General features: G+C 43.3%; 205 protein-coding genes, 1 tRNA gene and 3 pseudogenes (1 of these 209 cut by a window edge). 73 read left to right on the plus strand and 136 right to left on the minus strand.

Annotation, left to right across the window (positions count from 1 at the left end):
* Window positions 1–251 precede the first annotated feature (251 nt).
* Both msrA and ppsA read right to left on the minus strand, forming a co-directional pair.
* Window positions 252–737, minus strand: a pseudogene (gene msrA, locus DQN48_RS04295) (peptide-methionine (S)-S-oxide reductase MsrA); the annotation flags it as partial.
* 29 nt (window positions 738–766) lie between these two features.
* On the minus strand, window positions 767–3,190 hold the full coding sequence (gene ppsA / locus DQN48_RS04300; protein WP_041913136.1) for a pyruvate, water dikinase: 2,424 nt from the start codon (window positions 3,188–3,190) through the stop codon (window positions 767–769).
* 203 nt (window positions 3,191–3,393) lie between these two features.
* On the opposite strand from ppsA, the gene purL reads away from it, so the two are divergent.
* From purL to DQN48_RS04315, 3 genes are read left to right on the plus strand one after another with little or no spacing between them, the layout of a single operon-like run.
* Window positions 3,394–5,592: a phosphoribosylformylglycinamidine synthase subunit PurL gene (gene purL, locus DQN48_RS04305; RefSeq protein WP_041913332.1), complete on the plus strand. Its 2,199-nt coding sequence runs from the start codon at window positions 3,394–3,396 to the stop codon at window positions 5,590–5,592.
* A 21-nt stretch (window positions 5,593–5,613) separates the two neighbouring features.
* Window positions 5,614–6,645, plus strand: coding sequence for a lipid A deacylase LpxR family protein (locus DQN48_RS04310; RefSeq protein WP_013023130.1), 1,032 nt, complete (start codon window positions 5,614–5,616; stop codon window positions 6,643–6,645).
* A complete protein-coding gene (locus DQN48_RS04315) occupies window positions 6,645–7,118 on the plus strand; it encodes a hypothetical protein (protein ID WP_013023131.1) in 474 nt (157 codons plus the stop codon). Before DQN48_RS04310 ends, DQN48_RS04315 begins: the two co-directional genes overlap by 1 nt.
* A gap of 231 nt (window positions 7,119–7,349) precedes the next feature.
* Here DQN48_RS04315 and DQN48_RS04320 read toward each other — a convergent pair whose 3' ends face one another.
* Window positions 7,350–7,802 carry a peroxiredoxin gene (locus DQN48_RS04320; RefSeq protein WP_013023132.1) on the minus strand — a complete coding sequence of 151 codons (453 nt, stop codon included), beginning with the start codon at window positions 7,800–7,802 and terminating at the stop codon, window positions 7,350–7,352.
* A 184-nt stretch (window positions 7,803–7,986) separates the two neighbouring features.
* Between DQN48_RS04320 and ggt the strand changes: the two genes are divergently transcribed.
* Window positions 7,987–9,663 carry a gamma-glutamyltransferase gene (ggt, locus tag DQN48_RS04325; RefSeq protein WP_013023133.1) on the plus strand — a complete coding sequence of 559 codons (1,677 nt, stop codon included), beginning with the start codon at window positions 7,987–7,989 and terminating at the stop codon, window positions 9,661–9,663.
* A 363-nt stretch (window positions 9,664–10,026) separates the two neighbouring features.
* On the opposite strand, the gene DQN48_RS04330 is transcribed toward ggt, so the two are convergent.
* The 9 genes from DQN48_RS04330 to carB all read right to left on the minus strand — a co-directional run bounded on the left by DQN48_RS04330 (window position 10,027) and on the right by carB (window position 19,164).
* Complete coding sequence (locus DQN48_RS04330) at window positions 10,027–10,656, minus strand: LutC/YkgG family protein (RefSeq protein WP_013023134.1); 630 nt, start codon at window positions 10,654–10,656, stop codon at window positions 10,027–10,029.
* Window positions 10,649–12,100 (minus strand): LutB/LldF family L-lactate oxidation iron-sulfur protein, encoded by a 1,452-nt coding sequence (locus tag DQN48_RS04335; protein WP_013023135.1) that lies wholly within the window; start codon window positions 12,098–12,100, stop codon window positions 10,649–10,651. The genes DQN48_RS04330 and DQN48_RS04335 overlap by 8 nt, the downstream gene beginning before the upstream one ends.
* A gap of 9 nt (window positions 12,101–12,109) precedes the next feature.
* A complete protein-coding gene (locus DQN48_RS04340) occupies window positions 12,110–12,835 on the minus strand; it encodes a (Fe-S)-binding protein (protein ID WP_013023136.1) in 726 nt (241 codons plus the stop codon).
* A gap of 55 nt (window positions 12,836–12,890) precedes the next feature.
* Complete coding sequence (locus DQN48_RS04345) at window positions 12,891–13,955, minus strand: LptF/LptG family permease (protein ID WP_013023137.1); 1,065 nt, start codon at window positions 13,953–13,955, stop codon at window positions 12,891–12,893.
* Window positions 13,956–13,957: 2 nt separating this feature from the next.
* Window positions 13,958–14,512, minus strand: a complete 555-nt coding sequence (pth, locus tag DQN48_RS04350) for an aminoacyl-tRNA hydrolase (RefSeq protein WP_013023138.1) — start codon at window positions 14,510–14,512, stop codon at window positions 13,958–13,960.
* Complete coding sequence (locus DQN48_RS04355) at window positions 14,512–15,048, minus strand: 50S ribosomal protein L25/general stress protein Ctc (RefSeq protein WP_013023139.1); 537 nt, start codon at window positions 15,046–15,048, stop codon at window positions 14,512–14,514. The genes pth and DQN48_RS04355 overlap by 1 nt, the downstream gene beginning before the upstream one ends.
* 109 nt (window positions 15,049–15,157) lie before the next feature.
* On the minus strand, window positions 15,158–15,409 hold the full coding sequence (locus tag DQN48_RS04360; RefSeq protein WP_013023140.1) for an RNA-binding S4 domain-containing protein: 252 nt from the start codon (window positions 15,407–15,409) through the stop codon (window positions 15,158–15,160).
* A gap of 62 nt (window positions 15,410–15,471) precedes the next feature.
* A complete protein-coding gene (locus DQN48_RS04365; RefSeq protein WP_197711700.1) occupies window positions 15,472–15,843 on the minus strand; it encodes a Sua5 YciO YrdC YwlC family protein in 372 nt (123 codons plus the stop codon).
* Window positions 15,844–15,903: 60 nt separating this feature from the next.
* Window positions 15,904–19,164, minus strand: a complete 3,261-nt coding sequence (carB, locus tag DQN48_RS04370) for a carbamoyl-phosphate synthase large subunit (protein WP_013023142.1) — start codon at window positions 19,162–19,164, stop codon at window positions 15,904–15,906.
* A gap of 200 nt (window positions 19,165–19,364) precedes the next feature.
* Between carB and DQN48_RS04375 the strand changes: the two genes are divergently transcribed.
* From DQN48_RS04375 to gltS, 6 genes are all read left to right on the plus strand, one after another.
* The gene (locus DQN48_RS04375) at window positions 19,365–21,911 is read left to right on the plus strand and encodes a hypothetical protein (protein ID WP_145980437.1); all 2,547 of its coding nucleotides are present in this window, start codon (window positions 19,365–19,367) and stop codon (window positions 21,909–21,911) included.
* Between the two features lie 1,217 nt (window positions 21,912–23,128).
* Complete coding sequence (locus DQN48_RS04390) at window positions 23,129–24,757, plus strand: type I restriction-modification system subunit M (protein ID WP_013023146.1); 1,629 nt, start codon at window positions 23,129–23,131, stop codon at window positions 24,755–24,757.
* Between the two features lie 19 nt (window positions 24,758–24,776).
* The gene (locus tag DQN48_RS04395) at window positions 24,777–26,063 is read left to right on the plus strand and encodes a restriction endonuclease subunit S (protein ID WP_013023147.1); all 1,287 of its coding nucleotides are present in this window, start codon (window positions 24,777–24,779) and stop codon (window positions 26,061–26,063) included.
* Window positions 26,060–26,236, plus strand: a complete 177-nt coding sequence (locus DQN48_RS07670) for a hypothetical protein (protein ID WP_158303470.1) — start codon at window positions 26,060–26,062, stop codon at window positions 26,234–26,236. The genes DQN48_RS04395 and DQN48_RS07670 overlap by 4 nt, the downstream gene beginning before the upstream one ends.
* Window positions 26,237–26,396: 160 nt before the next feature.
* Window positions 26,397–29,426, plus strand: a complete 3,030-nt coding sequence (locus DQN48_RS04400; protein ID WP_013023148.1) for a type I restriction endonuclease subunit R — start codon at window positions 26,397–26,399, stop codon at window positions 29,424–29,426.
* 943 nt (window positions 29,427–30,369) lie between these two features.
* Complete coding sequence (gene gltS / locus DQN48_RS04415) at window positions 30,370–31,569, plus strand: sodium/glutamate symporter (RefSeq protein WP_013023150.1); 1,200 nt, start codon at window positions 30,370–30,372, stop codon at window positions 31,567–31,569.
* Window positions 31,570–32,145: 576 nt separating this feature from the next.
* On the opposite strand, the gene DQN48_RS04420 is transcribed toward gltS, so the two are convergent.
* The 12 genes from DQN48_RS04420 to DQN48_RS04480 form a co-directional block, all read right to left on the minus strand.
* Window positions 32,146–33,006: a 7-carboxy-7-deazaguanine synthase QueE gene (locus DQN48_RS04420; RefSeq protein WP_013023151.1), complete on the minus strand. Its 861-nt coding sequence runs from the start codon at window positions 33,004–33,006 to the stop codon at window positions 32,146–32,148.
* Between the two features lie 4 nt (window positions 33,007–33,010).
* Complete coding sequence (locus DQN48_RS04425; protein ID WP_013023152.1) at window positions 33,011–33,628, minus strand: 6-pyruvoyl trahydropterin synthase family protein; 618 nt, start codon at window positions 33,626–33,628, stop codon at window positions 33,011–33,013.
* A complete protein-coding gene (locus DQN48_RS04430; RefSeq protein WP_041913336.1) occupies window positions 33,628–34,263 on the minus strand; it encodes a hypothetical protein in 636 nt (211 codons plus the stop codon). Before DQN48_RS04430 ends, DQN48_RS04425 begins: the two co-directional genes overlap by 1 nt.
* A 12-nt stretch (window positions 34,264–34,275) precedes the next feature.
* Window positions 34,276–35,220, minus strand: coding sequence for a selenide, water dikinase SelD (gene selD, locus DQN48_RS04435; RefSeq protein WP_081441291.1), 945 nt, complete (start codon window positions 35,218–35,220; stop codon window positions 34,276–34,278).
* A gap of 77 nt (window positions 35,221–35,297) precedes the next feature.
* Window positions 35,298–35,642: a hypothetical protein gene (locus DQN48_RS04440; protein WP_013023155.1), complete on the minus strand. Its 345-nt coding sequence runs from the start codon at window positions 35,640–35,642 to the stop codon at window positions 35,298–35,300.
* A 2-nt stretch (window positions 35,643–35,644) separates the two neighbouring features.
* Window positions 35,645–36,982 carry a succinyl-diaminopimelate desuccinylase gene (gene dapE, locus DQN48_RS04445; RefSeq protein ID WP_013023156.1) on the minus strand — a complete coding sequence of 446 codons (1,338 nt, stop codon included), beginning with the start codon at window positions 36,980–36,982 and terminating at the stop codon, window positions 35,645–35,647.
* Entirely contained in the window at window positions 36,969–38,867 is a 1,899-nt protein-coding gene (gene mnmG / locus DQN48_RS04450; protein WP_013023157.1) for a tRNA uridine-5-carboxymethylaminomethyl(34) synthesis enzyme MnmG, read from the minus strand. The genes dapE and mnmG overlap by 14 nt, the downstream gene beginning before the upstream one ends.
* Entirely contained in the window at window positions 38,864–51,148 is a 12,285-nt protein-coding gene (locus DQN48_RS04455) for a glycine-rich autotransporter protein (protein ID WP_013023158.1), read from the minus strand. The genes mnmG and DQN48_RS04455 overlap by 4 nt, the downstream gene beginning before the upstream one ends.
* Before the next feature lie 63 nt (window positions 51,149–51,211).
* Complete coding sequence (locus DQN48_RS04460; RefSeq protein ID WP_013023159.1) at window positions 51,212–53,236, minus strand: ATP-dependent helicase; 2,025 nt, start codon at window positions 53,234–53,236, stop codon at window positions 51,212–51,214.
* A 773-nt stretch (window positions 53,237–54,009) separates the two neighbouring features.
* Window positions 54,010–55,215, minus strand: coding sequence for a restriction endonuclease subunit S (locus tag DQN48_RS04465; protein ID WP_013023160.1), 1,206 nt, complete (start codon window positions 55,213–55,215; stop codon window positions 54,010–54,012).
* Window positions 55,216–56,005: 790 nt separating this feature from the next.
* Window positions 56,006–57,028, minus strand: coding sequence for a uroporphyrinogen decarboxylase (gene hemE / locus DQN48_RS04475; protein ID WP_013023161.1), 1,023 nt, complete (start codon window positions 57,026–57,028; stop codon window positions 56,006–56,008).
* A gap of 110 nt (window positions 57,029–57,138) precedes the next feature.
* Window positions 57,139–58,002, minus strand: a complete 864-nt coding sequence (locus DQN48_RS04480; protein ID WP_013023162.1) for a menaquinone biosynthesis family protein — start codon at window positions 58,000–58,002, stop codon at window positions 57,139–57,141.
* Window positions 58,003–58,131: 129 nt separating this feature from the next.
* Here DQN48_RS04480 and DQN48_RS04485 point away from each other — a divergent pair, with 129 nt between their 5' ends.
* The 3 genes from DQN48_RS04485 to selA all read left to right on the plus strand — a co-directional run bounded on the left by DQN48_RS04485 (window position 58,132) and on the right by selA (window position 63,380).
* Complete coding sequence (locus tag DQN48_RS04485) at window positions 58,132–58,878, plus strand: SDR family NAD(P)-dependent oxidoreductase (protein ID WP_013023163.1); 747 nt, start codon at window positions 58,132–58,134, stop codon at window positions 58,876–58,878.
* Window positions 58,875–61,772, plus strand: coding sequence for an FAD-binding and (Fe-S)-binding domain-containing protein (locus DQN48_RS04490; RefSeq protein ID WP_013023164.1), 2,898 nt, complete (start codon window positions 58,875–58,877; stop codon window positions 61,770–61,772). Before DQN48_RS04485 ends, DQN48_RS04490 begins: the two co-directional genes overlap by 4 nt.
* Before the next feature lie 252 nt (window positions 61,773–62,024).
* Window positions 62,025–63,380 (plus strand): L-seryl-tRNA(Sec) selenium transferase, encoded by a 1,356-nt coding sequence (selA, locus tag DQN48_RS04495; RefSeq protein ID WP_231843979.1) that lies wholly within the window; start codon window positions 62,025–62,027, stop codon window positions 63,378–63,380.
* A gap of 1,268 nt (window positions 63,381–64,648) precedes the next feature.
* Here selA and rpoD read toward each other — a convergent pair.
* The 15 genes and pseudogenes from rpoD to DQN48_RS04565 form a co-directional block, all read right to left on the minus strand.
* Window positions 64,649–66,493, minus strand: a complete 1,845-nt coding sequence (gene rpoD, locus DQN48_RS04505) for an RNA polymerase sigma factor RpoD (protein ID WP_013023167.1) — start codon at window positions 66,491–66,493, stop codon at window positions 64,649–64,651.
* 12 nt (window positions 66,494–66,505) lie between these two features.
* Window positions 66,506–67,294: a carbon-nitrogen hydrolase family protein gene (locus tag DQN48_RS07760; RefSeq protein ID WP_013023168.1), complete on the minus strand. Its 789-nt coding sequence runs from the start codon at window positions 67,292–67,294 to the stop codon at window positions 66,506–66,508.
* The gene (gene xseB, locus DQN48_RS04510; RefSeq protein ID WP_013023169.1) at window positions 67,291–67,506 is read right to left on the minus strand and encodes an exodeoxyribonuclease VII small subunit; all 216 of its coding nucleotides are present in this window, start codon (window positions 67,504–67,506) and stop codon (window positions 67,291–67,293) included. Before xseB ends, DQN48_RS07760 begins: the two co-directional genes overlap by 4 nt.
* The gene (locus DQN48_RS04515) at window positions 67,499–68,878 is read right to left on the minus strand and encodes a cation:dicarboxylate symporter family transporter (protein ID WP_013023170.1); all 1,380 of its coding nucleotides are present in this window, start codon (window positions 68,876–68,878) and stop codon (window positions 67,499–67,501) included. Before DQN48_RS04515 ends, xseB begins: the two co-directional genes overlap by 8 nt.
* 19 nt (window positions 68,879–68,897) lie before the next feature.
* Complete coding sequence (ubiE, locus tag DQN48_RS04520) at window positions 68,898–69,635, minus strand: bifunctional demethylmenaquinone methyltransferase/2-methoxy-6-polyprenyl-1,4-benzoquinol methylase UbiE (protein WP_041913142.1); 738 nt, start codon at window positions 69,633–69,635, stop codon at window positions 68,898–68,900.
* The gene (gene argH / locus DQN48_RS04525) at window positions 69,625–71,019 is read right to left on the minus strand and encodes an argininosuccinate lyase (RefSeq protein ID WP_013023172.1); all 1,395 of its coding nucleotides are present in this window, start codon (window positions 71,017–71,019) and stop codon (window positions 69,625–69,627) included. Before argH ends, ubiE begins: the two co-directional genes overlap by 11 nt.
* A 9-nt stretch (window positions 71,020–71,028) precedes the next feature.
* Window positions 71,029–71,469, minus strand: coding sequence for a protoporphyrinogen oxidase HemJ (gene hemJ / locus DQN48_RS04530; RefSeq protein WP_013023173.1), 441 nt, complete (start codon window positions 71,467–71,469; stop codon window positions 71,029–71,031).
* A gap of 327 nt (window positions 71,470–71,796) precedes the next feature.
* Window positions 71,797–72,396: a YigZ family protein gene (locus DQN48_RS04535; RefSeq protein WP_013023174.1), complete on the minus strand. Its 600-nt coding sequence runs from the start codon at window positions 72,394–72,396 to the stop codon at window positions 71,797–71,799.
* Complete coding sequence (locus DQN48_RS04540) at window positions 72,393–72,953, minus strand: META domain-containing protein (protein ID WP_013023175.1); 561 nt, start codon at window positions 72,951–72,953, stop codon at window positions 72,393–72,395. The genes DQN48_RS04535 and DQN48_RS04540 overlap by 4 nt, the downstream gene beginning before the upstream one ends.
* A gap of 393 nt (window positions 72,954–73,346) precedes the next feature.
* Window positions 73,347–74,114: a TerB family tellurite resistance protein gene (locus DQN48_RS04545; RefSeq protein ID WP_013023176.1), complete on the minus strand. Its 768-nt coding sequence runs from the start codon at window positions 74,112–74,114 to the stop codon at window positions 73,347–73,349.
* 25 nt (window positions 74,115–74,139) lie between these two features.
* Window positions 74,140–74,433, minus strand: coding sequence for a hypothetical protein (locus tag DQN48_RS04550; RefSeq protein ID WP_013023177.1), 294 nt, complete (start codon window positions 74,431–74,433; stop codon window positions 74,140–74,142).
* Window positions 74,434–74,989: 556 nt separating this feature from the next.
* Window positions 74,990–75,424 (minus strand): hypothetical protein, encoded by a 435-nt coding sequence (locus DQN48_RS04555; protein WP_013023178.1) that lies wholly within the window; start codon window positions 75,422–75,424, stop codon window positions 74,990–74,992.
* On the minus strand, window positions 75,421–77,130 hold the full coding sequence (locus tag DQN48_RS04560; protein WP_013023179.1) for a M3 family oligoendopeptidase: 1,710 nt from the start codon (window positions 77,128–77,130) through the stop codon (window positions 75,421–75,423). Before DQN48_RS04560 ends, DQN48_RS04555 begins: the two co-directional genes overlap by 4 nt.
* Window positions 77,127–77,552, minus strand: a complete 426-nt coding sequence (locus DQN48_RS07820; protein ID WP_231844003.1) for an NAD-binding protein — start codon at window positions 77,550–77,552, stop codon at window positions 77,127–77,129. Before DQN48_RS07820 ends, DQN48_RS04560 begins: the two co-directional genes overlap by 4 nt.
* Before the next feature lie 45 nt (window positions 77,553–77,597).
* Window positions 77,598–78,767, minus strand: a pseudogene (locus DQN48_RS04565) (cation:proton antiporter domain-containing protein); the annotation flags it as partial.
* A gap of 195 nt (window positions 78,768–78,962) precedes the next feature.
* Between DQN48_RS04565 and DQN48_RS04570 the strand changes: the two are divergent.
* The 7 genes from DQN48_RS04570 to DQN48_RS04600 all read left to right on the plus strand — a co-directional run bounded on the left by DQN48_RS04570 (window position 78,963) and on the right by DQN48_RS04600 (window position 84,281).
* On the plus strand, window positions 78,963–80,339 hold the full coding sequence (locus DQN48_RS04570) for a coiled-coil domain-containing protein (RefSeq protein ID WP_041913143.1): 1,377 nt from the start codon (window positions 78,963–78,965) through the stop codon (window positions 80,337–80,339).
* Window positions 80,340–80,690: 351 nt separating this feature from the next.
* Window positions 80,691–81,986: a transcription termination factor Rho gene (gene rho, locus DQN48_RS04575; RefSeq protein WP_013023182.1), complete on the plus strand. Its 1,296-nt coding sequence runs from the start codon at window positions 80,691–80,693 to the stop codon at window positions 81,984–81,986.
* Entirely contained in the window at window positions 81,973–82,917 is a 945-nt protein-coding gene (murI, locus tag DQN48_RS04580; RefSeq protein ID WP_049762195.1) for a glutamate racemase, read from the plus strand. Before rho ends, murI begins: the two co-directional genes overlap by 14 nt.
* Before the next feature lie 180 nt (window positions 82,918–83,097).
* Window positions 83,098–83,322 (plus strand): hypothetical protein, encoded by a 225-nt coding sequence (locus tag DQN48_RS04585; protein ID WP_041913144.1) that lies wholly within the window; start codon window positions 83,098–83,100, stop codon window positions 83,320–83,322.
* Window positions 83,303–83,575, plus strand: coding sequence for a hypothetical protein (locus tag DQN48_RS07825; protein WP_231902612.1), 273 nt, complete (start codon window positions 83,303–83,305; stop codon window positions 83,573–83,575). The genes DQN48_RS04585 and DQN48_RS07825 overlap by 20 nt, the downstream gene beginning before the upstream one ends.
* Before the next feature lie 118 nt (window positions 83,576–83,693).
* Entirely contained in the window at window positions 83,694–83,933 is a 240-nt protein-coding gene (locus DQN48_RS04595; protein WP_111713507.1) for an Hsr recombination cassette protein, read from the plus strand.
* 15 nt (window positions 83,934–83,948) lie between these two features.
* Entirely contained in the window at window positions 83,949–84,281 is a 333-nt protein-coding gene (locus DQN48_RS04600; protein ID WP_013023187.1) for a hypothetical protein, read from the plus strand.
* Window positions 84,282–84,640: 359 nt separating this feature from the next.
* On the opposite strand, the gene DQN48_RS07870 is transcribed toward DQN48_RS04600, so the two are convergent.
* On the minus strand, window positions 84,641–84,766 hold the full coding sequence (locus tag DQN48_RS07870) for a hypothetical protein (RefSeq protein ID WP_013023190.1): 126 nt from the start codon (window positions 84,764–84,766) through the stop codon (window positions 84,641–84,643).
* Between the two features lie 925 nt (window positions 84,767–85,691).
* Complete coding sequence (locus DQN48_RS04610; RefSeq protein WP_013023194.1) at window positions 85,692–90,212, minus strand: autotransporter outer membrane beta-barrel domain-containing protein; 4,521 nt, start codon at window positions 90,210–90,212, stop codon at window positions 85,692–85,694.
* Window positions 90,213–90,913: 701 nt separating this feature from the next.
* On the opposite strand from DQN48_RS04610, the gene lolA reads away from it, so the two are divergent.
* The 11 genes from lolA (at window position 90,914) to DQN48_RS04665 (ending at window position 96,454) form a co-directional block, all read left to right on the plus strand.
* Window positions 90,914–91,837: a LolA-like outer membrane lipoprotein chaperone gene (gene lolA / locus DQN48_RS04620; protein WP_049762197.1), complete on the plus strand. Its 924-nt coding sequence runs from the start codon at window positions 90,914–90,916 to the stop codon at window positions 91,835–91,837.
* A 191-nt stretch (window positions 91,838–92,028) separates the two neighbouring features.
* Window positions 92,029–92,451, plus strand: a complete 423-nt coding sequence (locus tag DQN48_RS07830) for a hypothetical protein (protein WP_013023198.1) — start codon at window positions 92,029–92,031, stop codon at window positions 92,449–92,451.
* A 33-nt stretch (window positions 92,452–92,484) separates the two neighbouring features.
* Window positions 92,485–92,712 carry a hypothetical protein gene (locus tag DQN48_RS04630; RefSeq protein WP_013023199.1) on the plus strand — a complete coding sequence of 76 codons (228 nt, stop codon included), beginning with the start codon at window positions 92,485–92,487 and terminating at the stop codon, window positions 92,710–92,712.
* A 515-nt stretch (window positions 92,713–93,227) separates the two neighbouring features.
* On the plus strand, window positions 93,228–93,464 hold the full coding sequence (locus DQN48_RS07765) for a hypothetical protein (protein WP_013023201.1): 237 nt from the start codon (window positions 93,228–93,230) through the stop codon (window positions 93,462–93,464).
* A 173-nt stretch (window positions 93,465–93,637) separates the two neighbouring features.
* Window positions 93,638–94,126: a hypothetical protein gene (locus tag DQN48_RS07770; protein ID WP_013023202.1), complete on the plus strand. Its 489-nt coding sequence runs from the start codon at window positions 93,638–93,640 to the stop codon at window positions 94,124–94,126.
* Window positions 94,086–94,478 (plus strand): hypothetical protein, encoded by a 393-nt coding sequence (locus DQN48_RS07775; protein ID WP_013023203.1) that lies wholly within the window; start codon window positions 94,086–94,088, stop codon window positions 94,476–94,478. The genes DQN48_RS07770 and DQN48_RS07775 overlap by 41 nt, the downstream gene beginning before the upstream one ends.
* A gap of 203 nt (window positions 94,479–94,681) precedes the next feature.
* Window positions 94,682–94,846 carry a hypothetical protein gene (locus DQN48_RS07780; protein WP_013023205.1) on the plus strand — a complete coding sequence of 55 codons (165 nt, stop codon included), beginning with the start codon at window positions 94,682–94,684 and terminating at the stop codon, window positions 94,844–94,846.
* A gap of 17 nt (window positions 94,847–94,863) precedes the next feature.
* Complete coding sequence (locus DQN48_RS04655; protein WP_013023206.1) at window positions 94,864–95,100, plus strand: hypothetical protein; 237 nt, start codon at window positions 94,864–94,866, stop codon at window positions 95,098–95,100.
* Between the two features lie 83 nt (window positions 95,101–95,183).
* Window positions 95,184–95,534: a hypothetical protein gene (locus DQN48_RS04660; RefSeq protein WP_013023207.1), complete on the plus strand. Its 351-nt coding sequence runs from the start codon at window positions 95,184–95,186 to the stop codon at window positions 95,532–95,534.
* Window positions 95,535–95,549: 15 nt separating this feature from the next.
* Window positions 95,550–95,675: a hypothetical protein gene (locus tag DQN48_RS07875; RefSeq protein WP_013023208.1), complete on the plus strand. Its 126-nt coding sequence runs from the start codon at window positions 95,550–95,552 to the stop codon at window positions 95,673–95,675.
* Between the two features lie 272 nt (window positions 95,676–95,947).
* Window positions 95,948–96,454: a hypothetical protein gene (locus DQN48_RS04665; RefSeq protein WP_158303471.1), complete on the plus strand. Its 507-nt coding sequence runs from the start codon at window positions 95,948–95,950 to the stop codon at window positions 96,452–96,454.
* A gap of 153 nt (window positions 96,455–96,607) precedes the next feature.
* Here DQN48_RS04665 and DQN48_RS04670 read toward each other — a convergent pair whose 3' ends face one another.
* The 7 genes and pseudogenes from DQN48_RS04670 to nrfH all read right to left on the minus strand — a co-directional run bounded on the left by DQN48_RS04670 (window position 96,608) and on the right by nrfH (window position 105,228).
* Window positions 96,608–97,918, minus strand: a complete 1,311-nt coding sequence (locus tag DQN48_RS04670) for a sigma-54-dependent transcriptional regulator (protein ID WP_013023210.1) — start codon at window positions 97,916–97,918, stop codon at window positions 96,608–96,610.
* Window positions 97,919–98,150: 232 nt separating this feature from the next.
* A complete protein-coding gene (locus tag DQN48_RS04675; protein WP_145980439.1) occupies window positions 98,151–98,627 on the minus strand; it encodes a hypothetical protein in 477 nt (158 codons plus the stop codon).
* 223 nt (window positions 98,628–98,850) lie between these two features.
* On the minus strand, window positions 98,851–101,310 hold the full coding sequence (gene gyrA / locus DQN48_RS04680) for a DNA gyrase subunit A (protein WP_041913148.1): 2,460 nt from the start codon (window positions 101,308–101,310) through the stop codon (window positions 98,851–98,853).
* A gap of 36 nt (window positions 101,311–101,346) precedes the next feature.
* The gene (locus DQN48_RS04685) at window positions 101,347–101,670 is read right to left on the minus strand and encodes a diacylglycerol kinase (RefSeq protein WP_081441313.1); all 324 of its coding nucleotides are present in this window, start codon (window positions 101,668–101,670) and stop codon (window positions 101,347–101,349) included.
* 290 nt (window positions 101,671–101,960) lie between these two features.
* Window positions 101,961–102,926: a hypothetical protein gene (locus tag DQN48_RS04690; RefSeq protein ID WP_013023214.1), complete on the minus strand. Its 966-nt coding sequence runs from the start codon at window positions 102,924–102,926 to the stop codon at window positions 101,961–101,963.
* 90 nt (window positions 102,927–103,016) lie between these two features.
* Complete coding sequence (locus DQN48_RS04695; RefSeq protein ID WP_013023215.1) at window positions 103,017–104,717, minus strand: ammonia-forming cytochrome c nitrite reductase subunit c552; 1,701 nt, start codon at window positions 104,715–104,717, stop codon at window positions 103,017–103,019.
* Between the two features lie 36 nt (window positions 104,718–104,753).
* Window positions 104,754–105,228 (minus strand): annotated as a pseudogene (gene nrfH / locus DQN48_RS04700) (cytochrome c nitrite reductase small subunit).
* 283 nt (window positions 105,229–105,511) lie between these two features.
* On the opposite strand from nrfH, the gene hypB reads away from it, so the two are divergent.
* The 6 genes from hypB to DQN48_RS04730 all read left to right on the plus strand — a co-directional run bounded on the left by hypB (window position 105,512) and on the right by DQN48_RS04730 (window position 111,200).
* Window positions 105,512–106,228: a hydrogenase nickel incorporation protein HypB gene (hypB, locus tag DQN48_RS04705; RefSeq protein ID WP_013023216.1), complete on the plus strand. Its 717-nt coding sequence runs from the start codon at window positions 105,512–105,514 to the stop codon at window positions 106,226–106,228.
* A gap of 9 nt (window positions 106,229–106,237) precedes the next feature.
* Entirely contained in the window at window positions 106,238–106,504 is a 267-nt protein-coding gene (locus DQN48_RS04710) for a HypC/HybG/HupF family hydrogenase formation chaperone (RefSeq protein WP_013023217.1), read from the plus strand.
* Window positions 106,482–107,612, plus strand: a complete 1,131-nt coding sequence (gene hypD, locus DQN48_RS04715; protein WP_013023218.1) for a hydrogenase formation protein HypD — start codon at window positions 106,482–106,484, stop codon at window positions 107,610–107,612. The genes DQN48_RS04710 and hypD overlap by 23 nt, the downstream gene beginning before the upstream one ends.
* Window positions 107,613–107,642: 30 nt before the next feature.
* Complete coding sequence (gene dnaG, locus DQN48_RS04720; protein ID WP_013023219.1) at window positions 107,643–109,361, plus strand: DNA primase; 1,719 nt, start codon at window positions 107,643–107,645, stop codon at window positions 109,359–109,361.
* Window positions 109,339–110,388 carry an argininosuccinate synthase domain-containing protein gene (locus DQN48_RS04725; RefSeq protein WP_041913149.1) on the plus strand — a complete coding sequence of 350 codons (1,050 nt, stop codon included), beginning with the start codon at window positions 109,339–109,341 and terminating at the stop codon, window positions 110,386–110,388. The genes dnaG and DQN48_RS04725 overlap by 23 nt, the downstream gene beginning before the upstream one ends.
* A gap of 68 nt (window positions 110,389–110,456) precedes the next feature.
* Entirely contained in the window at window positions 110,457–111,200 is a 744-nt protein-coding gene (locus tag DQN48_RS04730; RefSeq protein WP_013023221.1) for a tetratricopeptide repeat protein, read from the plus strand.
* Between the two features lie 447 nt (window positions 111,201–111,647).
* Here DQN48_RS04730 and gmhA read toward each other — a convergent pair whose 3' ends face one another.
* The 16 genes from gmhA to DQN48_RS04810 all read right to left on the minus strand — a co-directional run bounded on the left by gmhA (window position 111,648) and on the right by DQN48_RS04810 (window position 124,528).
* A complete protein-coding gene (gene gmhA / locus DQN48_RS04735; RefSeq protein WP_013023223.1) occupies window positions 111,648–112,208 on the minus strand; it encodes a D-sedoheptulose 7-phosphate isomerase in 561 nt (186 codons plus the stop codon).
* Window position 112,209: 1 nt separating this feature from the next.
* Window positions 112,210–113,625: a D-glycero-beta-D-manno-heptose-7-phosphate kinase gene (gene rfaE1, locus DQN48_RS04740; protein ID WP_013023224.1), complete on the minus strand. Its 1,416-nt coding sequence runs from the start codon at window positions 113,623–113,625 to the stop codon at window positions 112,210–112,212.
* A complete protein-coding gene (rfaD, locus tag DQN48_RS04745; protein ID WP_013023225.1) occupies window positions 113,625–114,608 on the minus strand; it encodes an ADP-glyceromanno-heptose 6-epimerase in 984 nt (327 codons plus the stop codon). Before rfaD ends, rfaE1 begins: the two co-directional genes overlap by 1 nt.
* Window positions 114,608–115,150, minus strand: coding sequence for a D-glycero-alpha-D-manno-heptose-1,7-bisphosphate 7-phosphatase (locus DQN48_RS04750; protein WP_013023226.1), 543 nt, complete (start codon window positions 115,148–115,150; stop codon window positions 114,608–114,610). Before DQN48_RS04750 ends, rfaD begins: the two co-directional genes overlap by 1 nt.
* A gap of 10 nt (window positions 115,151–115,160) precedes the next feature.
* Entirely contained in the window at window positions 115,161–115,871 is a 711-nt protein-coding gene (locus tag DQN48_RS04755) for a sulfite exporter TauE/SafE family protein (protein WP_013023227.1), read from the minus strand.
* Window positions 115,872–116,588 carry a hypothetical protein gene (locus tag DQN48_RS04760; RefSeq protein WP_013023228.1) on the minus strand — a complete coding sequence of 239 codons (717 nt, stop codon included), beginning with the start codon at window positions 116,586–116,588 and terminating at the stop codon, window positions 115,872–115,874.
* Window positions 116,585–117,199: an ATP phosphoribosyltransferase gene (gene hisG / locus DQN48_RS04765; RefSeq protein ID WP_013023229.1), complete on the minus strand. Its 615-nt coding sequence runs from the start codon at window positions 117,197–117,199 to the stop codon at window positions 116,585–116,587. The genes DQN48_RS04760 and hisG overlap by 4 nt, the downstream gene beginning before the upstream one ends.
* A complete protein-coding gene (locus tag DQN48_RS04770; RefSeq protein ID WP_231843982.1) occupies window positions 117,199–117,849 on the minus strand; it encodes a type III pantothenate kinase in 651 nt (216 codons plus the stop codon). Before DQN48_RS04770 ends, hisG begins: the two co-directional genes overlap by 1 nt.
* Window positions 117,831–118,862, minus strand: a complete 1,032-nt coding sequence (locus tag DQN48_RS04775) for a hypothetical protein (protein WP_013023231.1) — start codon at window positions 118,860–118,862, stop codon at window positions 117,831–117,833. Before DQN48_RS04775 ends, DQN48_RS04770 begins: the two co-directional genes overlap by 19 nt.
* A gap of 10 nt (window positions 118,863–118,872) precedes the next feature.
* Window positions 118,873–119,457 carry a hypothetical protein gene (locus tag DQN48_RS04780; protein WP_013023232.1) on the minus strand — a complete coding sequence of 195 codons (585 nt, stop codon included), beginning with the start codon at window positions 119,455–119,457 and terminating at the stop codon, window positions 118,873–118,875.
* 9 nt (window positions 119,458–119,466) lie between these two features.
* Window positions 119,467–119,895, minus strand: a complete 429-nt coding sequence (gene dut, locus DQN48_RS04785; RefSeq protein ID WP_013023233.1) for a dUTP diphosphatase — start codon at window positions 119,893–119,895, stop codon at window positions 119,467–119,469.
* Window positions 119,896–120,387 (minus strand): transcription elongation factor GreA, encoded by a 492-nt coding sequence (gene greA, locus DQN48_RS04790; RefSeq protein ID WP_041913150.1) that lies wholly within the window; start codon window positions 120,385–120,387, stop codon window positions 119,896–119,898.
* 67 nt (window positions 120,388–120,454) lie between these two features.
* A complete protein-coding gene (lpxB, locus tag DQN48_RS04795; RefSeq protein ID WP_013023235.1) occupies window positions 120,455–121,513 on the minus strand; it encodes a lipid-A-disaccharide synthase in 1,059 nt (352 codons plus the stop codon).
* Window positions 121,510–122,061 carry a nickel-binding protein Mua gene (gene mua, locus DQN48_RS04800; RefSeq protein WP_147277557.1) on the minus strand — a complete coding sequence of 184 codons (552 nt, stop codon included), beginning with the start codon at window positions 122,059–122,061 and terminating at the stop codon, window positions 121,510–121,512. Before mua ends, lpxB begins: the two co-directional genes overlap by 4 nt.
* A gap of 36 nt (window positions 122,062–122,097) precedes the next feature.
* Window positions 122,098–122,445, minus strand: a complete 348-nt coding sequence (gene hypA, locus DQN48_RS04805; RefSeq protein WP_013023237.1) for a hydrogenase/urease nickel incorporation protein HypA — start codon at window positions 122,443–122,445, stop codon at window positions 122,098–122,100.
* On the minus strand, window positions 122,438–124,528 hold the full coding sequence (locus tag DQN48_RS04810) for a WD40 repeat domain-containing protein (RefSeq protein WP_145980440.1): 2,091 nt from the start codon (window positions 124,526–124,528) through the stop codon (window positions 122,438–122,440). Before DQN48_RS04810 ends, hypA begins: the two co-directional genes overlap by 8 nt.
* Before the next feature lie 114 nt (window positions 124,529–124,642).
* Here DQN48_RS04810 and ispG point away from each other — a divergent pair, with 114 nt between their 5' ends.
* Window positions 124,643–125,713: a flavodoxin-dependent (E)-4-hydroxy-3-methylbut-2-enyl-diphosphate synthase gene (ispG, locus tag DQN48_RS04815; RefSeq protein WP_013023239.1), complete on the plus strand. Its 1,071-nt coding sequence runs from the start codon at window positions 124,643–124,645 to the stop codon at window positions 125,711–125,713.
* Between the two features lie 372 nt (window positions 125,714–126,085).
* Here ispG and DQN48_RS04820 read toward each other — a convergent pair whose 3' ends face one another.
* The 4 genes from DQN48_RS04820 to DQN48_RS04835 form a co-directional block, all read right to left on the minus strand.
* Window positions 126,086–127,060 (minus strand): hypothetical protein, encoded by a 975-nt coding sequence (locus DQN48_RS04820; protein ID WP_148213328.1) that lies wholly within the window; start codon window positions 127,058–127,060, stop codon window positions 126,086–126,088.
* A gap of 70 nt (window positions 127,061–127,130) precedes the next feature.
* Complete coding sequence (locus tag DQN48_RS04825) at window positions 127,131–128,315, minus strand: replication-associated recombination protein A (RefSeq protein ID WP_013023241.1); 1,185 nt, start codon at window positions 128,313–128,315, stop codon at window positions 127,131–127,133.
* Window positions 128,315–128,674: a heat shock protein transcriptional repressor HspR gene (locus DQN48_RS04830; RefSeq protein WP_013023242.1), complete on the minus strand. Its 360-nt coding sequence runs from the start codon at window positions 128,672–128,674 to the stop codon at window positions 128,315–128,317. The genes DQN48_RS04825 and DQN48_RS04830 overlap by 1 nt, the downstream gene beginning before the upstream one ends.
* 10 nt (window positions 128,675–128,684) lie before the next feature.
* Window positions 128,685–129,557, minus strand: coding sequence for a DnaJ family protein (locus tag DQN48_RS04835; RefSeq protein ID WP_013023243.1), 873 nt, complete (start codon window positions 129,555–129,557; stop codon window positions 128,685–128,687).
* A 208-nt stretch (window positions 129,558–129,765) separates the two neighbouring features.
* Here DQN48_RS04835 and DQN48_RS04840 point away from each other — a divergent pair, with 208 nt between their 5' ends.
* From DQN48_RS04840 to DQN48_RS04895, 12 genes are all read left to right on the plus strand, one after another.
* On the plus strand, window positions 129,766–130,923 hold the full coding sequence (locus tag DQN48_RS04840; protein WP_013023244.1) for an outer membrane family protein: 1,158 nt from the start codon (window positions 129,766–129,768) through the stop codon (window positions 130,921–130,923).
* Window positions 130,924–130,996: 73 nt separating this feature from the next.
* On the plus strand, window positions 130,997–132,283 hold the full coding sequence (locus DQN48_RS04845) for a hypothetical protein (RefSeq protein ID WP_013023245.1): 1,287 nt from the start codon (window positions 130,997–130,999) through the stop codon (window positions 132,281–132,283).
* A gap of 75 nt (window positions 132,284–132,358) precedes the next feature.
* Complete coding sequence (locus DQN48_RS04850) at window positions 132,359–133,546, plus strand: hypothetical protein (protein ID WP_013023246.1); 1,188 nt, start codon at window positions 132,359–132,361, stop codon at window positions 133,544–133,546.
* Window positions 133,547–133,839: 293 nt separating this feature from the next.
* On the plus strand, window positions 133,840–134,823 hold the full coding sequence (locus DQN48_RS04855; protein WP_111713535.1) for a DMT family transporter: 984 nt from the start codon (window positions 133,840–133,842) through the stop codon (window positions 134,821–134,823).
* A gap of 186 nt (window positions 134,824–135,009) precedes the next feature.
* Window positions 135,010–135,258, plus strand: a complete 249-nt coding sequence (locus DQN48_RS04860) for a tetratricopeptide repeat protein (protein WP_013023248.1) — start codon at window positions 135,010–135,012, stop codon at window positions 135,256–135,258.
* A complete protein-coding gene (locus tag DQN48_RS04865; RefSeq protein WP_013023249.1) occupies window positions 135,249–135,587 on the plus strand; it encodes a CiaD-like domain-containing protein in 339 nt (112 codons plus the stop codon). Before DQN48_RS04860 ends, DQN48_RS04865 begins: the two co-directional genes overlap by 10 nt.
* A 202-nt stretch (window positions 135,588–135,789) precedes the next feature.
* The gene (gene arsR, locus DQN48_RS04870; RefSeq protein ID WP_013023250.1) at window positions 135,790–136,470 is read left to right on the plus strand and encodes an acid response regulator transcription factor ArsR; all 681 of its coding nucleotides are present in this window, start codon (window positions 135,790–135,792) and stop codon (window positions 136,468–136,470) included.
* Window positions 136,471–136,478: 8 nt separating this feature from the next.
* Entirely contained in the window at window positions 136,479–137,768 is a 1,290-nt protein-coding gene (locus tag DQN48_RS04875; protein ID WP_013023251.1) for an ArsS family sensor histidine kinase, read from the plus strand.
* Entirely contained in the window at window positions 137,752–139,152 is a 1,401-nt protein-coding gene (gene purF / locus DQN48_RS04880) for an amidophosphoribosyltransferase (RefSeq protein WP_013023252.1), read from the plus strand. The genes DQN48_RS04875 and purF overlap by 17 nt, the downstream gene beginning before the upstream one ends.
* Window positions 139,153–139,154: 2 nt before the next feature.
* Window positions 139,155–140,117, plus strand: a complete 963-nt coding sequence (locus DQN48_RS04885) for a TIGR01212 family radical SAM protein (RefSeq protein WP_013023253.1) — start codon at window positions 139,155–139,157, stop codon at window positions 140,115–140,117.
* Window positions 140,118–140,126: 9 nt separating this feature from the next.
* A complete protein-coding gene (gene hemB, locus DQN48_RS04890; RefSeq protein ID WP_013023254.1) occupies window positions 140,127–141,122 on the plus strand; it encodes a porphobilinogen synthase in 996 nt (331 codons plus the stop codon).
* The gene (locus DQN48_RS04895) at window positions 141,106–141,825 is read left to right on the plus strand and encodes a YebC/PmpR family DNA-binding transcriptional regulator (protein ID WP_013023255.1); all 720 of its coding nucleotides are present in this window, start codon (window positions 141,106–141,108) and stop codon (window positions 141,823–141,825) included. The genes hemB and DQN48_RS04895 overlap by 17 nt, the downstream gene beginning before the upstream one ends.
* 378 nt (window positions 141,826–142,203) lie before the next feature.
* On the opposite strand, the gene DQN48_RS04900 is transcribed toward DQN48_RS04895, so the two are convergent.
* The gene (locus DQN48_RS04900; protein ID WP_013023256.1) at window positions 142,204–143,406 is read right to left on the minus strand and encodes an NAD(P)/FAD-dependent oxidoreductase; all 1,203 of its coding nucleotides are present in this window, start codon (window positions 143,404–143,406) and stop codon (window positions 142,204–142,206) included.
* Between the two features lie 460 nt (window positions 143,407–143,866).
* Window positions 143,867–144,481, minus strand: a complete 615-nt coding sequence (gene hisH, locus DQN48_RS04905; protein ID WP_013023257.1) for an imidazole glycerol phosphate synthase subunit HisH — start codon at window positions 144,479–144,481, stop codon at window positions 143,867–143,869.
* A 42-nt stretch (window positions 144,482–144,523) separates the two neighbouring features.
* Here hisH and DQN48_RS04910 point away from each other — a divergent pair, with 42 nt between their 5' ends.
* The 5 genes from DQN48_RS04910 to DQN48_RS07680 all read left to right on the plus strand — a co-directional run bounded on the left by DQN48_RS04910 (window position 144,524) and on the right by DQN48_RS07680 (window position 148,950).
* Complete coding sequence (locus DQN48_RS04910; protein ID WP_049762199.1) at window positions 144,524–145,477, plus strand: DMT family transporter; 954 nt, start codon at window positions 144,524–144,526, stop codon at window positions 145,475–145,477.
* Window positions 145,478–145,612: 135 nt separating this feature from the next.
* On the plus strand, window positions 145,613–146,863 hold the full coding sequence (locus DQN48_RS04915; protein WP_041913151.1) for a hypothetical protein: 1,251 nt from the start codon (window positions 145,613–145,615) through the stop codon (window positions 146,861–146,863).
* A complete protein-coding gene (locus DQN48_RS04920; RefSeq protein WP_013023260.1) occupies window positions 146,863–147,561 on the plus strand; it encodes a pilus assembly FimT family protein in 699 nt (232 codons plus the stop codon). The genes DQN48_RS04915 and DQN48_RS04920 overlap by 1 nt, the downstream gene beginning before the upstream one ends.
* Window positions 147,549–148,691, plus strand: a complete 1,143-nt coding sequence (locus DQN48_RS04925; RefSeq protein WP_013023261.1) for a glycosyltransferase family protein — start codon at window positions 147,549–147,551, stop codon at window positions 148,689–148,691. Before DQN48_RS04920 ends, DQN48_RS04925 begins: the two co-directional genes overlap by 13 nt.
* Window positions 148,692–148,776: 85 nt before the next feature.
* Window positions 148,777–148,950, plus strand: coding sequence for a hypothetical protein (locus tag DQN48_RS07680; RefSeq protein ID WP_158303472.1), 174 nt, complete (start codon window positions 148,777–148,779; stop codon window positions 148,948–148,950).
* 58 nt (window positions 148,951–149,008) lie between these two features.
* Here DQN48_RS07680 and DQN48_RS04930 read toward each other — a convergent pair whose 3' ends face one another.
* The 3 genes from DQN48_RS04930 to DQN48_RS04950 form a co-directional block, all read right to left on the minus strand.
* On the minus strand, window positions 149,009–149,890 hold the full coding sequence (locus DQN48_RS04930) for a hypothetical protein (RefSeq protein WP_013023263.1): 882 nt from the start codon (window positions 149,888–149,890) through the stop codon (window positions 149,009–149,011).
* 340 nt (window positions 149,891–150,230) lie between these two features.
* Window positions 150,231–151,109: a hypothetical protein gene (locus DQN48_RS04940; RefSeq protein ID WP_013023264.1), complete on the minus strand. Its 879-nt coding sequence runs from the start codon at window positions 151,107–151,109 to the stop codon at window positions 150,231–150,233.
* A 430-nt stretch (window positions 151,110–151,539) separates the two neighbouring features.
* Entirely contained in the window at window positions 151,540–154,107 is a 2,568-nt protein-coding gene (locus DQN48_RS04950; protein WP_013023266.1) for an ATP-dependent Clp protease ATP-binding subunit, read from the minus strand.
* Window positions 154,108–154,354: 247 nt separating this feature from the next.
* Between DQN48_RS04950 and DQN48_RS04955 the strand changes: the two genes are divergently transcribed.
* The 7 genes from DQN48_RS04955 (at window position 154,355) to DQN48_RS04990 (ending at window position 159,709) form a co-directional block, all read left to right on the plus strand.
* Window positions 154,355–155,848 carry a S41 family peptidase gene (locus DQN48_RS04955; RefSeq protein ID WP_013023267.1) on the plus strand — a complete coding sequence of 498 codons (1,494 nt, stop codon included), beginning with the start codon at window positions 154,355–154,357 and terminating at the stop codon, window positions 155,846–155,848.
* Window positions 155,849–155,906: 58 nt separating this feature from the next.
* Window positions 155,907–156,629, plus strand: coding sequence for a phosphoribosylaminoimidazolesuccinocarboxamide synthase (gene purC / locus DQN48_RS04960; RefSeq protein ID WP_013023268.1), 723 nt, complete (start codon window positions 155,907–155,909; stop codon window positions 156,627–156,629).
* Window positions 156,619–156,861 (plus strand): phosphoribosylformylglycinamidine synthase subunit PurS, encoded by a 243-nt coding sequence (purS, locus tag DQN48_RS04965; protein WP_013023269.1) that lies wholly within the window; start codon window positions 156,619–156,621, stop codon window positions 156,859–156,861. The genes purC and purS overlap by 11 nt, the downstream gene beginning before the upstream one ends.
* A gap of 3 nt (window positions 156,862–156,864) precedes the next feature.
* A complete protein-coding gene (gene purQ, locus DQN48_RS04970; RefSeq protein WP_013023270.1) occupies window positions 156,865–157,521 on the plus strand; it encodes a phosphoribosylformylglycinamidine synthase subunit PurQ in 657 nt (218 codons plus the stop codon).
* Window positions 157,515–158,687, plus strand: a complete 1,173-nt coding sequence (locus DQN48_RS04975; RefSeq protein ID WP_013023271.1) for a hypothetical protein — start codon at window positions 157,515–157,517, stop codon at window positions 158,685–158,687. The genes purQ and DQN48_RS04975 overlap by 7 nt, the downstream gene beginning before the upstream one ends.
* Entirely contained in the window at window positions 158,684–159,400 is a 717-nt protein-coding gene (locus DQN48_RS04980; RefSeq protein ID WP_013023272.1) for a 1-acylglycerol-3-phosphate O-acyltransferase, read from the plus strand. The genes DQN48_RS04975 and DQN48_RS04980 overlap by 4 nt, the downstream gene beginning before the upstream one ends.
* Window positions 159,401–159,633: 233 nt before the next feature.
* Window positions 159,634–159,709: transfer RNA gene (locus DQN48_RS04990), tRNA-Ala, on the plus strand.
* 236 nt (window positions 159,710–159,945) lie between these two features.
* Here DQN48_RS04990 and mnmE read toward each other — a convergent pair.
* From mnmE to DQN48_RS05055, 13 genes are read right to left on the minus strand one after another with little or no spacing between them, the layout of a single operon-like run.
* Entirely contained in the window at window positions 159,946–161,310 is a 1,365-nt protein-coding gene (gene mnmE, locus DQN48_RS04995) for a tRNA uridine-5-carboxymethylaminomethyl(34) synthesis GTPase MnmE (RefSeq protein WP_041913154.1), read from the minus strand.
* Window positions 161,307–161,972 carry a Jag N-terminal domain-containing protein gene (locus tag DQN48_RS05000; RefSeq protein WP_013023275.1) on the minus strand — a complete coding sequence of 222 codons (666 nt, stop codon included), beginning with the start codon at window positions 161,970–161,972 and terminating at the stop codon, window positions 161,307–161,309. The genes mnmE and DQN48_RS05000 overlap by 4 nt, the downstream gene beginning before the upstream one ends.
* Window positions 161,969–163,609, minus strand: coding sequence for a membrane protein insertase YidC (gene yidC / locus DQN48_RS05005; RefSeq protein ID WP_013023276.1), 1,641 nt, complete (start codon window positions 163,607–163,609; stop codon window positions 161,969–161,971). The genes DQN48_RS05000 and yidC overlap by 4 nt, the downstream gene beginning before the upstream one ends.
* Window positions 163,610–163,618: 9 nt before the next feature.
* Window positions 163,619–163,972 (minus strand): membrane protein insertion efficiency factor YidD, encoded by a 354-nt coding sequence (gene yidD, locus DQN48_RS05010; protein ID WP_013023277.1) that lies wholly within the window; start codon window positions 163,970–163,972, stop codon window positions 163,619–163,621.
* Window positions 163,936–164,265, minus strand: coding sequence for a ribonuclease P protein component (rnpA, locus tag DQN48_RS05015; RefSeq protein WP_013023278.1), 330 nt, complete (start codon window positions 164,263–164,265; stop codon window positions 163,936–163,938). The genes yidD and rnpA overlap by 37 nt, the downstream gene beginning before the upstream one ends.
* 3 nt (window positions 164,266–164,268) lie before the next feature.
* Window positions 164,269–164,403: a 50S ribosomal protein L34 gene (gene rpmH, locus DQN48_RS05020; RefSeq protein ID WP_041913155.1), complete on the minus strand. Its 135-nt coding sequence runs from the start codon at window positions 164,401–164,403 to the stop codon at window positions 164,269–164,271.
* Between the two features lie 52 nt (window positions 164,404–164,455).
* Window positions 164,456–164,851 (minus strand): ExbD/TolR family protein, encoded by a 396-nt coding sequence (locus tag DQN48_RS05025; RefSeq protein WP_013023279.1) that lies wholly within the window; start codon window positions 164,849–164,851, stop codon window positions 164,456–164,458.
* A gap of 6 nt (window positions 164,852–164,857) precedes the next feature.
* A complete protein-coding gene (exbB, locus tag DQN48_RS05030; RefSeq protein WP_013023280.1) occupies window positions 164,858–165,322 on the minus strand; it encodes a TonB-system energizer ExbB in 465 nt (154 codons plus the stop codon).
* Window positions 165,322–165,783 (minus strand): SsrA-binding protein SmpB, encoded by a 462-nt coding sequence (gene smpB / locus DQN48_RS05035; protein WP_013023281.1) that lies wholly within the window; start codon window positions 165,781–165,783, stop codon window positions 165,322–165,324. The genes exbB and smpB overlap by 1 nt, the downstream gene beginning before the upstream one ends.
* Window positions 165,761–166,594 (minus strand): 4-(cytidine 5'-diphospho)-2-C-methyl-D-erythritol kinase, encoded by an 834-nt coding sequence (locus DQN48_RS05040; RefSeq protein WP_013023282.1) that lies wholly within the window; start codon window positions 166,592–166,594, stop codon window positions 165,761–165,763. The genes smpB and DQN48_RS05040 overlap by 23 nt, the downstream gene beginning before the upstream one ends.
* A 9-nt stretch (window positions 166,595–166,603) precedes the next feature.
* Window positions 166,604–166,834 (minus strand): carbon storage regulator, encoded by a 231-nt coding sequence (locus DQN48_RS05045; protein WP_013023283.1) that lies wholly within the window; start codon window positions 166,832–166,834, stop codon window positions 166,604–166,606.
* Window positions 166,828–167,658 carry a pseudouridine synthase family protein gene (truB, locus tag DQN48_RS05050; RefSeq protein ID WP_041913156.1) on the minus strand — a complete coding sequence of 277 codons (831 nt, stop codon included), beginning with the start codon at window positions 167,656–167,658 and terminating at the stop codon, window positions 166,828–166,830. The genes DQN48_RS05045 and truB overlap by 7 nt, the downstream gene beginning before the upstream one ends.
* 9 nt (window positions 167,659–167,667) lie before the next feature.
* Window positions 167,668–168,312, minus strand: coding sequence for a non-canonical purine NTP pyrophosphatase (locus DQN48_RS05055; protein WP_013023285.1), 645 nt, complete (start codon window positions 168,310–168,312; stop codon window positions 167,668–167,670).
* 59 nt (window positions 168,313–168,371) lie between these two features.
* Between DQN48_RS05055 and DQN48_RS05060 the strand changes: the two genes are divergently transcribed.
* Both DQN48_RS05060 and DQN48_RS05065 read left to right on the plus strand, forming a co-directional pair.
* A complete protein-coding gene (locus tag DQN48_RS05060) occupies window positions 168,372–169,718 on the plus strand; it encodes an MFS transporter (protein WP_013023286.1) in 1,347 nt (448 codons plus the stop codon).
* Window positions 169,699–170,463 (plus strand): tRNA 2-thiocytidine(32) synthetase TtcA, encoded by a 765-nt coding sequence (locus DQN48_RS05065; protein ID WP_013023287.1) that lies wholly within the window; start codon window positions 169,699–169,701, stop codon window positions 170,461–170,463. Before DQN48_RS05060 ends, DQN48_RS05065 begins: the two co-directional genes overlap by 20 nt.
* Window positions 170,464–170,772: 309 nt before the next feature.
* Here the strand turns inward: DQN48_RS05065 and trpS are convergent, their stop codons facing one another.
* Window positions 170,773–171,759, minus strand: a complete 987-nt coding sequence (gene trpS, locus DQN48_RS05075) for a tryptophan--tRNA ligase (RefSeq protein ID WP_041913354.1) — start codon at window positions 171,757–171,759, stop codon at window positions 170,773–170,775.
* Window positions 171,760–171,889: 130 nt separating this feature from the next.
* Between trpS and secG the strand changes: the two genes are divergently transcribed.
* The 6 genes from secG to DQN48_RS05110 all read left to right on the plus strand — a co-directional run bounded on the left by secG (window position 171,890) and on the right by DQN48_RS05110 (window position 175,418).
* Window positions 171,890–172,240 carry a preprotein translocase subunit SecG gene (gene secG / locus DQN48_RS05080; RefSeq protein WP_013023290.1) on the plus strand — a complete coding sequence of 117 codons (351 nt, stop codon included), beginning with the start codon at window positions 171,890–171,892 and terminating at the stop codon, window positions 172,238–172,240.
* On the plus strand, window positions 172,237–172,794 hold the full coding sequence (gene frr, locus DQN48_RS05085) for a ribosome recycling factor (RefSeq protein ID WP_013023291.1): 558 nt from the start codon (window positions 172,237–172,239) through the stop codon (window positions 172,792–172,794). The genes secG and frr overlap by 4 nt, the downstream gene beginning before the upstream one ends.
* A gap of 11 nt (window positions 172,795–172,805) precedes the next feature.
* Window positions 172,806–173,429 carry an orotate phosphoribosyltransferase gene (pyrE, locus tag DQN48_RS05090; RefSeq protein ID WP_041913157.1) on the plus strand — a complete coding sequence of 208 codons (624 nt, stop codon included), beginning with the start codon at window positions 172,806–172,808 and terminating at the stop codon, window positions 173,427–173,429.
* The gene (locus tag DQN48_RS05095) at window positions 173,422–174,000 is read left to right on the plus strand and encodes an RDD family protein (RefSeq protein WP_013023293.1); all 579 of its coding nucleotides are present in this window, start codon (window positions 173,422–173,424) and stop codon (window positions 173,998–174,000) included. Before pyrE ends, DQN48_RS05095 begins: the two co-directional genes overlap by 8 nt.
* Window positions 174,001–174,077: 77 nt before the next feature.
* Window positions 174,078–174,764 (plus strand): F0F1 ATP synthase subunit A, encoded by a 687-nt coding sequence (locus DQN48_RS05100; RefSeq protein WP_013023294.1) that lies wholly within the window; start codon window positions 174,078–174,080, stop codon window positions 174,762–174,764.
* Between the two features lie 252 nt (window positions 174,765–175,016).
* Window positions 175,017–175,418 (plus strand): hypothetical protein, encoded by a 402-nt coding sequence (locus DQN48_RS05110; protein ID WP_013023296.1) that lies wholly within the window; start codon window positions 175,017–175,019, stop codon window positions 175,416–175,418.
* On the opposite strand, the gene DQN48_RS05115 is transcribed toward DQN48_RS05110, so the two are convergent.
* Both DQN48_RS05115 and waaF read right to left on the minus strand, forming a co-directional pair.
* A complete protein-coding gene (locus tag DQN48_RS05115) occupies window positions 175,393–175,980 on the minus strand; it encodes a flavin reductase family protein (RefSeq protein WP_013023297.1) in 588 nt (195 codons plus the stop codon). The two genes, DQN48_RS05110 and DQN48_RS05115, sit on opposite strands and share 26 nt — an antisense overlap.
* Window positions 175,981–176,997 (minus strand): lipopolysaccharide heptosyltransferase II, encoded by a 1,017-nt coding sequence (gene waaF, locus DQN48_RS05120; protein ID WP_013023298.1) that lies wholly within the window; start codon window positions 176,995–176,997, stop codon window positions 175,981–175,983. It lies immediately after the preceding gene.
* A gap of 92 nt (window positions 176,998–177,089) precedes the next feature.
* On the opposite strand from waaF, the gene hisS reads away from it, so the two are divergent.
* From hisS to DQN48_RS05135, 3 genes are all read left to right on the plus strand, one after another.
* Complete coding sequence (hisS, locus tag DQN48_RS05125; RefSeq protein WP_013023299.1) at window positions 177,090–178,412, plus strand: histidine--tRNA ligase; 1,323 nt, start codon at window positions 177,090–177,092, stop codon at window positions 178,410–178,412.
* A gap of 591 nt (window positions 178,413–179,003) precedes the next feature.
* Window positions 179,004–180,047 (plus strand): ThiF family adenylyltransferase, encoded by a 1,044-nt coding sequence (locus tag DQN48_RS05130; RefSeq protein WP_013023300.1) that lies wholly within the window; start codon window positions 179,004–179,006, stop codon window positions 180,045–180,047.
* Window positions 180,037–181,209, plus strand: a complete 1,173-nt coding sequence (locus DQN48_RS05135; protein WP_111713536.1) for an MFS transporter — start codon at window positions 180,037–180,039, stop codon at window positions 181,207–181,209. Before DQN48_RS05130 ends, DQN48_RS05135 begins: the two co-directional genes overlap by 11 nt.
* 251 nt (window positions 181,210–181,460) lie before the next feature.
* Here the strand turns inward: DQN48_RS05135 and DQN48_RS05140 are convergent, their stop codons facing one another.
* From DQN48_RS05140 to DQN48_RS05365, 47 genes are all read right to left on the minus strand, one after another.
* Window positions 181,461–182,789, minus strand: a complete 1,329-nt coding sequence (locus tag DQN48_RS05140; RefSeq protein ID WP_013023302.1) for a glycosyltransferase family 4 protein — start codon at window positions 182,787–182,789, stop codon at window positions 181,461–181,463.
* Window positions 182,790–182,865: 76 nt separating this feature from the next.
* Window positions 182,866–183,321, minus strand: a complete 456-nt coding sequence (ybeY, locus tag DQN48_RS05145) for an rRNA maturation RNase YbeY (protein ID WP_013023303.1) — start codon at window positions 183,319–183,321, stop codon at window positions 182,866–182,868.
* The gene (gene dapB, locus DQN48_RS05150) at window positions 183,306–184,076 is read right to left on the minus strand and encodes a 4-hydroxy-tetrahydrodipicolinate reductase (protein ID WP_041913159.1); all 771 of its coding nucleotides are present in this window, start codon (window positions 184,074–184,076) and stop codon (window positions 183,306–183,308) included. The genes ybeY and dapB overlap by 16 nt, the downstream gene beginning before the upstream one ends.
* Before the next feature lie 12 nt (window positions 184,077–184,088).
* Complete coding sequence (trxB, locus tag DQN48_RS05155; RefSeq protein ID WP_013023305.1) at window positions 184,089–185,027, minus strand: thioredoxin-disulfide reductase; 939 nt, start codon at window positions 185,025–185,027, stop codon at window positions 184,089–184,091.
* An 85-nt stretch (window positions 185,028–185,112) separates the two neighbouring features.
* Window positions 185,113–185,430: a thioredoxin gene (trxA, locus tag DQN48_RS05160; protein WP_013023306.1), complete on the minus strand. Its 318-nt coding sequence runs from the start codon at window positions 185,428–185,430 to the stop codon at window positions 185,113–185,115.
* Between the two features lie 47 nt (window positions 185,431–185,477).
* The gene (locus DQN48_RS05165) at window positions 185,478–185,804 is read right to left on the minus strand and encodes a YraN family protein (protein WP_013023307.1); all 327 of its coding nucleotides are present in this window, start codon (window positions 185,802–185,804) and stop codon (window positions 185,478–185,480) included.
* 111 nt (window positions 185,805–185,915) lie between these two features.
* Entirely contained in the window at window positions 185,916–187,184 is a 1,269-nt protein-coding gene (locus DQN48_RS05170; RefSeq protein WP_013023308.1) for a homoserine dehydrogenase, read from the minus strand.
* Window positions 187,185–187,191: 7 nt separating this feature from the next.
* Entirely contained in the window at window positions 187,192–188,247 is a 1,056-nt protein-coding gene (locus DQN48_RS05175) for a microcin C ABC transporter permease YejB (protein ID WP_013023309.1), read from the minus strand.
* Window positions 188,247–190,076 carry an extracellular solute-binding protein gene (locus DQN48_RS05180; RefSeq protein WP_013023310.1) on the minus strand — a complete coding sequence of 610 codons (1,830 nt, stop codon included), beginning with the start codon at window positions 190,074–190,076 and terminating at the stop codon, window positions 188,247–188,249. The genes DQN48_RS05175 and DQN48_RS05180 overlap by 1 nt, the downstream gene beginning before the upstream one ends.
* A gap of 11 nt (window positions 190,077–190,087) precedes the next feature.
* The gene (gene surE / locus DQN48_RS05185; protein ID WP_013023311.1) at window positions 190,088–190,870 is read right to left on the minus strand and encodes a 5'/3'-nucleotidase SurE; all 783 of its coding nucleotides are present in this window, start codon (window positions 190,868–190,870) and stop codon (window positions 190,088–190,090) included.
* Entirely contained in the window at window positions 190,870–191,733 is an 864-nt protein-coding gene (locus DQN48_RS05190; RefSeq protein ID WP_013023312.1) for a polyprenyl synthetase family protein, read from the minus strand. The genes surE and DQN48_RS05190 overlap by 1 nt, the downstream gene beginning before the upstream one ends.
* Entirely contained in the window at window positions 191,733–192,779 is a 1,047-nt protein-coding gene (locus DQN48_RS05195; protein ID WP_013023313.1) for a DUF7488 domain-containing protein, read from the minus strand. The genes DQN48_RS05190 and DQN48_RS05195 overlap by 1 nt, the downstream gene beginning before the upstream one ends.
* Window positions 192,776–193,072, minus strand: a complete 297-nt coding sequence (locus DQN48_RS05200) for a YbaB/EbfC family nucleoid-associated protein (protein ID WP_013023314.1) — start codon at window positions 193,070–193,072, stop codon at window positions 192,776–192,778. The genes DQN48_RS05195 and DQN48_RS05200 overlap by 4 nt, the downstream gene beginning before the upstream one ends.
* Window positions 193,073–193,074: 2 nt before the next feature.
* Window positions 193,075–193,443 (minus strand): aspartate 1-decarboxylase, encoded by a 369-nt coding sequence (gene panD / locus DQN48_RS05205; protein ID WP_041913161.1) that lies wholly within the window; start codon window positions 193,441–193,443, stop codon window positions 193,075–193,077.
* Complete coding sequence (locus DQN48_RS05210; protein WP_013023316.1) at window positions 193,421–195,178, minus strand: hypothetical protein; 1,758 nt, start codon at window positions 195,176–195,178, stop codon at window positions 193,421–193,423. Before DQN48_RS05210 ends, panD begins: the two co-directional genes overlap by 23 nt.
* Window positions 195,162–195,713 carry a HyaD/HybD family hydrogenase maturation endopeptidase gene (locus tag DQN48_RS05215; RefSeq protein ID WP_013023317.1) on the minus strand — a complete coding sequence of 184 codons (552 nt, stop codon included), beginning with the start codon at window positions 195,711–195,713 and terminating at the stop codon, window positions 195,162–195,164. Before DQN48_RS05215 ends, DQN48_RS05210 begins: the two co-directional genes overlap by 17 nt.
* Window positions 195,710–196,384 (minus strand): Ni/Fe-hydrogenase, b-type cytochrome subunit, encoded by a 675-nt coding sequence (gene cybH, locus DQN48_RS05220; protein WP_013023318.1) that lies wholly within the window; start codon window positions 196,382–196,384, stop codon window positions 195,710–195,712. The genes DQN48_RS05215 and cybH overlap by 4 nt, the downstream gene beginning before the upstream one ends.
* Before the next feature lie 10 nt (window positions 196,385–196,394).
* The gene (locus DQN48_RS05225; protein ID WP_013023319.1) at window positions 196,395–198,131 is read right to left on the minus strand and encodes a nickel-dependent hydrogenase large subunit; all 1,737 of its coding nucleotides are present in this window, start codon (window positions 198,129–198,131) and stop codon (window positions 196,395–196,397) included.
* A 12-nt stretch (window positions 198,132–198,143) separates the two neighbouring features.
* Complete coding sequence (locus tag DQN48_RS05230) at window positions 198,144–199,289, minus strand: hydrogenase small subunit (protein WP_013023320.1); 1,146 nt, start codon at window positions 199,287–199,289, stop codon at window positions 198,144–198,146.
* 353 nt (window positions 199,290–199,642) lie between these two features.
* Window positions 199,643–200,635, minus strand: coding sequence for a UDP-N-acetylglucosamine 4,6-dehydratase (inverting) (gene pseB, locus DQN48_RS05235; RefSeq protein ID WP_013023321.1), 993 nt, complete (start codon window positions 200,633–200,635; stop codon window positions 199,643–199,645).
* Window positions 200,636–200,644: 9 nt separating this feature from the next.
* The gene (locus tag DQN48_RS05240) at window positions 200,645–202,312 is read right to left on the minus strand and encodes an OmpP1/FadL family transporter (RefSeq protein WP_081441314.1); all 1,668 of its coding nucleotides are present in this window, start codon (window positions 202,310–202,312) and stop codon (window positions 200,645–200,647) included.
* A 128-nt stretch (window positions 202,313–202,440) separates the two neighbouring features.
* Complete coding sequence (locus tag DQN48_RS05245) at window positions 202,441–203,823, minus strand: (Fe-S)-binding protein (RefSeq protein WP_013023323.1); 1,383 nt, start codon at window positions 203,821–203,823, stop codon at window positions 202,441–202,443.
* On the minus strand, window positions 203,823–205,196 hold the full coding sequence (gene hemN / locus DQN48_RS05250; protein WP_013023324.1) for an oxygen-independent coproporphyrinogen III oxidase: 1,374 nt from the start codon (window positions 205,194–205,196) through the stop codon (window positions 203,823–203,825). The genes DQN48_RS05245 and hemN overlap by 1 nt, the downstream gene beginning before the upstream one ends.
* On the minus strand, window positions 205,193–205,630 hold the full coding sequence (locus DQN48_RS05255; protein ID WP_013023325.1) for a DUF2603 domain-containing protein: 438 nt from the start codon (window positions 205,628–205,630) through the stop codon (window positions 205,193–205,195). The genes hemN and DQN48_RS05255 overlap by 4 nt, the downstream gene beginning before the upstream one ends.
* On the minus strand, window positions 205,600–206,553 hold the full coding sequence (gene argF / locus DQN48_RS05260; protein WP_013023326.1) for an ornithine carbamoyltransferase: 954 nt from the start codon (window positions 206,551–206,553) through the stop codon (window positions 205,600–205,602). The genes DQN48_RS05255 and argF overlap by 31 nt, the downstream gene beginning before the upstream one ends.
* Before the next feature lie 82 nt (window positions 206,554–206,635).
* The gene (gene mfd, locus DQN48_RS05265) at window positions 206,636–209,614 is read right to left on the minus strand and encodes a transcription-repair coupling factor (RefSeq protein ID WP_041913163.1); all 2,979 of its coding nucleotides are present in this window, start codon (window positions 209,612–209,614) and stop codon (window positions 206,636–206,638) included.
* The gene (locus DQN48_RS05270) at window positions 209,611–209,997 is read right to left on the minus strand and encodes a bactofilin family protein (RefSeq protein WP_041913164.1); all 387 of its coding nucleotides are present in this window, start codon (window positions 209,995–209,997) and stop codon (window positions 209,611–209,613) included. The genes mfd and DQN48_RS05270 overlap by 4 nt, the downstream gene beginning before the upstream one ends.
* Window positions 209,910–210,851, minus strand: a complete 942-nt coding sequence (locus DQN48_RS05275; protein WP_013023329.1) for a M23 family metallopeptidase — start codon at window positions 210,849–210,851, stop codon at window positions 209,910–209,912. The genes DQN48_RS05270 and DQN48_RS05275 overlap by 88 nt, the downstream gene beginning before the upstream one ends.
* Window positions 210,848–211,771 carry a M23 family metallopeptidase gene (locus DQN48_RS05280; protein ID WP_013023330.1) on the minus strand — a complete coding sequence of 308 codons (924 nt, stop codon included), beginning with the start codon at window positions 211,769–211,771 and terminating at the stop codon, window positions 210,848–210,850. Before DQN48_RS05280 ends, DQN48_RS05275 begins: the two co-directional genes overlap by 4 nt.
* On the minus strand, window positions 211,761–212,954 hold the full coding sequence (locus DQN48_RS05285) for a Mur ligase family protein (protein ID WP_041913360.1): 1,194 nt from the start codon (window positions 212,952–212,954) through the stop codon (window positions 211,761–211,763). The genes DQN48_RS05280 and DQN48_RS05285 overlap by 11 nt, the downstream gene beginning before the upstream one ends.
* A complete protein-coding gene (locus DQN48_RS05290) occupies window positions 212,951–214,024 on the minus strand; it encodes a GGDEF domain-containing protein (RefSeq protein WP_013023332.1) in 1,074 nt (357 codons plus the stop codon). The genes DQN48_RS05285 and DQN48_RS05290 overlap by 4 nt, the downstream gene beginning before the upstream one ends.
* Window positions 214,024–214,527: an LPS assembly lipoprotein LptE gene (lptE, locus tag DQN48_RS05295; RefSeq protein WP_013023333.1), complete on the minus strand. Its 504-nt coding sequence runs from the start codon at window positions 214,525–214,527 to the stop codon at window positions 214,024–214,026. The genes DQN48_RS05290 and lptE overlap by 1 nt, the downstream gene beginning before the upstream one ends.
* On the minus strand, window positions 214,524–216,944 hold the full coding sequence (leuS, locus tag DQN48_RS05300; protein ID WP_013023334.1) for a leucine--tRNA ligase: 2,421 nt from the start codon (window positions 216,942–216,944) through the stop codon (window positions 214,524–214,526). Before leuS ends, lptE begins: the two co-directional genes overlap by 4 nt.
* An 11-nt stretch (window positions 216,945–216,955) precedes the next feature.
* Complete coding sequence (secF, locus tag DQN48_RS05305; protein ID WP_013023335.1) at window positions 216,956–217,927, minus strand: protein translocase subunit SecF; 972 nt, start codon at window positions 217,925–217,927, stop codon at window positions 216,956–216,958.
* Between the two features lies 1 nt (window position 217,928).
* Window positions 217,929–219,509, minus strand: coding sequence for a protein translocase subunit SecD (gene secD, locus DQN48_RS05310; protein ID WP_013023336.1), 1,581 nt, complete (start codon window positions 219,507–219,509; stop codon window positions 217,929–217,931).
* The gene (yajC, locus tag DQN48_RS05315; protein WP_013023337.1) at window positions 219,509–219,793 is read right to left on the minus strand and encodes a preprotein translocase subunit YajC; all 285 of its coding nucleotides are present in this window, start codon (window positions 219,791–219,793) and stop codon (window positions 219,509–219,511) included. Before yajC ends, secD begins: the two co-directional genes overlap by 1 nt.
* Before the next feature lie 55 nt (window positions 219,794–219,848).
* Complete coding sequence (nhaA, locus tag DQN48_RS05320; RefSeq protein ID WP_013023338.1) at window positions 219,849–221,153, minus strand: sodium/proton antiporter NhaA; 1,305 nt, start codon at window positions 221,151–221,153, stop codon at window positions 219,849–219,851.
* A gap of 250 nt (window positions 221,154–221,403) precedes the next feature.
* Complete coding sequence (locus DQN48_RS07685; protein WP_170118059.1) at window positions 221,404–221,550, minus strand: hypothetical protein; 147 nt, start codon at window positions 221,548–221,550, stop codon at window positions 221,404–221,406.
* 585 nt (window positions 221,551–222,135) lie between these two features.
* Window positions 222,136–222,699, minus strand: coding sequence for an elongation factor P (efp, locus tag DQN48_RS05325; RefSeq protein WP_013023339.1), 564 nt, complete (start codon window positions 222,697–222,699; stop codon window positions 222,136–222,138).
* A gap of 9 nt (window positions 222,700–222,708) precedes the next feature.
* Window positions 222,709–223,632 (minus strand): class II fructose-bisphosphate aldolase, encoded by a 924-nt coding sequence (locus DQN48_RS05330; protein WP_013023340.1) that lies wholly within the window; start codon window positions 223,630–223,632, stop codon window positions 222,709–222,711.
* Window positions 223,633–223,640: 8 nt separating this feature from the next.
* On the minus strand, window positions 223,641–224,477 hold the full coding sequence (locus tag DQN48_RS05335; RefSeq protein WP_013023341.1) for a peptidylprolyl isomerase: 837 nt from the start codon (window positions 224,475–224,477) through the stop codon (window positions 223,641–223,643).
* Between the two features lie 107 nt (window positions 224,478–224,584).
* Window positions 224,585–224,956: a fluoride efflux transporter CrcB gene (gene crcB, locus DQN48_RS05340; protein ID WP_013023342.1), complete on the minus strand. Its 372-nt coding sequence runs from the start codon at window positions 224,954–224,956 to the stop codon at window positions 224,585–224,587.
* A gap of 437 nt (window positions 224,957–225,393) precedes the next feature.
* Entirely contained in the window at window positions 225,394–226,071 is a 678-nt protein-coding gene (locus tag DQN48_RS05345; RefSeq protein ID WP_013023343.1) for a uroporphyrinogen-III synthase, read from the minus strand.
* Window positions 226,072–226,284: 213 nt separating this feature from the next.
* Entirely contained in the window at window positions 226,285–226,866 is a 582-nt protein-coding gene (leuD, locus tag DQN48_RS05350; protein WP_013023344.1) for a 3-isopropylmalate dehydratase small subunit, read from the minus strand.
* Window positions 226,853–228,244 (minus strand): 3-isopropylmalate dehydratase large subunit, encoded by a 1,392-nt coding sequence (leuC, locus tag DQN48_RS05355; protein WP_013023345.1) that lies wholly within the window; start codon window positions 228,242–228,244, stop codon window positions 226,853–226,855. Before leuC ends, leuD begins: the two co-directional genes overlap by 14 nt.
* A 208-nt stretch (window positions 228,245–228,452) precedes the next feature.
* The gene (gene leuB / locus DQN48_RS05360; protein WP_013023346.1) at window positions 228,453–229,508 is read right to left on the minus strand and encodes a 3-isopropylmalate dehydrogenase; all 1,056 of its coding nucleotides are present in this window, start codon (window positions 229,506–229,508) and stop codon (window positions 228,453–228,455) included.
* Window positions 229,509–230,686, minus strand: the 3' portion of a protein-coding gene (locus DQN48_RS05365) for a 2-isopropylmalate synthase (protein WP_013023347.1). The gene runs 355 nt beyond the window's last position; only the last 1,178 of its 1,533 coding nucleotides appear in the window; its start codon lies beyond the right edge, outside the window; the stop codon is at window positions 229,509–229,511.

Consider the following 230,686-nt stretch of genomic DNA (forward strand, 5'->3'; position numbering starts at 1 on the left):
TTGGGATGGGTGCTGCATTATTAGGGGTTTGGCACATAATAATTGAAAAATTGAAAAACAAATCCCTGAATAAAATTTTGTTGACTAAAGCAAATGTAGCGTATGGATAGGGTATGCGATAAGCGCACAAGGTTGCAGAGGATCTCTGTTGGAAAAATTTATTTTAGTGAAAATTACAGTTTTCATAACTTAATTTTACTAAAAAATTAAATCTACAATTTACTCATGAACATGGAATAAGAGATTTAGTCTAAGAGTTCGCTGGCCTTTGTGATATCGATGTGACAGTAACCACCAGGATTTTTTCCTAGATAATCTTGATGATATTCCTCAGCCACGACAAAATTTCTCAAAGGTTCTAGCTCAATTTGGATCTTTTTTTGATGCTGTTTTTGAAGCTGCTCTAGGGCGCTAAAGATCCTTGGATAGTGATTGCTGTCTATGTAGTAAATCCCAGTGCGATATTGGCGCCCATGATCCCCGCCCTGCTTGTTGATGCTGGTGGGGTCAATCACTCTGAAATAATAACCCAAGAGCCTCTCTAAACTTAGCTCTTCTGATTCAAAGACAATCCTTATTGTTTCGGCGTGATCGCTTTCATGCAGTTCTTCATAGCTGGTATGCTCACGATTTCCATTTGCATATCCAACAAGCACCTCCTTGATGCCAGAGATGCGCTTCATATACGCCTCCAATCCCCAAAAGCAACCCCCAGCCAAATAAATTACCTCTCTCATTTCTCGCTCCTAATTTTCTATTAATTCCATCAAGAAAGGCCAAGGGTTTTTTCTAGCTCTGCGACCTTAGTCCAAGTCTCTACGATGGAATCAGGATTCAAGGAGATAGAATTAATCCCCTCTCTTACCAAAAATTCCGCGATTTCTGGATAGTCACTTGGTGCTTGTCCACAAATCCCGCAATATTTTTTATGCTTTTGACAGGCTTTTATCGCGCGCTTAAACATCTCAAGCATTGCAGGATTGCGCTCATCAAAAATATGACTCACAAGCTGCCCATCTCTATCTACTCCCAAAGTAAGCTGTGTGAGATCATTGGAACCGATAGAAAAACCATCAAAAAGATTGAGAAACTCATCTGCCAAAATTACATTGACAGGAAGTTCGCACATGATGTAGATTTTCAATCCATTTTTTCCAGATTCTAGCCCATTGCGACGCAGGATCTCTAGCACCTTTCTGCCCTCTTCTAATGTACGCAAAAAGGGAATCATCACCTGCATATTGGTCAGCCCCATTTCCTCGCGAACCATGGCAAGGGCTTGGACCTCCCACTCAAATGCAGCGCGATAAAGTTCTGAATAATATCTGCTCGCACCCCTATAGCCAAGCATAGGATTTTCTTCCTGGGGTTCATAGTTTGTCCCTGCGATCATCCCTCGATACTCATTGGATTTAAAATCACTGGTGCGAACAATCACAGGCTTAGGATAGAATGCTGCAGCAATCATGCCCATCCCCTCAGCGATTTTCTTGATGAAAAAATCCTTGGGATTATCATAGCCTGAAATGAGTTTTTTGATTTCTTTAAAATCTGGCACATCTGTTTTTCCGTTTTGGATATCCACGAGTGCAAGAGGATGGGCCTTGATTTGATTGAGGATAACAAGCTCCATTCTTGCAAGACCTACTCCATCACTGGGCAGTTGCGAAAAACTAAAGGCCTTTGCAGGATTTCCAATATTCATATAAATTTTTGTCTTGGTATTGCCTAGATTGCTTAGTTCGATTTTTTTTACCTCATATTCATGGATCCCTGCATACACATAGCCCTCCTCTCCCTCAGCACAAGACACCGTTACCTCCATGCCTGTATAAAGTCTATCTGTTGCCCCTACTGCTCCTACAATCGCAGGCACGCCAATTTCTCTAGCCACAATTGCTGCATGGCAGGTCCGACCACCACGATTGGTGATAACAGCCGCAGCCTTTTTCATCACAGGTTCCCAATCAGGATCTGTGTTATCTGTTACAAGAATCTCGCCCTCTTTGAAGGTGTTCATATGCTCAATATCATTGATAATTCTTACCTTTCCCACTCCAATTTTTCCGCCTGTTGCCCTGCCCTTTATGACCACCTCTCTTTCATCATTGTATTTAAATTTATATTTTTCAATGACTTGAGTGTTGTTTTTGCTCTTTTGACTTTGCACGGTTTCAGGACGCGCCTGCACGATGAAGATCTCTCCACTATCCCCATCCTTTGCCCATTCCATATCCATAGGACGGTATTCCCCAGCTTCTTGAGAATAATGCTTTTCAATCCTCATGGCATATCTTGCAAGCGTCAAGATATCTTCATCTGTGATGGAGAAGGTTTGCATTTCTTTTTGGGTGGTGGCAATGTTTTTGGTAGGATGATCACTGCCACTGGGTGCATAGACCATTTTTACATGTTTGTGTCCCAGCTGTCTTTTGATGATGGGGCGTTTTCCTTCTTGAAGCGTGGGTTTAAATACATAAAATTCATCAGGATTCACCGTCCCTCCCACGACATTCTCCCCCAATCCCCAACTCGATGTGATAAAAACCGCATCCCTAAATCCCGTCTCTGTGTCAATGGAGAACATTACTCCAGAGCTGCCCTTATCAGCACGAATCATTTTCTGCACGCCCACAGAAAGAGCAACCTTAAAATGATCAAACCCCCTAGAAGCACGGTAGCTTACCGCCCTATCTGTAAAAAGAGAAGCAAAACAAGCCTTAATATAATGGATAAGCCCCGTCTGTCCTCTAACACTCAAATAAGTGTCTTGTTGTCCGGCAAAACTCGCATCTGGCAAATCTTCTGCAGTAGCAGAACTACGCACTGCCACATCTGCATGCTTCATGCCATATTCCTCGCTCAAAATCTCATATGCCTCAAAAATCTCATCCCTAAGATCAGCGGGCAATGGGGTACCAAAAATCAATTCTCTGATTTTTTTGGAGCGCGTTTTTAATACATCAATTTCTGTTACATCAACATCTTTTAATAATTCTATGATTTTTTCTTTGATGCCTCCACTATCTAGCAGATACCAATAAGCTTCACTAGTGATTGCAAAGCCATTGGGCACCTTGATACCCACGGGTACTAATTCTTGAAACATCTCGCCTATGCTAGCATTCTTGCCACCCACCAGTGGAACGTCCTTGTTATTCAATTCCCTAAAAAACTTGATGTATTTCATGATCTCTTTTTCTCTCCAGCATTGATGTGATTTTTGTCGCAAACCCATTCAAAAATAGGTCTAGGCATTATTGTAATAGATAAATCTTTATAAAAACTTATGCAGGTGCGCAAAACTTAGTTTTCAGAAATCTTTTTATTACAAAAACACGGGTCTTTTTGTTAAAATCCCAAAATCAAAATTTCGGAATTCTTGAGGTAAAAATGCCCGCCAATTTACAGGAGCAATTAGACAAGCATAAATTAAGTTTTGAGGACTATGAGAAGATCCAAGCAATTCTAGGCAGGGAACCCAACCTAGTCGAGCTTGGGATATTTTCTGCGATGTGGAGTGAGCACTGCAGCTACAAATCTAGCAAAAAATACTTGCGAGGCTTTCCCACCAAGGCCCCATGGGTCGTGCAGGGACCAGGAGAGAATGCAGGCGTGATTGATATCACCAAGGGTTATTGCGCGGTGTTCAAAGTAGAATCCCACAACCATCCCAGCTTCATAGAGCCTTATGCGGGAGCTGCCACGGGGGTGGGCGGGATCTTGCGCGATATTTTCACCATGGGTGCGCGTCCTGTAGCGAGTTTGAATTCCATTCGTTTTGGACGCATAGATGGGGGAAATCCCACAAACAAACTGCATCAATTCTTGCTAAAAGGCGTGGTAGGTGGCATTGCTGGCTATGGCAATTGCATGGGGGTACCCACCATCGGCGGAGAAACTAGCTTTGATCCCTGCTATGATGGCAATATTTTGGTCAATGCCTTTAGCCTAGGGATCGTGAAAAAAGAAGAGATTTTTTATGCAAAGGCAAAGGGTGTGGGAAATCCTGTGATCTATGTGGGGAGCAAAACAGGGAGGGATGGCCTAGGGGGTGCTGTAATGAGTAGTGATAAATTTGATGAAGGCTCCAAATCCCTACGCCCCACAGTACAAATTGGCGATCCATTTGCAGAAAAACTCCTATTAGAGGCCTGCTTAGAGCTTTTTGCAAAAGATCTCATCATCGGGATCCAAGACATGGGCGCAGCGGGGCTTACGAGCTCTAGCTTTGAGATGGCTGGACGCAGTGGCAGCGGGATGATCCTGCATCTTGATAGAGTGCCCATGCGCGAGGAAGGCATGACGCCCTATGAATTGATGCTTAGCGAATCCCAAGAGAGGATGCTTATCTGCGCCAAAAAAGGCAAAGAGAGAGAGGTGATAGAGATTTTTGAGAAATGGGAGGTAGATGTAGCAATCATTGGGGAGGTGAGTGATAGTGGGAAAATGGAGCTTTATTGGCATGGGGAACTTTGCGCATCCCTGCCCATTTCTCCCATCACAGAATCTGCCCCCCTGCTAAATCGCCCCACACAAGAGCCTAGCTATCTCAAATCCTTGCGGGCAAAAGCACAAATCCCACAGATCACAGATCCCAATGTTTTGCTATTGCAAATGCTCTCTAGCATCGAAGTTTCTGATAAATCCTATATCTATGAGCAATTTGATAGCATGGTGCAGACAAATACCCTGCAAGGCCCTGGCAAGCTTGATGCAAGTACGATTCGCGTCAAAGAAAATCACACCGCATTATCCCTGGCAATTTTTTGCTCCCCACATTATTGCTATCTCAATCCTCAAGTTGGCAGCAAGATAGCCGTAGCACAGGCGGGGAGAAAATGCATAGCGCGCGGGGCTATTCCTCTTGCAATCAGTGATTGTTTGAATTTTGGCAATCCAGAAAATCCTGAAGTGATGTGGCAACTCAAAGAAGCTACTAGTGGCATCAAGGAGGCTTGCGAGATCCTCAAAACTCCCGTGGTAAGCGGAAATGTCTCGCTCTATAATCAAACAGATGATAGAGATATCTACCCCACTCCCACTATTGTCAGCGTAGGGCTGCATCATGATGTGCATAGAGTATGGAATTCTGCCATCAAAAAAGAGGGTAATGCCTTGATTTTGCTTGGTGAGGTGAGGGAGGAATTTGGAGGGAGCCTAGCACAGCGATTATTATTTAATGGCGCAATTAGTGGGGATTGTCCACAGATAGATCTTTACAGAGAGCGTGCTTTGTGGGATCTCATGATTGCCTGCACGCAAAAAGATCTCATTATAAGCGCCAAAAGCGTGGGCAAAGGTGGCATCGCCCTAGCCCTTAGCAAAATGGCGATACTGGGCCAGAGAGGAGTGGAAGTTTCCACCTCCCTCCCCCAAGCCCTGCTCTTTGCAGAATCTCAAAGTCTCATGATCCTAGAGTGTGCACAAGAAAATATAGAGGCAATTGCCACTCTTGCAAAAAGACATCAGATTGCCTGCCAGAGAATTGGCAGCATAGGCGGAGCACAAATCCAAATTGATACCATTTCCCTCCCTCTAGAAAAAGCAAAACAAGCCTATTACACAAGCTTTTCCAAATATCTCTCATAACAAAACAAAGGTGAAAACACAATGAAAAAAATTGCTCTTTTATTTTTTATTTCTCATTTTAGCTTTGCAGAAAATCTCACAGAACTTCAAACAAAAGAACCCTCCACAGAGTCTCCAAACAAAGAGACACCCAAAAAAGAATCAAGTCTAACTCCCTATCACAAGAGTTTTTTTACTATCATCACAGAAAATGATGCGTATCTCAATGCACATGTTGATCGCTTCTATACTGCAGGAACCAACTTCAACTACACTTCCAAGGAATATCTCAATAGTTGGCTTGGCTATTTGAGCTATGATTTTCGATCGCCCAAGGCCTCACGCTGGCAAATTGCAATCAACCAAGATCTCTACACCCCCATATCCAGGAAGGCAAATCCTGGTCCCAAAACCCATCCCTATGCGGGATATTTGAGCCTAAATTTTCTCATCTCACAGCGCAGGGAAAATAGCATAGAAGATCTCCAACTCCAAATCGGAGTCGTGGGGCCTGATGCACTGGGTAAGCAGACACAGGCACTCATCCATCATCTCACGCATAATCCTATTTTTTATGGTTGGAATCGCCAGCTAAAAAATGAATTTATCCTAAATCTGACATATGAATACATCCATAGATTTACGCTTCTTGATAGCAGGTACTTCTCCATTGATGTATTGCCAGGCCTAAAAGTAGCCCTTGGCAATGCCAAGACTTTTGCAGGATTTGGCGGGAGATTGCGCATGGGCTATAATCTCAAAAGCGATTTTGGGGTGGAGAAGGTTAATACCGGCTTTTTGGGAAGCAAGCCCTATAATGATGCTTTTTCCTTCTATGTATTTGGAGGTGTTTCTGGCTCCTATGTGATCCGCAACATCTTCATCCAAGGCAATAGCTTTGGCCCTCCTACAGATTTATCGCTTGAGCATTTTATCTATGATTTGGAATTTGGGGCTAGCATCATGTACAAGGGCTTTCGATTCTCCTATGTAATCACACGCTTAAGCAAGCAGTTTCAAGCCCAAAGGGGGGCGCATAGCTTTGGTAGCATTGTGCTAAGCTTTGCTTTTTGATGAAAAAAGCCCTCTTTTTTCTCTGTGTCATTGGGCTTTCTTTGGCCCAGGATTCTGATATCAATTCCCATCTCTCCAAAAATTCTGCCATGCTAAAAAATTATTATCTCGCAGTCAAGAAGCAGAGTGCAAATGCGCAATACGTGCGCTTTAGAGATTTTTTTCTCATTGATACCAAAAGCTATTACGCCCTATCTCCCCAAGAAAAAAAATCCCTTGCAAGCTCTCTGCTTGTCATGATTGCCATTTACAAGAGATCTAAGCCGCTGTATAGTGATTTTGGAGGTGTGAGCATGGATGGGATTTTGGCAGAGGACATCGATGATAGGAGGGCCAAAACTTTTCATTATCGCTTTGATGGGCGCTATTACACTGATTTGCAAAATCTCAAAAAAAGCCACATCCTCTATGCTTATTGCTCTCTGCCTGGCTTTAATCGCTGTGTTTTATTGGGGATTGGAGAGGAGTGGTAGGCAAAATTCAGTTGTATTTGATTGAGCTGAATCTGATTGAGCTGAATTAAATTTGACTGGATTTTGGCGCGGGTGCCATTTAAGCACTTTGAGCTAGGCAATCCCAAAACCTCAATCACCCACCCTCTTAAGCATCAATGGAAACCTCTCTCCAAGCCTCCCCGTGAAAAATCTCTAGCATAGCCCTAAATCTTCTAGCATTAAAACCCCAGCATGCCTATAATTGCTTAGTCATTGAATCCTTTCTAACACAGCCTTTGCATGTCCCTTGGCACGGATATTATAAAACGCCTCTTGAATTATCTCATCTTTTATGATAAAGGTGCTGCGAATGATGCCCATGACTTCTTTACCATACATCATTTTTTTGCCATAGGCACCATAGCGGGTTGCGACGCTTTTATCACCATCACTAAGCAACATATGCCCAAATTGCTGCTTGGTAATAAAATTTTTGTGTGTTTTGGTGCTATCAGGGCTAATGCCAATAACTAGAGCATTCTTGCTTTCAAATTCTGGTAGAAGCGCGCTAAATTCCTGCCCCTCCAATGTGCAGCCTGGTGTATTGTCTTTGGGATAAAAATAAAGAACAACAATCTTTCCTCCAAGATCCCTTAAGCTAATCTCAATGTCATCTTGATTTTTCAGGCAAAATTCTGGCGCTTTGTCTCCTATTTTTAACATGTCTCATCCTTTCGTGATTTTGTAATCCCCTTTTGCCACACCATTTCCATTTTCTGCCACTTGATGGGTGTGTGAGTTGTTTGGTAACAGTTGTTTTTTGGGAAATTTGCTTTTTTGGTATGGCATTCAATCAAAGAGGGTTTTATTATAGTATTCAAACGTAAATTATTAAAAAGGGGTCTTCATGCTTGCAAAAGGCTTTGTTTTCAAAACATTGGTGATTGGTATTAGTGCGATGGTTTTGTCATGGGGAGCGGCACCAGCGCCCTATCGCTCCAAAAATGGCATGGTAGTAACAAGCCATCCTTTGGCCAGCAAAATCGGGCAAGATGTATTGAATGCTGGTGGCAACGCAATTGATGCAGCTGTGGCTGTGGGCTATGCTTTGGCAGTGGTGCATCCTGCTGCAGGAAATATTGGAGGGGGTGGCTTTGCGATTATCCATCTTAAAAATGGCAAGAATCTAGCGCTAGATTTTCGAGAAACTGCACCATTGGCTGCCACAAGAGATATGTATCTGGATGCCAAGGGCAATGTAATCAAGGATGCGAGTGTTTTTGGATACTTGGCTGCTGGTGTGCCAGGCACAGTAGCTGGCATGAGTGCCATGCTAGAGAAATATGGCACCAAGAAGCTCGCAGATCTCCTAGCCCCCAGCATAAAACTCGCCCAGAATGGCTATAGGGTCTCCTATAGACAGGAACAGACTTTTGCTAAGATGAAAGAGCAACTACAAAAATTTGCATCCACGCGAAAATATTTTTTCAAACCCGATGGGAGCACCTACAAGGCAGGAGATCTGCTTGTCCAAAAAGATCTAGCAAATACCCTAAGACTGATTGCAAAAGATGGGCCGGATGCTTTTTATAAGGGGCCAATTGCAGATAAGATCGCAGAGGACATGAAGAAAAACAAAGGAATCATGACAAAAAAAGATCTAGCAAGCTATAAGGTCACATGGAGAGAGCCAGTAAGGGGCACTTATCGGGGTTATGAAATCATCTCCATGTCGCCGCCTAGCTCTGGTGGGGTACATCTCATCCAGATGCTCAATGTCTTAGAAAATGCCAATATCAAGCAAATGGGATTTGGTAGCTCAGATACCATCCACCTCATGGCAGAGGCAATGAGACAGGCCTATGCGGATAGGTCAGAATACCTAGGCGATCCAGATTTTATCAAAGTGCCTGTGAAAAAACTCATCGACAAGGCCTATGCAAAAAGCATTTATTCCAAAATCACCCCCAACGCCACTCCCAGCACAAAGCTTAAACCCGGTCTAGGTAGTTATGAAAGCAATCAAACCACCCATTATTCGGTGGTGGACAAAATGGGCAATGCTGTGAGCGTGACTTATACCATCAATGGCAGCTATGGATCGGGTGCGGCAGTCAATCATGCGGGATTTTTGCTCAATAATGAAATGGATGATTTTTCCATCAAGCCAGGTGTGGCCAATCTCTATGGTCTAGTGGGTGGGGATGCCAATGCCATCGCACCCAAGAAAAGGCCGCTTAGCTCGATGACTCCCACCATCGTATTGAAGGATAACAAACCCTTCATGGTCGTGGGCAGTCCTGGCGGGGCGAGAATCATCACGACGGTTTTGCAAGTGATTGTAAATGTGATTGATCATGATATGAATATCAGTGAAGCAATTTTGGCCCCACGATTCCACAACCAATGGCTACCCGATGAGATCAGGTTGGAGAAATACGCTGTACCAAAAGATGTGGCTGATGCGCTAGAAAAAAAGGGGCACAAGCTCTCAATAAAAGCTCCTATGGGCGATGTAAATGGCATCGTTGTCCTACCTAATGGTGAGGCTAGGGGCATGAGCGATCCAAGAAGAGAATTCTAAACCCCTGCCCTGCGCAAGAAAAATCCCAAGCACTTGCATCTAGCACTGCTTTCTCTGTGTCATTGCGCCCTACCTCACATCAAACGCCCCGGGGGATTGTGAGGCACGCCGCGCGCTCATCCCTTTTTTTGGTGCTTTGTGCACCCTGAAATTTTGTGCATCTTGAAATTTTATATGCCTTGAAATTTAAAAAGATCCTGCCACCACAAAAATCAAGCACAAGATCCGCTAAAAAACAGGATTTTTCTATCTAAAGCAAAAAGCCCACAGTCTTTTATGCCAAAACTATTTTTGTGAGAAACATCCAAGTGACATAAAAACTTTGCAAACTCCCTCCCCCCTTTTTTTTGAATCTTAAAAATTTCAATAAAGAATCACGGTGGTTTTTTGTGGTCCATGAACCCCAAAAACCGTCTGCAGCTCAATATCTGCTGTGCGCGATGGCCCCGCGATAAATAGGATGTTTGTAGGCAGGACATCCTGCATTTTTTTGAGATATTCAAGCCCTTCATAGAGATTGGCTAGGATCTTTTTAGAATCTAGCAGCATGATACAATGAGGAGCGATGAGGGATGTGAGCCTAGGAGAGGCAGTCGAACTCACGATGCCTACAATTCCCAAATTTGCAATACCCACGCGCGCCTCTATGATGCTAGCCTCAATCCCAAAAAGCTCCTCCCTATTCTCTTCGATACTCTTATCATAGGGCAAGGTCTGCACGCCTTCAATCTGAGTGATGTAAAGACTCAAATCTGTGGCACAGAGCAGCTTTTTGATGCCAGCATTCTTGATGACCTCCTTTAGATCCTGCTTGAGATTCTCTGGGTTTGAATGGATGAGCTCTGCTTTGTTTTTGCTCTGAAATTGGATGAATTCCTCAAGCAGACTCTCTTCTTCGTGTTTGATGCCATCAACAAAATGCGTTTGGAAATTGAATTTTTCGCGATATTGCAGTGCATGCCTGATATTTTTTAAAATCATTTCTTTACTCATAAATGACCCCCTTTAGCTTTTGGATTTGCTGATGAAGACTCGCATCAATGGGGGGAAACACACGATATTTCGTCCATTTGTTTAGCACAGGAATCATCGGATGCAAAAGCTTTCCAAGCCCACCAAAATTCCTTACAACCCAAAGCATATTCCTCCACTTGCTCCCAGAAGTCGCAAAGGAAGCAAAGCCATTCATCATTTTTTGCTCCATCGCATGGCCAGGGCTATTTTTTTGATAGCCCAGCACCTTACCATACCCCTGCCCTACCTTTTCGCTACGCAAATCGCGAATCAATTCTGCTAGAGGGATCTTCACGGGGCAAACTTCTGAGCAGCGCCCACAAAGGCTGCAGAGATTAACAATGGGCGCACAGTTATTTATCCCAAAAAGCTGGGGTGAGATCACTTCGCCAATGGGCCCGGGATAAGTACTAAGATAGGCATGTCCGCCAATCTTGTCATAGACAGGGCAGTGATTGAGGCAGGTACCACAACGAATGCAGCTTAGGGATTTAAAAAAATTCTTATCATTGAGCATGTTGGAGCGATGATTGTCTACTAAGATGACATGCACCTCTTTGGGGCCATCTTTCTCGCCTTCTTTTCTAGGAGAGGTGATGATGTTATTGTAGCAGGTGATGGGTGCGCCTATGGCAGAGGGAGCTAGCAGTGTCCCTAGCACGGATGCATCCTCAAAGCTCTCAATCACCTTTTCGATTCCACAAATTGCTACATGGATGTCGCATGCCGTGGTTGTCATGCGGCCATTGCCCTCATTTTCTACCAACCAAATGGCCCCTTCATTGGCGATAGCAAAATTCACGCCAGTAAGGCCAATTTTGAAGGTTTCAAATTCCTTGCGCAGATGCTTTCTTGCAATGGCATTGAGTTTTTCAGGCTGGGTTTCTAGCGGGGCTCCGAGCTTTTCTTTGAAGATCTCACCAATTTCGTAGCGATTTTTGTGGACGGCGGGCACGACAATGTGCACTGGTGTTTCATCGATGAGCTGGATGATGAGCTCTCCTAAATCTGTTTCAACAGCTTGAATCCCTCTTTGCTTCAAATAGGTATTAAGATGGATTTCCTCGCTGATCATGGATTTGCCCTTCAAAATCGAGGTGGCATTGTTTTTTTTGATCAAATCAAAAATAATCTTATTGGCATCTTCCCCCGTGCTTGCCCAGTGCACCTGAATGCCATTGCGGGTAGCATTTTTTTCAAAGCGCTCCAAGAGTTCATCTAAATGCGTGAGTGCCTTGATTTTTACCTGTCTGCCCTGCTCTCTTAGGTCTTTCCATTTGGTGTAGCGAGAATTGATGAGATTTCTGCGATTGTTTTTGAGCGTGTCCATCGCAGATTTGAGATTGGTGCGGAGTTGTTTGTCTATGAGTTTATGCTGGATGATTTCTTGATAGTCTTCTGAAGAATGATAGAAAGTTTTCATGATAAGTCCTTAAATTCCTGCTCTTTGGGCCAAAAAATCATAAAGGTGCATGGTTTTGATATTAAGCCCCATTTTTTGCATTTTGCCAGAGATATTCATCAAACAACCCCCATCTCCAGCCACCAAGCAATCCACTTGGCGAGCCTGTATGTCTGCGACTTTTTCCTGCACCATCGCATTGGAGATCTCTGGCTCTTTGACACTAAAAGTCCCACCAAATCCGCAGCACTCCTCTTCTCTTTCTAACTCGATGAGGGTGACATTTTCTAGTTGGTGGAGGAATTTTTTTGCTGAGGGGATGCATTGAGCGACGCGCAATGCGTGACAATTAGAATGCCAGGTGATTTTGATGGGCTCGCCCTTGTCTTTGAGCTCTAGCTCTGTTTTTTGATCCAAAAATTCAGAAACCTCATACACACGGGAACAAAATTGCTTCACACGCTCATATTCATGATGCCCCTCAAAAAGCTCAAGATAATCATGCTTCATCATGCCCGCACAAGATCCACTTGGCAAAACGATGGGATGATCTCCAGAAAAAAGCTCCACATTATAAAGCGCGACCCTCCTGCTCTCCTCAAAATATCCCGAGTTATAACTAGGCTGCCCACAACAAGTCTGATCCTTTTTGAAAATCACCTCCATCCCCGCATGCTGCAATAACTTGATGGCATTCACACATGCGCTGCTATATGCGATGTTTCCCAAGCAGGTCGCAAAAAAATAAACCTTCACTTTCACTCCTTATGTCAGTCAAAATTGGAATATTCTAGCAATAAAAAAATAAAATTCAGATTTTTTGATTGATTTTTTTGAAATAGAACAGGGATAAAACACAGAGCAAACCAAATGGGATGAGCATCATAATCTCTGGGGGGAGCAGCCCGCTGATACTGAGTTTGCCAAAAGCAAAAAACAAGCCCCAGATAACCAAGGCAAGAACAATGAACATAAAACCCAACAGCGCGAGATTGCTGTAGCGAGAGAGCGTGGGTGCATAAAAACCAATGATGATAGAAGTCAGTGGGACAAAAAACGGAATCAAGATAAAGGCATACAAAATAGCACGAATCTTTTCACTATTGCTATCTTGATTTTGCAGGATAATGAGGGATTGGATCGCATCGATGATAGAAACTGAGGGTTTATTTTGGTAGATGGTGTCTAAAATTTTTGGGCGGAACCCCTTTAGGATTTTTAATTTATCCACCTCACTGACCTCTAAGCCAGCCTTGCCTAGAGTCGTCTCTTCGGGGACTTTGGAGATGCTAGCATGACTTAGCACCCAATAATTATGCAAAAAGATCGCATCTTTAGCCTGAGCAAAAGATTGCAGGCGTCCTTGTTTGTCTAACTCAAAGACCTTGATATTTTCTGCTCTTTTGATGAGGGGGTAGAGCTTTTGGAAATACACATAATTATTCTCATATTTTACGAGCAAATCCTCTGTGATATTAGTGAAATTCTCCTGAGACATGATAGCCTCTGCCCTCTCTTGTGCATACACAAATGGAGTGGCATTGAGCCCTACATAGAGAAAGGTGAAGGTGAGCGAGATAAAAAACACGGGGGCAAGGATTTGCTTGCGCGTGTAGCCAAGTGCTAAAAATGCGGTGTATTGGTTGGATTTGACTAAATTGAGATAAAAAATAATCGTGGCCAGCAAGATAGAAATGGGTAAAGTGTAATTGAGCGCATACAAAAAATCATAAGCGAAAAACAACACAATGAGGTTGGCAGAACTTGGGAACTGATCGAGATATTTGAGGCTATCAATACTGATAAAAAAAATCTCCAAAGCGCTAAAAACAATCAAGATAAAGCGAAAAAACTGCCTTCCCAAATAAAAAAACATCCCTAGCCCTTTATTGTAAAGAGATTTTGCATGCGCACAAAATCTGGGTTTTGCAAGAATTCCAAAAGAGCCCTCACACAATGCGTGATCATCTGCTTTTTCTCTTTCTCTTCAAATTTGCCTAGCACATAATCCACCACAGGAATGAGTGCACTCCTGCCGATGCCACAGCGCATCCTCTGATATGTATTGCCACAATTTTGATCGATGGATTTGAGTCCATTATGTCCGCCATTGCCTCCACCAGATTTGAATCGCACCGCCCCTACTGGAATGTCTAATTCATCATGAATGACTAAAAGATTTTCTATCTTGTAATAATCTTGCACCTTTTTCACACTTTGTCCAGAGAGATTCATGAAGGTCTGGGGTTTGATGAGAAAAAAATTCTGCTCCTTAGTCTTGTATTGGGCGAGCTCACACAAAAGCTTTGAATCATATCTAAAAGAAATTTTTATGCTATCAGCCAAAGCCTCTATGACTTCAAAACCAATATTATGTCGTGTATTTTGATATTGAGGACCTGGATTCCCAAGTCCCACAATGAGATGTGTCATTATTTTGCTTTGATGACACCAACAATGGCAACAGATGGCTTTTCCATCACTTTGATATTGGGATGCTCTGGGAGATCGCGCACCAAAATCGAATCTCCCACATCCAGCTTTGAGACATCTAGCTCATACACATTGATGAGATGCTCTGGGGCTGCTTGCACACTCACGCGCTTTTTGGGATAGATTAAAACACCTTTGTTTTTGAGCCCCACGGGCACGCCCACGGCTTTGACTGGGATCTTGTATTTTGCTACCACACCCTTTTGTGCGAGCATCAAATCCACATGTAAAATATTAGAAGTTACGGGGTCTTTTTGATATTCTTGCACCACCACATCCAGCATCTTCCCACCCACACTCACGGGGAAAACCAAATGCGTTTTGCTTTTGATGGTGCGGATGAAATCATTGAGCTTGAATGCGCAATGAATATTCTCCACCCCTTTTCCATAGATATTTGCAATTAGATAACCATCGTTTCTTAGCGCCTTTACTTCAGCTTTAGAAATACTCTCTCTAACTTTTCCTTCCAACATTTCTGCATCCTTTTAAAAATAAATTTCGTCCCTTCTTTGCAAAAAGCCTTTTGTTTAGAGTCTAATAGGAGACGACGCCCAAACGACTAAAAGACGCAATTATAGCACATTAGCTTGGAATTTCCTGCACATATCCTGCGCTCTCTTTTTTGGGCAGGGTTTTGCACGTAGGGATGGCCAACACAAGAAAATGCCGCTGACGCTCTAGCAGAGTCAGGGTGATTTTATCTCCCACGCGCACTTCTTTGCTAGATTTTGCCATCTTGCCATTGATGCTCACTAGCCCATTATCACACATGTCTTGTGCGATCGCGCGCCTTTTTAGGATATTTGTGATATTGAGAAATTTATCAATCCGCATGGTGACTCCTTAGATTTTCGCTCTTGTCTTGCCTGCAAATTTTTGGGGCAGCTTCCAGAATTTTAACGCAGTTTTTTGATTTTTGTTTTTGAGAATTTATAGATCCTAGAGGCCCTATCCTGATACAATCCCCGCGCATCCATCACCCATACATCGCTATGCTCCTTTGCCCATTGCAGAGAGAATTCCTGCGTGCTTTTGTTGGCCGAAGAAGAATAGATTTTAGAAAATTTTTGCAAAAATAATAAATGCTTACTATCTTTTACCACGCGGAAGGCTTGGGTATTTTTATAGACAAAAGTCGTCTTTTTGGCTCGGCGCAGACGCTTTTGATGCGCCCTTGGCACACGCACATACTGCTTTAGCACACAAAGACTTGCAACTTCTTGCAAGACTTTTTTGCTTGCTTGGCGCTCTTTTGTTTGATTGAGCAAGAGGGGATCGCATGCCAATAGGCCTATGGTGGTGTCAGTCTGAGCGAGGTAGATGATGGGTCATCCTTGCAAAAAATCTTGCAATGCCCTAGGGATATGCACATCCTTTATGCGCATTTCCCTGATAGCATCACTTGCCACTCTAGCCCCCTCTAATGTCGTGAAATAGGGGATAGAGCTTTTTAGCACCTGTGCGCGGATGATTTTGGCATCTTCTTTGGCGCTTTGATTGCCTGGGGTATTGATGGCTAGATCAATCTCTCCATTGGTGATCAAATCTCTGATATTTGGTCTTCCTTCATGGATTTTCAAGACCTTTAGCGCCTCTATGCCATGATTTTCTATGATGCTATGCGTGCCACTTGTTGCAACAATTTCAAATCCCAATTCTTTGAAACGCCTAGCAATATCCACTGCGTATTTCTTGTCTTTTTCACAAAGAGAGATAAACACCTTTCCAGAAATAGGCAAAGTGTTTTTGCTAGCCATTTGGCTTTTGGCAAAGCTCAATCCAAAGCTATCACTAATGCCCATTACTTCCCCTGTGCTCTTCATCTCTGGTCCCAATAAAACATCCGCTCCCTGCAATTTATTGAAGGGAAACACAGATTCTTTCACAGCAATATGCCTACTTTTTTTGGGCTGGTAGATGCCATTTTCAACCTCCACATTCCCAAAGGATCCATAAAACTCTAATGCCTCCTTGAGATTGCCCTGCCACATCACGCGTGTAGCGATTTTGGCAAGCGGCATCCCTGTGGCCTTGCTTACAAAAGGCACGGTTCGTGAAGCTCTAGGATTTACCTCAATGAGATAAAGCGCATCATTATAGATTGCATATTGCACATTCATCAACCCTACTACACCAAGCTTTTTTGCAATTAATGCAGTGGTTTGCTTAATCTCTAAAAGCATTGCATCCCCAATCGTGATGGTGGGCAGGGAAGAAGCAGAATCCCCGCTATGAATCCCTGCTTCTTCGATATGCTGCAATATCCCACCAATATACACCTGCTCTCCATCACAGATGCAATCCACATCCAGTTCAATGGCTCCATCCAAAAATTTATCAATCAACACAGGAGAATCCTCGCTCACACGCACTGCCTCTTCCATATACGCACGCAAATCCTGCGCATTCTCTACGATGCGCATAGCCCGCCCTCCTAGGACATAACTTGGACGCACTAGGACTGGGAATCCTAGTTTGCTTGCTATGAGATGGGCTTCTTCTTTGTTGAAAGCAATGCCATTATCAGGTTGACGCAAGCCATGCTCTTTGACAAAAGCAGAGAATTTCTCTCGATCCTCTGCTATGTCAATGACTTTGGCAGATGTGCCAATGATCTTAATCCCAAATTTCGCAATTTCTTTAGCAAGCTTTAGGGGAGTCTGCCCGCCAAAATGCACGATTACGCCATCAGGTTTTTCTTTTTGCAATACTGCGCGCACAAATTCAAAGCCAATGGGCTCAAAATACAACACATCACTAATGTCATAATCCGTGCTAACTGTTTCTGGATTGCAGTTATACATGATGCTAGAGACGCCCATATCCTCCAATGCAAAACTCGCATGCACACAACAATAATCAAATTCAATCCCTTGGCCGATGCGATTGGGACCCCCACCAAGAATCAATACCTTTTTTTTCTCAGGATAAAAATCCTTTGGCAGATGGAAGCAAAAATCATAAAAACTCGAATAAAGATAGGGCGTGCGACTCTCAAATTCTGCCCCACAAGTATCCACCTCTTCAAAGACTGGCTCTACTCCCAGCGCCATGCGCGCCTGAGCAACCTCATTTTCTGTAATCTCTAGCCCTTCATTTTTCTGCAGTAAAAATGCCAGCATCCTATCGCTAAAGCCATATTTTTTTGCGGCTAACATTTCTTTTTTGTCCTGCAAGATTCCTATTTGAATACTCTTTTCAAACGCGATGATTTTTTGAATTTTTTGCAAAAACCACAGATCTATTTGACTAAGCTCTTGCACTTCTTCCAAACTCACACCCAAGCGATAAGCATCCGCAATATAGAGCAGGCGGTTGGCATTAGGGCGGCGAATTTCTTTTTTGATGGTTTCAAGATCTGTACTCATGGTATTGAAGCCAAAAAGCCCTGTTTCTAAGCTGCAGAGGGCTTTTTGCAAGCTTTGGTAGAAATTTGCACCAATTGCCATCACCTCACCAATACTCTTCATGGAAGTGCTTAATGTGCTATTTGCTTGAGGGAATTTTTCAAAGGTAAAGCGAGGGATTTTGGTCACAATATAATCAATGCTGGGCTCAAAGCTTGCAGGAGTGCCTGTAATGTCATTTTCAATTTCATCCAAACTAAAACCTACTGCAAGAAGTGTAGCAACCTTAGCGATAGGATATCCTGTAGCTTTAGATGCAAGTGCAGAGCTGCGAGATACGCGAGGATTCATCTCAATGACAATCATCCTGCCTGTTTGAGGATGAATGGCAAATTGCACATTGCTTCCTCCTGTGTCCACGCCAATTTCACGCAAGATGGCAAAAGAGCAATCCCGCATCCTTTGGTATTCTTTGTCTGTGAGGGTGAGGGCTGGAGCAATGGTGATAGAATCTCCTGTGTGCACTCCCATAGGATCAAGATTCTCTATGCTGCAAACAATGATGCAATTATCATTCTTATCACGAATGACTTCCATCTCATATTCTTTCCACCCTAGCAAAGACTCCTCAATCAAAATCTCATTAATCGGACTTGCTTCAAGCCCGGCCTTGGCAAGGGCCTGAAACTCTTCGATATTATAAGCCACCCCACTGCCTCCACCAGCTAGGGTAAAACTTGCGCGAATGATGATGGGAAACCCAATGGCTTTAGCAGCCTCAAGGGCTTGCTCTTCATTATAGGCATAAAAAGATTTGGGCACATCCATGCCAATTTTTAGCATCGTTTCTTTAAAGATTTGTCTATCTTCGCCCTTTTTGATTGCCTCTGGCCTTGCCCCCAAAAACTCTATTCCCTCAAGCATTCCCTTTTCATACATCTTCATTGCGACATTCAGAGCAGTTTGTCCACCCATTGTGGGCAAAATTGCATCTACTTTTTCTGTTTGGATGATATGATAAATCACTTCCTCAGTAATGGGCTCAATATAAGTCCTATCAGCAAATTCTGGATCTGTCATAATTGTCGCAGGATTGGAATTAATCAGCACTACGCGATACCCCAAAGATTTTAATGTTTTTACTGCCTGTGTTCCTGAATAATCAAATTCACAGGCCTGCCCGATGACAATGGGTCCTGAACCAATCAATAAAATTGTCCTTATATCCTCTCGTTTTGGCATGTTCAAATCCTAGGCAAAAATTTTTCTATTTTACTAACAAATAACTAAAAAAAAGCTTTTGCAAATCAAGGACTCCCATGACTTCTTTGCCACTTTCTCCTTACCACTTCCTTGCCACTTATGGCATAATTTTTGCAACTAAATTTGTGAGAGAAAACTTGCCTAAACATAAAAAGCAAGATTTGGATGGAGCACGTTTCTTGAAAAAAATCTTTTTGTATTTTTTATCATTATCTTCTTTTGCATACACAGCTACCAATGCCACAGTTACACAGGTGCAATCCACTTATAATCAAAATACCACCCTTGATATCCATATCAATCTCAACAACACTCCTGATGGAAGCATCCAATGCAATGCCGCACAAGATAATTGCTATACAGGAGCAATTTTTAGCAATTACAATACTCTATCTCTTAATAACAATGCCAATCTTACTGTTAATCTTACTGCCACGGGGAATTATGGTAGTTGGGCAGCGGTGTTTTTCCGCGGAGATGGGGGCAATACCTATAGCATTAATGGAGGTAGCTTCACACTCAATTTATTATCTTTGCCAGATCCCAATGCCAAACTTCCTGTAGAAGGGGTTTTTATCACCAGAAGAAAGCCAACTACCCAACCTTCTGTATTCCGCTTCAACACCGATGTGAATGTCACAGCTACAAAAGATTTCTATATCACTAGAGGAATTTTTAATGTGAATGATGGGGAGGGGGGTTATTATTTCTTTGGAAATACTTTTATTGATGTATCAAAAATGCAAAAATCAAAAGGCTGGAAGGGCTCTGGAGTGGGTTATCGGAGCATCACTAGCATAGGAGGAGATGGGGTTTTTTATGTGAATTATGATCCAAACAAAAAAACCACCTACAACAGAAAAAACATTGTGCAGCTCAAAGGAGATATTGCTGTTGAAAAATCCTCGAGTGCACAAAGTGAGGTAATCATTCATCTAACAAATCCACAAAGTTTTTTTCAAGGACTCTTTTCGCTACAAGGAAGCGCAAATGCCGAGTTATTACTTGATGAGGGGGGGAAGTGGATCCTTACAGCAAATTCCGCTGTAAGAACACTCAATGCCAACAATAGCCCCCATGACATCAAAAATCAATATGGAAATATTGACAAAATTGCAATGGTGGATTTTACCAAGATCGCTGATGATGGGGATAGCTCACGTATTTCTAGCAAGGCCCCCTTCAAAATGCGAACCCTAGAGATTACGCGACAACTCAATGGTAATAATGGAGTGTTTCGACTCATGGCAGATGTGCCACTAGGACAAGTTGATAAAGTAGATACCAATGAGCTCAATGGGAAGCAATACATCCAAATCTATCAGAATGGATCAAGGCTTGGTTTTGATGTTGCAGGAAAAAATATGATCGTCGCGCATGCCAAGCAAGTAAATGGAGATTTTGTTGGGCTAGAAACCATTACAGGGATTTATAACTACTACCCCACATTAATCAAAAAAAACGCTCCAAATGGTGGCATGAACTGGATACTTGGCTCCATAGATTACCGCCCCAATCAAACTGCTTTTTCTCTTTTTAATATCCTATCCATTCCCTACAAAATCTTCAAAATCCAGGCAAATAGCATCAATTCCCGAATCGATGACCTGCTCTATCCACCGATGAATTTTGGCGTATGGATCAAGGTCTATGGCGGGGGAATCTACCAAAAAAATGATTTCAACAAAAAACAAAATGCTCAAAATCTTTTCTACACCGTGCAGGGAGGTTTTGATTATGGAGAAAATATCAATAATACGCGATATTTTTATGGTGGGAGCTTTGATTATCTCAAAATCTATGGCAATGATGCGGGCTATAATGGCTCAGCAGCAGCCTATGGGTTTGGATTTTATGCCGGCTACATCTATAATGATGATCTCTTCATCGATGGAAAGGTCAAATATGTCTTAGGGCATTCACAAAATTACCTCTATCAGTCCAAGGCCTCTCCAGAGTTTTATACCAATATCTTTTTGGCAGATTTTCGTATCGGATACAGCTTCTACCCCTTCCGTAATTCCCGCTCCAAAACCGTGGAAAAATGCAAGAGTGGGGGTGATGGCAGTCTCTTTTGCCGCAATACCACCTCTGTAGGCTATGTAAGAGACAATCGCTTCTACATCCAGCCATTTTTTTCTCTCACACCTGGTGTGATTGGTGGAACGCGCTTTAGCTTCCTAGATGCCACAACGGGCTATCATATCCGCTCCTCTCTTGCCACCACTCCAGCAATGATTACAAAACTAGGCGTTTTAAGCGTGAAGCGCTATGACTATGACACCTTTTCTGTGAAGGCCAAAACCCAAATCTCCTATGCCTATGGCATCAACACAGGCGGGACACTCACACTAATTGATGATGCCAATATCCCGCTCTCTAATAATCCCAACAAAGGCCAGCATCACCTAGGCCTAGGTCTTGGAACAGAAGTATTGTTTTTGAATGACAGTCTAAGAATGTTTGCAGATTTTAAAACAGAGTTTTTTGGCAGGGTCAATACCTATTGGCTGCTTTCCACGGGGCTGCGCTATAAATTTGGCCAGATCATCGCTCGCCCAAGGGGCCAATACAGCGTGCGCCCCAAAGAAGTAGGCAAAAAAAGGAACATCAAGCAAACCCTCTCCCCCTACAATCCACAACTAGAAAAAAATCCAACAAGCCATACCTTCAAAAATCGCAATCATTTCCAAGAAGCTCGTCATGGCTTCATTCGCAAAAGATAATCTTTTTTGACTAGCCGCACTGGCGGTGATTAGGAGAGTAAAAAAGCATTTTAAAACCCATGCGGGCCCCGCCCACGGTAAAAAGTAGAGCCTGACCGGGGTGGGGGTCCATAAGGCGTGCAAGCGCGTAGGCGGTGCAGGAGCGACTCCGCCATTCAAGCCCCTCCCCCTTGTGAAAGAAAAAGAAACTTCTCGGGAAAACGAGGAAAAGAGCAGCCGCAAGAGGATGGTAAAGAGAAAAACTCCACGCAGGGGATAAGGAAAAAAGAAACTTCTCAAGTCATCAAAAAGCAACTCGCTTGGGTTATTCGAGGAAAAAGTGCTGCAGATTTAGAGAAAAAAGTGTTTTTTTTTGGGAGGGGCTTGGGGGGTTACTTGCATTTTTGGTTCAACCCACCAAAAGGGCGGGGCAAAAGCCCCAAAGCGTTACCTCTTGAGTAGAATCTCCAACCTAAACCAAAAAAGGCTAAATTTGAAGTATAATACCCTCGTAGGACGCTTTTTGCTATGTCTCTTCATAGCTCGTCCTTTTTATGGGTTTTTAGCCCCTCAATACTTGAGGGGCGTTGCTATTATAGCAAAGCACTTAGATTTATTAGCTTCCCCTAACCCTCATCACCAAAGAATAAAATCCTCCCCCCATCATCCACGGTAAGATAGAGCCTAATTGATAAGAATGCAGTGGTTGCAGCACGAGGGCACAAGTGGGAGCATTTTAAAAAATCCCTGTGGGCCACTGCCCACGATAAAAATAAGGTAGAGCCTGACCGGGGTGGGGGATGGATAAGGGGGAGGGGTGACTTCGCGCACGAGCGAAGCTCTTGCCCACACTTGCACATATAAGCCCCTCCCCCTTGTCAAAGAAAAAAACTCCCCACAGGGGAGAAAGAAAGCCCTCGCAAAAAAAAAGGGGGGCGCTTCTCGAGTCGTCGAGGAAAGAGACTCCCCGCAAGGGAGCGAGAAAAACAGTGTCTCAAAACCCCTTATAAAGAAATTTAAAAAAAAGAGACTTTGAAAAAAATCCAATCTTTTTAATGGAAACAAAAACAGCGCAGGGGATGCACAACCCATCGCCCACCAAAAGGACAGCAAGAGCCACAACTCACCTTCTTGAGTTGCACACAGCTTCCTGCTATAATAAGCCCTCTCAAATGCGCATTTAAAAAAGCGTGCGCCCAATTCGCCCAAAAAGGCTCAAATAAAAACAAAGGCTAGTTATGAAAACTGACACAACTCAACTCAACCCAACACTAACCGATAATCCTACTCATCCTACTAACTCTACTAACTCTACTAACCCTCCTCATTCTTCCCTTAACGAACAAAGCGAACTCCACAACACTATCTGGAAAGTAGCCAATGAACTCAGAGGCTCAGTAGATGGCTGGGATTTCAAACAATATGTACTAGGCATGATCTTTTATCGCTATATCTCAGAAAATCTCGCAAACTACATCAATGCCCGCGAAGGAAAGCCCAAATTTTATGAAGATCTTAGCGATGAGATAGCAGAAACAGTCAGAGAAGATCTCATCAAAGCAAAGGGCTTTTTTATCCCGCCTAGTGCATTATTTTGCAATGTAGTCAAAAATGCCCCCAATGATGAAAATCTCAATACCACATTGGGCAACATCTTCAAAAACATCGAAAAATCTAGCATAGGTACAGGCTCAGAAGACAATGTAAAAGGATTATTCGCAGATCTTGATGTCAATAGCAATAAACTAGGAAACAGCGTAGATGAAAAAAACAAAAAGCTCATCAAGCTTTTGTGCGCAATTAACTCCATGCAGCTAGGAGAAATCAAGCAAAGTGGTATCGATGTCTTTGGCGATGCCTATGAATACTTGATGGCCATGTATGCGAGCAATGCTGGTAAAAGCGGAGGGGAATTTTTCACCCCTCAAGAAGTCAGCCAACTGCTGGCAAAAATCGCCCTGCATGGACAAGAATCTGTAAACAAAGTCTATGACCCCTGCTGTGGGAGCGGCTCGCTGCTGCTGCAATGCGCCAAGGTCATCGGCAAAGAAAATGTACTAAAAGGCTTCTATGGCCAAGAGATCAATCTCACTACCTACAATCTCTGCCGCATCAATATGTTTTTGCATGACATCGATTATCATAAATTCAACATTGCGCATGGAGATACGCTCACAGATCCCAAGCATAGAGATGATGAACCCTTTGATGCCATCGTATCCAATCCCCCCTACTCCACCAAATGGGTGGGCGATGATGATCCCACTCTCATGGGAGATGAGCGTTTTCGCGCAGCAGGCAAGCTCGCCCCAAAAGGCAGTGCAGATCTGGCCTTCACCATGCACATGCTCCACTCCCTCTCTAACTCTGGCACTTGTGCCATCGTAGAATTCCCAGGAGTGCTCTACCGAAGCGGTGCAGAAAAAACGATCCGAGAATATCTAATAAACCACGATTATGTAGATTGCGTGATCCAACTGCCTAGCAATCTCTTTTTTGGCACAAGCATCGCCACGGCCATCCTCGTACTCAAAAAAAACAAGAGAGATGACAAGACCCTCTTCATCGATGCGAGCGCGGAATTTGTAAAAAGCGGCAAAAAAAATAAGCTCACAGAGCAAAATCGAGAAAAGATCCTCCAAACCTGGATCCAAAGAGAGGAGCTCCCTCATTTCTCTACCCTGGTATCCATGGAGAAAATCAAAGACAATGACTACAATCTCTCTGTAAATCGCTACATAGAAACCCAAGAGCAAAAAGAAGAGATTGACATCCAAGCACTCAATCAAGAAATCAGAGAAATTGTAAAAAGAGAGCAAGATGTCAGAGAGAGACTAGACTCCATCATCACAGAACTTGAAGCGTGATTCAGGCTGTGTGACGAAAATGAATTCTGTAGAGAAATTACTCCAAACCCTCTGCCCTCATGGTGTGGAGTTTAGGAAGTTGGGGGAGGTGTGTGAGTTTCAAAACAAAAAAACACTAAAAACAAGTGAAGTGAAAAATAATGGAAAGTATCCCGTGATAAATTCAGGAAGAGATCTTTATGGCTATTACCATGATTTTAATAATGACGGAGAAAATATAACTATTGCATCTAGGGGAGAATATGCAGGATTTGTAAATTACTTTAATGAGAAATTTTTTGCAGGGGGTCTATGTTATCCCTATAAAGTTAAAAACTCCAATAAACTTTTAACGAAATTTTTATACTTTTATCTCAAAGCCAATGAAAGCCAAATTATGGAAAATCTTGTTATTCGCGGTAGTATTCCTGCATTAAATAAAGCAGACATTGAGACTCTCCCCATTCCCCTTCCCCCTCTGGAAGTCCAAAGAGAGATTGTGAAGATTTTAGACACATTTACAGAATTAAATACAGAATTAAATACAGAATTAAAGTTGCGCAAAAAGCAATATGAATACTATCGCAATTGGCTGCTCTCTTTTGGCGATGTGGATGCAAGCAAAGAAGGAGCAGAGCAGAGACTAAGAAATAAATCCTATCCCAAAGCCCTCAAAGCATTGCTACTCTCTCTCTGCCCTCATGGTGTGGAGTTTAGGAAGTTGGGGGAGGTGGGGGAATATATAAGAGGCGTCACCTATAGAAAAAGCCAGGAAATTAATGGCCAAGGATGTGGAATCAAAGTATTACGCGCAAATAACATAACCCTATCAAATCACTTAAATTTTGAAGACATTAAAACTATAGACAAAAGTGTAAAAATCAGAAAAGAGCAATACCTTAAAAAAAATGACATATTAATTTGCGCTGGAAGTGGAAGCAGTGAACACATAGGGAAAGTGGCTTTTATTGATGCAAATTCTGATTATGTTTTTGGTGGCTTTATGGGAGTGATTAGAATTCGTGAGTTAAATAGTCGCTTTGTATATCATGTTTTTACAAGCAATATTTTTAAACAATATTTAGAAAAATCTTTGAATACGACAACGATAAATAACTTGAATGCAAATGTATTACAAAACTTCAAAATCCCCCTTCCCCCTCTGGAAGTCCAAAGAGAGATTGTGAAGATTTTAGATGATTTCTCCACCCTCACAGAGGACCTTAGCTCTGGCATCCCTGCAGAGATTGCTGCAAGAAAAAAGCAATATGAATATTATCGTGACAAACTGCTCACCTTCACACCCCTCATAAAGGAGGGAGAATGATGCTTTTAAGGCAGGGGGGTTCCCTACCCTCACTCCAACCCCATAAAAAGGATGGGCCGCGTAGGGTGGTGTGGTTGCAATGCACGGGCACAAGTGGGAGCATTGTGAAAAATCCCTGTGGGCGTATGCCCACGATAAAAAGTAGAGCGTGTCGGGGTGGGGGTACGACATAGGGGGAGGGAGCGACTTTGCCATATAAGCCCCTCCCCCTTGTCAAAGAAAAAGAAGCCTCTCGGGCAAACGAGGAAAAAGCAGCCGCTCAGGGGATAGAAGCAACCCCCTGGGGTTATTCGAGGAAAGAAAAAAATAAATCTAAAAACAAAGGAACAAACTATGAATTATCAAACCATCGCACAGAGTAATGAAAGCACAGTGGTCGCAGAATATTTCAGAGAGACAGAGAGAAAGGGATCCTATGAGAGCGAGGCAGAGCTAGAGAGGGAATTTATCGCCATCCTAGAAAAGCAGGGCTATGAATACAAAAAAATCCACAACCAAGAAAAGCTAAAGCAAAATCTAAGAGAAAGCCTAGAGAGACTCAATGAATTCACCTTCAGTGATAGCGAATGGAGGGATTTTTATACTCACATCATCGCAAACAAACAAGAAACCCACAAAGAAAAGACCAAAAAATTCCAACAAGTTAGCAGTTTCACCCTAGATCTAGAAAATGGCGAAAAGAAAAATATCAAACTCATCGATAAGAAAAACATCTATAGAAATTCTTTGCAGGTCATCCATCAATACGAAGCAAATGGGGGCCAAAATCGCTATGATGTAAGCATCCTTGTCAATGGCCTGCCATTGGTGCATGTCGAGCTCAAAAAAAGAGGCGTGGCCTTGAAAAATGCGTTTACCCAGATGCAGGGCTATGCCAAAAAAAGTTTTTGCGTAGATGATGGGCTTTTTGATTATGTGCAGATTTTTGTCATCAGCAATGGCACAGAGAGCAAATATTACTCAAACACCATAAAAAGCTCGCGCAATGGCAAGAATACAGATACTTTTGAATTTACCAACTACTGGGCAGATGCCAAAAATCAAAAAATCCTGGATTTGGTGGATTTTGCAAAGACCTTTTTCGCGCGGCATAGTATTTTGAATATCTTGACACGTTATTGCATATTTACAAGCGATGAGAATCTGCTTGTGATGCGACCCTATCAGATCGTGGCCACAGAGAGGATATTAGAAAAAATCCGCATCGCCCATCAAAACAAGAGCTATGGCACCAAGGCCAATGGAGGATATATCTGGCATACCACAGGAAGTGGCAAAACCCTCACAAGCTTCAGGGCCGCGACCCTGACCCAAGAGCTCAAACACATAGCAAAGGTGCTATTTGTCGTAGACAGAAAAGATCTAGACTATCAAACCATGAAGGAATATGAAAATTTCCAAAAGGGTGCTGCCAATGCCACCAAAAACACCACAAAACTCAAAGAGCATCTAGAAAACCCAGATGCAAAAATCATCGTCACCACCATCCAAAAGCTCGCCATTTTCATCGAGAAAAACCCCAAGCATGAGATCTATCAAAAAGAAGTGGTGATAATCTTTGATGAATGTCATCGAAGCCTTGGGAATGTGTACAAACAAATCACCCAGGCATTCAAAAAATATTATTTCTTTGGCTTCACAGGTACGCCTATTTTTGCAGAGAATTGCGACAAAAGCAAGCCTCAAGACACCACAGAGAATAAATTTGGTGAGCGCTTACATGAATACACCATCATCGATGCCATCAGCGACAAAAATGTACTACCCTTCAGAGTAGAATATACCAACACCACGCAGGCAAAAAAAGACATCAAAGACAAGGATGTCAGAGCCATCGACGAGGAAAAAGCCCTGCTAGATGAGCGGAGGATCAAAGCCATCACAGACTACATCATCAAAAACTTCGCGCGTCTGACAAAAAATGAAGAAAACTATGCCTATGCAAAAAACCTCGCAGGAGAATCCACACAAAATAAATCAGGCCACAAGGGATTTAATTCCATCTTGGCATGCTCTAGCATAAAGGCGGCAAAGAAATATTATCAAGCCTTCAAGGAGCAAGACCACTCCCTCAAAATCGCTACGATCTTTAGCTATAGCCAGAGTGAGGGCATAGATGGGCTAGAAGAGGAAAACAATGAGAACATAGATGGGCTAGATCAAAACTCAAAAGAATTCCTAGACAATGCGATAAAGGATTATAATGCAATGTTTGGGAGCAATTTTGACACCTCAGGCTTTCAGGAATATTACAAAGATCTTGCCAAAAACATGAAGGAGCGCAAGATTGATATCTTGATCGTGGCAAATATGTTCCTCACAGGATTTGATGCCAAGACACTCAACACCCTCTGGGTAGATAAAAACCTCAAATATCACGGGCTCATTCAGGCATTTTCTCGCACCAATCGCATCCTAGATAGCGTAAAAACCCATGGCAATATTGTCTGCTTCAGAAATCTAGAGCAAGATCTCAATGATGCACTCAAACTCTTTGGCAACAAAAATGCTTCAGCCATCGTGCTGCTAAGAAAATATGAGGATTACCTGAATGGCTATGTGGATGATGAGGGCAAAATCTATGAGGGTTATAAAAGCCTCATAGAAAAGCTCAAAGGCTTTCCTCTAGGGACAAGCATCGATCTAGAAGAGGAAAAAAGAGAATTCATCAAACTCTTTGGCAGCATCTTGAAGCTAGAAAACCTCCTCAATAGCTTTGAAGAATTCCAAAAAAGCGACCACATCACAGAGCGAGATTTCCAAGACTATCAGGGGATGTATCTCAACCTCCATGATGAAATGAAAGAAAAGAGAGAAAAAGGAGAGCAAAAAGAAGAGATCAATGAGGAACTAGTCTTTGAGGTGGAGCTAGTCAAACAAGAGGAGGTGGGCATTGATTATATTTTGAATTTGATCTATAGCTACAAGCATAGTGAACTAACCGCCCCTGGCATCAGAGAGATCATAGATTCTATAATCAATTCTAGTACCCAGCTAAGAAGCAGGAAGGAACTCATCGAAGGATTTGTAAAAAAATATCAAAGCAATCCTAATTTTAAGTGGCAGGAGCATGTCAAGCAGCAGCGAGAGGAAGAGTTCCAAAACATCATAAAGGCAAATAATCTTCAAGAAAAAAAAGCCTATGCCTTCATGAGCAAGGCTTTCAAATCTGGAGAAATCAGCTTTTTAGGGACAGAATTCCCCGACATCCTACCAAAAATGTCGTTTTTTCAAGATGGTCGCAAGGAAGTCAAGGCAAAGGTGGAACAAGATCTGCAGGAGTTTTTTGACAAATTCTATGAGATTTATAAATCAGACTTCACAAAGCAAGAGAGCGCCAAAGATACTGCGGCAGAAGTTTGATTTTTTGGTGGGTTGAACCAAAAATGCAAATAACCCCCCAAGTCCCTCCCAAAAAACATTTTTCCCTATAAATGCTTTTCCTGGGGTGACTCGTGTTTCTTTCCCCTTGCCACCCCTGCGAGGGCTTTCTCATTCCCCTGCGGGGAGTCTTTCTCTACCCCCTGCGTAGGCTCTCTTCCTCGTTTACCAGAGAGCCTTCCTCGCAAAAAAGGCTTTATCCCCTCCCCGCTCCCGTGCACCCTTGCGCGCTGCACCCCCCAAAAAACGCCGCGGGTTTTTTGGCAAAGAAGGGGAGAGCCTCGCTGAATCCGCTTCTAGCAAAACAAGGCAAAGCCGCAGTTTCAAAGACCAAAAAAGAGCGGAGTCACTCCCGCCTCCTTGATTCTCTTTTTTTGCACCCAGATCGCGGGCGAGAGGTTAGGAGCGTAAAAAATCAGTTTTTAAAAAATCCCTGTGGGCCCCGCCCACGGTAAAAAGTAGAGCCTGACCGGGGTGGGGGTCCATAAGGGGGAGGGGTGACTTCGCGCACGAGCGAAGCTCTTGCCCACACTTGCACATATAAGCCCCTCCCCCTTGTCAAAGAAAAAGAAACTTCTCAAGTCATCAAAAAGCAACTCGCTTGGGTTATTCGAGGAAAGAGATTTTTAAGAAAGCGTGAAAGAAGAACCCCCGCAGGGGATAAGAAAAAAAGAAAAACCCCTCGAGTCATCGAGGAAAAGAATCCACGCAAGGGATTGGAAAAAAAAGGGGGGGGTTTAAGGAGGAAGGGCCAGCGCGTGCAGGCATATGCGGTGCACGAGGAGCTTGCGCAGATTGCCCATGGATGGGATGATAGGATTTTGCACATTTCAGAAAGAATCTTTGATGAGGGAATTTTGAAATTTTGTGAATCCAGCCCGAAAATGCTATATTTAAACTTTTAATTCAATTTTAAGGAAGTGGAATGAAACTAGACTTTTATGCGACTTTGAGCTGCATGGTTGCAGTTTTACTCATCGGTCGCTTTGTGCTTAGGAGAATCAAATTCCTGCGCGACTACAATATCCCAGAACCCGTCGTAGGCGGCCTTTTAGTCGCAATCTGCATCACCATCGCCTTCAAGGGCTTTGGCTTTCACATCCAGTTTGACACCTCCCTGCAAGGCCCCTTGATGCTGGCATTTTTTTCCTCTATTGGCCTAAATGCGGATTTTGCCTCGCTCAAAAAAGGCGGGGGAACGCTGGTAAAATTCCTCATTGTGGTAAGCATCTTTTTGGTAGCTCAAAACCTCATTGGCGTAGCTCTGGCACTAGGTATGCATCAAAATCCCCTCCTTGGCCTGCTGGGAGGTTCCATCACCATGAGCGGAGGACATGGCACGGGGGCAGCATGGGCAGCGACTTTCAAAGAGAGCCCTTATTTTTTAGAAAATGGCCTAGAGCTTGCCATTGCCTGCGCGACATTTGGACTGATTTTGGGAGGGATCATTGGCGGGCCGGTGGCTAGATTTTTGATCCACGCCTACAAACTCTCGCCCAAAGACAAAGAAGACAAGGATTTCAGCGGATTTGAATCCCCAGGCAGCATGCGCCTCATCACCGCCCAAAGCTTTGTAGAATCCCTAGCCCTCATTGCCATCGCACTCCTTGTTGGCACCAAGATCGCAGAGCTTTTAAAGGGCACGAGCTTCAGCCTGCCTACATTTGTATGGTGTCTCTTTGTGAGTGTGATCCTGCGCAACACCCTCTCTGCCTTCAAATTCCACCAGGTTTTTGAGCGCGAGGTCTCAGTGATTGGCAATGTCAGCCTCTCGCTCTTCCTAGCCTCTGCATTAATGACGCTCAAACTCTGGGAGCTAGCCAACCTCGCACTGCCACTGCTCATTTTGCTCATCACCCAGACGGTTTTGATGATCCTTTATGCGATTTTTGTGACCTTTAGGACCATGGGCAAAGACTATGATGCAGCCGTTCTTGCAGCGGGGCATTGTGGTTTTGGACTGGGAGCGACGCCTACTGCCATCGTCAACATGCAAACCATCACACAGCGCTATGGCCCAAGCCATGTGGCCTTTTTGGTCGTGCCCATGGTGGGGGCGTTCTTCATCGACATTCTCAATGCTCTAGTGATCAAATTCTTCCTAAGCCTACCCATCTTCACCTAAGCGACTATTGCAGAGAAAAAACCGCTTAAAGCGCGTTACTTTGCAATAACCCCAGAAGGGTTTTTTTCCTCGAATAACCCAAGGGAGTTTCTTTCTTTCACAAGGGGGAGGGGCTTGAATATGCGGAGTCGCTCCTGCACCGCCTACGCGCTTGCACGCCTTATGGACCCCCACCCCTACACGCTCTATTTTTTCGCAGCAGCTAGCGCTGTCTGCAGGGAAGTTTTTCAAATGCTTGAAGCTATTGCAGGTCTACTAAGATGACGAGTCCTAACCTCTCGCCCACTTCGTGGTGCAAAAAAAGAGAATCAAGGAGGCAGGAGTGACTCCGCTCTTTTTTTGCTAGAAGTGGATTAAGCGAGGCTCTCCCCTTCTTTGCCAAAAAAGCGGCGGCGTTTTTTGAGCTAAGGGGAGCGGGGAGGGGATAAAGCCTTTTTTGCGAGGAAAGCCACTCGAGCTATCGAGAAACCCACTCGAGCTATCGAGAAAGAGAGCTCCTGCAAAGGGGTAGAAAAACAACCCCCTTGGGTTATTTGAGAGAAAGAAAACCCGCGCAAGGGGGTAGAAAAAAGAGAATTAGAATCCGCGTTGATTCCCCCAGATGCGGATGTGGAGGCGATCGCTGAGTTTATAGCCTCTTTTTAGGCATAGGGGCAAGATGGCTTTGATATTTTGATTTATAGTCTCTATGCTGCTACCCATGGGCATGAGATAGACCTCATAGCTTCCTGAGATCTGAGAGAGAATAGCATCAATTTCTTTTAGTGCACTGCCATCTTGACACATCTTTGCATCCAGTACAAATTTGAGCACCACGCTAGCAGCATGATCTAGGATATTTTGGATGGCGGGGAAATTGAGGCGCTTTTGTTCTCTTTCGCCGCTGTTGCTAAGCTTGATGCCAAGGGTGAAATGCAGGCGTTCTAGCAGCGGGGTGAAGGCAAAAAGCACGCTGCCATTGCTCTCTACAGAGATTCTATGATGACGCGCCAAAAAAAACTCAATGGCCCCAAGAAGTGCGGGATTTTGAAAATACAAGCTAGGCTCACCACCTGTGAGCACGATATCAAAGGGAGGGAGGGGCTCTGGCGCTTCCAAAAGTGCATCACCCCCAACCTGCGCGCTAGAAAAATCCCCAGCCTCACCCCTCAAAGCAGCATCAACGCTGCTGCCTAAATTCCCACACACAGCAGCAAAGATTGCAGAAATAAGCTCTTTGCTGCTCTCAAATTCCCTCCACTCCTCTTGGAATTTGGGATTGGCCGCATAGATGCTATCACAGCCCAAGATCTCTTCACCCCTATATCTCAAGCGCTCGCCAAATCCCTTGCAGCGCAGATTGCAAAGCCCCACACGCACAAAAACACTAGGCATGCCTATCGCACTCCCCTCGCCTTGCAGGCTATAAAAAATCTCTGAGATTTTTAGGATTTGCATGAGATTAGGAGATCTGCTGTTCAGGACTGGGATTTACAAAAGGCTTTGGCAGAGTGGGGTCTTTGTAGTAATTTTTTAGTTTTTGTAGCAGTTGAGGATCCTGCCACTCCTCTGTGATCCCTGGAGAAAAGCACACGCCATCAAGGCTTAGATGTTTCAAAAAATTGGGATTTTGCAAATCTTGTGCAAATGCCTGTGCATAGCCATGATCGGTCTCATGCACGCGCACAGAATCCACCCATAACGCGCCCTCATTGTTGCCAAATTCCATCGCCCCCAAAATCTTGTCAATGAAAAACAAAAAAATCAGCGCATAATTTTCTGCGCTGGGATTGAGGCAGAGCTCCACATAGCGCTTGGAAGCCTTTTTGCAAAATTCCTTCCATTCTTCTGCTTCACGATTCCAAAAATGATGGGCATGATCAAAGCTATCAATGAATGTCGCAATTTCTTTTTTGAAAATGCCAAAATCTAAAATCATGCCCGCATTATCTAGCCTATCAGCCTTGAGGAAAATCTCAACCTTATAATTATGACCATGCAAAGACCTAGAGCAGCGCAAGGATGTGCAATTGCGCACGATGTGAGCAGCACAAAAGGAGAAACTTCTACGAATAATCATCAGTCACACACCCAATAATATGGCAGCGGTGAGGTGTAATTATAATTTTCTTCGCGCGTGAAATCCATGCGATTGATGGTGTTATAAATCAAATCACGAAAGACATAATTATAGCCACAGGTCTTGCCCTGTACGCTGCCATCCACATACATGATGCGCTTTCTAGTGTAGAGGTCATACCAATCCAGCGTAAAGTGGTAGGTAAGCGCGTAGTTGGTTTGCTGGGTGAAATCTGTGAGGTTGAAGCTTTTTTGCGGGGAATTATCACAATAAAATCTCTCGCCATAAAAATAGCATGAGGAAGTCACGCCATCATTGATGACGCTGTAATTGTAGCTTACGATGGGATAGGAGCGGATGTCTTTGAAAAGTCGGATGTAAACGGCGTTGCGCGCAGTGCCTGGACGCAATTCTGTTTGTTTATAGACGCTATTAAAACCACGGCGCTGCAACTCATAGATGATGAGATCCACATAATAGGCAGATAGGAGATCATTGGAGTTGTGCATGATAATTAGAGGCGCGTTGATATTGAAGCGATAGTCCTTTTGCAGCACGGAGTAATAGCCCATATTCAGCCGCGCACAGCCCACAAAAAACAGCAAAAACAAACCAAAAATTCCAAAAATTCTCACAAATTCCTCCACTCATCCTAGCAGAATCGCACCCTGTGCCCGCGGAATCACTTCCCCGATGATGCTTGCGCGTTCGTATTGAGATTTTTTCAAAGCATCAAGCAATGCCCATGCCTTATTTTTGGGTAAAGCAAAAACAATTCCACCTGAAGTCTGCGCATCATACAAAAAGCCATCTTCACCGCGCTCCCGCGTATCTCTGACTGCATGAGAAAAATATGCGCGATTATTTTTGCTGCCTAGAGAAATATTTTGAGCTAGCAATTCTTTCACAGGTTCAAATAATGGGATTTTATCCACCTCTAGGGCGAAACTCTGCTCCTCTGCGCACATCTCTAGCAAATGCCCAATGAGCCCAAATCCCGTGATATCCGTGCTTGCATGGATGGGGAAGTCTAGAGCGATGCGCATGGCATAGACATTGAGCAGCGCCATGGATTCCACACATTCTTTTGCAGCACTAAGCGCGAGATTTTCCCTCTTTAATGCAGTGGTGATGATGCCACTGCCAATAGGCTTGCACAGCAGCAGCACATCCCCGATCTTTGCACCGCGATTGGGCCAAAAAGATCTAGTAATGCCACTCACACTCAGGCCATATTTTTGTTCCCTGTCATTGATGGTATGCCCGCCCAAAAGCAGCGCGCCGCATTCTTTAATCTTTTCCATGCCGCCCCTCAAAATCTCTTGCAAGCAGGATTTGCTCACATGCTCCCTATCCCACATCAAGACATTAAGCGCAGTGCACACCTCAGCCCCCTTGGCAAAGACATCACTCAGCGCATTTGCCGCAGCAATCTTGCCATAAAAATAGGGATCGTCCACGATGGGAGTGATGAAATCAATGCTTTGGAGCAAAAAATCCCCATTTTCTAGCGCATAGATCCCACAATCCTCATGATGCTCAAATCCCGCGATCAATTTAGGATCGCTTTGGCTGGGGAGCGAGGAGAAGATTTGTGATAAGTCCGCCGGACTTGATTTCCCCGCTCAACCCGCGCACTGCACAAAATGTGTGAGCTTGATTTCTTCATTCATAGGCTTAGCACCGGGTATTGCAAGAGAAGCGCGCTGATATTTTTGGCATCATTGATCCTTCCCACCCCTAGCTTTTTTTCCAGGCCAAAATGCTCCACACAGCCCTTGCAAAACTCTAGCTCTACGCCAAGATCTTGCAGCTTTTGAAGCGCTTCAAAGACAGTGGGATATTTGCCTGGCTCACCAAAGAGCACACCACGATTGAGAAACACAATGGCCCTAGGGCGTAATTCTTTATTTTGTGCATGATCTGCTATCGCGCTCAAAAATCCATCACTCACCATGCCACCAAGCTCGCCATCGCCGATTTTGTCATCCTTAATCAATAAGACTTTTTCCATCCTTACTCCTTTTGTAAAATTAAATTTTTTTCTAAAATTTTGTCTTGTGCAAATTTTGTGACAAGCCTAGCAAAAATCGCACAAAGCGCCTCCAGATCGGCGATTTCCACGCATTCATCGATGCCATGGATCCTATCATTTTTGACGCCAAATTCTACCACTTCTATACCATATTTTGCAAAGAATCTCGCATCGCTCGTGCCCCCGCTGGTGCTCAATTCTGGGCTAATTTTTAGGATCTCTTGGATGCAATCTTGCATCTTTTGTGCGATGTAGCCCTCTTTGGGACTCAAAAAAGGATGAGAGCTCTGCTTGAGGGTCAACTCATGCTCCACTCCTTCTAGCACGCTGCTTATGTATTTTTGAATATCTTGCTTGGTGGTCTTGGTATTGTTGCGCACATTAAAGAGGATTTTTAGCGAATTTGGCGTGACATTGACTGCCTCTATGCCCCCACGAATATCTGTGATCACGAGCTTGGAAGGCGCAAAACTCTCATCCCCACTATCTAGATCCACCCCAGCAAGCCTGCCCAAGCGCGCGCCCAAAATCTCTGTGGGATTTTTACATTTCTCTGGATAGGCCACATGCCCCTGCTTGCCCTTGATGAGCAGCTCTCCATTGATAGAACCGCGCCTGCCAATCTTGATGACATCGCCCATTTTGAGATTGCAGGTAGGCTCTGCTACAATGGCAAATGTGGGCAAAAATCCTTTTTGTGCGAGGAATTCTAGCACATAGCGCGTGCCATCAATCCCCACTCCTTCCTCATCGCTTGTAAGCAGCACAGAGAGGATTTTGGGGGATTTTGAAGACATAAGGGCTTTTTTTGCCTGCAAGATGGCAGCCAAAAATCCCGCAATCCCGCCCTTCATATCTTGCGCACCCCTGCCATAGATCTTGCCCTCCTTTTGCAATGGCACAAAAGGATCGCTCCCCCAGCCCTCCCCTGGGGGTACTACATCAACATGGCCTGCAAAGCACAGATGCGGTAGCTTTGCTAGCGCAGAAAAGTCTCTGAGATTGTTAATGGCAGGATTTTTTAGCGTTGTGTCACCATTTTGTTTTTGTGCATTTGCGGCGCTTTCGGTAGGGTTTTTAGAATTTTTTAGATTTTGGCCAAGATTTTTGCTAGCAGAAAGTGCTAGGGAATCTTCTTGCTCGGACGAGTTTTGGCTACCAAAGACTCGGTAGCAAAAGAGATTTTTGATCTGGTTTTTATCTAGTGCAATCACTTCAAAATCCCCCAAAATCTGCGTGATTTGCGCATAAATCCCGCATTCTTTTGGCGTGATGGTGGGATAGGTAATCAGCCTTTGCAAAATCTCAGTAGCTTGCATTGCTTTTTTTGTGGTGGAGATGGATGTAGAGATGCAAGACTTCTAGGCTTGCAGGCGTGATGCCGCTGATATTTTTGGCATGAAAAAGTGTGGCGGGACGATGGAGATTTAGCTTTTCTACCACTTCTAAACTTAGCCCTGCTATTCCTTCAAAAACAAAATCTCCAGGGATCTTGATGCGCAGCATCTCCTCCATCTGCTCGACACTTTGCTTTTGCTTTTCTATATAGGCATCATATTTGCATAGGATGCGCAGCTGAGACCTTGCACGCAAGCTAAAATCTTTGAAAAATTCATCCAAGACATCAAACTTTTCTTCGCTAAAGCTATCGCGTCCTGCCACAAGCACCGCACTGCATTTATCCACGATGGGCGCCTCATGGATTTTTTCCAGCAGGGCTAGTGTTTCTTTGGAAGGGGTGAGAGTTTTTTTTGTCAAAAATTCCATGCCCCTATCAATGTCTTCTTGATCTTTTTGCAGCATTTGATAATCCTCCTCCTCCATGAGGCCAAGCCTATAGGCATATTTGCCCAGGCGAAAGAGGGCATTGTCTTCGCGAAGCAATAGGCGATATTCTGCCCGCGAGGTAAAGACACGATAAGGCTCATTGGTGCCCTTGGTGACTAGATCATCAATCATCACGCCAATATAGCCCTCATCACGGCGCAATACTAGCTGCTCCATGCCAAATTTTTGCGCATTCCCCTCAAGACTTAGCACCGCATTGATGCCAGCCATGATGCCTTGGGCTGCAGCCTCCTCATAGCCAGTGGTGCCATTAATCTGACCAGCAAAATAAAGCCCAGAAATAAGGCGGGTTTCTAGCGTGTGATAGAGCGCTGTGGGATTGCAGTAGTCATATTCAATCGCATAGCCATAGCGTGTGATGCGCGCATTTTCTAGGCCCGCGATGGAGTGGATCACAAGCTCTTGGATGTCATAGGGTAGCGAGGTACTCAGGCCATTAACATAGTATTCCACGCCATCCCTAGTCTGGGGCTCTAGGAATAATTGATGGCGCTCCTTGCTTGCAAATCGATGGACCTTATCCTCGATGCTGGGGCAATAGCGCGGCCCCACCCCCTCAATCTGACCAGTAAACAGCGGGGCGCGATGGAAATTTTGCGCAATGATTTCATGGGTTTTGGCATTGGTGTAGGTCACAAAACAGGGCAATTGCGATGGCGCAAAGTCTTTGGTGTGATAGCTAAAATGCGGCGGGATTTCATCGCCATGATGGATTTCCAAACCCGAAAAATCAATGCTCCTGCCATCTATGCGCGGACAGGTACCAGTCTTGAGCCTGCCAAGCTCAAACCCCAGCTCTTTAAGACTCAAAGAGAGCTTATTGGCACTATCCTCACCAAAGCGACCATTCTGGCTTTGGGACTCTCCGATATGCACCAGCCCACGCAAAAAAGTACCTGTGGTGATGATGACTTTTTTTGCAAAATAACACTTGCCAATGTTGGTTTTCACACCCTTAATCTTTCCATCTTCTACAAGCAGTTCCTCGACCACTTCTTGAGATACACTCAAATTTGGCGTATGGAGCACATGATTTCTAGCATGAATGCGATAGGCATCCATATCAATCTGGGCGCGTGTCCCTCGGACTGCTGGACCCTTGGAGGCATTGAGGATGCGGTATTGGATGCCGCTTTTATCACTAAGTCTCCCCATCACGCCTCCTAGTGCATCCACCTCCTTGACTAAATGCCCCTTACCAAGACCCCCGATGGCAGGATTGCAGCTAGCAAGCCCGATGTTTTCTATAAGCATGGTTAATAGATGCGTCCTTGCTCCCATCCTAGCACTGATGCAAGATGCCTCGATGCCTGCATGCCCACCGCCAATCACTAAAACATCCCATTCTCTCATCATTGCCCTCCTCTTTGTCTATAGTTTTGCTGCTGGTAGTTTTGTTGTTGATAATTCCCCTGCGAGCGCTGGTAGTTTTGTTGCGGGCGCTGGGGTTGATTGGCCTGCTGGATGCGAGACCCTGTAATCTCTTTTGGCTTTTCTTTGGTGTTTTCTTCATTTTTCTTCTGAGATTTTTGGAATGTCACAGCATAGCTTGGATGTTCACGCTTCTGGCTGCCAAAGCTATAGCGCACTCCAGCATTGAAGAGATAATCCTGGTTGATGAGCTTGCCCAAAAACCCTGCCTGCCCCTCAAAATATAGCCGCACATTTTCTGTAATCATGCTATTGATGCCAAAGGAGACTAATGCCATGTGATTATAGAAAAACTCACTAGTGCTAGTAGCAATCCCACTGACATTTAGTATCAACTTCCCTGCGTTGTAATTCCCCACATAAGAAGCCCCCAGACGGAAATCTGTCTGATTACTCCCCGTGCGCAGACTATAACCAAAGGTCATACCCACAGCACCGCGCATCAAAAAGGATACGCTACCACTAGAGGCTAATTTATCTTGTTCTAACATCCCCATTTCCTGCAGCATCTGCACCTTGGTCATAAAACCACCATAAAGCGCTAAATTGCCATCTACCCAAAATCTCCTAGCCTTATCAAAATTCAGGCGATACCCCAATTCCTCTTTGATTGTGAAGACATTGCCCCTAGGAGGTGTTTTGACATTGTTGCTCTTGGTGTTTATAGAAATATAGTCATATCGCACAAGCGTATCAGCATAAAATCCACTATCCCCAATGTAGGTATAGTAGATTGCTCCATTCATAGAGGTACCAATGGCATCATAGAGGGGAGCTCTTAGACGATTGTAGCCATATCCAAAGCTCACACCCACATAATGCATGCCCTTTTCTGCTGCAAAGCCATAGTCATAGCCTCCCTGTAGATTGTTATAGAAATTCTTCACGCTGAAAAATTTGGAAGTGGAATGACCCACAAAATCCCTCATCCAAAGGTTGTTATTGTACACGCCATCGCGCAGCTCACCCATACGCTTGTTGAGATTATCCAAAGAAGAGAGATACACCAAATACACACTTGCTAGCAAAGAAGTGGTGTTCTGATTCTCCTGGGGATTAATCTCTGCACTAAAACCCTTGATGTAGTAGTTATCCACCAAATTTTGCGCACCTTGAATCGTGGTGCCCTGGCCGCTACCTTGACTACCCTGGCCACCTTGACTATTGCCGCTGCCACTAGGTGGGGTGATACTTGGATTTTTGGGCTCAGTAACCTTGGCATACCAAGTCTCAACAAGCAAATACCCCTGCTTTATGACAGAGGGTCCAGAGACATTAAATGCAAAATTACTCCTGGCTACATTTTCCACCGTGGCTACAAGGATATTATTGCCACGATTTTGGGGCTCATAGACATAGTTATTGGCATTCTTGAGATCATAATCACTATAATAGGTCTGCAACCTTGCATCGCTCGTGCTGCCAGTTGCAGTCATGATGTCGATGAGATCGGCCTTTTTCTGCTCAAGATTTGCCACTCCACGGAAATAGACATGATTAAGATCTTTTGCGTCATGAATCTTAAGATCAATAAAGCCATGATTCTTGTAGAGATCTCCTGCGACCATGTCAACGATGGTGTTTTTTTGCAGCAGCGTGGAGCTTGAGACATCCGCATTCTCTCTTACATTCACCGCACTTAGATTCATGACTGTGGTGCTGGCATTGACCATCCATCTAGAGCCCTCATCTAGGTTGATGGAATAATTGGCCTTTTTATTGACAAAATCCGCATCCAAAAGCGAGAATTTATCGATGTTGAAAGTCACTCCAGGGTTTGTCGCCCCTTTCTGTGCTGCTAATACAGTGCCATTACCTGATGCACCAGGAGTGCCACTCAAGATATTGATACTACCGATGTAGGTGCCACTAAAGACATAATCTGTGGCACTTCGCATAGTGACTGTTGTGACATTGGTGGTGTAATTAGAGACATCGCGCAGAGATCCAAGCATTGCATTGGCCTTAGAGGCATTGAGACTTAACATGAGGCCATTGGTGAAATTACTGGGATTAAGTCCATTGGTGATGTCAGGATTTTTGGCAGTAGTTTGAGTGTTGTTGGTAGCAGAGAGGATGAGATCTGTGACCCCACCTGTGTAATAGATCTTTGCATTAGCCCCATGTGCGATGCCCTGCACAGCGATGAGATTGCTTGACCCCTCTCCTGTGCTAATCTGAAAATCTAGCATGCCATTTGCTGGTGTGCCTGTGTTAGGCGTGGTGGGTTTATTCTCTGCTAGTGCGAGGCTTAGGACATTTTTCCCTCCATCACCAGCACCCATCACAAATCCCCTGGCATTGAATTTGGCATAGGTCAATATATTGACAGAACCCTGGCCATATGCCTGCACGCCCTGAGTCTTACTAGAGGAGCCTTGTGTGATGGTGAAGCTATTTTGCCCGCTACCATTTGCCAAAATATTCCCATCAAAAGTGGCATTGCTAAGAGAAAAAGAATTAATCCCGCCTCCTAGGGCTGCAACATTGCCTATGATGCTGCTTAGCACCGTGCCAATGGGGTTAGTTTTATCTGCATTAGTTCCATCAGTGAGCGTGTTTTTGGCACCACCATCTGCATAGATGACATAGCCATTCCCATTATTATTTTGAAGCGCTACCCCTCCCTCCTTGGTAAAATTCAGAGTATTGCTCCCGCCATGATTAGCAATCATTGCCCCACTTAGAAGGCTAGCTCCTGTCATCTTTATGATGTTTTCTCCAGCATCCGCGATCACATCCCCATGCATGGTGAGCTGATTGAGGATTAGGGTATTGCTTCCCTGATTTAACGCTGTGACATTGCCCGTGATATTTTGCTTCATATTTGCCGCATTGGCTCCAGCAGGTGGCGTACTCGTGGTACCTGGTGCTGGTGTAGGTGTTCCTGGTGTAGCAGCATTTTGCCCGCCATTTGCTGGTGGGGTTTTTTGGAGTTGGAGTGCAAGGGACTGGCTGATATTATTTGACCCACCATCTGCTAGGATGGCGTTTTTGTTCTTGTCATTTGCAATGAGGGTAATAGAGGATTTATCTTGCAGGAGGATGAGATTTTTTGCATCATTTCCCACTGCAGAGACATGAGCGCTGTTAATGACAAGATTTACTAGCTTCTCTAGGTCATTTTTCCCGCCATTTTGGGCGATGATGCTGCCTAGGATAGTGTTAGCTGCCTTTGTGTCTTGATTTATGACAGTATTATTCCCAGCATCTGCGAACACCGCTTGGGTGGAAGTTTGATTGAGCCCCAAACTCGCACCATTAGAGAGAGTGATGGTATTTACCCCACCATTGATGGCAGAGAGGGTGGAGTTTTGGATCTTAGAAGCTCCTCCTTGGATGGTGATATTATTTTGTGCACCATTACCCTGGGCTTCCATCGCACCAACAATAGTGATACCCGCACCATTCACACCCCCAGCGCCTCCAGCATTTGCCGCGACCTTGTAGGTCAATGTGTTGATCCCAGCATTTGCACTGATATTGCCAGTGATGCTTGAAGTCCCACCAGTGAGCGTGATGGAGTTACTACCTGAGTCTGCTAGGATGGCATTTTGCCCGCCATTGATGCTCATCAAGGTGAAATTAGAATTTGTTGCAATGATTTTATTCTCTGCATTTCCGCCCTGAGCCATGATCCCACCATTGCTCATATCAAAGCGCGCCACCTGGGAAAGGTCATTCACTCCAGCATTTTGGGCGATGATGCTGCCTAGGATGGTGTTTGCTGCCCCATTCCCCGCTCCAGCATTTCCATTTGTTGCATTAGAGGCGATGATGGTATTTTTGCCACCCGTCCCCTCTGCAAAAATCGCTGCCACATTGTCCTTAGTCATGAAGGTAAAGGTAGAAGTAGCGCTTAGATCTAATGTATTGGTAGCACCATTTTGAGCCGCAAGATAACCAGCACTATTTGCATTATTGATTGTTCCATTGAAATGCAGCGTATTGCTAGCCCCCGCACCCTCTGCGATGATGGAACCCATAATACTCGTAGTCTGAGGAGCTGGAGCTGGTGGCTGACCTCCGATGCCAGCAGTGGCTTTGGTGTTTGTGTAGTCATTTTGCCCGCCATTTTGAGCGATGATATTGCCCTCTATGCTAAAAGCCGCCTTGCCAGCTTTGAGTATGATGGTGTTAGTTCCTCCATCTTGGGCTATCAACGCATTCCCCGCTCCATTTGCCTTGAGGCTAAAACTTGCCTCCGTAGGGGTGATGATGTTTTTTCCACCCTTACCGCTTGCAGTGATATTGCCATCAGTGATGATGAAATTTGCCACGCTACCCAGATTATTCACACCACCATTAATAGCAGACATGGTAACTGTAGAGATGCTAGATTGCCCCTCTAGCGTGATGGTGTTTTGGCTGCCCTGGCCATTGGCTGTGATGCTCTGTGTAGCCACTACAAGTGCTGCATTTCCCGCGGGGGGATTTGGCGGAGGTGGAGGATTTGGAGCAGGATTGGTGGCCTTGGCTAGATTGTCGCTAATGTCATTGCTCCCACCACCAAGGGCTGCTATATTGCCAGTAATCTTTCCTTTTTGGATGGCGATATGATTCCCACCACTATTGGCACTAATAGCACCCGTGATATCGAGATTTGTTAGAGTGATGGTGTTATTGCCTTTTTCTAGTGCTGTTATATTGCCTGTGATGGCATTGCTTCCCGTGGTACCACCATTGATGGTATTGCTCGCACCCTGTCCTTGAGCATTGATGGCACTAGCACCAGTGAGCTGCATCGTGGTGGTGTCTTTGAGCGTGATGGTGTTAGTCGCATTACCATTTTGGGCCACTGCATCAAGGTAAAAATTTGAGATTTTTGCACTGTCATTTAGAGTCAGTGTATTGGTGACATTGCTACCATTTGCCTGCAAGATCCCACCCTTGATACCAGAACTCCCAGCAACAATTAGCACATTACTCCCCCCACCCCCCAGTGCATACATGGAGCCTGTGAATTGCAGTCTTTTGAAATTCAAGGTATTGCTTCCGCCATCCACTGCCAAGATATTCCCATTGATGGTATTAAACCCAGTAGGCGCAGTTCCAGGAGCAGGTGGAGGAGCAGCGGTGACTCCATTTTCTGCATTGATGATATTGCTCGCACCCTTGCCCTGGGTGTAGATGGCATCATTGCCCTTGCCCACAGCCTTTCCATTGGCATCTTTGATGCTAGCACCATTGAGTGTGACAAGCGAGCTGTCATTAAGCGTGATGGTATTGCTCGCATTACCATTTTGGGAGATTGCCTCCATATATCCTGACATACTAGATCCATCTTTGAGCGTCAGAGAGTTGGTAGAGCTACCCACCAATGCCCGGAGGGAGCCAGTCATTTTGGTATTACTAATTGTGGCGGTATTACTCCCCCCGCTTGCTAACATATCTCCTGTGAGTATGTTGGCAGGATTATTATCCTTAGATCCAAGCGTGAGGGTATTTGCCCCTTTTTCTTTTGCGATGATGGAGCCTATGACATTGACATTTTTTAGTGTGATGGTGTTAGTTCCCTGATTGGTCGCAGTGATGTTGCTCTGGATTTGATTTAGGGGATGATTTGGCTTAACAGGTGGTGCACCATTTAGGGCATTTTGAGCATCATTGATGACATTGCTAGCATTTTCTCCATCCGCATAGATGGCATTGCCATCATGATCCACAAAATTAACGCTGCTCCCCTGCTCTAGATTCAGCGTATTGGCAGCACTACTATTGCCACCCTGCTTATTCTGTGCGATGAGATAGGCATTTTGCAATGAGGAATCTTTGAGCGTGATGGTGTTTGCTGCTAGCTCCACACGCGGGGGTGGTGGGGGCACTGGGGGTGGCAGGGCATTGGGACCAGTGCCATTATTTGGAGTGGGTGCAGGCTTTTGTGGGGGTGCATTATTGCCAGAATAAACCGCACTCACCCCACCTGTGAGCACAGCCTTGGTGCTTGTGATGGTGTTAGTTCCCTGTGTTGCTAACACATTTCCAGTAATGCTGCTTTGCTGCGCATTCTTACCAAAGACCAAGGTATTACTCCCTCCACTTACGCTGATATTTCCATTCATAGTGAGATTATCTAGTGTAATGGTATTGCTTCCATGCGCAGTAGCAGAGATATTACCATCAATCCCATTGATCCTACCTGTCGCCCCCTGTGTGATATTGTTCCTACCCCCATTTGCTAGGATGGCATCATTTCCTGCATTTTGCACATGGAATTCACTCTCACCAGTCATCGTAATATTGTTAGTAGAAGCAACATTATTGGCATTATGCTCACCTGCACTAATTTGCGCGGCATTGAGCGTCGTATCTTTGAGTTCAAGCGTGTTGGTCGCACCATTTTGAGAGAGGATGTCCCCAGTGATTGTGCCAGATTTGCTAATGGTGATATTATTGCTTGCATCATCGGCACTAACATTTCCCGTGATAGTGAGCTGCTGGAGGTTTATGCTATTTTCTCCTCCTTGCTGGGCGAAAATCTGGCCTGTGATGGTGTTGGGTTTGGTTGCAGCATTTGCATTGACACTCTGGGCCTCTAGGATGACGTTTCTGCCATTGCTCGTGGCATATAGCGCATTCCCTGTGGTCTTGTCTGCAGTCAGAGCGATGGTAGATTTTTCATCCTGCAGCGTGATGGTGTTGACTCCTGCTGATGCATCCATGGACATATTGCTAAGTGTGGAATTGGCTAGCTTGATGGTGTTAGTGGAGGGGGCATCCGCGCTCTGCACAAAGATCTTTTTATGCTCCGCCCCACCTACTGTCATGCCCTGGAAGGTAATCTCATTTTTGCTGGGACTAAAGGGAGAAAGTGCAGTGATATTCCCCAAAAAACTCCCACTATTTGCATTCTTTCCAAAGACAATCGTATTGGTCGCGTTGCTTTGTGCGATGATATCCCCACTCATGGTGACTCTGTTTAGCGTGATTTCATTGGTGGCATTAAAGATTGCCTTAATGTCGCCAGTGATAGTATTCATCGGGCCACCAGTGTTTGCGTTGCCATTGGTGTGGTCTGTGATGATGTTTTTTGCCCAGACTCCATAGGCTAGCACAGCCACATGATTATCCCCACCTAGCCCTTCGCCAGTATCTGGATCCACATCCGCGCCACTGACAAGCTGCACACTGGAATTGTCCTCCAGCGTGATGGTGTTGGTCACTGCTTTGGTCGCCCAATTGTTACCATTTACCTTCTGATCGATAGTGCGCATCTGAAATGCACGCACAAAAGTCTGGGTAATAATGCTATTTCCCTTGAGTGTGATGGTATTACTCGCACTCTCCTTCACAGGGTCTTGGGATGTACTTGAGACAATGATCCCCCCGACTGTGCCCTGGGCATTGATGGTGGAATCGGTGAGATTTAGCGTATTGCTCCCCATGGTGTCCACTGTGATATTTCCCTGGAGTGAGAGATTGCCTAGAGTAATGGTGTTAGTTCCCTGATTGGCGGCTGTGATATTGCCATTGATGCTGTTTTTTGTCACCGGGTTACCTGGTGCTGGGGGCTGGGGCTGAGGGGGCTGGGGGGGCTGATTGGGATTTGCCACACCTGGGTTTCCTATTTGCCCGGCTGCTGGGGTGTTGGTAATGAGATTAAGTGCCCTCACACCACTGGCCAAAATCGCATTGTCATCCTTGATATTTGCCACAAGATTGATACTAGAGCCATCCAACACCCTAATGGTGTTTTGCGTGTTTTGGACATTTGTATTTGTCGCAGTCTGAAGGGCTGATACATAAGTATTTGCGATGCTGCTATTGCCATTTAGGATGAGGGTATTTTGTGTGATGAGGGTATTCCCCGCGCCTCCAGTGGCACTGATTGCATAGAGCTTGTTTGGCGTGGCATTCATTGCGGTATTAGTGAGGTCAAGATTATTGCTAGCGATATTCTTTGCGATGATGGAACCTGAAAGCGTGCTCTTAAAATTTTGTGCTTGGCCTTGATTGGGTTGATTTTGTTGACCTGGGTTTAGAGCGGGATTATTCCAGTTATTTGGCGCAGCATGACCTAGTATGAGGATATTTAGGCCATTATTCTCAGCATCAACATTGCCCGTGATGTTGGCACTTAGCAACTGGATGCTATTCCCACTTTTAATGGTGGCATTATTATTGGAATTTTGCGTAGCATAGATATTTCCATTGATAATCTGGGGTTTTTTACCATCGGTGGTATCAAGGATCTGATTGTAGGATCTATAGCCACTAGAAAAGATCGCATCATCCCCTGTGCCCACCTTCTGGCCTTGAGCATTGGTGATCTGAGAGCCTGTAAGACTGATTGTGGCATGATCATTGATTACCACATTATTGCTAGAGGTTTGCTGTGTATTGGTGCCAAAAGCCATGAGATATCCATTGCTAAAGCTAGCCTCTCCCTTAAGGATGAGGGTATTTTTTGATGGAGAGGGGATGCCATTGACATTGCTGCTATTTGCAATCAAACTCCCCTGCATACTGGCTGGGAAATTCTGGGCGTTATTACCAGCTAGTGCATTCCCACCGATGGTAATAGCATTTTCCCCACCAGAGGCATTGGCATTGCCCTGGATGGAGATTTTTCGCATAATGATGGTGTTTTTCCCGCCATTTTGCGCGAAGATTTGCCCTTGGATCTCTCCATTACTAGAGCCAGCGCCATTGGCCTCTGTTAGGCTATTGTTCGCACCAGAACCTATGGCCTGGAATGCATCAGTATTATTATTGGCTAGCACACTAAATTGCGAGCCATTCTGCAATGTGATGGTATTGCTTGTAATTGGCACATTTGGTGCGGGGTTGGCATTTCCATTGCCATTATTTGCAGTGATGGTACCATGCATAGAAACCCTTCCATTTGCCTGCACATCCAGAGTATTGGCTCCTTGTGTATTTGCAAGCATCCCGCCCTGGATTTGGGCGTTACTAAGCTTTAGTGCATTCTTCCCGCCATTGAATGCTGAAATATTACCCGTGATGTTTACATTTTTGAGCGTGATATTATTGGTGGCGACATTTGTAGTTTGTGCTGCATCGACATTATCTGCAGTAATGCCACCTGTGATGGTGGATGCCTGATTTCCGTTAGAATTATCCTTAATGATATTATTTGCGCCATTGCCTAGGGCATAGATGCCAAAAGGATTATTCGCCCCAAGACCACGGAGTGTAAGTGTGGCATTGCCATTTAGAGTGATGGTGTTGTGATTTTGCTGCGCCTGATTTCCTGGTGCTGCTCCTGCTTGGGGTGCGGCGGGTGCTTGGGGTTGTTGTGGTTGGGCCTGCTGGCCTCCTGGGGCTCCACCAGGTGCGGGTGCTGGTTGTGGCTGAGGTTGTTGACCTTGACCTTGCTGACCTTGGGCGTTATCTTGCGTAGTTTTAGACCAAAGATTGCCAGTGAAGTTTCCGCTACCATTTAGCGTGATGGTGTTACTAGAGTTTTTTCCCTCTGCGAGGATATTTCCCACTAGCTTCCCAAAATCCCCGGGATTTGCTGGAGCCACCCCCTGGCCATTTCCCCCTTGACCTGGGGCTGCAGCACCATTGTTGTTCCCACCGATGGTAATGGTGTTGCCTCCGCTATTATTTGCGGTGACATTGCTTTGCAGCGAGGTAGCAGCATTATTACTGCTCACAATAATGGTATTCTGGCTGCCAGCCCCGCTAGCAGTGATGCCGCCAGTTATCTCTGTATTTGCAAGTGCTAGAGTGTTGCTGCCGCCATTGGCCAAAACCTGCCCATTGATGAGGAAGCTCTGCGTGTTTTGAGCATCTTCTTTGAGCGCATTAATGCCGCCCTCTCTTGCCTCAATGTTTCCTGTTAAGCTCGTATTGGCTCCTAGCGTGATGGTGTTAGTTCCTTGATTGGTCGCAGTGATATTCGTGCTCACTGTGCCAATCTTTGTGTTGGTGTTGGCTCCTAGCGTGATGGTGTTAGTCGCATTGGTGCCAGTGGCATCTATCCCTCCTGTGATGGTGATATTTTGGAGTGTGATGGAATTCGATCCATTTGCCTGTGCCTCGATTTTTCCCGTGATCGTGCTAGGTGCAGCCAGGCGAAAGTCATCAGTGATGGTGTTGCTGCCCTGATTGTTAGCAGTGATGTTGCCTGTGAAATTTACTCCCTGAATAGTAATGGTATTTTTACCCTGACCTGTGGCAGAGATATTTGCCTGATTGTTGGCGATGAAGTTCTGATTCCCCAGCGTGATGATATTCTCACCAGCCTGACCTGTGGCAGAGATGGTGGTCACAGAGCCATTATTAAACTGGATGGTATTTCTGCCATTTGCCTGCGCCTCTATATTTCCCTGGATCTTTGTGGCATTTGCAGCACTCCCAATCGTGAGTGTATTACTCCCTTGATTGGTGGCACTGATATTTCCAATGACCTCGCCACCATCAAGCGTTAGAATATTATCCCCTTTTTGCGTGGCAGAAATATTGCCCGTAATTGTTGTATTAATCAAATTGAGCGTGTTTTTTGTGGCATTTTTACCAGCCTGGCCTGTGCCTACTCCTGGGCCACCCGGGGCAGCGGGAGGATTTATGACACCTGTGGCGGTGATGTTGCCTGTAATATTACTTTTTTGCGCACCGCCTATTGTGAGGGTGTTGCTACCACTAGAATTCGCGCTGATGTCCCCTGTGAGCGCAAGCATCTGAGCTGTGATGGTATTATTTCCAGCATTTTTTGCCTCTATGACTGCATTTCCGCCTTGAGCGCCTCCATTGCCATTGCCCTTCAAGGTAAAGCTAGTGAGATTGAGGGTATTTTTGCTACCTGCGCCATCTGCAATCATATTGCCACTTTGCTCTAGATTCTGCAGCGTGACTGAGTTGCTGCCGCCATTGCCCGCGTAGATGTTATTGGTGATTTTGTTTTGCTGTGTGGTGTTACCTGTGATGATATTGCTATTGCCCTGGCCACTAGAGGAGAGTGCGGCGTTGTTGCTATTTGTCTCCCCATTTGCAGTCGCATTGAGATTGAGCTTGGAATTTGCATTGAGCGTGATGGTGTTGCTTGATCCAGTAGCGGGTGTGGCTTGTCCACCATTTGTGGTGACATTATTGGTCACAAAGCCATTGATTGTAGCAGTACCACTTAGTGTGATGTTATTTTTTGCATTGTTCCCTTGGGTGATGACATTATTGATGCTACCAGCACTAAGCGTGATGGTATTGCTAGCGCCATCTTGAGCCTTGATATTGCCATCGATCTTGGCGTTATTGAGCTGGAGGTTGTTAGTAGCGCCATTGATGGCCAGCACAGCCCCTGCGATGGTGCTTTGCTGCGCAGCGTTGCCATTACTGGTGATGGTATTTTGTGAATCCTTTCCATCAGAGAAAATAGAGACATTGAGATGATTTGCACCGCCTTGGGCTGGGGGTTGGACGCCACCTGCTGCACCATTTTGAGCCTGGGGAGCATTTTGTGTATTTGGGATAGCAAGTATGCCGCCTGCATTGAGGGTGATGGTGTTGCTACCCCCGCTGATAGCAGAGATATAGCCCTGTGCTTTGGAGCCCAAATCGATGCTCAAGGTATTTTGCCCTTTTTCCTGAGCCACAAGGGGGCCAGAGATCTCAGTGTTTCGCAAGTTAGTGATGGAATTTCTGCCACTATCAATGGCATAGATGCCCCCAGCAATCCTGCCTTTTGTCGCTCCTGCGTTTGCTAGAGTGGTGGTGGTGACATCATTGATGTTGTTAGCAGCATTTGCCCCAACTGCGAGGATGGAGAAATCAATCTTTGTGCTACCAGCTCCCGCTCCGCCGCCGCCAGCACCTCCGCCGCCGCCCGCTGCAGCTCCATTATTCAGCGTCACTGTGATCTTGCTAGTGCCATTATTTAGCGTGATGGTAGCATTTCCCTTGGCGGCATTGAGATTGAGGAAGGAATTTCCCTGCAAAATGATGTTATTGCTCGCAGCGCCCCCTGGTTGCTGCGGGGGTTGGGCATTTCTATTTATGGCACTCACATAGATGTAGCCATTTTCCATGGAAGAGTTACCCTGGAAGGTTACAGTGGTGCTATGGCCCCCGCCTTGGGTAGAGATGTGGCCATTGAGTTTGTCGCCATTATTGATTGTGACTTGTTTATTGGCTTCAGAATTATTATCAATATCCCCCTGAGCAGCAGCGGCGTTTGCAAAGGGGGTCAAAAATCCCGCGAGCGAAAATGCCACAAAAGTCTTTTGAATCTTGGAAAAAATCATATGAAAAAATCCTTAGGAAAGAACCGAGAATTTTGGGCTCAAATAGTGAAAAATTCTATCACATTAAAGCGACATTTTGCTAATCATTCCCGCTTCCAGCAAGAAAACTGAGGGCTGGTATTGTAGATTTTTCATAGGGTCGCTTTTGGCATAGGAGAGATAGAGGCGCGTCTTAGCACGCGTCACTGCGACATAAAAAAGCCTGCGCTCCTCCTCTAGGCTGCCGCCTTTTTGGATGAGTTTGGTATTGGGGAAGCGCCCCTCCATCAAATCGATGACATAGACCTCTTCGTATTCTAGACCCTTGCTAGCATGGATGGAGAGGAGATTCACCCCACTGCCCTGCACCGCCTCTGATGCACCCAAAATCATGGCATTGAGGAATTTCCCTAGGCTATCATAATGCTTGGCTAGATTTTGAAGCAACAAGACTTTGCGCGCGATCTTTTCTAGGGCATCACTTTTGCGCGTAGGATCGATGCTGCCATCTTTGTTTTTGGCGCGCTCCCTAGCTAGCATTTCTGTGATGCGCCCATAAAATCTATTTTTTGCAATGGCATCAATCAGAATGTGGGGATTTTTTTCCTTATGGAGATTTGTAAAGAGCTGGCAAAAATCCTGCAAAAAAAGCGCAGAATCGCGAGTGAATTTGGGATGAGAAAGTATGGGATGAGAGCAAAAGGTAGGTGCTAAATACCCATCAAAGCGCGCAGCATTCTCTAGCAAAAATAAATCATCAAAAAGCCCTAGCTGCGCATTTTTAGCGCGAGTTTGGTAGGGCTTTTTGGCATTGGGGGACAAAATCCCAAGCGCTACATCTCCATCCCCAAGATTGATAAATGCCTCATAGATGTCCTTTGCCACTGAGCTGCCAATCTGGGGGCCATAGCTTAGGGTGTGGATGAAAGCCATCATATCCTTGGGATTGTACAAAAGAGCACAGAGATCTAGCATCAGAGCTACTTCTTTGGTATCAAAAAAACTCGTGCTGCCCTTGCGTTTGGTAGGTACACCAAGCTCGCGCAAAGAGGCCTCACAACCATCAGCAGAGGCATTATTGCGAAAGATGATGGCCACTTCATCAAAATTAGGATTGCCGCTGGCAATGCGCCTAGCTATCTCTTGGTATTGCAAAAAAAGCTCTTCATAGACAAGGAGTCTTGGTGGGGGGAAATCACCGCTTTTGATGACCTCTAATCTTTTGGGGTAGATCCTTGGGTTTTTTTGGATCACCCGATTGGCAAGATCTAGGATGAGCGAGCTGGAGCGATAATTTTTGCTAAGGGTGAAAACCTGGGCATCTGGGTATTTTCTAGTGAAATTAGCAATGATGCTAATGTCTGCACCATTGAAGGCATAGATACTCTGGTCATAATCCCCCACGCAAAAAAGGCTTTGAGGATTGAGCGCATCAAGGAGGGAGTCTTGCAGGGGGTTGGTGTCTTGATATTCATCACAAAGCACCTCAGCATAGGGGATGGGATTTTTTTGAATCTCTTCACGATAGAGCAAAAGAAGATCATTGTAATCTGCGTAGTGAAAGGTTTTTTTTAGTGCATCAAATTCCTCAAAAATCCCCTCATAAATTAGAGCAAACTGTTCTTGGGCTGGGTTTTTTTCTCGTAGCCAGGAGGGAAAATCCAAGTCTTTGGAGGTGTTTAGAAAAAGTGAATAGAGGTCATAGAGATACTGAGCAGAATAAGGCGTAGTGCCCTCAAAGCTTGGATAGACACGCTTTTCTGCGATGCTTTTAAAAAGGATTTTTAGCTCTCTGGGTTGCTTGAGCGTGATATTGCGCTTTTCTTTGAGATAGCGATAGGCTATGGCATGGAAGGTGCCAGACTGAATAGCTCTAGCCTTGGTTTGGCCAAATTTTTTTGCTACGCGGGCAATCATTTCCTCCGCTGCTTTGTTGGTAAAGGTAAGCAACAAAATAGACTCAGGCAAAATTTGGTTGTCAAAAAGATGGGCGATGCGCCCCACGATCGTGGAAGTTTTGCCAGTGCCAGCGGAAGCGATTATGAGATTATGCCCCATTTTTGCGGTGGCAGCGAGTCTTTGCTCATCATTGAGATTGGATAAGGGCATGGAAATCCTAGAGTTTTTTTGTGATTATTGTTTTGCAATTGTAGTGGAAATTTGAAAAAAATTTGGGTGGCATTCTCACTCCCCTGCTATCCCCCTGCGGGGTTACTGGCTTTGGTGAGCGTTTTTCCCTGCGCATGAGTCTTTCTCTACCCATTACGCGGGGGGCTCTCTTTGCAATAACCCCAGGGGGTTGTTTTCTCCACCCCTTGCGCGGGTTTTCTTTCTCTCAAATAACCCAAGGGGGTTGTTTTTCTACCCCTTTGCAGGAGCTCTCTTTCTCGATAGCTCGAGTGGGTTTCTCGATAGCTCGAGTGGCTTCCCTCGCAAAAAAGGCTTTATCCCCTCCCCGCTCCCCTTAGCTCAAAAAACGCCGCCGCTTTTTTGGCAAATAAGGGGAGGGCCTCGCTTAATCCACTTCTAGCAAAAAAAGAGCGGAGTCACTCCTGCCTCCTTGATTCTCTTTTTTTGCACCACGAAGCGGGCGAGAGGTTAGGAGTGGAAAGTAGCACGCACGCAAGGGATAAGGGGGGGAAGCATTTTAAAAAATCCCTGTGGGCCCCGCCCACGGTAAAAAGTAGAGCGTGTCGGGGTGGGGGTACGACATAGGGGGAGGGAGCGACTCCGCATATTCAAGCCCCTCCCCCTTGTGAAAGAAAAAAACTCCCCACAGGGGAGAAAGAAAGCCCTCGCAAAAAAAAGGGGGGAAAAAATCTCCTCGAGTCATCGAGAGGAAACCCGCACTGGCAGTGCAGGGGCACAAGTGAGTAAAAGCATCATTCTCCCTCCTTTATGAGGGGTGTGAAGGTCAGTAGTTTGTCACGATAATATTCATATTGCTTTTTTCTTGCAGCAATCTCTGCAGGGATGCCAGAGCTAAGGTCCTCTGTGAGGGTGGAGAAATCATCTAAAATCTTCACAATCTCTCTTTGGACTTCCAGAGGGGGAAGGGGAATGGGGAGATTATCTAAATTTTTACTATAGACATGAGGAATGCCTCCTGTGCTTTTTGTTGCATAAATTGCATCCTGTTTCACTTGAAGCCAATAAAAAAGATACTTTGGTATTAAATTTTCTTTTTTTGGAGAGATGGAAAAGGAATCTGAAAGAAAAACAGGGATATTCCAATAACTAACATAGCCAGCATATGCTCCACTAGAAGAGATTGCTATTGTTTCCCCGATGCGATTTGCATGGTTGTGATAGTATGCGGGTTGTCTTCCTCCAGCAATAACAGGAACCTCTCCAGGAACTGCATTTTTTTTGCTTATCGTTGCTCCCTTTTGAAACTCCCCCACCTCCCCCAACTTCCTAAACTCCACACCATGAGGGCAGAGAGAGAGTAGCAATGCTTTGAGGGCTTTGGGATAGGATTTATCTCTTAGTCTCTGCTCTGCTCCTTCTTTGCTTGCATCCACATCGCTAAAAGAGAGCAGCCAATTGCGATAGTATTCATACTGCTTTTTGCGTAACTTTAATTCTGTATTTAATTCTGTATTTAATTCTGTAAATGTGTCTAAAATCTTCACAATCTCTCTTTGGACTTCCAGAGGGGGAAGGGGAATGGGGAGAGTCTCAATGTCTGCTTTATTTAATGCAGGAATACCAGCACCAAATTGAGATTTTATAAGAAAGCTTTCTTTATTTTTCAAGAAATAAAAAAGAAATTTGTAATTCACTTTTTTGGAATCGGATTCAATAACATAACAATGCGCACCTGCCCAGAATTTTGAAGTCATATAATTCACATATCCAGCAGAAGCTCCTCCCTGACTTATAATAATTTTTGGAGAATTTGTATTATATGTATTCCAATATCCTGAAGCATAAATTCCTCCATTCATAACAGGATATTCTCCATAATTTGAAAGAAACTCTTTATTAAGTTGTTTTCCTTTACAAATATTTATCACCTCCCCCAACTTCCTAAACTCCACACCATGAGGGCAGAGGGTTTGGAGTAATTTCTCAAATCTATTCATATTATTACCTTCCTCAAACTCCTTGAATCTCTTTGACTTGGGGTTTGCATCCTATTTTCTTTGACTTGGCTTGTTTTTAGTGTTTTTTTCTTTTGGCTTTCCTGTGTCTTTATAGCATGCATCCCATCACCTTCTTTTATCAAATTCCAAAAATTACAAGGGAATTTTACCAATACAAAGCGAGTTTATCAAAGACATCAAGCAAAGGCTGTGTTTTCTTTGCTCACTTCTCTTTATGCGGAGTGGCTTTGGTGATGGTATAAAGCCCTCTGATGAAATTAAGCTTTATTTTCTCTGGCCTTTCTCTTGATGACTCAAGGGGGTTTCTTGCTCCCTTGCGCGGGGTTTTTTAGATCTGTGTGAGGGTTCTTCCTCGATAGCTCAAGGAGGGTTACTTTTCGATGACTCGAGAAGTTTCTTTTTTCCTTATCCCCTGCGAGGTTTCTTTTTCTACCCTCCTTGCGCGGCTGCTCTTTTCCTCGTTTTCCCGAGGAGGGTTTTCTTTTTGCTATTGCCACCCTTACGCGGGAGCTGCTTTTTTCTTTCACAAGGGGGAGGGGCTTGAATGTGCAAGCTCGCTCCCTCCCCCTTATGGACCCCCACCCCGGTCAGGCTCTACTTTTTACCGTGGGCATACGCCCACAGGGATTTTTTAAAAACTGATTTTTTGCGTTCAATTGAGAAACACATAAGATAAGCAAGGAAAAAAGTGTGTAGGAGATCGAGGAAAAGTAACGCGCTTAAGCGATTGGGGGGAACGCGCCAAGAAGGCGCAGGGGATTAAAGCGCGTTATCTCTTTGTTTTTTGGTGGATGAGTTCTACAAGTTTTATGGCATTTTCTCTGGGCAAATCAGGCAGCATCCCATGACCCAGATTGAAGATGTGGCCAGGCTTTTTGCCCATCACGGCCAAAATCTCATCCACTCCCATCTCCATAGCATCTTCATGATACAAACAGCAGGGTTCTAGATTGCCCTGCAGGACATATTTTTTGCCAAGCAAGGTTTTTGCAAGCTCAAGCGGGGTACTCCAATCCACTCCAAATACATCAAAATCTCCATCGATGTGCTTGAGATATCCCGCTACACCCTTAGGGAAGAGGATTACAGGGATATCTGGATGATGCATCTTGACATGCTTGGCGATGTCTTTCATGTAGCCCCAACTAAATTCAAAATACGCATCTTTTGCCAGTGCATTGGCCCAAGAATCAAAGATCATCACAGCATTAGCCCCAGCTTGTATCTGCTTGGTAAGATAGCCCTTGAGTTCATCTGTGATTTGTTTTAGCAGGTAGTGCATGGTCTGAGGGTTGGCATAGAGCATCTTTTTGCTTTTGGTGTAGGTTTTGCTCCCTTCCCCCTCGATCATATAAGTAGCTAAAGTCCAAGGAGCACCACAAAAGCCAATGAGTGCCTTGTCTTGGGGGAGGCGAGCGCGCACGCTAGAAATGGTGTCATAAACATAATCTAGCCTTTCAAACGCATCTTTTTTGAGCGCGCAGACATCAGAATAACTCTCAATACTCTTTTGAAATCTAGGCCCTTCCCCTGCGATAAACTCTAGAGGCAAACCCATCTCAAGGGGTATAAGCAAGATATCGCTAAACAAAATCGCTGCATCCACATTCAAGATCTCCACAGGCTGCAAGGTGACTTCTGTAGCAAGTGTGACATCCTGACAGAGATCTAAGAAACTTCCCGCCTTCGCGCGCGTAGCCCTGTATTCTTCTAGGTATCTCCCTGCTTGACGCATCATCCAGATGGGGGTATAGGGAGTCTCTAATCTCTTGCAAGCATCAATAAAAATCATTTCTTTCTCCTTTCTCTAATCTCCAAAATTCCTTAGCTCCATGCACAAGCCTATCAAAACTTTTGGACTTGATTGCCATCATCTTCATGTGATGAATTTTGGCAAGCCACTTAGCTATGGCGCAGCATCTCATATTCTCTAGGGATGAGATAATCCTCACAATCCTTGATCCAAACATCATAAAACCCCGCCTCATAGCCTAGCGCAAACATCTTCTCCACCCCCTTTTTTTGCAGATCACTAAGCTCTATAGAATCGTGATTGGCATAGAGGTTTAGATAGGCATCTAGCTTCTTTTCATCCACGCGGATGAGATTTCTCTCCAAAAGCATGGCAGAAAGTATCTCTTTGCCGCTTAGTGCAACACGCACAGCCTTGGTGAGCGTTTTTTCGATGTCGATTGCCAGATTGAGTGGGAGAGATCGGCGCAACACCATCCCACCTAGTGGCAGAGGCAAATCTTCTTTTGCCAAATCCCTCCAAATATCCCAGAGCTCACGCTCTACCTCAAGGGCGCTATCATAGCATAAAATCGATTCATGAATCAACACACCCGCATCCACTTCGCCCCCAAGCACCGCACCCTCAATCTCTAAGAAATTTTTGTAAACAATGCGCGCATCAGGATATGCCAGAGAAAAAAGCAGCGCATTGCTGGTATGCTCCCCACTGAGTGCGACTTTGAAATTTCGCTTAAGCCTTGCACCCTTTTTCTTGATGAGTTTTGGGCCATAGCCATTGCCAAAGCTAAGACCTGTGCGAAGCAGCACATAATCTTGACGAATGAGCGGATAAACTCCAAAAGAAATCGCACTGATATCAAACTCCCCAAGCAGTGCTTTTTGATTGAGGCTCTGGATATCTAGAGCGATATTTTCAAATCTCTGCCCTAGCTCGCTCTCCACCCAGCCAAAGACAATCGCATAGTACATAAATAAATCATCTGCATCGGGACTATGCGCTATGCTAAGCATTCTCTCTCCTTGTTAAATTTCTGTGGATTTTTTGTAACTTTTTGTGTGCAATTATAAGGCTGTATTTTCAATATTGATTTAATCAAAAGTGCTAAACTCCTCCACCAACACAGCATAAGGACGGGATTCATGAGGGTTTTGATTACGGGAGCGAGTGTGGGATTTGGTGCAGAAATCGCCAAAAAATTTAGCGCCAATGACCATGAGGTGATTTTGCTAGCAAGACGCAAGGAGCGCCTTTTAGCACTACAAAAAGAGCTTGGCAAAAATTGCGTGGGGATTCTTGCTCAAGACATCAATGATTTTGAGAAATTGAGGGCAAATTTAGAGGATTTTGCAGAAAGCATTGATGTGCTTATCAATAATGCAGGACTAGCTCTAGGGATAGAGCCAGCCTATGAGTGCGAACTCGCAGACTGGGAGAGGATGATAGAGACCAACGTCCTCTCACTTATAAGACTCACGCATTTTCTCCTGCCCCATATGATAAAAAGACAGCGCGGCCATATTATCAACATCGGCTCCATCGCGGGATCCTACCCCTACCCCGGTAGCAATGTCTATGGTGCCACCAAAGCCTTCCTCAAGCAATTCAGTCTCAATCTTCGCGCAGATCTCCTAGGCAAAAATATCCGTGTGAGCAATATCGAACCAGGACTTAGTGGAGGGAGTGAGTTTTCTTTGGTGCGCTTCAAGGGTGAGGAAAAAAGAGCCTACGAACTCTATGAGGGTGCGCATCCCTTGATGCCTGAGGATATCGCAGAGGCAGTGTTTTGGTGTGCATCACTGCCAGAGCATGTCAATATCAATCGCATCGAACTCATGCCCACCACCCAAGCCCCTGCAGGGCTCTCTGTACACAAGGATAAGGGATGAGCTCCAAATTTGTGGTGCGAGATTATGAAAAATTTGCACATGAGGCTAGAGAAATCTGTCCAAAACGCGTTTTTACCTCGCCGCTGACCACCTTTGCCTATGGGGTTGATGCCTCCTGCTACAGTACCACACCAAAAATCGTAGTCTATGCCATTAACGAAGAAGAGATTAAAAAGCTCATCGCACTAGCCAATGCCTGCAACACCCCCATCACCTTCAAAGGTGCGGGCAGCAGCCTAAGTGGCCAGGCAAGCAGTGAAAGCGTGCTCATCATCGCCAATCAAGGCTGGAAAAAAATCACAGTGCTAGATGCTGGCAAAAGAATCCGCTTAGGATGTGGCGTAGTGGGAGAGGATGCCAACAAGGCACTCAAACCCTTTGGCAAAAAAATCGGGCCTGATCCTGCCACCATAGCCACCGCACTCATTGGCGGGATTTTCAATAACAACTCCAGTGGAATGTGCTGCGGGGTGGAGCAAAATAGCTATCACACGATTAACTCTGTGCGCGTGATCACTGCTCAAGGAGTGGTGCTAGATACCAGCAGAAAGGAAAGCATGTATGAATTTTTGCAAACCCAAAGCGCGCTGGTAGAAGAGATCCTAAATCTTCGCGCTAGCATGCTACAAAACCCCGAGCTCATCGCACAAATCAAGAGAAAATACAAGATCAAAAATACTGTCGGATTTAGTATCAATGCCCTAGTTGATTTTGAAGATATCCAAGATATTTTAAATCATATCTTCGTTGGCAGCGAGGGCTGCCTGGCCTTTGTAAGCGAGGTGGTGTACACAAGTGTAGAAGATTTTGCAAACAAGGCTTGCGGGCTTTTGTTTTTTGAAGATTTGTCTAGCGCGAGTAAGGCCATCACTATTCTCGCAGAGCTTGGCAGAGAAGTGCTCAATGCAGCAGAGATCATGGATTATGCCTGCTTAGCTTCTTGCCAAAGGGTGCCAGAACTAGCAGAGATTTTGCAAGACATCCCTCCAAATACCACCTGCATCCTGCTCCAAACCCAGCATGAAACTTTTCAAGGCCTAGAGGCAAATCTCAGCAAAATCAAAGAAAGCCTCCAAGATGTGCACATGCCAAAAGCACTCTATACGCATGAGGAAAAGACCTATAATCTCTGGTGGAAGATCCGCAAATCCCTCCTGCCACTTAGTGCTGGCAATCGCCCCAAAGAAAGCATCGTAATCACTGAGGATGTCTGCTTTGAGATTCCTTATTTTTGCCAGGGCATAGAACTCATCCAAAATCTTTTTAAGCGCTTTCAGTTTAGCGGCATCATCTTTGGGCATGCGCTCAGTGGTAATGTGCATTTTGTCATCACACCAAACCTCAATGATGAGAGACAAAAAAAGCGATTTGGCCTCTTTATGGAAGACTTGGCAAAAGAAGTGGTGGCATTACATGGAGCCATCAAGGCTGAGCATGGCACGGGTAGGATGGTGGCGCCATTTGTAGAGCTAGAATGGGGCAAGGAGGCCTATGAGATCCACAAAAAAATCAAAGAGATCTTTGACCCCAAGGGCCTACTCAATCCTGATGTCATCATATCACAAAACAAAAATGTCCATCTGCAGCATTTTAAAGCTAGCCAGAGTTTTTTAGATCTTGTGGATCATTGCATGGACTGTGGATTTTGCGAAAAATCCTGCCCATCGCGCTTCCTCACACTCACTCCAAGGCAGCGCATCGCAAGCTCCAAAGAGATCCAGCGCCTCTCTCACTCCCAAGACCCCCAAGACATCCTAAGGGCCAAAGAAATGGAGCAGGAATATCAATATTTTGGCGTTGAGACCTGTGCCACCTGCTCGATGTGCAAAATTGCCTGTCCGCTAGAGATTGACACAGCAAACATCGCGCTAGAACTCTCAAAAAAGCCCCACCACAAGGGATTTGAGTATGTGTACAAGCATTTTGGTGGGTTTTTGAAGGTCGCGCGCGGGATGCTTAGCCTGGGGAATTTCGCACAGAGCGTGATCCCTCCCATGAAGCTCTATCATTTCTCAAAATCCCTGCATCAAAAATTTCATTTCCTGCCCATCATCCCACCATTTTTGCCCCAGAAAAATGACTTTTTTGCCAAACAAAAGCGCACTTGCTTCCACACCCCTGTGCAAAAAAATGAAGCAGCGCAAAATGAAGCAGCGCAAGCTCACAAAATCACCCCACATCCTCAAGCATCCAAGGAGGCAAAAGAAATCAGAGAGCTCAAAGAAGTGATTTATTTCTCCACTTGCATGAATCGCAGCTTCAAGCCCTCCAAGCTCTTACCCAACAATCGCCCCTTGCAAGAAGTCATGGAAAGCATCGCAAAAAAAGCTGGCATCAGGCTGATTTATCCCAAAAACCTAGAGAAACTCTGCTGTAAAAAGCCCTTTAGCCATATTGAGGCCATAAAGAAGGATGAGGGGCTAGCAAGGGATCTTATGGAGATGAGCCAGAATGGAAAAATTCCTATTTTGGTAGATCATAGCGCGTGCAGCGCACATATGATCCTAGAGGTTGCCAAAAACCTGCCGCTAGAGATCTTAGACTCCACAGAATTCCTCTATCTTGCGACAAAAAATCTGCATTTCAAAAAAATAGAAAAAAAGATAGCCATTCACCAAATGTGTGCGCTCAAAAAACTCCATAAGGAGCATTTCATCATTGAGCTTGTGCAAAGATGCAGCGATCATTACCATGTGCTTGAAAAGCTCTCTTGCTGTGGCTTTTCTGGCTACAAGGGATTTTTCACCCCTGAGCTCAATGAGTGCAACATCACCCCGCTCTCCTTGGATCACTGCGATCTTGGAGTGAGTTCTAGTAGCACCTGTGAAATCGGCCTATCTCTCAAACTCCCCTTCCTCAATGTCGCCTACCTGGTGGATGAAGCACTAACATAACAGAGCTTTTTGCGCGGGATTTTGGGCTGAAAATTTTATGAGCTTTGGCACGCAGCAATGCAGCTCCCCTTTTTATTCGCCCCACAAGCCCACTGCAAGGACAGGATTTGCTCTTACTTACAAGGCCTGCGCATTTGCAAAGGGGCTAAAGGTTATAAAAACATAAGAGAAGCCAAGACAAAAACACAGATCCCAAAAAGCCACAACTTTAAAAAATGAAAAAATATAAAATTTCAAAAAGCAAAAGGGCCAATGATGCAAAAACTCCTCTCACAGCTCCCAAAAATGGACAAAATCCTCCATCACAAAGACTTTGCAAGTTATAACAAAATCCTGCTCAAAAAAATCGCGCGCAAAACCCTCTCCTCCTACCAAACCCAAATCCAAAATAAAACCCTCACAAAGCCCCCTATTCTGCAAGATCTACTAAAGACAATCAAGCAGGAGTATCAAAAAATCACCTCCCCAACACTTAGGCCGCTCATCAATGCCACGGGGGTCGTGCTGCAGACAAATCTAGGACGCAGCATCCTCTCAAAAAAACTGCTCTCAAGAGTCTTTGGGCTTTTTAACGAGTATTGCAATCTAGAATATGACCTCCAAAGCGGCCAAAGAGGCAGCAGGGATGAGCATGTACGCGAGATCCTCTGCGCGCTGCTAGATTGTGAGGATGCGCTAGTGGTCAACAACAATGCCGCAGCCCTCCTACTCATCATCTCCACCTTTGCCAAGCAAAAAGAAGTCATCCTCTCGCGCGGGGAGCTTATTGAGATTGGGGGGAGTTTCCGCATCCCTGAGATCATCAAGGATGCGGGTGCTAGGCTCATGGAAGTAGGCACCACAAACAAAACCCACTTACAAGACTATGAGAGGGCTATTGGTGAACATACTGCCATGCTACTCAAGGTGCACAAAAGCAATTTCAACCAAAGTGGCTTTGTCTCAAGCATAGAGCTTAGTAGACTCATCGCGCTAGCTAAAGCGCATGGGGTGCTAGATTATTATGATGCGGGAAGTGGGTATATTTGTGGGCTAGATTGCGATGAGCCCTCACTCCTAGATATTGCAGAATTGCGTCCTTCTTTGGTGAGTTTTAGCGGGGATAAGCTGCTAGGAGGAGTGCAGGCAGGCATCATCTTTGGCAAAAAAGAACTTATCACAAAGCTTAGGCAAAATCATCTCTTGCGTGCTCTGCGCATGGATAAGCTAAATCTAGCACTCTTACAACAGACGCTTTTATGCTATCTGCAAAATAGACTTGATGAAATCCCCACCATCGCTATGCTAAAAACCCCCCTCCATGTTTTGGAGCAAAGAGCTAAAATGCTGCTAAGCCTCATTACACCCCTGCCTAGTCTGGAGAGCTCTCTGGTATTTTTAGAATCCTGCGCGGGGGGTGGCAGCCTGCCAGATATGCGCTTTCCATCCTATGGGGTGGCGCTAGAATGCGAGAGCCTTGCCACCAAGGAATTGGCAAGACTCTTGCGACAAGAGGGTGTAATCACCCGCAGCAAAAATGAAAAAATCCTGCTAGATGTGCGCTGCCTGCAAGAAAGGCATTGCAAGAAAATTGCAAAAATCCTGCAAAAAATCACTGGGGGAGATTGAGAAAATTTCTAAAAAATCTCACTGGGGGAATCAAGAAAAATGGCACAGAAAAATTCCGCTGGGGAATTTAAAATAATTTTCTTTCAATGGCTTAAAGGGGGATTCTTGCTCCCTTGCGGGGCTGCTTTTTCCTCGTTTGCTCGAGTGGCTTTTCTCGCAAAAAAGGCTTTATCCCCTCCCCGCTCCCGTGCACCTTGAGCGGGCGATAGGTTAGGAGCGTAAAAAATCGGTTTTAAACTCCTGTGGGCCACTGCCCACGGTAAAAAATAGAGCCTGACAGGGGTGGGGGTCCATAAGGGGGAGGGAGCGACTTTGCCATTCAAGCCCCTCCCCCTTGTGAAAGAAAGAAGCAACCCCGCGCAGGGTGGTGTGGTTGCGGTGCACGGGCACAAGTGGGGAAAAGGATGGGATTCCCCTATCCTATTGGCTGGCCGAGTAGGCTAGTGCGGCATTCTTAACATTAGGCTCTATTTTACCGTGGATGATGGGGGGAGGATTTTATTCTTTGGTGATGAAGGTTAGGGGAAGCTAATAAATCTAAGTGCTTTGCTATAATACAAACGCCCCTCTAAAGAGGGGCAAAACCATCATAAAGGACGAGCTATGAAGAGACATAGCAAAAAGCGTCCTACGAGGGTATTATACTTCAAATTTAGCCTTTTTTGGTTTAGGTTGGAGATTCTACTCAAGAGGTAACGCTTTGGGGCTTTTGCCCCGCCCTTTTGGTGGGTTGAACCAAAAATGCAAGTAACCCCTCAAGCCCCTCCCAAAAAAAACACTTTTTTTATCTAAATTTTGTTTTTTCTTCCTTGGATCAAGGAGGCTACTTCCCCCCCTTCCCCTGCGTGGAGTTTTTTTCCCTTTATCCCCTGCGGGGGTTCTTCTTTCACGCTTTCTTAAAAATCTCTTTCCTCGAATAACCTAAGCGGGTTGCTTTTTGATGACTTGAGAAGTTTCTTTTTCTTTGACAAGGGGGAGGGGCTTATATGTGCAAGTGTGGGCAAGAGCTTCGCTCGTGCGCGAAGTCACCCCTCCCCCTTATGGACCCCCACCCCGGTCAGGCTCTACTTTTTACCGTGGGCGGGGCCCGCATGGGTTTTAAACACTGCTTCCCCTCTAATCCCCCACTCCGGTCAGGCTCTACCTTATTTTTACCGTGGGCAGTGGCCCACATTTTTCAAGACACTTTTTTGCACTCAATTACTTCTTGCCCGCGTAAAGGGGACAGAGAAAGAACCCCTGGGGTGCTTGGGAAATCCTACAAAAATTCACTCCTCGATGTAGTTTCTAAGCTTCCTACCGACTTTGGGATGCTTGAGCTTTTTGATGGCACTGGATTCGATTTGACGCACACGCTCCCTGGTGACATTGAGTTCTTTGCCAATCTCTTCTAGCGTGCGATCACTTTCATCATCTAGCAATCCAAAGCGCATACGAATCACAGCCTGCTCGCGTTCATTGAGCTGATCAAGCACTTCAAAGATCTGAGCGCGCAGATCTTCTTTCATGATCTGATCCATGGTATTGGTGGAATTTTTATCCTCGACAAAATCCCCAAACTTCCCATCTTCATCGCTGCCAATGGGAGCTTCTAGCGAAACAGGCTCTTTTGTGATCTTGATGACATGCTTGACCTTATCCACGCTTAGGCCCACTTTTTCTGCGATGATCTCGACATCGGGCTCTTTTCCCGTCTCCTGGATGTATTTGCGCATGATTTTGTGAATGCGGTTGATGGTTTCAATCATATGGATGGGGATGCGGATGGTGCGCGCTTGATCAGCGATGGCACGCGAAATGGCCTGGCGGATCCACCAAGTCGCGTAAGTGGAAAATTTGAAATTTCGCTTATAATCAAATTTATCCACGGCCTTCATGAGCCCGATATTTCCCTCTTGGATGAGATCTAAGAAGGGCAGGCCGCGATTGGTGTAACGCTTAGCGATGCTTACCACTAGCCTTAGGTTAGATTTTGCCATTTTATTCTTTGCTTTATCCGAGATAATCTTGCCCCGCTTGATTTGCTCCAAAATCTCTTTGAGTTTTTCTGGATCGAGATCAAAGCCCTCCTCACTGGCTTCCTTGGTCTGAAAAAGCTTTTTGATATCCATGTAGATATTAACCATCGTGGCCTCAGGGACTGCTGCTAAAATATCTTCACGCGACATGGTGGTGATATTTGCCAAAATATTTTGATGGTTTTGGATGAGATGCTCATTAAAAAGTGGCAGGCGGTATTCTAGGCGCTTAAGCTCTCTCTCAAAGCCATCATCACTTTTTAGGGTATTTTCCATAGCCTTGACAAGCTCAGTGATGAGCTTGCTGGTGGGGCCAAGGTCGAGTAATTTCTCTTTGAGCACTTGCTGTTTATGCGCTAAGCCTAGGATAAACATCCATTCATCCTCATGCTGCTCTAGCGCACCCTTTTCTAGGAAATTGAGCCAATCTTTTCTGGCAGTATCCAATGCCCTAAAGCTCTTTAGCACCTTTTCGGCACGCTTTTGATCTTTTTTGGAAATAGGCTTTTTGCCCTCTTCTTCATCCCCCTCTTCTTCCTCTTCTAAATCTTCATCACCAGATTCCTCACTATCATCAAAGCTCTTAAAAAGCTCTTTGACCCTGCGCTCACGATTAATCAATGCCTCGCGATAATCATAGATAAAATCAATCAAATAAGGCACAGAGCAAATTGCATCCAAAATGATATTTTCACCAAGCTTGATTTGACGACTAAGCTCTACTTCATCTTCTTTGGTCAAAAGCTCAATTTGCCCCATCTCGCGCAGATACATGCGCACAGGGCTATCACTCCTGCTCCACTCTAGCAGATCCCTCTCCTTCATGAGGTCAAATTCATCACTGAGCTCTTCATTCAAGATTTTTTTGCGCTCTTCAGCCTGCTTAATCTTGTCTTTGGTATTTAGCGTCTTGGCAAGCTCAGAGGAACTCACAAGGGTGACTTGATGCTTTTGGCACAGCTCTCGGATCTTTTTGACCTGCGCGCTTGTTGGCATCTTTTGCAAGATCTCAGCGATTTTTTCAAAAGACAAAAAGTCTTTTTCATGCTCACTAAAAATCTCTTCTAATTTTTGACTCAATTCTTTTGCACTCATATTTTTCCCTTCTTATTGATAAATTTCTTGTTTGATTTCTCGAAATCCCCACTCCCTAGCAGCCTTATGAATCTGCTCTTTTGTGATTTCTAGACATGCGATGCCTTCTTTGTCATGGAGTTTTTCCTCAATCTGCCCACTGGGATTGACCACGAAAGACTCCCCATAAAATTCTAGATTCTGATCTTTGATCTTGACCTTGCCCACGCTATTGACCCGCACGAGCATGCAGCCATTACAAAAAGCACGCATGCGGCAGAGCATCTGCCATCTTTCATTGCTCTGGAAGGTAGAGGCAGTGGGGGTGATGATGAGATCTACGCCTTGTTCTTTGAGCTTGAGCATCAATGCATCAAAATGCAGCTCAAACCCAAAGAGCACGCCAATTTTGATGCCCTCATATTCAAAGGCCAGAGGGGCTTTGAGGGTTTTGCGTTTGGGATTATCAAAGAATTTTTCCTCATCCCAATGCTCATAATGAATCAAGCGCTGCTGCATGTAAAACTCTGTACTTTGCGCATCAATCACTGCGATTTGCTTATAGAGCCTATGCTTTGCATCCGTGGTGATGAGGGGGGCGATGATCTTGACACGATGAGCCTTTGCCATAGACTCTAGCATGGCAAGCTTTTGAGGGCTTAGCTGAGCGATCATGTCTTTGGAAGTCCAATCCTGGATGAAAAGATCAAAGACATATTCGCCAAATACCACGAGGCTATTTTTTTCGATATGCTTGAAATAATGACTCCAAACCCCCTTTTCCAAAGGGAGCGCAGCGGTCTGACAGATCGCAATCTTCAACTCTTATCCTTTGAATTGATCTTGATGGCCTCATATTCCATTTTTGCAATTTCAAGCATTTCCTGGGCTTCTTGGAGCTCCTTTATGCCCTCTTTGTAGAGGGATAGGCCTTCTTTGAGACTGAGATCTGCATCTGAGAGGCTTGCTAAAATCTCCTTAATCCTTTCAACTCGTTGTTCAAAATCCCGCTGCTCCACCCTAGCATCATCCATAATACACCTCACGATTCAGATTTTTGAGATCCTTGTCTGTGCACACTGCTGCTACCATGGCGCCAGTCACATTGCTAGAAGTACGCGCCATATCGATAATGGGATCGATGGCCAAAACAATGCTAAGCAAGACAAACTGATCGCTAAAGCCAATCCCAGCAAGCATGATGGATGCGGCCATCGTGGCAGACCCTGGCACCCCAGCAATCCCAAGTGAGCCCAGAATCACCATCAAAATCACAATCACCACAAAACTCACATCAATATGCACGCCAATGCTATTAGCAATGAAAATCGCCACCAATGCTGGGAAATAGCCCGCACAACCATTGAGCCCCACAGTCGTGCCAATGGAGGCCACAAAATTTGCCACCCCAGAGCTCACGCCTACTTTGTTTTGCAGCGTGGAAACGGTAATAGGCAAGGTTGAGACAGAGGAGCGAGAGGTGAAAGAGAACAAAATCACAGGCAGAACCTTTTTCATGAAGATAAAGGGGTTGAGCCCGCGCAGTGCCAAGATCACACAATACACCACAAGCATAATGACCATCGCCACATAAATCAAAATGATAAATTTTATTGCGGTTTTGATGGCGCCAAAACCATTGGAAAGCAGCACCTCTGCCATCATGCACACCACCGCATAAGGCATAAATCGGATAATAAACAACGTGATATCCATGATGATTTTATGCACCGCATGCACGAATCTCTCAAAGAGCAAAGAGCATTGCTCAAACCCCTCTGCCCGACCCATGGACTTGGCACCAAATCCGATGAAAAAAGAAAAAATCACTAGCGCAATGATATTGTTTTTTGCCATGGAGTCAATGATATTGCCAGGGATTAGGCCTAGCAAAATCTGTGTGATGGTCTTGACTTCGCGAATCTTTGCCTCTGGGACAAAGTCCTTAGTCTGCAAACCTAAATCAAAGACATATCCCAAAATCACCCCAACACCCCCAGCGATCGCCACAGTAAAGAGGATCCAAAAAAGAGATCTGCTAAGCAGGGAAGAGATCTTGATATCTTTGTCAATATCAATGACCACCTTGATGATGGAAATGCTAATAATGGGGATGACTAGCATCTTGATAAATGCCACAAATGCATCAGCAAAAAATCCAAACCAATTGCGCGCTTCATTGAGCCAGACTACGCTTTTGGAATCTTCAGGATAGTCAGCAAGCGCCTCCAAGATAAAGCCAAAGCAAAGACCTGCCACAAGCCCTACAAGCATGCGAATAGAAAAATCCACCTGCTTGTTTTGGAGTTTTTTTAGCACAAAAAATACAAAAAATAAAATCGCAAAAATCACTAAAGTCTGCCACTTAGATACCATCAAAAACGAATTCAAAAAATTGCTACCCACCTTAATCCTCCTTTGGTTATCATTGTTCCTTTTTAGCCAGAAAAAGGGTGGAAATATTTACGTTATAGCCTTTTACCATCATCATTTTAAAGCCTCTCTCTTTTATTTTTTGCTCCAAGACTTCAGTGCTCAAAAACCCATCAATGGAATGGGGTAGATAGGCATAAGCACGGTAATTGCGCGAGATCATGCCGCCAACCACTGGCAGGATCTTCCGAGTGTAAAATTGCATCATCTTATCCAAGAAGCCCCTACACTCCTTTCTGGTGAATTCCAAAATCACCAGCACACCATTGGGCTTGAGCACGCGCCAAAACTCAGAGAGTGCGCGCTCGATATCTACGACATTGCGAATGCCATAGGCGATGGAGAGCACATCCACGCTCTCATTTTCTAATACCCAGAGATCCTGAGCCATGCTCTCATGCAGCTTGGCTGGGATCTTGCTAAGCTTTTCTTTGGCCACTTCTAGCATCTTGCTAGAGGGGTCAATCCCAATAAAAGAAACCTTCCTATCCCTACTCTGCTTCTCCCAGTGCAAAATCATATCCCCCGTGCCACAAGCGATGTCTGCGATACACAGAGGATTGTTTTTTTGGAGTTCTAGGGCTCTTTTGCAAGCATCCCTGCGCCATGCAACATCCACCCCCATGCTCATTATGCGGTTAATCCTGTCATAATTTGGCGCGATTTCATTAAACATCTCAATAATCTTCTCTTGCTTGTTTTCAAGAATTTGCTCTTGCTTATTTTCCATGCTCCAATCCATCAAGATAGGCCTCCAAAATCCTTATTTGCTCTTTTGTTTGTGCACTTGCTGTGCCGCCCAAAGAATCTCTAGCATCCATAGATGCACGCAGATCCAAGATCTCTTTTACCCCTTTTTTGATCTTGGGGTTTAGAGAGAGGATCTCCTCTTCTTCTAATTCTGAGAGATCTAGCCCCTTTTTTTCGGCAAAAAGCACAATCTCTCCCGTGATATGATGAGCCTCACGAAAGGGAACCCCACACTCACGCACCAAAAAATCGGCTAGATCTGTCGCGCTCAAATGCCCAATTTTTGCCATTTGTAGCATATTTTTGGGATTTACTTGCATTTTTTGGAGCATCGCAGATAAAATCTCTAGACAAATCTGGATATTCTCCACACTATCAAACACTCCCTCTTTGTCTTCTTGCGTGTCTTTGTTATACGCGAAGGGAAGGCCCTTCATCACCACAAGCAAGGCAATGAGATTGCCAAAGATCCTACCACTTTTGCCGCGCAAAAGCTCGGGCACATCGGGATTTTTTTTCTGCGGCATGATGGAGCTGCCCGTGGTATAGTCATCTGAGAGACTGATAAATCCAAATTCATAGCTACTCCAAAGCACCAACTCCTCAGCAATGCGAGAGATATGCATAGAAATCATAGCAATATCATAGAGCAGATCCAGTGCGAAATCCCTCTCACTCACGCTGTCCATGGCATTCAACGTAGGAGCAATAAAGCCAAGCTCTTCTGCCATCATAAGACGGTCATTTTTGTAAGGAGTACCAGCTAGCGCACCCGATCCTAGCGGAAGATAATTATTGCGCAAAAAGCTTGCTTGCAGACGCTCAATATCGCGCTTGAGATTTGCACACCATGCCACCAAATGAAAGCCAAAGTTGATAGGCTGGGCATGCTGGAGGTGCGTCATGCCTGGCATAATGTCTTCTGTGTGATGCTTGGCAATCTCTAGCAAAGTGCGCATGAGCTTTTGTAAAAGTGCTTGAATCTTAGCATTAGCATCTAGGACATAGAGGCGAAAATCTAGTGCCACTTGATCATTGCGGCTGCGCGCGGTGTGCAGCTTCTTGCCCACATCCCCGATCTTTTGAATGAGAGCTTTTTCGATGGCCATGTGAATGTCTTCATCTACAATATCAAAGACAAATTCTCCCGCCTCAATCTCTCTGCCAATCTCTAAAAGCCCCTTGATAATGGCATCATATTCAGCAGCATCCAGTACGCCGATTTGATGCAGCATCTTTGCATGGGTCTTGGAGCCCAAAATATCATAGCGCCACAATTTATAATCAAAGGGGATGGAAGCATTGAATAACTCGAGCAACTTCGCGCTCTCCTTGCCAAATCTCCCGCCCCATAGTTTTGCCATCTCTGCTCCTTAAAAGCGTAGCACCACGCAGGTGATGATTACCACCAAAGCGATGGTAGGAATCTCATTAAAAAATCGGAAAAATTTCCCACTGGCTGGCATTTGACCCTGCGCAAATTTCTTCATATAATACAAACATAGGAAGTGGAAAATTACTAAAAAAATAATAAAAAGCAGCTTAACATGGATCCACATGCCACTTTTGAAAATCCCAGGATCTAGCAGCAAAAGCGTCCCTCCACTAAGTAGAGTGGCTAGCATGGCTGGGGTGCCAATGGCATTGAAAAGCTTGCGCTCTTGGATCTTGACCACCTCACAAAAGCCTGTATTTTCAAAATACTCACTATGATAGACAAAGAGCCTTGGAAGATAAAAAAGTGCTGCCATCCAAGAGATCACAGCCACGATGTGAAAAATCTTGACATAGAGATAGAGTTGTGCACCATCCATTTTGATTCCTTTGTATTTTTATTGCTGCATTGTATTTTGTGTTTGTGATTTTTCTGTCCCTGGATTTGATTTTTTTGCCTTTATTTCATTTTTATTTCACCTTTCATGAGAATTTTTGAGCAAAATATTCCGCGCTCTGCCCTGAGTGCATTTGATGCCTTTATTTTTTGGTAGGCATTTTACTTACAGGATTTTTGCAATTTTTGGACTTGCACTGACCTTGCTATTCTCATCATTTTTTTCACTTTTATATATGCTAGATTACAAAACTCCTAGATCCCAAAATCCCTCACAGCCCCGCTTGTTTTTCTAATGGAATCCAAATCCTTAGCCTTGGCTGGGTTTATTGACAAAGCGCATTTGCTCAACCTGTGCGGCAAATTCTTCCACACTCCCCTCCCTGCCACGGATGTGCAAAACCACCCCAGCATCACAAAAGCGATCTTTTTGCAGCTCTAACTCTAAAATCTTGGCTAGATATTCCACCCGACTTAGCAATGCATAGCTACAAAAAAACTCCCTTTGGCATTCTTGTACAAAATCCTGCAGGAGGTTTTTTGACTCTGCGATCTTGACGCATTCCACGATACTCTGAGTATAGGCGCGCACCAAGCCCCCTACCCCAAGAAGCGTCCCCCCAAAATATCGCACCACAATCGCAGCAGAATCCACCAAATCCCTGCCACGCAAGACATTGAGCACAGGCATGCCAGAGCTCCCGCGGGGCTCACCATCATCGCTAAAAGCCTCTTCTACCCTCCCAGAATCATACACCCGATACGCATAGACAAAATGCACAGCCTTGAGATGAGTGTTTTTGAGTTCTTGGAGTTTTTCTGCAAAATGTTCCCAAGGAAATAAAAAGCCAAGGAAACTAGATTTTTTGGCTTCTAGCTCAAAAAACGCCTCTCCTACAATCTTTTTCATAGACTCTTGAGATAGATTTGCACATCTTTGTTTCTCAAGATCATGGCAGTTTTGCCCTTTTTTTCTACGAAAAACAGCCCCTTGAGATTCTGAGCAAAGAGGAGTTCAAAATCCATCAGACTTGGTGGATTGCAAATCCTTCTGGTGATATTAATCTCATAGATCTCAATGTCATCTGCATCTTTCCAAGAATAATCTGCAGAAAAATTATTACAACCCGCATCGCCATAGATGCGATTTTGCTTGGTATCAAAGCGCAGAGAAGAAACATTGTCTTTTTGCGCGAGCTCTTGTAGATCCTCTGGGCTCATCTCTTGATTGCCATCCATACTTGCTAGAGGATCTTGATTATTTTGGGCGTCATCCTTTACTTCATCCTTTGTGCTTAGGAGCTTTAGGGCATGATCCTTCATACCCCTAAGCCCATCATAACTCTTCCCCTGTATAACAATCTTTTCAATCTCCCAGTTATTGCCAGAAAAACTGCCCTTAAAAAGATCTAGCAGACCACAACCACTCAATACAAAAACAACAATCAATGAAAAAAACTTTAACAAAATCTACTCCAAAAAAAGCCAAGAAATTTACAAAAACAGTGGCGGAAATAATCTCTTAAAAGCCCGCATTTTAACGAGAATCCCTTAACAAATCTTAACTTTCCCACAAATTCCCCCCGCCACTTTTTGGCTGCGGCCTGGCTGGATTTATTTTGACTTGGCTCTTGTGAAGATTTTTTGAACTAGCCCTTAATTTTCAAACAACAAAAAAAGAGAGAAGTTTTTAAGCAAAAAAGAGGAGGTGAGATTTGGCAATGGGGGAGTGTGGAAGTAGAGTCAAAGAAGGATTTTAGAGCTTTGTGAGACTCCCACGCAGTCTCTTGGGTAATTCCCCAGCCATCCTTTGCTGCATCCTCTCTAGGCCTACCATACCCCCTACAATGCCAGGGGAGATTAGGCGGGATTATCTAGACTAGAGTTTGATTCTTGGATGGGGGTTTTGCAGATTTGTGCGCAATCATATGCAAGGCTTAAAAAATCCCTAGACTTCACATCCAAAAAGTTGCTATTAGAGCCGCGCACTCGTGTTTGCAATGCCAAAAGCTTGGCTTCTTCACTCTCAAAATCTGGCAAAGCTGGGATTTCCTTGGCAAATTTCTCCGCATACGCATCATAAAGTGCGTTAAAGTCTTGATTATCAAGCTCAAGATTTGCCGCCACATCTAGAAGGTATTCTTTTTCCTCATTATCTAGCACACCATCTAGATAGCCCAAAAGCAGCAAAAATTCTACAAATTTTAGGCGCTTCTTGTATTCTGCATAGCTCAGAGTCAAAAACTCCTTTGCTAGCGCGATGAGACCTCGAGTATCCTCTTTCCCACAGGCTTGCTTTGCGAGATCTTTGTATTTTTCCTCAAGTGGATTATTTGAGAAATACTGCTCCAAAAGATGATCCATTAACACATCATAGCCCTCCTGCATCCTTGCACGGTTGGGAGTTTTGGCGCAGATTGCCAGGCAGACCCCAAGCTCAGTGGCACCAAATTGCTCCTCTTGCGTCTTTGGCGTGACATAGTAGGGATCTTCTTTGAGATCATATTCGAGCTTTTCTGCCTTCTCTTTTTTGCTTCTAGGCTCGATGGGATTTTTGAGATATTCCTTGAGGCTCTGATAGAGATAGAAAACCACCCCAGCAGCGATAATCAATAATAAATATTCCATGATACTCCTTTGTAATTTCTCATTCCTAAAGATTGCTTTGATTTTTTTCTTTTTTGAGGCGAGTGAGTTTTTTGGCACGCTCACGCTCTTCTTTTTTCTTTTCCTCAATGGCTAGCAATCGCTCGTTTTTCTTGCGCATTTGATGGATATACTCCTCTCTTTTTAGCGGGAAGGAAAAGCCAATAGGGCGCAGGGTGAGGATGAAAAATACTAGTAAAAACACAGATACAGAGATGATGGGCGGATCACTTGGGTTGATATAATGCCAAAACCAAGCAATACATCCTGCAAAAATCAATCTCAAAAGAATTCTAAACATCTTGCCCCCTTGGGGTGGCTGCTTTTGCTTTCATTTTCACTCCTTTGCTGCTTGCATGTTTTGCTTTTTACTCCTCCTGCCGCCTTTACCCCAGCATTCTTACTTGTGCCTCCACTTATTGGATTAGGCAACTTCACACAACCCAGTGACCTTCAAACTAGCAATCCAAAGAATCACCCGGGATAAACCCTGTAGCTTTCCTGCTAGAGGGGGCGCACCAGCTAGCCTATGGAATAAAAAGCTCCTACTCTCTTTAGGTACACCAGCCTCAAATAACAGAGGGAAGCACACTTGGTGTTTAACTGGTAGGAAGTGCTCCCTTGACCCTACCTGGTTTTACTTTGGCGGCATGAGTCAAACCCTCTAGCAGCTCTTTTAGAGCTGGAATCTTTTGCAAAGACTCCCAGATCCTTTGAGCTCCAAGTCTCTGACCAGCCCAGCAGCCTCTAGATTATTAGGGCGTGTTCTCAAATAGCAAAACCCCATGCACACGGCGCAAAATCCCGCTGTATCTCTAGAAATCTCCCTGCCCGCTGCTTTTTGATGCTAGCACCCTCTAGAGATATTGCTTGTTATGAGGATTTGATAGAATCGCCTCCATGGATCTTTTCATCTCTTCTTCCTCCAAGCTCTCCTCCACAAAAATCTTTTTGCTATCTAGTCGTACAAAAATCACGCTTTCTTTTTCCCCAACAGTGATGGCAATCTGCAAGATACTTGAAAGATCCATTTCCACAATGCTGCCGATGTTCTCACTCCCAAAACCCGCCTCAAAGCTAATCCCTCTCTCTGTAAGGGCCAGACTCTCAAAGGTATAGCCCGCCAGCACAAAGGGGCTGATAGGGCGAAAATCCTGCAAAATAGAGGCTGGAAGTGGAGGATCAAAAGACACTTCATCAATCTTGCACCACAGGATGAAGGATTTTTTTTTCTGCATCAAAAACTTAATAATGTTTTCGCAATGCTTGTCTTGCAATTTGTCAAATTTCATAATAGCTCCTCAAATTCCTTAAGCATCTTTTTGACCTCCTTCATGCCGATGTTCCAAAATTTGGGGTCCTCGATGTCAAAACCAAATGCAGAGACTAGCTCCCTGGGGCTCTTGCTGCCCCCACTGCTCAAAAATTCCTCATACACTCCCACAAAACTCTGGCCTTGTTTTTTGTACAGCCCAAAGAGTGCGAGCACGAGTAACTGCCCATAACTATAGGCATAGCAATAAAATGGAGAATGCACAAAATGAGGAATGTAGCTCCACCACATCGCATAGTTTTTGGTGAGTTTTAGGCTTTTGCCAAACATCTTTTGATTCTCTTCCATCCACATTTCATCCAATTCCTCTGCCTTTAACTCGCGATCGCTTGCATGGATCGCGCGCTCAAAATTGGTCATTACCACCTGACGAAACATCGTAGAGAAAATATCTTCTAGCTTTGAGGCATAGATTCCCAGCAGCTGATCCCTGCTTAGCGTTTTTTTGACACTATCAAAAAGCAACATCTCTGCAAATACCGAGGCAGTTTCTGCAGTGGTGAGCGGAGTGTCCATATTGAGATAACCCTGTTTTTTGCTAAGCTCTTGATGTACCATATGGCCAAATTCATGTGCGATGGTGAAAACATCGCGGTAATTGCCTGTGTAATTGAGCAGCACAAAGGGATGGGCACTTGGCACCGCACCATGACTAAATGCACCACCCCTCTTGGCATCTCTTGGGTGAGAATCCACCCAGCCTCCCTCACAGGCTCGCTTGGCGATTTTATAAAATTTGGGTGAAAAATCCTCAAAACATGCAAGCACCATCCCAACCCCCTCTGCATAATCCAAAGAAAACTCCTGATTCAAAATGGGCGCATAACGATCATAGTCTTTGAGCTTGTAGCCAAGGATCTGGGATTTGTGTTTGTAGTATTTGTGCACCAGCTTCATGTTGCCATTGACCACGTCAATGAGGCTATCTACGCTCTTTTGGCTGATGTGATTGCTCTGGTGCCTGAAAGCCTCCTTATTTGGGTAGTTGCGCATCTTACTTTGGATCTGCAAGTCCTTGCGCACCATGTTGAAAATATAGCCTAAAAGCATGCGGGATTTTTTCAGTTCTTTGCTAAAGCATTTCTGAGCCTCTTTTCGCTCCTCTCTATTACTGCTATGCAAGAGCGCCAAAATCTCCTCCTCTCTTTTTTCTCCTTCCTGGTAGGGGATTTTTAGCGTGCTAAAAAACTCATCAAAAAGCCTGGCAAAAGCATCCACACCAACAGGCGAGACCTGCAAAAGCACTTTTTCTTCTTCTAGACTCAATTGATGGGATTTTTTGAGTAAGAGTTTTTCAAGATAATAGCCATACTGCCCTGCTTCTTCCATCAAATCTTTTTGAGTCTCTGTATCTAGGGCGCAAAATTCCAGCTCAAAAAACAAGACATGCGACTCAATCTCATGGGTTTTCATCTCATATTCGGCATAAATGGCGCCTTTTTTTGTATCACTGGCAAAATGCAAAAACACATAGGTCATCACCCTGCCAATGCCCTCTAAAACCTCCTCATACTCCTGCAAGCTCTTGTGAAAATCTTTGGATTTTTCTAGCTTGCCCTTGTGCTTTTTTTCAAAATCCTTGGCGGCATCTAGGAGATCTCTACAAAACTCCTCTAGCCTTTCAAAATTCTCAAAAAGCACACTCAAATCCCATGTATGGCTCATTCTCTCTCCTTTATCGCGCGCTCTACCAACAAATCAGCAATTTGCACATGCGTATTGATGCTTGTGACATTCAACTGTCTGAGTTCTTCTTCTTGCATCTGTGAGTCAACCTTGGCAATTATATCAATGTTTGGTGCGATTTTTAAAACCGCATTGCAAATTGCATGGATGATGCTGGTGTTGTCAATGGCGATGATGAGGCATTTGGCATCTTGTAGGTGGAATTTCTCTAAAAATGTATTTTGCGTGATATTGCCAAAGACTACGCGATCCTTGCGTTTTTCGCCCTTCTCTACTTTGAGGATGTCATAATCCATCGCCACATAATTGATGTTTTTTTCTTTGAGTTTTTCTACCACCACCTCGCCAAAGGCCCCATAACCCGCCACTACGACATGATTGAACAAAGGCACACTCACCATCTCCACACCCCTATCTTTGTGCAGGCCTAGATGAGTGTGTCTTTTGAGGAAATAGGCTGTAATATTGGAGAGATTTTTGAGGATGAATGGCGTAGCCACCATGGAAAAGACCACGGTAAGCACCAAAAACTGATGCAGATCTTGAGAGGAGTAATGCAGCACCCCATTTTGCTGGAGGTATTTCAAAAATCCATTTTGCAATGGCGCATTAAAGAGATCTGCACCACTAGCATTCACAAAAATCGCGAAAGAAAATTCTCCCACTTGCGCCAATGCACAGGCGGTTTTTAGCGCACTTTTGTCACTTCGGAAAAATCGCAAAATATAATACAGCACCGAAGTCTTCACACTCATGACAAAAAACACCAGCAACACAACATTGAAAAAATTATAAAGCAAAAAAGGCAGATCCACCTGCATGCCCACAGTGATAAAAAACAGCGCCAAAAAGATATCGCGAAACTGCTTGAGATCAGACTCTACCTGGTGCTTTAATGGAGATTTGGCAATCATCATCCCAGCGATGAATGCCCCAAGAGACATCGAAAAACCAAAAGACCCACTAAGCTCAGCAGCACCCAGCAAAATCAGCAAAATGCTTGCCATGAAGATTTCATTGTTCTGGCTTTTGGCAGCCAATCTCAAGATCTTGGAAGCAAAATATTTGCCTGGCAAAATCAATAAAATCAAAATAATGAAGATGGAGGTAAAAGTCTTTAGCAGCATGGTGGAAACTTGAGAATCTTTGTTGCTAAGCAATGCCAAGATGATCAAAATAGGAATAACTGCAATGTCCTGCATAATCAAAATGCCTAGCACACTCTTGCCATGGATGGTGCCAAGCTGCTTGGTTTCATCAAAAGATTTGAGCACGATGGCAGTGGAAGAGAGAGAGAAGCTCATGCTAATCACTAATGAGATTACGCTTGAAAGCCCCAATACAAAATGCGCTAACAAAAAAAATACAGTAGAGATCCCCACTAGCTGCAAAATCCCAAAAAAGACCACTTCCTCTTTCATGGACTTGAGCCGATCAAAACTAAATTCTAGCCCAATCATAAACATCAAAAACACAATGCCAAATTCTGCTAGCTCACTAAGGATAGAGAAATCATTGAACTTGAAAAAATGCGCGATAAAAACCCCTGTGACGATATAGCCAATAATCACAGGAATGTCGAAAAATTTCAAAATCAGGTTAAAAAAAATCGACATTGCAAGTCCAACTAATATGACAAATAATACCGCTGTAATGACTCTCTCCTTATTTTTTACTCTAATTCAGTAGAATTTACAAATGTAATATTTTAGATTCTTTTTATAATATTTTGAACAATATTTCACCCATTGATTGGGGATATTTTTAACATATTTGATAATGAAGAGCAAAACAAAAGATTGAGGAGAAAAATGAGCCCCGCCTATCAGAGTACTTTGGAAATCCTGCGCGACTTCTATCTTGCCTCTCATGATCTCTGTGATTTCAACAACAACATCGCAAACAATCTCCTGCGCATCCTAAATAGCCAAGAAATCCCTATTAATGCAGAGACTACAAGAGCATTGAGTGAATTTTATAGCTCAAAAGGACTACTAGCTAGCTTTGAAATCCAAAAGGACTTCCTTAAAATCTCGACAAAAATCACCAATCCCAGCGATAACGCATATGTATTCTTCCTTACTAAATGGATCAAAGCGCAGTTTAGAAACCAGAGGAAATTCACCCAAGAGACTCTGCATGATATTTTGGTGCATGCCAAGCAGAGCCTGCATCTAGAAGATGAATTTTTGTTTCGCGACATCCTGCGCGCTGCACTCAAAAAATCGCTCAATCTGCATGTGCGCGATTCTTTATTTTTCAAAAATCTAGACATTCGCATCAAAAAATTTGATCATGAATTTGCAAAAATCAATCAAGAGCTCCGCAGCCTCAAAAAGCTAGACCCCTCAAAACTCCTCACTCTTAGCGACAAAAAAAACATCATGATGTTGCTAAAAAATGCCCACACAAAGACGCTTTTACAAAAAAGCGCAGAAGAAGCAGCTAGCAGCTTTGAGGCATTCCCACTGCAGCTCAAACTGGATTTTTATGAGCTTTTTTTACACAATACCACACAAAAATTCCGTCTAAAAATTGGCAAATTCCTAAGCAATAAGACCCCTAGCATCTATCAAACCTGCTATGCGAGGGAATATGTCATGGAAAATCTCTGGGATAGCTTCTATCCCCTAAGCAAGCAGATGCTAGAATATGTCCTTGTCTCTGAGAGGTTTTTTGCATTCACAAAAGCCCAGGAAGACTCGCCAATTAGCAAAGATCCCAAGCAAAAAGAGCAGATCCTAAAAGATTTTTTTGCCACTCAAGATGCCAAGAATCACGCACAAGATAGCTTCCAAAATCTACAATCCCAGATCAAAGAAAATAGCAAAACCATCTTCAACCTCCAGCAACAATCCCTCAAAAAAGATCAAGAAATCCAAGAGCTAAGACAAAGACAAAAGGACCAAAAAACCCTAAAAGGCCCAAAAGAGGGTGAGGGTCTGCAATGGGAAAAAGAAAGCCAGAGCAATGAAAAGGCCCTATTTGCCGAAAAAGAGCGCCTAAAAGATGGGATAAACAAGCTCAAGCAAGACAATGAAGATCTCGATCAAAAGCTAAAGATCTATGAGAATAGAATCCAGGATCTGGATGCGGAATTTTTCATGAGAAAAGAGAAGTTTTATCTTTTGTGCGGGGATTTTGCAAAATACTTAGTGAGTCATTACCAAAAACAACATCCCGCTTAAGTCTTTTTCTTGCTTGAGGCATTTTTCCCACCGCGTTTTTTGATGTTTGCACCTGCTAAGCCCCTTTTGCCTCTCTCCTCTGCGCAAATCCCCACACTCCCACCCTTCAACAAGCCTGCAAAAAATCCATTTTCCTCGACTTAGATTTTCTCCCTAAATCTCAATTTTTCAACATATTTTGACAGTATTAGCACACAAAAATCCACAAAACTACGGCAAAAAAACGCAAAAAATCCCAAAATCCTCAAGCAAAATGCGCATTTCTCTTGACTTTAGAGAGACGTTATTATAGAATTGGCTTCTCATTTTTCTACATTTTTACAATCACACCAAAATTCATAAAGGAAATGAATGGCATCGGAGAAGACTCGTACCCATGTACCCGTCGAAGGGTATAAAATTGAAGAACTGCGCACTTACAAAATCGAAAAACTCATAAAAATATCCAAAGAACTCGGAGTAGAAAACCCCCAAGAATACAAAAGAAAAGACCTTATTTTTGAAATCCTAAAAAACCAAGTGAGTCAGGGAGGATTCATCCTATTTACCGGGATTTTAGAAGTCGTAGCAGATGGTTATGGGTTTTTACGAGGGATTGATGAAAATTTTACAGACAGTCAAAATGACACCTATGTAAGCCAATCCCAAATCAAAAAATTTGCCCTTAGAAATGGCGACATCGTCACAGGACAGGTGCGGTGCCCCAAAGATCAGGAGCGCTATTATGCACTACTAAAGATTGAGGCAGTCAACTACCTCCCACTAGAAGAGATCAAAAATCGCCCTCTTTTTGACAATCTCACACCCCTCTTCCCTGATGAACAGCTCAAACTCGAATACCAGCCCCTCAAAGTCACAGGCAGGATGCTTGATCTCTTTAGTCCCATTGGGAAAGGTCAGCGTGCCCTCATCGTCGCCCCACCACGCACCGGCAAAACCGAACTTATGAAAGAGCTCGCCCAAGCCATCACTTCCAATCACCCAGAAGTCGAGCTCATCGTCTTGCTCGTAGATGAGCGTCCTGAAGAAGTCACAGACATGCAGCGCAGCGTCAAGGGACAGGTTTTTAATTCCACTTTTGATCTGCCTGCAAATAATCACATTCGCGTAGCAGAGCTAGTGCTTGAGCGAGCAAAGCGTCTGGTAGAAATGAAACAAGATGTGGTGATTTTGCTAGATTCCATCACTCGTCTCGCACGCGCTTACAATGCCACTACTCCAAGTAGCGGTAAGGTGCTAAGTGGTGGGGTAGATGCTAATGCCCTCCACAAGCCAAAGAGATTTTTTGGTGCGGCCAGAAATATCGAACAGGGCGGAAGCCTCACCATCATTGCCACTGCTTTGATTGAAACAGGATCAAGAATGGATGAAGTGATTTTTGAAGAATTCAAAGGCACAGGAAATAGCGAAATCGTATTGGCTAGAAATATCGCAGATCGCAGGATCTACCCCGCCTTTGACATCCTCAAATCTGGCACCAGAAAAGACTCCCTCTTACTAGGAAGGGAAAAGCTTACAAAGGTCTGGATGCTGCGCAATGTCATGCAACAAATGGATGATGTAGAAGCCCTTGGCTTCATCTACTCCAAAATGCAAAAAACCAAGGATAATGAAGAATTCCTAAAACTCATGAATGAAAAAGAATAAATTGAAATTAGGTATTTTTGACAGCGGGGCGGGTGGACTTAGCGTGCTTGAGCATGTTTTGCGTGCAGAGATCTTTGACTCCATTATCTATTATGGTGATACAGCGCGCCTCCCCTATGGCACCAAACACCCAGATTCCATTATCTGTTTTTGTCTTGAGGCACTAGAATTTTTGCTCGTGCAAAATGTAGACATAATTATTGTTGCCTGCAATACTGCAAGCGCCCATGCCCTTGATGCCATGCAGAAAGCCGCGCCAAAAATCCCCATCATTGGCGTGATCGAGCCAGGAATCCTAGCAATAAAAAACAGACTCAAAAATCTTGATGCAAAAATCCTAGTGCTAGGCACCAAGGCCACAATTCAATCTGCACAATATCAAAGGCATCTAGAAAAGCTTGGTTATTCCAATATCACTGCGATTCCTACGAGTCTCTTTGTTTCGCTTGTAGAAGAGGGGATCTTTGAAGGTCCTCTAGTAGAGGAATGTTTGAGGTATTATTTTGGTGGCATTGATTTTGTTCCCGATGCTATTATTCTAGGCTGCACGCATTTCCCACTATTGCAAAAACCCATCGCAGCCTATTTCCAAAACAAAAGCCTGCTCATCCACGCAGGAGAGGCGATTGTGCAATACATCACACAAAACTCACATCTACTTTTTGAAAGCAAAAAAAGCAGGAGCCTTTTGAGCACAAAAGCAGGTATTGTGGGGGATTTGGTGGATGGGGCTCATAAACTGGATAATAAGACATGCAATAAAGCAGCGCAAATAAAAACACCACATGCTAGGAATTTAAATGCTAGGGCTAATAATCTACCAAGATGCAACCACACAACTCTGCAATTTTACGCCTCCAGCGATGAAAAAGGCCTCAAAAATACAGCACAAAACTGGCTCTCTAGCGCGAAAAATTTCACGATTTTGTAATCCCACCAAAATCAAAAACACAGCAAAACCTACAAAGACATAAAAGATGCACAAAAACCACAGGGGCGAGTCTCTGTCGCTGCCTGCTTTGAAACGTTAATCCTTCTTGGGTTATTTGTCGCTGTAGTATTTGCGACAAATAATGGGGCAAATAACATCGTATTCACAGATGGAGGTTTGGTGAATGCCAATCTCACGTCTACACTGGACCAAGGAATCAACACACTTGTGATGAATACAAACAACATCGTAACTAACCCCATTTTGCTTACTGGAAACGTAGTAACAAACACACCAGGGTGGGCTGGATCCAATAATCTTTTGTTCCAAAATAATGGAACTTCTAGCACTAACAGCGGCGTCGCGCCTGATGGAACTGGTGGCAATGCTACCTATGATGCCTAACACCACTGTAGATGGAACAGCAGTGACAAATCCCGCAGCACCAGTAACAGCACAAAACATTGAAGTAAACATCGCAAATACTGTGAATAATTTTACGGTGGATGGAAAACCAGTAGCAGGTGGAGATCTAGGCGCTGAAGGAAAGCCAGTAAACTTGAATTTTGATTTTGGTGGGATTGCAAGTAGTGGCACTGCTAAAACCTTCACCCTGAATCTTGGTGGTGCAGGTAATGCTAATGCAAAAGCCTGGTAGGGATTTTTGGGAATGTGACTGTGGATTACCACCAATGGAGGAAACACTCTAATCATCCAGAATTCTGGAATCACATTCAATAACACCAATGGAGTGAATAATTCTCCAGCCCTTACTCATGCAACAATCAAACCAGCAGCAGGTGGTGCAGGTCAAGCAAATCAGGCCACTGTTTTCCAACCCTCCTTCAAATCTAAAAGATTTGAAGGAACAAGCAGGCGGGCTTGGTAGTGGCAATAATGCTAATGCTAATGCTAATGCTATTGCAAAATTTGATCAGATCCAAAATTATTTGCAAAAATTTAATAACAATAGAAGTCAATTCAAAGACACACAAAGCATCTGCACGCAGTTCTAAAATCTCCACCACCTAGTGCAAATCGCCCCTACCATTTTTCCAAAAACCTTCACCCTGAATCTTGGGGATGCAAATCAAGCTAATGCAAAAAATTTGATTGGGAATCTTAACATCCTTGGCGCTGGAAATGCAACTCTAAATACAAACATCGCAAGCGGAGGGCCTGTAATCAATGTCAATACTGGCGCAACATTTAATGCTAACTTCAATAATGGTGCTACCATGACTGGGAACATCGTAACAGGAAATACTAATGGAACCAGTGGTACAGGAACAAATAAGATTACATTTGCTGATGCAAATGCAGGTGCAGATGGAAAACCAGCAACAGTAGAGGTGGGGGAATGAAATCGCTGTAACACTAGACAAATCCTCCAAAATAATGGAACTTCTAGCACTAACAGCGGCGGCGCTGCGGGTGTTGCCAGTGACGGAACCGGCGGGAATGCTATGCAAAGCAAATCAAGTGGCCACTAAAAACTAATGCAAGATGGAACAGCAGTGACAAATCAAGCATCCCGGGGAGCTATCACTAAAAATTTCTGATGTTCAAGAAAAGAATTTCTTGAAAAGAAAAGAGAAGAGCTCTTCTTTGAGAAATAGAAAATTCTTCCAACCTCTCATTGCTACTACTCTTGCATTTTCCCTTGCTTCAAGCTTTGTAAATGCAGCAGATACAATCACAGTGAAAGTAGATCCAGTACAAGCTACAAATAAGAGCAAATAATATTTGCAGCACCTGTTACTCCTGTTCCTACAAGCTTGATTTGTGTCTGCACCAGCTGGGTTTGTGCTAGGGGGGCTTTTGTCTGTGTTATCCAATGGATTGCCATTAAATTTATCCAAATAACCTTGGATCTGCCTTACCATCCACCGTAAAATTATTCACAGTATTTGCAATATTGACTTCAATATTTTGCCCTGTGGTTTTTGTGCATCTTTTATGTCTTTGTAGGTTTTGCTGTGTTTTTGATTTTGGTGGGATTACAAAATCGTGAAATTTTTTGCGCTAGAGAGCCAGTTTTGTGCTGTATTTTTGAGGCCTTTTTCATCGCTCTTGGCGCAAAATTGCAGAGTTGTGTGGTTGCATCTTGGTAGATTATTAGCCCTAGCAAAAATTCCTGCTACTTATGGCAGTTTATTTAACCCTAGTAAAATAGTGATGCTCCTTTTTATGGAGCATCTTTTGCGACAAATTGTCAACTTAGGGATTGAGCTAGCTCAATCCCGCTATTGCAAGAGAGTCTCAAACCTAAGTCATGACCTAGACTCAAACAGGTGCATTAGTTTTTACCCCCGCTTTGACAAGCTCACATCTTAAGCCAGAGACTAGTAAAGTAGCCTCAAGGATAAAAATCCTCAAAGCCTTTCAAAATCACCACTTCTATCACTTCTAAAAGCTGTGTTTTTGAGAAATTACAAAATTTAAACCTATAAGTAGCCCAGAGGCCCTTCCTCATATCACACAAAGCAAGGAGGAAGCATGTCTTAAAATCCTCTTCACTCACGCCCAGAACCTAATCCACACCTTCTACATGAGACTAGTCATACAAACACTGACTGCATTGCTACTAGGCTTGTCTAGATTCACGCCACCATCAAAAGCCTTTTGAACCAGAGCTTTTGTTAGAGGCAGTGTTGCGCACCAAAAAATTTCTAGAATTCCAAGACAAAAGCCCCCGGAATCCCCTCCATATTCCCCTCGTGCTTACTTCAGCCCAAGGCGGACTGAATCACTATGAGTGATTTTTTGGAAAATCACTCAATTTCTTCTGTCTCTTCTTTGTTTTCTTTCTTATCATCTTTTTTGATAGTGTCTTTCATACTACCTGCAAGAAGAGAAACGTATTTTCTGTTTTCGCCAAAGTTATAGCGATAGCCAATGTTGAATTGGTAATCTGTGATGATTTTGCCTCCAAAGCTTCTTTCAAAATCAAAGTAGAATCTATGATTATCTTTGACGACGAAGTTTGTACCAATGTTAAAGGCAAATCTACCAGTAGAGCTCAAAGTCCTTAAAGTGTTTACAGAACCTAGGTCAGACACGAGGGTAAGATTGCCACCACTGATATAATCGCCGATGTACCACAAGCCCAAATAAAGCTCTGAAGCCCAGCCCTTGTCTTCAGTGAATTGATTAAATCTATAACCAAAGTTGCTTCCAATTCGCCCCTGCACTGTGAAGATAGAACTTTGCTCGCCTTTTAGCCAGTGGCTTCCTAGGGTTTGCTTGATATTGCTTTGGTTGAAATAACCTAAAGCAACTTGCCCTTGTGGAGTGATATACCACTCGTTGTGATTTCCTAGCAAGAAGCGATAACCAATCTCTTGAGAGAAGGTGAAACCAAAGTTTTGCATGTTAGGAGAGCTGTCCTCACCAAACATTGTAAGCTTGTTCCACAAGAAGCTGAATTTTGCCACGCTATCACTATAAAAACCATACTTGAAATCTGTGCTAGAAGCAGCACCATCTTGTACATAGGAGTTGTAGAGCGAGATTTCAAAGGCATTTCCACCGCTGGATTTTACTCCCTTTTGTGCACCATTTACTAGCTGTTCTTTCTTCTCAGAGCTCATCGCTGCACCTGCATAAGCCACAGCAAAACCTAAAAAGTCATTTCCACCCTCGCTGCCAAATACATGATCCCATCCTGCCTGTACTGTGGTGTAGATTGAGGTAGTCTGAAGTGCAAATTTTGTGGTTTGCATACCATTAAACATACGCATCCAGAAGCCATTACTGCGCGGATTGCTGCGAAGCTCACCCATACGCTTATTGAGACTATCGATGTTTGCTAGGTAGAGATAGTAGTTGCTAGCAAGTGCTGTTGCTGTTGCGAGTTGGTTGGCCTCTGAAGTATTTGCCACTGCTTGACTGATGAAGTAAGTAGTATAGTCTTGAGCATTTGCCTGATCTTGGCTGCCACTAGCATTATTGCCACTGCTTGTGCCACCAGTCCCACCTAGTCCTGGGATACTACCTAGCCCTGGCGCTGGAGTACTATTTCCTGCGTTATTAGCATTATTTGTTTCTACCTTACCAAAGGCATTTGTTTTTACCGCAGTAAGTTTTGCATCAAACACATCAAAACCAATGACAGAACCCACAGTTGTGAAATTCACACTCGCCTGCCCACCTTCATTTTTTACAGTGGCTACCGCAACGTTACCTGCCCTCTCAGTACCTCCGCCATGGTATCTTACACCATCAAGATTTCCATTGCCTAGGATTTGGAGATATTCTGTCACAAGAGCGTTGTTCTGGGTTTGGTACACAATCACACGGTCACTATAGATGTTTCCATAGAGTCCAGATCCGTTGAAAGAATTCTGACCATTTAGAGTCGCGTTCCCCCGCCCACCCCCAGCACCATTTCCTTGGTTAGCATCTGCGTTTACATAGACTTTAAAGAGCGCATTGTTCCCACCAAGTCCTGAAGCTTGTTGCCCATTACCAACCGTAGTCGCATTTTGATTTGCTTGACCGACAGTAAGGAGGTTGAACCATGTTCTACTTGGGACATTATTGCTACCCCCACCTGTGGCTAGGTCAATGACGGTATTATTCTGGAGTGCAGTATAGTCATTAGCTTGATTTTTATCAAAGCTCACGCTTCCACCCTGGAATGTGATATTTGCATTAGCATTATTGCCACCATTCCCGTTATTTCCCGAAGCTATTGTCAAGTTATTGAGCGCCACATCTCCCCCTGTCCCAGCGCCGCTATTTTGCAAAATCAGCTTAGCCCCTTGATTGAGCTGCATATTCATTGTGAGGCCTTTTTGATTTTCGCCCGCAATGGTGCCAAGCAAAACACTATCACTTTTTAAGACGAGATTCACAATCCCACTGGTGTTATTCATGCCGTTCGTCCCTGTAGCTTGTTTGCTTGTAAGAGCAGAGATGTTTCCTACTGCAACCCCTTCCAAAGTAATGTTATTCACAAAGCTATTCCCGCCAGTGCTAGAAGTTCCATTACCACTCTTCACGAGGCTAACATTTAGAGGGATTCCTTGAGTCGCAAATTTTGCATCGGAGTCCACCTTCGCAATTTTTGCTAAGATAGCATCCTTAAAAAACGCCATGAAAGACCCCGAATAAAGCCCATTTTGTCCCTGCAAGGTCACATTTTTATCACTTAGGCTCATTTGAATCCCGTTTTGATAAGTCACTCCTAGCACCTTCCCAGCGCCTAGATCATTTCTAAACTGCCCTCCAAACGCATCGCTTACTAGCGTACTACTCCCTGTTGCCCCATTAAGCGTAGGAGTCCCGCGATTATCAGCGTTTGCAAAGATCAAATTCACACTAGAAGTATTTTGACTACCATTCCAAACATAATTACTAGTCCCATTTCCACCTAAATAATAACCTCCATAAGTGATGGTTGCACTAGCATTTACAGGTGCCTCTAAGACGATATTTGCGCTACTGTTATTTCCACCTACAGTGACGTTGTATTGCGCTGCTTGACTTGGAAGATTTGCAAGAGTAGTGGTGTTTCGTAGCACCAAAGTAGCAGTACCTCCATTTGTGGCAGTTAAGTTCCCCGTTGCATTTGCGCTTGCACTATTGCCATTAAATTTATCCAAATAACCTTGGATCTGCTGGGATTTTGCATTAGCATTAGCATTATTGCCACCACCAAGCCCGCCTACTTGTATCAAATTTCCTAGATTTGTAGGAGCCCAGTAAGTATTACTAAAGATTGCTTGTACAGACCCTCCATTGGCTACGATATTTCCCACATAAGCAACCTGATTTAGCACTGTTTGAGCAGGATCACTGCCACCAGTTCCATCAGATGCGGGCGCAGCGCCGCCAGGGCTAGAAGTTCCATTATTTTGGAACAAAAGATTATTGGATCCAGCCCACCCTGGTGTGTTTGTTACTACGTTTCCAGTAAGCAAAATGGGGTTAGTTACGATGTTGTTTGTATTCATCACAAGTGTGTTGATTCCTTGGTCCAGTGTAGACGTGAGATTGGCATTCACCAAACCTCCATCTGTGAATACGATGTTATTTGCCCCATTATTTGTCGCTGTAATATTTGCAGCGGGTGTATTTCCTGCTGCTGCACCTGCTACTGGATTTCCTTCAAGCTTGGCAAAGTTATAGAAATTGAGGGTATTTACTCCTTGATAGGCACTCTTGATATTGCCCTGGAAAACAGTGGCATTTGGATTTGCTTGACCTGCACCACCTGCTGCTGGTTTGATTGTTGCATGAGTAAGGGCTGGAGAATTATTCACTCCATTGGTGTTATTGAATGTGATTCCAGAATTCTGGATGATTAGAGTGTTTCCTCCATTGGTGGTACTCACAGTCACATTCCCAAAATTTAGGGTGTTATTCACTCCGCCAGTTCCTGAAGCGATTACGTTCCCTGTATAATGAACGCCTTGTTCTTTAAAGGTTACCACATTCATTCCCAGAGATTGCCCCGTCGCATTACCTGCTATGATATCCCCTTTCATCGTACCTTTCTCAAAAGTTACATTGTTGATACCGCCGTACGTGCTAATGTTTCCTGTCAATACTGTTGCTGGATCTGCTTGACCTGCACCACCTGCTGCATTTGCACCATTAAATGTAATATTATTTGTTCCTGTACCACTGGTTCCATTAGTATTTCCTGTTACGATGTTTCCAGTCATGGTAGCACCACCACTAAAAGTAGCATTGAATGTTGCGCCAGTATTGACATTGATTACAGGCCCTCCGCTTGCGATGTTTGTATTTAGAGTTGCATTTCCAGCGCCAAGGATGTTGAGATTCCCAGTTAGTGCATTAGCATTACCTGCACCACCAAGATTCAGGGTGAAGGTTTTGGCTGGATTGCCAGCAATCCCACCAAAATCAAAATTCAAGTTTACTGGATTTCCTTCAGCGCCTAGATCTGCACCTGCTGGATCTGCCTTACCATTTACCGTAAAACTATTCACTCCGCTTGCGATGTTTGCTACTATGTTCGTCCCTGTTACTGGATTTGCTGGATTTGCTGCTGGTACTGCTGTTCCATTTACGGTGGTGTTAGCACCATTGGTAAATGTAAAAGTAGCATTCCCGCCGCTTCCGCTTACTTCAGCATTTGGATTTGCACCTGCTGCTTGATTTACTGTCACTGTGATTCCTTCTGCATTTACAAAGCTTGAAGCAAGGGAAAATGCAAGAGTAGTAGCAATGAGAGGTTGGAAGAATTTTCTATTTCTCAAAGAAGAGCTCTTCTCTTTTCTTTTCAAGAAATTCTTTTCTTGAACATCAGAAATTTTTGTCATGTTGTGATCTCCTAAGGTTAATTTTGTTTTTTGTCGCAAAAAAAAATTACGCACTGTATTTTACATAAAAAAAGCTTAAAAAAAAATTAATTTTGTAGTTTTTTTGGAAAATTTTTAGCGGGGAGCAGCCAGGCACGGCGCGGCATTTGAGGGCAAAGAGCCGCGGGGGGGGTTCTTATCCTAAAGCCTAGGGGATTGCTGGCAATCCCACCAAAATACTGGCAAAAGGCTTTGCTTATTATCAAGTACTTACAAGACTCAAAGATAGGCACATGAGCCAAAAATTCTATACATCTCGCGCAGCGAGGCGAAAAATTTTGCATAAACTAAGCGCGCAAGCGCGGGAAAATTTTAATTTTTGCTCATTTTTTGATGAGATTTTGCCCTTAAGCTCATCCCTGGTATTACTTGCGCTTGAAAGTGGCGCGCGGGAAAATTTTAAAATCTCCGGCTAGGATTCTATCACAATTTTCTAGAATTTTTGGCTTTTTTGATGCCGCCAAACTCCCATCACCAAACTAGCTGTGCCACTCACATCTCAATCAAACCCAGCAAATCCTAGGTAAATCCCGCCAAGTACCAAAAAAATATCATGAAATTTTGTCAAATGGGGATTTTTATAGATTTTTATGGATTTTTAGCCACAATAAAGGAGATGGGATGAGGGGGGGATTCCTCTGAATCTTGGGAATGCAAATACTGTGAATAGTTTTATGGTGGATGGAAAACCAGCAGGTGCAGGCTTAGGCGCTGAAGGAAATCCAGTAAACTTGAATTTTGATTTTGGTGGGATTGCTGGCAATCCAGCCAAAACCTTCACCCTGAATCTTGGTGGTGCAGGTAATGCTAATGCACTAACTGGGAATCTCAACATCCTTGGCGCTGGAAATGCAACTCTAAATACAAACACCAATGGAAGCATCGCAAGCGGAGGGCCTGTAATCAATGTCAATAAAGATGCAAAAGCAAGGAAATTTCAGATAAAATCCCGCACAAATTTTGTAATTTCTCAAAAATTCCAAAAAAGGCCGCTCATGCAAAAGATTTTTTTCTCATTTTTGATTTTTTGGAGTTTTGTTTTTGCACTCGATAGCAAGAGAGCAAAGGACACAGCAGCTACACCCACGCAAACCACAACAGGAGCCATAAAGAGGGATTTTTGGAAAAATGGGCTTATTAGCATAGAAGCGGATTTCGTGCAGATCACTCACCAAGGGAGCCAAAAGCTCATCTACACAGGCAAGCTCTATGCCAAAAATCCCAGTCTGGCCAAATGGATCTATGAAACCCCACTGAAAAAAACCATCTATCTCAACAAAAAAGAGGCCATTATCTATGAGCCTATGCTTGAGCAAGCCACTTTCACACATCTCACAAAGCAGGTGGATTTTTTTGCGATCCTGCACAAAGCCACTCTGGGGCAAGATGGCAAATACCACGCGAAGGTGGGGGATGCGCAGTATGTGCTCTCCTTTGCCAAAAATCTGCCGCATAAAATTACCTTTATTGATGAGTTGCAAAACAAAATCGAGATTATTTTGAAAAATCTCAAGGTCAATCCCACTTTGAGTGATGGGATTTTTGTTTTTACCCCGCCAAATAACATTGACATCATCGAGCAATGAGGCTACACCAAGGGAGGACAGATAGGCAGGCGGAGTCATGAGTTAGGGAGGCCCTTAACAATAACAGATACGATTCTACTAAGGCAGGTGCTTTTAAATGACATCCAGGGCCAAGTAGGTGGTGTAGGTGGTGTAGGTGGTGTAGGCGCGCCAGCCCGCCCCCAGCGCCCGCTGCGGTAAATGCAATCACAGTGACAGTAACTCCAGCAGCAGGTGCAAATCAAAATGCTGAAGTAAGCGGAAGCGGCGGGAATGCTACTTTTACATTTACCAATGGTGCTAACACCACTGTAAATGGAACAGCAGTACCAGCAGCAAATCCACAAACTGCCACAGGGACGAACATAATAGCAAACATCGCAAGCGGAGTGAATAGTTTTACGGTGGATGGTAAGGCAGACCCAGCAGGTGCAGATCAAGCAGGTCAAGCAAATCAAAATCTAGGCGCTGCAGGAAATCCAGTAAACTTGAATTTTGATTTTGGTGGGATTGCAAGTAGTGGCACTGCTAAAACCTTCACCCTGAATCTTGGGGATGCTAATGCAAAAAATTTGATTGGGAATCTTAACATCCTTGGTGGTGGAAATGCAATTCCAGACAATCGCATGGAATAACGCAAATAAAGCAAAATTTCCCAACCCTTACTCATGCGACAATCACACCAGCTGCAGCAGGTGGTGCAGGTCAAGCCACTGTTTTCAACTCCTTTTTCAACGCTGGGGCTTGCTACAAATCTAGGAAATTTGATACAAGTAGGCGGGCTTGGTGGTGGCAATAATGCTAATGCTAATGCAAGATTTGATCAGATCCAGAGTTATTTGGATAAATTTGGCGGCAATAGTGCAAGCGCAAATGCGACGGGGATGCCAAGCTAGTAGGTGGTGTAGATCCAGCAGATCCAGCACAAGCACAGCGCGGTAAATGCAATCACAGTGACAGTAAATCAAGCACAAGCAGCAAATCAAACTGCGCAAGCTACAATCTAAGAACAAATAAGATTACATTTGATGGTGCAGGTGCAGCAGGTGGAGATCCCGTAGTATTGAGGGCAATGTGATTACCACACCACCAGGGTGGGCTGGATCCAATAATCTTTTGTTCCAAAATAATGGAACTTCTAGCACTGGCGGCGCTGCGGGTGTTGCTAGTGATGGATCTACTGGCAATGCTATGCAAAGCAAATCCCCCACAATGGCAGTCTGATAAAAGATGGAACTCCAGTAGCAGATCCAGCACCACAAAATGCTACAGGGCAAAACATTGAAGTCAATATTGCAAATACCGTGAATAGCTTTACGGTGACAGGAAAACCAGCAGCAGGTGGAGATACAAATCTAGGCGCTACAGCAGTAGCAAAAAGAGCAAATCCAAATGCCACTGTTTTAATGCAATGAGCTCTAGCACTAGGAAATCCAGATACTGCAAATATTACAGCATCAAATCCAAAAAATATTTTTCAATTGGGCTTGCTAATGGGCTTGCTGGCAATCTAGGAAAGTTGATAGGTCAAGCAGGCGGGCTTGGTGGTGCAAATAATGCTAATGCTAATGCAAAATCCCAGCAAATTAGCGATTATTTGCAAAAATTTAATGACAATAGCGCAAATGCGACGGGGATGCCAAGCTAGTAGGTGGTGTAGATCCAGCAGATCCAGCACAAGCACAGCGCGGTAAATGCAATCACAGTGAAAGTAAATCAAGCACAAGCTCCAAATCAAACTGCGCAAGCTACAATCTAAGAACAAATAAGATTACATTTGATGGTGCAGGTGCAGGTGCAGATGGAAATCCAGAAACAGTATTGACAGGAAACATTAAGGAAACATTAGCACGATCCCAAAATAATGGAACTTCTAGCCCTGGCGGCGGCGCGCCCGCATCTGATGGAACTGGTGGCAGTGCTACCTTTGGTGCTAGCACCACCATAAATGGAAATCCAGCAAATCCAGCAAATCCAGTAACAGGGACGAACATAGTAGCAAACATCGCAAGCGGAGTGAATAGTTTTACGGTAAATGGTAAGGCAGATCCAGCAGGTGCAGATCCAGCAAATCAGACCACTGTTTTCCAGGGCAATATCAAGAGTGCCTATCAAGGAGTAAATACCCTCAATTTCTATAACTTTGCCAAGCTTGAAGGAACTCCAGTAACAGGTGCAGCAGCAGGAAATACACCCGCTGCAAATATTACAGCGACAAATCCAAAAATATTTTTCAACGCAATGGACTCCTACAAATCTAGGAAATTTGATGCAAGTAGGCGGGCTGAATGCAGGTGGTGGAGATGCTAATGCTCAAGCAAAATCCCAGCAGATAGAAAATTATTTGCAAAAATTTAATAACGATAGCGCAAATGCAACGGGGATGCCAAGCAATGCAGCAGGTGCAGGTAATGCAGATCAAGCAGGTAATGCAGATCAAGCAGATCAAGCAGATCAAGCACAACCAGCAGCCCCAGCGCCCGCTGTGGTAAGTGGAATCACAGTGACAGTAGAAAATCCAGCAGATCCAAATCAAACTGCGACGGTAAGCGGAAATAACGGGAATGCTACTTTTACATTTACCAATGGTGCTAACACCACCGTAAATGGAACAGCAGTGACAAATCAAGCATCCCGGGGAGCTATCACTAAAAATTTCTGATGTTCAAGAAAAGAATTTCTTGAAAAGAAAAGAGAAGAGCTCTTCTTTGAGAAATAGAAAATTCTTCCAACCTCTCATTGCTACTACTCTTGCATTTTCCCTTGCTTCAAGCTTTGTAAATGCAGAAGGAATCACAGTGACAGTAAAAAGAGTCATTTTTTCAATTGGGCTTGTACTGGGCTCCTACAAATCTAGGAAATTTGATGCAAGTAGGCGGGCTGAATGCAGGTGGTGCAGGTGCTAATGCTATTGCAAAATCCCAGCAGATCCAAGGTTATTTGGATAAATTTAATGGCAATCCATTGGATAACACAGACAAAAGCCCCCCTAGCACAAACCCAGCTGGTGCAGACACAAATCAAGCTTGAAGGAAATCCAGTAGCAGGTGCAGATCAAGCAGCCCCAGCGCCCGCTGCAAATATCACAGCGACAAATCCAAAAATATTTTTCAATTGGGCTTACTACTGGGCTTGCTGGCAATCTAGGAAAGTTGATGGAACAAGCAGGTGGGCTTGGTGGTGTAAGTGGAAATACTAATGCTCAAGCAAGAGGCCAGCAGATAGAAAATTATTTGCAAAAATTTAATAACGATAGCGCAAATGCAACGGGGATGCCAAGCTAGTAGGTGCAGGTGGAAATGCACAAGGTGCAGACCCAGCAGATCCAGCAAATCAAAATCTAGGCGCTACAGGAAAGCCAGTAAACTTGAATTTTGATTTTGGTGGGATTGCAAGTAGTGGCACTGCTAAAACCTTCACCCTGAATCTTGGTGGTGCAGGTAATGCTAATGCACTAACTGGGAATCTCAACATCCTTGGCGCTGGAAATGCAACTCTAAATACAAACATCGCAAGCGGAGGGCCTGTAATCAATGTCAATACTGGCGCAACATTCAATGCTACTTTTAGTGGTGGTGCTACCATGACTGGAAACATCGTAACAGGAAATACTAATGGAACCAGTGGTACAGGAACAAATAATATTACATTTAATGGTGCAAATGCAGCAGGTGGTGCAGGTCAAGCAGATCCAGCAACAGTAGAGGTGGGGGAATGAAATCGCTATAACACTGTGCAAATCCTCCAAAATAATGGAACTTCTAGCCCTGGCGGCAGCTCTAGCGGTGGAACTGTTAACAATAATCCTGCTCAAACAGTGCTAAATCAGGTTGCTTATGTGGGAAATAGGGAATGCTAATAAAAGCATTTATTTAAGGAGGATAAGCGGGGTTATGGTTTCTATGGAATAATTATAAAAGAGGTTGCCTTAAGAGGGCGCAACCTCTCAAGGTAGCCTACTTTATTAAGAAAGGAGGCTATAAAATGAACAAAGAGTTAATCATCTTACTCTTGCAACTGATTATAGCTATAATTTGGTTAATAATCAGAATTCTAGGGTAAAGCCTCCGCGTATTGCGGAGGGTATTAGCTCTTAGCCCTCTTTTCCTGCCCCAAATTTTGGCTTTTGCATTGTGGATAGCAATCATCCTACTCCTTTATTTTTCATACATTAAGAAGACTTTCAAGGAATTACAGTCGAGTTTTTTGCATGCTGCAGGTGCAGCAAGTGGAGGTGCAGCTGTAGCATGCAAATATCACAGCAACAATAATGGTGCTAATAATCTCGTGTTTACCGATGGTGGGCTTGTGAATGCAGCAGTAAATAGTATGGGGCAAGGAGTGAATACGCTAGTAATGAATACTAGCAATATCGTAAGTAATCCTATCTTGCTCACAGGAAATGCAGTAACAAATCAAGCAGAAGGTGCGGGTGTGGGTGGAAATAACCTTTACTTCCAAAATAATGGAACTTCTAGCCCTGGCAGCGGCGGCGCGCCTGATGGAACTGTACAAAATAATGCTAATGCTAAGATTGCTGTAATTTTATCTAGAGCTCCCTGCACCACTAGAGTCATTGCAATCCTCTTTGCACTCCCAGTGTGGCAAAAAGCTCTAGCAATAACCCGCAGGGAGTAAAATCCCACACAAAGCATGCCAATGATGGCCTCAAATTCTCACGCAGCCACTTGGCATTTGATCCCTCTAAAAACACAAATTCTCTCCCCTCTCCAAAACACCCCCTACCCCCAAAGCTATAAAAATCCCTCCAGATAGCGCGCAAAAATTTAGCTACTCAATTTTATATTTGATCAGCTTATGCTTGAGTACATCTAGCTGCATTCCCAAAACTTCTGCACATTTTTGAATATCTCCCTTGCAATCTGCTAGTACTTCAGAAATCAGCTCGCTCTCAAGCCCTGCGATTCTCCCTTCTCTTTCTTTTTTTGGCTGCTTTGGCTCTAGAAATAAATCTTTTTCTAAAATCTCTACCCCATCGCTCAAAATCACTGCACGCTCAACCACAGAGAGCAATTCTCTAATATTGCCATGCCATTCATACGCAAGCATTTTCTCCACCGCTTCTTTGCTAAATTTTTTTTCTTCAAAGCCATATTGGGCTATGACCTCCTGGCGCTTCCATTCTGCCAAAGGCAAAATCTCTTCTTTGCGCTCGCGCAGTGGTGGGATATGCAGCGGGATGGTCTGAAGGCGGAAAAACAAATCTTCTCGAAATTCCTTATCTGCAATCTTTTTTTGAAGTTCTGCATTGGTAGCAGAGAGAAAGCGCACATCAATTTTGATGCTTTTGGTGCTGCCTAGTCGTGTGATCTCCTTTTCTTGGATTGCACGAAGGAGCTTTGCTTGCAAACCTAGGGGCATTTCTCCGATCTCATCCAAAAACACGCTCCCTCCATTGGCACTTTCAAAAAGTCCTGCTTTTGAGGTAGTGGCATCCGTAAATGCGCCTTTTTCATAGCCAAAAAGCTCAGATTCCAATAGATGCTCAGGAAGAGCTGCCATATTAATCGCAATGAAAGGAGCAGATGCGCGCAAAGAACTCTGATGGATAAAATTTGCAAAAACTTCTTTGCCTACTCCACTCTCCCCTAGCAACAATATGCTAGCATCTGTCGTTGCGGCTTTTTGCGCGATTTTGCGCAGTTGGGCTAGCGCAGGAGAATCTGCGACAAAATGCTTTTTTTCTTTTGGAGGCTTTGGGAGATTTTTGGGAGCTTGTTTTTTTTGGAATTCTAGAAATTTTTTGGTGCGCAACACTGCCTCTAACAAAAGCTCTGGCTCAAAAGGCTTTTGAAAAAAATCTGCTACTCCTAGGCGAATGGATTCTACGGCTTTGTTTAGAGTTGCATTTCCTGTAATCACAATCGCTTCATATTTTTTGTTGAGCTTGGCAAGGAATTCTAACCCATCCATTTGAGGCATATTGATATCTGTGATCACAAGCTCAAAGCTATCATCCAATGCTTTGAGTGCATCTCTGGGGTTTTTGAAGGTGATGACCTCTAGCTCTTTGACATCAGCAAAAAATAGCTCTAGGCTTTTGCGCATATTAATATCATCTTCGACAATGGCAACTTTCATGATTTCTCCTTAAAAATTTTCCTATATCCATTTTGACAAGGGGGAGGGGCTTATATGGCAAGCATAGGAAAGAGCCTGGGCTCCTGGCTCCCGTGCACCCCTGCGCGCTGCACCCTTATCCATCCCCCACCCCGACACGCTGCTTTATTTTATTATTTTTGAAAGCAGCTAGCGCTGAATGCAGGGGATTTTAAAAACATACCTCCCCCTCCCTTTGTAGAGTTACCGACTTTCATGATTTCTCCTTAAAAATTTTTAGAATCAAATATCCATTTTGCAGGGATGCGCGAACCCAAGTAGGCGGCAGAGTAAAGAGGATTTTGTTTTGGATGGCATTTTTGTCTCCAGCGCTATCCTCACGCAATTTCACACCACTTTTATATAGGCACTCTAACACATCATCTTTGTGCTGGCGCAAAAGATAAGAAAGCAGCGCAGAAAAAAGCCCTGGCTGCTCCACATCCTCTGTGACATTCACATCAATCTCGCAGGTGTAATCCAAAACCCTACCCCTCATAGCAGAAACAGGCACAGAGAGATTGTATTTTTCTCCTTGGGGGACTTCGTTCTTTAGTAAAAATTGATAGGAAATGACATAGTCTTTTTCTAACATCACTTCCTTTGGAGGAGGCATTTCTGGCAGGAACCAAGGATGGGGGATGACTTGAGGGATGAGGGGTGAGAAAGGAGGCTGCAGATATGTGTCCATGGGGTATCTCCAGCCCTTCCAAAGGGAGCTGGGCGGGGAAAAGAGAGGAGTATCAAAGGGGAGATTTGGGTGAGATTTTTTGTCCCACAAAAAGGTATCAGGATTTTGCAAAACTAAGGGATTTTGCTTCCAGTTTTGCGCAAAAAGCCCCACGCAAAAAATGCCAAAAAAAAGCAGAAAAAAAAATGCGAATTTTGCTAGCAAAGGGCTTATTTTTAGCAAATCATTCCCCATCCTCTGGCTCTTTTTCCTCTTTGGGGCAGCTGCTAGCATAGGCTACCTTTTCGCCTGCGACATTCACGATCTTGACACCGCTTGTGTTGCGACCCGCCTCGCGGATGGCCTCTGTATCCACGCGGATCATCTTGCCACTGGTGGTTAGCACCATGAGATCCATATTTTCATCATTGACATTGATGATGCTTACAAGCTTGCCAGTTTTGGCGGTGAGTTTCATTACAATAACACCCTTGCCACCACGACTTTGCAAGCGATAAGCCCCTGCGAGCGTTTGCTTACCAATCCCCTGCTCACTCACCGTCAAAAGCTTATCATTCTCACTCCTAATCGTAGTCGCACCAATCACACTATCCTCTTTGGCTTTGAAGCGGATGGCAGTCACCCCGCGCGCGGCTCTACCAATTTCTCTGACATCATTGATGTCAAAGCGGATGCACATGCCCTGATATGTGGCCACAAAGAGCTCTTTGACATCTTGAGTGATGATGCTCGCAGTCACGAGCTCATCATCAGCATCAAGATTAATTGCACGCACACCAATACTTCTTATATTGCTATATTCGCTAAGATTTGTGCGCTTGACAATTCCATTTTTGGTAAAAAATACCAGAGATTTGTCATCATGAAAATCTGAAGTAGTGATGGTGGCCATGATTTTTTCATCAGAAGAAAGCTGGATGAGATTTACCACCGCCTTGCCAATAGCCGTCCTCCCCGCCTCTGGGATCTTGTAGACCTTGAGCCAGTAAAGCTGGCCTTTGTTGGTGATGAATAAAATCGTGTCATGCGTATTGGCCACAAAAAAAGACTGGATAAAATCATCATCATGGGTATTGCCGCTGATCTTTCCTTTGCCTCCGCGATTTTGCTTCTCATAGACCTTGAGCTGCACGCGCTTGACATAGCCCCGATGGCTCATAGTCACAACCACGGGTTCATTGGGGATGAGATCCTCTACATCAATGCTTTCATAATCTTCCTCAATTATCGTGCAGCGAGGGGAGGAGAATTTTTCTTTGATTTCTAGCAATTCATTGGAGATAATCTCATTGAGTTTCTCTTCACTTTTCAAAATGCTACTAAGATACTCAATCTCTTGCAAGAGGCTTGCATATTCTTGCTCTATTTTGTCGCGCTCAAGTCCCGTGAGTCTTTGTAAGCGCATTTCTAAAATTGCCTTGCTTTGCAGCTCGCTTAATCCAAATCTCTCCATCAGTGCATTTTTTGCAATCTCTACATCCTGGCTAGAGCGGATGAGTGCAATCACCTCATCGATGTGATCCAGCGCAATTTTCAATCCCTCTAAAATATGCGCGCGCGCCTTGGCCTTTTCAAGGTCAAAAATCGTGCGGCGAATCACCACAGTTTTGCGATGATTAATAAAAATATTTAAAAGCTCTGGCAGGGTAAAGATCTTTGGCTCTTTGTTGTTAATGGCAAGCAAGATAATGCCAAAAGTAGTCTCCATGACGCTAGATTTATAAAGATGATTGAGCACAATCTCACTCATGGCTTCGCGCTTGAGCTCAATGACCACGCGAATCCCATCCCTATCAGATTCATCTCTGACTTCAGCAATCCCCTCAATCACCTTATCTCTTGCAAGTTCGCTAATCTGCTCTACAAGGCGAGCCTTATTGACCTGGAAGGGCACTTCATCAATCACAATCACATCGCGAGTTTTGGTTTTTTCAATATGCACCTTGGCTCGCACTTTGATCCTGCCCCGCCCTGTCCTGTAGGCATCACGAATCCCCTGCTTGCCAAAAATAATCCCGCCTGTGGGGAAATCTGGGCCCTGCACAAACTCTAGTAATTCCTCACTGCTTGCATCTTTGTGGCGGATCATATAAATGGCTGCATCAATGATTTCATCGATGCGATGGGGGGGGATGGAGGTAGCCATGCCCACGGCAATCCCACTAGATCCATTTACCAGGAGATTGGGGATGCGTGTGGGCAAAACATCGGGTTCTTTGAGCGTATCATCATAATTTGGTACAAAATCTACAGTGTCTTTGTCTAGATCGCGTAAAATCTCTTCGCTAGCCTTTGTCAACCGCGCTTCGGTATAACGCATGGCCGCTGCATTATCTCCATCAATGGAGCCAAAATTCCCCTGTCCATCTACAAGCTCAAGACGCATGGAGAAATCCTGTGCCATACGCACCAATGCATCATAGACTGCGCTATCCCCATGAGGATGGTATTTACCAATCACATCCCCCACGATTCTTGCGGACTTTTTATACGGAGTTTTTGAGGTCACTCCTAATTCATTCATCGCATATAAAATTCTACGATGCACAGGCTTTAGCCCATCTTTGGCATCCGGGAGTGCGCGCCCCACAATCACGCTCATGGAATAGTCTAAATAACTCTCCTTGATGGAATCATCAATATTAATATCTATGATACTAGTTTGATCTAGCAAATTCTCCATGCTTCACTCCGACAAAAAATAAAAAGGGATTCTAACTCAAAAAAGCTTAAAAAATAAGTAAAGCAGATAGCTAATCCACACAACCAAAAAAAACCCCAAACAAACAAGCTGCAACGCACTTCCCATGTCCTTGGCCTTCTTGGCAAGAGGATGGAGCTTAGTGCTAGTAAAATCTATCGCATTTTCGATGGCACTATTCACCAACTCCCCTGCCACGCACAAAAAACAAGGCAAAACTAACAAGATTTTGTGACTCCACTCCCTGCCAATCACAAACCCCAAGATCGCAAAAATCACCCCCAGCACCAACACTTGACGGAAGGCTTCTTCATCCTTCCATGCAGCCCTAATACCATCCATGGAATAAAAAAAAGCATTCCTCAAGCGCCCTATGCCTCTTTTTCCCTTTTTTTCATTGCGATGGATTGCGTCTTCTTGGTGTGCATTGCCAGCGCGGTGGGTTTGGTCGCGATTTCTTTCGTGAGGAACTTCATTACTGTGGTGATAGATAAAGTGGGGTTGGCTGGCGGAATTTTGCTCATTGTATGCGATTCCATTGCCTGCATCGTGCTGATTTTGCTGAGGGATGAAATTTTGGCGTGCAGGGTCGGAGCTGGGATCCACAGCATCGCGCTGATTTTTCTGAGGGGTCATTTTTTGACCTCAGTGCTAAGATTAAAGACTTTTGAAAGACTCCTTAGGGTATCTAGGGAATATTGCTGTGTGAAATTTTTGAGATTCACATAGCCCCCATCCTTACTCCTTAGCTTGAGTTTGAGGGATTTGGCCTCTCCTAGCAGCAACTCTGCAGCCCCATCAATAGCCTGAGTGAGGGCATCTTTCCAGGAAGAGAGCTGGGGGTCTTCTTGGATGGTGCTTTTTAGCTGGACTGCAGTCATCCTTACTTGCTCCTCATATTCTTGCTTGCTCATCTCCATTCCTCTTTTTTGCAAGAATGTATAGGCAAAATTCTCAAGACCCTTGGAATCAATCTGCAGCTCAAGCTCTTGATAGGCTAAATCTTGGCCTGCATTCAAGAGCTTTGCTCCAAGATTTCGCATGGAAGCCATCTCAATCTGGATGATGTTTTGATTCGCCCATTTAGGATCTTGATTCCTGCGCTTACCCTGTAGCTTCAAGGAAGCTGCCAAGAGATCAAAACTTAGCTTCCAGTCATTTAATATCTCCCCGATTTTAGCATCCTTGATGCTTTCGCTGCCTTCATAATTCACTTCCACACCGCCAAGATCTTCTGCCTCATAGATGTCTCCAAAAAAATTTGGGGTACTAAGATGCAGGGTCTCATCGATGCTTTTTGGGGTGATGTTTTTGAAACCAAAACGAATGTCTCTAACCTCTGTGATCTTTTGACCCCAGAGGGTGGAGAGCTCTAGCCTCTGGCTCTTGCACTCATAAGAAAAAAACCCCTTGCAAACAAAGGGGTCAAAAGTAATCTGTGCAATGCCGTCTTGATTAAATGCGCTGATGGTGGAATTCACCTGGGCTTGCAGTTCTTTTTTTACCTTGTTGCTGATGATATAAAAAAACACAAACAAACCCACGCAAATAAGCGCGCCTATCCCTAAGATAATCTTGGCAATTTTCCTTCCTTGCATCAATCTCCTTTGAAAAATGATTTTTGTGAAATTATACAAAAGTTTCCCCCAAGGGGGAAAGATGGGGCAAGGGGGGATTTTGGTGCGAGATTAGTGCAGCACCCTGTAGTTGTAGGGAACAAGATTTTTGTCAAGCTCTAGCAAATCTTTTGGCGCATCATCTTGGAGAGGAGATTCATAATAACGCTTGCCATGGATTTTTACAGGCTCTGGCGCGATTTTGCGCATGTCTTCAAATCCAAGATTGCTCGCTTGCATTTTGATGCCATATTTTGCCGCGATAGCTAATACTGCATTTTGTCCATCTTTGGCATATCTGACTGCTTGGAGGGCGATGCGATTGGCCTCTCTTGGGTTATGGAATCCTGAAGAATTCTCTGCATTCAAGAAATCTGCACGCATTTGGCTTTTTCTATGCAATTCCATGGCTTGTTGGACCACCTTGCTGATAGCTTCATCCTGGGCTTTTTTATCAGCAATTTTAGAGAATTCTGGTAGCTTAGCAAGCTCTGTGCGCAATGAAGCAAGATCCTTGATAAGACTTGCTACTGCATATTCTGCGCTGCGGATATTGGATGCCACACTCCTTTGAATCTCTTGGACTTGATTTTTTAGATAATCTTCACTTTGAGAATGGCAGGCCTTGCAAGAAGCGTTCACATCTAGCAAGGGAGAGGCGATGAAATGATTGCTTACTTTCTTTGCTCCTTTGCGCACATAGGGCATATGACAATCTGAGCAGCTCACGCCATTGGCTGCATGCACGCTGCCAGAATAAAGCTCTGCTTCAGGATGCTGCATTTTTAAAATAGGTGCCTTGGTGCTTGCATGGATAAAATCATAGGGAAAGCTTGCCCTAACACTCTCATAATAATCATCAAGCATCTCAATCCTAAAGGCTTGACCCTTCTTCCAAAACTTCCAAGGATAAGCAAGCTCAATTCCGTCTGCTTGCACAGAAATGATCTTATTATCACCACGCAGGGAAGCAAATTCTTCATAATTGCTTTCTGCCTGGATGGTTACCTTTTTCCCTGTGGGTTGATTGTAGTACTCTACGTGGCATTGCATACAAACAAGGGAGCGCATTTCTTGGCGACTTGCCTGAACCCCATGTTTGGGATCTGCTACATATCCGCGAGATACCAGTGCTTTGATGGCTGCGGGACGAGTGATGCGCAAACTCATATCCTCAGGATGATGACAATCTGCACAAGTGCTTCCCATTTTTTTGCCATGCACAGAATCAGGGCCTTTCATCATCTTGATAATAGTCCAATATTTCATCGTATTGAATTCCACCCAACCATGCTGCTTGACAAGGTTTTGTAAATTCCCTGTGTGGCAATTCATACATGCCCCAGGCTGCCCACTAAATTTTTTGAGCCCATGGGCATTGAGATAGTTTTTGTTGTTTCTCAAGGTTTCCATTTGATCAATTTGAGAATAGTAGTGGCTACGATTTTGGTTGTAATCATATTTGAAAGAGTATCCATCCCAAAACATTGTAAGTTGTGGATAGCGATTGAGTTTGCTATAAGGATAGCTTCCTGCAAATTCTGTAGCATGATGGGTGGAATCTTTCATTTGCATATACATGTCTAAGTAATCAGGGAAATTCGCCCCCCATGCTGCAAAATCAGGATTTTCATCGCTAAGCCCCTTAGCAGGCGCAGTCTTGAGTGCGACACTCTCTGCTTTTTTGGTGGCAATATCACTGCCAAACCACATAAGCCCAGTGCCAATAAGAACACCAAGCACCAAGAAAAGTAGTAAACTTTTTACTTTCATTTTTTCTCCTTTTTGTTAAGTTGATTCTTTGTTAAGTTAATAATCCCGTTTATGTCCCACATCTTTGTGACAAGACACACAGCGCAAGCTTTTGTCTTGATGACTGGCTCTCAAAGTAGGATCTACAACATTTTTTACATAGTCTTCGTGACAGCGCACGCAGTTCTCCTGCACCCATTGCTTTGTCTTTTCATTGGCTTCAAAATGGGTAGGCAAATTTTTATCGAAAGTAAAAGCCATCATATGCCCCACACCACTTTGTGCCTTGGCAGCCCACTTTTTGACAAAACCATGAGGTAAATGACAATCCACACACTGCGCCACGGATTTGTGTGGACTTTTGTTGTAATCATCATAGACTTCATTCATTACATGGCAATTATTACAAGCAGAGGAATCATTGCTTAGATAAGAAAACCCATTGGCATTATAGTAAGGTAAAGACTCCGCTGCCTACAATCACGCCAACAATGATGATAAACAGAGTCATTAGAATACTTTTTTTCCCCATCAAAATCTCCCTTTTGTTTGTTAAGTTTTTGTTTGTTAAGCGGTTTTGCCTCTTGCATTTTACTACCTTGAAAATAAGAAAAAACTTAAAAAATCTACTAAAGTAAATGAATGGTAATCACTAGAGATTTTGCAGCAAACAAAAGGCCAATCCCATGCCAAAAACAGGGCCAAGGGTTACAGGAATTTTGCTCAAAAACAAAAATCCTGCTCAAAAATTTATCCTCCCTATGTATAATGGGCGCCGATTCAATCCGATTCAATAATCAAAATAAGGAATAACAATGAGAGCAAATTTAGAGAATAACCCTACGCTTGATAAAAAAAGCGTGCAGATCGTCCAAAAAATCTTGAGCAAAAATGACATCAAGGCCAATGAATTGCGCCAAAAATATGTCGAGGATGGGCTCTATGTAATCAACTTCATGAGTTCTCCAGGAAGCGGAAAAACTACACTATTAGAGAATCTGGGGCAGTTTGAGGATTTTAAATTTTGCGTGGTAGAAGGGGATTTGCAAACCAATCGCGATGCAGAGAGATTACAAAAAAAAGGAATTGCAGCTGAGCAAGTCACCACCGGGGAAGCCTGCCATTTGGAGGCAAGCATGGTGGAGCATGCCTATGGCATACTCAAGCAAAAGCATCAAATCCAGGAGTGTGAATATCTCATTATCGAAAATGTGGGCAATCTCGTCTGCCCTGCAAGCTATGATCTAGGAGCAGCGCTTAATATCGTGCTACTCTCTGTGCCCGAAGGAGATGATAAGATCCTCAAATATCCCAGCATGTTTATGTGCGCGGATGCAGTGATTGTGAGCAAATCAGACATGATAGATTACTTTGGCTTTAGAATCTCACAAGTCAAAGAAGATATGCAAAAACTAAAACCCCAGGTCCCTATTTTCCTCACTAGCTCCAAGGATCCAGAGAGCCTGGCTGTAATCAAGGATTTTATCATCAACAAAAAGAAAGAAAAATACTTTTCCAACCATTCGTTCTAAAGAGTTTGCATGTGTTTGGCTATTCCCTCAAAAGTTATTTCCATCGATGAAAGCACAAATACTGCGACCATCCAGACTCTAGGCGTGCAACGCAATGCGAGCCTAGATCTGATGCAAGATCCTGTAGAGATTGGGGATTATGTATTGCTACACATTGGCTATGTGATGAGCAAAATCGATGAAGAAGATGCCCTAGAATCCCTCAAACTCTATGAGCAAATGATCCAAAATATGGAAGAGGAAGAAGAATACATTGATCCCATCTACAAAGAATGAAGCATTTCTACTCCAATCCTTTCGTGACAAAGACGTCATTTTAGCCCTTGCTCAAAAGATAAAAAAGCAAGCAAAGGGGCTAAAAAAAGAGCTCTATATGATGGAGGTTTGCGGGGGGCATACGCATACACTCATGAAATATGGACTCACCACCCTCCTACCTCCAAATCTCCACTGTATTCATGGCCCAGGCTGCCCTGTGTGCATCATGCCAAAAAACAGAATCCAGCAAGCCTATGAGATCGCCATGCAAAAAGATGTGATTTTGCTCACACTGGGAGACATGCTAAAAGTGCCTGGATCCAAAGGTAGTTTGCAGCATGCAAGAAGCCTGGGGGCTGAGATTGGATTTGTTTATTCCCCCATGCAAGCACTAGAAATCGCCCAAAAAAATCCACACAAAAAAGTTGTATATTTTGCCATCGGCTTTGAGACCACCACTCCTATGACTGCAGCGCTTTTGCAGCGCACTATCGAGCAAAAAATCTCAAATTTATTTTTTCACATCAATCATGTATTAGTACCCCCGCCTCTAGAAATCATCTTAGAAGATCCTGCCTGCAAGGTCAATGCGCTCATCGCCCCCTCGCATGTAAGCGTAATCACAGGATCAAAAATCTATGAGCCCCTCTTTGAAAAATATCAAGTACCCATTGTAGTGAGTGGATTTGAACCTGTAGACATGATGCAAAGCATCCTGATGCTTGTTACTCAAGCCCTGCAAGATACCCCAAAACTTGAAGTGCAATACTCTCGCGTGGTAAACAAAGAGGGCAATCTCAAGGCTCAGAGCCTGGTGGCAAAATTCCTGCAAGAACGAGAAAGTTTTGAGTGGCGGGGGCTTGGGGAGATCCCCTACTCTGCATTGAAACTCCGCAAGGAATATGAGCGATATGATGCAGAAATTCTTTTTGACTCCATTTTGAGCAAAGAAAAAATCAAAGATCACGCTGCTTGTCGCTGTGGGGATATCCTAAGAGGCATCGCAAAACCACTGGATTGCAAGGTATTTGGAAAGGCTTGCGTGCCAAATAATCCGCTGGGAAGCTGCATGGTGAGCAGTGAGGGAGCCTGTGCGGCTTATTATCGATATGGAGCATTGCGCTAGATTGACATTACAAACGAAATTCAAACCCTAATGATTAAAGCATCCTCGATTGAAGCCCTAAAACAACAAGCAGACATCATTGACATCCTTGGCAATTACATCGAGCTCAAACGCGCAGGAAGCAATTTCAGCGCCTGCTGTCCCTTCCATCAAGAAAAAACCCCAAGCTTCATCATCAGCCCCAGCAAGAATCTCTACCATTGCTATGGCTGTGGCGTGGGCGGGGACGTCATCAAATTTGTGATGGAATATGAAAAAATCCCCTTCATTGAAGCCGTGGAAAAAATCGCAGAACTCTCCCACTTCACCCTAGAATATGAGACCTCTCACCAAAAACCCAAACAGCATACAGAAGAATATGAGATTTTTGAGCGTTTTATCCATTTTTTTGGTGATACCCTTGCCAAAGAGCCAGGAATCCTTGCATATTTACAAAGACGCGGGATTAGCGCACAAAGCATGCGGGATTTTTCTCTGGGATACTGTGGGAATAGCTTTGAGGTGGTGAAGTTTTGCGATCAATTGAGACTAGAAAAAAAGAATTTGGTGGGGCTTGGGATCTTGGGGCAGAGTGATGGACGCTATTATGCCCGCTTTGCAGAGCGCATTATTTTCCCCATCCACTCTCCTGCGGGAAATCCCGTGGGCTTTGGTGGTAGGACACTAAGAGATCATGCTGCCAAATACATCAATAGTCCTCAAAGCCAACTCTTTAACAAATCCAAACTCCTCTATGGCTATCACATCGCCAAAGAATTCATCTATCGCGAACGCACCATCATTATTACAGAGGGTTATTTGGATGTGATTATGCTCCACCAAGCAGGTTTCCGCACTGCTGTGGCCACCCTTGGCACTGCACTCACACAAGAGCATCTCCCCCTGCTAAATAAAGGCGAGCCAAAAATCCTTTTGGGCTATGATGGGGATAGCGCTGGGATTCGGGCGGCTTATCGAGCTTCATTCATGCTTGCCAATCTCAAAAAAGAAGGGGGGGTAGTCATTTTTCAAAATGGAATGGACCCTGCAGACATGGTGCAAAAAAATCAAATTTCAGATCTCAAGGAATTATTTTCCCATCCCATGCCCTTTATTGAGTTTGTGCTGCGTCAGATTCCCCTGCAATTTGACCTTACAAATCCCCTACAAAAAGAACAGGCATTAAAACAGCAGCTAGATTTTTTGCACACACTCTCACCCCTCTTGCAAGAAGAATACAAAGCACTCATTAGCAATCTCTTGCAAATCTCTCCAAGCCTCATCCCCACAAAGCCTACAAAACATCAAGAGAATTTCCCTAGCAGCAGATCTAGCAAGCCTGGCTATAGCCCCACTCTCTATGGTAATGGTGGCCTAGGATTTTTGCACCAAGAAAGCCAGCTAGAAGAGCTCATTATTAGGTATATTTTAGAAACCCCCTCCCTCCTAGATCTGGCACTCCAATACATCGATGCAGAAATTTTCCAACACCAAAAGCAGGCGTTTTGCGCGCTTCTTGCAAAGAATCTCGACCATCCAAGTCTCATTGGCATTCGCATCAACCCCAAACTCATCACCACGCCCCATGGCTTTAGGAATGAATTGCGGCTTTTGATATTACGCTATAATACCAGCCTGCTAAACTCGATCCAAAAAGAAAGAGCGCTGAGTTTTGAGCAAAAAAGCTTTAGGATCCGAAAAATAAAAAATCATATTTTGAAATTAAAACAAGGAGAATTGATAGCCTATGAAAGCTTTGGCACTTTTTAGCGGTGGATTAGACAGCCTCATTTCCATGAAATTACTCAAAGATCAAAATATTGAAGTCATCGCGCTGCATTTTAATATTGGTTTTGGCGGGAATTATGACAAAAAGGAATATCTCCTCAATGCCACAAAACAAATTGGCGTAGAGCTCTTAATCTGTGACATCCGTCAGCAGTTTTTTGACAACATCCTCTTTGCTCCAAAATATGGCTATGGCAAATATTTCAACCCCTGCATCGACTGTCATGCCAATATGTTCATCCAGGCTTTTGACAAGCTCCTAGAGCTTGGGGCAGATTTCATCATCAGCGGGGAAGTTCTAGGCCAGCGGCCAAAAAGCCAGCGCAGAGAGGCCATGGACCAAGTCAAAAAACTCATCCGTGAAGCTGGGAAACATCCCAAATTCTCCCATCTATTAGCCAAGGATGCAAACGATAACAGCAAGCCAGCAAGCCTAGATGAACTCATCTTACGTCCCATGTGTGCTAAGCTCCTGCCACCAAGTTTCATGGAAAAAAATCTCTGGGTGGATCGAGAAAAATTATTAGATATTTCTGGGAGAGGACGCACTAGGCAGCTGAAAATGGCACAGGATTTTGGATGGAAATATTACGAAAAGCCAGGAGGTGGCTGCCTGCTAACCAACACCAGCGTGGCACTGAAGCTAAAAGATCTAAGCAATCATCGAAAAATGATATTAGAAGATACACAAATGATAAAAGTGGGCAGGTATTTAATCTTGCAAGAAAATGCAAGATGTGTGATTGCAAGAAACGAAGAAGAAAACAAAAAGCTCTCTGCCCCAAATCCCATGGTGGAGAAAATCCAGCTGCTAGATTGCATCGGTCCTCTAGCGCTCATCGAAAAAGATGCCAGCCCAAATGACAAGATCCTAGCAGCCAGGATCACACTTGGCTATGGCAAAACAGAGCTAGAAAAAACCTACAAAGTCAAAATCGGAGAAGAGGAGCACAGCCTCACTCCTTACAGCAAAGAAGAGGCAAAGAAATTCCTCTTTTTGCAGCAATGAATAAAGCGCTATTAAGCTTTATCCGATATACTGGCTAAATTTCATACGCCAATATCAAAGGGTAATCAATGTTTTTTCTCAAATGGCTGCTGGCTTTGCTGCTCTTTTTTTCTTTCATCCATGCAGAAACGCTCGCAGATGCCAAAAATTATATTGAAAACAAACAATATCAAAAGGCGCTGATGATTTATCAAAGCTACTGCGACCGCAGCAATCCCATCGCCTGCCTTTCTTTGGGGATCTTGTACTCTGATGGCAAGGGCGTGCGTCAGGATTATAAAAGCGCTGCGACCTATTTACAAAAAGCCTGCGATGGTCGTGTGGCAATGGCTTGTCGCTTGCTGGGTGCCATCTACTATGATGGTAAGGGTGAGGTCAAAAGGGATGTCAATCAAGGAGTAGAGCTCTATGAAAAGGCCTGCAATGGCAGAGATGCACTCAGCTGCCTAAGCGCTGGTATCTTGTACTATGATGGCAAAGGTGGAATCCTCAAAGATGAGCGCAAGGGCATTGAGCTCTATGAAAAGGCCTGCAATGGAAATATTCCCTTTGGCTGTTATCTCATTGGGCTGCTCTACTATGAGGGCAAAGGCGTGAAGCAGGATGCCGACAAGGCTATCGAGCTGCTCAAAAAAGCCTGCGATGGATCCAATTCCTTTGCCTGCTCCAAGCTTGGCGATATCTATGCAAGCGGTCAAAACGGAGTCAAGCAAAATCTCCTCACAGCCAAAGAATACTACGGAAGAGTCTGTGACCTAGGCGCTCAAGATGGCTGTGACAAGTATCGAGACCTAAACGAAAAAGGGTATTAATTCTCTGCATCACCTCGCTTGGGGTTTTGCATTCCCAGCTTTTTGCCTTTCTAGTGACTTTATGAGCTTGCTGCATGTTTGACTCTCTTGCAGCCCCTGCTTTTTTTGCATCACTCATGCCTGTGCCATTCCTATCCTAAACCGCGCAAACCCCACCCCCATGAAAGCTCACCAGAATTAGTTTTGTACAACACCTCTCACATGCAAGCCACCCTTTTTTGCACCTTAAAACCCACAACGCAGAGAAAAACAAAGAAAGCCCGCCAAAAATCCACACTAGACAAAGGCCAAGAGCTAGAACTAGGTTACTAAAAGACCAAGAAATCTAAAAGCTAGGCGACACCTCAAAATCCCTCCAACAAAACCACAAAAAAACTACTTGCAAACCCATTAAAGTTGGCAAAAATTTAAAAACTACATAGCCTCAAAAAAGAGTCAAAAAGGAATTTAATATTCCCTCTCTAGCAAGTCACAAAGTGTGTGGATGATAAAAATATGCATTTCTTGAATCCTTGGAGTGTCATTGCTTGGCACGATGAGATTGTAGTCAGCCAGCTCTGCAATCGCGCCTCCATCCCTACCACTAAGTGCAATATTTTTGCAGCCAAGGCTCTTTGCCTTTTGCATTGCAAGCAAGACATTTTTAGAATTTCCACTTGTAGATATTCCAAACAATACATCATTTTCACGAGCCAAAGCCTCTACTTGGCGGCAAAATACATACTCATAGCCATAATCATTGCCAATGGCAGTGAGCGCAGAGGTATCTGTACTAAGCGCAATCCCAGCTAGTGCCTTGCGTTCTTTTTTATAACGCCCAGTAAGCTCTGCGGCAAAATGTTGGGAATCTCCAGCACTTCCTCCATTGCCACAAATTAAAATTTTATTTCCCTTTTTTAGCGTAGCTCCTAGCACCTGTACTACTTGCAGGATCCTTGGGGCGAGTGCTTCTGTGTCTCTTGCTACCTGTAGATGTTTGCTTAATTCTTCTTGGATAAAAGCTTGCATATTATTCCTTTTTTGATCGGATTTTTTGGATGGTGTGGCTTGTAGAATGCCCTGGCACATAATCAATGAGCACAACCTCTTTGGCATATTCGCTGCCTACTACGATTTTGCCATGATAATCCCCACCCTTAACCAAAATATCTGGCTCAATGTCCTTAATGAGCTCTAGTGGTGTATCTTCTTCAAAGATCACAATATAATCCACGCATTCTAGGCCAGAGAGCATAAAAGCGCGATCTTCTTGGGAGTTGATGGGACGCTCCTCTCCCTTGAGGCGACGCACAGAGTCATCACTATTGAGTCCTACTATGAGCAGATCTCCTAGAGAGCGCGCCTCTTTGAGATATTGCAAATGCCCACGATGCAAAATGTCAAAGCAGCCATTGGTAAAGACGATTTTGCCCCTGTATTCTTGCAAGTTCTCTAGCAGCATGGGAAGTGTGATGAGTTTCTTGGCAGGGGTGGCATGAGGATCTAGGATCTGCTGAATCTCTTGCATACTTGCTGTGGCACTACCTACTTTGCTTACCACCACCGCTGCTGCTGCATTGGCAAATTTACAGGCCTCAAAAATATCCATCTTGCAAGCTAGACCAAAGGCAAGCGCAGCAATCACCGTATCTCCAGCACCAGTCACATCAAAAACCTCTTTTGCAATGGTGGGGATCACACAAATCTCATCTTGCTCATCCAAGATCCCGATGCCATCTTCACTAAGCGTAATCAAAGAGACAGAGAGCGCACAGTCTTTTTTTAACTGCTGTGCTACTACTTGCAGACTCTTTTCATCAACAATATCCATACCTGTGGCAATCTGGGCTTCTTTTTTGTTTGGGGTGAGGAGGGTCGCGCCCTTGTATTTGGTAAAATCCCGTCCCTTGGGATCGCATAAAATCGGTTTGTTTTCACTGCGCGCAAGGGCAATGAGCTGCTGGGTAAAAGAGGGGCTTAGCACACCCTTGTTGTAATCTGATAGAATCACTCCATCAAATTCCCTCATTCTATGCGCAAGACTAGAAAAAAGCCTCTGACTAAAATCTTTACTGAGCACCTCTTTGGATTCTCTATCGATACGCAAAACCTGCTGACCTGCAATGATGACGCGAGTTTTTTTTATTGTGGGGCGGGTGCCATCTCTCAAAATACTCTGAATTCCAATTTTTAGAGAATCTAGCTGTGTGATTAGCCACTCTCCCATGCCATCCCCTCCAATCACACCACAAAGCTCTACTTTCGCACCCATGGCTATGAGATTATGCGCCACATTGCAAGCCCCGCCTAGGCGATTGTTTTCATTCTTGACATCCACGATCTGCACAGGTGCTTCTGGAGAGATTCTCGTGCTATCCCCCCAGATATAATGATCCACCATCAAATCCCCAACCACCAAAATCCTTGGTGTTTTGGCCAAATCCATCACAATTCTCCTGCAATTTGCCTAATCTCTTCTACATAGGATTCTATGCCTTGTTCTAGGGTGTATTTTGGCCTATATCCTAGATCTTGCGTGAAAGAAGAAATATCTGCTTGCGTATGGGTCTGAAAAAAAGCATAGGGATTGGGGATGTATTCCACCTCAAAATCCCCTAAATTTTTCTTCAAAATCCCTACGATATCATTATAACTGCGCGCCACCCCGCTGCCCACATTGTAGATTCCGCCCTTTTTTGCATTAGCAGCACAGAGATTGGCCTCTATCACATCTTTGACATAAACAAAATCTCGCATCTGCTCACCAAACTCAAACAAACGCACTTTTTTGTTTTGCAATGCCTGCAGACCTAATTGCAAAATCATGGATGCAGTCTTGCCCTTGAAAAACTCCCTCTCCCCATATACATTGAAAAACCGCAGTCCGACAATGGGGAGATTGGGATCCTTGGCTAGGATATTGCGCACACTCTGATCCATCATGAGTTTGGAAAATCCATAAACATTCTCAGGCTTCTCCCCGCATCCTACGATATTGGGAGCCTTGGTATTTCCATAGGTGCCAGCAGAGGAGGCATAGACCATTTTGGCACCCTTAGTAAGCGTAAGATCAAGCAGATCCAAAAATGCACAGTGATTGGTCTGCATAACGAGTTTTTGATCCATCACCGTGGTATCAGAAATGGCTGCATGATGAAAGAGGATGTCAAAATCAAGGGCTTTAAGTCGCGCAACATCCAAGGGATTATTAATATCCCCCGTGATCACTTCTCCGCAAAATCCTCTAAGATTTTTGAAATGTCCCAAAGAGGTAGGATTGCCGCTAGGGAATTTGGCTTCATCGCGAAACTTATCAAAAACAATCACGCGAGCCTTGGGAAAATGCTCTTGGAAATAATGAGCGAGGTTGCTACCAATAAATCCCGCACCGCCGGTGATGATGATGGTTTTGTGGTTGAAATCTTGCATTATTTAATCTCCTTTTTGAGAATTTCTATCATTTCTTTGAGATGTGTAATTTTATAAAAATTTGACATTTCTGGAATCTCTTCTCTGTTGTCTTTACCTGGTGTATCTAACAGGATCTTGTACTTGACTCCCGCATTTTGCGCTGCCTGTATATCCCGCGCGCGATCCCCGATTAAAATACTCTGCCCTGGATGAATCCCATGCTCCTTTATGGCTTGCAGGATCATGCCAGGCTTTGGCTTCCTACAAGGACAATTCTCTTTTGGGGCATGCGGACAATGATAGATCCCATCCATCCCAAATCCCAGCGCACTTTGGAGTTGATCTTGCATGTAGGCACTAAGAATTTCAAAATCCCTCTGGCTATAATATCCCATCCCAATGCCTGATTGATTGGTGACTAAAATCAAGAGATAGCCCCTGTCTTTACAGAAGGCCAAGAGCTCAAATAAGCCCTCCAAAAAAATAAAATCCCTAGGTCTATACACATAGCCAAAATCCTGGTTAATCACGCCATCTCGATCAAAAAATACTGCCCTCATATCTCTCCCCTCACATCTCATGATGCATATGGTGCATAGAATGGGGTGGGCTATGCTGTGTGTTTAGCATCTTGAAGCCTTTGATAAAATTCAAAAACCCAAAACCCAGCATCAAAAAAAAAGCCAACCACAGAAAAACGCGGCGAAACCTGGGAGTTAGGATGGCTCCAAATACCATGCCAAAAAGCAGCAAACTCACCGCTGTAGCCAGGCCAAAGCCAGCCATGACAAGCACGCTCCCAAGAATGCTACCCGCCCCAAGAGCTACACCAGCAAAATAATAAATCATGCCACAGGGCAAAAGGCCATTGAGCACGCCCAAAAAATACAATCCCACAATGCTTTTGCTGCCCAAGAAATAAGAAAAAAAGCGCCGAAAAAAAGAGCTACTAGAAATATCAGGCTCAATAATGCGCAAAATTTTTGGGGCAAAAACATAGCAGAATGCATACAGCATGAGCAAAATCCCCAAAATCATCAAAAAAACCGCGCTAAGCTCTTTTTGGATGCTGATTTTGTAGCCAATGAAACCGCAGATGAGGCCAATAAGCAAATATACGCTAATGCGCCCTAGATTATAGGAGAGATGAGCCAAAAATCTCTGAAAAAATGTACTGGTAGGAGAGAGACGCGAGGAATATGCTGCCACAATGCCTCCACACATGCCCACGCAGTGGGAGAGAGACATCAAAAAAGCCGTGACAAAAGCACCAACAAACAATCACATACCTCCGCTATCCATGGGTCTTTCTTGCATTTCCTGGGCTTTTTTGAGACCTTCTGTATGCAGTTCTTCCTCTTGGATTCTTTTTGCACTCTTTGTCTTGTGCATTTCTTGGGATTTTTGGGCTTGCATTGCCTTGTAGGGATCATTTTGGGGAGTGCTCATGATGTCTGGAGTGGGTGGGGCTTTGGGGTTTTTGATTGCTGGGGTATTTGGGTTTTTGGGAGCATTGGGCGCTTTTTGAGCATTTTGGATTATAGCATCTTGGGATTTTTTGCGATCTAGGGATTTTTGCATCATCTCCTCTGCCCTCTTGATGCTATCTTTGGGGAAGTCTTGGGTTTGAGAGAATTCATCCTTCATGCCATCTAGAGTTTTTTGCATCATCTCCTGAGCTTTTTTGATGCTCTCCATGCGTAAGTCCTGGGAGGATTTGCCATCTGCATTTTGTGGATTCAGTGCATTTGGGGTGCTTGGAGCTTTTGGTGGTTGGGAGTTTGGAGCTTTTTGACCTAGGTCATGAAATTCTAAATTTCTCACACCCATTGGCATTTTTACAAACACATCCTCATAATTCTTCCCGCCTTTTTTTACCTTGACATAAACCTCACCAGTGTTGGTGTTGTAAAGATAGGTCTCTGTCCCATCTGCAAACATCTGCCAATTGGCAAAAAGGGCACCAAACGCCAAAAAAAACAATGTCAAAAATTTCATCTTTCCACCTGTCCTTTGATTTTTTCTTGCAAGGATAAAATCGCACGCTTCTTGGCCAAAAAACTATTTTTGTTTGCGACCAAAAAAACGCTAGATTCCATGATCACCTCAGCAATTTCTAGATTGTTTTGCTGCATAGTGAGGCCAGTCTCCACGATATCCACAATCCCATCTGCAAGGCCCACCAAAGGAGCCAATTCAATGGATCCATAGAGCTTGACCACATCCACGGCAATGGCTTTTTGAGAAAAAAACTCCTGAGTGATGTGAGGCATTTTGGTAGCGATCTTGATTTGAGACTTACCATAATCAATAGGCTTGCCAATCTCAGAACCCACCACAATCTTGCATCTGCCAATCCCAAGGTCCAAAAGCGGCAAAACATCACTCCTCTGCTCTTCTAGCACATCCCTCCCAACAATCCCAAGATCTGCGGAATGATGCGATACATAGGTGGGGACATCTTGATTGCGCACCAGCAAAAATACAAAATCTCCAATTTTTAAGATCAATTTTCTTTGGTCAAAGAGAAATTCCCTGCCAAAAATTTGAGAAAAAATGCGCAAGGTGTCCTCTGCAATCCTGCCTTTTGGCAAAGCGATGGTAAGCATTATAGGACTCCTTTTTGGATGGCTTTCTGGATGCAAGCCTCCATGCCGCGAAAAATCAACATCTCATCATAAATACTATTAGGGAGGAGCTTTGAGAAAAATTTCCCATCCCCGCCGGTGATATAGATTTTTTTGTCCTTTGCCATGTCTGCAACAAGTAAAGAAATGCCCTTCAAAACTCCAAAGCTCATGGCATCCTGGGTGGCCTGGGGGAGGTCCTCTAGGGAGACTTGGAAGTGAAGGGGTTTTTTGAGTGCTGGAGAAATCTCTGCAAAGGCATTGCTATAGGCATAAAGACCTGGCAAAATGCAACCCCCAAGATGCGTGGAATCCTCCATGATATCAATGGTAATCGCACTGCCTGCATCAATCACCACCCCATCTCGCACGCTCACACATGCAGCACGCCGATCCACGCCAAGCCCTGCATAAGAGGTGTCAATAGAAATGAGAGAGCCAACATTGCAACAGCGCTTAGACATCTTGAGCAATCTCTCCTCATATTCCCTGCACACGCTGATATAATAAATCTCATCATTCAAAAAACTTTTGTTTAGATGCTCTGGCAAGACCCTCCAGATGCTTTTTTGATTGTAGAAATGCAGATGCGTATTACCAATGTCACAAAGGATCATTTTTTCTTTTTCCATTTTCGCGAAAAGTCCAGATAATACCTGTCATAGTAGATGCGAGAATCATTATAAAATACGATTTTATTACGCGGGACTTTGCCTAAAACATCATGCAGAGTGTAGGTTTTGTGCTGAAAATCATCCAAATCTACCTCAATAAGATAGCCCAGGCGCTCCATTGTATAGAGCTTATTTTTTTCAATCACGATGCCACTTAAAACTGCAAAGGGGAGGGAGAGTTCATTGACTACACGCATGGTGGCATCTAACTGCAAGATCTTACCCTCTAATGTCAGCACATACAAATAGCCATTATAAAGCTTCACATCTCGGATATTTGCCTCATAATCAAACTGCCTACCGCCAACAAGGGTTATGAGGCGTTTGGGAGTGGCTGCAAAGATCCTAGAATCCGCAGCATCCAAAAAAATCACATTGCTAAAAAATTTCTCAGAATGCACGATGATAGTGCGCTCAAGCTTTTTGGTCCTAAGCGAAACGCCTGAAATCTGCCCATCTAGCGTGGGAAAAACCACCAAAGTATCCAAAAATGCAGGACTTGCATTGAGTGAATCTACCGCGATGGCAGAGGATCCACGATCGCTAAAAATCATCTCTCCTGTGTTGATGTCATAAATCCCATAGGAATTATCAATCAAAACAAAGGCCAAAAAATGATCCTTCATATTGGCGCTAAACGCACAACTTCTAGTAGGAAATTTTTTGGTTTTTTGTGTGACCTTATCAATGAGTTCGATATGTTGACAATCCTGCATGATCATATAGTATTTGTCATTTTCATTGAGAAGACGAGAATTTTTCTGTAATTTCAACAAAGTCCCTCCACTCTTGCTGATGACCTCTCCATTTTTGAGTATCACAGAATTGCGACTAGACCACTCCAGTTCACTGGGCAAAACCTTGTTGAAGGTGACTGAACCACTGATTTTTTTGGGCACAAAGTCCTTGCGCTGACTGCATCCCTCAAAAATCAAAAATGCAATAATGCCAATGAATAATAAGGCTCGCAAACGACTTCTCCTAATTTTGATAATGCAAGAGCATTTTTGCAATTTCTTTCAAGCCAGAGGCATCAGGGATGCTCTGCAAGATTTCATTGGCCTCTTTGTTTTTGTGATTTTCTTTGAGCAAAAATGCACTCTGGATCTTTGCGAGATCTTTGAGGGGTCCTGCATCAATGCTAGAGAGCAATTTTTGATCTTTTTGGATGGAGGCATCTTGGTATTTGGCAATCTGGGCTATCAAGGGATTTTTAGACTTAGCAAGATGGGATAGATCCTCTTGGCTACCGCTTCTTAGGGCCTCTTTCAGCAAAAAGATCTCATAAAGCAAGGGTGAGCTTTGCTTGAGTTTATCGCGCAGGGCTTGATTTTTGGGCTGCTTTTGGAGCTCTCTGGCATACTCGCTAGATTTTTGTGCACGATTCTCCTCTAAGATACTAGAGACCTGCCAATAAACCACTGCAGCAATAAGAATCCCCAGCAAAACAAGCAAAATCTTTTTATATTTCTTGAAAAACCGCTCCACCCTAAAAGCGCTTTCAAAAATTTTTTCATCACTTTTGAATTCATTCTTCACAATTTCCAAATCTTTTTTCAAACCCATCGCTATCCCTTATATTCCAGTGCTACCTAATCCTTTTTCACCCCTTGGGCTAGGATCCAAATCCTCCACCGCATCAAATTCCACCTTTGCATATTGGGAAATCACGCCCTGAGCAATACGATCTCCCTTGGCAATGAAAAAATCTTCTTTGGTGCTATTATACAAAATCACCATAATTTCACCGCGATAATCACTATCAATGGTTCCTGGGGAATTGAGCACAGTGATGCCAGATTTGAATGCCAATCCGCTTCTAGGACGCACCTGCAACTCATAGCCTTCAGGAACCTGGATACATAGCCCTGTCTTAACCAATCCATGACTGTGGGCTGGAATCACCACTTCCTCAATGCTCTGCAAATCAAAGCCCGCAGCTCCTTGAGTTTGATAGAGGGGGATTTTTGCATCTGGATGGATTTTTTTAATCTTCACCTGCATTTATATCTCAAATTCTATGGGCTTATAAAAAACTTCTAGGATTTCAAAATCACTCTCCCCATTTGGCAAAACAATACTCACCTCATCTCCTACGATCTTGCCAATCAGACTTTTTGCGATGGGAGAACCAAAAGAAATCAACCCACGCGCTGGATCGCTCTCCACACTCCCCACGATGGTATAGCAGAAGGTTTTTTCTGTATCAAGATTGCGGATCTTCACACTGCTTCCAAAGCTAACTTTTTCATGGCTGAGGGTATGGGGGTCGATGATTTGCACATTGCTAAGCAGAAGAGTCAAATCATTAATGCGAGCTTCAATGAAAAGCTGCTTTTCTTTTGCAGCATGATACTCTGCATTTTCCTTGAGATCTCCATGACTGCGCGCAATATCGATATCTTTTACGATGTTTGGTCTTTGGATTTCTTTGAGATCTTTGAGCTCTGCGCGAAGTTTTTCATACCCATACTGAGTAATTGGTTCCATAGCCATGTTCTCCTAAAATTTTCCTGCAATGATACTAAAAGCAGTTTAATAAACACAGGGATTTACATGGCTTCTATTCTAGCCAGCTAGCAATTGTTGATGCACTTCCATGTTTGAGGTATTGGCGAATTTTTTTGGCATTTTGGAAAAATTCCTCTCTATCCATGATGCGATATGCTTCAAATAAAGATTCTGAGCTCATGTCACCTTGAATGATCTCAGGATGCAGGCGACTCTCCCCTCTGCCAGGAGGCTGACCATTTAAGGCATTAAAAAAAATATTTGCCAGTCCAATGTAGTGCAAATTCACCAGACTCCTTGCGATGATATAATCTAGCCAGCGCGCCTTGTATGCCAACACAAAGGGCACGCCAATAAGGGCTGCTTCTAGCGTGGCAGTGCCACTACAGATGAAGGCAAATTCTGCGCCATAAAGACTTTGATGTGCATCAAAAGAAATCTCAAAATCCTCCACCCCCTCTCCATAGATTTTTTGCAAATCCAAATGCCAAAATGCCATTGGCACAACAAGAATCTTTCTTTTATCAGAAAAAAAACGATTGGCAAGTTCACAAAATATGGGAAAAATTCTGCCAATCTCTCCCTTCCTACTGCCAGGCATGAAGACAATCCCCTCCCCATGCAAGCAATCGCGAAAATTTTTGATGGAATCTAGCAATGGGTGCCCCACATACTGGGCTTTACTTTTGTAATAGTCAAGCTCAAAGGGCAAAATTGCCCCTAGACGATCAAAAGTAGATTCTATGACCCCTGCCCTCCAAGGCTTCCATGCCCACACCTGGGGCAAAATATAATAAATCAATTCTTTTTGGGGATAGAGTTTTTTAAGCTTTTTGCCAAGCGGAATATGAAAAGAAGAAGAATCCAAAAACAAGATTTTATCCGCATCTTTGGCAAGCTTTAGCATATGCCTTTGGACGCGCAAAAAAAAGGGCAGCTTTTTGAACACATCCCAAAACCCCATCACAGAAAAATCCTCAGGCAAAAAGGAGGGATCGCCAAGACTTGCATCAAAAATCCCCATGAGCTGTATTTTTTTGGGAAGCAACTTTAGCAAAGCTTTGAGATGCTCATTGGAGCTAGGTTCTAGTGCGCTTACAAGCAGCTTCACATTTTCTCTCCTAGCTCTTGCAACGCCAGCTCTGCATAAGAATCACGCACTTCGATTCGCAGTTGACGATTTTCCAATTCCAGATCAGAGATTTTGTTTTTGAGTTCACGAGATTCTTTGAGGGCAACACGATATTTTTGGTACAGCTCTTCTCCATAGAGATTTTCTGCTGGCTGCATGCCTGCGATCTTGCCGTGTTTGTTATATACCTTGACTTCTTTGAGAGCATTGGGCATGATTTTGCGCTTTTTTTCTTGGATTTGCTTTTTTTGCTGCTGCAAGGTCTGCATCATCTCAAGAATCTTGTGCTGATCTTTTTTTTCTTTGAGGGAGGAGAGGGCCTCTTCTTCTTCTTTTATCTTTTTTTGCAGGCCTTCTAGTTCGAGCTTTGTAAGTTTGATTTTTTGGCGATAATCCCTCAAAATCTCTTGATAGGATTGAATCTCGCCGCTGTATTCCTTTTCTTCTTCTTTAAATTTTTGGCGCTCTGATTCAAAGATTTTGTAAATCTCCCAGGTGTCTTTGATGTCATTAATCTTTTCTTGCAATTGCTGAAAAAAAAATTCGAACTTTTGCATTCCCTCTTACACAAGCTCCAAACGCAATAACAGCATCTCCGTGCCCTTCAAAACACTCAAATCTTCCCCACCGCACTGCGGACAGCTGCCATATTCTAGACTCTTTGGCTCAAAGCTAAAATGACAATTCTTGCACTCTAGCACCACGGGCTGAGAAACAATCTCTAATTCACTATTTTTGCACACTGCACTTTCTTCCCGAAAGGTCTCAAATGCACTCATAAACAAACTCTTATCCATGCCACTACGCTCTCCGATGGAAACAATGACTTTTTCCACCGCACTTGCCTGATGATGTGCTGCATTTTGTTCGCACAACTCAATCAATGAAGCCACCACAGAATACTCATGCATGTCCTGCTCCTACCAAAATCGTTTCTAGATAGCGCATCTCAGTCCGCCTCTCCAAAATCTCATCAAAAACTTGCTCGAGATTTTTTTGCTCGCACAATACCCGAAACTCACTGGTCTTGCCAAAAAAATCGATGTATTGTTGCAGAGTAGCGTGCGCATCAATGGGGTTTATCTGGGCGTTATTATATTTAATTTCATAAAAATACGCAATTTGAAAAATGGTTTTGATGCGTCTTTTCCACTTCTCCAGGGTAAGGAATTTCTCTAATTCATGATAAACGCCACTGGTATTGCCATGCTTTGCTAGATCTAGGGCCTTTTGCAACACATTCAAAACAAGCTCCTCTAGTGCAAAATATGCATCACAGGCATAGAGGTTGGGATAGCGCTCCAAAAGTTCATAACAGGCTGCATAATTTTGCTTGTCAAAATCTCTTTTGAATTCCTCTTGATGAAGAAAAAAATGAATCAACCCCTCTGCCTCATCCTTGAAATAAGGGATTCTTTTGAGCATTGCAATCTCGCTTTCTAAATCTTCATATTTCTTACTCTGCATATTTTCTTTGATGTGATAGAGCAGATTGCTACAATGCTGCAGTGCCTTTTGGTATGCCTTTGTTTTTTGTAAAAATATAAATTTATCAGCAAGGGCAAAGCACGAAATATAATCATTATCCTTGAATGCTTTTTGGATGTTTTGGTATTGCAGAAAATTCTGCAGCAAAAATTCAATCTGCTCTCTTTTTTCACTCACTCTCATGAAGGGTTCCAAAACCTTCCTCACACGCACCGTACCCCGAACACCATCTTTTTCTAGAATATTTTTACAAGCTTCAAAAATAGAGGAAAAATACCGCTCTAATTCTGCAAAAAGCACGAGCTTTCGCAGTCCATGCTTAGCATTTGCCATGGCATAGACATCGGTGTATTTTTCTTTTTGAATCAATTGCAAAAATTGCAAAATCACCTCTTTCTCATCAAAATAATAACGGAATTCTCTCTCTAGTATGGGATCCTCCAAATAAGGCTCTGCGACATGGAGGGCATTATCCACTTCATTATTGATAAATAAATTGAGAATATCTTTTAGTACCTCTGACCAATTCTCTAGGCGAGTTTTTTCATAGAGATCCTCAAGCTTTAAAAGCACATTATTTACCTCTGCAAAGGCCTTTGCCTCTTCATAATTTTTGGCCAGCAAAAGCTGCTCAAACTCCTGATAGCCATAGCGACTATCCAAAAAGATCACACGCCCACTGATAAAGCAGATGCAGAGCAATTCACCAACCAGACGCATGAAACTCACTCCTGATTCAGGAAGCGTGAGCTCTAAAAAAATCCTATTTGTAGCGATTTTGTAAACAAGTAATTTATTTTCACGCCCTGCAATATAGGCATATTTTTCATTCCTGTGCAAAACACATTGATTGAGCCAAGTATAATTGATTTTGATATTTCTTGTTTGATTGCTGAAAATATCATACACCCCAACTTCCCCATCCTTACATACAAATAAAATTTGTTTATCATGATTAAAAAATACTAGAGATTCTACGACACTTGGCACATCCACCTCGCTGAGTGTGGTGCAGGAATACAAATCAAAGACCAAAATCTTTTTTTCAAAGGTGGCAAAGACAAAATAATGATTGGCGCTATCAAAACTCATGCAAGAGATGTATTCTGGCTGGATAGGCAAAATGGCATAAAACTTGGCATCTGAGGTGGTGTAGAGAAAGACTCTTCCATCTTCCCCGCCTATGGCGAACAGTTTTGAATCCTGAGAGAATGCCACGCTATTGACCTTTGCCTTGTGCCACTGGATCTTTGCTTTGATTTTGAATCCATTCTCACTTACCCTGCAAAGATTGCAAAGCCTATCGCCGGCATTTGCGATGAAAATATAGCCTTGATCAGAACAGGCAATGGCCTTGGAATACATATGGTGCTTAGTGGTGTCGCGGGATACACGCTTACCAAAGAGGACTTTTTTTTCTGGGATGGAATAAAGATACACCCCATAATGAGAATCTGCAAACAGCAAATAATCGCGATTGTGGGCGAGGGACAAAACAGTGTGCAAAAGCTTTAAATTGTATTTTTCTTGTAGCATTTTGGCTCACAAATTCTCAAAGTTATCCTATTATTCTACTCAATTTATTCTAATTTTCCAGACCATTTCAAAAGAGGATATTTTATGAAATCTCGTTATAAAACCAGAGAAATTCACATTGGCAATGTTAAGATCGGTGGAGATGCGCCCATCAGCGTGCAAAGTATGACTTTTAGCAAAACTGCAGACATCAAAGCCACCAAAGAACAAATCGATCGCCTGCATCTAGCAGGTGCAGATATTGTGCGCGTAGCAGTGAGTGATGAAAAAGATGCACATGCCCTCAAAGAGCTCAAAAAAATCGCCACCCTCCCCATAGTCGCGGACATTCACTTTCGTTACAAATTTGCACTCATTGCTGCAGAAAGCGTGGATGCCATTCGCATCAATCCTGGAAACATTGGAAGCAAGGACCGCATAAAAGCTGTAGCAGAGGCCTGCAAAGTGCGCAATCTCCCCATCAGAATCGGCGTGAATGGCGGGAGCTTGGAAAAGCAATTTGAAGAGAAATATGGCCCCACCCCAAAGGGTATGGTGGAATCTGCGCTTTATAACATCAAACTATTAGAGGATTTTGGATTTGAGAATATCAAAGTATCGCTCAAAGCCAGTGATGTAGAGCGCACCATAGAGGCCTATCGCATGCTGCGTCCATTGGTGGACTATCCCTTTCATTTAGGAGTGACAGAGGCAGGCACGCTCTTTCATTCTATGATAAAAAGCTCCATGGCATTAGGAAATCTCTTGATGGAGGGGATTGGCGATACGATGCGCATCTCCATCACTGGAGAATTAGAAGAAGAAATCAAAGTAGCTAGGGCAATTTTGCAATATAGCGGCAGGCAAAAATCTGGAGTAAACATCATCTCCTGCCCCACTTGCGGGAGGATTGAGGCCAATTTAGTGCAAATGGTAAAGGAAGTAGAAAAGCGCATTAGCCACATCAAAACCCCATTGCAAGTAAGTGTAATGGGTTGTGCTGTCAATGCACTGGGTGAGGCAAAGCATGCAGATATTGCCATTGCCTTTGGCAACAAAAGCGGACTCATCATCAAGCATGGTAAGGTTCTTTGCAAACTCCCTGAAACACAATTACTCGAAGCATTTATCAAGGAAGTAGAATCTGTTGCGCAAGAAAAAGAAACACGGGGTTAAGCCACACAACCTTGCCCCATCCCCATAGTTTGCACATCCTTATTTGGCTACTGCGCCCTTCCTAGCTTGCCTGGCTTGCTTTTGCCCCAAGATTTTCCGCGCCAAGGGGAAGCACACTGGCCAAGCTATCGCGTGCTGGCCTTATTACGCACAAATCCCACACTTCAAAAATTTCTCGATTTTTTAGATTCCCACAAGCTCCTATCCCTCTAAAATCTAGCCCCGCCCAGCATGCCCACCACAGCATCTGCAAAATCCCTACGTCCCTCAAAGCCCCTAACCTTCCGCTCCCCTAATTTCACATTGGCCCCCCACCTTTTCAAAAACCCTTCCACACAAATAAACCCCACACCCAAAATTCCATTACACCCCCTAGGTAGCCTGCTCTTTTTGAGACCCTTTCTTGGAATTCTCTTTTTTTATCTCTTCTTTCTTGGGATTTTCTTTGGATTCTTCTTTTTTAGGCTCTTGCTTCATTGCGGGTTTGAGGGATTTGGGTGCTTTTGCACTTATATAAGTCTGCCCATAGGACAAAGAAACTCCTAGCATCAAATTTGTGGCAGCATGTTTGATAAATTGCCCCTTGAGTAAATAAAAATTGATAAAGGGTGCAACGCTTACATACTTGAAAATCGCAGTCTCTAGGCGCGTTTTGAACTCCAGAAAATATTGCGGTTTAAACGCCATGGGATAGTTGTTGTAAACATAGTGCGTGAAGCTAAACATGCCCACAAGCTTGGCATTATCCTTGAAGGGATATTGCATACGCAGGCCAATGTTATAGCCAAGATTTTGCACAGGATGGACATAAGTGAGATTTTGCTCTCCAAAAAAATTCACATACAAACTCTTGATATATTTGCCATCAAAAATCTTCCATCCCGTCCCTAGATGCAAGATCTGCGTGCGATTGATATTTGGGATTCTAAAAAGCTGTGTTTCATAATAAAACTGCACATAAGGCCCCAAGCTACATCCACCCAGAGCCCTCTCAAAATTCCAGAGCTTTTGTGTATAGTCTGTAGAAAATATAATCCCATCCACTGTGGTATTGTCAATACGTGGAGCATTGGTAGGATAGAGGATATTGTGCCCATATTGGCTAGAAATTTGATTGAAAATCACGAAATTCTTTGCATAATAATTTGCATGAAAAAGCAAGGAAGATTCTGCGATGAGTTGAGAAATCCCCTTGAAATTGGTATTAGAAAATTTCGCATAGGGGGTTTGGTTTTTGATGCTGGTTGAAGAAAAATTGATATTCAAATATTCAAACGCCACATCAAAACCCTCTTTTTCTCTGTCTAAGGTGAGATCATCAACACTCTTTGTCTTCTCCTTTGCCACCAAACAAAAAACACCAAACAAAAAGCCAGACAAGAATCTCAAAAGAAAGCAATGCCGCTTCATAATGCCATCACTTCTTTTCCTGCTTGATTTTACAAAGCCACTCTTGGAGGGTTTTTTCAAACCCACATCGCGATTCTTGCACAAATTCTAGAGACTCATGAAGATAGTTTTGCTTGACATATCCGCCAAAATCATGGGGATAGAGATAGTCCTTTGCATGAGGCAGGATGTTTGGAGGGATGGGCAGAGGGGCGTGATTTTTGACATAATCTAGAGCAAGATTGATGGCTTTATATGCGGTGTTGGATTTGGGGGAACTTGCAAGATAGATCACGCATTGAGAGAGAATAATGCGAGATTCTGGATAGCCAATCTTTGCTACTGCATTCAAAGTAGATACAGCCAGATTGAGGGCATTGGGATTGGCATTACCGATGTCTTCACTTGCCAAAATCACAAGCCTGCGTGCAATAAATTCAGGATTTTCTCCACTTGCAATTAATCTTGCCAAATAATAAATACTTGCATCCACATCACTGCCCCGAATGGATTTGATCATAGCAGAGGCAAGATGATAATGCGTATCTTGCTCACTGCTTCCCTCTCCTAGCCTAAAGGGACGGATGCTTTTTAGCAGGGGCAATGTGATCTCATCTGCCTGCATGGCAATATCTAGCAAATGCAGCATTGCACGTGCATCGCCATTACTAGAATCCATCAAATAAACCCTTGCATCCGATGTGATTTTGCAGGGATAGAGATCGAGTGCTTTTTGCAAAATTTCTCTTAAATGATGGCTTTTTAGAGGATGCAGTTCTAACAAAATGCTACGAGAGCGCAATGCATTTGTGAGTATAGAGAAAGGATTTTGCGTGCTTGCTCCAAGGATGATGGCTTGATGATTCTCCATCACAGGAAGCAGGAATTCTTGTTGATTCTTACTAAGACGATGCACCTCATCGATAAATACCACAGGCTTTATCAAGGTATTTTTATACTCTTTGAGTGCGCAGCGCAGGGACTCTAGCGCAAAATCCACCCCATTGAATTCTAAAAATGGCATCTCCAACTCTTTGGCAACAATCCTAGCAAGGGTGGTTTTGCCCACTCCTGGGGGCCCATAAAAAAAGCTATGGGGGAAATGCCCACTCTCTAGCACCCTTGAAAATACAGAGTCTTTGCTAAATAAATGTTCCTGCCCCACAAAATCCTTAAAACTCTTGGGGCGCAATAAAGAGGCTAGATTCCGCATTATTTCTTGGAGAAAAGAATCACTTCATAAGAGCTTTTTTTGATAGTAAGATCGCTGCTTTGGTTTTTCTTGTTGAGCTTTGCATACAATTCCTCATTCATCTGATCCAATTCATCAAGCTTTTCTTTCAAACGCAAGATAATATCCACTCCCGCCAGATTCACGCCCATGTCGCGCGTAAGCCGCAAAATGGTTTTGATCTTGTCAATATCTCTTTGGGAATAAAGCCGCATTTTGCCATCTGTGCGCCCAGGCTCAATCAATCCTTCTTTTTCATATTGGCGCAGGGTCTGGGGGTGAATTTCTAAAATCTTTGCTACGACACTAATGAGATACACAGGTTCATCATAACTATACACTCATGCCTCCTTAATCTGCTAATTCTTTTTGCAATTGCTCTTGCAATGCCTCTGATAAATCTTCCACCTTAGGAAGAAGAATATTTGCTTTTAAAAACAAATTGCCCATTGCATTGGTTTTGCGATTTTTTACTCCCAATTCTTTGATGCGAAAGATCTGATTATTTTTCGTATTTTTGGGAACCTTTAATTTTAAATCCTTATGCAGGGTTTTGACATCTATAGTGCCTCCAAATAACGCAGCCTTCATGGGAATGTCACAAATCATTGTAAGATCGTCATTCTCGCGTTGATAGGTCTTACTCTCCAATATATGAATACCAAAAATCACATCACCGCGCATGTTTTGATAACTCTTCCCCTTGCCTTTTGCTCTAAGCTTCTCCCCCTCCTTGATTCCTTCTGGGATATTAATGGTGATGCTTTCACCACTAGGAAGCTGGATATTTTCCTTGCCTCCCAAAACAGCTCTCTCTAACGTGATGTCTAATTGATAATGCAAATCCAAATCTGGAGTACCAAACCCACCCCCATCAAAGCCTCCAAATCCCCTAAAGTCAAAGGAGCTCCCTGCATTAAAACCTCCCTGCCCAAAGATTTTTGAGAGGATCTCATCAATACTCACCCCTCCCTGCCCTCTTGTAAAATCACTAAAATCCTGCCCGCCAAACATACTATCTCCAAACTGATCATATTGTGCGCGCTTTTTAGGATCGCTTAAAATTTCATAAGCAGCATTAATTTCTTTAAATTTTTCTTCAGCCTCTTTTTCCTTATTAATATCTGGATGATATTTTCTTGCCAGCTTCCTATAGGCTTTCTTGATTTCTTCGCTGCTTGCGTTTTCATTGATTTCTAATGTTTTATACAAACTCTTTTTCATTCTTACCGCCTCTTTGTAACCATAAAGTTTCTAAAAAATAATTTAGTTCATGTGCATTATAAAACTTTAGTGTAATTAAGTCAAGGTTTATGAAATTTTTCCTTGGACAAAAGCAAAAAGATGATTTTTTTGTGGAATCGAAATTGCTTAATCGTTTGAATTCTAGTAAAATTCTCAAGGATGAGTATCTAATGGAAAAAGGAATGGAATGTTAAAAATCAGCAAATTCTTTGCTTTGGCAGGATTGTTGTATGGATGCATCGCTCATGCAGACACAGCAGAAATCACAAGCGCAAGAACAATTGAGCAGGCCTTTGCTGGAGGGAAGATCGGAGGGCATGTCGGACTCTTTACACAGCAATCCACCAGTCTAAAAGATCCCTCCTATCTAGATATCAACTCCTCTTTTTCCTATGACACACTGCGCTATCACGGCTATAAGGTTGGTGCGGAATTTTGGCTCACTGGCAAGCTCTTTGATGCAAAACCTGGAAATTTTAGCGGGGTGCAGCAGATTTTTATTTTTTCTCATCTCTATGCAAGCTTTTACAATCAATATGAAAAATTTGGCATTCGCGTGGGGCGCTATGCTATCGATGAAGAATGGATGAAACACAACACAGAGGGCTTTAGCATCGATTACGATGGCATAGAAAATGTGTCCTTACATTTTTCTTGGGCATTTCGTAACGCCTATACCACGAGATTTTATAACAGTGTCTTTCGACGCATGTTTCGCGTCGTGGGAGCACTGCTTTTTCGAGGCTCCATCCAGATCCCGCAATTCCCTCTTAGCATCACTCCCTACATCTATGTTGCCCCTGGAGTATTCTTCACCCCTGGGGTCAAGGCAACCATGAATCTCCCCCTGCCCAAACAGATTTTTTTGAAGTCTAAAGCTCAATTTCTCACCTATACACAATACAAAGGTTGGTATGGCCCCAATGCTGGCACTGGAGTGCTTTTTGAACTCAATAGCTCTGTGAGCTGGATGGGACTTGAGGGGGGTGTTGGAGGGATGTTCACCAGTGCCAAGGGAGCTTCTATGATTGATGGCTTTGGGCAGCATACACCATTCCAGCGCCCTGTTGGAATGTTTCGAGGAGATGCAAGGACTCTCTATGCCTTTGGGCGCTATAGCCTGCGGTATCTTGATGTCTATGGGGCGATGCGTACGACCTTTTTGGATGGCAAAAATATTTTTAACTGGGAATTTCGCGTAAGCGGCACTCCCCTACGCAATATCAAGGGCTTGGAGCTTGGATTCTCCATCCTTGGCATGAATAACCCCACCAATGCAGAGGGATTTTTTGGGGGGAGCAAAAAATACACCTTATTCCGCGGCTACATCCAATACAAATTTTAAAAAATTATCCTTCTTTAAGCTTGATTTTCCTATAATTTCGGGCCGTGAACTCATAAATTATAAGGTCTAGGGAATGTTAAAAAAAACCTTCATGATTGGAATAGGGATTTGTGGTCTTCTTGGCGCAGAAGATGTCAAGATCACCCCGTTTGGAGCGCTTGGTGGACTCTACAACCAAGGACTTGGCTCCTCTCATAATTATGGAAATCTCATGGCACATACTGGAGTGGATTTCGCCCTGCAAAATGGCTGGAGCTTTGGTCTTGGAGCCATTGGCGGATGGAATGTCTGGAATACCAGATTCAAAAGCACTGGGACCTATGGCATCCCTGGCTATGGAGGAATCGGAGACAAGGGAGATGTCTCTGAAGTCTATGCACATTACAAAAATTCCCGCTTAGAATTCTCTCTGGGGCGATTTAATACAAATTTTTTGGATTTTGAATATGTGGCAGGAAATATCCAAGGTGCTAGCGCGCAGATAAAAGTAGATGAAATCACCTACTGGGGGGCATTTATCGACTCCATGCTCTGGACAGGTGTGCACAAAAACACCATCGCCTCACTCTATGGCACAAATATCATCAGCAGCTACTATCCTCTGAGCAAAAAAAATATCTTTGGAAAATGGGGGGAGGTTTTTGCAGTGGGCGTAGGCTATGGAGGAGAGCATCTCAAAGGATCTGCCTTTAGTCTACTAGACACCCAGCTCCCAGCAGATATGCTCAAAAATCGCCGCGGCCTGCTCTTCCAAGTCGGAGGGGATGTCCAATACCACACCAACTTTGCTGGAGAATGGCAGTCTTCTAGCATCCTGCGCGGGATCTTCCAACTAGGAAATACCGCATTTCTTCCTGCAACCTCCATCAAAGCCAAGGATGCCTTTGCAGGACTTTTGTGGTTTGATCAAAAATTCAGATACAGGATTTTTGAATTTGGCGGCGGGTTGATTGGGGTGATTGGCACCAAAGACAATGGTGGAATTTACACACTCAATGATCCCTCAAGATTCTATGGAAAAATCATCAATAGCCCCACCCCACAAAACAAAGGGGTTTATAATTTTGCAAGCCCCTATTTTGCCAGCCACAATTTCACAGGATACATCTTTGGCCGCATCGATCTAACAAAAAACAAAAATCTCCCCATTCGGATTGATGGTATGGCTGCTTTTGGGACCTATACAGAATACTCCATTGTCGCAGATTACAAAGTTTGGAGCTATAACAATATGAATTTCAATGCAGGCATTGGCTATGTGTTTAGCAGACTCAATCGCAGTGCATTCCCAAATAGCGCGCATCCAAGCAGTCCTGTGGGCACTAGCAGCCTGATTTTGTTTGGCAAATTCTTTTATTAAAATTTTTAAACTTACTCCGATATAGTACTTGCAAAAAGATTTTTGATCTTTTGAACCCTAATGAAAAGGAAAAACATGAAAAAGAAGATTTTTAGCTCGGTTGCCTTGGCAGGCTTGGCGCTAGGTAGCGCAGAGGCTGCAGATATCAATGCATTTGGTCATTTGGGGGGTCTTTATGATCAAGGGTTGTCCAAGAACAATATCCCTACGGGCTATACAAAAAAGAGCGCGTATGCTGGCGGGACTGGGCACCTTGGAGTGGATTTTGGATTTGATGCCCTTCACCTTGGCGTGGGCGCATACACTGGTTTTTCCATCTACAAAACCCGTGGCATGGAGAACCGATATACAAACAGATATATCGATCTTTCTGATTTGTATCTCAAATATGACACAGGCATGTTACAAATTGCTGTTGGTAGATTCAACAACGAGTTTTTAGGATCAGATTGGCTTACTGCCTATGCGCAGGGCGTGACTCTAAAATATCAATCAAGAAGTTTTGGCATCTGGGCAACCTGGATGAATGACTACACCACTTATGGTTATGCACAGGGGCGCATCGCTTCAGAACTCTCTGATTGGTATCGATTCCCCTCTAGCTTCAACCACTTTAGCATCGGCAACAGGGATGTCGTAGGTGCTGGGATCAATCTGAAATTTGACTGGCTGATCATCGATCCATTCGTACACTATTATCGAGACAATTACGATCGCACTCACAATGGAAGAATCCAGGCCGGTGCTAAAATTGCTATGCAGTTTGGAGATGAGGGTGGCCCATTCCAATCCACCACAGCCTTTAGATATATGTGGCAAAATATCTCAGGTTCTTCTAGCAGCAAGAATTCCATGCTCTTTTGGCTCGATCAAGAATTCTTATTTGGAGGTGTGTTTAAAATCGGTGCAGGTGCCTACACCACCACAAAAAATGGAATCTATACTCCAAACAATGTCACAAGATTCTACACAGGAACATATCTCACTCCTGGCTACTCCAACATCAATTATTTCTTGGGCAAGGTTAGCAGCTGGTATGTATTCACAGGGATCAAGTCTCAATGGGTAGATCTTGATGTAGTTTATGCAGATGGGGATCACAAAGAATTCACCGCAATCCTCTCTGTCACTATATTTGACCAAAAAGTCAAGGGCAGCCTCAATGGAATCTCTCTAAAAGTCGGTGGCGGCTATGTGAGCAATGGCTTCAACAGCGCCTATCGAAGAAATAATGTCGTGGGATTTGCAAAGCTTACCTTCTAATCCCCCTCTCACCTGGAGGGAGCTCCCTCCTCCATTTTCTTTCATTTTTCCGCATTCCCGCAAGCCCCCATCCCTCTTCATCCTAAAATCACAGCACCAAACCCTGGCTACCAGAGAGTTCACCCACCCCAGTTTTTCTGAATCTCTTGATGCTTTTAAATCGCATTCAAAGGATCCAAACACTCCAAAAACCTCACCATCCCAGAAACCTTACAAATAGGAATTTTCTTCATTTCACACCCCCGGTATTTCTCAAAAATCACCCAACATCAATCCCGACCCCTCATCAAAAAATGCATCCAAAAAATCCCAGTCTCATGCCAAATCCAAGGCCTCTCAAACCACAAACAAGCCCAAAAGTCAAAAATTCCAAGGCACAAAAACATCATTTAAAAAGAAATATTAATATTACGCAAAAAAGTCGTTTTATGCCCTTTCCCTTACTTTTTTTCTTGGCACTCCTAGCAGAGGCTTTCATCGTCTATGCCAGTGTTTTGGTCAAAATCGTCGACCTCCCGCCCATCCTGCTTGGCTTTTACCGCGTTTTTTTGGCAATTCCCATCTTTTTCCTCTTTGCCCTGCGCAAGGGTAACCTCAGCAAAATCCCCATCAAAGACATCGCGCTCATGCTGCTTGCGGGAGTGTTTTTTGGCCTGGATTTGGTTTTTTTCAACACCGCACTGCATCACACAAGTGTTACAAATGTCAATCTCATCTGCTCCCTTGTGGTATTTGTGCTCGCACCCATTGGTGTATTTTTTTTCAAAGAACATCTACACAAAAGCTTTTTGCTGGGTGCAGGGGTGGCAGTCATTGGCATCTTTGTCCTCATCAAGGGCAAATCTGATACCAGCATCGCCACTCCCTATGGGGATTTTTTGGCACTTCTTAGCAATGTCTCCTATAGCATTTTTCTTGCATTAATCTATGGCCTGCGCAAGAAATACACCGCCATGGCATTGATGGTATATGTGTGCATCGGCTCCTCGCTGCTGCTAGGAATTATCGCAGAGATAAAAGAGGGCTTCATGCTACCAAACTCCGCTAATGCTTGGATTTATGTGGGGCTCATTGTGCTCTTTGGCCAGATCTTAGGACAGGGATTTTTTGGCTATATCATGGGCAAGATCAACACACAAGTCTCTTCTCTCATCATGCTTTTTTCGCCAATCACTGCAGCTATTTTGGGCTTTTTGATTCTAAAGGAATCCATTGGTATTTTTGAGATTTTGGGAATGTTTATTATTCTTTTTGGGGTATACATTGCAAAAAGATAGGAGTAAATATGCAAGAAATTGTAATGATTGGAATTTTTATAATCGCGGCCGTTGGCTTTGTGATCTTGCTAATGCCCAGAGGATCGAAGGGATGTGGCTGCGGAAAAACCAACTGCAAAACCACAAAAATCCAGAAAAAAGATCCATGAAATTGGGTAGAATATAGAGAAATGCCAAAGGATTTTTTTGTTTAAAACTCTAACTTTAGCAAGCATCTATGAACTACAGGGTCACAAAGAAGAGGCTCTTAGCATCTATCAGGAGATCCTCAAAAAAGATCCTGATAATTTTGAAGCAAAACAGGCCATGAAGCGCCTAAGAATCCATAAGAAATTTGGCAATGTCAATGAAAATGCCAAGAAAATGTTCATGCAGGCCAAGAGCGGAAGCGAAGAGCTAAAAAACTTTGAAAGGTGGTTGATGCAATGGAATTAAAAGACATCATTTTGCAAACCATTGATGAGTACAAAAATGAATCACCAAGAGCACAGGATGCATACCCTGTGCAAGAATCCCTAGATTTCAAAGAGGATTTCAAAAAGGAATTCAAGGATGAGAGAGGAGAATCACATGAAAAAGCGAGCAAGAATATAGAAATTCGCATTGATTCTCGGTTTTTGGAATTGCTACGCGAAAAGACTTTGGTGCTCTTTGAGGGCCTGCAATCCAGTCAAACCAAAGACATTGCCAGCAAGCTTGATTTGGTCATCAATTACCTAGAATACCAACTCTCCCTGATTGATGAGACACTCCAAAATCCATAAATCCCCATCAATGAGACATCTCAAAATCCATCAAAAAAGCAGCATCCATGGAGGAATAAAGAAAGAATGAAAATCAATAATTATTGATTTTTTCCACTTTGATTCTTCTCACCTCTAAGGTCTAGCAATTTCCCTCATTTAATCTATTTTTAAAACAAAATAAGATAGTATAAACGCTCTAAAAAGAAGTGGAGTTAGAGCAATGCTAAATATTTTAATGATTGAAGATGACATAGAATTGGCAGAGATTTTGAGTGAGTATCTCGAGCAAAATGACATAAAAGTCACCAATTATGACGAGCCTTATACTGGGATGAGTGCCATAGCTACGCATAACTATGATCTCTTGCTGCTAGATCTTACATTGCCAAATCTCGATGGCCTAGAAGTCTGCAAGCGTGTAGCCAAACAAAAAAATATCCCTATCATCATTTCTTCTGCCAGAAGCGATCTTGATGACAAAGTCAAGGCATTAGAATATGGCGCAGATGACTACATCCCCAAACCCTATGATCCCAAAGAGCTGCTCGCACGCATCCACTCCCTGCTAAGGCGCTACAACAAAAAAGAAGTCAAGCAAAAAGAGCAAGAAAAAGACAGCGTTTTTCGTATCCAAAAAGACAGCAGAGAGGTGTTTTTCAAAGACAAAAAAATCGAACTAACCCGCGCAGAATATGAAATACTGACACTGCTCATCAGCAAAAAAGGCCATGTATTCTCCCGTGAGGCCATCGCCATCGAATCTGAATCCATCAATCCTGAAAGCTCAAACAAAAGCATCGATGTCATCATCGGAAGACTTCGTGCAAAAATCGAGGATGACCCCAAAAAACCCAAATATATTATCTCTGTCAGAGGTGTAGGCTATAAGCTTGAAGCATAAAATAGACAATGATTAGAAATTCTATTTTTTTCAAAATCACTCTTTTGTTTTTATTTTCACTGATTAGTTTTTCTGCGTTTTCTTTTTATTTCATCCAATATCAGAAGGAAAACGAAGTAGAAACCGCTGCGCTGAGATATGAACAGATAACCATCGCCATCAATCGCATCATCACTCCCTATAGCACCTTTAAAAGTGTGGAAAATCTCCTCAAAGAACTGAAATTCAAAGTAACCAAAAACAAAAAAATCAAAGAAGCATTGATTAATTACAATCGCCTCTCGATGTTTTTCAATGGCATCGTGGCCAAGGTGGTCAAAGATCAAGAAACCAACAAGATCTATATTTTGCTAGAGACCAAAGATCGAGCGGTGCTTTATGCGGATGATTCCACCAACCACTACCGGATTTTTTACTTTACCACACTCATTGGCATTGCCCTACTTATCCTTGTCTTCATCCTTGTGATTCGCGGATTGCTGCCGCTAAAAACTCTCACCACCCAGGTTAAGCGCTTTGCTGATGGGGGGATTGATGTCAATTGCAAGACCAATCAAACCGATGAAATCGGCCAGCTCTCCAATGAATTTCACAATACCTTTGCAAAGCTCAACGCAGTCCAAAAATCCCGCTCGCTATTCTTGCGCTCCATCATGCATGAACTCAAAACCCCCATCACCAAGGGCAGGATCACCACAGAAATGCTGGAAAATAATTTGCAAAAAACTCGCCTTGTTTCTGTGTTTAAGCGCTTGCAAAATCTCATTGATGAATTTGCCAAGATTGAGCAAATCGCTTCCAAGAACCTCAATATTACCAAAAAGGAATTCCTCCTAGAGGATCTCATCAATCACACAAAAAAAATGCTGCTTATTGACGGATTAGAAAATGATCCCATCATACTTGATGCCTCCAATGATGTCATAAAGGCAGATTTTGAACTTTTTGCCATGGCGATTAAAAATCTCTTAGATAATGCCATCAAATACAGCCCGGACAAAAAAGTATTTGTAGGCAGCCATTACAGCGATCTCATTATTAGCAACAAGGGCTCTGCGCTGCAAAAAGATTTTCATGAATACTTTAAACCCTATTTCAAAGATGAAAACAAAAATAACACAGAACAAGGGTTTGGCCTGGGGATGTATATCATCAAAAGCACCCTAGATGCACAAGGCTTTAAAATTGACTACAAACACAAAAGTGGGATAAATTATTTCACGATTCATGATTGCGTTGTAGAGAATTTTTGCATCATGCCAAAAACAAGGAGGCGAAAAAATGAAACAATGGAATGAGGAATGCGCGGTAGTTGGAACATACAACTTGCAAGACTCTGCATTGCTGAGTTATTATGCGCTCTTTGCATTGCAACACCGAGGACAAGAAGCCAGCGGTATTAGCACAAGTAATGGCAAGACCCTGCAGACCATCAAGGGAAATGGCCTTGTTACAAAAGTCTTTGATGAAAAAAATCTCAAAAAACTCATGGGTAATGCGAGCATTGGCCATAATCGCTATTCTACCGCCGGAAAAGAATCCATGAAGGATTCCCAGCCTCTTTTTGCCAGGTACAATCTGGGAGAACTTGCAGTGGTGCACAATGGTAATCTCACAAATGCAAAAGATTTGCGCCAAAATCTCATCGCTAAGGGCGCGATTTTCCAAAGCTATTTGGACACAGAAAATCTCATTCATCTCATTGCTCAAAATAAAAAAGAATCCCTGCAAGATCGCATCCTAGATGCCCTGCAAGCTATTGATGGTGCCTATGCATTGGTTTTCCTCTCCCGCAGCAAGATGTTTGCGGTGCGCGATCGTTATGGATTGCGTCCTCTATGTCTTGGCAAAATCACAAATCCCAATGGTAGCATAGGCTATATGGTGGCCAGTGAAAGCTGTGCCTTTGATCTCATAGGAGCAGAATACATCCGTGAAATTGCGCCTGGAGAAATGATTATTTTTGAAGGGATGCAAGATCAAACCGCACAAATCAAATCCCTGCAAGTTTTTGAGCCAAAGCCTCATCCTTGTATTTTTGAGCTTGTATATTTTGCTCGTCCTGATAGCCATATCTTTGGAAAAAACGTTTATAGCATGCGCAAAAATATGGGAACAGAACTTGCCAAAGAACATAAAATTCCAGCAGATATGGTGATCCCCGTGCCTGATAGCGGCCTACCCGCAGCGCTTGGCTATTCCAAAGAATCGGGCATTGCATTTGAGCTAGGAATCATCCGCAATCATTATGTCGGAAGGACTTTCATCGAACCCACCCAAAGCATTCGAGAATTCAAAGTAAAGCTAAAACTCAATCCCATCTCCTCCATCATCGCAGGAAAAGACCTCATCGTTATTGATGATTCTGTGGTGCGCGGAACCACAAGCAGGCAAATTATCAAGATCCTGCGACAAGCAGGAGCAAAAAAAATCCACCTGCTGATTAGCTCTCCACAAATCATCTCTCCTTGCTATTATGGTGTGGATACTCCTGATGTCAAGGATCTTATTTGCGCGCAGCATCCCTTAGAAAAAGTGCGGGATTTTATTGGGGCAGATACCCTGGGGTTTTTGTCATTAAAAGGGCTAGCACGCAGTGTGGGAGCAGAGGATCTTAGCTATTGCCAGGCCTGCTTTGATCAAAACTATGTGGATGATTTCACAAGAGCAAAGAAGGACTAAAAGTGAGAGAATTGCTCACTATAGGGAGATATTTCAAAAAGCGCTTTGGGCAAAGAGTGCGCAAGATTCCTATTTCTTTGCAGGGTTTTACCTGTCCCAATATCGATGGCAGCGTAGCACGTGGGGGATGTATTTATTGCCGCAATGAGAGCTTTTCTCCAAGCCTTACAAAACTAGACCCCACAATCTCTACTAAAATGAATTTTCAAATCAAAGAAAACCCCATACTAGCACTGCAACTCCGCCAACTAAAAGAGCAATTTTCTTGGCATAGCAATTTTCACAAAGATAAATTTGCTGTGCAAAAATACATGCTCTATTTCCAATCCTATACAAACACCTATGCCCCTCTTTCCACACTCAAATCCATCTATGAGCTGGGGATGAATTTACCCGATGTAGTGGGCATGAGCATTGGCACGCGCATAGACTGCATAGGAGAAGGGTTACTAGAGCTTTTGGGTGAGTATGTCAAAGAGGGCAAGGAGATTTGGCTAGAGTATGGAATCCAATCTGTTTTTGATGAGAGTTTGAAGCGTACCAATCGCGGGCATTTGAGCGCGGGCATCCCTGAGCTCTTCTCACGCACACGCGATCACGGCATCAAGGTTTGTGCACATCTGATTTATGGACTACCTCAAGAAAATGAAGATATGATGCTGCATTCCCTAGACACAGTGCTAGATTGGGGGATTGATGGGATTAAGATCCATCCCTTGTATGTGGTCAAAGACACTCCCCTTGCCAAGATGTACAAAAATCAACAATACAGCCCCATCACCCTAGAAGCTTATGGAAGCTTGATTGTAAAATCCCTCCAAAGGATCCCAGAAGAAATCGTGATCCACAGAATCAGCTCTGGGGCGCATGATGATTTACTAATCGAGCCTAAGTGGTGCTTTGACAAAAATATTCAAATGCGCTATTTGCGCGATCTTTTACTAGAAAATAAAATCAAATATTAAGGAGAGATGATGTTTACAAGAATGCGTAGACTACGAATGAAGGAAAAGGTGCGGGAGCTTGTCTGTGAAACAAGATTGCACTTAAGTGATTTCATCTATCCACTTTTTGCAATCGAAGGAAGGGCACAAAAAAATGCCATAGCCTCCATGCCAGACATCCATCAAATGAGCATTGATGTGCTATTAAAAGAATGCGAGGAACTTCAAAATCTAGGAATTTTTCATGTTTTACTTTTTGGCATTCCCGATCACAAAGATACTATTGGAAGTGCTGCGCTCAAAGATTCCAGCATCGTAGCAAAGGCCACTGCTTCCATCAAAAAGCATTTTCCAGAAATGATTGTAAGCCTAGATTTATGTTTTTGTGAATACACAGATCATGGGCATTGTGGCATCCTTGATAAAAGGCTACAAAGCGTAGATAATGATGCTACTTTAGAGATCCTAGGCAAGCAGGCAGTCATCCTTGCAGAGGCAGGGGCAGATATCATCGCTCCAAGCACCATGATGGATGGGATGGTGATGAGCATCCGAAAAGCTTTAGATTTAGCTAACTTTAGCCATATTCCCATCATGAGCTATTCGACAAAATTTGCCAGCGCATACTATGGACCCTTTCGTGATATCGCACAGAGCACACCAAGTTTTGGCGATCGCAAAAGCTATCAAGAAAGCCATGCCAATAGACGCGAGGCCATTAGGGAGAGCTTGGAAGATGAGAGAGAGGGTGCAGATATCTTGATGGTAAAACCTGCACTCATCTATCTTGACATCGTGCGCGAAATCAGAGAGCGCACACTCCTGCCTCTGGCTGTTTATAATGTCAGCGGGGAATATGCGATGCTAAAGCTTGCAGGCAAAGCCGGCCTAATTGACTACAAAAGCGCCATGCTTGAAACACTAACAAGCTTTAAGAGGGCAGGTGCGGATATTATCATCAGTTATCACACAAAAGAACTCGCAAAAATCTTACAAGGAGAAACTTATTATGGGAAGAGCATTTGAGTATAGAAGAGCGGCAAAAGAAAAACGCTGGGATAAAATGAGCAAGGTATTTCCCAAACTTGCCAAGGCCATCACTGTCGCAGCAAAAGAAGGTGGCATAGACCCGATGATGAATGCCAAACTACGCACTGCCATTGCCAATGCCAAGGCACAGAATATGCCCAGGGATAATATTGATGCAGCCATCAAACGCGCCAATGGCAAGGATGGGGTCTTTTCTGAAATGACTTATGAGGGGAAGGCTAGCAATGGGGTATTAATCTTTATTGAATGCACCACAGACAATCCCACACGCACCATTGCCAATCTCAAAAGCTATTTCAACAAAACCCCCGGGGCTAGCATCGTGCCCAATGGATCGCTAGAATTTATGTTCACGCGCAAAAGCGTATTTGAGTTTGATATTCCAAATCTCGATCCAGACGAGCTCGAGCTCACACTCATTGATTATGGATTAGAAGAACTAAGCCAAATTAATGGGGAAGAGGGAGATTTTTATGTGGCCTATGGGGATTATACAAACTTTGGCAAGCTCAATGAGGGATTTGAAAAGCTTGGCATTCCCATCAAAAAAGCCTCTTTGCAAAGGATTGCAAACTCTCCCATCACGCTCACAGAGGAGCAGCTCCTAGAAGCAGAAAAATTGATAGATAAGATTGAGGATGATGATGATGTGCAGGCAGTCTATACCAATATCGAATAATGCCCTTTGCAATTGGGGAAATTGAGAGTCTAGGGGAGGAAAGAGAGCCAGACAAAAATTGAGAGTCTAAGTTTAGGTGAGGAATTTGAGTTTCTTAATGGGCTAAAAAATCTAAAAAACACTAATGTCTTCTTGCAGGGCCATCCCTGCCTTTTCCCCATACTCTAGTATGCATTGCCCCACTCACCCCAAGCCTTTGTATGATAAACCCTCTGATGCTGCACATACCCTAAGGGCTACAAAAGCTTAACCCAGCCCACACAAAAACCAATCACTGTGGCATTTAGTCTAGCTTAAATCACAAAAGTTTAAGCAGCCTCATGAAAACCAACAAACCCAATCACAAACCAATCCCAGTTGCTAAAAGGATTGCAAAAATCAATCACTGCTGCGATAGCGAAACTGTCCTTTTTTGAGCATCATTTTTAGCCCTCCGATGCCAAAGAGCCAGCGATTTTCTACGACATTCTTCATAAATGCCGCAAATTTCCCAGAAATATTTTTCTTGAATACGATGCCCACAGCATCCAGATGTCCGATGGAGCAAATAGAACCGCGATTAATAAAATGAAAATCTTTTTTTATCTCCTTGCCCTCTAATTTGTCCGCGAGCAAATTGCCAATATACTCTCCCATTTGCGATGCAATCTGTGCAGTGGGAGCACAGATGGCATCCTTTTCACCAAAAATCGCACAATCCCCCACCACATACACATTGTCATAATTTGTGTTTTTGAGCTGAGAATCCACCTTAATCCTGCCTTTTTTACTCTCCATTTTGGAATAATACTCCACAGTGTCATTACCCTTGACTCCCGTGCTCCACAAGATGGTATTACCAAAAATCTTTTCTTGCTTGCCATTTCTAGTGATAATGATGCCATCCTCTTGGCATTCCTCCACACTGGCATTATTGACGATCTCCACCCCTAGATCTCTTAGTTTTCTCTCTGCGACTTGGCTGAGTTTTTCTTCAAATACTGGTAAGATTCTTGAAGATCTTCCCACGCAAGTGATTTTAATATCCTCTTTGTTGAGTCCATAAATCGCACAAACACGCTTTATATCATGTGCAAGCTCAGCAGTAAATTCAATCCCCGTAAATCCCGTACCACATACAATAAAAGAAAGATTATTTTTGTCTTTGGTGACATGATAGTCTTTGAATTTCCACTCAATATTCCGGCACAGACGCAGGGCCGCATTGAGCGAAGAAAGCTTATAGGCATGCTCCTGCACGCCTTTAATCCCACATAAATCAGGCTTGAAGCCAAGGGCAATGACCAAAATATCATAATGATATGTATCAAGCTTGCCAATGACCTTATTTTCTTCTGGGCAAATCTCCATGGCCTTGTCTTTGATGAATCGCACGCTCTTTAGCAATGGACGATAGTAGATCTTTGCCTTCCGTTCGCTAAGAGTCCCTATGGCGACCTTATGCAAAAGCGTGGTTTGGTAATGGTAGTCGTGTTTGCTAATGAGTGTAACTTCTGCATCTACATGGCGTTTTTGCAAGGTCAGTGCGGATTTGAGTCCTCCATAACCTCCTCCAATAATCAAAATCCTTGTCTTCTTCATGATTCCATCCCCTTGTGTTTATTTTTGCAAAATCCAAGCATCTTATTGATCTATAAAATAAAAATAAGTCCGCATTTTACACTATTTTTGCTTAAAGAATCACGCTAAGTGTGAAATTTCAAAAATCCCTGTGCTGCGATGTTTGGATAAAAATTCTGGATATTTATTTTTGCATTACAGATGCAGGGGCGGGATTTAAGGCTAGGAATTTTCCAAGAAAGAAGCGGGGTGCATTTGGGTTAGAGATTAGAGAGCTTGGGGATGCATGAGAGATTTGTCTCTTTTAGACAAAATCACGTAGGCACACAGTGTAGCACAAAGCCAATCACAAAAATAAGCCGCGAGATTTGGTGTAAAAATAGATAAGGGAACCAATTCTAGACTTAGGGCTAGGAAATTAAAAACACTAGAGATTTAATAGGAGAGGGAGGAGAATTGTAGGGCTTAGAAACACTCCGCTCTAGAGTTGCGTGAAATTTTGCAGTAATTTTAGACCATTTTTGTCAGATTTTTCTGGATGAGGCTGGATGGCATAGACATTTTCTTTTTGCACGATGGCAGGGAAGCTCACCCCATATTCACAGGTCGCTAAGATATCCTTGGCATGGGCAATGGCATGAAAGCTATGCACAAAATACAGATAAAACCCCCCCTCCATTCCCTTGAAAAATCTCTCATCCTCACGCTGCTTAAGACAGAGATTCCAGCCAATGTGAGGGATCTTGAGAGGGGAGAGCATAGCAGCATCAAATCTCCTCACATCCCCCTCAAAAATCCCAAGCCCCCTATGCTCGCCAAACTCAAAGCCTCGCTCAAAGAGCAACTGCATCCCCACGCAAATGCCCAAAAAATATTTTCCACTTTTTATAAATTCCAAAATCGCCTGCTCCATATTGCTTTTTCTTAGCTGCATAATCGCATCGCCAAATGCCCCCACACCTGGCAAAACCAGCTTGTCACAATGCCTCAAAGCATCTGGATCCCTCAAACGCTCTAACTTCACACCAAAGGCACCAAAGGCCTGCAAGACACTGCCAATATTCCCCGCGCCATAATCAATAATCCCAATTTTCATCTCTACCTCTCTGAGAATTCCTTCGCTCTTATCATTTCTAAAATGAAGTATAATTATACTAATTTTCTAGCGTGGGTTTTTGTGCAGTATCTTTCCCTGGGTTTATTTTTCACCTTCAGTGCATCCTTTTTCTTCGCTCTCATGAATGCCCTCATCAAAATCCTCTCCCCAGACATCCCACCCATCCAAAATCTCTTCTTTCGCTCCCTTGTAATGATGCTTTTTTTGTGTTTTATTTTTTTCAAGCCAGGTAAGGAGAAAGCCATCAAAAAACCTGGTGGATGGCTCAAGCTATGGATGCGCGCACTCCTTGGTGGCACAGCCATGCTCGCACTCTTTTATAACATCGCCACCATTCCCCTAAGCATCGCCACAACCTTCATGCAAAGCACACCGCTTTACACCATCATTTTTGCTGCGATTTTTTTAAAAGAAAAAATCACCACAAGCAATCTCACTGCCGCACTCATTGGATTTTTCGGGGTGCTGCTTATCTGCGATCCCTTCGGCGTTCCGCTTGGATTTGACAACATCCTCATGGGCATCATCAGCGGCGCAGGCACCGCACTAGCACTAGTCACCCTCAAAACGCTAAAGGATTATTTCAGCAATAATTTCATCATTTTTTTCTTTGGATTTAGTATGACTTTGGTGGGGGGTATCCTCTTACTGCTCCCACCCATGGAGATTTTAGACAATACTTGGCACAGTCCAAACCTCAAGGAATGGGAGCTCATTTTGCTCGTTGGCATTATGGGAACGCTAGGACAGCATTTCCTCACCAAGGCTTATATGAGTGCTCCAGCGGGCATCCTCGCCCCCATGGATTATATTCGCATTGTTTGGGGGATTGTAATGGGGACTTATCTGGGCGATCCCTTCCCCAATCTGCATGGATTTCTAGGCATTGGGCTAGTGATTTTCTCAGGGCTCTTTATCGCATTTCCCATCTTCCTCAAAGACATCAAAAGAATCAAAAATGCAAAAATTCTCTAACCCTAGACCCATTGCATTAGAAACGGTTTTTTTGCTGTTTTTGACACCCTATCACAAGTTAAGCCCAAACATCAGGCCAAATCCCAGACTTACATACTTACACAAATGGAGCCAGTCATTGAGCAGGTGCACAAAATGAATCTTTTCAAAAGCCTTGTTCTTTATTTGCGCCTATGGTTTCATCTAACACACCAAACCTCAAGACGCCTAGACATCATGGACATTCTTTTTGTTTGCATTGCATGCAGCTGGCTTTTTTTACTGCTTTTTATGGTGGGGGAGATTTCGCTTAGCCAAAAAGAAGCATGGAATTTCTTCTTCAATGAAGATCCCTTTTTCACCGCGTTTCGCGCCATTTTCCATGCCCTAGCCTTTTTGAGACTAGGGGGTGACTACACCCTCAAAATCCCCCTCTTATTCCTCAACATTTGCAATCTTTTTTTGCTCTATGGGATCTGCAGACACACACTAAGACACAAATGCGATTCTCTCATTGCAATTTTGATCTGCATAACACTTCCTGCAGTGAATTTCTCTGCGCTGCTTTTGGTGGAAAGTGGTTGGGTGCTTTTTCTCTCCTTGCTCATTTGCTATTTTCTCACACGTTACAAGCAAGTGCCGCTATTTTTGCTCTTTTTTCTTGCACTTCTTAGCTCTGGGGTCCTCATCCTCTCTTTAGGAATCGCGCTTTTTATGTTAAAGACCAAGCATTACAAAACTGCGATTTTCTGTCTTGCCTGTGCGATTTTAAATTATTGTCTTTATGATTTTGGCATCGATGGCATCCCTAGGGGGTATTTCCTAGATACCCTAGGCCAGCTTGCCCTCCTCTATAGCCCGCTGCTTTTTGTCTATTATGTCTATAGTATTTATTGGGGGATTGTGCACAAACAAAGCCTCCTTGCCTATATCGCAGGCACCAGCCTTGTATTTTGCATCCTGCTTTCTTTGCGCCAAAATATCGACTTTTATACCCTAGCCCCCCAAAGCCTTGTAGGGATTCCTGTCATGGTGCAGTGCTTTTTGAATGACCTGCGCACCCATCTCCCCCAATTTCGCACCAAGCACTACATCATCTCTAGCATCCTTTTATTTGCACTTTTTTTGCAAACTGCTATGATTTTTGGCAACAAAATCACTTATTTCTTCTCTGATAAGCCCAACTTCGCCGCCAATTATTATTTTTCCAAAGAAATCGCCAGGGCCCTCAAAGACTATGGCATCACTGCCATAAAAGCACCAAAGTCCCTCACCCTGCCCCTGCAATTTTATGGGATCCAAAAAGGGGGAGATTTCATCCTAGAGCCCACAAAAAGCAAAAAAGCCGATATCCAGATCCGCTACAATCACACTGCCATTGTGCGCTTCAATCTCGAGAAAAAATAATGCAAAAAGCCTTTGGGATGCTAGAAATTTTATTTGTTTTTGTGATGCTTGGCATCCTTATCTCTCTTGCTAGACCCTTTTCCAATCGCCAGCTAGAGCGCGCAAGGGAATACCTCTACCAAAATCTCCTCTATGCCAAAAATCTAGCCCTCACCCACAGCACTCGCTACACCAAGCCAGAGCAGGGGAATTTCCTAAAAGGCTACTTCCCCTCTGTGGCCCTGCCCTTCCTTGTCAAAGAACCCATGATGTGGCAGATGCAATTCCATTTGGTGGGAAAATACACAAAAGATAGCTTTAGCATTTATTTTGACACACCCCGCTATGCCCACACCACACACTATGACCATCGCCCCATGTCAGGGGATTTGATCGCAGTTTCTGGGAGGGATCTGCACTGCATCAGCGGCTACAACAACAATAACATCTCTGAATTTTGCAAAGATAATGCTGATACCACCACAAGACTCAAAGAGAGCTTTGGCATCCATCTTGCCATCCATGCGCAAAAAAGCTGCCAGGAGAGCCAAACTGCAAGGATCTATTTTGATTTTTTGGGGAGGCCATATTGTGGGAGGGAGCAAACGCCTCTAAAAGAGCCCTTCATCATTACACTTTCTAAAAACTCCCACTCCACAACAATCTGCATCCTGCCAAAAAATGGTCTCATTCTCAAAGGAGAGGCATGCCAAAAATAGCCCTACTCAATGATTTTGACATCACCAAACGCCCACGACCCAAGCGTATGCTAGATATGCTAAAGGGGCATTATGAACTCTATGCCATCGCCATGGATTGCAGCCCCATAGAGGGAGTGGAGTGCTTTGCCTATCCTGCAAGCAAGAATGCCAAAGAGCGAAGTTTAGAAGAGCAAAAAATCCTAGAGCAGCGCTTAAAAAATAAGGATTTTCTTCCCTTGGTCTACACCCCCAATCGCTTAAAGATTTTAGAATTTTTTACAAAGATGCCAAAGATGGATCTTTTCATCATCGAGGACATCACTTTGCTTGCCTTTGGACTGGATTACAAAAAATCCTACAACCCCTCGCTAAAAATCCTAATTGATTTGCGCGAATACTATCCCCTGCAATATGAAAATGACCCTGAGTGGATGGCAGGCTTTGGGGAGTTTTTTGGCTTTCTTTGCAGGGAATTTTTGCCTCATGTGGATTTTGCAATCACAGTGAGTGAAGGCATCGCGCAAAAATACAAAGAGGAATTTGGTCTGCATTGTGAAGTCTTCCACTCCCTACCTCCCTATCATGAGCTCAAACCAAACCCCCTAAAAACTCCCATCAACATCATCTATCATGGCTTTTTAAGCCCAGATCGCAATTCTGCTTTTTTGCTAGAGATTGCCCATCAATTGCGTGGGGATTTTTGCATGCAAATCCTAGGACTTAGCAATATCAAAGGATTTTTAGAAACGCTAGAGAAAAATGCCCCAAAAAATGTCAATTTTCTAGCACCCGTAAGCATGGAAGAAATCATTCCTTTTACCAATAATTTTGACATTGGCATCCTCACCCTCTCACCAAACACCTTCAACAACGCCCACGCCCTCCCCAATAAATTTTTTGAATACATCCAAGCGCGCCTAGCACTCATAGCCCCCCCACTCCCAAGCCTAAGAGATTTCCTATCCTTGTGGCAGGTGGGAAAAATGAGCCAGGATTTCACCCCAGAATCCCTAGCTTCCACCATCAACGCATTGCAAAAAGAAGAGATTGCAGCCTATAAAACTGCCTCTGATAGGGCTGCAAAAATCCTCAACACCACAGAAAATCGCCAAAAAATCCTGCGCTGGATTGAAGGGCTGCTATCCTAGCTCTATGCTTTTTGGAATTTACAGACAGATAGCCCGCCTAATGGGGATTGAAGCCCTATTCTAATCACTCTATACTTTTGGAGTAGTGTTTTTGGATTTGGTAGGCTTTGCTCTAGGGGAGTTTTTCTTTGGGGCACAGCTGAAGGCTAGCGCTAGGGTAGAATCTCAAAATCAAGAAGACCACGATGTAGGGGGAAAATTATGCAGAGAAGTGCCAGGGATGAGCACGATGTATTTTCCTGTGATAGAGACCCAGTAAATTAGTGTCCTACCAGCAACAAAGCAAAGACTAGCACCAAGCCTTATGGCCAGGTGCATTAGCCTATCTTGTGCTTTTTTTCCATCAATTCTTTTACGATCTCTAGCATGCGTGCCTCAGCCTTATAGGCATAGGAGGCGATATTGAGCTCTGAGGGAGCAGTGGAGATCGCATGCAATCTCTCGCTGGGCAGCGGGAGGAAGTTATTGAGATAAGCCTCATCATAATCCTCATAGACCGCCTTGATATCCACCCCAAGCCCTTGGCAGTAGATACCAATCCAAGCATCATCATTATTGCGATAACCAACCGCATCAATGAAAAGCTCTTTTTTAAAAAAATCTGGATTTGCCTCTGTGTTAAACACATCCAGATTCCACAAGATCCCACAGCCTGCCACGGATGCAAAACCATGATTACTATTTTGCCAAGCCAAATAAGTGATCATAGAGTCTTGGTGCCTTGCTTTGAGATCTACTAGCTTTTTGATGAAATCTGGGGGATAGATGAGATCATCATCTAGGCTAATTAAAGTCTGATGGCGTGAGACATCTTGCAGGGCAGGGATGAATTTTTTGAATGTCCCTAGGTCTTCTACTTCAATAATCTTAAGCCAAGAGCCAAAATTTTCAAAAACCAGAGGGAGGCTTTGGTACTCTCCTTGCGTGAGATAAAGGCGCACTTCTTGGGGTCTAATTGTCTGGAAAAAAAGAGAATCTAGCATGTAGTGAATATAATCAATGCGATCCCTATGGGTCGTGCAGCTTACAATAATGTCATTTTGCAGGATTTTTTGGGCCCCATAATCGGTAGTTAAAATCCTGCGATTGGCTTCATAGAGGAAGCGACTCTCTGCATGGCGCATCTGCTTTTTTTGGGCCCTGACATTCTCAAGGAACATCCTCCCATAGTATGCAAGTCTTCTGAATTTGCTAAACATATAGCCCTCCAAGCAAAACTAGAGAGCCAAGATAGCGAGATTGAGAAAAAAGCTGCCAGGGGGGGGGGCAGGAGAAAACTCTCTTCAGACAATCTAAGTACAGAAAGCATAGATTTTGGAGTTTTTGCGCAGGATTTGTGGCGAGATTTTGACAATGATTCATGGAGGAAAATAGAGACTCTTTGAGGGTTTGCACAATAGACATTCAACTCTCCTTGGATTTTTGAGAAAAATTGCGCGTCATTATAGCATCCTCTGTGCAAAATCCTCAAGTAGGAATTTGAAAAAGCCTAACTTTTGCCAAAACCCCAGCATAGGGGAAAAATTGCGCGTCATTAGCCTATCTTGTGCTTTTTTCCATCAACTCCTTGATGATCTTTTTTATACGCTTCTCGGCCTTGCGCCCACCCCTTCTGATGTTTAGCTCTGATTTGGCCATAGAGACTGCATGCAGGACCTCACTAGGTAGTGGGATGAAGCGATGGTAATAGGTACGCAGATAATTCTCATGCACGGCATGGATATTTACCCCAAGAGCCTTGCAATAAAAGCTCGTCCAAGCATCATCAAGATTTCGCAAGCCAACCGCATCAATGAAAAGCTCTTTTTTAAAAAAATCTGGATTTGCCTCTGTGTTAAACACATCCAGATTCCACAAGATCCCACAGCCTGTGACCCTATCAAAAAAACCCGTTTTCCTATCGCGATAGGCCATGAATGTAATCATAGAGTCTTGATGCCTTGCTTTGAGATCTACTAGCTTTTGTACAAAGTCTGGGGGATAGATGAGATCATCATCTAGGCTAATTAGAGTCTGATGGCGTGAGACATCTTGCAGGGCAGGGATGAATTTTTTGAATGTCCCTAGGTCTTCTACTTCAATAATCTTAAGCCAAGAGCCAAATTTTTTGAGCACCTTGGGGAGACTTTGGTATTCTCCCTGCGTGAGATAAAGGCGCACTTCTTGGGGTCTAATTGTCTGGAAAAAAAGAGAATCTAGCACATAATGCACATAGTGGATACGCTCCCTATGCGTGGTAAAACTAATGATGATGTCATTTTGCTCAATCTCCTCGCTCTGATAATTGGTAGTTAAAATCCTGCGATTGGCTTCATAGAGGAAGCGACTCTCTGCATAAAGTGCGAGTTTGCGTGAGGTTTTAAGAAAGTCAAGGAACATCCTCCCATAGTATGCAAGTCTTCTGAATTTGCTAAACATATAGCCCTCCAAGCAAAACTAGAGAGCCAAGATGGCGGGATTGAGAAAAAAGCTGCCAGGGGGGGGGGGCAGGAGAAAACTCTCTTAAGACAATCTAAGTACAAAAAGCATGGATTTTGGAGTTTTTGCGCAGGATTTGTGGCGAGATTTTGACAATGATTTATGGAGGAAAATAGAGACTCTTTGAGGGTTTGCACAATAGACATTCAACTCTCCTTAAGATTTTTGAGAAAAATTGCGCGTCATTATAGCATCCTCTGTGCAAAATCCTCAAGTAGGAATTTGAAAATCTACCCCATCTGCTGCAGAGTTCTTGAGGGCTTTATCAAAGCATCAAATACCAAGTAAAATCACCCCTCCTCTCACTCCCCCACATCTTTCAACCACGCATGCCACAAAACCCACCACACACACCCCCTCAAGCAATCTTTTAAGAAATCTGCGCCTCTATAGCATCGTTTTTGACAGCAAAGACCACCTTACTGCCCTCTTTGATTTTATCTTGCAAGATGAGTTCAGCTAACGCATCCTCGATTTGCTCATAAAGCGCACGCTTCAGAGGCCTAGCGCCATAGATGGGATCAAATCCCACTTGCGCAATCCATTCCTTGGCTGCAGACTCAAGCTCAACGACAATCCCGCGCTCTATGAGCTTTTTGGCAATGGAGTCAAACATAATATCCACGATTTCTACAATTCCCCCAAGATCCAAGGGATTAAAGATCACGATATCATCCAAGCGATTGAGAAATTCTGGTTTGAAATACTGCTTGAGACTGGATTCCACCGCACGCTTTTTTTCTTCCCTGTCTTTGAGCTCTAGGATTTTATCACTTGCAATATTGCTAGTAAGGATAATAATGGTATTGCGAAAATCCACCACCACGCCTTTATTATCAGTCAATCTCCCATCATCAAGCACCTGTAAAAGAATATGAAACACATCAGGATGTGCCTTCTCGATCTCATCAAAAAGAACCACACTATAAGGCTTCCTGCGCACGGCCTCTGTGAGCTGCCCACCCTCTTCATAGCCTACATACCCAGGAGGTGCACCCACAAGCCTGCTTGCTGCATGTTTTTCCATGTATTCACTCATATCAATGCGAATGAGATTTTTCTGCGAGAGGAATAAAAATTCCGCCAAAGATTTCGCACTCTGGGTTTTCCCCACCCCGGTGGGACCCAGAAACATAAAACTGCCAATGGGGTGATTGCTAGAGCTTAGACCTGCTTTGTTGCGCTTGATCGCACGGGCAATGGCATGCAATGCCTCATCCTGCCCCACCACACTTTTGCGCAATTCTAGTTCTATGTTCAAAATCTTTTCTCTTTCTTCTTGGAGCATTCTTTTCACAGGGATTTGTGTCCAGCGCGAGACGATTTCTGCGATGCTCTCCTCTGTAAGCGCATTTTGCAAAAGCGTGCCATTTTTTTGCATCTCTTCCCATCTATCCTGCAGGGATTTTTCTTGATTTTGAGCCTCTGGGATCTTTGCATAATCAATCTCTGCAGCCTTGTTATAATCCCCGTTGCGCTTGGCAATCTCAGATTCGCGCTTCAATGCATCAATGGTATTTTTCATTTGCGCGATTTCTTTGAATACGGATTTTTCATTGTCAAATTGCATCTGCAGGGAATTTTTCTTCTCGACTTGATTGGCAAGCTCTTTTTCTAGTTCTTCCAAGCGATTTGCATTTGTGGGCTTGTTTTCCATATGCAGCGCTTCTTTTTCTACCTCTAGGCGCTGGATCACACGCTTGATATTGCGCAGGGCACTGGGTTCTGATTCAATCTGCATTTTGAGTTCCGCAGCTCCCTCATCGATGAGATCAATAGCCTTATCAGGCAAAAATCTATCGGTGATATAGCGATGCGAGAGCTTCACAGCTGCCACCAATGCAGAATCTGTGATGCTTACATTATGATGGGTCTCTAGCTTTTCTTTGAGCCCGCGCAGGATTTGAAGTGCTTCAGAGATGCTTGGCTCATTAAGGAAGATGGGCTGAAATCTCCTAGTGAGTGCGGCGTCTTTTTCAAAATATTTGCGATATTCTTTGAGTGTTGTAGCCCCGATAGTGTGCAGCTCCCCGCGCGCAAGAGCAGGTTTTAGGATATTTGCTGCATCCATGCTCCCCTCACTTGCCCCAGCACCAACAATGGTGTGAATCTCATCGATGAACAAAATGATATTGCCAGCCTTTTTGACTTCCTCTAGGATATTTTTCAATCGCTCCTCAAATTCTCCGCGATACTTCGCCCCTGCCACTAGCAGGCTCATATCCAGCACAATAATGCGCTTATTTTGCAGAGATAGCGGTACTTCTTTCTTGATGATTTGCTGGGCAAGCCCCTCCACCACAGCAGTTTTCCCCACCCCTGGCTCGCCCAGCAAAATAGGATTGTTTTTGGTCTTGCGAATAAGGATCTGCATCATTCTTGTGATCTCCTCATCCCGGCCAATGACGGGATCTAGCAGATTGTCCTGGGCTTTTTTGGTGAGATCGATGCCAAATTTCTCCAATGCCTCTAGCATGCAATCCCCGCCCGCATCTTCGATCTTGCGTCCTGCACGCAAGGATTGCAGGGTCTTTTTAAGCTCAAGCAACTCTATGCCTCCTCCCAAAATCTCTCCAAATTCCTTGAGATTTGCAAGGATTAATGTATCAATGGCTATGAATTTATCCCCATTTTTTATGGCTAGGCCCTCTGCCTCTTGCAATGCCTTTTGCAGGCCTTTAGAGAGGCTTAGATTTTCTTTTTCTATATGCGAGACCTTGGGGAGCTTCTCTGCGTTGCTGCGCACAATGAGCTCGATCTCTCGGCTATTTTGCTGCATTTTATCCAGTGCTTGATTGAGCAGGGATTGGGGGGTGTTTAGCAATGCCCAAGCAATATGAATGAGGTCAATCTCTTGATTTTTTTGATGTAGCGCAAGTGCAGCGGCAGAATCTAGATTTTCCTTAAGTGGATTGGTAAGTTTTTCAAAAATATTCATCATAAACTCCTTAACTTTTATAACCCTGCCACTATATAACTTTAGTGTAATGTTGTCAAGTTTTATAAGTAAATTCCTATAAAACTCAAAAATAATCCAGAAATATCAGGGGATGACCTGCCCCAGAGATACCCAGAGATACCCAGAGATGCAAGCCAAAAAATAGGAAATTTTTTCCTTATATCCATTTTGTGCATTCTTTGTGATAAAATCAAGCGCAAAAATTTTAAGAAAATAGGCGTGTAAAATGAGTAAATATTTCCTATCAGGCTTTTTGACCACTGGCTTTGTGAGCCTGGCTCTTCTGTTTCAAAACATCCATGCAGAGACTCTCCCTCACAAAAAAAGCACCCAACAAGAACGCATCGATGCGTTTAACAAGCTTACCAAGGTAATTAATACCGTAGAAAAGGTTTATGTAGATGACGTTGACATCTCCCAAATCGTAGATAAGGCCATTTCTGGGCTGCTCACCAATCTGGATGCACATTCTGATTATCTCACAGCAAAGAAATTCAAAGAATTACAGGCCCAGACAGAGGGTGAGTTTGGCGGGCTTGGCATCACCGTGGGCATGAAAGATGGCGCACTTACTGTCATTTCTCCCCTTGATGATTCCCCCGCGCAAAAAGCCGGTCTAAAAAGTGGGGATATCATCCTCAAAATCAATAATGAAAGCACGCTGAATATGAGCATTGATGATGCGGTAAATCTCATGCGAGGCAAGCCAAAAACCTCCATCAATCTCACCATCTATCGCAAGGGTGCACCCAAACCTCTTGAGTTTAAGATCACGCGCGACATCGTGCAGATCAAATCCGTGCATGCCCGCAAGATTGAGGGAGAGAAATTCCTCTATATCCGCGTGAATAATTTTGACAAAAATGTCACCAGTTCTGTGAAGGCCGCGCTAGAAAAAGCTGGCAAGATCGATGGGTTGATCCTAGATCTTCGCAACAATCCCGGCGGCCTACTCAACCAGGCTGTGGGGCTTTCTGAGCTATTTATCAAGGATGGGGTGATTGTCTCACAAAAAGGCAGGGTAAAAAATGAAAATGTCGAATACAAGGCCAATGGCAAGGCCCCTTATGAAAAACTCCCCATCGTCGTGCTCATCAACGGAGGGACAGCGAGTGCTAGCGAGATTGTCTCAGGTGCGCTACAGGATTATAAGCGCGCATTGATTGTTGGAGAAAAGTCCTTTGGTAAGGGCAGCGTGCAAGTGGTTTTACCTGTGGTGGATAATGATTCTGCCATCAAGCTCACCACCGCAAAATATTATCTCCCTAGCGGCCGCACCATTCAAGCCATTGGGATCACCCCTGATATTCTAGTCTATGCAGGCAAGGTACCCCAAAATGAAGGGGGATTTGAGATCAAGGAAGCAGATCTCAAAAATCACCTACGAAATGAGCTCATTAAGCTCAATGAAGAAAAGACAGAGGCAACAACAGAGGAAAAATTTGACAAAAAAGGCAGAAATAAGGGCGATAGAGCAAAAAATGACAAAATAGGAAATAAATCCAAAAAAGAGGAAAACAAAAAAAACATCATCACAGAGAGTGACATCAACAATGACATTCAGTTAAAAACAGCCATTGACTTGCTAAAAACCTGGAACATCATCAAATCCCCTGTAAAATCCCCTCTAGAACTAAAAAAAATCACAGAAGCTCAGAATGACTCTGAGAAAAAGACAGAAGCAATAACAGAGGAAAAATCTGACAAAAAACACAGATAAAGACGGGTTTAACAAAGCCAAGCCAAAATGCAAAGAGACAAAAACAAGAAAGCAAACCATGGAAAAGAAACAACTTTTGTATGAAGGAAAGGGAAAGAGGATTTTTGCTACAGAGGATGCAGGGCTAGTCATCGCTGAATTTAAAGACGATCTCACTGCATTTAATGCGCAGAAAAAGGGCCAGGAAGTGGGCAAGGGGGCGCTTAATTGCGCAATCTCTAGCCTGCTTTTTGCATTGCTAGAAAAAAACCACATCCCCACGCATTATAAAAAAACCCTAGATTCCACACATATGCTTTGTCAAAAAGTAGAAATCATCCCCATCGAGGTTGTTGTACGCAATGTCGCCACAGGCTCGCTTAGCAAAAGGCTTGGCATAGAAGAGGGCAAGGTTTTGCCCTTTAGCCTGGTGGAATTTTATTACAAAGATGATGAGCTAGGTGATCCCCTCATTAATGATGAGCACTGCAGGATTTTGGGCATCACACAAAATCAAGAAGATCTAGAATTTCTCAAAAATCAGGGGCGCAAGATCAATGGTATCTTGCAGGAATTTTTTGCTGCAAAAAGCTTGCGACTCATTGATTTTAAACTAGAGTTTGGAAAGAGTGCACAAGGAGAAATCCTGCTAGCAGATGAGATTAGCCCTGATAGCTGCAGATTTTGGGACAAAGACACCAACCAAAAACTCGATAAAGATATCTTTCGCCAGGATTTAGGCGATGTTTATGCCGCATATGAAGAAGTGTTTTACCGCATAAGGAGTGCAAATGAAAGCTGATATTTCTATCAAACTCAAACAGGGCGTACTAGACCCCGAGGCAAAGGCCATCCAAAATGCACTCAAAAGCCTGGGGTTTGAAGGCTTTGATTATTTGGAAATGAGCAAAAAGATCACCATTCACTTCCTCTCTCAAGATGCGCAAAAAGTAAAAGCTCAGGCAGAAAAAATGGCAAAAGAGCTGTTAGCAAATCTTGTGATCGAAGATTTTAGCATTGAAATAAGAGAATAGAAGATGATTGCGATTCTGCAGTTTCCTGGCACAAATTGTGAAAAAGACATGCAGCATGTCTATCGAGATCTTTTGAGTCAAGAAGTAGGCATGATCTGGCACAAAGAAACATCCCTACCCTCAAACACCAAGCTTGTGGTCATTCCCGGGGGCTTTAGCTATGGAGATTATTTGCGCAGCGGTGCGATTGCACGCTTTGCTCCCATCATGAAAGGTGTAGTTCGCTATGCAAATCACGGAGGGCTGGTGCTGGGAATCTGCAATGGCTTTCAGATCCTCACAGAAGCGAAGCTCCTTCCAGGGGTGCTAAAGCGCAATCATCATCTTAACTTTGTCTCCAAGCAACAAGAGCTAATCCTCTCAAATACAAACAATAAATTTCTACAAAATTACCAAAAAAACACCTCCATCACCTTGCCCATCGCTCATGCTGATGGAAATTACTTCACAGATGAAAAGACACTAGAGGGATTGAGGGAAAATGAGCAGATTCTACTAACCTACAAAGACAATCCCAATGGTTCTGTAGAAAATATCGCAGGGATCTGCAATAAAGAAAAAAATATCTTTGGGCTCATGCCCCATCCAGAGAGAGCTTCAGAGCTCTTACTTGGTAATGATGCTGGCCTAAAAATGCTCAGAAATCTCTGCTCATGTTAAGATTTTTCTTTGTTTTTTTCTTTTGCATTTTCTGCGCAAATGCCCAGCAAAATTCCCTGCAAGCCCAGCAAAAATCCCAAGGAAATGCCAAAAACCCCAAAAGCATCAAAAATAATACCATCCTGCAAGATTATGATCCAAGCCTCCCTCTCTCACCCTCCAAAATCATCTATATCAAAAACATCACGCCAGAAAAAAATCTCAAAAAAATGATCTATGTTGGCCAAAGCATCTCCATCACCTACAATCTCTTGCCGCTTTCAAACGCCTCTCTTGCAAAGACAGAATTCACCACCCCCATCAATCCCCAAAGAATCAAGCTCACCAACCCAGATGTCACATGGGATCTCCAACCAGATAAGAGCTATCAAGCTACCTTCACCTACAAGATTAAAAGCAAGAATGCAAGTCTTCCCCAAATCAAGGCCACAGCCATCTCAGATGATGGGAAATACCAAGATAGTGCACTCACCCCAAAGATTGCACTCAATATCTATGACCTCAAGAGCAATCCCAAATACTCTGGTGTGGTGGCAGATGATCTCAAAATCTTGCGCACAAAGACCAAAAATTATGATGACATGGATTATATTATGGTGCTAGAACTTGAGGGGAAAAATGCCAATCTTGAAGATTTTGTCTTGCCAGATAGCAGAATTAAAAAGCAAGAGGCCAAAAAACTAGAAGATGGGCATGGGATTTATTATTGTATTTTTCCCAAAAATATCTCTTCCCTCTCCTTTGATTTTTTCTCCCTTACCACCAACCATTTCAAGACCCTCACCATCCCAGTCATCCTCTCTCATGATAATGTCGCAGCCCAGGATGATCTCAAGCCAAAAAATATCTTTTTGCTATATTTTACGCTGCTTTTGATCCTGGGCATCCTTGTGTGTGTCCTGCTTTATATTTTCCTGTGGCGCAGCAAATGGCTTCTTTTGCTCGCTGTATTGCTGCTTTGCTATTTACTCTGGCATATTTTTTATCGCAATGACATCATCTTGCAGCCCAATGATGTGGTCAAAATCCTGCCCACGCAAAATTCTACCACCCTATTTGTGCCAACCTCACCCATGGAGGCAGAGATCATTGGCTCGCATGAGAATTTTTATAAAATCATCACCAAAGATGGCCACATCGGCTGGATCAAAAAGAAGAAAAAATGAGAAAACTCAAAGCAATCTATGCAACCTTTGTCATGGGGATTGGCCTAGCAATCATCATGTTTTTTATCTTTCTTACAAAACACAAAAACAACGCACTAAAAGCTAGGCGCGCATGCAAAATTTGGTTTCCACTCTGTGGCTTTGAGTTAGAGAGAATCGGAGAGTTTGACAGAAGCGCCACGCTCATCATCATGAATCACCAAAGCCTCACAGACATCATGTGCCTAGAGGCCTATCATCCTCAAAATATCTGCTGGGTGGCCAAAAAGCAACTAGGAGAAATCCCTTTTTATGGCTATGCGCTAAGGGGCCCAGAGATGATTCTCATTGATCGCGAAGACAAAAAAGGGCTGGCATTTTTGTTAAAAAGCGTCAAAGAAAAACTCTCTCAAAATCGCCCCATAGCCATTTTCCCAGAAGGCACACGCAGCAAGGGATTAGAGGATTTTCTCCCCTTCAAACCTGGAGCAAAAATCCTAGCAGAGAAATTCCAACTCAAAATCCAGCCCATCCTCTTTGTCCACACAAAAAAGCTCTACAATACCTCCCCCCTAGAAACGCAGACAAGTCGCGCAAGAGTGGTGTGTCTGGAAGCCTTTGAGCCCGATTATCAAAACCATGCTAATTGGTATGAGGAACTCAAATCTCAGATGCATGCGACTTATTTGGAGCATTATCATCAAATGAATGCAGCAATGCATACAAAAGCCTAATGGATTTTTTGCTCTTTGGGCTTTAGGGCATTTTGGTTTGCCTTAAAGCCCTGTGAGGCTTTAAAAATCTTAACCCTCAAGCAAGCCTTAGGGCTTGTATTGTTGGCAAAAAAAAATTTTCACTTAGTGGCCTATGTTGTGGGTCTAGAAAATTTCTTGTGCCCTGAAACTCGCGGGCTTTGGCTTTTTGTTGGCAAATCAAAAAACTTTTGCTATAATTCCTGGTCATGAAAGGGGCATTAGCTCAGTTGGGAGAGCACAACGCTGGCAGCGTTGGGGTCAGCGGTTCGAACCCGCTATGCTCCACCATTCCCTTCCATCCAAAAAACTAAGACCACCAAAAGCAATCCAAGATTTCAAAAACGCACCAAAGCCATAAAAAATCCCACAACATCTCCCTAAATTTTAAAAAATCTAAAATTCCAAGAAACCCCAAGACTCTAGAATCTCAAGTTAAAAAGCCTCAAAATCATCTGCAAAGTCTTGCAAAATAAATGACTCTAACCTCCTCCCCCAGATTCTCAAAATTCCCCTCGCCTTGTGATTTATTTCCCCAGGCAAAAAATGCTAAACATCCTATCAAACATTTCTTCGATATTGTAGGGTTTGGTAAGCAGGGAAATCTGCTCTATTGCATCATTGAGATGATAAGAAAAGAGCTCAAGCTCTAGGGTTTGGAGGTGTTTTTCTGCCATTTCTAACGTGGCAATGGCCTTAGTGACGCAGTCTATCTGATAATCTGCTGTGAGCAAGATATTTTCTTGCGCAGGCATTTCTTGCAAGATCTTTTGACCAATACGCGCCTTTAGCTCCAAAATATCCCCCACACTTTGGGTCTGCATAGAAAAGAATTCCACTCCTTTGAGCTTGCCCTTAAGCAACTCCACATCCAAAAGAGGGGCAAGGTCATTTTTGTTGCAGATGGCAAACACCTGCTTCCTTGGGAGGGCATCTAGATGCGCGATGATTTGCAAATCTTCCTCATCCAAGCGCCTAGAAGCATCAAAAACCACCAAGACAATATCGCTCTTTTCTATGGCGCGCAGGCTTCTTTGCACCCCGATGCTCTCAATCTCATCCCCCCCTTCTCGGATCCCTGCAGTATCAATAATGCGTACCAAATGCCCATCGATAAAAATCACCTCTTCAATGGTGTCACGCGTGGTGCCAGCCACATTGCTCACAATCGCCCGCTCCTGCATTAAAATCGCATTAAGCAAGGAGCTCTTGCCCACATTTGGCTTCCCCACAATACAAAGCACATGACCCTCCAAAATCTTGCTGCGCATTTTGGAAAATTCCAAAATCTGGACTAGCTGCTTTTGCAAAGAAGAAATATCCCTCCCTAATTCCTCCAAGGCATCCTCAGGGATGTCCTCATCGCTATAATCAATCATGGTCTCAGAAAATGCTAGAGCTCTAAGCAGACTCTCTCTACTCTGCTCAACAAAATCCCTCAATGATCCCATCAATTGTCTGCTCATCATCTTGCTTGCCTGCAAGCTTTGGGCCTGGATAAGATTGCCAATAGCCTGGACTTGAGAGAAATCAATCCTGCCATGCAAAAATGCGCGCTTGGTGAATTCCCCCTCTGTCGCCATACGCGCACCATTTACCAGACACAGGCGCAAAATTTCGCGCGCTAATACAACCCCACCATGGCATTGGATCTCACAAACATCCTCGCATGTGTAACTATGGGGTGCCTGGAAATAGAGCACAATCACCTCATCCACCACCTCTCCTTCATCATACACATGGCATAGTGTGGCATATCTTGGGAGGAATTCTTTTTTTTGGGTGAGCCTTTGGGTGATGGAAAGTGCATCCTTCCCGCTCAAACGCACCACGCCAATCGCCCCCACTCCCATTGGTGTAGAAATGGCTGCAATCGTGTCTTTTGAATTCATTCAAAACTTCGGATCAAAATATATTGTTCATTCTCTTCTTGTTTGATGGAGATATATTTACCAGGGTATTTTTCCCTCAGGCGCTTGAGCAGCAAAAATGCAGATGTCCCATTGAGCTTTTTTGTCTTAAAATGCTTGGAGTGCTCGATATAAGGATGGATACTACGCATGTATTGATCCACCATCTCTTCTTGCATTTGTAAAAATCGCGCAACTTCTAGGCGAATGTTGTAGCCGTATCTGAAATGAACCCAATAAAAGAGCATATAAGAAAACGCTCTATAGCGATAGCCATTCTCCCCAATGAGCAGCGGGCTATCCTCGCCATCCAAAAAAATAAACAAGGTCTGATGATCATAGGGTGTAACTTCAATCGCATCAATCTCATAGGGCATGCAGGCCAAAAGCTCCCTGAGCTCTTCTTGGATAATCTTGCAATGTTCTTGGACTTTTACCATCTCTGGTGTGAATTTTGAGTTTTGCGACTCTTTTGGAGGTGTTTTTCTATTTGCGATAATCACAGCCTGCTTTTTTCCAATACCCAAAAGACCCGGGCTTGGATGCTGCAATACTTCATATTCCAAATCCACCACTGAGCAATTCAGTGCCTCAGAGGCTTGTATTAGCGCATTTTGCAAGGTGGGTGCGGTAAATTTTTTCATGACTGTGGCTCTTTATGTGCAGCAATTTCTTTTTGCTTTTGGCGCTTGAGCATTTTGTTGATGGAGAGCTGCTGGAAAATAGAAAGGATGTTATTGATTGTCCAATAAAGCACCAATCCCGCAGGAAAGAAAATCAAGAAAATTGTAAAAACAACAGGCAGCATCTTAAAGACCTTTGCCTGGATAGGGTCGGTGAAGGTATTGGGAGTGAGGGCCTGCTGAACATACATCGACACCCCCATCAAAATGGGTAGCACAAAATAAGGATCCATCACAGAGAGATCCTGGATCCAAAGAATAAAGGGCGCGCTTTTAAGCTCCACAGAATTATAAAGCACACGATAAATCGCATAAAAAATAGGGATCTGAATAAGCAGCGGCAAACAGCCACCCATGGGATTTGCACCATGTTTTTTGTAAAGCTGCATCATATGCATTTGGAGCTTTTGTGGATCTCCCTTGTATTTTTCCTGGATTTCCTTCATTTTTGGCGTGAGATCTTTTAGTTTTTGCATGCTCACCATACCCTTGTAGCTCAGCGGATAGAGCACAAGCTTGACAATCACAGTAAGCGTAATGATCGCCCACCCCCAATTTCCAATATATTGGTGGAGGTACTCCAGCAACAAAAACACAGGCTTGGCAAAAAAAGTAATCAGGCCATACTCCACAACATTCCTAAGTGCGGGGTCTACACTTTTTAGCTCCTGATAATCTTTTGGCCCAATGAAGCCACCCATGCCAAGATTGCCAGTGGCATGGACATAGGGCATGGGATCTTTGTTTTTGGGATTGCTATCGATGATGACATCAAGCTGGCTATTTTTTGCATAAAAAAGAGTGGTGAAATAACGATCCACGCTGGCAACAAACTTGGCCCCATCAAAGGTCTTAAGCTCTTTAGCATCTTTGTCTTCGATCTTTTCAATCTTGCCATCAACTTTTTCTAAAATCACACCATTAAACGCATAATTTTCCTTGTCTGTCATGGGTCTAGCGCCATTTGTAATGAAATAATTCTCGCTAGGATTGCTAAGCTCTACTTGAATGTCATATTTGAGATTCTCATAGAATGTAAGGGTTTTTTTGACAGTGAGACCTGGGAGCTTTTGGGTGAGGACTAGCACTTCTGGTCCCTTGTCTAGAGAAATAAAATCTTTAGAAGCTTCATAGGAAGTCTTGAATGCCTGGAGGTTTAGTTCTTGATTTGCAAAACGAATCTCAAGGGGTTTAAGCTCGGAGGGATGAAATAAGGGGAGTTTTGAGAGGGGTTTTGGCTTTTGCATCATTCCTAGTAAAATCTTGAAATGCTCAAAAAACCCAAGCTCCTGCTCGCCCGTGTATTTTTTGTTTTTGAGATACACTTGCGCAATGCGCCCTAGAGAATCAATCTCCAAATCAAATTCCTTGGCCTGAATCCTTGCGATGATGTTCTTTGACTCTGCCTCCAAAATCGGCGCTGGCGAGCTAGCATTCTCTGTCTTGACTGGAGCCTGATTCTGCGCAATTGAAGTGGAGTTTTTGGCGGAATTTTTGGCATTTTGCTGGGGGGTAACAAAATAGCGGCTATAAATTGCAATAAAAATAAATGAAAAAGCCACCGCCAAGATAATGCGCAAATTTGAATTGTTTTTCATAGATTTTCCTTAGAGAATTGATTTGATAATAAAAAACTTTTTCTGAGACTTTTTCAGAGGAACAAACCAAAATGCGATTTTGCAGGGGGCAAAGGTATCAGGCCTTAGCCTCTTTTGCACAACAGGATAATCAATGCCACCTAAAAAAAGTTGATTGCAGCGCAAAATGCGCCAAAGAATGCTCCAAATCGCGGGAAGAAAATGCTGATTTTTGAAGCTCCAAGCTGCATATTCTGAGCAACCTGGATAATAGCGGCAGGTCCCCGGAAAAAGAGGGGAGAGAAATCTCTGATATTTCTCTATCAACCACAGAGGAACGCGCGCTGCTAGAAATCTTGTTGTTTGGAAAAAAATTTTATACATTTCAAAAAATCATTTTCTAAATCGCTGAAACTCGAAGCAAGGATTTCGATTTTTGGCACGATAATCAAAGAGAGGGATTGTAATTTGTTTTGATGCAGATGACATATCGCTCGAAAACGCCTCTTAATCTGATTGCGCCGACAAGCAATCCCGATTTTTTTGGATACACTTAAGCCCAAAAATGTTTCCTGCTTTTGATTTTTCAATACATAGATCAAAAAACTCTTTGCATAGATTCTCTTGCCTCTTTTGTAAACAAAATCAAAATCTTGCTTTGTTTTTAAAGACTGCAAAAATCAAACCGCCAGACGCTTTCTTCCCTTTGCTCTACGAGCATTGATGACCCTTCGACCATTCTTTGTCTTCATTCTGACGCGAAAGCCATGCGTCCTTTTTTTTGGCGTGTTATGCGGCTGAAATGTTCTTTTCATGAGTAAAATCCTTACAGTGAGATAAATTAAGTGTAATTATACTACAAAAAGCCTAACTTTTCTTTTTTTCCTCCACGAGCACATAGACTTCTTTGAGATTGAGATTTTGCAAAACATCAAAAACCTGGATAAAGCTATTGAGATTGCTCTGCTTATCCCCGCGCAAAACAATGGGTGTATCCTTGGGTATGCTAGAGAGCTTCCTTTTGAGTTGGTCTAGCGTCAGGGGCACATCATCCAAAAAATACCGACCCTTGTCATTGATAGTGAGATTGCGTTGCTTTTTGTCAAGCTGCTGCTTGTTTTTGGAGGAATTTTGATCCACCTGTGGGATGGCAATGGGGAGCTTTGAGGTATTGATAAAAGAAGCTGTGGTGAGCACAATCACCAATAACACCAGCATGATGTCAATAAAGGGCACAAGATTTAGTGAATCAACTTTTTTCATTTTCACTCACTTTTCATGCACATCGATGCGCTTGGGGGCAGATTCTTCATCTTGCACAGGATGATGATAGATCTCCCATTTTGTAGCGATAATCTCACTTTTGCGCACTAGCATATTATAAAATACAACAGAAGGAATTGCCACAATAAGCCCCATGGCCGTAGCCTTGAGAGCAAGTGCTAGACCCTTCATAATCTCTGAGGTATCATTCACAGAAGAACCGCTGATGCCAATAAAAGTCAGCATAATCCCAGCAACCGTCCCCAAAAGTCCAACATAAGGAGCATTGGAACCAATGGTTGCAATCAAAGTCAAACGCCTGTGCAAATCTAGCTCCAACTCCCTTTTATCCTTGTAATCATCCACTCGCACCGTGGCATAAAACCAAATGCGCTCAATCCCTATGCTAATTACAATTACCGATAAAAACATCAAGAATCCAAGAATCCCATAATCCACCCATTCTTTCATCATAACCCCTTTGTATAATTTTTCATATTTGCACGCGCCTCTTTTTCCAGCATCTTTCTTTTGATGCTCTCTCGTTTATCATGCAAATTCTTGCCTCTTACAAGAGCGATTTCAAGCTTTGCATGATTCCTAGCATTAAAATAAATCTTTAGCGGCACGATGCTTAGACCCTGCTGAGAAACCGCGCCAAAAAGCCTATCAATCTGCCTGCGGTGCAGCAAGAGCTTGCGAGGACGGGTTTCATTTGGCTTATAATACAAATATGTTGTCTCCAAATAGGAAATATGCGCGCCAAACATAAACATCTCGCCCTTCACGACCTTCACAAAACTATCTTTGAGATTCACCCTACCCTTGCGCAGTGCCTTGACCTCAGAGCCCAACAAAACAATGCCCGCCTCCAAACTCTCCAAAATCTCATAATCAAAAAATGCCTTTTTATTGCGTGCAATGATGTGCATCACTCCTCCTTATCCTAAAAAAGCTACTGCCACTGCCGCTAAAAAACCACTCTCTACCCAGGCCCGCCTCAATCTCTGCCAATCCCGGATATTCTGAGAGAGCAGGGGCTAGCAGGTCATTGAGAGATGTGCGAGTAAAACTCTCCAAAATCTCACGACTCTTAATGTCAGAGAGCTCTTTAGAGTCTTTTATCATAGATTTCTCCACGCTGGATTTTTTTATCCCGTGCTTTTGGGATTTTTGCCAGGTATCATAGGCTTGGTAGACTCTTTTGGTCTCACAAGAAAACTCCGGAGTGAAAATCTCAAAATCTAGCTCTTCTTCCTCATACACCATCACACAATCACCAATCCCACTGACATTCGCACTCCCACAACCCATCGCAAAAAAACTCACATCCGCTCCCACTTCCCTGGCCACACAAAGCAGCTGCTCTGGCCTGAGATCAAAATATGCCCGATTGAGCGCATGAAGCAACACCCCCGCATCCGCACTCCCCCCGCCAAGCCCAGCTTTTGTGGGGATGTTTTTCTCCACCTCAATCTCCAAAAAATCCAAAATCCTAGCATCTTTGTTTTGAGTGCTGAGCATCATTTTGAGTGAAATTATAGCCTTATAAATGGTATTTTGCTGTATTTCACAATCAAAATTTCCCCGCAAAGCAAAGCCACTCCCCTCGCGCACCTCCATGACATCACGCAATCCTCCTTGCACCAAGCAAAAACGAGAAACCAAATGATGATAGCCCAGCACATCCTGCCCTAAAATCTTCAAAAAAACATTGACTTTGGGAAAAACATCAAGAATCAAATTTCTTCCTTAGTGCCTGAAATGCTTCCCCAATGCATCAAAGACATCCATTCCTGGCTCTGCCACTGCCTTTTGGTTTTCTTGTTCGATAGCCCTTTTGAGCTCTGCACGCAAAATCAATGTATCTGCTGGTGCTTCAAATCCTAGCTTCACGCTGCCTCGATCCACAGAAATCACCTTCACAACGATATTGTCACCAATCACAATACTTTCTTCGATTTTTCTGGATAAAATCAGCACTTATAAATCCTATTTTGTAAATAATGCATCTCACCATCTTTTTTAACCTCAATTATAGAGAAAAAATCTTCAAAATTAGCTACATAAATGCCAAAATTTACATTTTTTATGCAAAGCTTCTTGCCATGAAAAATCGCATTTTTCCACTCTTTATCTTGATAGGGAAAGAGTGGAAATTGCAGTAAATCTAGGGGATTTAGGATTTTCTCCCCCCTATCTTCTTGCAGGGTCACCCCTGCCTCTTCTCTGCGCTCTAGCATGCACAATGCCCCACTCACCCCAAGCCTTTGTGCGATAAGCTCTCCGATGCTGCGCACATACGCTCCCTTGCTCACCCTCACCTCAAAGCTCACAAAGGGATGCTCATAGCCCAAAAATTTGCTATCAAAAATCTCCATTTCACACTGCGGCAGGGAAAAATCTAAATTTTTGCGCGCAAGATCATAAGCACGCCTACCCTGGATACGCTTGGCAGAAAATCTCGGAGGCTCATAGGAGATCTTTCCTCTCAAAGACTCAACAATCTCACGCACAAGCATGGCATCAAAGGGAGGTAGAACTTGGATCTGAGAAATATTCTCAATATCTAGACTCCTGCTAGATGCACCAAGCCACAGCACCCCGCGATAGAGTTTTGAGCCCTGCAAATAGGGAAAAATCTTGGTATATTGCCCAAATGCCACAATCATCAATCCCTTGGCAAATGGATCCAATGTACCCAAATAGCCGCCACTTTTTTGCTGGTATTTTTTTTTCAAGTAGGAGAGATATTGATTGGAGCTCATAAATATCGGCTTATAGGCCAGTAGCAATACATTCTGCATGAAAAATCTTTATGCCAAATTTTTGTGCTTTTCCCATGCTTCAAACAAAGAGTACAGGGCCTTGAAGCGATGAGAAATCTGATTTTTTTGATGAGGGGATAGTTCGGCCATCCTTTGACTCATCCCCAGAGGCTCAAATAGACTATCATAGCCAAATCCCCACTCCCCTCTTTCATAATCATGCACAACTCCTAGGCATTCCCCTTGGGCATGCAGATTTATAAGCCTCCCTTGATAATTCCCATAGAGCACTGCTGCGCAGACAAAGCGAGCGGGTGAACTTGCAAGATTCTTTTTTTGCAGTGCAGAAATGAGATGGGCGCGATTGATGGCATCATTCTCTTCTTGCACATTCAGAGGATCTAAACTGGCATATCGCGCACTATAAACCCCAGGCATTCCATCTAGTGCATCCACACAAATCCCACTATCATCACTCAAGACCAAAACATCTTTTTTTTCCTTCAATGCCTCAAAGATTCCCACGGCCTTGAGCCTGGCATTGCCCAAAAAATCCTTGGCACTCTCTTCTATCTCTTGCTCTATCCCCATTTCTTTCTTGCCAAGCACCTCATATTCCTCTCCCAAAATCTCTTTAATTTCCCTGATTTTTCCCACATTTTGGCTGGCTATGACAATTTTGATTTTTTGCATCTTACCTCATTCCTTCAAAACTCTTTTGGGTATAATACTCACAAAATTTAAGGATTGGAATGTCGCGGCAAATTTTCTTGCTTGTCATCATTATTAGCATTCGATTTTTCGGGCTTTTCATCGTCTTGCCCGTGATCTCTTTATATGCACAAAGCTTTGAAAACATCTCTGCTTTGATGGTGGGGCTCATTATCGGGGGAGCCTATCTCACACAGCTTTTGTTTCAGACTCCTTTGGGAATTTTAAGCGATCGCTACAATCGCAAAATCATCATTTTCATAGGGCTTGCAATCTTTTTGCTCGGCTCTGTAATCTGCGCATTTGCAAAAACCCCAGAGTGGCTGGTAGTCGGCAGACTCATCCAGGGGATGGGCGCAGTGGGAGGGATTGTGAGCGCACAAATCACTGACATCACCCGCGAAGAGCAGCGCACCAAAGCAATGGCAGTCATGGGGGGCTGCATCTTTGCAAGCTTCATCCTAGCCATGATCGTTGGGCCCATCATCGGCGGGCATATCGGAGCTTCCTGGCTTTTTGGGATCACTGCTTTGTTTACTTTTTGCTCCATCCTTCTTCTCTACAAAGTCCCACAAAGCCCAAAACTCACCTATTCTTTTGACACCAAAGAAAATACTCCAAAAGAAACACGAAACAAAAATCTCTGGATTATGAACCTTAGCTCCTTTTTGGAAAAGGCACTCATGACTTTGGTGTTTGTGGTCGTTCCGCTGATTTCTTTTGATCATTTCCACATCATCGAACAGGATTTGTGGAAAATCTATGTCCCAAGCGCAATCCTCGCCATCTTTGCCATGGGCCCTGCAAGCATCTTGGCAGAAAAATACAATAAGCCAAAGCTTGTGCTCTTCCTTGGCATCTCCTGCTTCTTGCTTGCCTATCTTCTCTTTGCCTATTCTGAAAATATTTTGTGGATGTTTGTTTGCGGGATTTTGATTTTTTTTGTGGGTTTTGCGATGCTAGAGCCCATCATGCAATCCCTAGCTAGCAAATATGCAAAGGCACATCTGCGCGGCAGGGCTCTTGGAAATTTCACTACAGCTTCTTATCTAGGATCTTTTGTAGGCGGGATGTTTGGAGCATTCGCCTATCACCATTTGAATTTTCGAGTTTTGGCCTGGATGATTGCTGTGCTCTGCATCCTATGGATTGGCATCATCTTCTTCTTGCGCCCCCCACAAAAACAAAAAAATCTCTACCTCCCGCTGGAGGAAAATCTAAGAAAGATCCTCTCTCTCATCGGAGGGCTGCAGGGTGTCATCGAGGTTTATATCAATGAAGGTGAAAAAATCCTGATCATCAAGTATGACACAGACCTCATCCATGCCGAGCAACTAGAGCAACAAATCTCAGAATTAGGAAAATCCCATGGAAAAATATCAAATTAGCAAAAAAATTCTCAATACCGTAGGAAGAACCAATGCAAAATACAATCTCATCAATGAGGGCGACAAGGTGTTGCTTGGGCTTAGCGGCGGGAAAGACTCCATCTTGCTTGCCTGCATTTTGGAGCGCATGCAACGCCACGCCCCTTTTAAGTTTGAATTCAAAGCAGTGACCATCCATTATGGACTGGGTGAGGACTTCTCCTATCTCACAGAGATTTGCCAGCGCCAGGGCATCCCTCATGAAATCTATCACACAAGCATCGCAGAGACCATACGAGAGAAGCGCAGAGAGGGCAGCTCTTATTGCAGCTTTTGCTCACGCATGCGCAGAGGGGCACTCTATAACAAAGCCAAAGAACTAGGCTACAACAAAGTCGCTATCGCTCATCACCTCGATGATGCTGCTGAGAGCTTTTTTATGAATCTCACCTACAACGGCTCCCTGCGCAGCATGCCCCCCATCTATCGCGCAGAAAATGGCATCCAAGTCATCCGCCCACTCATCCACATCAGAGAGCGCCAAAGCATAGATTTTGTGCAATCCCAAAACATCAAAACCGCCCCAGATTGCAACTGCCCCGCCAAGCAGCCAGACTCTGACAAACCCCCCATCGCAAGGCTTGCGACCAAAAACTTTCTTGCAGAACTTGAAAAAGGAAATCCAGAATTTTTCAAATCCCTAAATAATGCTTTCTCCAATCTCCATGCCAACACTTTTAGCGATCCCAATTTTTTGGATCGCTAAATTTTTAGATGACCAAATCCTTGCAAGGGGGCTTGCTTTTGCGAAGTTTTGTACAGAGACTTTTGGCAAGGATGCAAAGACTCTCGTGCAACATAAAGAGGTGTGAGATTTTTAAAAAGCACAAAAATCAAAGCATAAAGATTTTTACATAGAGACGCGAGGGAATTTGGCAGGGGCACACCCACAAAAAATCCCACAAAATCTCGCAAAAAAGAAGTTCCAAAGATCAATCAAAGGGATTTCAACAACAAGAACACCAAAAATCAAGCGAGAAAGTTTTAAAATCAAGTGAGAGAAATTTCTAACAAACTAGATTAATCCAATGAGTTCTTTGGCTTTTTTATACGTCACAGATGCGATTTGGCGGGCGCGATCCCTACCTTCACTCAAGATTTTTTCGACATAGCCCATGTCATTTGCCAATTCCTTATATCGCTGCTTTATGGGCGTGAGCGCAGAGATTACTAGCTCTGCAACTTCTTTTTTCAAATCCCCATACCCCTTGCCATCAAAATGCCTCTCAATAGCATCACGAGAAAGTCCACTAAAAGTCTCATACATGCACAAAAGATTATAAACTCCTGGGCGATTTTCATCAAAAGCGATGATTCCCTCAGAATCCGTGGTGGCCTTTTTGAATTTCTTGAGAATTTCCTCTGGCGTATCCATCAAAAAAATCGCATGATTAGCCCCGGTGTGAGATTTACTCATCTTCACGCTAGGATCATCTAACCCCATCACCCTAGCTCCGATTTTGGGGATCATGGGCTCTGGGATCTTAAAGCATTCTCCAAAATCGCGATTGAATTTTTGGGCAACATTACGCGTGAGCTCTAGATGCTGTTTTTGATCCTCGCCAACTGGTACAAGATCTGCCTGGTAGAGCAAGATATCTGCTGCCATCAATGCGGGATAGTTAAACAGTCCCACATTGATATTTTTGGGATTTTTTTGGGATTTGTCCTTGTATTGAGTCATGCGACTCATTTCTCCCATTGCGATATTGCAATCCAAAATCCAAGCAAGCGCTGGGTGTTCCTCCACTTCACTCTGAATAAAAATATGGGATTTTTTTGGATGAATCCCGCAGGCCAAAAGCATATTGGCAAGCTCATAGGTCTTTCCTCTAAGCTCTTTGGGATCTTGGGTGGTGGTGATGGCATGAGAATTTACAATGCAAAAAATATTTTCAAATTGCTCCTCTAAATCCACCCAATTTCTCACTGCGCCTAGGTAATTGCCTAGATGGATTTTCCCTGTAGGCTGGATCCCTGAAAAAACACGTTGCATCTGCATCACTCCTTGGAATTTTCTAAAACCTAGATTATATCCATTTTCCCACATTTTCTTTATGAGCCTTTCTTTATTCCTCAAGTTTTTTTGGCTAAAATACGCAAACTTAATTCCAAATAAATGGGAGTTTTTCATGATTAGCACTCTTTTTATTTTACAAATCATTTTGACAATCCTCATTGTCATCATTGTATTAATGCAAAAAAGTTCTAGCATCGGGCTAGGCGTTTATAGCGGTAGCAATGAGTCGCTTTTTGGCGCGAAGGGCCCAGCGGGATTTCTAGCAAAGCTCACCTTTTTTCTAGGCATCCTCTTTCTAATCAATACTGTCTCTCTAGGCTATCTCTACAACAAAGATTATGGGAGAAGCATCACAGATAATGTGGAGAAAAAAAGCCTCATTCCACAAAATCCATTCGAAAATAAATTACAACTTCCCGCCACGCCAAGTGCGCCATTACTTCAAAAAAAGGAACAAAAATGACACAGGAAATTTTCCAACACACCAAAACCCACATGGACAAGAGCATTGATGCGCTCAAGCGGGATTTTCTCACATTGCGCAGCGGCAAGGTTTCTGTAAACATTTTAGACAATGTCAAGGTGGATTATTATGGCACGCCCACTCCCCTCAATCAAGTGGGATCTGTGATTGCACAAGATGCCACCACCATTCTTATCACCCCCTGGGAAAAAAATCTCCTCAAAGACATCGAGCGAGCCATCCAAGAGGCCAACATCGGAGTAAATCCCAATAATGATGGAGAGACCATCAAGCTCTTTTTTCCTCCCATGACCCAAGAGCAGCGCAAAGAAATCGCAAAAGACACTAAGGCAATGGGGGAGAAGGCAAAGATTGCTATCCGCAACATCCGTCAAGATTCCAACAACCAGATCAAAAAACTCGAAAAAGACAAGAGCATCACGGAGGATGAAAGCAAAAAGGCCCATGACACCATCCAAAAATACACCGATGAATATGCCAAAAAAATCGATGAAATGGTCAAGCACAAAGAAGACGAAGTCATGAAGGTGTGAGGGAGGATGGGATGAAACTGGATATCGAGCAGTATTACAAAGATGCAAACGCACTTTTAAAGGGGCATTTCCTCCTTAGTAGCGGAAATCACTCCGATACGTATTTGCAATCTGCAAAGGTGTTAGAAGATCCAAAAATCGCAGAGATCCTAGCCCAGTCCCTTGCTAAACAAGTCAAGGATTATGGACTAGAGATTGATTGCATCTGCTCTCCTGCACTTGGAGGGATCTTGGCAGGATATGAGCTAGCCAGAGCACTTGGGGTGCGATTTATCTTTACAGAGCGCGTAGATGGCAAGATGACCCTGCGCCGTGGCTATTCCCTAAAAAAAGGAGAGAGGGTGCTGGTGTGTGAGGACATTATCACCACGGGGGGCTCTGCACTAGAAGCAGCCCAATGCATCAAGGACCAAGAGGGAGTGGTGGTGGCATTTGCTGGTCTTGCTAATCGAGGATTTTGCAAGCGCGTAGGAAGCGGGCTTAACAAAAAAGTCGAATGCAAGCTCCCTGATGATGCGCCATTATTTGCACTAGAGGATTTTGTCTTTGAGATGTATGAGCCAGAGAATTGTCCTCTGTGCAAAGCTGGATCCAAGCCCATCAAGCCTGGCAGCAGGGACAATAAACTTGTTTAAAACCACTTTGCAAAAAGCCCTCATCCTTCCTCGCATCAAAGCCTTTGTCACAGATTTGTTTATGATCTACACCCCCATCCTTTATGTGATGACTTATTTTGTGCTAGATGGAGCCAAATCCTTTCAAAACAATCAGAGTGCGATCTTTTTGTGCGTCTTTTTGTATGGGATGATTAGCTCCAGCTTCCTGGCCACAAAGGCTCAAACCCCAGGCTTTAAGTATGCACAAATCAAACTCATTGATCTAAGAGGGGGGAATGTTGGTTTTTTGAGGGCATTTGCGCGCTTCTTGCTCTGGCTTTTGTCCATGGCGCTTGTGATTGGTTTTGTTTTCCCATTTTTTACAAGAAATCACCAATGCCTGCATGATGTGCTCTGCAAAACAAAAATCATCCTCCAGCCAAGAGATCTAACTGCTAAAGAATCTGGCGCCAAAGATGAGGCCAGAAGCTCTAGTGCTACTAAGAATCCCAATGCTCCTAGCAAGGATTCTACCACATCAAATCTCAAGGCCAAAAATCCCAAAAACAAAGGCTCCAAAAATCCCAAAACAGCTGCAAAAAACTTCTAAAACCTTAAAAATTTATCTACCCTTAATCTTTCTTTAGCTAGAATCCAAAACCTGCTATTTTGTTTGAAGGATTCATTATGGAGAACCGTCTTTTTACCTTTGCTAGTCTCATTAGCCATGATCATGATTTTATCATTGGCTTTTATACCGTGCTATGCGCGATTCTGACTATTTTTATCAGCAGACTTGCCACAAGAAAGATGCAGATTGTACCCACTGGTTTGCAAAATGTCTATGAAACGATTATTGAAGGAATCTTACACATCGCTAAGGATGTGATTGGGGAGCAAAATGCCAGGAAATATTTTCCTCTTGCAGGGAGCCTAGCAATTTTTATCTTTTTCTGCAATATGATTGGGATCATCCCAGGATTTGAATCCCCCACTGCCAATTGGAATTTCACTCTGGTACTCGCCCTCATTGTATTTTTTTATTATCACTTTGAGGGGATCAGGGCACAGGGCTTCATCCATTACTTTGCGCATTTTATGGGTCCTATGAAGATCCTTGCTCCCTTGATGTTTCCTATTGAAATCATCTCCCATCTCTCGCGTATCATCTCGCTTGCATTCCGTTTGTTTGGGAATATCAAGGGCGATGATATGTTTTTGCTTGTCATGCTGATGCTTGTACCCTGGCTTGCGCCTATTGCACCCTTCTTCATCCTCTTGTTTATGGCGGTTTTGCAGGCCTTTGTATTCATGATTTTGACCTATGTTTATCTCGCAGGGGCCATTCTCATCCAAGAAGAAGATAGTCTCTGATGTCTGACAACCTACAAAGATTTTTGAAAATTTTGGAAGTTTTTGTGGGGGTTTTCTTTGGCATGGCCATTTTTGGCGCGGTTTTCCTATTCTTTTTCTTCTCTTATTTGGGGGTGTTTATTAGCCTCATTTTTGCCATCCTTTGCTTTTGCTTCTTTGTATTTTTTAGTCTAATGACACAGTCCCTGATTTTCCTGCTCAAAAAATAATCTGGCATATTTTTTGCTTCATTTGCACAAAACCAAAAGGCTTATGATGCAAATCAAAAACACCCTCTTCAAAATTTTTACCAAAAAATACCACTTCAAGAAACCAAGAAATTTTTTTGATATAGAGGGTTTGGATGGAGATATCTTCACCCCCTCCATGGCATATCAAAAAATCCAAAATCTCCAACCCAAAGAAGAGTATTTTAAAGATAAGGATTCTTTCTTGCATTTTACTAATAGACTAGAATCTGACAATCTCATCGATGGCAACGAAAAAATCGCCCTACACTTTCTTGCCCAAAAATCCCCCCATCTAGACATGCAATCCTTTGATAGTCTCTCAAAACACAGTCAAATCAATCAAAAGATGCAAAAAATCCTGGAAAGCTCCATCCGCAAGCTCGCCATGATCGAATACATCACTTCACATTCCGCGCAGGGATGAGCTGATAGGAGAGTGCATACTCTCTCCCCACCTGCCCGATATTCTCTAGCCCAAATTCAAAATTCTCTCTTTGCAGCTCCTCTGCACAAAACAACTCCTTAGCCTCTAGCAGCAGAGTTTTGGAAAATTTCCCAATTTCTAGCAAATCATAAAAATCACACATAAAAGCCAGCCTCACACCCTGCACGATGGGCGGATAACCCTCAATCACGGCCTGCATGGGAATACCCAAAAGAGCCGCTTCGCTAATATTTGCATCCAACTCCCTAGCGCTTTTGTGCATCGCGCCAAGATGAATACCCTCACAGATGCAAATGGTAGCCCTTTTGCTTTGGAGGATATTTCTAAGGCTGTCTTTTGGATCTCCATTGCTTTTGGAATAAAAGCAGATCGAAAATACAATGGGCTCACTGCTCACAGGAGCAAAAAAGCTAAAGGGAGCCAGATTCACCACCCCCTCCTCGCTCACTGAGACAATCCAAGCAATAGGCCTTGGAGTGATGGCATTATCCAAGATCCTAAGCTTTGCAAGAGAGCTAATCTGCTCAAGCTTGATTTGCATCTAGCACCTCTGGAGTCTTTGAAATTGTTCTTTTATCGCAGAAATGACTTCCTCTGGCTTTATCTCCCTCATGCAGGCATGATGCTTTAGGGGACATTCGCGCTGCTTGCAGGGCGCACAAGAAACATGCTTATTGAAAATGATGGCATTTTCTGTCTTCCAGGGCAGAGTGGTAGGAGGAGTGGGACCAAAAAACACAATCAATGGAGTATCCAGCGCTGCGGCAATCTGTGTGGGACCACTATCATTACCGATGAATAAATCTAGCCCTGCTAAGACATCCACAAGCTCTGTGATGCTAGTCTTTCCACTCATGTCATGCAGCAATTCCTTGGGATAAGAAGGGTCTTTTTGCTTGAGCAGAGCGATGATTTTTTGATTGAGCATGGATTCTGCGCTAGATCCAAGCAACAAAACCCTACATTTTTGCTCTAGCAAAAATGTAATCACCTCTGCAAAATATTCCCTAAGCCAAGCCTTCGCACTACCATAAGCCGCTCCAGCACCTATGCCAACGACCCTGCAAGGCAAAGATGGAGTCAAAAAATCTTTTTGCATAGGCTCACTGATAAGTCGCATTTTGCCAGCATCTTGAGAGATCTCAAGGCATTGGAGCAGCTGCATATAACTCAAAACCTGATGCTGCGTGCTTTGTTTTTTGATTGCATCTGTGAGCAAAAATCGACGCAAAAAGCCACAAAATCCTATGCGCCTTTTACTGCGGGTGAAATACAAAAGCAGCGCGGGATAAAAATGATTGGCAAAGGTGATTGCAAGATCACAGGCTCCAATCTCGCGTGCCAGAATCATCGTAGCAAAAAAGCGAGAAAAAGCCTGCTTGGAGCGATCGACAAACACCTCCTCCACGCGCGCATCGCGCCTATACAAATCACAAACTGCTGCATTTCCCACGATGACAAATTTGGCATCCTGGTATTTTTTTTTGAGTGCCTCAAAGGCAGGAGTGAGCATCACACCATCCCCAACCCAATTGGGCAATCGCAACAAAATCCTCATTTTTCCCTCAGAAATTTGATTTTTTTCCCATAATAATACACAAAAAAGTAGGTAAAATTAAGAAGTTGTATTCTTTAATTTTGGAGTTTAGAATGTTAGTTACACCCCGCACATTGAGCGGCTTTCGCGATCATTTGCCCAAAGAAGCCATCGCCAAAGAGAAGCTGCTTAAAAAGGTCACTCAAGTATTTGAAAGCTTTGGCTTTGTTCCCATTGAGACACCCCATATGGAATATGCTGAGGTTTTGATTAAACAGGGCAGCAAGGAAATCCAAAAAGAGCTCTACCGCTTCCAAGATCACGGAGGCAGGGATGTGGCGCTGCGCTTTGATCAAACCGTACCATTGGCGCGATTCATCTCTCAATACAGAAACGAGCTGCCCCTACCCTTCAAGCGCTATGTCGTGGGAAATGTATTTCGTGGGGAGCGCGCACAGAGGGGGCGATATCGCGAATTCACGCAATGTGATTTTGATTTCATCGGCAGCAATTCCATCGCCTGTGATGCTGAGATTATTCAGGTGATCTATGCCTCGATGCTAAGCCTTGGAATTGAGGATTTTACTATTTGGCTCAATCATAGAAGCATCCTCAATGGCATTTGCCAATATTTTGGGATCAAAGAAGAGACAGACATCCAAAATGCTCTGCGCATCATCGATAAGATAGATAAAATTGGCCCAGAGGGAGTGAGCGCCGAGCTCAAAGAAGCCCTAAGACTCACAGACAAGACTATTGAGGCATTGCTAAAAACCACAAGCATCAAGCAAACCCAGGATAAAGAAGAATTTTTCGCAGAAATTGCTCCAATGAAACAATGGAATGCAGAGCTGAAAAAGGGGATTGAAGAGCTAGAGCAGATGTATCAAATCCTCCAAGATCTAGAAATGGACAAAAGCTCCTACCGTGTGAATTTTAGCATTGCTAGGGGACTTGCCTACTACACAGGAATTATCTATGAAACCACTATCACTCGCCTAAAATCCCTTGGCAGCGTATGCTCTGGAGGGAGGTATGACAATCTCACCAAAACATTTTCCAAAGAAAGCATGAGTGGTGTGGGCGCATCCATCGGACTTGATCGTCTGTTGGTGGGGCTAGAAGATCTGGGACTTTTGAGTCAAAAATCCACCACTGCAAGGATTCTCATCATCTGCACCAATGAAAAATACCTCTCCCTTGCGCATCGCATAGCAGAATCTTTCCGCCGCAGCGAAGTGAATACAGAGGTTTATCCCGAAATTACAAAACTCAAAAAACAACTCTCTTATGCTGATCAAAAGGGACATGAATTTAGCGTGATTATCGGCGAGGAAGAATACAAAAATAGAGCCCTCACACTAAAAAATATGACCACGGGCATACAGCTAGACTGTCTAAGCTTTCTCAAAGCACTTGAGATTATCAAATCCTAACCCCCTAAATTTTTTGGGGGAAAACCAAACCGCCATGGTTTTGGAATAGCAGTCTTTTGAAGCACAAGCACGCAAATTCTAAAACCCTAGCACAAAATCTAAAAAATCTAAAATCTCCACAAATCCTAAAAACAAATTTGCAAAATTCCGATGCTACGTGAGCGGGTGATTTTTGGAGACAGCGCTCTTGGGCTGCGCTTTTTGTGAGAGTAGGAATCCTCTGCAAAATTTAATTTATCTAAGCGAACTTGTTAGCAAATCAAGAATTTGTCAAGCAAGCTAAAGAAAGAGAGTTCCCTCTCCTCATTTCTAGCGATACACAATCATCCTTCCTCTCCCATGAAGCTCCCTTGCATGGGAGAGGAATGCTCGCATGACTATTGCAGAGGGATAATGAACAAGGTCAAACATTTGCAATGTTGCGATTATAAAACATTTAATAACTAGTAATTTTTTATTTTTAAAATTAAGCTTATTTTAAAAATAAAAAATTATAGTGATGCTAAAGCCTTAAATACAAAGATTTAAATAAGACTGTGATTTAGGTAAGGTGGGAGGGGAAACATAATTTAAATAGATATAGGTGTTTTTATGCAGGAGTTCTTTCAAACAAGTTATACAGCCATTGCAGGCAAAACACAGCAAGAGAATATTTTAGGAGTTGGGACCCATCAGTATTGTGTTTCTACGGAGTATTTTCACCATTCATTGTTGCTTTTAGAATTTCTTCTTGAAGCCAAAAATAAAGAACAAATTCAGAACTTTTTGCATAACAATTGCATAAACCCCCACATATTTCAAGAACTTAAAGAGCATAAACTTATCACATCTTCTTGGAAAATTATCCCGGAAGAAAAAAATCACCTCTATCTCGATCTACTTGTGGATCCTCTAGATGTCACTGTGGAGAATTTCCATAAAACAGTTTTTATAATTATGGGTTGTGGTGGCATTGGAAATTTTTTAAGTTATGCTATAGCAAGCTATTCGCCTCATAAGATCATTCTCATTGATAGAGATAATATAAGTGAAAGTAATCTGAATCGTCAATTTATGTTTTCTAAAGATTCATTAAATCTTCCAAAAACTGAAATCTTGACTACAGAGCTGCAGAAAAGATTTAGAGTAAACATAGAAAGTTTTTACGAGTTTACTACAACAGAGCTTTTAGAAAATATAGTTGCCAATCATAGCTCATACAATATTTTAGGCATTGTTTCAGGGGATGATCACCATATTCTAGAGATAACAGCCAAGGTGTTTTGTAAAGCCAAAGTACCTTTTCTCAATGTAGGTTATCTCAATGACATTTCCCTCATTGGCCCTTTTTATATTCCGAATATTTCTTGCTGCCCGTTCTGTCATAACAGTTTTTCACTAGAGCAAACCCATCTAGAAGATCCAAAAATACAAGCAATTATGGATAGGATTAACAATCGCGCGCAAGCTCCATCGAGTTTCATCAATAATGCTCTTGCTTTGGCTATGTCAGATATCATCCAGTATATGGCCCATCAGTTGGAAAATATCAAATCCATAAACTGTCGTTTTGGGATGGATAACAATACTTTTGAACCATGCACTCTTGCTTCTAGCTTGGATGCAAATTGCGCTTATTGCCAACATGCCTCTTAAAAGAAATATCCTCGTCTATTATGCAAGCATCTTGACTGCCATAAGCGCGCAAGCCCTGCCCCATGCCATTTTGACGCCATTATTGCTGGCCAAAGGGCTGTCTTTGGCTGAAATCATGTGGGTGCAGGCCACCTACAGTATGGCAATGCTGCTCGCAGAATATCCCAGCGGAGTGCTAGCCGATCTCATGGCACGCAAGAGATTATTCCTGCTCTCTAAACTCGTGCTCATGTGTAGCTTTAGCATCATCTGGCTATGTGAAGGCCTTACATGGATGCTTCTAGCCTGGGCGCTCTATGGGCTAGCCAGTGCGCTAGATTCGGGCACCATAGATGCGAGCCTCATCAATGCGATCAAAGAGCAAAAGGCCAATTTATCCAGATTTTTTGCCATCGATAAGCAGCTGCGCTTTGCTGGCATGATCCTAGGCAGTGTATTGGGCTCATTTCTGTATGTGCGATATGGGGCCTCTGTGTACATCATGGGTTTGCTATTGCTTGCACTCTGCATGATCATCGTGTTTTTAGGCTTCAAAGAGGGAGAAGTCCTAGTACATAGCAAGAGCCTAGAATTGTTAAAAAGACATATCAAAGAGGGCTTTTTAGAACTAGGCCAAAAGCCACACTTAAAAAAGCTTATGATTTGTAGCCTAGTGTTGCAGGTATTTTTTCAGACACATTTTCAGCTCTGGCAGGCATATTTTCTCGCCAAAGATATTGCCACTTCGCATTTATTTTATTTTTATGTGGGCTTTCAAATTCTAGGAGTGTTGATCCACTTCATCCCAGCCACTTCCGCAGTATCCAAAAAATCTTGGATCCTTCTAGCCGGTCTGCCCTTGATCTTAGGGCTTCTTAGTTCTGTGCCCATAGTATTCATTGCATTGTATGCGCTCGTGGTTGCGATCTTTAGCTGGATTGCTTATTGTGTGGATTATCATTTTTCGCTATGCGTTTCAAAGCAAAAAATTTCAAGCCTCATCTCATTAAAGTCTAGCATTTCGCGTCTTGCCTCTGTAGCAATTTTGATTTTAAGCAGCGCTGAGCTAGCTTTTGTGTCTGTAGGCTATGTTGTAGTGTGGCACTTTTTGCTGGCCTTAGTTGCAGTGGCATTCCTTTTGAAATGGACGAACCTACAAAGCATTGGCAATAAACCTAGCTAAAAAAGAGCTCACCCAATAAGGGATTTTCATGTGTGATGGCATCACCAAAGTTTTAACACGGGGGCAGAGTTTTTACGCGGTGCTTTTGTCTTCAAACTCATAGACTCCATAATCCTAGCTGCCATAATCCACAAGCAGGGGGGTGCTTCATTTTTAAAGACTCTGATACCAGAGCGCTAGATTCGGGATTTATAAGCCAACCCCCCACAAATCCTAAAAACAAATTTGCAAAAACACAAACCCTTCCAAACTCATTGCAAGGATTTTTGGAAGCCTTGAAGCATTTGCGCGCCACTCTTCTCCCAGTCAAATTTTTTAGCGCGTTCCACTCCCCTTTCTCTGCAATGATGATAAAATTCCCTATCAAAATACAATCGCTTCAATGCCTCCTGCAATGCTTCTGCATCCTTAGGATCTACCAATATCCCCGCATCCCCCACTACTTCAGGCAAAGAAGTGGTAGAAGATGCGATGATGGGAGCACCACACTGCATGGCCTCAAGTGCAGGCATACCAAACCCCTCATAATGGGAGAGATAAATGCTGCAAAAACTATGAGCAAAAAGATTTGCCAAATCCTCATCATCCACATAGCCAATCATAAAAATCTTTTCTTCTAGTTCTTTGAAGCCTTTGATCTTTTCACGCAAAATAGGCAGAAATTGCGCCCATCCTCCCCCGCCCATAACAAAAATGAGATTTTGGATCTTGTGCTTTTGCAGAAATGCCAAAAAATTCTCCACGACAAAAACCAAATTTTTCCTAGGCTCTAAAGAACAAAGACTAAAAACATATTGCACATCTTGGGGAATGCCATATTTGGAGCGAATTTTTTGATTTTTTTGCGCATCAAAATCAGGATAAAAAGTCTTGGAATCCGCTGCAAGAGGAATCACTTGCATTTTCCCTTCTTCCATAAAAGGAAAAAACTCTAAAAAATCTTTCTTGGTATATTGGGAATTAACAAAATAAAAATCCTTGGCATTTAGTGACTGAGATAATGCCTCAAAAGAGAGATGCCCAAAAAAAAGATCTCGGATGAGCGAGGGTTTGGGGAAATATTCTGGTAAAACCAAAGGAATGCAATCATGCAAAAATACAAATTTTATAAAATGCTTGCTAGCTTGAAAGGGGGGGGGCACCATAAAAAAGGGGGAGAAAAAAATCGCTCTTTTAAAACTGGCGATCTCATGGGGATTTGATTTGCTAGAAAAAAGAGAAGCAATGTCACTTATTGGAGGGAGAGGAGCCCTCCTATCTGCAAAAACTTTTTGCACAATCGCCAAAAAAAAAGAAAATGCACGAGTGAAAAGATTTCTTTTTTTGCTCTTGCTTTTGTAATAAAACAAATGAGAAAGCATGCAGAAAATCCTACCTCTTTTTTGTAGAATTTTCCACTCTGGGAAAGATTTCTGCAAAATGCAGTGCGAAGCAATATCAGCATAGAGATAAAAGTCGCATTTTTTACTAAAGTATTGTGCAAAGTTATAGGCTGTGAAATACACCCCGCTTCTATTAGCTGTTTTTCGCACCACATTTGCCAATACACGGCCATCAAAAACTACGACAACTTTTTTCATTCCTCTCTCCTATGTCATCAATTGCTTACCTTGTGGATCGCTTCTCTATGCAAGGGTCCTGCTTATCCCATCATTCTTATTGTTTTTTAGAGGGCTCCTCCAAGGTGCGGACAATCAAGCCAGAGGGGAGGGAAAAAAACTCAATCCATTGCTTTTCTGCTGCATAGTGCTCCCCTAAATCCACCTCATGATCATAGCCCTGCAAATGCAATACACCATGGATAAAAAGCAATGCGATCTCTTCCTCCAAGCTATGGCCAAAAAAATGCGCAGCACCTTGTGCGATGGGAATGCAGATCACCACGCTGCCAAGTGGCATGTTGGCAATCCCCATAGCATCTAAAGGGAAGCTCAACACATCAGTGGGCTTATCCTGGTTGCGATATTCTTTGTTCATGCCTTGAATCATATTTTCATCAACAAACAATAGCTCAATCATTCTTTGGGGGCTTAGGGTCTGTGCGATTTTTTCTAATCGTGCAGTTTCTAACAGCGTAGTTGTTTGATTATCAATCTCTAAGCATCTAGACATAAGATATCTTGAATATGATACATTCCACTAGGCTTAGAGAAAAGCCAAAGGGCTGCATCTATAGCGCCCTTAGCAAAAGTCAGGCGGGAAGTAGCATTGTGTAAAAATTCTAAATATTCACCATCTGCATAAAATCCCACCACATGCCTTCCAGCAACATCCCCACCCCTAAGGCTCATTACTGCGATTTCCTCCCTGCCTCTTGCGCCGATGTCTCCATCACGTCCACTTACGCGCACCCTATCTAGCTCCAAACCGCGCGCCCTTGCACAAGTCTCTGCCAAAGTAAGCGCTGTGCCACTGGGTGCATCTTTTTTGTAACGATGATGGATCTCACAAATCTCAATATCTGCATCAGCAAAATTTTTTGCCACCATGCCAATGGCTGCATTCAAGATAGCAATACCTTTTGACATATTGGTCGCATAGAGCACTGGGGCCCTTTGAGACAAAGACTCTAGCAGCACAAAATCTCTCTGCCCAAGGCCTGTAGTCCCACAAACCAGGGGTTTTGGTGCGTCTTGCAATGCTGCTAAAAGCAGTTGCGTGGCGTGAGGAAGGGAAAAATCAATGATGATGTCACTTGCAGCAATAAAGCTTACAACATCATTGGTGATTAGGCAGTCTTTTGGGAGATTGAGAGAGGTGGAATCACGCAAGAAAGCCGCGCTAAGGGAGCAGGATTCATGCTGAGAAAGAAGCTCTACAAGCAATCTCCCCACTCTCCCGCTCGCTCCAAATACTCCTACTCTCAATCCCTTCTCCCTTTATTTATGAGAATCAAGATATGCGATTGCTTGCAGCGCTGCTGTGGCACCATCACCGGCTGCACACACCACCTGCTTAGGTGCTTGGACCCTGATATCTCCTGCAGCAAAGAACCCCGGGATATTAGTGCGCATCGAAAGATCCACGAGTACACTGCCATATTCATCAGTGTCACAGAGCATTTTGCCATCTTTTTGCTTTAAGATCTGATTGTTCACATCATATCCCACAAAGATAAAAATCCCAGGCACATCAAGCTTGCGCTCTTCATTGGTTTGTGTGTTTTTGATCCTCACGCCTACTACACCCATCGCATCACCTAGGATTTCCTCCACCACATAGGGAGTAAGAAACTCAATTTTTTCATTATTTTTGGCATGCTCAATAGTCACAGGAGCTGCACGGAAGCCATCACGCCTATGGATGAGATAGACCTTTTTACACATTTTTGTAAGATAAATTGCCTCTTCTAGCGCAGTGTCTCCGCCTCCCAAAACTGCTACCTCTTTGTTTTTATAAAAAAAGCCATCGCAAGTAGCACAGGTGCTAACCCCCTTGCCCCACAACTCACTCTCTCCCTTGATTCCTGTTCTTTTGGGACTTCCACCCGTGGTAATAATCACAGATTTTGCTTCATCCTCTTTCCCGTCATTTCTTAGGATTACAAAATGATTTCCTCTCTTTTCTATTCGCTCTACTTCCACCATCTCATGCTTGAGTCCGAAGCGAAAACACTGCTCCTGCCAAGGCTGCATAAAATCCAATCCGCTTAATATTTCCTTAACACCAGGGTAATTTTCAATCTCACTGCTTCCTGTGATCTGTCCACCAGGCATGCCTTTTTCGAATAAAACGACATTTTTTATGCCTCCGCGAGTCGCATACAAGCCTGCAGAAAGCCCAGCAGGACCACCACCAATAATTGCTAAATCTATCATGATAGCTCCTTAAACAATAATTTTTATCCTTAATGGTATTATGGAAATATCAATCTTTAGTAATCCAAAAAGGATTACTAAAAAATCATAAGAGAGAGTCAATTTTTTCTTTGATAACTTGCTTGGAGCTTGCGCCTACGATCTGGTCGACGACTTCTCCATTTTTCATGAAGAGGATTGTTGGAATACTGCGAATTCCAAATTTTGCAGAGAGCTCATCTTGCTCATCGGTATTAACCTTGCAGATTGCTGCTTTGCCTTCATATTCTTTGGCAAGCTCATCAATCACGGGCGCTAACATTCGGCAAGGGCCACACCAAGGTGCCCAAAAATCCACCACTGCCACGCCATTTTGTGTCACAGAAACAAAATTCTCTGAAGTCAATTCAACATATTGTCCCATTACTACTCCTTTTAATCAAAATTTGGAAAAAATTATACACAGTTTTTTTAAAGGGTAATATTCTCTAAAAATAAAATTTCATCATTTTCAATGCAAATTGCATCAATGCAAAAAGGCAAATCCAGAGAATTTCTACACTTATAATATTCAATAGTTTTAATGATTTTTTTCATCTTTTGAGGAGTGATTGCATAGATGGGATTGAAATTTTTCCCGCTTTTGACTTCGATGAAATGCAAAACATCATCCCTCAATGCGATGATATCAATCTCTCCATATCTAGAAAAGAAATTATATTCTGCAATCTCAAAACCCCTCTCCAAAAGATATTCCCCTGCTTTTTTCTCTGCCAACAATCCCTTTTCTCTACTCATCCACATCCCCTAATGCCAAACGACATCTAGTCCAATGGCCCCAATACGCCAAAAACCCAAGTCTCCTAAGATCCCCACACTAATGCCAGAAAAGACCCCGCTTCAATGTGCCTATTGAAAATCCTCAATACGTATAAAAAAAGACCTATCCACGATGAATTCTTGTTTATCAATCTCTTCTAATGCGTGAATGATATTTGCCTCTAAACTGACATGAGTAATGATGCAAAGTCTTGCGATATTTTCTTTGGCTTGTTTTTGTAAAAATACTTCAATAGAAATATCATTTTGACTCAAAATCCCAGCGACTTTTGACAAAACGCCTGCGCGATCAAAAGTGCTTAACCTCAAATAATAACGACTAGTAATCTCTCTTTTATCGCGAATTTTAAAAGAAAAATGCTCCCTTTCAAAGCCAAGCATAGCAGAGTTTTTGCCTCTACCAATTTCAATCAAATCACTAATCACCGCACTAGCAGTCGCATCCCCCCCTGCCCCCGCTCCATAATACAAAGTCTCACCCACACAATCTCCAATCACGCTAATAGCATTCATCACGCCATCCACTTTTGCAATCATTTTATTTTTGTCAATCAAAACAGGATGCACCCTCAATTCGATTTCATTATGGATTTTTTTTGCAATACCCAAGGGCTTGATGACAAAATCAAACTCCTTTGCAAATGCGATATCATCCTCATCAATCTGCGTGATTCCCTCAATAATAATCTCTTCTGGCTTCACATCAATACCATATGCCAAAGACGCAAGGATCAAAAGCTTATGCCCTGCATCCTGCCCATGAATATCAAGACTAGGATCTGCTTCAGCATATCCTAGCTCCTGGGCACTCTTCAAAGCATCTTTGAAGCTAATTTTTTGGCTACTCATTTGTGTGAGGATGTAATTGCTTGTTCCATTGAGGATACCGCGCAATGAAAGAATATGATTTGCGCCTAGTCCATCTTTAAGTGCCTTGATGATGGGGATCCCACCACACACACTGGCTTCAAAACCAATTGGATTATTTTTGGCAATCTGCTCAAGCTCATAGCGATGATAGGCAAGCATTGCCTTATTTGCAGTAACAAGACTTTTATTTTTTTGCAACACTTCCTTAGCGACCTCATAGGCCTCCTCTACACCTCCCATGAGCTCAATAATAATCTCAATTTCTGGATCCTGGATCACACAATCCCTATCTGTGGTTAGCGCGACATCCACATCCCGCACTTTATTCAGATCTCTCACCACTCCTTTTTTGACCACAAGTTTTGCACCAATTCTTGCGCTAATGATATTTGCATTTTCCTGTAAAATCTTCACCACACTGCTGCCAACCACCCCCACTCCAATAATTCCAATTCCAATCTCTCTCATATCTACCTCAATTTTTTTCAAAATGAATTCTTGGATCAACCACCACATACAAAAGATCGCTCACCAAACTTGCAAGCAATCCCAGTAATGTAAAAATATACAATGTCCCAAAAACGACAGGATAATCACGGTGCAATAGGCTATCATACCCCAAAAGCCCCAGTCCATCAAGACTGAAAATAATCTCGATCAACAAGGATCCTGAAAAAAACATTCCCAAAAACACCGCTGGGAAGGAAGAGATCACCAAAAGCATGGCATTGCGAAAAATATGCTTATACAACAGAGCTTGCTCACCCACTCCTTTGATGCGTCCATACATCACATAATATTTTTGCATCTCATCCAAAAAAGAATTTTTCACTAGCAGCACCAAAGTAGCAAATCCCCCGATAGACAAACACAGCACAGGCAAAGTAATATGCCACAAATAATCTCTGATCTTGCCCCAAAAACTCAAATTCTCAAAATCATCCCCCACTAACCCCTTCAATGGGAACCAATCAAAATAACTCCCTCCTGCAAAAAACACAATCAACAAAATCCCAAATAAAAACACAGGGATGGCATTTGCCATGATGATGACTACGCTGCTTATCACATCCCATTTCCCACCATCACGGTAAGCCTTAAAAATCCCAAGCGGGATGCCCAAAAGATAAATAATCAAGGTGCTAAATACACCCAGGCTAATAGAAACAGGGAGTTTTTCTTTGATGAGATCTAGCACACTAATCTGACGATAGTAGCTCTGCCCAAAATCGAGTTTTAGATATTGTTTGAGCATGAGGAAATAACGCTCCCATATGGGCTTATCAAAACCATAAATTTTCTTGAGCTGGGCAATCATCTCTTGATCCATTCCACTATCACCACGATAGGCCCCCACTTTTGCACTGCCTTTAAACACCTCGCCCCCCACAGATTGCAGGGCATCAATTTTTTGCATCATTTGCTCCACTGGACCCCCAGGGGCTAGCTGGATGATAAAGAAATTGATTGTAATAATGCCAAGAAGGGTGGGAATCATGAGCATCAAGCGCTTGAGGATGTAGGCATACATTATTTCTCTCTCCCACTATATTTCTCTCCCTCACTATGCCAATCTGCGCTCCACCAAAGCGCAGGGTTGATGCCATAGCGCGGTGGGATTTTTGGCATTTTGATTCTATCATCATAGGCGATACGATAATAGGGCAGATAAAAATGCGGGATCACATAAAAACCCCAGCACAAAACTCGATCCAGCGCCTTTGTAATAAAAATCTGCTCTTCTTTGTTTTTGGCATTCACTAGGCGCTTGATGAGACTATCCACCACGGGATCCTTGATGCCTGCATAATTGCGACTCCCCTTTGCTGCAGCACTCTTGCTCCCCCAATAATAATTCTGCTCATTGCCTGGAAAAAGCGACTGGCCAATGACTGCTACGATCATGTCATAATCAAAATTTTGCACCAAATTCTTATAGCGCGCTGAGTCCACCACCTCGATATTCATCGTGATGCCAAGGACTTGCAAATTTTTGGCAAAGCTCAAAGCCAGGCGCTCAAATGCAGGGCTTCCAAGTGTAAGCGTAAAGACAAAAGGCTCTTTGGTGCGCTCATCTACAAGGGCAAAATTCTCTATCACAAAGCCTGCTTTTTTTAGCAAATCACGTGCGTATTTGAGATTCTCTCGCAAATTCTCCCCGCGCTTTATCTCTCCATCTGTGCGCGGGATGATATAGACATCCTTCAAGATCCTAGGATCGCGCGCATTGAGGGTTTTTGCATAGGGCTGCAAAATCTCCAATTCCTTTTTGCTGGGGAGGCCAGACATAGCATAAATGGAATGATTAAAAAAGCTCAATGTGCGGCTGTATTGAGAGAAAAAAAGATTTCTATTGCTCCACTGCGCATCAAAGGCATAGAGCAATGCCTCTCGCACCAAGGGATTTTGAAAGAGCTTTTTGCGAGTATTCATAAAAAATCCCTGCATGCCGCTGGGCAGATCATTTTTGATTAGGACTTTTTTAATCTTGCCCTGCTCTATGGCCTTGCCCACATAGCCGCGCGCCCACACCTTTGCTGTGGTCTCTAAGCGCCAATCATAATCCCCTTTTAAAAATGCCTTGAGTGCCACGCTTTCTTCTTTATAATATTCATACACCATAAAGTCAAAATTGTAAAAGCCTACATTTACAGGTAAATCCCTAGCCCAATAATTGGGATTGCGCTCATAAATAATCTTTTTGCCCAAATCATAGCTTTTCACGCTATAAGGACCGCTGCCTAGGGGCTTTTGCAACACATCTTCTCCAAAGGTATTCTTTCCATTTTTCCAATAAAAATGCTTGGGCAAAATCTGCAACTGCCCAAGAATCAATGGCAATTCACGATTTTGATTGGTTCTAAATAAAAATTGCACATGGGAGCGATCTAGTACTCTTGCCTCTTTTACATCCGCATAATACTGATGATAAATCACTGATCCCTTGCTCATTAGGGTATCAAAACTAAATTTTACATCCTCAGCACTCACAGGTACGCCGTCATTAAAATGCGCCAAAGGATTGATATGAAAAATCACAGAATAATGATCCTTTGCCACCTCAATAGAATCTGCCAAAAGTCCATATTGGCTATAGGGCTCATCTAGGCTTTGGGCCATCAAGGTATCATAAACCAACTCCAAGCCCTCTGCGGGATTGCCCTTGAGCAAAAAGGGATTGAGGCTATCAAAGCTGCCTAAAACATAACTTCTAAGAGAACCACCCTTGGGAGCGCTGGGATTGGCATAATCAAAATGTTTGAAATGTTTGTATTTTGGCTCTCCATCAAGTGCGATGGCATCTTGCCCAAACACAGAAGGACAGAGCAAAATCCAAAGCCAAAAAAAACACCAAGGCATTTTTGGTCTTATCAAATTTCCATCCATGTCTGCAGGCTGTTTAGATCTTCATAGCTTGTGAGATTGAGGGTGATGGGGGTGATGGAGACATATCCCTCTTTTGTCGCGGTAAAATCAGAGAGTATGCCATCGCGATCCTTCCATGCAAGAGGCTGGAGTCCTAGCCAATAATATTCATTGCCACGGGGGTCGCGATTGAGATGGGCATTATTACCATAGAGCCGATAACCCTTTTGCGTGATTTTATATCCCTTGCATTTTTCAATTTCAAGCTGAGGGACATTGATATTGATAAGCCTGCGATCTCCTAGTGGATAAGAATGACTAAAAATCTTTTGTACAATCTCGCGGATTACCTTTTTTGCCAGGGCAAAATCATATTCATCTGAGAGATTTTTATCCTTCATGAGCTGAGAGATAGCCAGGGATGGGATCCCTTGGATGGCCCCCTCTATGGCTCCAGCCACCGTACCAGAATAAGTAGTATCCTCTCCCATATTTGAACCTAAATTGATGCCAGAGACGATGAGATCGGGTTTTTGTCCATCTTCATAAATCGCATTGAGCGCAAGATAAACACAATCTGTGGGGCCCCCATCATCTAATTTATAAAAATCATCATCCACCTTGATAAATTTCAAAGGAGAAGTGAGGCAGAGCCCATGGCCACAGGCAGATTTTTCCCTCGCTGGAGCTACAACCAAAATCTGAGCCAAATCACTGAGCGCATCTCTAAGTGCCAACAATCCACGCGATTCAAATCCATCATCATTGGTAATCAAAATTTTTCTCATTATTTTTCCTCAAAATATTTCTGTAGTAAGACCTTAAGATTTTCCTGCAAGAGTGGGGGAAATGCAAATAAGCGCTCCACAATCAGAGCCTTGAGCCTCCTCTGCTCTTCTCTAGCACCAGAGAGTCCTAAAAGATTTACATAGCTATTTTTATTGTAATCATTATTTGTGGTTTTCCCCACACTCTGCGCATTTTCCACCCGATCAATAATATCATCGCGCACCTGGAAAAAAATCCCAAGATCCATGCCAAAATCCCAAAGGTTGCGCAACTCTCCATCAGGCAGATTTGCAATCACCCCACCCATGCAGAGGCTTGTGGCAATGAGCTTGGCGGTTTTATTGAGGTGGATGGCATAAAGCTTTTCTATTTCAAGATGTTGATTTTCAAAATAGCAATCCATTGCCTGCCCAATCACCATGCCCCCAATGCCTCCATAATGGCTCAGCATCTCAATGAGCCTAAGCCTAGTGCTAGGATCAAGATGGGCTTTTGTTAGGAGATAGAAGCTAAAAGTATTGAGCCCATCTCCCACAAGCGTGGCAGTGACTTCATCATAGCTCCTATGCAATGTAGGATATCCGCGGCGCAAACTCGCATCATCCATGCAAGGTAAATCATCATGAATTAGAGAATAAGTATGCAGACACTCTAAAGCCAGCGCTGGTAAAAAGGCATTTTTTGCCAGGGAAAAATTCTGACTACACACCACTGCAAACAACAATGCAGGGCGAAAGCGCTTGCCACCATTTTTGAGCATCTCCCAAAATGCTTTAGCAAATACAGGGTGAAAGCCCTCCATCTCTATGGGATAGCTTTGCAAAAATTCCTCAAATTCCCTCAAAATTTCTAGATATCGCATTACTGCCCCCTGGGATAGACCTTGGTAAAAAACTGAAATCCATTGCGATTTACTAAAAATTCCAAATATCCATAACGCAGATACGCACGCATCAACACCTCTCTAAGATTATCAAACACATCGCCCTTGAGATCCAAGGGATTGACCCTAGCAATCCACAAAATCCTATCTCCAGCCTGAAGATTTTCCAATCCATTTTTTAGCAAATCATTACCCTTGGTGATTTTGAGATTTTTATCAATCCCAATCTTTTGGCTCTCCAAAAAGCTATCTTGGAGTAAAAATCCCCCATAGCGTGCTCTTGCCACCACACTGAGCTCTTTGGTGATGGTCTTTTTGTCTATCTTGCGCTCCACAAGCACACGCACCCTCTCTCCCTCCTTGAGATTGCTAATCACCCACTCAACATTGAGGGATTTTCGCGCGATCTTGTTTTGAATTTTTAAAATTTTGTCATCGGGTAAAAAAGGATTATTTGGGAAAAAGGGATCAATTTGCAACACGATATTTCCCTGGGTACGCACGCCAATATCTCCATAATAGGGTTTTTCCTGGGATAAAAATCGCTCGATATAAGGCTTTGTGATAAATCCTCCCTCTTGGGTAGTAATTCCATAAATTTGATAACAGATGTTGCTAATGACAAGATTTGGGCTAGGAGCCTTTATCTTTAACTTGGCAAAATCAAGAAAGCCCCTTTGATTTTGTAAAATCTGGGTTTTTATCAAAAAGTCAGGGCCGATGATGCTTACTTGAAGCTCTTTTGCAATCTCATCCACAGAGCGTAATACAAAACCACGCACCTCCTTTTGCGGAGCGATGAGATAAAGGCCCACAAAGGGATCATGTCTTAGGATTTTTTTGTTTTTTAATGGGGTTTGTGAGTAGAGGATGAAATAAGTCTTTCCCTTGTAAAAAACGGGTGTGGAGAAATTTTTTTTGTCAAATTTTTGTGCGATTTCATGATAGTGCTTTTGACAATAAGAAAAATCATAACTCCACAAAAAAGAAAAACTAGCAAAAAAAAGAAGTAGCAATTTTCTCAAGAGAGCTTCATTCCCCCAAAGAGATCCAGAGCAAGGTTCTTTTTGTTTTCTTCGACATTTCTATAAGCATCATTGAGCGCGCTCATCAAAAGAATCTGCAAAGATTCCTTATCTTCTAGCAGGCTATCATCAATGCTTAGATCAATGAGCTCTCCTGCGCCATTGATGCTCACACTCACAAGTCCGCCGCCACTTTTTGCAGTGAAAACATTGGACTTTGCCTTTTCTTGGAGATCACCCACACTTTTTTGCATATTTCCTAGCAAATCTTGCAAACCCTTTGCATCAAACATCCTCATTCCTTTATTGTATTTTTTATTGAGACAATGCCATTGCCCTCATCCACAAGCACAACCCTAGGTGCATAATCCCTTAGTTCATGAGCCCCATAGCTGGCATATGCCACGATGATCACAATATCACCCACTGCCACCTTGCGCGCTGCTGCACCATTGATGCAAATCTCTCCATCCTGATCCCCAAAGATCACATATGTAGAAAATCTCTGGCCATTATTCACATCTAGGACATCCACCTTCATCCCCTCCAATAATCCCGCAGCCTCTGCCAATTTCTTATAAATTGTGATGGAGCCCACATAATTGAGATTTGCATCGCTGATACGAGCGCGATGGATCTTGCTATAGAGCATCTCTACTTGCATTCTTGCCTCTTTGAACATCCAAAAAACCATTTTTTGGCAAAACAAAATTCACTTGCCTAGGGGCATAGTGTAGAATCTTATCCAAAAAAATCTTCTCTTCAAGCAAATTTCCAAAAATTAACACATTTTGCAGAGAAAAATTGACACAAAGATCCTGGATGAAATTACCAAAACACTCCCCCATAGAGTCAAAAACCCCATAGCTCAAAGTCGCCTCATCCACCCCTGCGAGCAAAAAACTCATCATAGAGCGCAGGATTTTGGGATAGTCCAAAAATAAATGCCCCTTTTCATCTTTTAAAATCTTGTAATCAATGCGTGGACCCTTGTCACGGACATATTTTCTCGCATTTTCCAAAACGCGAGTGGAATGAGGATTATACTCTTCCTCATAGCCCGCAACAAAAGAAAGCACGCTAAAAAATGCAAAAAGATTCCTTGTAGGCATGGGTGCATCTGGCAGTGCAGAAATCTTTTTCTGCATTTCTGGAAATTCTGCAAAAAAATTCTTGATTAATTTCTCTCCATGAGGGATTTTTTTGATTTTTTCTATCACATTTTTTGCATTACAATCTAGCTCCAGTCCCAGCACACTTTGGTATTTCTCTTCTTTGCCTAGCCAAAAAAATGTCGGATGATTTTTGCTAAAGCAAACAATGAGATTTTTGTCGTTTTGCAAACGCTTATTATTCACAAAAGAGAGAGTTTTTTCATGTGCGGCAATGAGCTCAAATACATTCCCCCTAAAGCTCTTTGTATGCAAAATTACGCCATTTTGGGCGACTACAATTTTTTCTTTTGGTGGGACTTGGCCCTTTTGCTCATAAAAAACCTGCGGGCTTAAATCCCTCAAATCCTCTGGAGAATTTCCCGCGTTTGTGGTGTTTTGCCCGCTAGAATTCTCTAAATTGTTTGCAGAGCCTTGCCCGCTAGAATTTTGCGCTTTTGGGGAATTTTTCGCATTTAGGGGTTCTTGGAAATTGTCTAATTGCGTGAGGAACACATAGCCAATTTCTTGCTTCAAGCAAGCAGCGCCCAAGATGCTCAAAAATAAATCATAGGGCAAAAAGCATTCCAAAAACAATGTCCCAAATTCCTCTGCAAACACCTCTTTTGCACAAAGATCTTGGCTGGGTTTTTCATAACTTGCTAGGAATTGTGCCTGCAAAGATTCTACACGCATATAAGTTTTGACACTGCTTAGATCCCAAAATAGCACTTGCTTGGATTTTTTCTTGCAAGAAAGCAGTACCTTGCCTCTTGTGCTCCGCACAATCAAAGCATCCTCTCTCAGTAGCTCTATGCATTTTTTGAGAGCATTTTGAAGCGCTGTGGGGCTTAGTATAGGAGCAAAGATTTCTAGAGGACTAAGATAGCCCTGCAAGAGAGAAAAATCCCCTATCACCTCCTGTATGACCTTGGCATCTAGGGGCGGGAATGGGGGCATGGGGCGCTTTGGTGCAAGCTCTAAGTCTCTCAAGTCTTCTAGTTCTTTGATAGAGTCAAATTGAAAATAAATGGATATGGGAATGCGAGAGGAGATTGCATCAGCAAACTCTAGCATCTCTTCTTGCTTGGCAAAGAGATAGAAATAATAGTCAATCTTCTCTTCCCACTCCTCCCCAAAAGACTCTGCAAACTCTAACCCCAGCGTGTTTGCCTGAAAGTACAAAATCTCAAAAAGAATGCTTGCGCGCTCTTTATTTGCCAGGGCAAATTTAAATGCAAAGATCATCAACCCCCCTATAGGAATGATTGGCGATGGTCTGCAAAGGAAGGTCTTGGACTCTGACACAGGAGACATCACGCTTTTTTAAAAAATCAATTACAACCTCTTCCATGAGCTTGGCACCTTCCAAAAGCTCATCTGTCAACACAAAAGTCGTATCTTCTCCGATGACATAGGGGACAATACCCACAATATACACTGGTGGCAAATCTCCCATGACTTCAATAAGACGTAGGGTGTGCAACATCTCTACTTCATGCGCACTGCCCGCCCAAGTCACGACATTGGGCACCTTGGAAAAGGGAAAATGATACACCTCCCCCACCTTCGCCCCATCCACACTCACGCAATCTAGTATCAACACCTCATCATAATCTGTGATCATGGGAATGAGGGACTGAGCGAGTGTGCCCCCATCGATAAGATCGAGCTGATGGGGGCTGCTAAACTTATAATTGACCTTGAGATAATTGCACAGATGTACGCCAATGCCCTCATCTCCAAACAAAATATTCCCCACTCCTAAGACCAAAATCTTCATGATTTTTCGTGATATCGAATCCCGCTAATGATTCCATCCGCGCCACCATTGGGGTATTTGATGGAATTCCAGACGACTAGATAAACATGCACGGGAATAAAAAAGATAAATGCCCAGGTTAAAAGATGATGGATATAACGCACATTGGCAAGCCCGCCGCAAACAACCTCCACCCAATTGAAATATCTCCCACAAAATGCACCAAACCCTTCATGATAAACATTGGCATAGAGAGCCAATCCCGTGAGAGAAATGAGCAGCACCAAGACTGCAAGCGTAAAATACACAATGATCTGCAAGGGATTATAAGCACCCTTGATATGAGGATGTTTGCCAATCCACAGATAAGTGCCAATAACTCCAAGCCAGATTTTTGGCTGCAAAAACTGCTTGAAAGAAATGCGCTCTGGAGCACTTTGTTTATCAAAGATAAAGAGATAGAGACGAAAAATAGAGACTCCTATCAGAGAAAAGCCCAACATCAAATGGAAACTTCTGACATAGGCCAATAAAAATCCCGTAGGTTGATGATTGGGATCTCCTTGCAAAAAAGGATAGAAGATATAAAAACCTGTGAAAATCAACCCAAAAATAGCAAATGCCCGAATCCAATGGAACAGGGCAGTTAATTTAGAAAACTCTCTTTCTGCAAAAAAAACTCGCTCTTTCATAGCCAACTCCTTAGATTTTCGCAAAATTTGGCTCTACTTTGTACTCACCAAGCGCATTCCCCTTGGTATCCATCATATGTACAGAGCAGGCGATGCATGGATCAAAGGAGTGGATGGTCCGAATGATCTCTAGGGGCTTTGTGAGATCTACGATTTTGGTGCCAATCAAACTTGTCTCAAAAGCTCCCTGCAACCCTTTGTGATCCCTGGGACCTGCATTCCAGGTGGAGGGCACCACAGCCTGATAATTCTCCACGATACCATTTTTAATCCTCACCCAATGGCTGAGCATGCCTCGTGGTACATTGCCAATATATCTTCCTTGATATTCCTTATTTTTATCGATGATATAGGGCGCACAAGTACTGTGATCGGATTTGAGATTCTCTACCAAGGTCTCAAATGCCTTTGCTCCATGATTGCAGATTACTACAGCCTCAATACATCTTGCTGCAGTTCTACCCAAGGTGCTAAAAAGTGCCTCGATTGGCAGTCCCGTGTCTTTGAGGAATTGTGTCGCCACGGGAGTGATATAAGGATTCTTACCAGCCAGTCCCACCACCACAGATGCCAATGGTCCTACCTCCATGGGCAATTCATTATATCTTGGAGACTTGATCCAAGAATATTTGCCCTTCATATCCAAAAGCTTAGAATCCACCATTTTCCCCTCAGGTCCAAGACTCTTTCCATCTTTAAATCCTGTGTAATTGGGATTGGTTTGTCCTACATAAGGATGCAATGCCACTTCATTGGTGTTTTCATATTTGTACCAAGAATTTGTAACCTCTTCTTTGATGAGATTTTCATCAATAGGATGGACTCTAGAGAGATCTCCATCTAGCACAACACCAGTGGTGAAAAGGAATTCATTGGGGCCAATTTGCATTTCTGCATGAGAAATAAAGTTTTTGAGATTGCAGCCTTTTAACACAGACTGCTCTTTATTAAAGGCCCTTCCTGCCATAACCAAATCCGCATAATAGGCATGATGCACAAAATCACAAACCATGTCAAATTTGGCCTTCCATTCCCCCAGTCTTGTAGGATCTAAAATATCCATCACAGATGTTACGCCACCCACAGTAAGGCTTTGGGGATGGGGCTGCTTGGCTCCAAAAATGGCCATCATTTTAGCAAGCTCCCTTTGAATCTCTAGAAGCTTGAGATAATGAGAAAGCACGATCAAATTTTGCTCTGGGGTAAAATGATAAGTTTTATGCCCCCAATAACCATTATTAAATGGTCCCAAAGCGCCTTGTTTTACAAAATCCCCCACTCTTTTTTGCACTCTTTTTAATTCATCCTCCCCTGTATTTGTAGGCAAATCTGTATATTTAAACGCCTCTTTAGAAGCCTTGGCAGGATCTGCTTTCAGAGCAGAAGTGATATCACACCAATCTAGTCCATGCAAGGTATAAAAATGCACCACATGATCATGCAACATCAAAGAAATATTCATAAGACTTCGCACCATCTGCGCATTGAGTGGAGGTTTGATACCTAAAGCATCTTCTACCGCCATAACTCCTGCCTTATAGTGACTAAAAGTACAAACTCCACAAATTCTCTGTGCAATAAATCCCGCATCCCTGGGATCGCGCCCCTTGATAATGGTCTCTAGTCCACGAAACAATGTAGAGGAAGAAAAAGCATCCGTGATAACATTATTCTCATCTACAATTACCTCGATTCTCAAATGCCCCTCAATCCTTGTAATAGGATCCACTACGATTCTTTTTGTCATTTTCTCTCCTTTTTATTTGCTTTTTGTCATGGTGGAAATGATGGCATGTGCAGCAATTCCAATACCAACAGCAGTGAAGATCACTGTGCCTACATTGTCCGCAGTCCTATCTGCACCGATTCCATCAAAACCAGTATGGAAAAGTCTATTACCAATGGGTTCTTCAAAAGGACTCATGGTGTCCCAAAAATTGGGCTCACTACAACCAATGCAACCATGACCTGCTTGGATGGGCCAGCTGGTGTGGGAGTTGAAGCGAAGTTTGGAGCAGTTATTGAAAGTGTATGGGCCCTTGCAACCCATTTTGTAGAGGCAGAATCCTCTTTGGGCATTTTCATCCCCAAAAGATCGCACAAATTCTCCAGCATCAAAATGTCCCCTTCTCTCGCAAAGATCATGAATCCTATTTCCATAAGCCCATTTTGGACGATTGAATGCATCCACTGCAGGCAATGTCCCAAACATCACAAAATACAACACATTTCCCACGATATTCTTTTCGCTAGGAGGGCAGCCTGGAACATTGATGATGGGTTTAGTGATGATTTTATGCAGCGGTGCTGCGGAGGTAGGATTGGGCGCTGCTGCTTGCACGCCGCCAAAGCTTGAACAAGTACCAATTGCAAAGATCGCAGCTGCGCCCTCTGCTGCATCCCTGCAGGCTTGCGCACCCGTCCTACCATGTGCGCCAATGGTGAGGAAATACTCTACAGTGGGGATTCCACCCTCTACCATCAAAATATAATTCCCCTTGTGCTTTTTTATCGCATTTTCTAAATTTTCTTCAGCCTGATATCCTGCAGCCGCCATGATGGTCTCATGATACTCTAGATTAATCGTATCAAAGATGATGGAATCAATGCTAGGATCTTCTGTCCGCAATAAGCTCTCACTACAACCCGTACACTCTGCCATATGCAACCAAATCACTGGCAGGCGGTTGGCCACCTCTGCTGCCCTAGCAGTCAATGGCGCAAAAGCTGCTGGCAATGCAAGCGTAGCAGTCATAGCACCAGCCCATTTCATAAAATCTCTTCGATCAATCCCCTTTTTACTGAGCTCTGCATCCAAATTCTTGTCTTCCTTGCACGCAGGAAGCTCTGCCAAAAAATCCAGCCTTTTTGCAATCTTTTTAAATAAATGTTCTTCATTTTTCATTGTTTTTCCCTTGTCCTTCCCTTGTCTTTGATTTGCTATTGTCACTTTACCTGTATCCCAAAACCCTTGAGAATCTATAAAAACCAGACAATTCCCGATTATACTATTAATTTGGGAAAAAGAAGATGGTGATTTTTTAATAATTTTGCTTGCATTTTTTTAATTTTTTTAATACGTTTTGAATTTATTTCATACATTTGGAGAATTCACATGAGGAATGGAGCGCACGGAAAAAACACGCACATGGTTCGCGCAGGGTTGAGCTTGGCGCTGGGAGGTTTGCACCCAAGCTTTCGCTCCTGAAAAATCCGCGACAACAATCACCCCTTCATGCACGCAGAATTTCATCCCTTTCACGCATTTTGCAGCAGCCCCAGCATCGCCCTTTGATCCAGCCACTGGGTATTTTTGTCACTGCTATATTCAAATCCCTCTGCCACCTTTGAGCCCCTTTCCTGCAGCCGCGTCATGGAATAATCAATTGGGGTTTGAAACTGAATGGTGGGCACAAGGATGAAAAAATACTCAAATTCTAAGCAGAGATGAGAATCATCTTTTGGGATCATAACCTCATGCAGCTTTTCCCCAGGACGGATCCCGATGACTTTGATGGAGAGATGAGGTGCGAGGGCTTTGGCTAAATCCACAATCTTCATGCTTGGGATCTTGGGGACAAAAATCTCCCCTCCATGCATCCGCTTTAGATTTTTTATCACAAACTCCACCCCCTGATCTAGGGTAATCCAAAAGCGTGTCATACGCAAATCAGTAATGGGCAGCTCCCCTGCCCCCTCCTCTATCAATTTTTTGAAAAATGGCACCACGCTCCCACGGCTGCCTACGACATTGCCATAGCGCACCACACTAAATTTGCTTCTTGCAGCCCCTTTGATATTATTTGCCGCAACAAACAACTTATCACTACAAAGCTTAGTGGCACCATAGAGGTTGATGGGGTTAGCAGCCTTGTCTGTGCTAAGGGCGATGATATGACTCACGTTATTTGCAAGTGCTGCATCAATCACATTACTCGCACCTTCAATATTTGTCTTAATACATTCCATGGGATTATATTCTGCGATTGGAACATGCTTGAGCGCTGCAGCATGGATGCAAATATCCACGCCATTTAATGCGAGTTTCAATCTCTCTTTATCCCTCACATCACCGATAAAATAACGCATGCAAGGATGATTAAAGCTTTGCGCCATTTCATATTGCTTGAGCTCATCGCGACTATAGATAATGATTTTTTTGGGTTGATAATTCTGCAAAATCTTGGCAGCAAATTTCTTGCCAAAGCTACCTGTCCCTCCAGTAATCAATATGGTTTTTTCATTGAGCATGCTCCCTCCCTACCAATGATATTCTATGGTTGCTGTAAAAATTCGAAATTGACCAAAATTTGGGGATTGGTAGAGAGTCATGACATTATTTTTGAATGTGACAGAATAAGCCGCACCCAAAACAAAATCCCTGAATTTATACTTCCCTCCCAGGGCAAACATAAGCCCATCTGAGTCTGGGATTCCGATTTTGTCTTGGGGTGCAGGGGATTGATCATAAGCAACCCCACCCATGAGACGAAAATTCCTATCTTGATAGGTCACACCTAGACGAAAGGTATTAGTATCCCTCCAGCCCGCACCCATATTACTCACTCCAGAAAAATTTGCCAGGCCCACCATTCCCTTAAGTTGTTCTGAGCTGAAATATTGCACCAACCCACCATAGCCCGTGTAATTGGCATTTGCAAAATTGGGAGTGACTCGGAAATTTGGACCCTTTTCCCAAAAAGTGCGCTCATACACCCCCTCTATTCTTAGTTTGTGGTGAAAAAATTCATGCGCATAAGCAAGGGTCAGGATTTGGGGCATATTCACTGCGATATTGAGATTAGTCTTTGTCAATACATTTCCCATCGCCCCACCCACATAACTCGTGGCCTCTAGCGAACCCTTCATATTAAAGGGCACAGAGGAATTAAAAACCACAGAAAACATTCCATTTTCAAACACCCGCAGACTCGCAGCCAGGCGATACCCCACAGAGAGAGCCTTGCCCTGGGATCTTTGATAGACCTTTGTGGTGCCATACATAGTGGTTGTTGAGGTTTTAATAATGTCTGCTAGATTTCTATAATCTCCAAATCCAAAAAATTTCACGGCATTATGCATTGCTGAGCTAGGGTCAATCAACTCTTGGAGCATTTTCTTTTGTGCTGGACTCATCAATTGAGAGGGAATGTGATTGATTCCAATGGAATCCATATCCGCGCCTGTGAGCGCCATGCAGGAATTTCTAGGATCTGTACAAGTCGAAGGCGCACTAGCGGGTTTTTGGCCATTCCACTGCATGGGGACATAGACTACGTTATTAAAGCTTCCCATGGCATACATGATCCTAGGACCCACGCCAATAGAGAATCGATCTCCCACCGTATAACTCATTGAGGGAGAAAACTCCACCATCATAATGAATACATCCTGCAAAAACTCTCCACCCTGACCCTTCCAATTCATCGCAAGACCCGAACTTGCCACAAAATCCGCCCCAAAGGTGAAGCCATTTTTGGTTCTAGATTTGTAAAAAAACTTTGGCAGGATGAAATTGGTCACACCCGTATATCCAGATACGACCTGAGAATAGGGCTCAGCACTTAGGACATTTACTGTCCTTGGGACTTCTGGGATACTCCCCCCAAAAGCATTGACAAGGGGCTTAAATGTATTGGCCAAGCCTAATAATTTCTCCATTTGGGGAGTATATGCGATTTTGGTGACAGAATACAGTCCTTGATTTGTAGAGGGGACATGGAATTTGAATGCTGGAATCTGGAGGAGAGAAACTGCGAGCTCAAATTCACTCTTGTTTTCTCCCCAGTCATTGACAAATCCCATATTCGCAGGATTGTAAAAACTAGCATCCGCACCCCTAGCCCCTGCGACATAGGCAGAGTTTAGCGCTGTACCATTCAAAGATTGTTCCTGGACCTTGAATCCGCTTGCAGATAGTAGGCCCATGGTCAATAAAAATGAAATCTTCTTTTTCAACAATCACCTCAGCTACTAAAGTGCTAATTATAGTCAAATTGCTTAAAAAATCTCACAACAAAGCAAAATCCTTAATTTTTACCCTCATTTTTGGATTTTTATAAATTTTGAGCAATCAGCTCCAAGGGATGGGCAAATACGATGGGAAGGTCCTCTTCTTTGAGCAATGCATCAATTTGAATCCTGCAAGCGCTGCACTCTGCGCTCACTACATTTGCGCCACTAGCAACGATGTGAGAGATTTTTTGTTTTCCCACCGCTCTTGTTATTTTCGGATTGTTAAGCTGGATGCCCACTCCCCCAAAACCACAGCATTTTTGAGAATCTCCAAGCTCTTGCATAGCGAAGTTTTGTTTTAAAAGCCTGCGGGGCTCTTCTTTGCTTTTTAGCACATGGCAGGCATGGCAGGGATCATGATAGGTGAGCAGGGCTTCTTTCTTGGGCTTGGATTTTAGCAAAGAAGAGAGCTCTGTGTGTTTTTCAAAAAACACCGTGCTTAGCATGATTTTTGGAGCAATCCTCTCCCAGCGATCCTGCCATTCTTTTTGCTCATAAAGCAGCAAAACCTGCCTCCAATTCTCACACATCACTGCTGCACACGTGGCCTCTGGCACCAAGATTGCCTCCACATCATCGATGAAATCCTCAAAATACTCAATATTTTTTTTGATCAACAAAAGTGTGGTTTGCATATCCCCACCAAAAAGCGCAGGCGCAGCGCAACACTCCTGGCGGGGTAGAATTGCCTCTATTTTTAGAGCATCCAAGATCTTTAGCAAAGCCTCCCCAGTGCTAGGATAATTATAATTTGCCAAGCAACCAATAAAAATTGCCACACGCCTTTTTTGCCCCTTATTCCCTAGCTTTTCTGGCTCTAGAGGCTTTGTGAGATTTAGTGGCGCTAGTGGCTCTTTGGACGCTGGAAGATTTGAGGGATTTCGGGGTGAAAAACTCATTTTCCTAGGGTCTAGAGGGCCTATGAGTTTGATGGGTGCTAGGGGATTTGCGGGGCTATAGACATTGGCAGAGTTTGTGCCAGTGCTGCTTTTTTGCCCCCTAGGCAGATTTTTGTGACGGGACAAAAAGGAGCGATGAGAAAAGGGGAGCTTAAACAACACACCTATCTCCTTGCTTTTGAAGGCGCATGCAGGGATGCATGCCATCACAGAAAATACCACATTCATCAAAAAACGATGACGCAGCAAAAAATAATAAAAACGCTCAAAGACTCCCTTTTTTTGGCGAGATCGTGCCTGCATGATGGCAAAATCCACTGGCAGCCCCAAAGGACAGGCGCTCACACAATGTGCACATAAAAAACAAGACTGCAGCGCAGCGCCTGCCTTGTTGCTGATTTCTACTCCCTCAATCAACTCCAAAAAACCCCGAGGAGAATGCACCTCATCGCGATGGACTTGGTAGGTGGTGCATGCTTGGATGCATTTGGCGCATTTTACACAAGCAGAGGGGATTTTTTGCATCACACAGTTTTAGAAAAACGTCTCTCTTCAAGAGGAATTTTTTCTAAATATGCATCAAAGCACATCGCGATATTGCGGATTAGCATGCTCCCTGTGGGATTTACAAAAATTCCCTGGCTATTGACCTCTAATAAATCATCCCGCACCAATTCCTGCAATGCTAAAAGCTCCTTGGCAAAATATTCTCCAAAATCAATAAAGAATTTTTCTTCAATCCTCTGAAAGTACAGCCTTGAATTATTCATAAGCTCCATAATCACTTCTTTACGCAATATATCATCAAAGCCTAGCACGATGCCCCGCTCCACTGGCAGCATCCCCCTATCCAATGCACTTTCATAGGAATGCATATCTTTATAATTTTGCGTATAATAATCCACTCCCTCGCCAATAGAAGTCAATCCTATGCCAATGGTCTGGGAAAATCCTCGCGTAGTATATCCTTGGAAATTGCGTCTAAGCTCACCTTTTTTGCTAGCCAAATAGAGCTCATCTTCCATGCGGGCAAAATGATCCATCCCAATCATCTTATAACCCCAATTCTCCAAAAACTTGATGGTATGCTTGAGGATCTTTAACTTCTCCTCAGCGCTTGGCAACGTCTTCTCATCAATATTCCCCATAGTGCGCTTCATCCATGGCACATGCGCATAATTAAAAATCGCAAATCGATCTGGCCCCAGGCTCACTGCCTTCTGCAAAGTCTCTTGGAAGCGGGAGAGACTTTGATGGGGCAGTCCATAAATCAAGTCAAAATTGATGGAGGTAATCCCATGCTTGCGCGCAATTTCTACCACTTCTTGCATCAATTCCATGCTTTGAAAGCGATTGACTGCTGCTTGCACCCTCTCATCAAAATCCTGCACTCCAAAACTCACACGATTAAAGCCTCCGTTTTTTAGCACAATCATCTGATCCTCTGTAAAATGCCTAGGATCAATCTCACAGCTCACCTCAGCATCGCTGGAAAAATTCACAAATACCTCGCGAATCATAGCAATCACCTCTTCTAATTGCTTGGCGCTAAAATACGTAGGAGTGCCCCCACCAAAATGCAATTGCACCACCTCTCTTTTGGTATCCATGCTCTGTCTGATAAGCTCCAATTCCTTGCGCAAATACGTAAGATAGCGCACCTTTTTTTCTTCGCTATTGGTATAGATCACATTGCAGGCACAAAAATAGCATGCACTTCGACAAAAGGGCAAATGCACATAAAGCGATAGGGGCAGATCCTTGTGCTTGTCATTGCGCAAAAAAGAATCCCTCAAATCATTGTGTTGAAATTTTTGATGAAATTCCACCGCAGTGGGATAGCTTGTATAGCGCGGCCCAGATTTTGAATAAGAAGAAAATTTTTTAAAATCAATCATGAAAGTCCTCCACTATAAGCTTCAAAATTCATAAATAAATTGGGATGTTCTTTTTTGATTTCTTGCGCAATCTTCATGCTATCAATGCTTGGAAGACTCCCATCTTCTTGGCGCAGGGATTCTATCTTGCTCATTGCCACACTCATGGCATCATCAAAGTCCACAGGAGTGAGACTGATGAGATCGCGCTCTAACTCCACGCGCAAGCGATCTTCATGAGCGCGCCTAATGAGTGAAATCATGTTACGCAGGACCTTTTGAGGCAGCACAATGTATTTTTCATTTTTTTCATCATTCAAGATCCATGGCTCATTTTTGGAAAATTCCCCGCTATGAAGATGGAGCTGTTTGGTTTGGGAATCAATGCTTTGCAAAAAAGCCTGATTATTGGATCCAAAAAATTCTATGATTTTTTTTTGCTTTGTTCTAGCCATACCATAATTCCTTTTTGCACATGTAAGCGATTTTCCGCTTCTTGAAATACTCTACTCTGCTTACCTTCCAATACCTCTGCACTCACCTCTTGTCCACGATATGCTGGCAGACAATGCAAGAAAATGGCTTCTTTATCCGCTAGGGCCATTATGGAGGCATCGATGCAATACTCTCTAAAAGCTCTTTTGCGTGCCTCTTTTTCTTCCTCCTGCCCCATAGAAATCCAAGTATCTGTGACCACCACATTGCAATCTTTGATGGCCTCACGCGGATCTTCAAAAATTTTGATCTTATGCGTGCTGATAGATTTTGCAAACTCTAGCACCTCAGAATTAGGGAGATATTCCTTGGGGCAAGCAATATGGAGTTCAAAACCCATTTTTGCTGCAAGTACAAGCCAGGAATGTGTCATATTATTGCCATCGCCAATATACACCACTCTAGGATCTTGCTTATGAGCAAAATCCTCAAAGCTACCTTTGTTAAAAATGCCACACTCTATCATAGTGAGATAATCTGCCATCACTTGAAGGGGATGATAGAGATCACTAAGGCCATTAATCAATGGGACATAGGAATATTTAGCAAATTCCTCCAAGCGCTCATGTTCAAAAGTCCGAATCATCACCATATCCACCATGGAGCTAATCACCCTTGCAGTATCTGCAATACTCTCTCCGCGACTTAGCTGGATGTCTTTGTTGGAGAGAAAGATCCCCATGCCCCCTAGCTGATAGATGCCTGTCTCAAAACCCACGCGGGTGCGAGTGGAGTTTTTCTCAAAAATCATTCCTAGGGTTTTTCTATGCATCAGGTCACTGATTTTTCCTGCTTTATGGTCTTTTTTGATTGCAATGGCAAGCTTGAGAATCTCAATAATTTCTGATCTCTCATAGTCCCTTAAAGTCAAAAAATGTCTCATCGTCACAAACCCTAAAAATAAAAAATAATCTTGATTCTACAAAAAATCCCTTAATCCCTTGTGTAATTTTAAAAATTCTCCCCTAGGCCCGGGATTTATGCAAAAATTTTAAAATCTCATCTAAAATCTGCTCCTCCTCATCTGCCTGCAAAAATTTCTTATTCCCATCACCAAAAAAAAGCGTAATGCTTTTTTTGAAATTAGAGATTTGTGTAATCCCAAGCCCCCTTGCTAGGATCTTAATCAAAATCAGCTTCAAAAATTGCTTTGTATAAAAATCAAGTTCACCAAAGCGATCGGCAATCTCCCCTTCAATGGCATAGACACATTCCTTGTCCTTGCAAAGAGATAGGCGCCGATAAAGCTCTAGGCGCAGGGTATCACTAGAAATGAGATGAGAATCAAGATAGGCAGAGACTTGGAGTTTGAGCTCCACATCCCTCTCTTCTATCTGCTCCTTGTTGCTGCTTAATTGATAAATCGCATCCTCTAACATCTTGAGATAGAGATTATAACCGATGTTTTTGATATGCCCACTTTGGGCCTCTCCTAGCAAATTTCCCCCGCCTCTAATCTCTAAATCCTGATAAGCAATCATCGCACCACTACCCAAAAAAGAATTTTTCTCCAGTGCTAAAAGGCGCTTGGTGGCTTCTTGCGTGATAGATTCCCTATCATCAATAAGATAGTAGCAAAACCCCTCTCTATCTCCTCTTCCCACTCTTCCGCGTAATTGGTGCAAGTCTGCCAACCCAAAATGATCTGCACCATCAACAATAATAGTATTGGCATTGGGAAGATGGATGCCAGATTCCACGATGGAAGTACAAAGCAAAAGATGGGTTTTTTTCTCCGCAAAAGAAAGCAGAATTTCCTCTGTAGTCTTAGAATCAATCTGAGAATGCAGGAGGGCAATTTCTAGCTGAGGCAGTAATGCCTTGAGTTCGCGCTCAATCATGGGGATATTTGCAATATTGTTATGGATATAAAAAACCTGTCCATTGCGGCGCAATTCCCGCAAAATCACCTCTTTAATCAAAGAGGCGCTTTTTTCCTTGACAAAAGTTTTGGTGCTTTGGCGCTCACTTGGAGGAGTGAGCAAAGAACTCATTCCCTTGATTTGCGAAAGTGCCATATTTAATGTACGCGGAATGGGGGTAGCAGACATGCTTAGCAAATGCACATCTTTGCTCAAAGATTTTATCGCCTCTTTTTGTTTCACGCCAAATTTATGCTCTTCATCAATTACAATAAGTCCTAGATTCTTAAAGCCAACTCCAAGCAGGCTATGCGTCCCTACCACCACATCAATCTTCCCCTCTAACAACCCCTGTAATATGCCCTTTTTTGACCTTGCGCTCACAAATCGATCCAGCCTCGCGACTCTAAGACCCTTGAGGCGTTCTTTCAAGGTGTGATAATGCTGCAGAGCCAATAAGGTAGTAGGAACAATCATTAAAGCCTGAAAGCCATTTTGACACGCTGCATAAATGGCATTCATCGCCACCTCTGTTTTGCCAAACCCAACATCTCCGCTTAATAGCCTATCCATCACCTGACCACTTGACATGTCTGCAAAAATCTCTTGGATACACCTCTCTTGATCCTCTGTAAGAACAAAGCCTGCTTGTTCTTTAAAAAACAAAATCTCAGGCAGAGTGGTGTCAATTTTTTTGCCTTCAATAAGCTTACGACGCGCTGCCAAAGAGATGATAGAATCTGCAATTTCAAAGAGCTTTTTTTTGATTTTTTCTTTAAGTTTTGCAAAGCTGCCCTTGCCAAGCCTATCCATCATGGGCACACCACTAGATCCAGCTACATAACGATCGATGAGATTGAGATTTTCCACTGGCAAAAGCAAAGAATCCCCTCCCTGGTAATCAATGCGAATAAAATCCCTAACTGCCCCCAAGATCTTTGCCTGCTCTATCCCACCAAACACCCCGATACCATATTGAATATGCACCACATATTCCCCTACATTTAGTTCATTGATGGCAATGCGTGGCTTTTGTTTTTTTCTGCTTTTTTGGATTTGATTAAGGGAAATGATAAAACAATCAGGTGTGGAAATATTTACCACAAGACTAGAGATTTCTGCATGGATTTGCCTTGCTTCAAATTGCTCTTTTAACATCTGTGTTGGCACAAGAATCGTGATGGGTTTGTCTGCATTCAAATCCAAAAAATACTCCAAATTCTTGGCTTCTATGCGAATGTCTGCATAATCTTTTTGCTCCTGCAAGCTTGGCAATTGCAAGAAAAATTCCTTGCCATAGGGACTATCGCTCACAAAATCAAAAACCTCTGTGAGGGAGTTTTTTGCATTGGGGCTTAAAATTGTATGCATCTGCCTCAATGGCTCCCATCCAAGATCCCCCAAACACCAAAATCCTAGAGAAAAAATATCTTTATAAAAACTATCTGTATCAAGACCTGCAATTTCTTCTATCATCCTTTCATATTGCTCTTTGGAGAGATGAAACACCGCTGGAGGAATGCTAAGACTCTCTAGCTCTAGGGTTTTGCTTTTTTGGCTTTGCACATCAAATTCCCTGATGCTCTCACATTCTATGTCAAAAAAACTCAAGCGATAGCTCTTGTCTTGCGGGATGGCAATATCAAGAATATCCCCGCGAAAACTCACCTCCCCATCCATCTCGACAATCTCCACGACCTCATAGCCAAAATGAACCAATTTTTCTTTGAGATCGCGCACATCCAAGGGCTCTTCTTTGGAGATCACAAAGGGCTCTAACAATTCCTTTTTGGGAAGGGGGTAGAGCACGCTAGAAAGAGGAGCAATCAAAAAGCAATCTTGTGCATAAAATTCGCGCAAGCCTACCAATAAGTCCAAAAATTCCTCTTGAAAACTCCTTAGATCCTCCCCCTTTTTGGCACGAAAATCTGGCAGCACTAGAGGTTTTTTTGTCAAAATTCCTTTTTCATAGCAATACTCTGCAAGATGGAATGCGCTTTGGGCTTCTTTATCATCTTCTACAACAAGAATCTGAGGGGGTTGCTTTTTTGTGAGATGTGCATAGAGATTTGCTTGCATTATTTTCCTTGCTTCTCATTTTCCTTCAAGGTGATCTTGCTCTCACCAATGAAAATGCCCTTGCGCTCAATGACAAATTCCGGAGTAATTACCTTTCCCTCAATCTTGCCCATGGGTAAGATTTCCACCACCTCACTCTCTGCTATACCTTCAAATTTTCCACTCACAATGAGTTTTTGTGAGACAATATTCCCATGAACATGCCCGCTTTTGCCAATCATCACAGTGTTTTTGGAATGGATATTTCCCTCAAATTCTCCATCAATATGCAAATGACAAGAAATCTCAATCTCGCCCTTTACTTTTGTCCCCTGTGCGATAATGGTTGCAGCTCCTGCCTTGATAGGAGCATTAGATTGCTGATTAGCGCTAGTAAAGATTGCCATGCTACGATCCTTTCCTTTTCAAAGATAAAATCAAAGTTTTTCATATTCCATTTCGCAAAATTATAGGGATTTATTGGAGTGTTTAAAAATCGCACTTCATAATGCAGATGCGACCCTGTGGATGCTCCTGTATTGCCGCTATAAGCAATAATCTGACCCTTTTTGACAAACTGGTATTTATGCACCAAAATGGAATTGAGATGCGCATAATAAGTTTTGAACCCAAAAGAATGCGCGATTCTTACCAAATTCCCATACCCGCCATTCCATCCCAATGCCCCAAATTCTACGACACCATCAGCTGTGGCATAAATTGGGGTATTAGTCTTTGTGCTAAAATCCATGCCAGAATGATGATGCAAAATATGAAAAATGGGATGGATGCGCGAACCAAAACTCGCAGAAATTCTCACATACTGATCTAAGGGGAAACCATTGGGGATGAATTTCATAATAAAGGCCTTTTGTGTGCCTGTGATATTTGCCACATCAATTCGATCCAAAAAACTCCCCTGTATTACAGCATCCTCGGGTTTTGAAACCCCAATAATGTCCTCTAAATCATCAATTCTATCTCCAGCAATATTCATCTCCTCCAAACGCTGATGGATTTGGTGATTAAGAGAGGCATTAATCTTCATGGTTTTTTTGAATTCTTGATGCAGGATTGCTTTTTTTTCATCAATGTCTTTAATCTCTGTACGCGCCACACTGATTGCAACGATACTAAAGACCATCAACGCCAAAAGCACAAGCACTGCATATAGGGCAATTTGCTTAAAAAGCATGCTGACATTCATGCAATAACTTCCCCTGTGATCTGTGATCATCAATACCAATCTTCTATGATTCATAGACTTTTTTCACCATGATGATTTTGATGGTCTTGAAGTCTCAAAATATCCTTAATCACCCACACCAAGCTTTTCCAATCAATATTTTTATCCTGAAGCAAAACTTCATTAAAATTTTTTTCGCTCCACTGTGTATAAAGCTCGCTATCTAGGGCCTTTCCTACAAAGGATACTTCATAATACAATGCAGGATTTTGCTCCTTGGTACTCATGGGTGCATATCCAATCAAAGTACCCTTTTTGACAAATTGCCCACGCTTTAATACCACATTCTCCAAATGCGCATACAAGGAACTAAAACCAAAGGAATGATTGAGTCTCACATAATTGCCAAATCCCTTTTTATAGCCCGTACGAATGCTTTCCACCACGCCATCTGATGTGGCATAAATTGGGGTTTTCAAAGCAAGCGTATAGGAAATACCTAGGGGCTGCTTTTGTTTTTTGGCTCTTTTGCCCTCAGGAGAAAAGGCCCTCTGCCTGTCTTCATACTCAATAATGGGATCGCCATTTGGAACCAGATTCAAAATCATCTGCTTTTGGGAGGGGCTTAGATTTTCTAGATCGATGTCATCAAATTGATGATGGGGCTTTTGATTATTTTTTTGTGTATCAATGATGGTTTCTAAATCTCCAATTTTTTGATGGATGACATCAAGCTCATTGGTTTTTTTCTGAATCTGGTCTTTGAGATTTTCATTTTGCTGATAGATGTAGAGATATTCAGAAATCGCGATATTTTGCTCCATTGCAACATTTTCAATGCTCTTCATCAAAAAGCGCAGGGAAAAAAACGCTCCAATGAGGGAAGCCAAAAGTCCTAACACGCCAAAAAAAATGATTTTTTTGATGTGTTTATGGACTTGAAACTGCCTAGATCCCCTTTCATCCACGATGGTAATGACAAGTTTATTTTGCATAACCACCCCGCAAAAATGCCTCCACCACACTAAAAGATCCAAAAACAAGATAGTTTTTTTGCGGGAGGATTTTTGCAAAAATCTGATAGGGAATTTCTAGCTCTTTTAAAATTTCTTCTAAAATGCTTTGCTGCAAAATCCTGGGATGTTTGATGGGCAAAATCTCTAAAAGCTCAATATTCTCACGCAGATTCAAAAGGATGGGACGCACATTTTTTTGGGCATAGGAATTGTAGATGAGATGGATTTTCTCTCCCCGCAGGATTTGTGCAATCTGCAGGCTTGCATCCTCATTATGCCCCACATCTAGGATGATATTAGGAGCGATTTTTTCAAATCTTGCGCGCAGATCCAGTTGCATGGGAAAATTAGGAGGAGCAAACCCAAGAAGCCTCAATGCACAGCATGCTGTATGGAGATTTTCTCGCAAAAAAGACACAAGGGGAGGAGTGGTAAAGTTTTGGGATGTGGTTTGATGAGTCACGGCCATCACATCAGCAGCAGAGGGATTTGCAAGGGAAAAAGAATCCAAAAAATCCCAATCACAAGACTCAGCCAAAAATAATTCTGCGTTTTTTTGCGTAGCAATCTCTTTGGCAATGCTTAACACTTCTTTGTGATTTTGCTTTGCTAGTAATGCACGCCTCCCCATCGCACGCAGCTTTGTAGCAGCAATTTCTGCGATACTTTCCCCTAAAAGCTCTTGGTGATCTGTGCTGATGGATGTAAAAATATTGAGCTCATAATCCAGGCAAGAAGTGGCATCAAACTCCCCACCAATTCCCGCCTCCATGATGAGATACTCCACATCTTGAGCAAGGAAAAGCGCAGCAAATGTGACATATTCAAAATAGCTCGCCTCCTGCAGGAAGTCAAACCCTTGTAAAAATTCTTGCGCAGCATCAAGTGCCTCATGGCAAACACAGGCGCCATTTTTGTAAAAGCGCTCGCTGATATCTAGGAGATGGGGTGAGGTAAAATGCAGCGTGCTTTTGCCAGCAGATTGCAAGGCTTGTGCTAAAAATCTCCCCGTGCTGCCCTTTCCATTGGTGCCAAGGATTTGGATGGCATGGGGAGGGAGGGAGAGGTTTGCAGAAAGCTGCTTATAGAGCCTTTTTGCACGATTGGGATCAAAGCCTGCATACTCCCCTCCCTTTTGCTCCAAAAAAGCAGAAAAACTCATTCCCATCGCACCTGATTCCTGCCATTTTTCTTGGCTTCATAAAGCAGGGAATCTACTCGATGTAGCATTTGCTCTTTGCTTGCAAATCCCAAGCGATCCACCACGCCAATGCTTGTAGAAACTGTGATTTTTACATCCTGGCAAAGGAATTCCTGCCCTGCAACGACTTTACAAATCCTTAGTGCAACTTCTTTGGCAATGGATACGCTAGCCTTTGGCATGAGAATCAAAAATTCATCTCCCCCATAGCGACCCACCATGTCTGAAGTTCGAGAATTGGATTTTAGCACCCTGGCAAATTGCACAAGCAGTGCATCTCCAGCCGAATGCCCATAGGCATCATTGATGAATTTAAATCCATCAATATCAAAAAATAAAATCGAATAATTCTCCCCATAATCTTTGAATCGCGATTCGCAATAGCACAGCAATTGCTCTAAATAAGAGCGCCTATAAATTCTTGTCAATGTATCCATTCTGATTTTTTGCTCCATCTGCTTGAGCATCTTTTCTGTCCGATGCAATCGCTCATGCAAGCTACTAATATGGACTTCTTTGTTATAAAAAAACTGATCAAACAAGGAGAGGTTTTGATAAAAATGATGGACCACATGCAAGAATTCTGCTTGATTTTCCTGCTCAACAAGACTCTTATTCCGGCTCAAAAGCTGCTGGCAGATTTCATGAAATTGCAAAATCTCCTCAGAGCATGTGTCTAGAATCTCTTGGATTTCCTTGATCGTGGAGATGAAATAATCTTGGCCTAGCAGCAAATCTGTCTGCTTTTCCTCCCTGGCATAATAGAGATTCTCCAACTCCAAAAGAATATCTTGTGAGCTTTTTTTGTCTTCTTTGCAATCTTGCAAGAGATGGGAAAGCTTTTGGAAGATTTGAGGCTTTGGCACAGGTCGCAGCGCTGTATTAGTGGGAGTGGGATCAAGCTCATCGACCAATCTGAGATGCTGCTCTGCCAATACGCCAAAAAAATATTCCACCTCTTCATCGATATTTGAGAAATCCTGCTCCTGCAGGGCAAAGAAAATCTCTTTTAATCTTGCTTTTAGCGGCATCACTTTCCTTCATGTGCGATCTGCGTCAAAAATCTATCGATACACTGCAGGCTGGCCTGCCTGATGGCATCTAGGCGATTCATATAGGTGATGAGGGGATCTTCTAGGGATACGGCATAATCAAAATATGCAGAATTTACAAAATCTCCCTCCTTGCCAAGGTGGTTTTTGTAAAGAAAAGCAATCTGAATATTGACGCGATAAAAAGTAGTGAAACCATCGGTATTGGTAGCAATGGAGGTATCTGTGACATTTTGCAGCTCCACAGTCAAAGTCGTGCTAGCCTCATCCCTGCTAGCGAGGCGATTTTGGAATTTGGCTATGATGGCGCGATTGACCATATCCTTGATCTCTATAGAATTCTCCGGGTTTGCAAGATTCATTTTGAGATTCACAAAAATAGAATCCCCCAATGCTTTTTTTGCATAATGCGCAATGGGTTGGTAACCACAGCCACTCAAGAAAAAAGATAGCAGGACAAAGGCAATTGCAAAAAAATTCATTTTGTCACAAAATTTACCAATTTATTGGGCACGACGACTTCTTTGATAATCGCCACTCCCTCCAAATATTTCTGCGCATTCTCTCTAGCAAGATCTAAAATCTCATCCTTGCTCGCATTGGGAGAGACTTGAATCTGGCCACGTCTTTTACCATTCACAGTGATGACCATCACCACACTCTCACTTCTTAGCGCATCCTCATCCAGCTCCAATGCAGTGAAATTGCCAAAGTCAAAATATTTTTGCGAAATTTCCCAGCAGACATGAGGGATCATTGGTTCTAAAACATTGCTCAAAATATAATATCCCTCACTCCAAATCATAAGATTTTCCTGCACACTGAGTGCATTAAATGCCTCCATACAAGCAGCAATAAGGGTATTAAAGGCAAATCCAGGTTGCTTTTTGCTAAAAATGTCTTGGGATTTTTGCAGGGCTTCATAGACTTTTTTGCGTGCAAGTCTCTCTGGTTCTGAGAGATTTTGGGTCTGGATTTGGGGTTTTTTCTGCAGCGGACTAAGAATCTGGGATTTTTCATAAAATTTGCGAATGAAGCGATAAGCACCCTCCACACCACCATCAATCCATTCCAATTCTTTTGCAGGAGGCGCAGCAAAGAGTACGAACAATCTTGCGGTGTCTGAGCCGTATTTTTGGATGATGGCATGGGGCTCTATGACATTACCCAAAGATTTGCTCATCTTTCTTCCCTCTTTTAAAACCATGCCCTGAGTCAAGAGATTGGAAAAAGGCTCATCAAAATGAATATAGCCCAGGTCTCTCAAGACTTTGGTAAAAAACCGCGCATAAAGCAAATGCAAGATTGCATGCTCCACTCCACCAATGTATTCATCCACCTCCAACCAATACCCTGTGCTCTTTTCATCAAAGGCGCATTGAACCCACAAAGATCGCGGTGTGGTATAGCGCAAAAAATACCAGCTGGATTGAAAAAAGGTATCCATGGTATCTGTTTCCCTGCGCGCAGCTCCCCCACATTTGGGGCAAATATCTACCTGCCAGGTTTTGTGTTTATCCAGTGGATTTCCCTCACCATTAATTACAACATCATCAGGCAGAGTGATGGGAAGCTTCTCTTTGCTTTGAGGTTCTATGCCACACTTCTCACAATGCAGCAGTGGAATGGGTGCCCCCCAGTAGCGTTGACGCGATATCCCCCAATCTTTTAAGCGAAAATGCATCACTTTTTTTCCTAGATGCTTACTCTCAAAATAAGAAATAATTTTCTCTTTGGCTTGTGTGCCATGCAGTCCATCAAAACTCTCGCTATGAATAAGCTCACCCTCTTCACAAAAAGGAAGCTTCTCTGCCTTTAATACCTGCTTGATGGGAAGAGCGTATTTTTTGGCAAATGCAAAATCCCGCTCATCATGCGCAGGGACGCCCATCACCGCCCCGCTACCATAATCCATCAATACAAAATTTGCCACCCATACAGGGATTTTTTTCTTTGTAAGAGGATGGAGCACAAATATCCCCAGATCCACCCCCTCTTTTTCCCCCATCGCACGTGCTCTAGCACCCATTTTTTGCATGTCTTTAATCTTTTGCTGTTTTTGTGACTCTAACTGATCAAAAATGCCCGCAACAAGGGGATGTTCTGGAGCGATGGCGCAATAAGTCACCCCATAAATCGTATCTGGTCTTGTGGTAAAAACCTCTAGGGCCAGCATTTCCCCTAGCGGCTTTTCTAGCAAAAGCGCAAATTCTAACCCCAGGGATTTTCCAATCCAATTACGCTGCATAGTAAGCACGGCATTGGGCCATTTTCCCTCTAATTTATCCAAATCCGCCAAAAGCTCCTCTGCATAATCTGTAATCTTGATGTAGTATTGGACCATTTCTTTTTGGATGATCTCTGTGTCACAGCGCCAACATTTCCCATCGACCACCTGCTCATTTGCCAAAACGGTTTGATCCTTAGGACACCAGTTCAAAAATGCCTTTTTGCGATACACCAAGCCCTTTTGCCACATGTCAATAAAAAATTCCTGCTCCCATTTGGTATAAAGAGGATCGCAGGTAGCAAAACTACGCTCCCTAGAAAAAGAAAATCCTAGGGATTTGAATTCTTTATGCATAGCCTCTATATTAGAATAAGTCCATTCTTTGGGATGGGCACCATGCTTGATTGCTGCATTTTCTGCAGGCATGCCAAAAGCATCAAAGCCAATGGGATGCAGGACATTAAAACCTTGCTTGCGGTAATGGCGCGCCATTGCATCACCAATGCAATAATTGCGCACATGTCCCATATGAAGGGCACCACTAGGATAGGGAAACATGCTCAAGATATATTTTTTGGGAAGCGTGGTGTCATCCAAGGGCTCAAAGGAACCATGTGCCTGCCAATATTCCTGCCACTTTGCTTCAATTTTTTGTGCTTGATATTCCATGTTCACTCCTTTTAGACGCGCCCATTTTCATACATTTCTCTCAAGCGCCTTTTTTCTTCTTGTCTTTTTATCTTTCTTGCCTCTTTTCTGTGATATTCCTCAATATCAAATCCCAGCAAAATCGTAAGCTTTGGAGCCAAAAACATCGAGCTATAGGTCCCAAAAACCACACCCACAAGCATGGGCAAAGAAAATCCTATAATATTTTCCCCACCAAAGAGATAGAGTGTCAAAAGCACAAAAAACACCGTCAATGAAGTAAGCAGAGTCCTAGAGAGCGTGTGGGAGATAGCCTCATTAATCACTTCTTGAATGTCATTGCTCTTATCTACTAGCATCCTCTCCCTAATCCTATCAAAGACGATAATCGTGTCATTAATGGAATAGCCAAGCAGAGTCAAAAGCGCAGCGACCACTTCAAGATTGAGATCAATATGAAAGACAATCACCGAAGCAGCAGTGATAATCACATCATGCAACAAAGCTAGGATGCTTGCCAGTGCAAAGCGCCATTCATAGCGAAAACTCACATAGAGCATCATGGCAATGGCTGCCAAAATTAGGGATAAAATCCCCTTTTGCTTGAGTTCATTTCCCACCTTTGGCCCCACGGTATCAAGCTTTCTGAGCTCAAAATTCCCCGTGTCTTTGAGGACTTCCACAAGCATGGTATTGAGATTTTTGCCCAGCAATGTCTCAGTGTAGGGAATCTTTATCTGCACCTCAAACTTAGAGCCATATTCACTCACCTGCGAACCCCTAAATCCCTCTGCTCTATCTAGCCTCTCTCGGATCTGACTAATGGGAGCGGGTTTGTCATAGCGGATCTGTGCAGTACTCCCGCCAGCAAAATCAATTCCTGGGACAAAACCCTTGAAAAAAATTAATGCCAGTGCACCCAAAATCACCAAAGTCGAAAAAATCAAGCCGTAAGTAGAATAGGCGACAAAATCAAAAATTCTGACTTTTTTAAAAAACTCCATTTTATTTCCTTGTAATGCCAAACCAAAAATACAATGACTTTGTATTGGCAATCTTTGGCAAGATGGCTTGATAAAACCCCTGTGTCCCCACAATGGCTGTGATGATGGAGGCTAGAATCCCAATCCCTGTGGTAAGCGCAAATCCCTTGATTGCACCTGTACCATAAGCATAGAGCAATACAGAGGCAATGAGGGAGGTGATATTGGAATCAAAGATAGCTCTTGAAGCATTGACATAGCCAATGTGCACCGCGCGCGCCGCACTCTCTCCAGCACGCAGAGCCTCTCTGATACGCTCATTGATGATGATATTTGCATCCACTGCCACACCCACAGTAAGCACGATCCCAGCCATCCCAGGAAGCGTCAAAGTCGCGCCAAAAATTGCCATCACAGAAATAATTAAAAAGATATTTACCACCAAAGCACAAGTGGCAATCACCCCCGCCATGGAGTAATAAACAATCATGAACCCCACAACCAGTGCAAAACCACTTATTAGGGCAATCATGGAAGCTCTAATGCTATCCTTCCCAAGACTTGGACCCACACTGCGCTTCTCTAGCACCTCTAGGGGAGCGGGCAGGCTGCCGCTGCGCAGAGTGATTGCCAAATCGCTTGCCTGCTCTACGCTAAATCCCCCACTAATCTGCCCACTGCCGCCACCAATACGCTGACGAATCACAGGAGCAGAATACACCTTCCCATCTAGCACGATTGCCATACGCTTGCCAATATTTGCACCAGAAAAATCCCCAAAAACCTTCGCTCCTTGAGAATCCAGCGTAAAACTCACCACAGGCTGATGGGATTCATCATAGGCTACGCGAGCATCTGTGAGCCTATCTCCATCCAAAATCGGAATAGCCTTGAGCAAAACCTTGCCTCCAGGATGGCCATTTTCTACAGAAAAAGGCAAAATCACATCCCCATATTTCTGAGCCTCTAACTCACTCATGGAATCCACCCTAAGATTATGATCCTCATCCACTGCCATCATTTGCAAATGCGCGGACTTTGCGATCAAATCCCTCACGCGATTCTCTTCCTCCACGCTCTTAATCCCAGGAAGCTCCACCAAAATATTATCCCTGCCCTGCTGAGTGACACTTGGCTCAGACAATCCAAATTGATCCAGACGATTGCGGATGGTGGCAATGGCCTGAGAGATAGCATTTTTCTTGATCTCTTCGATTTCTTGAGGAGTGAAGGTAATGGTATAAAAATCCCCCTGTTTTTGCACCTGAATGCCATTTATTTTTGCCAAAATCGCATCGATAACTTTGGCATCTTCAGAATCAATAAGCTCAAAACTCACTTGATCCTCTTTGGGATGCAATTTCTCTAATAAAATCTGCCTTTGCTTCACATCAAAACGAATCAAAGAGGCCAAGGAAGCATAGCGCGCCTTAATGGCCTCTTGGGTCTTAACGCCTAATAAGAGATTCAATCCTCCTTGCAAATCCAATCCCAGGCTGATTTTTGGGCCATGGGTCTGGAAGAGAGAGGGGATGGAGAGGCAAATGCCAAAGAGTGCAGCAAGGAGGAAAATAATAAGGCGAGTGTTGAATATTTGCTTCATTATTGCGCTGGTTGCTCTTCCACTTTATAGGCAATAAAATCTTTAGAAACCCTTGCTATGGTTTCATCATTGAGTTTCACGCTAAAAAACCCCTCTTCTGGTTTGAGCACCTCGCAGATAAAACCGCCATTAGTGACGATTTTGTCCCCCTTTTTTAGCTCTTCGATCATCTGCTTATGCTTTTTTTGCTGATTTCTCTGCGGGCGAATAATGAAAAAATAAAAAATCAAAATCAGTACAACAAAAGGCAATAAAGAGCTCAAGATTCCTTGTACATTTTCCATAATTTCTCCTTAAAATAAAAAAATAATGCAATCATAGCAATTTTTGCTTAATTTATCATTTTGCCTTATTTGCGAATCTATCAAACAAAAGCAGAAGAAGAGAACCTGCTACTGCAGACAAAAAAGATGAGGATAAAATGGCCACCTTTGCCACTTCTGCGGATGCTGGATGAGAAAAGGCGAGATTTGAGACAAAAATCGACATCGTGAAGCCAATCCCCGCGAGTGTCCCTGCACCAAAAATATGCATCCAACCCACTGCTTCTGGCTTTTTTGCAATCCCAATTTTGTCACAGAGAAAAGTAATGAGAAAAATCCCCAAGGGCTTGCCGATGAATAATCCCAGCAAAATGCCCAAAAAAATATGATCAATTTGCAAATTAATCTCACTAGTAACCCTCACACCCGCATTTGCAAAGGCAAAAAGCGGCATGATAAAATACGCACTCAATGGGTGAAGCATATGCTCTAATCGCTCTAGCGGACTTTGGAAATGCGAGGATTTTTTGTAGAGAGACTGGATTTCTTTATGCTCTAAGCCATCGATTTTTTCCTGCACCGCTTGATTGAGCTTAGAGATGCTTTCTTTGAAAGATTTCAAGACTGCTGCTTGCTTGAGTCTGGGTTGCAACGGGATGCAAAATGCCAATACAACCGCAGAAATTGTCGCATGGATCCCACTATGATGCACCAAATACCATAACAAAACCCCAAGTAGCAAATAGGGGATGAGGTTTTTGATCCCAATTTTGTTGAAAAAGATTAAGACCACGATCACAAGAGCAGCAAAAAACAAATAATTCCAATAAATCTGCGTGGTGTAAAAGAGTGCAATGACAATAATGGCACCCAAATCATCCACCACTGCCAAGGTCACCAAAAACACCTTGAGCGAAAAGGGTACACGCTTACCTAGCAGCAAGATAACCCCCAGAGCAAAGGCGATGTCTGTAGCCATGGGAATCCCAAAGCCACGAGAAGACTCCGTCCCTAGATTGAGACCATAATAAATCATCCCAGGGATCACCATCCCCCCAAGAGCAGCCACAACAGGGAAAATGGCTTTTTGCAAGCCAGAGAGCTCCCCAATCAAAAATTCTCTCTTAATCTCTAGCCCCACCATCAAAAAGAAAAATGACATCAACACATCATTAATCCAATGATACAACTCAAAGCCTAGAAAATGCCCACCAAAGCTAAAGCCAAATTCTGTATGCCAGAGCTTAAAATACCAATCAGAAAAACCAGAGTTAGCAGCAATGAATGCGAGCAGCATGCTAATAAAGAGACAAATTCCACTAAAGGATTCGCTTTTAACAAAACGCAAAAAAAGTCTTTCTAAAAAGAGTTGTTGCCTCATTCTTCTTCCTTAGTAATGGGATTTGCATGCCTAAACATCCTGCAAGACTCTAGACTTTTTGATTTGGGGCGCATTTTGATGGTCCCTGAATCTTATTTAACCTTCTTAAAGAGCGATTCCTTGACCTGGGCTAAACTCCACTGCATCCGAGATATCTTTAGTTTTTTAGGCTTATTGTCATGTTGTTTGAGCGCATTTTGACTTTGATCCCCAATGCCCTACCCCCAATACTTCACGACCCTCTTGGGCTCTAAGCCAGCCCTAGCAGATCCAAAATCTCAGTAGTTATGAAAATTCTGCGATTTGCTTGCAAAATACAAACTTCTAGATTATAGCCAAACAAGAGCAATTCCTGCCAAAATCCCAGTATCAAAGCAAACTTTTTGACACCTTGCAACAAAGCTTAGAGCATATTGCCACAAAAGCGCAGGAATGAAGGAAAATTCACGCCCAATTGCCTACATGCTAAAACATATCAAAAGCACTTATTGATTATTAAAAAGCGGCAAAATCTTGGCGTCGATGCTGGTTGGAGCATCTACTCCAAGTGCTTGGAGTAAACCCTAGAAATCTAGGGTGAACCTTGAAAAAAGCAGCGCTACCAAGGAAGATGAAACTGGCTAGAAAGGCTAAAAAGGCTTGATGCTACGTGATACTCTCTAGACAAAAATGCTAAGAGATTTTCACTTTTGCAATGGGGAAACATCGAGCTTATAGGATAGAGCTAGATAAAATATTTTTTTGATAAATGCCGCGCTTATGGGATGAATTTCAGGGAAACACCACACATATGTGTTACCAACCAAAAATGTTGGGAATAAATAAAAAACGCTAGATAAAATCAAGGAAAACTTGCCAAGAACTACGCTTCTACAACTAGTCTAACCAAAAAATATCGAGAGACTTTTGCAACGGATTCTTGAATACTAAGAGATTTGAAATATTTAAGAAAAGACTGCCAAAAGGCAGCCTAAAGGGGATGTTATTTCACCCTTTCTACATATTCGTGGGTTTCGGTGTTTACGCGGATTACTTCACCCTCTAGAACATGGAAGGGGATCTGCACGACCACGCCAGTCTCCAAGGTTGCGGGCTTTTTGCCACCGCTGGAAGTATCACCCTTGAAATTTGGGGCAGTCTCAATGATCTTGAGCTGGACAATTTGTGGAACATCTACAGAAATCGCCTTGCCATTATGAAAGAGAACCTGCACATTCATACCATCAAGCATCCATTTAGCTACATCTCCTACTTGATCATCACTGAGCGCCAACTGCTCATAAGTCTCCGTGTCCATAAATTGAAACGCCTCACCATCATGATAGAGATATTGCATTGTCCTTTCCACTAGGTTTGGTTCTTCGCATTTATCTCCAGCATGAAAGGTTTTTTCAATCACCCTGCCATCAAAAAAAGATTTAATCTTTGCCCGCACAAACGCTGCACCCTTACCAGGCTTTACATGTTGATATTCCACGATCCTATAAGGAACACCATCAATCTCAATCTTTAAACCCTTCTTTAATTCACTCATACCAATTGCCATGCCTTCTCCTTAGATCTTGTCACTTGAACCAAGAAGGCGCATGCGCTCGACCATTACCTTCTTCATAGCTTCCATACCAGGGGTAAAAAACTTTCTCAAATCAAACTGTGTGGGATCATCATTTGCCATTTTTCGCACGGCTGCAATAAAAGCAATACGTAAATCCGTATCCGTATTGACCTTATTGATCCCACCCTTTATGGATTCTTGTAAAAATGCGAACGGCACCCCCTTGCTCCCCTTCAGGTCTCCTCCTGTTTGCAAAAACGCTTCACGCACATCATCGGGGATGGCGCTTGCACCATGCAACACCAAAGGAATATTTGTAAGCCTTTTCACCTCTTGCAATCTTTCAAAATCCAGTTTTGGCTCGCCTTTAAATTTAAAAGCACCATGACTTGTACCAATTGCAGGAGCCAAATAATCCACATGAGTTTCTTTGACAAAAATCTCAGCTTCTTGTGGGTTTACCAACACAGCATCTTTCTCATCTACAGAAATATTATCCTCAATTCCCATCAATCTCCCCAACTCTGCCTCCACGCTCACGCCATGTCCATGTGCAAAATCCACCACTTCTTTGGTCAGCTTTAGATTTTCCTCAAAACAATGATGGGAGGCATCAATCATCACAGAAGTGAAACCTGCCTCAATGGCTCTTTTACATGACTCAAAGCTTGTGCCATGATCCAAGTGTAGCGCCGCAGGAATATGAGGATAGCGCTTTGCCATAGTTTGAGCCATTGATACGACAATATCAATGCCCATGTATTTGATAGCACCCTCACTTGCCTGAATGATAATCGGAGAGCTTGCCTCATTTGCAGCTGCAAAAATTGCCTGCAACATTTCAAAATTCACAAAATTGAAAGCCCCCACTCCATAAAACTCCTTGTGTGCTTTTTGTAGAATTTCATTTCCTTGAACTAGCATTTTATCCCTTAATGATTAATTGTAATTTTTGCATTACTTCTCAAATGCTGAATCTTATCCTGAGCCATTTCTTGGAATTTTCTCTCCTTAAACATATTCTCAATTGTTGGTTTTGCTTCGGCAAAAGAGATGGTTTTAGGGCTTCCTTTTTTGATCAAATAAACGACATGATAACCATATTGTGTTTTTACAGGTGTTTTTGTATAGGTATTAGGAGAAAGCGCAAATACTGCATCGCCAAATTCAGGCACCATTTGATTTCTTTGGAATGTTCCCAGATCCCCTCCGTTTTGTGCTTTTTTTGCGTTTGGATCAGTGGTGTATTTGTTGGCCAATTCGATGAACTTTTGCTCAACTCTTGACTTTGGAGCTTTGTTGAGCTCTGCGATAATTTTCTCAGCCTCTTCTTTGGTTTTTACCAGAATATGTCTTGCATGTCCCTCTTGCTGGATGAATTGCTTTGGATTGTCATCATAGAATTTCTTAACCTCTGCCTCAGGAATGACGGTTTTTTTTGCTTGTTCTGCGACATTATGCTGCCAAGCTTGCAAGAGTAACTGCTTTTTTATGTTTTCCAATGCCTCTTGGTACTCTCTTGTTTGATCAAGCTTCTCTTTTTTTGCCGCTTTTTCAATCAAAATTTCATTGACTTTTTGATTAATGAGCCCATTTTTTTGCTCTGTGGTCAACTTATTGAAGTCAAAATCGGGCGCTTGTTGCTTCAAGACATCAAAATCTTTTTCTGTGATTATCTGATCATCAACACTTGCTAAATCTTTTGCATAGGAAATTCCCGTAAAGAGGATGCTCGCGGCAATTGCGCTAATAATCTTATCGTAAACCATTTTTTTACTCCATAAATGAATTTTTTTGAGAATGAACGCCTTATTCTACAACAAAAATTTAAATCATGCTAGAGCCCAACATGAAAGAGGGTCTTTTTGGCCAAAGTTTAGTCAAAGAGAATTTTTTTGGCTAAAAAATAACCACCAAACACACAGGAAAGCACCGCAAAATTGGTGAGCAATACGTAAATGATGGCCTTTTGATAGGCTGCTTGCTTCACCAGCAAGAACGTATCTGAACCAAATGAAGAAAAGGTCGTAAATCCACCCAGCGCCCCAACCATCACAAATAATTTCCATTGCCCAAACAACCCACGCTCCACCATTAAATACACGCAGATCCCCATAATCAATCCACCCAGTGTATTTGCAGCCAACGTCCCATAGGGAAAACCTGGAAAACGCGAAAATAGCAAAGCAAGACTATAGCGTCCCATGCTCCCAAGCCCTCCTCCCAAAAATACAAAAAGCCAATGCATGCTCTCACCTTTTTCAAAATTTGGCACGCATTGTATAGCAAAAAATTAAATCAAAGGTTTGTTGCGCGAGATGGGCACTCTTGGCACATCTTGGTTGCAGGAGAGCGTTTACACAGAAATGTATATTTTTGAAACATATAGCCAAAGAAGCAACAAAGTTTTTACCAGTCCCATCCCCGTTTTTCGTCGCAGATTCTCACTAAAGATAGAAGATAGCATCACCAGACTTTGATCAAACTTGATGCTTAAAGGAATTTTAAAATCTCAAGCGTTCTCAAAGATCCACCACAACCTCACTCAAAGCCACACACATCCAAACAAACCACCCACGCTGCTCTAATATCCTACTTCAACCCACAAATCCCAGACAACAATCACCAGAAAAAATTAACACACCCCGCAATAATAACAGCAAAGCCACCCCCAACAAACGCGCTTCAAGGTAGGCGCAGGGCAATCTCTTTGGCAAAATGAATGCAGCTTTGAATGTCTTGCCTAGGGCTTACAAATGCTTCAATTTCCTCATCAAATACACTAAAAGTAGTAAGTCCAATGGCAATGGCAATATAGCTTCCATCCCAAGAAAAATTTTGCACAAAGGAGAGATAATGACTGGGCGCAGTGAAAATTAAGATGCTTTTTGGCTTGGGCTTTGGCAGTATGTGTGTGTTATTGCGCTTATTTTCATATGCAACAATCTGCTTCAATATAATCCTAGCAGCCTGCAGCCTTTCATCAAGCTTGGAAACAATTTTTTTGGCACGAAAATACAGCACTTTTTTGCCCCTTAGCATAGGGATAATCTCATCTGCAAAACCAGAGCCATGAGAATCCTTCCCCACATATTCCACACAAAACCCATGCTCGCCTAGTGTTTGCGCGCTTGACTCTCCAATTGCATATGCGGGAATTTTTTTGAGATACTCAAATTGTGGATATTTCTTTATATTTTGCTGCAGAGATTGAGCTGCATTTTTGGAGGTAAGCACCAGTGCATCAAAATCCCCCCTAAGCTCTCTTAGAGAATCCAGCATATCTAGATGCTCAATCTCATTGACTACCAATGTTTCTACATCCGCATGGGGTTTGGAGCTTACTAATACAATCTTTCTCATCCATACTCCCTAAAATACCAAAATAGCAACATGTCCCCAACTGTAAATGCGCCCATAAAATGCGCCTCAATGCAATGGGCAAAAATCCTAGCCCTCTTGCAATTGCTTGAAAACCATCCCTTCCTTTCTCAAAAATCCATGCTTCCAGTGCAAGCCACCTGACCTTATTCAAAAATCCTCGCACAAACATTCCAATACACAAGCGACCATGACTTAGTAATCTTGCCAATATTTTGGAATGTTTTGCTCATAGGATTCTATAGCAGGGAGATGTTTTAGGGTTATCGCAATCTCATCCAGACCCAAAAGCAATCTTTGCTTCCATTTGGGGTCGATCTCAAATTTTACACGAAAATCCCCTGCTCTCACCACTTGGTCTCTGAGATCCACTTCCACCTCACCCTTTGCAAAATGCTTGCGCACCTCAAGCGGAAGGGAAATGGGTAAAAGTGCGTTTTTGATTGCATTATTATAAAAAATATCGCTAAAACTTCCTGCAATAATAACAGCAAATCCATAATCCATCAATGCCCAAACTGCGTGCTCCCTAGAGCTTCCTGACCCAAAATTCTCTCCTGTAACCAAAATGCTCGCACCTTGGTTTTCTGGGGCATTGAGTACAAAATTTTTATTTAGACTTCGGTCTTTGTTATAGCGCCAATCATCAAACAAAAACTCTCCAAAACCACTCTTTTCAATACGTTTCAGATAGGTTTTTGGAATCAATTGATCAGTATCGATATTATCACACCAAAGCGCCACTGCCCTGCCTTTATGGATTTCAAATTTCTGCATTGCTCCTCCTTGATAATTCTCTAACATCTACAAATCTCCCATGGATTGCAGCAGCAGCTGCCATGGCCGGGGAGCAAAGATGGGTGCGAGCATTTTTGCCTTGTCTGCCGATGAAATTGCGATTGGAAGTAGAGGCACAATGCACAAATTCTGGCACCCTATCATCATTCATTCCCAAACACATCGAACACCCTGGCTCCCTCCATTCACAACCTGATTCTAAAAAAATCTTATCTAGTCCTAATTCTTCCGCTCTTTTTTTGACCTCTCTAGACCCTGGGACAATGATAGCACGCACACCCTCTTTGACATGCTGATTTTCTAGGATCTTTGCCGCCTCTTTGAGATCACTCAAACGCCCATTCGTGCAAGAACCAATGAAGACATATTCTATGGGAATATCTTCGCCACTTTGCTGGGGTGTTAATCCCATGTATTCATAAGCGCTCTGCTCTTCTTTTGTGCGGATTTGAGGGAAATTTTGCAAAATCCCCACTGCCATTTGCGGATTTGTCCCCCAAGTAATCATTGGCTCAAGCATACTTGCATCAAGATGTACAAGCTTATCAAATGCCCTCACGCTATCGCTATAAAGCAATCTCCAATCCTTTAGTGCATCTTCAAAATTCTTTGGAGCAAAGCGTTTTTCTCGCAAATAAGCAAAGGTTTTTTCATCCGGAGCAATCATTCCTATTTTTGCACCCATTTCAATTGCCATATTGCAGATGCTCATGCGCTCTTCCATCTCTAAGGCCTCTATACCTTCTCCAAAAAATTCTACTCCATATCCTGTGCCAAAATCCACTCCAAAGCGCGCAATAAGTGCCAAAATCATATCCTTAGCATAAACGCCTGCTGGAAGCCTTCCGGTAATCTCTATGCCCATTTTTTTGGGTTTTTTTTGCCAGATGCTCTGGGTAGCAAGGACATGCTCTACCTCACTTGTCCCTATACCAAAAGCAATGGCTCCAAATGCTCCATGCGTAGCTGTGTGAGAATCTCCACATACGATAATCTTCCCTGGTTGAGTAAGCCCGCTTTCTGGCCCTATGACATGCACGATCCCCTGCTCTTGGCTGCCATGATCCCAAAGCTCTATTCCAAAATCTTTGCAATTTTGACGCAAGGTATCCATTTGCTTTTTGGCAATTGCATCTTTGATATGATGTATATCTTTTGTAGGGACATTATGATCCATCGTGCCAAAAGTTTTGTGTGGAGCATGCACCACTCGATTTTGATTGCGCAGACCCTCAAATGCCTGGGGAGAAGTCACCTCATGAATCAAATGCAAATCTACATAAAGCAACTGCACCTCATCCTCTTTCCCTGCAATGACATGGGAATCCCAAATTTTATCTAACAAAGTTTTTTCCATCTCTATACCCTTCCCTTATCATTTTTTCCTTATCATTTTTCTTTGAAATTCCTCTTTATTTTTCTTTATTTTACCCTGTGGATTTCCCCGTGATCTTATGAAATTTTGCGATTCTATTTATTGCGCCAATCGCACTAGTCGCATCAAGTTTCTTGATCGCGCTGATTCCATCCATTGGGATGGACCTTGTCAAATTTCGCAGATCCCATCAGGATTGTGCGCCATCCCTTTTCAAACAATCCACCACAGCCTCTGTGAATTCCTTGGTATTTGTTTCTCCACCCAAATCCGGAGTAAAAATCCCATTAGCAAAGCAAGATTCCACAGCATTTCTAATGCGATTGGCATGGACCTTGTCTCCAAAGCTAAACTCTAGCATCAAAGCAAGACAAAAAATCATGCCCACAGGATTTGCAATCCCCTTGCCTGCGATATCAGGAGCAGATCCATGTATGGGTTCATAAAGACTTCTTCCCCCCTCTCCCATGCTCACACTTGGACACACTCCAAGACTTCCCAAAAGCACGGAGGCCTCATCGCTCAAAATATCTCCGAACAAATTCTCTGTTACAATCACATCATAATCCCGCGGCTGCAGCAAGATTTTCATCGCCATAGAATCTACATACTGATGCTCTAACACACAGTCTTTGAATTCTTCATGCAGCTCTTCTGCGACCTGGCGCCAGAGCTTGGAAGTGGCAAGCACATTTGCCTTATCTACGGAGACAACATGTTTTCTGCGCGATCTAGCAAGCTCAAATGCACAGCGCAAAATCCTCTCAATCTCTTCACGCCGATAAGAACAAGTATCAATTGCATGATCTTCTTGTAGTACCCTTGGTGTGCCAAAATAAATCCCTGAAATCAATTCACGAACAATCACAAAATCACTTCCCTGCAGGATTTCTGATCGAAGGGGTGCGCGATTTTTCAGCGCCTCACTCACGCAAATAGGACGCAGATTGCAATAAAGCCCCAGGGATTTTCTAAGCTCTAGCAATCCTTGCTCTGGGGTTTTTTGTGCATGTTGATATTTTGGCGCGCCAATGCAAGCTAGCATTACTGCCTTGGCATTCAAACAAGCATCCAATGTAGAATCTGGCAATGGTGTGCCATATTTATCGATTGCCACCCCGCCAAAATCACAAAATTGCAGCGCGAAATGCTCTTTTACTGGCATGAGCGCATGCCATACCTCCAGCATACTATCCATGATTTCACCACCAATCCCATCCCCCTTCAAACAGACGATTTTTTGCATTTACACTCCTTGAATTTTTATTTCATTGCTTCCCTTTTTCCAAGAATTATATGCCTGCACATAGGCCTTAGCACTAGCATACAACACATCAAAATCCACACCACTACCATTAAATCTCTTACCATTTTTATCTGCAATGCTCACAAACACTTGTGCCTGAGAATCCTCCCCAGAGCTTAGAGATTTGATTTCATAACTCAAAAGCTCTGGGGATTGAAGTAGCAATTTATCAATGGCCTTATAAATCGCCTGCACACTGCCATCTCCGATGCTAGATTCCACATGCACACCGCCATCATATTCTAGCGATACCACTGCACTTTGATAGCCACTAGAAACATATTGCAATTGAATATTTTTGATTGCAAAATCTTCTTGCGCCTTATAGTTATCTGATAAAAGCGCCAAAATATCAGAATCCTCTACTTGCTTCTTTTTGTCTGCAAGAGATTTAAAACGCAAAAAAAGAGAATTCATTTCTTCTTCCAAAACCTCATCATACCCCAGTGCCTTGAGCTTCTGTGCAAATGCATGACGGCCTGAGAGTTTGCCAAGAGGCAGGCTATTGTTTGCTACTCCCACGAGCTGCGGAGTGATGATCTCATAGGTTTCTGGATTTTTTAGCACTCCATCTTGATGGATTCCTGATTGATGCGCATAAGCATTACCTCCAACTATAGCCTTATTTTTAGGCACAGGGATGCCTGAAAGATTTGCGACAAGATCGCTAGTTTGTTTTGTCAATGCCAAGACAATATTACTTGTCGCCCTATAATGCTCCCTTCGAATATGCAATGCCACAGCCACCTCTTCTAATGCAGTATTTCCCGCACGTTCACCAATCCCATTGACTGTGCCCTCCACCCTACCTGCACCATTTTCAACTGCAGCAAGTGCATTGGCCCCCGCCATCCCTAGGTCATTATGGCAATGACAGGAGTATAAAATCTCTCTTTGGCTCTTACAGTTTGTGCGCAAAAATGCAAAAATCTCTCCATATTCCTGAGGTGTGATATAACCCACAGTATCAGGGATATTAATCACACTTGCTCCTGAATCTATGGCCATTTGCACAGATTCTAGCAAGAACTCCCTCTCTGTGCGACAGGCATCTTCGGGGGAAAATTGCACAATATCAAAAAGTCCTCTAGCATAGCCTACAAATTCTTTGATTTTTT

The sequence above is a fragment of the Helicobacter mustelae genome (genome assembly GCF_900476215.1).
In the GTDB taxonomy this organism is placed as follows: domain Bacteria; phylum Campylobacterota; class Campylobacteria; order Campylobacterales; family Helicobacteraceae; genus Helicobacter_H; species Helicobacter_H mustelae.

Coding starts and splice junctions, on each gene's coding strand:
- hisG (WP_013023229.1), bottom strand. CDS start 117,199: ATGCTTACCATCGCTTTGCCAAAAGGCAGGATTGCAGAGGACACCTTG.
- DQN48_RS05110 (WP_013023296.1), top strand. CDS start 175,017: ATGATGCAAATCAAAAACACCCTCTTCAAAATTTTTACCAAAAAATAC.
- DQN48_RS04395 (WP_013023147.1), top strand. CDS start 24,777: ATGAATTCTGTAGAGAAATTACTCCAAACCCTCTGCCCTCATGGTGTG.
- DQN48_RS05275 (WP_013023329.1), bottom strand. CDS start 210,851: ATGAATCATAGAAGATTGGTATTGATGATCACAGATCACAGGGGAAGT.
- leuC (WP_013023345.1), bottom strand. CDS start 228,244: ATGGAAAAAACTTTGTTAGATAAAATTTGGGATTCCCATGTCATTGCA.
- DQN48_RS04915 (WP_041913151.1), top strand. CDS start 145,613: ATGAATCTTTTCAAAAGCCTTGTTCTTTATTTGCGCCTATGGTTTCAT.
- purC (WP_013023268.1), top strand. CDS start 155,907: ATGGAAAAGAAACAACTTTTGTATGAAGGAAAGGGAAAGAGGATTTTT.
- DQN48_RS04320 (WP_013023132.1), bottom strand. CDS start 7,802: ATGTTAAAAATAGGAGACAAAGCGCCAGAATTTTGCCTGAAAAATCAA.
- DQN48_RS05190 (WP_013023312.1), bottom strand. CDS start 191,733: ATGCGATATCTAGAAATTTTGAGGGAATTTGAGGAATTTTTGCAAAGC.
- efp (WP_013023339.1), bottom strand. CDS start 222,699: ATGGCAATTGGTATGAGTGAATTAAAGAAGGGTTTAAAGATTGAGATT.
- murI (WP_049762195.1), top strand. CDS start 81,973: ATGAAAAAGAATAAATTGAAATTAGGTATTTTTGACAGCGGGGCGGGT.
- DQN48_RS04780 (WP_013023232.1), bottom strand. CDS start 119,457: ATGGGTTTGAAAAAAGATTTGGAAATTGTGAAGAATGAATTCAAAAGT.
- DQN48_RS07870 (WP_013023190.1), bottom strand. CDS start 84,766: ATGGCAATCCATTGGATAACACAGACAAAAGCCCCCCTAGCACAAACC.
- DQN48_RS04465 (WP_013023160.1), bottom strand. CDS start 55,215: ATGAATAGATTTGAGAAATTACTCCAAACCCTCTGCCCTCATGGTGTG.
- dnaG (WP_013023219.1), top strand. CDS start 107,643: ATGATTAAAGCATCCTCGATTGAAGCCCTAAAACAACAAGCAGACATC.
- DQN48_RS04725 (WP_041913149.1), top strand. CDS start 109,339: ATGAAAGCTTTGGCACTTTTTAGCGGTGGATTAGACAGCCTCATTTCC.
- carB (WP_013023142.1), bottom strand. CDS start 19,164: ATGCCAAAACGAGAGGATATAAGGACAATTTTATTGATTGGTTCAGGA.
- DQN48_RS04895 (WP_013023255.1), top strand. CDS start 141,106: ATGGGAAGAGCATTTGAGTATAGAAGAGCGGCAAAAGAAAAACGCTGG.
- trxB (WP_013023305.1), bottom strand. CDS start 185,027: ATGATAGATTTAGCAATTATTGGTGGTGGTCCTGCTGGGCTTTCTGCA.
- DQN48_RS05115 (WP_013023297.1), bottom strand. CDS start 175,980: ATGCAAATCAAGCTTGAGCAGATTAGCTCTCTTGCAAAGCTTAGGATC.
- yidC (WP_013023276.1), bottom strand. CDS start 163,609: ATGAAAAACAATTCAAATTTGCGCATTATCTTGGCGGTGGCTTTTTCA.
- DQN48_RS04855 (WP_111713535.1), top strand. CDS start 133,840: ATGCATCCAAAAAATCCCAGTCTCATGCCAAATCCAAGGCCTCTCAAA.
- hisS (WP_013023299.1), top strand. CDS start 177,090: ATGTTAGTTACACCCCGCACATTGAGCGGCTTTCGCGATCATTTGCCC.
- DQN48_RS04835 (WP_013023243.1), bottom strand. CDS start 129,557: ATGAAAAAGAGTTTGTATAAAACATTAGAAATCAATGAAAACGCAAGC.
- purQ (WP_013023270.1), top strand. CDS start 156,865: ATGATTGCGATTCTGCAGTTTCCTGGCACAAATTGTGAAAAAGACATG.
- DQN48_RS04920 (WP_013023260.1), top strand. CDS start 146,863: ATGCAAAAAGCCTTTGGGATGCTAGAAATTTTATTTGTTTTTGTGATG.
- leuD (WP_013023344.1), bottom strand. CDS start 226,866: ATGCAGAAATTTGAAATCCATAAAGGCAGGGCAGTGGCGCTTTGGTGT.
- DQN48_RS04840 (WP_013023244.1), top strand. CDS start 129,766: ATGTTAAAAATCAGCAAATTCTTTGCTTTGGCAGGATTGTTGTATGGA.
- dut (WP_013023233.1), bottom strand. CDS start 119,895: ATGCAGGTGAAGATTAAAAAAATCCATCCAGATGCAAAAATCCCCCTC.
- DQN48_RS05130 (WP_013023300.1), top strand. CDS start 179,004: ATGCAGGAGTTCTTTCAAACAAGTTATACAGCCATTGCAGGCAAAACA.
- trxA (WP_013023306.1), bottom strand. CDS start 185,430: ATGGGACAATATGTTGAATTGACTTCAGAGAATTTTGTTTCTGTGACA.
- DQN48_RS05230 (WP_013023320.1), bottom strand. CDS start 199,289: ATGAAAAATGAAGAACATTTATTTAAAAAGATTGCAAAAAGGCTGGAT.
- waaF (WP_013023298.1), bottom strand. CDS start 176,997: ATGAGGATTTTGTTGCGATTGCCCAATTGGGTTGGGGATGGTGTGATG.
- panD (WP_041913161.1), bottom strand. CDS start 193,443: ATGCAAGTAGAGATGCTCTATAGCAAGATCCATCGCGCTCGTATCAGC.
- DQN48_RS07825 (WP_231902612.1), top strand. CDS start 83,303: ATGCTACCTATGATGCCTAACACCACTGTAGATGGAACAGCAGTGACA.
- DQN48_RS04610 (WP_013023194.1), bottom strand. CDS start 90,212: ATGACAAAAATTTCTGATGTTCAAGAAAAGAATTTCTTGAAAAGAAAA.
- mnmG (WP_013023157.1), bottom strand. CDS start 38,867: ATGATGAGAGAATGGGATGTTTTAGTGATTGGCGGTGGGCATGCAGGC.
- DQN48_RS04480 (WP_013023162.1), bottom strand. CDS start 58,002: ATGCTTAGCATAGCGCATAGTCCCGATGCAGATGATTTATTTATGTAC.
- gltS (WP_013023150.1), top strand. CDS start 30,370: ATGAAACTAGACTTTTATGCGACTTTGAGCTGCATGGTTGCAGTTTTA.
- DQN48_RS04550 (WP_013023177.1), bottom strand. CDS start 74,433: ATGTTTAGAATTCTTTTGAGATTGATTTTTGCAGGATGTATTGCTTGG.
- rpoD (WP_013023167.1), bottom strand. CDS start 66,493: ATGAGTGCAAAAGAATTGAGTCAAAAATTAGAAGAGATTTTTAGTGAG.
- hypA (WP_013023237.1), bottom strand. CDS start 122,445: ATGCATGAGTATTCTGTGGTGGCTTCATTGATTGAGTTGTGCGAACAA.
- DQN48_RS05240 (WP_081441314.1), bottom strand. CDS start 202,312: ATGGGCCTACTATCTGCAAGCGGATTCAAGGTCCAGGAACAATCTTTG.
- purS (WP_013023269.1), top strand. CDS start 156,619: ATGAAAGCTGATATTTCTATCAAACTCAAACAGGGCGTACTAGACCCC.
- DQN48_RS04980 (WP_013023272.1), top strand. CDS start 158,684: ATGAGAAAACTCAAAGCAATCTATGCAACCTTTGTCATGGGGATTGGC.
- hemB (WP_013023254.1), top strand. CDS start 140,127: ATGTTTACAAGAATGCGTAGACTACGAATGAAGGAAAAGGTGCGGGAG.
- DQN48_RS04865 (WP_013023249.1), top strand. CDS start 135,249: ATGGAATTAAAAGACATCATTTTGCAAACCATTGATGAGTACAAAAAT.
- DQN48_RS05280 (WP_013023330.1), bottom strand. CDS start 211,771: ATGCAAAATAAACTTGTCATTACCATCGTGGATGAAAGGGGATCTAGG.
- hemJ (WP_013023173.1), bottom strand. CDS start 71,469: ATGGATGGTGCACAACTCTATCTCTATGTCAAGATTTTTCACATCGTG.
- DQN48_RS04440 (WP_013023155.1), bottom strand. CDS start 35,642: ATGGAAAAAGTCTTATTGATTAAGGATGACAAAATCGGCGATGGCGAG.
- DQN48_RS05335 (WP_013023341.1), bottom strand. CDS start 224,477: ATGGTTTACGATAAGATTATTAGCGCAATTGCCGCGAGCATCCTCTTT.
- DQN48_RS04760 (WP_013023228.1), bottom strand. CDS start 116,588: ATGAAATTTTTGACATTGTTTTTTTTGGCGTTTGGTGCCCTTTTTGCC.
- hemN (WP_013023324.1), bottom strand. CDS start 205,196: ATGATTGATTTTAAAAAATTTTCTTCTTATTCAAAATCTGGGCCGCGC.
- selA (WP_231843979.1), top strand. CDS start 62,025: ATGATGCAAAAACTCCTCTCACAGCTCCCAAAAATGGACAAAATCCTC.
- DQN48_RS05290 (WP_013023332.1), bottom strand. CDS start 214,024: ATGCCGCTAAAAGCAAGATTAAAAGAGATTTTCTTTGCCCTGCAGGAG.
- DQN48_RS07670 (WP_158303470.1), top strand. CDS start 26,060: ATGATGCTTTTAAGGCAGGGGGGTTCCCTACCCTCACTCCAACCCCAT.
- DQN48_RS04630 (WP_013023199.1), top strand. CDS start 92,485: ATGCGACAATCACACCAGCTGCAGCAGGTGGTGCAGGTCAAGCCACTG.
- exbB (WP_013023280.1), bottom strand. CDS start 165,322: ATGAAAGAATGGGTGGATTATGGGATTCTTGGATTCTTGATGTTTTTA.
- DQN48_RS04730 (WP_013023221.1), top strand. CDS start 110,457: ATGTTTTTTCTCAAATGGCTGCTGGCTTTGCTGCTCTTTTTTTCTTTC.
- DQN48_RS05140 (WP_013023302.1), bottom strand. CDS start 182,789: ATGAAAAAAGTTGTCGTAGTTTTTGATGGCCGTGTATTGGCAAATGTG.
- secD (WP_013023336.1), bottom strand. CDS start 219,509: ATGAAGCAAATATTCAACACTCGCCTTATTATTTTCCTCCTTGCTGCA.
- DQN48_RS04490 (WP_013023164.1), top strand. CDS start 58,875: ATGAGCTCCAAATTTGTGGTGCGAGATTATGAAAAATTTGCACATGAG.
- DQN48_RS04335 (WP_013023135.1), bottom strand. CDS start 12,100: ATGAAAACTTTCTATCATTCTTCAGAAGACTATCAAGAAATCATCCAG.
- pyrE (WP_041913157.1), top strand. CDS start 172,806: ATGAAACTGGATATCGAGCAGTATTACAAAGATGCAAACGCACTTTTA.
- rfaD (WP_013023225.1), bottom strand. CDS start 114,608: ATGCAAGATTTCAACCACAAAACCATCATCATCACCGGCGGTGCGGGA.
- DQN48_RS04315 (WP_013023131.1), top strand. CDS start 6,645: ATGAAAAAAGCCCTCTTTTTTCTCTGTGTCATTGGGCTTTCTTTGGCC.
- DQN48_RS04925 (WP_013023261.1), top strand. CDS start 147,549: ATGCCAAAAATAGCCCTACTCAATGATTTTGACATCACCAAACGCCCA.
- DQN48_RS04845 (WP_013023245.1), top strand. CDS start 130,997: ATGTTAAAAAAAACCTTCATGATTGGAATAGGGATTTGTGGTCTTCTT.
- DQN48_RS04560 (WP_013023179.1), bottom strand. CDS start 77,130: ATGAGCCATACATGGGATTTGAGTGTGCTTTTTGAGAATTTTGAAAGG.
- frr (WP_013023291.1), top strand. CDS start 172,237: ATGACACAGGAAATTTTCCAACACACCAAAACCCACATGGACAAGAGC.
- DQN48_RS04750 (WP_013023226.1), bottom strand. CDS start 115,150: ATGAGGGCAGTATTTTTTGATCGAGATGGCGTGATTAACCAGGATTTT.
- argF (WP_013023326.1), bottom strand. CDS start 206,553: ATGAGACATTTTTTGACTTTAAGGGACTATGAGAGATCAGAAATTATT.
- DQN48_RS04675 (WP_145980439.1), bottom strand. CDS start 98,627: ATGGACACATATCTGCAGCCTCCTTTCTCACCCCTCATCCCTCAAGTC.
- DQN48_RS05225 (WP_013023319.1), bottom strand. CDS start 198,131: ATGACAAAAAGAATCGTAGTGGATCCTATTACAAGGATTGAGGGGCAT.
- greA (WP_041913150.1), bottom strand. CDS start 120,387: ATGGCTATGGAACCAATTACTCAGTATGGGTATGAAAAACTTCGCGCA.
- trpS (WP_041913354.1), bottom strand. CDS start 171,759: ATGCAGATGCAACGTGTTTTTTCAGGGATCCAGCCTACAGGGAAAATC.
- DQN48_RS04850 (WP_013023246.1), top strand. CDS start 132,359: ATGAAAAAGAAGATTTTTAGCTCGGTTGCCTTGGCAGGCTTGGCGCTA.
- DQN48_RS04975 (WP_013023271.1), top strand. CDS start 157,515: ATGTTAAGATTTTTCTTTGTTTTTTTCTTTTGCATTTTCTGCGCAAAT.
- smpB (WP_013023281.1), bottom strand. CDS start 165,783: ATGCACATCATTGCACGCAATAAAAAGGCATTTTTTGATTATGAGATT.
- hemE (WP_013023161.1), bottom strand. CDS start 57,028: ATGATTTTTATTGATGCTTGCAAGAGATTAGAGACTCCCTATACCCCC.
- surE (WP_013023311.1), bottom strand. CDS start 190,870: ATGAGAAAAATTTTGATTACCAATGATGATGGATTTGAATCGCGTGGA.
- purF (WP_013023252.1), top strand. CDS start 137,752: ATGAAACAATGGAATGAGGAATGCGCGGTAGTTGGAACATACAACTTG.
- DQN48_RS04345 (WP_013023137.1), bottom strand. CDS start 13,955: ATGTTTTTTTATTTGGGAAGGCAGTTTTTTCGCTTTATCTTGATTGTT.
- DQN48_RS04875 (WP_013023251.1), top strand. CDS start 136,479: ATGATTAGAAATTCTATTTTTTTCAAAATCACTCTTTTGTTTTTATTT.
- rho (WP_013023182.1), top strand. CDS start 80,691: ATGGCATCGGAGAAGACTCGTACCCATGTACCCGTCGAAGGGTATAAA.
- DQN48_RS05025 (WP_013023279.1), bottom strand. CDS start 164,851: ATGAAAAAAGTTGATTCACTAAATCTTGTGCCCTTTATTGACATCATG.
- DQN48_RS04555 (WP_013023178.1), bottom strand. CDS start 75,424: ATGAAATTTGACAAATTGCAAGACAAGCATTGCGAAAACATTATTAAG.
- DQN48_RS07765 (WP_013023201.1), top strand. CDS start 93,228: ATGAGCTCTAGCACTAGGAAATCCAGATACTGCAAATATTACAGCATC.
- DQN48_RS04545 (WP_013023176.1), bottom strand. CDS start 74,114: ATGGAATATTTATTATTGATTATCGCTGCTGGGGTGGTTTTCTATCTC.
- rpmH (WP_041913155.1), bottom strand. CDS start 164,403: ATGAAAAGAACATTTCAGCCGCATAACACGCCAAAAAAAAGGACGCAT.
- DQN48_RS07775 (WP_013023203.1), top strand. CDS start 94,086: ATGCAAGTAGGCGGGCTGAATGCAGGTGGTGGAGATGCTAATGCTCAA.
- secG (WP_013023290.1), top strand. CDS start 171,890: ATGATTAGCACTCTTTTTATTTTACAAATCATTTTGACAATCCTCATT.
- DQN48_RS04355 (WP_013023139.1), bottom strand. CDS start 15,048: ATGTTGGAAGGAAAAGTTAGAGAGAGTATTTCTAAAGCTGAAGTAAAG.
- hypB (WP_013023216.1), top strand. CDS start 105,512: ATGAGAGCAAATTTAGAGAATAACCCTACGCTTGATAAAAAAAGCGTG.
- DQN48_RS04690 (WP_013023214.1), bottom strand. CDS start 102,926: ATGCAAGGAAGGAAAATTGCCAAGATTATCTTAGGGATAGGCGCGCTT.
- DQN48_RS05345 (WP_013023343.1), bottom strand. CDS start 226,071: ATGAGAAAGATTGTATTAGTAAGCTCCAAACCCCATGCGGATGTAGAA.
- DQN48_RS05245 (WP_013023323.1), bottom strand. CDS start 203,823: ATGCAAAAAATCCCCTCTGCTTGTGTAAAATGCGCCAAATGCATCCAA.
- leuB (WP_013023346.1), bottom strand. CDS start 229,508: ATGCAAAAAATCGTCTGTTTGAAGGGGGATGGGATTGGTGGTGAAATC.
- xseB (WP_013023169.1), bottom strand. CDS start 67,506: ATGGATGATGCTAGGGTGGAGCAGCGGGATTTTGAACAACGAGTTGAA.
- ggt (WP_013023133.1), top strand. CDS start 7,987: ATGCTTGCAAAAGGCTTTGTTTTCAAAACATTGGTGATTGGTATTAGT.
- DQN48_RS04535 (WP_013023174.1), bottom strand. CDS start 72,396: ATGAAAAAGATTGTAGGAGAGGCGTTTTTTGAGCTAGAAGCCAAAAAA.
- DQN48_RS05100 (WP_013023294.1), top strand. CDS start 174,078: ATGGAGAACCGTCTTTTTACCTTTGCTAGTCTCATTAGCCATGATCAT.
- DQN48_RS05175 (WP_013023309.1), bottom strand. CDS start 188,247: ATGTATGCCTACATCCTCAAGCGCTTGATGCTCATGATTCCCACCCTT.
- secF (WP_013023335.1), bottom strand. CDS start 217,927: ATGGAGTTTTTTAAAAAAGTCAGAATTTTTGATTTTGTCGCCTATTCT.
- DQN48_RS04390 (WP_013023146.1), top strand. CDS start 23,129: ATGAAAACTGACACAACTCAACTCAACCCAACACTAACCGATAATCCT.
- DQN48_RS05215 (WP_013023317.1), bottom strand. CDS start 195,713: ATGAAGATTTTGGTCTTAGGAGTGGGGAATATTTTGTTTGGAGATGAG.
- DQN48_RS04570 (WP_041913143.1), top strand. CDS start 78,963: ATGAGCCCCGCCTATCAGAGTACTTTGGAAATCCTGCGCGACTTCTAT.
- DQN48_RS04360 (WP_013023140.1), bottom strand. CDS start 15,409: ATGCGGATTGATAAATTTCTCAATATCACAAATATCCTAAAAAGGCGC.
- DQN48_RS04420 (WP_013023151.1), bottom strand. CDS start 33,006: ATGCAAATCCTAAAAATCTCAGAGATTTTTTATAGCCTGCAAGGCGAG.
- ppsA (WP_041913136.1), bottom strand. CDS start 3,190: ATGAAATACATCAAGTTTTTTAGGGAATTGAATAACAAGGACGTTCCA.
- yidD (WP_013023277.1), bottom strand. CDS start 163,972: ATGTATAAAATTTTTTTCCAAACAACAAGATTTCTAGCAGCGCGCGTT.
- DQN48_RS04930 (WP_013023263.1), bottom strand. CDS start 149,890: ATGTTTAGCAAATTCAGAAGACTTGCATACTATGGGAGGATGTTCCTT.
- DQN48_RS05000 (WP_013023275.1), bottom strand. CDS start 161,972: ATGAAAAAATTTACCGCACCCACCTTGCAAAATGCGCTAATACAAGCC.
- DQN48_RS04910 (WP_049762199.1), top strand. CDS start 144,524: ATGAAGTATAATTATACTAATTTTCTAGCGTGGGTTTTTGTGCAGTAT.
- DQN48_RS04710 (WP_013023217.1), top strand. CDS start 106,238: ATGTGTTTGGCTATTCCCTCAAAAGTTATTTCCATCGATGAAAGCACA.
- DQN48_RS04330 (WP_013023134.1), bottom strand. CDS start 10,656: ATGAGTAAAGAAATGATTTTAAAAAATATCAGGCATGCACTGCAATAT.
- DQN48_RS04595 (WP_111713507.1), top strand. CDS start 83,694: ATGCAACAATCAAACCAGCAGCAGGTGGTGCAGGTCAAGCAAATCAGG.
- ubiE (WP_041913142.1), bottom strand. CDS start 69,635: ATGGAAAATAAGCAAGAGCAAATTCTTGAAAACAAGCAAGAGAAGATT.
- DQN48_RS05180 (WP_013023310.1), bottom strand. CDS start 190,076: ATGCCTTGGTGTTTTTTTTGGCTTTGGATTTTGCTCTGTCCTTCTGTG.
- DQN48_RS04825 (WP_013023241.1), bottom strand. CDS start 128,315: ATGCGGAATCTAGCCTCTTTATTGCGCCCCAAGAGTTTTAAGGATTTT.
- DQN48_RS05270 (WP_041913164.1), bottom strand. CDS start 209,997: ATGGCAATCTTTACTAGCGCTAATCAGCAATCTAATGCTCCTATCAAG.
- DQN48_RS04940 (WP_013023264.1), bottom strand. CDS start 151,109: ATGTTTAGCAAATTCAGAAGACTTGCATACTATGGGAGGATGTTCCTT.
- DQN48_RS04400 (WP_013023148.1), top strand. CDS start 26,397: ATGAATTATCAAACCATCGCACAGAGTAATGAAAGCACAGTGGTCGCA.
- DQN48_RS05135 (WP_111713536.1), top strand. CDS start 180,037: ATGCCTCTTAAAAGAAATATCCTCGTCTATTATGCAAGCATCTTGACT.
- DQN48_RS05255 (WP_013023325.1), bottom strand. CDS start 205,630: ATGGCTAGAACAAAGCAAAAAAAAATCATAGAATTTTTTGGATCCAAT.
- DQN48_RS05170 (WP_013023308.1), bottom strand. CDS start 187,184: ATGAGAGAGATTGGAATTGGAATTATTGGAGTGGGGGTGGTTGGCAGC.
- DQN48_RS04955 (WP_013023267.1), top strand. CDS start 154,355: ATGAGTAAATATTTCCTATCAGGCTTTTTGACCACTGGCTTTGTGAGC.
- DQN48_RS04695 (WP_013023215.1), bottom strand. CDS start 104,717: ATGAAAGTAAAAAGTTTACTACTTTTCTTGGTGCTTGGTGTTCTTATT.
- DQN48_RS05200 (WP_013023314.1), bottom strand. CDS start 193,072: ATGTTTGATGCAAAGGGTTTGCAAGATTTGCTAGGAAATATGCAAAAA.
- DQN48_RS05285 (WP_041913360.1), bottom strand. CDS start 212,954: ATGAGTTTTTCTGCTTTTTTGGAGCAAAAGGGAGGGGAGTATGCAGGC.
- DQN48_RS05055 (WP_013023285.1), bottom strand. CDS start 168,312: ATGCAAAAAATCAAAATTGTCATAGCCAGCCAAAATGTGGGAAAAATC.
- rfaE1 (WP_013023224.1), bottom strand. CDS start 113,625: ATGGATTTGGCCAAAACACCAAGGATTTTGGTGGTTGGGGATTTGATG.
- dapE (WP_013023156.1), bottom strand. CDS start 36,982: ATGCAAGCTACTGAGATTTTGCAAAGGCTGATTACCTATCCCACCATC.
- DQN48_RS04425 (WP_013023152.1), bottom strand. CDS start 33,628: ATGATTATTCGTAGAAGTTTCTCCTTTTGTGCTGCTCACATCGTGCGC.
- DQN48_RS04670 (WP_013023210.1), bottom strand. CDS start 97,918: ATGAAAGTTGCCATTGTCGAAGATGATATTAATATGCGCAAAAGCCTA.
- DQN48_RS04685 (WP_081441313.1), bottom strand. CDS start 101,670: ATGGATGGTATTAGGGCTGCATGGAAGGATGAAGAAGCCTTCCGTCAA.
- pth (WP_013023138.1), bottom strand. CDS start 14,512: ATGACACATCTCATTGTGGGACTTGGGAATCCAGGTCCTCAATATCAA.
- DQN48_RS04460 (WP_013023159.1), bottom strand. CDS start 53,236: ATGCCCTTATCCAATCTCAATGATGAGCAAAGACTCGCTGCCACCGCA.
- truB (WP_041913156.1), bottom strand. CDS start 167,658: ATGCAGAATGTATTGCTACTGGCCTATAAGCCGATATTTATGAGCTCC.
- mnmE (WP_041913154.1), bottom strand. CDS start 161,310: ATGAATTCAAAAGACACGATTGCAGCCATTTCTACACCAATGGGAGTG.
- ybeY (WP_013023303.1), bottom strand. CDS start 183,321: ATGTCTAGATGCTTAGAGATTGATAATCAAACAACTACGCTGTTAGAA.
- DQN48_RS04310 (WP_013023130.1), top strand. CDS start 5,614: ATGAAAAAAATTGCTCTTTTATTTTTTATTTCTCATTTTAGCTTTGCA.
- DQN48_RS05065 (WP_013023287.1), top strand. CDS start 169,699: ATGGAAAAATATCAAATTAGCAAAAAAATTCTCAATACCGTAGGAAGA.
- DQN48_RS05330 (WP_013023340.1), bottom strand. CDS start 223,632: ATGCTAGTTCAAGGAAATGAAATTCTACAAAAAGCACACAAGGAGTTT.
- nhaA (WP_013023338.1), bottom strand. CDS start 221,153: ATGAGGCAACAACTCTTTTTAGAAAGACTTTTTTTGCGTTTTGTTAAA.
- DQN48_RS04455 (WP_013023158.1), bottom strand. CDS start 51,148: ATGATTTTTTCCAAGATTCAAAAGACTTTTGTGGCATTTTCGCTCGCG.
- DQN48_RS05060 (WP_013023286.1), top strand. CDS start 168,372: ATGTCGCGGCAAATTTTCTTGCTTGTCATCATTATTAGCATTCGATTT.
- cybH (WP_013023318.1), bottom strand. CDS start 196,384: ATGAAAGAGCGAGTTTTTTTTGCAGAAAGAGAGTTTTCTAAATTAACT.
- DQN48_RS04485 (WP_013023163.1), top strand. CDS start 58,132: ATGAGGGTTTTGATTACGGGAGCGAGTGTGGGATTTGGTGCAGAAATC.
- DQN48_RS04900 (WP_013023256.1), bottom strand. CDS start 143,406: ATGAAGAAGACAAGGATTTTGATTATTGGAGGAGGTTATGGAGGACTC.
- arsR (WP_013023250.1), top strand. CDS start 135,790: ATGCTAAATATTTTAATGATTGAAGATGACATAGAATTGGCAGAGATT.
- leuS (WP_013023334.1), bottom strand. CDS start 216,944: ATGGAATATCAAGCACAAAAAATTGAAGCAAAGTGGCAGGAATATTGG.
- pseB (WP_013023321.1), bottom strand. CDS start 200,635: ATGCTCAATGAAAAAACCATATTGATTACTGGAGGGACAGGTAGCTTT.
- DQN48_RS05165 (WP_013023307.1), bottom strand. CDS start 185,804: ATGAGTAGAGAAAAGGGATTGTTGGCAGAGAAAAAAGCAGGGGAATAT.
- crcB (WP_013023342.1), bottom strand. CDS start 224,956: ATGCATTGGCTTTTTGTATTTTTGGGAGGAGGGCTTGGGAGCATGGGA.
- DQN48_RS07820 (WP_231844003.1), bottom strand. CDS start 77,552: ATGGTGAGTGTGCCTTTGTTCAATCATGTCGTAGTGGCGGGTTATGGG.
- argH (WP_013023172.1), bottom strand. CDS start 71,019: ATGGCAAAACTATGGGGCGGGAGATTTGGCAAGGAGAGCGCGAAGTTG.
- ispG (WP_013023239.1), top strand. CDS start 124,643: ATGAAATCTCGTTATAAAACCAGAGAAATTCACATTGGCAATGTTAAG.
- DQN48_RS04770 (WP_231843982.1), bottom strand. CDS start 117,849: ATGGAAAAAGAAAAAATGATCCTTTGTGACATTGGTAATACGCATCTG.
- DQN48_RS05210 (WP_013023316.1), bottom strand. CDS start 195,178: ATGATCTTTGCATTTAAATTTGCCCTGGCAAATAAAGAGCGCGCAAGC.
- hisH (WP_013023257.1), bottom strand. CDS start 144,481: ATGAAAATTGGGATTATTGATTATGGCGCGGGGAATATTGGCAGTGTC.
- DQN48_RS04950 (WP_013023266.1), bottom strand. CDS start 154,107: ATGAATATTTTTGAAAAACTTACCAATCCACTTAAGGAAAATCTAGAT.
- purL (WP_041913332.1), top strand. CDS start 3,394: ATGCCCGCCAATTTACAGGAGCAATTAGACAAGCATAAATTAAGTTTT.
- yajC (WP_013023337.1), bottom strand. CDS start 219,793: ATGGAAAATGTACAAGGAATCTTGAGCTCTTTATTGCCTTTTGTTGTA.
- lptE (WP_013023333.1), bottom strand. CDS start 214,527: ATGAATTTTTTTGCAATTGCCTTTGTCCTGCTATCTTTTTTCTTGAGT.
- DQN48_RS07780 (WP_013023205.1), top strand. CDS start 94,682: ATGCAAGTAGGCGGGCTGAATGCAGGTGGTGCAGGTGCTAATGCTATT.
- gmhA (WP_013023223.1), bottom strand. CDS start 112,208: ATGCAAGCTTTTATCCAAGAAGAATTAAGCAAACATCTACAGGTAGCA.
- gyrA (WP_041913148.1), bottom strand. CDS start 101,310: ATGGAGAATTTGCTAGATCAAACTAGTATCATAGATATTAATATTGAT.